A 220333-nucleotide genomic window follows, 5' to 3' on the forward strand; every position below is an offset into this window, starting at 1 on the left:
CGTCGCCGACGCGCTGGACATGGAGCGCGGCCGCTCGCGCATCCCCTACGAGAAGGGCGGCCGCGGCATCAACACGCTGTCGAGTCAGGCCATCGAGAACGTCTCGTTGCGCCCGGGCGACGGGAAGGCCGTCCTCGTCGAGATCGAGATGATCAACGCCGCCGGCGTCTACCAGGTCGACAACCTGCTGAAGGCGAAACTCGACGGCTCGGGACTCGAAGAACACGTCCGCATCGTCGCGGTGAACACGAAGTCCGGCGACCAGCTCGTCGAGCGGATCGAACTGTGAGCGGCGAATCGAAATGCCGGACGACTCAGTCGTCGGCGGGCGAGATCTCTTCGAGACCGGCGACGGTGAGTTCGCCGCCGAGGGTCCGGTTCGGGTACGGGATGTCGATTCCCTCCTCGTCGAAGCGCTGTTTGACCGCCTGGACGTAGTCCGCGCGGGTCTTCACGAAGTCCGCGCGGCTCGGGTCCGAGATCCAGATGCGCGAGGTGAGCGTCACCGAGGAGTCGCCGAGTTCGGTCAGCCGTACCGAGGGTGCGGGGTCTTCGAGGATGTCCGCGTGCGCCTCGGCCTCCTCTATGATTATCTCGGTCGCTTTCTCCGTATCGTCGTCGTAGCCGATACCGAAGGGGACCTGCAGCCGGAGCTTGTCCTTCGCGACGGGGTTCTTGATGACGCCGTCGGTCAGCGCCGAGTTCGGCACCGTCAGCAGTTCGTTGTCGAACGTCCGAACCCGAGAGACGCGGAAGCTGATGTCCTCGACGACGCCCGAGTTCCCGTCCCACTGGATCCAGTCGCCGATCTTGAACGGCTTATCAGTATAAATGAAGATGCCCGCGACGAAGTTCTTCAGGACGTCCTGCATCGCGAAACCGATCGCCAGCGTGGCCGCGGCGGCGATCGTCGCGAGCGACTGGAGGAAGTTCGGATACCCCGCCGCGCCGAACGCCGCCGTGACGCCGGCGAAGCCGACGACGACGACGAGGAGTCGGCGGAGCGGCTTCTGGGCGTGTGATTCGAGCCCCCGAGAGTCCATCATCCGGGTCGCGATGGGCAGGAGCACGCTGCGCCCGATCACGAACACGACCGCGAACACGACGAGGAACGCGAGCGCCTGCCCGAGCAGGCTGGCGATCGCGTCCGGGACGCCGAACCCGGCCAGGAGTCCGGCGATCGAGTCGTTCAGGCCGATGCCGGCCTGCAGCGGGGCCCCGGCGCTCATCGGTGCAGGACCCCCGTGTTACCCCGCGTCTCGACGACCTCCGCGTCGGCGCGCTCGGCGAGTTCGGCGGCGAGTTCCTCTACGGTCGTGCCCCCGCGGGCCGCCCGGAGGAACTTCACCTTCACGAGCTCTCTGTCTTTCAACTGATCGGCCGCCTCCTCGACGACCGGATCGATCCCCCCTTTTCCCACCCAGACGGTGACGTCCAGGTCGTGGGCCGCCTTGCGCAGCTCCTGTTCGTCCATACGGCTTCGATACGTCGGCATCCGGTTTGAAACTTAAGACTCTCGACCAGTATCCGACCTCTCGGACGGCAGGCGTCCCTCGCTAGGCGTCTTCGTAGGGGTACCGTTTCGTCGCACCGCAGGCGAGACACCTGACGACGACGTGTCCGGACTGGAGTCGGACCCGCGCCGTCGCGCCGGGGCGGAGGTACGCGTCGCAGTCGTCACAGGTGAAGCGCCGGAACCGACGCGGGAGGCTGATCCGGTTCCGTTCGGCGATCCGGCGCGCGAGGCGCACGTACTCCCGGGCGAGGTCGACGTCAGCTCCGGCCGTCGCCTCCCGCGCGAGGTCGTGCAGTCGCTCGATTCGCTCGGCCGGGATGCCCATACGGGCGCACGGACTCGGGCGAACAAAGGCGTTCCGAGTCGTCTCCAATCGGTTCGGCAAGCCGTATTTCATTTTATTGTACTAACCGCACAATATTAATCCGTGGAGCACGAACTCGAAGTATGCGCATCGTATTCGCCACGGACCTCTCGGACGCGAACGAGGCGGCGATCCGGTCACGCACGTGCCTGGACTGCCTCGACAACATCGGCGTCACCGAGGTCCACCTCGTGACGGTCGTCCCCGACAACGTCTCCAGCGGCCTCCCGGGGATGGACGCCGCGACGGACACCCGGAAGTCGCTGAAACCCCAGCGCGACGTCTTCGAGTCGGCGGGGTTCGCCGTCGAGACGCACGTCGCCCGCGGGACGCCGCACCGACGGATCAACGGCTTCGCGGACCGCCTGGACGCGGATATGATCGTCGTCGGTTCGCGGGGCGAGAGCCCGCTCGCGAACCGGCTGGTCGGGAGCACCACGCGGAACGTCGCGCGGACGGCCACGCGCCCGCTGCTGGTCGAGCGGATCGCGCCCCCGGAGTCCGAAAAGGCCGTCGTCAAAGAGCACCTCTTCCAGCACGTCCTGTTCGCGACGGACTTCTCCGACAACGCCCGGCAGGCGTTCGACTTCCTCCCGATGCTGAAGGGGGCGACGCAGGCGGTCGACCTCCTGCACGTCCAGAAGGAGAACGCGAGCCCGGCGGTCGAAGACCCCCAACGGCGGCTGGAAGACCTCGCAGACGAGGTCGAACGCGAGATGGGAATCGAGGCGGGGATCAACGTCCGCGAGGGGAGCGCCGTCGACGAGATCCTCGAAGAGGAGACGCGCGTCGGCGCGACGACGACGCTGCTCGGGACGCGCGGGCGGAGTCGTCTCCGTCGCCTCCTCCTCGGAAGCGTCTCGGAGTCGATCGTCGCCCGCGGCAACAACAACGTCCTGCTCGTCCCGCCGTCGGGCGAGAGGCGCTGATACTGTCGGCTGCACCTATTTCGAGACATCCGCGACTCCGGGGTCGCGGCGTTCTTCATCGATGTACAGCCGGCAGTACGACGCGGGCGTCGCGACCGGGCGGCCCCGTGCGTCGCGGCCGCCGCCGCGCCCGTCGAGAGTCGCATATATAAATAGGGTCGCGAGGAAATCCACGACGACGTGGCTCTCCGCGCGCTCAACTACCTCGAACTCGAATCGCGGCTGGACCGCAGCGGCATCGGGACCGCGGCGGACCAGCAGCGGGCCGCCCTCGAACGGACGGACGTCGAGGTCGTGACCTCGCCGTGGCGCGGCGGGGACCTACCGACGGGCCTCCGGTCGGCCCTCTCCGGTCACGGCCTCTTCGGCGAGTACGACGTCGCCCACTGCAACCTCGTCGGCCCCGGCTCGCTCGCGGTGGCGCGCCGCGCGAAGCGCGACGGTACTCCCCTGATACTCCACACGCACGTGACGCGCGAGGACTTCGCGGAGTCGTTCCGGGGGTCGACGACCGTCGCGCCGGCGCTGGGGCGGTATCTGAAGTGGTTCTACTCGCAGGCGGACCTGGTGCTCTGTCCTTCGGAGTACACGAAGCGCGTCCTCGAATCGTACCCCGTCGACGCGCCGATCCGCCCGATGACGAACGGCGTCGACGTCGAGGCCTTAGAGGGGTTCGAGGACCTCCGCGGGGAGTACCGCGAACGCTACGACCTCGAGGGGACGGTCGTCTTCCTCGTCGGCAACGTCTTCGAGCGGAAGGGCCTCTCGACGTTCTGCCGGGTCGCGGAGGCGACGCCCTACGACTTCGCGTGGTTCGGACCCTACGACACCGGCCCGCACGCCTCGACGGCGGTCCGGCGGTGGACGTCGAACCCGCCCGAGAACGTCACGTTCACCGGCTGGATCGACGACATCCGGGGGGCGTACGGCGCGGGCGACGTCTACCTCTTCCCGACGAAGAACGAGAACCAGGGCATCGCCGTCCTCGAGGCGATGGCCTGCGGGAAGGCGGTCGTCCTCCGCGACATCCCGGTGTTCGAGGAGTTCTACACCGACGGCCACGACTGTCTCAAGTGCGAGACCGAAGCGGAGTTCGTCGACGCCGTCGAGCGTCTCGCGGAGGACGAGGACCTCCGCGAGCGACTCGGCGCAAACGCCCGGGAGACCGCGACGGAACACAGTCTGGATCGGGTCGGCGAGCGACTGGCGGCGACTTATCGGGAGGTCCGCGAGGCCAAGCGGGCGGGGCGGCCGGTCGACGTCGAGGAGTAGCGGCCCGACGACCGCGAGGTCGCCCGATCACGCGAGCGCGCGGACGGGCCACGCCGAACCAGTCCGATCGATTCGCAACGATTTAACCCTCCGTCCGTGAATCGTCGCCGATGGCTCCCGCCTCGGTCGCCGCCTTCACCGACACCTACCTGCCGACAGTCAACGGCGTCTCCTACACGATTCAGACGTGGCGGGACCGCTGGCGCGAGCGCGGCGGCACGATGCGGATCGTCTACCCCGGCAGCGCCGAGTACGACCCCGACCCCGAGGAGTATCCGGTTCGGAGCCTGCCGTTCCCGATGTACGAGGGCTTTCGCATCGGCACGCCGCGGGTCCCCGAGGCCGTCGAGGACGTCGACGTCGTCCACGCGCACACCCCGTTCGCCGTCGGCATCGGCGGGGCGCGACTCGCCCGCAGCGAGGACCTGCCGCTCGTGACCTCCTATCACACGCCGACCGCGGAGTACGCGGACTACCTCACGTCCCGACCGCGCGTCGAGCATAGCATCGAGCGACTGGCCGAGCGGTACGAGCGGTGGTTCCTCTCCCGCTCGGACGCGATCGTCTGTCCCAGCGCGGACGCCAGAGACCGCGTCCGCGAGACTGTGGACGTCGACACGCCGACGGTCGTGCTCTCGAACGGGGTCGACGTCGACTTCTTCGCGCCGACGGACCCCGACGCGTTCCGGGAACGCCACGGCCTTCCCGAAGGCCCGCTGATCGGCTACACCGGCCGCCACGGGTACGAGAAGAACCTCTCGGAGTTCGTCCGCGCGGCCGACGGCGTCGACGCGACGGTCGTCATCGGCGGCGACGGTCCCGCGCGCGGGGACCTCGAATCGCTGGCGGACAGCCTCGACGTCGACGCGCGGTTCCTCGGTTTTCTCCCCCGCGAGGAGCTGCCGGCCTTCTACTCCGCGCTCGACGCGTTCGTCTTCCCGAGTCCGGTCGAGACGCAGGGCCTCGTCGCGCTCGAGGCCAACGCCTGCGGGACGCCCGTCGTCGCGGTCGACGCGGGCGCGCTCTCGAACACGGTCGAGGACGGCGTCACGGGGTATCACTACGAGCACGGCGACGTGGCGGACTGCCGCGACGCGATCGGTCGGGTGCTCGACGAACGCGAGTCGCTCGCCGAATCCTGTCTGTCACACCGCGAGGAGTTGAGCGTCGAGCGCGTGGTCGATCAGCTCTCCGCGCTCTACGACCGGGTCATCGGCGAAAAGGGGTAGCCGCGGTTCGGTCGGGTCGCTCTTCCGCCCCACGTCCGGGGGCGGTCTGTGACCGTCGGTCCTCGGGGCGGTCGTCAGTCGTCGATATCTTCGACGGCCTGGGCGATGCGCTGGAGCTGTCGCGTCGCGTCGCGGACCTCGTCGCGGAGCTGTCGGACCTCCCGGACGAGTTCCTCGTTGCCCGCGGATTCGCTCTCCTCGGGACCGCCGCGGCCGCCGGGGCCGCCACCCATTCCGGGCGGGCCGCCGCCACCGCCCATTCCGCCGGGGCCGCCGCCGCCCATCATCCCGCTCATCATCTGTGCGAAGGGGTTGCCGCCGGCGCCGCCCGGACCGCCCCCGCCCATCATCTCCTCGGGGTCGGGGCGGTCGCCCTCCTCTCGCTCCTCGGCGCGTCGCTCGCGGATCTCCTCGACGCGCTCGCGGAACGATTTCTCCTCGGCGTCATCCGACGCCTCCGCGGCGTCGTCCTCGGATGGCGTCTTTTCGGCGTCGTTCTCGGCGGCGGGATCGTCTGATTCGTCCGACATACCTCCGAGTACAGACTCGCCCCGCAAATGACTGACGGTCGGGAGACGAATTCGGAGAGCGAAGGGAGCGGTGGCCTCGTTCGCGTCGACGTTACGCGACCGCGGAATCCTCTTTGTCCTCGCCGTTGGGCTGTGTCATCTGCTCGATGACGTCGTGGAGCGTGACGTCGTTGACGAGGATGACGTCGCCGACGGCGCGGACCCAGCGGTACGGCAGGATGACGCCCTTCTTGCTGCCGACGAGGTCAGAGAAGAGTTCGTCGTTGAGTTGCGTGAGCGCGAGTCCGGTCACGGCCTGCCGCTCGGTGAGATCGAGCCGGACGTCGGCGACCTCGCCGACGAACACGCCTTCGTTCGAGTACACCTCGCGGCCGACGAGGGTCGTGATCTTCTGGGGGGTCTCGTCCATACTCCGATGATCGGGAGGGTCCGTCTTAATTGTTGGTAGGGCGCGTCCGGGCCTCCGCAGAGCGGCTTCCAGCGGCGATGCGCAGCGAGCCCGTGAACTACCCCACCCTACCGCTCGCCTGATACCTCGCTGACGTCCGGTCGGTACAGGTCGCCCGATCGGCGGAGACGCCCTCGAATATCAGGCGGCGTCGAACTCTTCGCCGGTCACGCGGACGGTCACCGTCTCCTCCACCTCTCGAAGGTCGTATCCGGGGACGGTTCCGTCCGGCCGCCGGGTGACGTACATCGGCTCGACCAGCCGTCCCTCCTCGACGCCGTAGATCGCGAGGCGTTCGCCGGTCTCCCCGGGCCGTACGTCGCCGTCGCGGACGGCGGCCGCCAGCGAGCGGCTCAACCACTCGTCGGCGGCGATGCTCGGCTCGCGGACGAGCGCGAGGTCGACGAACCGGACGAGATACCAGTTCAGGTCGTTGCACAGCGAGACGGCCGCGCCGAGGCTCACCGTGTCGACCGCCAGCGAGTTCTCGAACGGGGCGTACCGCTGGTACGTCGAGAGCGCCTCGCGTGCGGTCTCCCGCGAGAGCAGTTCGTACTGCACGTCGACGTCTTCGGAACCGACGAAGCAGACGCGCGTCACGGGCGGGTGACCGAAAGTGGACGAGAGGCTCGCTTACGGAGCGGTGCGCGTACCGTGTACGGAGAGGCGTGAATCATAACTGGCAGCGTCGAGGGCGTCGAGAGATGTCAGAACGGTCGAGAAGGAGGGATAAATCGATTGCGGTCGGACGCCTTGTCACCGGCGGTTGCCGGACTCAACCGCGCCCGGCGTCAGCGGTTGCCGGTCTCGTCGAGCCAGGCGGCGGCACACCCCTCGTCGCAGAAGGCGAGGAGCCGACGCTCTCGGGTCAGCTTCGACCCCGCTTCGGGCGTCCGCTCCCGGTCGAGTTCCACCTGGTAGTGCGGGCCCCGGAGGTCGACGCGCTCGCCGCAGGTCGGACACGTCTCGCTCGCGGCGTCCCAGTCGCTGCGCGGGACCACCTGCCTCACGGTCCACTCCTCGTCCGACGGCGGCGGGGCGGGACGGCACGTCTTTGACATTACCAGTTCGTACGGTCCGAAGGTATGTAAATCCATTTTTGCCCAATCTATCACGCAATAAGCAACAATGATTACCTTCTCTTCGGTGTGAGGTGAACATACACATAGAAAGTTGTGCGTCGCGTTCGCACGGGACGCACCGGCGGTCTCGCGCGAACCGCCGCGTCGAGAGCGAGGGGGCCCGGCGCCGGGACGCCGGCCACGAAACGGTCCGGCCTCAGAGCGGTCCGACCTCAGAGCGATCCGATCTCAGAGCGATTCAACGTCAGAGAGAGCCGAGTTCGGCGCTTCGCCCCGCCTCCCGCGCCGTGTCCAGGAGTCCGTCGGGCTCGGCGTCCAGCACGTCGTCGAGCGTCGCGTTCGTCTCGGGGTGGGCGGGCGCGATCCTGTCACAGCCGACGGGCAGCGTCGCGTCGGTGTACGTTCCGAGTTCCCGCGCCATCGCCACGATGTCGGGCTTGTCCTCGGTGAGCAGCGGGCGGTGGACCGGCAGCGACGCCGCGGCGTCGGTGACCGCCAGGTTCCAGCCGGTCTGACTCGACTTCTGTCCCAGCGCCTCCCCCGTCGCGACGCTGTGGGCGTCGACCGTCTCGGCGACGCCCTCGGCCGCGGCCAGCATCGCGCGGCGGAGCGACAGCATCCGCGTGTGCTCTGCGCTCTCGACGACGCGATCGACGAGTCCGCCGCCGTCGACGATCCGGGGGCGCAGGTCCGCTCGGGGGGCGCGCTCGGCGACCGTCCGGACGGCTTCGAGCGCGCGAGCGCGGTGGTCCGCGCCGCCGTACGCGCCGAGATCGACGTAGACGGGGACCGCGACGCACCCGCGTCGGAGGAGTCGCCACATCGCGACCGGGGAGTCGAGGCCGCCGCTGACGAGGACGGCCACACGCCCCTGCGTCCCGACGGGGAGCCCGCCTGGACCCTCGAACCGAGTCGCGGAGACGAACGCCTCCCGCTCGCGGACCTCGATCCGGTAGGTCCGGTCGGGGTCGTCGAGGTCCACCGACGCGCCGGTGACCTCGCCGACGACCCGTCCCGCCTCGACGTCGACGTCTCGGCTCGAAAAGTCGTGTGCGTCCGCGGGGCCGATCCGGTCGCTGTCGACCGCGTACGTCTCAGAGGCGTCGTGCGGGCCGGCCGTGGCGAGCCGGCGGACCGCCGTTCGGATCGCCGTCATCTCGGGGTCGACCGCGACGGCGGGGCGGGCGAACGCGATCCCGGGCAGCGTCGCGGCGACGCGGGCGGCCGCCCTCGGGCGATCGGTCCGGACTACGATCCGCGACCACGGGCGCTCGACGGCGGCCGCGATCCCGTCGGCCTCCAGGGCGGCCTCGACGTCGCGGGCGACCCGCTCGGCCATCTGCGCGCGGACGCCGCTGCTCTTGGTCCCGAAGTCGCCGTGACCGATCAGGACCGCGTTCGTCGGGTTCGTCGGGCCGGCCGGCCCGCCGGTCCCGTCGGCGTCCGCGCTCTCGGCGGCTGGGCGGTCGGCGTCCGTGTCCTCGCGGTCCGCGTCGTTCGTTCCGCTCACACGTTCGGTTTCGCGGCGAGCGGCTTCAGAACGTCGAAAGCTCGCCGTCGATGACGCGGCGGGTGATGTCGGTGACGTTCGCCAGCCGATCGTCGATCTGCGAGCGGATCTCCGGTTCGATGTCGGCGAGGTCGACGCCCGCCTCGGTGACGACCTTCGCGTCGGCGACGTGCGGTCGATCGATCGGGCGGCCGATCTGCGAGAGGAGCCGGATCTGGAGGTCGCGGATGCCGTCGACGTCGGCGACGACGGACTCGGCGATGTCGGTCGACAGCAGGTTGTAGATCTTCCCGATGTGGTTGACGGGGTTCTTCCCGGAGGTCGCCTCCATGCTCATCGGGCGGTTCGGCGTGATGAGCCCGTTGGCGCGGTTGCCGCGGCCGACGGAGCCGTCGTCGCCCATCTCCGCGCTGGTGCCGGTGACCGTCAGGTAGATCGACCCCGCCTCGTAGTCGTCGGCGGTGTTGACCTCGACGCGGACCTCGCGGTCGGTGAGGCCGCGGGCGACGTCGCCCACGTAGGCGCGGACGCGCTCGACCGCGTCGTCGTACTCGTCGAGGTCCTCTACGTAGGAGTCGACCATCGCGGCGGCGACGGTGATGTCGATCAGGTCGCCCTCCCGCTTGCCCATCACCTTCACGTCCGGGCCGAGTTCGGGGTGATCGGCGGCGTAGGGGCCGTTGAGTTCCTCTTCGACGGTCAGAACGATCTCCTCGGTCTCGGTCAGCGGCGCGTGTCCGACCCCGTAGGAGGTGTCGTTCGACATCGGGACCTCCGCGCCGTCCTCGCCGAAGACGTCTTGGAGGTCGCCCGATCCCTCGCCGATCCGGGTGTCGACGACGATGTCGGTGCCGACGTCGAGTTCCGGGATGTGTTCGTTGAGGTAGTCGCGGGCGGCCGAGAGCGCGGTCGCGTCGACCGGAAGCCGCTCGCCGCCGTACTCCCTGGTCGCGCGGCCGACGATGAGGACGTAGATCGGTTCGACGACCTCGCCGCCGCCGTAGGTCGGCGCGGACTCGCCGGCGACCAGTTGCGTCTCGTCGGTGTTGTAGTGAAGCACGCGTCCCACGCGATCGAGGTAGAGCTGCGAGAGCGCCCGCGAGACGGCCTCGGCGATACCGTCACAGATCGAGTCGGGGTGGCCGAGCCCCTTCCGCTCGACGATCTCGACCCCCTGGTCCTCGACGGCGGTCCGGTCTGCGGCTTCGATGGAGATGTTCCGTTCGGTCATTGCCGGACGCTACTTTCCCGGCCGTTCTATAACTTGCGGAAAACTTCGTCAGTGTTATTATTACCACCGGATATCCGAACGGAGCGCCCCGTTTACTCCGAATCGTCGAGGAGCAGGCCGAGATACGAGGTTCGGATCTGCTCGTCGGGATCGAGGCCCAACCGACGGAGGACGTCGAACGCGCCCTCGCGGACGGAGTCCACGTCCGCACCCTCGCTCGCCTCGGCCTCGACCTCGACGAACTCGCCGAGGCCGTCGACGCGATCCAGCGTGACGGTGTAGCCGTCGAGGTCGAAGAACTCTCGCTCCTTCTCGACGACCGCCGCCGGTTCGAACCCGAGGCCGTCGAAGATGGCCGCGGCGGCGTCGCCGTCGGCGACGGCCGTCTCGTGTTCCTCGCGGGTCTTCGACGCCGCGTCGATCAGCGGCCCCTTGTACGTGATTTTTGTCGTTTCGGCGTCGGCCGGGTCGTGGTCGTCCGCGCCGCCGGAATCGCGGTCGTCCGCGTCCCCGGAACCGTCGTCGTCCGCGTCGGGGTCTCGCCTCTCCTGCCGGAGACGGAGCGCCTCGTCGGTCTCGGCGAAGTCGCGGTGGGGCGCGTCGTAGTACGTGTCGACCTGCGTGACCCGTTCGACGCGTTCGGCGTCGGCGTCCCGGAGACGCCTCTCGACCTCGCCGTGTGACGCGGGCACTTTGACCTCGACTTCGTACATACGCGGCCGGTCGGACGGGACGCAGAAAGTCGATGCGGTCGATCGCGACGGGGGCTAGTGATTTATTATTAATAATGATGTATTTTCAACGAGGACAATGAGCAGCGAGACATCCGAAACACCGGGAAACGTAGTGGAAGAGGAACTGATCGACCCGGCCGAGATACCGATCACCGCTCGCGTGGTCCTCGCAGCGATGGGCGGGGGGCTGCTCGGAACGGTCGCGATGTTACCCGTACTCGTCGGTCTCCCCGGACTCCTGGGGCTGTTCCGGACCGAACCGGTGACGCGGTTCGCCGGATTCGCGGAGTTCTTCGGCCTGGAACCGACGGTGACGCTCGGAATCGCGCTGTTCGGATTCGGCGGCACCGTCGCGTTGCCGCTGACGTTCCTCGTCGTGGGCGCGTTCCTCCCGCCGGAGGCGCCGCGATACCTCCGCGGTGCGACGTTCGCGACGGCGTTCTGGTTCGGGTTCCTCCCGGGGTTCTGGCCGAGCGCCGGACTCCTCACGACCGCGTCGTACGTGCTGTTCTCCCTCGCGGGACACTGGGTCTACGGACTGACGCTCGGATACGTGCTGACGAGGACCACGGGGTTGCCACAGCACGAGGTGTAAACGCCCACAAACCTGCGCATAATTTATAACTATTGTTCCGCATATTCTATGTGGGCGTGGTAGTGATGAACGGACACGCCGCGGGGTCGATTCCGGCGATACCGCTGCAACCGGAGCTGATCCCGCGAGGAACCCGAACGGTCGTCTTCGAGCGCATCTTCGAGGTGTTTCTGGGGCTCGGAACGCTCGTCGGCGTCGTCGTGGTCGCGTATATGCTTTATAACGCGTACAGGTACCGCGACGGGGAGCACCGCGAGGACGACTTCGAGCCGCCGACGCTCGGTGAACTGCCGACGGGAGGGGGCGGCGGCCGGAAGCTGTTCACCTCGTTCGCGCTCAGTACGGTCATCGTCGTCTCGCTCATCGCCTGGACCTACGGGACGCTCCTGTACGTCGAGGACCCGCCGGAACCCGAGATGGAAGTCGGCGTCGAGGGCTACCGGTTCGGCTGGGAGTTCACGTATCCGAACGGCTACTCCGAGGACGGCGTCCTCCGCGTGCCCGCCGACGAGGTGATCCGACTCCGGGTCACCTCCAGCGACGTGTTCCACAACTTCGGCGTGCCGGAGTTGCGCGTCAAGACGGACGCCGTCCCCGGACAGACCACGACGACGTGGTTCGAGGCCGACGAGACGGGGAACTACACCGCACAGTGTTACGAACTCTGCGGGAGCGGCCACTCGTACATGACGGCGACCGTCGTGGTGATGGAGCCCGACGAGTACCGCGAGTGGTACGCGAACACGACGGCAAACGGCTCATGACCGACGAAGAACCCCTCGGATCGAACGGGCCCGCCGACCAGGCGGTCGGGAGCGACGCCGCCGGTGATGCGGTGGCTGGTAGCGACACGAGCGGTGGGGAAGCGATCGACGGTGACACGGGCGGAGCGGAAGCGCCCGACGACGACATCGGAGGCGGGGAAGCGACCGACGGCGGGACCGTGACCGGCGAGGAGATCCCGGTCGAGGGCGCCGTGTCCGACGCGTTGGCCGCGGCGACGCACCCCTCCCGGTCCACCGTCCGTCACTGGCTGACGACGACGAACCACAAGGACGTCGGGATCCTCTACATCGTCACGTCGCTGTTCTTCCTGCTCCTCGGCGGGCTGCTCGCCTGGCTGATGCGGATCCAGCTGTGGGAGCCCCGCGCCGTCGGCGAGGGAGTTCTCGGGCCGATGGCGTACAACCAGGCCGTCTCCGCGCACGGGTTGGTGATGGTGTTCTGGTTCCTCTCGCCCTTCGCGTTCGGCTTCGCGAACTACATTGTCCCGCTGCAGATGGGCGCCGACGACCTCGCGTTCCCCCGGCTCAACGCGCTCAGTTTCTGGCTGTACCTCTCTTCGGGGCTGCTGTTCGTGGTCTCGTTCTTCCAGGGCGGGACCTTCGCTGGCGGGTGGACGATGTACGCGCCGTTGAATCTCCCGACGTTCACCCCGGACGTCGGTGCGAACACCGCGATTCTCGCGCTCGTCCTCTTCGTCGCCTCGGTCACCGTCTCCTCGGTGAACTTCCTGACGACGATGCACCGGATGCGCGCGGAGGGGCTGACGCTCCGGCGACTCCCGATCTTCTCGTGGTCGATTCTCCTCACCGTCTGGATGATGCTCTTCGCCTTCGCGGCGCTTTTGGCGGCGCTTCTGATCCTCTCGTCGGACCGCATCCTCGGGACGGCCTACTTCGTCCAGGAGACCGCGGGCGGGACGCTGCTGTGGACGCACCTGTTCTGGTTCTTCGGCCACCCGGAGGTGTACATCGTCTTCTTCCCGGCGCTGGGGATCATGGCGGAGGTGTTCCAGACGTTCACCGGCCGGCGCATCGTCGGGCGGAAGTGGTTCATCGCCGCGATGGTGCTCGTCGCGCTCCAGAGCTTCGTCGTCTGGATGCACCACATGTTCCTGACGGGCATCAACCTCGAGATCAAGACGCTGTTCATGGTGACGACCATCGGCATCTCCCTGCCCTTCGACCTGATGGTGTTCGCGCTGATCTACACGCTCGTGAAGGGGCGCGTCCGGTTCACGACGCCGTTCCTCTTCGCCTTCGGCGGGCTGATACTGTTCATCCTCGGCGGCATCACCGGGGTCTTCCTCGGGGCCATCGTCCTCGACTACGAGTTCCGCGGGACCTACTGGGTCGTCGCGCACTTCCACTACGTGATGGTCGGTGGGGTGACCGCACTCGTCGGCGGCCTCTACTACTGGTTCCCGAAGATCACCGGGAGGATGTACGACGAGTTCCTCGGGAAGGCGCACTTCACCGCGTACTTCGCCGGGTTCAACCTGCTTTACTTCCCGATGTTCGTCGCCTGGGAGACGCCGCGGCGCGTCTTCCAGTACGACGCCTGGATGGCCCCCTGGCACAAACTGGCCACCGTGGGCGCGTTCATTCTGGGGCTCTCCTTCGTCATTATGTTCTACAACCTGACGAAGAGCGCGTTCGACGGCGAGCGCGTCGGCAACGCGCCCTGGGAGTTCTCTCGGACCGCCGAGTGGGCCGTCCCCTCGCCGCCGCCGACGGGGAACTTCCCCGGCGTCCCCTCCTACAGCGACGGCCGCCTCTCCTTCCGGTCGCGGGAGGCCACCGACGGGGGCGCCGCGGCCGCGGCGGGGTCGACGCAGGCCGACGGCGGCGGCGCAGTCGACGCCCACGCGGGCGCCCACGACCACGGCGACCACGCCAGCGTCTGGCCGCTCGCGGTCAGCGTCGGGGCCTTCCTGCTGTTCCTCGGGCTCTCCGGCGTCCGACAGGGATCGCTCGTGGAGGGGATAGCCGGATCGTTCTACCTCTTCGCCGCGGTCGCCGGCGGAATCGTCGTCCTCGGATCGCTCGTCGCGTGGGCGCTCGAACCGTTCGACGCGCCCGAGGGCGGCTTCGGCGAGGCGTGGCCGTTCGACGGCGTCGAGAACGGGAAGGTCGGGATGTGGATCTTCCTCGCCTCCGACGTGGTGCTCTTCGGCGGTTTCATCGGCGCGTACGTGTTCACCCGCGTCGCGGCGGGGTGGGTCGGCTGGCAGCCGGTCCCTGAGGACCCGATCCCCGGCCTGGTGAACACGTACATCCTGCTCGCGAGCAGTTTCACCGTCGTCCTCGCGCTGGTCGCGGCGCAGAAGGAGCACCGGTGGGGCGTCGTCGCCAGCCTGACGGCGACGATCGCGCTCGGCATCGGCTTCCTCGGGAACAAGGCCCTGGAGTGGCGGCACCTGTTCCACACGGGTGTCGAGCCGACCGCGACGATTCAGACCTCGACGTTCTTCTTGACGACCGGCCTCCACGCCGCACACGTCGTCGCGGGACTGATCGGCGCGCTGTACCTCCTCGGACGGTCGCTCGGCGGGGCGTACCTGACCGACCACCGACCGGTGGAGTACTTCGGCCTGTACTGGCACTTCGTGGACATCGTCTGGCTGTTCCTCTTCCCGCTGTTCTACATCCTATAAGGACAATGACACACACCAAACTGTACACGGCGATATTCGCGGTCCTGTTCGTCTCGGCGACGGTGCAGGTGCTCGTCGAGTTCGCGGGACTGGCGTACTGGACGGCGTTCGGCATCATCGTCGCGCTCTCGGCCTTCAAGGCCGTGCTCGTCGCGGCGTACTTCCAGCACCTCCGGTTCGAACCGCGCTCGCTGACGTACGTCGTCTTCATCGGCCTCGCGGCGGCGCTGGCGCTGACGCTCGCGGCGTCGTACTCCATCCTGTGAGCTATCAGAACGCTCGGAATCGACACCCGACCCGATCGACATCCGACCCGATGATCCACTCGACGACCGACTTCGAGGATACTCGCGAGGCGACCGGCGTCGACGCAGGCGACGACGGCAGCGACGACGCCGAGCGGGGCGCCGACGACGCCGGACAGGCCTCCGACGACGACCCGCCCGGGACCGGGTCGAGCGGGGAGCGAAGCGCCGGGACCGGCGGCACCGAGGAATCCCGCCGCGCCGTCCTCGGCTACGCGCTCCTCTTTTCGCTCCCCGTCGGCGTCGGCGTCGCGGTGATGTTGCTCCAGGTGACACGAGGGCGCCCGACTGACGCGCTGGTCTTCGGTCCGAGTCTCGCGCTCGCCGCCGCGGTGTTCCTCCTCCTCCTCGCCGTCGGTGCGGGCGGGTCGCCGGAGCCGTGAATCCGAGGACGGGTACTGGCAACATTTACCACGATTGCGATCGAATCCGAAGGCGATGAACGGAACGACACTCGCGCTGGCGGCGGCGCTCGTGCTCGTCGGCGTCGGCGTCGTCGCGCTCCTCTGGGCGGAGGCCGCGGGGCTGTCGACGGCGGTCGTCGCCGCCTGCGGACTCGTCGCGCTCGCCGGCGTCGGCCTGCTCACCGCCGCCGTCGCTCGGGTCCCCGAGCCGACCGGGGGCGGGGAACACGGAGCGTAACGCGCACGGCCCGCGGCCCGGCTCACCCGGGGAGGCTGAACGCCACGACGCCGGCGACGACGGACGCCGCGTAGAGCAGCCCCACGGCGAAGACGACCTTCAGGTGCAGGCGGAACAGCTCGTCGCTCTCGTCCTCGCGGGCGTCCTCGTAGGCGCGCCGCTCGGCCGGCGTCGCGTCGTGCCGTTCGCCGACGTGGAGCGCGCGCTGCCGCTCGGTGACAAACGGGCGACCGCAGTGCGGACAGACCGCCGCCTCGCGCTCCCCGTCGGGCACCGCCGTCTCGGGAGCGGATGGAACGTCGGACATCTCAGGCGATCCCCGCGGCGATCGGTTGGGCGACGATCCAGAGGCTGACGGTCGTGTACAGGACGGCGACGGCCGCGAACGGGTACTGGCTCCTGATCGGCTGTACCCGGCCCGCGAACAGCTCGAACGCCCGGGCGTGGGCGACCCAGACGGCGAGGACGTGGCCGGCGACGATCGCCGACAGCTGAACCGTTCCGAACCACCCCGGCGGCGACAGGACGACCAGCGACCCGGGCGGGGCGAGCGGGGCGGCGGCGACGGCGGCGACCGTGGGCGCGAATCCGACCAGGTATCCGACGAAGTGCGCGAAGTGGTAGCCGGCGGCGATCGGGATCAGCGCCGGCGCGAACCAGCCCGCGAGGAACCGGGGGGAAACGTACGTCGGGGCGGTCCGCCTGACGCCGCGGGCCGCGAGCCAGTAGCAGCCGAGGAAGCCGCCGAACCCGCCGAGGAGTCCCGCGAGCGTGACCGTCCAGGCGGGGGGGCCCACCGTCGTCACCGCGGCCGTGGCGCGTCCCCACGCGGCCGTCGAGACGAGGCCGTCGAAGGTCGTCACCCAGACGAGCGCGACGACGAAGGCCACGTCGTCGAAGTCGTAGACGGTCGACTCGCGCGCGAGGCCCGCGCCCGGCAGACCGACGTCCAGTCCCGACTCCGTTCGACGGATCAGGGCGGAGCGGCCGTAGAGCGCGAACGTCCGCGCCACGGGGTCGACGCGCTCGAACCAGGCGTCGCCGAAGGCCGCCGCGCCGGCGACGGTGACGGCGGAGTAGCCGACCACCGCGGCGGCGAGGAGTCGCGGGTCGGCGGCCACCGGGCTGAGGACCTCGACGGCGACGAGCGCGAGGAGGCCGGCGAGGCTCGGCCAGGAACCCACTCGATCGGGAAGCGACCGCGGCTCGACGGGGAAGAGAGAGGCGACGGTCCGCCAGGGGTTCAGCGCGGGCCAGGAGTCGCCGACGGCGTACGTCGTCATCGTGTACCCCGCCCACCACACGACCCAGACGGCGAGCGTGAGGAGGTTCGCCGCGGGCGCGTCGGGGCCGATCAGTCCCACGGCGACGACGAGCGGCACCGCCGCGACCGCAGCCCAGCGGGCGATCACGCGCAGGATCGGACCGACGTTCGGAAGCGAACGGCCGCGACGCGGGACCGACTCGACGACGCGTCGGTCCGTCAGGAGGCTCGTGAACAGGAAGGACGCGCCGACGGCGCCCGCGCCCGACGCGATCACCAACCACGAGGGGACCGGCGCGCTGCGGGTGACCGCGCCCAGGGATCCGGCGTGCGCCAGAGCGGGGTCGACGAGCACCGTCGTCGCCAGGAGCGTCACCAGAAGTGTCGCGAGCGGCGGGAGGAGACGCGGGCGGGACACCGTTTCTCACCCCCGGCGGCCCGAGGCCGAGAGCAGTCCCACGGCGACCACGAAGCCGAGCGTCGAGAGGTCGACGCTGAACGGTTCGACCGTCGCGAGCGCGGCGGTCCCGCCGACGACGCCCACCGCGACGGATTCGACGAGCGGCAGGCTGCAACCGACGCAGGAGGCGACGCCGACCAGCCCGGAGAGCGCCCGGCGGCCGGCGTCGAGGAGGGCGGCGTACACGAGAACGGTCAGCGAGAGGTAGCCGACCACTCGGTAGGGGACGAAGTTCAGCGTGAGGAGCGACCCGCCGTAGGCGACTCGCGGTCCCCAGCCGGGCGCGGCCAGCGTGACCTGCAGTCCGGAGACGTGCGCGTGGGAGTGGCCGAGTTCCAGCCCGACGAGCCCCGAAAGCGACGCGAGCGCGAGGAAGTAACCCGCCGAGAGGACCCCCGCGACGATCCTGAGCCGCCGATCCGCGGGAGGGACCCGAACCCGGGCCGCCGCCGCGAGACCGACGTTCATCCAGACGAACGGGTACAGCAGGTAGCGGACGGCTCCGACCTCCGGGTTCGCGACCGCGAGGTACGTCCCGAGGGCGGCGACCTCCGCGAGCAGGACGGCGGCGGCCACGCGGATACCGCGAGTCCCGACGGGTCTCGATCGGTCGGGGACGGCCGGTGCGTTTCTCATCTCTCAGACGATTCCGAGGAGGCTCGCTGCGACCGCGAGGAGCAGTACCAATCCGAGTGCCCACGACCCGAAGGCGGCGGCCTGCGCGGAGTGGAGCCCGCGGGACCGCGCGGCCGCGAACGTCCCGTAGAAGAGGTAGCCCGCGAGGACGGCGACGCCGACCGCCGCGAGCAGCGCGGCGGCCCCACCGGAGACGCCGGCCGCGACGCCGAACCCGCCGACTGCGAGCACCGTCGCTGCCCCCGCCACGAGCGTCAGTGCGAGGAAGCCGACCATCCACGCCACGGGAGTCCGCGCGACCTCGGCGAGTCGATCCGCGAGGTCGCCGCCGTCGGCCCCGTACGCCGGCGTGTAGCGGAACCGCCCGCGCGAGAGCAGCAGGACCGCACCGCCCACGATGAACACCCCGAGCAGGAAGCTCACGACGAGCGTCGTCTGTGCCATTGGAACAGTTGTATATCACGTTCGTCCGTGATAAACATTCGCCGCGGCACGGAGGCGGAACCGGGAGAATCCGCGGCGGGGACGGCTGTGTCCCGGTCGCGCCTCTCGGACGCGTCCGCGAGTCGAAACGTGATTCTTAAGGGTCGCACGGGAGATGATCAGCGTATGAGTGACGAACAGCAGGCGGACGCCGCCGAATCGCAGGCAGACGCCGACGCGGAAGACGTCGAAGAGGACGTCTCCGGCATCCAGGACGGCGACTTCGTCCGTCTGGCCTACACGCTCCGGACCACCGACGACGGCACCGTCGTCGACACCACCGACGAGGAGACGGCCGAAGAGGCCGAGATCGACACCGACGAGTACGACTTCGAACCGCGCGTCATCGTCGTCGGCGCCGGCCACGTCTTCGAGAGCGTCGACGAGGCGCTCATCGGCTCGGAGGTCGGCGACTCCGGCACGGTCGAGATCGACGCCGAAGAGGCCTTCGGCGAGTACGAGGACGAGCAGGTCCGGACGGTCAGCGCCAACAAGATCGACGAGGACGAGCGCTACCCCGGCGCGCAGGTCCAGATCGACGGCGAACAGGGTCGGATCGTGACGATCGTCAGCGGGCGCGCACGCGTCGACTTCAACCACCCGCTCGCGGGCGAGGATCTCGAGTACGAGTACGAGGTGCTCGAACTGGTCGACGACCGCGAGGAGCAGGCCGCCAGCATGCTGGAGATGTACCTCCAGGAGGCCCCCGAGGTCTGGATCGAGACGGACACGGTCGAAGAAGAGCAGCTCGTCGAGGACGGAGACGACGAGGAAGAGGGCGACGCGGAAGACGAGGACGAAGAGCCCGAGTTCGAGACCGTCGAAGTCGAGAAGGAGACGCTGTACATCGAGGCCACCCCGCAGATGACGATGAACCAGCAGTGGATGTTCTCGAAGCAGCAGATCGCCCAGGACGTGATGGACCGACTCGACCTCGATCGGGTCATCGTCCAAGAGACCATCGAGGGGATGGGCGGTATGATGGGCGGTATGGGCGGTATGATGGGCGGCGCCGGCGGAATGGGCGCCGAGGACATCGAAGAGGCCATCGAGGACGTCGACGTCGACGCCGACGAACTCGCCGAGGAACTCGACGCCGACCTCGAAGAGTAACGCCTCCGACGGGTGGCGCGCCCGACGTGATCCCGGTTTCGAGCGCCGTTTCGAGTGCCGTTCGAGCGCCGTGCCCACCGCGGGCGCCCTCGCGTCGCTAAACGCGCTTCAGTCTCTCACGACCCCTCATGACCGAGGAACCCGCCGACACGCAGACAGAGGACGGAACGGGGACCGCGGAGGCCGACCTCCCGACCGACGACCTGCGGGTCGCGGTCGTCGCCGCCGCTTGCACCGTCGGGTTGACGCTGCTCCTCCAGTACGGCCTCGGTCGGGAGGTCGCGCTCGCCTGGCGGCTGCTGCCGCTGGCCCCGTACTTCCTCTCGCTCTTCACGAAACGGCTCGAACTCGGCGGCCTCGACACGCCGCGGAACTGGTCGCTGCTGACGGTCGCCGTCACGCTGGCGACGTTCGGGTACGTCGGGTTCGTCGCCTGAAGTACGTCGGATTCATCACCTGAAGTACGTGGGATTCGCCGCCTGGAATCGGCTCGTCCCGCACGTTGCGTCGGACCGCGTCGCGACGGCGGCGCGCTAGGCGATGTCGCGGCTGGTGTCGACGGTGACGCGCTCGCCCAGCCGGAGCTTGATCGTCTCCTCCGGCGGCTGGACGCCGCGGAACTTCGGCACCGCCAGGCGGTTCTCGATCTCCGAGCCCTTGATCTTCGTGTGGAGGTCGAAGACGACGTCGGCCATGTGCTTCGTGTACCCGCGGTTGCGGGGTTCGCCGTCGCTTTTCATCCCGTGGAGGACGGCCAGCCCGCCGGTGTTGACCATGTGGGTCTGGAGTTCGTTGAGGAACTGCCGGAAGCGGGCGGGTTCGGTCTCCTCTAAGACGTCGACGACGTCGACGATCAGGTTCGCGCCCTCCGGGAGGTCCCGAACGAACCGGTGGGCGGTGTCCAGCGGGGCGTTGCCGCCGACGTCCCTGACCGTGGGGTCGCCGACGTGACCGGGCGCGCGGTCGATGGCGTCCTTGACGGCCTGGTCCGAACGGATCGTCGTGAGATACAGCGACGCGCGGACCGCGGTCAGTTCGTAGAGAAACAGCTCCGACTGGCTGGCGGGGTCGGCCGCGAGGAGCACGATGCTCCCCGGGGGGATCCCGCCGTCGAGTTGGCGGTCGAGGACGCTGACGCCGGTCGAGAGCCTGTCTGCCACGAGGGGGCGTACGGAGTCTACCGGCTTAGGTGTTCGGCCGATCGGACAGCGTCTCGGCGAGTTCGTCGTACGCGCGGCTGACGATCGGATCTGAGAGCGGTTCGTCGGCTCGGGAGTCCGATGCGGGGGGAACGACCCCGAGAACCCGACACCCGAGGAGGTCCTCGACGCCCGGCGGGGCCAGTCGCGCGCGGGTGAGCACGGCCCCCACCACCGGCGTGCCGACCGCGCGCGCCATCGCGGCCGTCTTCGCCGCGTCGCGGAGGGCGGCGACGCACGGCGTCGCGACGACCAGGACGCCGTCGGCGACGCGCAGCGGGACCGTCGCGTCCGGTCCCGCACCCGCGGGACAGTCGACGAGGACGGTCGTCGGCTCGCCGTTGCTGTCGACTCCGTATCCGTCGCCGTCGCCGACAGAAATGGGGGACGTGACGGCCTCGCGCTCCCGGAGCCGACGCAGGCGACTCCCGAGGCCGTCGGGGGCGTCGCGGGGGGCCGGGACGATCCGCGTGTCGCCGCCGCTCGACGCCGGGTCGGGGTGACCGCGACCGCCCGGCGCGGCCGCCCGCGGAACGCCGGCCAGCGCGTGGAGGTTCGGGAGGTCGCAGTCGGCGTCGACCGCGAGCGTCGGGCCGTCGATCGCTCTGGCCAGCCCGAGCGTCGTGGTCGTCTTGCCGCTGCCTCCCTTACCGCCGGCGATCGCGAACATACCGCCCGTGGTCCCGGCCTCGTATATGAACGCTCGGGCGGCTCTCGGCAGTCGTGGACGACGTCACGAAAACAGAAAACGCCACACAGAACGCTCTGTCGGGGACAGCTAGTCGTGGCAGCAGCCGCCGGCCTCGCCGCCGAAGTCGACCGCCAGCGGCTCGGAGATCGCCTCGTTGACCGCCTCGAGCCGCTCCTGGAGGTCCTCCTGTGCGTCGAGGTAGGCGGCCATCTTCGGCATCGAGTGCAGTTCCTCCTGGGCCTCCTGTACCTTCCGGAGGTTCTCCTCGGTGGCGTTGCCCATCTGTCGGGCGTGCATATAGTGATCCCGCCGTTCCTGGAACGTCGAGATCTGTTCTTGCACCTCGTCGTCGGCCTCGACGGCCGCCTTCGCCTCCTCGAAGGCCTCGTATTCCGGCGTCTCGGCGATCGCGTCGCCGAGTTCGCGGCCGAGTTCTTCGAGCCGATCTTTCTGGACGCTCATCGTCTCCCGTTCGGACGCGAGGCGTTTGAAGGTGCCGGAGCGCGCGACGGCGGAACGGACGGCCGGCTGTCTGTCACGAAAGACACTCTCACGGTCGTTTTCGGGCGTCTCGGAACCGCCGGCGTTATGGGCGTCGGCCGGCTACTCCGTTCCAATGAGCCAGGACGCCGCCACGGAGGGAGACCTCCGCAACACCGGGATGTCGCTGCGACACGACCGCGAGTGGGACTACGAACTGGACCGGATCGTCGAGGAGATCGAAGACCGCGACGCGACGCGCGTCGGCCTGCAGTTCCCCGAGGGGCTGAAGCGCCGCGGCCCGGCCGTCGCCGACGACCTCCGGGAACTGTGCGACGACGACGTGACGTTCATGCTCTCGGGACAGCCCTGCTACGGCGCCTGCGACCTCGACACCTACCTGATGCGCCGCACGGACGTGTTCGTCCACTTCGGGCACTCCCCGATGAAGGAATCGGAGAAGATCATCTACGTGCCGCTGTTCTCGAACGTCGATCCGTTCCCGATCCTCGAAGAGGCCGTCGACGAACTGCCCGAAGAGGAGGTCGGCCTCGTCACTACCGCCCAGCACATGAACCGCTTCGGGGAGATGGTCGAGTGGCTCGAAGAGCGCGGCTACGACGTCCACACCCGCCGCGGCGACGACCGCCTGACCTACGAGGGGCAGGTGCTCGGCTGCAACTACGCCTCCGCCGACATCGACGCCGACCAGGTGCTGTACGTCGGCGGCGGGAAGTTCCACCCGCTCGGTCTCGCGATGGAGCACCCCGAGAAGAAGGTGCTCATCGCCGACCCCGTCAACAACGTCGTGACCGTCGCCGACACGGAGAAGTTCCTGAAGCAGCGCTACGGCGCCGTCCACCGCGCGATGGACGCCGAGAAGTGGGGCGTCATCTTCTGTACGAAGATCGGTCAGGGCCGGATGGAGATCGCAGAAGAGATCATCGAGGACAACGACGACGCCTACCTCATCACGATGGACGAGGTGACGCCCGACCGCCTGCGGAACTTCGACATGGACGCGTTCGTCAACACCGGCTGTCCCCGGATCACGACCGACGACGGCCCGCAGTTCCACAAGCCGATGCTCACGCCCGGCGAGTACCGGATCGCCGTCGGCGACGAACCGCTGGACTCGCTGTCGTTCGACACGTTCCACGGCACCTGGTAGTCGGAAACCGCGGCCGGTCTCTTCCGTTACTTTTCCCCTCCGACTGCCGATTCGACGTACTCGACCGCCTCCTCGGCCGTCTCGACGGCCTCGACGTGTGCCGCGTCGTGCGTGCCGATGCCGGCAGTCGGCCGGTCGTACACGGACGCGTAGCCGAGTTCCGAGAGCGTCCCGCCGCCGCCGTCGACCGCGATCACGGCGTCCCCGTTCATCACGACCAGCGCGTTGCGCGCGTGACCCAGTCCGGTAGCGATCGCCTCGTCGACGTACTCGTTGGCGTCCGCGGGGCGGTCGCTCGGGAGAATCCCGATCGCGTGTCCGTCCGCCTCCGACGCGCCGCGACAGACGGCCTCCATCACGCCGCCGAGACCGCCGCAGACGACGGTGTGGCCGCGCTGTCCGAGCAGTCGTCCCAGCGCCGTCGCCGTCTCCGCTTCCTCGTCGTCGATCACGCTCCCGCCGATGACGCTGACTCGCATAGCGGACGCTCGCCCGGTGAGGATGAAGTGGTTTCGCCTTCGGACGGACCCGCACCGAATGCTGCGCGGTCTACGAGCGGACCTCGACCGTTTCGACCTCGCCGACGTCGGGAAGCGTCCCGACGTCGTCGGCGGGGCCGCACCCCGAACGGGGACGCGCCCGGAGCGGACAGACCGTCTCCTCGCCGACGACCGGGCTGCGGGTTTCGAGCACGTACGCCTCGTGGCGGTCGTCGCCCGAGACGGGCGCGAGACGGAGAATCCGCCGGTCGACGATCCCGTCGATGTCGACGTCCTTCTGTCGCGCGTCCACCGTCTCCTCGCTGATTGCGGCCACCCGGGTGACGATCGGCGAGTCGAGTTCGACGCCGCCGACGGTGGCCGAGTCCGCCGCCAGGGTGACCCGCACCTCGTCGCCCTCGGTCGCGGCCGCGATCTGCTCGAAGGGGGCAGTTGTCATCGCCGCTCGCTAGGGAGAGAAGCGTCAAGAAGCCTCGCACCCGACGGGCCGTCAGGTATCCCCGTCCGAATCCGCGTGCGCGTCCGCACCGGCACCCTCGGCGCTGACCGGCGTCCCGTCGGGGCGCTTCGGTCCCTCGGAGTCGTAGACGACCACGCCGCCGACGTCGACCGGTTCGTAGTTGTCGCGGACGCCGATGGCCTCCTCGAGCTCCCGGACCGCACGTTCCTTGAGCGCGCTCGCCAGCTCCTCGGCGTGTTCGCGGGAGATGTCGCGACCGAGCCCCTCGCACTCGTGGGCGCGGACCATCCCCGCCTCGTCGACGGCCTCGCCCATCGGCTGGCTGGTGCCGCCGAGGGCGACGCTGAAGGGGTACGTCCGGCAGATGAGCGGCCGGTCCTCGTGCACGCGACAGCCGCCTTTCGGGGTCCCGTCCGCGCGCTCGCCGACCTCCTCGTAGAAGGCGCAGTCGCCGCAGGCGTCGGTCTGGAGCGCCCACTCGAACGTCTCGCCCTGGGGTCCGTCCTCGCCGTCGACGACCCCGTAGGGCATCGGCCGGGCGACGTCCCGCCAGTCGTAGGATGCGCCGCTCTCGTCGTCGGCGTCGGAGTCGCTGCTCCCGTCGTCGGCGTCGGAGTCGCTGCTCCCGTCGTCGGCGGCCTCGTATTCGACGGCGTCACCGTCGCCGTCCCGTCCTCTTTCCCCGCTCGCCGCCGACTGCAACCGCCGCACCTCGTCCGGAAAGACCGTCGCCGTGTGGGGCTCCGTCCCCGTTCCGTCCTCGCGCTCGTGGCCCTTGCAGCACGCGCCGCAGCGCGTGCACTCGAAGCCGATCGACTCGATGGCGTCGGCCAGTTCCGACACCGATAGGTCGCGGGCGCGTTCGAGTTCGGCTTCGAGGGAGGGGGCGTCGGTCACGGGTCGTCGTCGGGCGGGCGCGGACAAAGGCCTCTCGGTCGCGCCGGTCGGAGACCGTCCGTCGAGAAGGGTGTCGAGCCGATCATCAGGAAGTGCCGAGCCGGGCCTCAGGACGAACCGAGCCGGCCCTCGGACGAACCGAACCAGCCCTCGGACGAACCGAGCGACTCCGCTCAGTACGGTTCGACGGTCTCCGCCTCGCGGTCGAAGCGCACGCGACGCTCGGCGGCGAGTTTCTCCAGGTGCGCGACGACTGTCGCCCTCGCGAACCCGCGGATGCCGGAGAGGTCCCGGTCGTAGACGGCCTCAACGACGGCATCGACGTCGCGAGCGCCGGTTTCGACGGCCGCGAGCGCGTCTCTCTCGCGGTCGAGTCGGCGTCGAAGCAGGCGTTCACAGGCCGCCCGCGAGTCCGCGATGACCCGCCCGTGCCCCGGGAAGAGGCGGGGCGGGTTCCGGGCGTAGAGGCGTCGGAGCGCGACGAGGTACGCGCGGACGTCGCCCTCGGGCGCGGCGACGGCGACGCTGCCCTCGGCGATCGCGACGTCGCCGCAGAGCGTCCCGGCGGTCGTCTCGAAGGCGACGTGGTCCGGGGCGTGGCCGGGGACGTCGATGACGCCGACGCCGTCGCCGACGGGGAGTTCGGTGCCCTCGACGAACGTCCGGTCCGGATCGACGCCCGCCGCGTCGGCGAAGCGCCTCTCTCGCCCGCGGCGACACCAGACGGTCGCACCCGTCTCTTCCGCGTACGTCTCGACGGCGCCCACGTGGTCCGGGTGGGCGTGGGTCACGGCGACGTGTTCGACGGACGCGGCGTCGACGGCGTCGTCCAGGTCGTCCGTCCTGGCCGGCGGGTCGACGAGCAGTGCGGCGTCCTCGCCGACGAGGTAGGCGTTGGTCGATCCCGTCGGGACGGGGGCGTCGACGGAAACCGGGACGCGTCGGATCGGCGGCGCGTTCGGCGGCGTAACGGTCACAGTCGTATCGCTCTTCGAGAGCAGAAAACGTTGGCGTCAGGGAGCGAACGGTGGCGTCGAGGGAAAACGGTGGCGTCGGGGAAAAACGGTGGCATCAGGGAGCGAACGGTGGCGTCGGGGGAGAAAACGGTGGCGTCGGAGACGTCTCTCCGAGCGGCGGCCGTCGAGGGCGTCGGTGAGACTTAGGTGTTGAGGTAGTAAACCTGCTTGCGGGCGTCCTTGAAGCTGTAACGCGACCCCACGAGGTCGGCGTCCTCGAGGCGGTTGAGGGCGTAGCGAACGGTCCGGTCCGGCAGCAGCGACTCCTCGGCGAGTTGGCCCTGCGAGAGCGGAGCGTCGCCCTCGAGTACTTTCGCGACGAGTTTCGCGCTCGGCGGGAGTTCGCGGAGGCGGTCCCGGTACTCCGACTGTGAGAGGAGTTCGTCGCCGTCGAGTTCTGCGGTACTGGTGCTCATACCGAGAGCAAATGTTGCACTCTTGGTAAAGGTTGTCTACAAGTGTGACAATACAATCCGTAGACCTTATACACATACAAGGACGGCCCGGATTCCGGGGCGACGACGCCGACGCCCGAACGGTGCACCGGTCCGTCGCTCCGGCGCGCTTCCAGTACGGTTTTAGTCCACGAGCGAGGACGGGATGGTAGCGTGAAAGGAAAGGAGTGGTACCAGGCCGACGACGTCGCCGAGGAGTACGACTCGAAGCGGTTCTCGCGGGGCGGGAGACTCATCGACGACCGCGAGAAGCGGGCCGTCGTCGAGGCGATCGGCCCGGTGGAGGGGAAAGACGTCCTCGAAATCGCCTGCGGGACGGGGCGGTTCACGGCGATGCTGGCCGAGCGGGGCGCGAACATCGTCGGTCTCGACATCTCCAATGCGATGTTGGCCCAGGGGCGCGAGAAGGCCCGACGGGCGGGCGTCGCAGACCACATAGAGTTCCTCCGCGGCGACGCCGCCCGCCTTCCTTTCCCCGACGACCACTTCGACGCCGTGTTCGCGATGCGCTTTTTCCACCTCGCGGACACGCCGGCGAAGTTCATAGCGGAGATGGCCCGCGTCTCGAAGAACCTCGTCTTCTTCGACACGTTCAACGGACGCAGCGCCCGCGTCGTCTACAACTGGCTCCTCCCGATGGGGTCGCATCTGTACTCCGCCCCGCAGGTGAAGCGACTCCTCGACGGCGCCGGCCTGCGGCTTGTGAACGGCGAACACGACTTCCTGCTTCCGTACGGCTTCTACCGGAAGATCCCCAACGGGATCGCCCAGGAGTTCCGCGACGTCGACACCTCTCTCGGAGCGACCGCCGTCGGGGACGCGCTCGCGTCGGTATCCTACTGGACGGCGGAAGTCGAGGACGCGTAGGGACGCCGCACCCACGGAGCGGTCCGTGGGTGGTATCGGAACGCGACCGGGCGTCGCCGTGGGACGCCCCCGTCCCGAGGTGCGACATTTAAGTTCTCGTGCCGCGACCCATGGGTATGGAGCTCTCGGTAGTGATCCCGACCCTGAACGGGCGGGATCACCTCGCGGCCACGCTGGACGAGCTGGCCGCGAACGCGCCCGACGCCGAGGTCGTCGTCGTCAACGGCCCCTCGGCGGACGGGACGACCGGAATGGTCCGCGACCGAGACGACGTCGACGTGCTCGTGGAGGTGTCGGACCGGACGCTGAACGTCTCCCGAAACGCGGGGATCCGCGCCGCCGCGGGCGACGTGGTCGCGTTTCTGCGCCACGACCTCGCGGTCGAGGAGACCTGGACGGACGCCATCGAGGCGGGCATCGAGCGCGCGCCGGTCGTGACGGGGCCGGTCCACGAGACGCTGCCGGCGGGAATGACGACCACGGAGCCGGAGCGGCGGCAGATCCGAAACCGCGAGGTGACGTACTTCAACGGCGGCAACGTGGCGTTTCGGGCCGGGGTTCTCGACGACCTCGACGGGTTCGACGAGTACCTCGAAACCGGCGGCGCTCGCGACGCCGCACACCGAATCGCGGGGCTCGGCCACGAGGTCGCCTGGGAGTCCGAACAGTGCGTCCGAACGGAGTACGAGGCCGACGGCGGGGTCGACGAACGGGACCACGAGTGGAAGTACCGCGCGCTCGCCTACCGGCTCGTGAAGAACTACGGGGTTCGACCCACGGTCTTCCGCCGCATCGCCTCCCACGCGGGAGCCGACGCCGTCTCCGCGGCCCGGGAGGTCGTCGGCGGCGACGCGTCACCGACGGGGTGGTTCGGGAGCGGGCGGGACGTCGTCGTCGGGATCGCGACGGGGTGGTCGGACGGCCTCGTCGCCCGAGCGCGAGATCGGACGCCCGCGCGCAACCCCCACGGCTGTTCGAAGCGGGCCGATCGGGCCGTCGCGAAGTACGATCGGCGATGAGCGGGCGGACGACGCGTCGGTGAGCGGCCGAGCGACGCCGGAGTGAGCGGAAGGAAGCGACGGAACGACGCCGAGTGTCGACTACGTCTCGCCCGGCGAGAGGCCGGGGACGATCCGCGAAGCGTTCGAGGAGAACGCCCGCCGCATCGCGTCCTCGGAGACGTCGAGGGTCAGGATCTCCATCACGCCGACGTTGGGGTGCGTCTCCGGCGCGCCGCTCCCGAACAGGACCCGGTCCGGGTGCTCCAAGAGCGCCCGTTCCAGGACGCTCCGGAAGCGGACGTAGCGGGTGTCGAGATACAGGTGATCGTGGTCGTCGAGGAGGTCGATGGCGGTCGACATCAACTCCCGGTCGAGCGGGTACCCCCCGAACCCGGCGAGCACCACGGGGAAGCCGCGGTCGAGAAGCGTCTCTTCGACCGCCGAGGGGGGAAACGCGCGGCCGGCGCGGACGACGAGCGGCAGTTCGACGTCGCCCAGTTCCGAAAGCGTCTCCTCGTCCGGGAGGCCGTCCCGGTCGGGCGCGAGCGTGAACCCGTGGAACCGGTCGTCGTAGGCGTACTGCTCGACGTCCTCGGGACTGACGTGGTGGTCCTTCCGCGAGGCGGTGAGGTTTCGAAGCCGGGCGGACGCACGGGACCCCGGATCGCGCGGCCCGTCGATGCGCGCGAACGCGAGGAAGGGCCGGTCGACGCTCAGCCGGGCGACCGCGTTGTTGGCGCGGAGGTACCCCTCCCCTTCGGGTCGCTCCCCCGGAGAGACGACCGCCCGCACGACCCCCGCCTGATGGAGTTCGCGTTCGAGGGCCTCCGGCGTCGTCTCGCGGCCCCGGCTGGCGACCTCCGCCTCGTCGCTCGGATCGAGTCGCGCGTGGAGGTCGACGACCCTGAACCCGTGGTTCAACTCGAGCATCGTCGAACAGTGTCGCGGCGACGCAAATATACCTTGGCGATGGCGGCGGCCGCGTTCGGCGACGTCAGTGACCGCGCTCCGAGCCGAGGATGCCGGCGCGACTCCGGAGGAGTCCGCCCCGGGCGAGGGAAACATACGAAATCAAGTAGGAGACAGAGACTAAGCCGCGGCCGATTTTTCGCTCACCTTACCGAGGCGGTATCAAAAGCGCTAAACAGGCATTTAGAGCTCTCAGAAGCGATATCTATATATAGAACTGCTATCGTATTTTCCGTCGAGGATTCATAGATATGTCGACACGTATGCAGCCACTGTACGTTCTTTCGAGTGACAGCCAGCGGACCAGCGGCGGCGACGCCCAGAGTTCGAACATCCGAGCGGGCAAGGCCGTCGCGAGCGCGGTCCGGACGACGCTCGGCCCCCGCGGGATGGACAAGATGCTCGTCGACTCCCAGGGGAACGTCGTCGTCACCAACGACGGGGCGACTATCTTAGAAGAGATGGACATCGAGCACCCCGCCGCCCAGATGATCGTCGAGGTCGCCCAGACCCAGGAGGAGAGCGTCGGCGACGGGACCACGACGGCGTCGGTGCTGACGGGCGAACTGCTCACGCACGCCGAGGACCTGCTCGACGACGACCTCCACCCGACGGTGATCGTCGAGGGCTACAACGAGGCCGCGCGGCTGGCCCAGGAGGCGATCGACGAGCAGGTGCTCGACGTCGGACTCGACGACGCCCTCCTGGCGTCGGTCGCGGAGTCGTCGATGACCGGAAAGGGGACGGGCGACGTCACCGCCGACGCGCTCGCGCGACACGTCGTCGACGCCGTCCGCGCGGTACACGACGGGGACGAACCGTTCGATCCCGACGACGTCCGCGTGCTCACCCGAACCGGCGCGTCGTCCTCGGCGACGGAGCTGGTGGAGGGCGTCGTCGTCGACGAAGAGCGCGTCCGCGAGGGGATGCCCCGGGCCGTCGAGGACGCGACCGTCGCCGTCCTCACGGCGAAGCTCGACATCCGAGAGGGGGAGTCCGACGCCGAGTACACCATCTCCTCGGTTGACCAGCTCGAAGCCGCCATCGAGGCCGAGGACGCCGAACTCAGAGGCTACGCCGACGCGCTCGCCGACGCGGGGGTCGACGTCCTGTTCTGTACGAAGTCGATCGCCGACCGCGTCGCGGACCGTCTGGCGAGCCACGGTGTCCTCGCGTTCGACAGCGTCAGTTCTTCGGACGCGCGCGCTATCGCTCGGGCGACGGGCGCGAAGCAGCTCGGGGACGTGAAGGACCTCGGGGACGCGGACTTCGGCCGCGCCGCGGCGATATCGATCCGACGCTTCGGCGGGGACGAACTCACCTTCGTCGAGGGCGGTGACGCCGCGAAGACCGTCACCCTCCTGCTGCGCGGCGGGACCGAACACGTGGTCGACGAACTCGAACGGGCGATCAACGACGCGGTGGACGTGACCGTCGCCGCCATCGATTCCGGCGGCGTCGTCCCCGGCGCGGGCGCGACCGAGGTCGCCGTCGCCGAGTACGTCCGCTCGCACGCCGGAGGGATCCGGGGACGCAAGCAACTCGCCGTCGAGGCCTTCGCCGACGCCGTCGAGGCGATCCCGCGCACGCTCGCGACGAACACCGGGATGGACCCCATCGACGCCGTCGTCGAACTCCGCTCGACGTTCGACCGCGAGGGCGTCGCCGGTATCATCTCGGAGGGCCGCACCGGCGCGATCGGTGACCCCGTCGAGGCGGGCGTGCTCGATCCCGCGGCCGTGAAACGCGAGGCGATCACCGCCGCGACCGAGGCGGCGACGATGATCGTCCGCATCGACGACGTCATCGCGGCGAACTGACGGAGGGAACGAACGGCTGCGGATCGGTTTTCGTTTTCACCCGACGAGGACGACCTCGTCACCGGGCGCGAGCCCGAACGCCTCGTCGCCGCGCCCCCGGTTGACGTCGCACTCGACGAAGCCGTGGCTGCCGACGGTCACCAGCCGCTCGCCCGCCTCGACGTCCGCGAAGGCGGTCGCGACCGGCGCGGGGACGCCGTTCACCTCGACGGTGTCGCCCTCGCGGCCCGCGACGAACGATCCCGGGACGTTCGTGATCGCGTTCCCGAAGTCGTCGACGACGAGCACTTCGCCGCGGGCCTCCCCGACCTCGCCGTCGACCGTCGGCTCGGGGAATCGACAGTCCACGACCGAACCCGGAGACTCCGTCGGGGCGAACGATTCGATCGGGGAGACGAGATCGAGCGTTTCGAGCGCGTCGACGCCGGTCTCGTGGATCTCGGCGGCGGCGGGGGCGAAGACGTCGCGGCCGTGGAACGTCGCGGACGCGGGGTCGTCGTAGTCGTATCCGAAGCACTCGACGTCGGGGACGGTCCCGGCCGCTTCCGAGGCGAGCCGTCGAGCGGCCGGCAGCGCCACGCCGTTGTCGGGAGCGACGAGGGCGTGCTCGCCGACGCGGACGACGAGCGCGTCGCGGTCGGTGCCGACGCCGGGGTCGACGACGACGAGGTGGACGGCGGGCGGGAAGTACGGGAGCGTCTCGCGGCACCAGAACGCGGCCGCGCGGACGTCCTGCCGGGGGAGGTCGTGGGCGACGTCGACGAGTCGGGCGTCAGACCGCCGGAGGACGACGCCCTTCATCGCGGCCGGATACGGCGAGCCGAAGTCGGAGGCGAGAGTGATCATCGCTCTTCCTCACTCGGGATCGTCGGTGTCGTCGCCGTTGGCGTCGGTGTCGCTGACGCGCTGGATCCGCTCGATACCGTCGATCTCCTCGACGACGTCGACGACGGGGTCGGGCACCAAGTGTCGCCAGTCGGCGTCGCGGATCATCCGCGCGCGCAGTTCCGCGCCCTCGAGGACGTCCCGGTTGAACATCGGCGACTGTCGGACCTCGACGCCCGCCTCCGAGAACAGCTGGATGACGAGCGGGTTGTTCGAGTACGCGACGTCGAACGCCGGCGACATGCTCTGGACGTGACTCACCCACACGGAGTTCCGGTCGAGGTCCTCGATGGGGACGACGTACGTGGTGACGTCGAGGTCGGCGACGGACTTGGTCACCATCATCACGCGCTCGCCGGCGGTGAACGGGTTCCGCGGGCTGTGGGAGTCGCCCGCGGATCCGATCCCGAGGACGAGTTCGTCGACCTCGGTCGCGATCTCCTCGACCATCCGGTGGTGCCCGTCGTGGTAGGGCTGAAACCGGCCGATGTAGAACCCCCGCATACCACCTCAGTCGGTCGCGCCGTTTATAAATACCCCGAGATCCGTCAAGCCACTCGTTCACGCGGTATAGGGGCTGTAACAGCCGGTCTCGTGGATGCGGCACCGACACACGCGAGGAGAAAGTATATCAGTCGCCCGACCTACCGTTGAAGTAGCGAAGTATTCTATGAGTAACGACACGGAAGCCGACGAGAACGCCCCCGAAGAGGGGGGCGGCGTCACCGACGAGGAGCCCGAGTCGCCGCCGTCAGACGGCGGTGACGGGTTCACGGAGGGCGTCGCCGACGAACCGTCCGACGGTCCCGTCGGGCCCGGCGAGCGCGGCGACGTGCCCGGGAGCCAGAACGGCCACTCGGAGGACGCCGGCGAGGGGACCATCGACGACCTCGGTAGCGACGTGGAGGTCGACGCCGAGGTCGCAGAGGACGTCGACGAGGACGACCTCCTCGGCGGACTCAAGATCGACTCCACCAGCGAGATCGACGTCCCGGACCGACTCGTCGATCAGGTCATCGGCCAGGAACACGCCCGCGACGTGGTGATGAAAGCCGCCAAGCAGCGCCGCCACGTGATGATGATCGGCTCGCCCGGGACGGGCAAGTCGATGCTCGCGAAGGCGATGTCAGAACTCCTGCCGCCGGAGGAACTCCAGGACGTCCTCGTCTATCACAACCCCGACGACGGGAACAACCCCAAGGTTCGGACCGTCCCCGCCGGGAAGGGCGAACAGATCGTCGAGGCCCACAAGGAGGAGGCGCGAAAGCGCAACCAGATGCGCTCGTTCCTCATGTGGATCATCATCGCCATCGTCATCGGCTACTCGTTCATCATCGCCGGGCAGATCCTGCTCGGCATCCTCGCGGCCGGTGTCATCTACCTCGCCTTCCGCTACGGCTCCCGCGGCGGCGACGCGATGGTGCCGAACCTCATCGTCAACAACGCCGAGACGACGACCGCGCCGTTCGAGGACGCGACCGGCGCCCACGCCGGTGCGCTGCTCGGCGACGTCCGCCACGACCCGTTCCAATCGGGCGGAATGGAGACGCCGAGCCACGACCGCGTCGAACCCGGCGCGATCCACAAGGCGAACAAGGGCGTGCTGTTCATCGACGAGATCAACACGCTCGACATCCGCTCACAGCAGCACCTGATGACGGCGATCCAGGAGGGCGAGTTCCACATCACGGGCCAGTCCGAGCGCTCCTCGGGCGCGATGGTCCAGACCGAACCCGTCCCGACGGACTTCATCATGATCGCCGCGGGGAACCTCGACGCGATGGAGAACATGCACCCCGCCCTGCGCTCGCGGATCAAGGGGTACGGGTACGAGGTGTACATGGACGACACCATCGAGGACACCCCCGAGATGCGCCGGAAGTACGCCCGCTTCGTGGCCCAGGAGGTCGCGAAGGACGGTCGGCTGCCGGAGTACTCCGCGGAGGCCATCGAGGAGGTCATCCTCGAGGCGCGGCGCCGCGCCGGCCGCAAGGGTCACCTCACGCTCAAACTGCGGAACCTGGGTGGCCTGGTCCGCGTCGCGGGCGACATCGCCCGCTCGGAGGACGCCGACTTCGTCACGCGGGATCACGTCCTGCAGGCGAAGGGGCGCAGCCGCTCGATCGAGCAGCAGCTCGCCGACGACTACATCGAACGCCGGAAGGACTACGAACTCCAGGTCTCGGAGGGCTACGAGGTCGGCCGGGTCAACGGCCTCGCCGTGATGGGCGAGGACTCGGGGATTATGCTCCCCGTGATGGCCGAGGTCACCCCCTCGCAGGGGCCCGGTGAGGTCATCGCCACCGGTCAGCTGAAGGAGATGGCCCAGGAGTCCGTCTCGAACGTCTCGGCGATCATCAAGAAGTTCTCCGACGAGAACATCTCGGAGATGGACATCCACATCCAGTTCGTCCAGGCCGGTCAGCAGGGCGTCGACGGCGACTCCGCCTCGATCACGGTCGCGACCGCGGTCATCTCCGCGCTCGAAGACATGGGCGTGGACCAGTCGCTCGCGATGACCGGCTCGCTGTCGGTCCGCGGCGACGTGCTCCCGGTCGGCGGGGTCACCCACAAGATCGAGGCCGCCGCGAAGTCCGGGTGCGACCGGGTCATCATCCCCGCGGCGAACCTCCAGGACGTGATGATCGAAGAGGAGTACGAGGAGATGGTCGAGATCATTCCGGTCTCACACATCAGCGAGGTCCTCGACATCGCCCTCGAGGGCGAACCCGAGAAGGACTCGCTCGTCGACCGCCTCAAGAGCATCACCGGCTCGGCGCTCTCGCAGGGCGAGAGCGTCTCCGGACCGTCCAGTCCGAGTCCGCAGTAGCCGCGAAAATGCCCCAGTGGGCGACGTTCGCCGGGTTCGCGATCGTCGTCACCGCGGGGCTGCTCTTACTTTCCCACGCGTCGCGAGCGGTCCTCGACGGCGCCCCGACGGACGAACGCGTCGAGAGTGCGAACCACGAACCCGACGGCCCGAGCGGAAACGTCGTCTTCGACGACGGCGACGCCCGGGGCGACGGCACCGTGGTCGACCCAGACGATCGAGGCCGCGTCGCCGACGACGCCGACAGAGCGGACCGAACCACCGACGGCGCCGACAGGCCGGACCGCCTCGCCGACGGGACCGACGAAGCGGCGTCCGATCGCGACGAGGACGGAGAGACGATCGTCCTGCCGAAGTCCGGCGTCGAACTCCAGGTGACAGACAGCCACGACCGCGGCGACGGTTCCCGCTCGATCGAGGGCCGTCCCGCGGCGTCGGACCTCTCGGCGGCGTCGCTCCTGGCGAACGTCGCCCTCTCTCAGGGCCTGTTCGGCGCGCTGTTGCTCGCTGGCGCGTGGTACGCGGAGATCCCCGCGCGGGCGTTCGGCGTCGCGAGCGAGACGACCACCGCCGGTTCGCTCGCGATCGGCGTGGGGCTCGGCCTCGCGCTCTACGCCGCCAACGAGGCCGGCGCGGCCGCGGGAGCGCGGTTCGGACTCGGAGAGGGCGACCGACTGCGGAGCGCGCTCGCGCCCGACTCCGCTGTCGGGTGGGCCGCGCTGCTTTTCGTCGTCCTGCCAGTCATCGCCGGGTTCGAGGAACTGCTCTTCCGCGGCGCGCTCGTCGGCGTGCTCGCCGCCGGGTACGACGTCTCGCCGTGGGCGTTGGCCCTCCTGTCTTCGGTCGCCTTCGGCTTCGGCCACGGCGCGCAGGGTCGGATCGGGGTCCTCGTGACCGGCGCGCTCGGCTTCGTTCTCGCGGCGGCGTTCGTCGCGACCGGGAGCCTCCTCGTCGTCGTGGTCGCCCACTACCTCGTGAACGCTCTGGAGTTCGTCGTCCACGAGGGGCTGGGCGTCGAGTGGCCGCGCGACGCGGCGTGAGCCGACGACGCGGGCCAGCGATTGCGGGTCGGTGAGCGATCCGGCGGGTCGGTCGGTGAACGGTCCGACGACGCGGTCCGGCGAACGCCCCGACCGTTTTTGTCCCTCGGGCCCGCTCGTGAGGGTATGGAACGCCGCTCGCGGACGATACTGCAGTCGGTGCTCGTCGGCTATCTCGTGTTGCTGCTGGCGTCGATCGTCACCGGGGACCCCGTGGTGACGACGGCCGCAGACCTCGGGTTCGCCGCCGTCGCCGGCTACTTCGGGTACACGGTGTACGCGAACCGCTCGCCGTCGGAGGACGAGCGGGTCGTCTACGTCACCGCCGCGGCGCTAGTGCTTGCGGGCCTCGCCCAGTTGCTCGCGCTCGTCCCGGGGTTCGGCGCCGCCGCGCTCGCGTCGACGGCGTTCTTCGTCGTCGGGTTCGTCGGGTACTTTTATTTGCGATGGCGGTAGTCCCGGCGGATCCGTCTCAGCGCGCGCCCCGTCGCGCCCTCACGACTCAGGCGGATTCGATCTCGCGAAGCCGCGCGGCGACCTCCTCCGGTGCACCGCCGGGCGCGTCGCGGACGCGGTGGTCGGGAACTAAGAGCGGGATCGGGTTCTCCGAGAGCGCGGTTCGAGCGGTCTCGACGTCCGCCGAGTCGTCGGGGTCGAGGCCGGCCATTCGGACCACGCGGTCGAGCGACACCGTCTCGCCGTAGGGGACGTTCCGCGCCGCCTCCAGCACGCGCCGGTTTTCGGTCGGTACCGTGAGCCCGACCTCGACGTCGGCGAGGTGGTCCGCCTCGCCGTCGAGATAGGCGAAGATCCGATCGAGCACCGGGTGGTCGGGGTCGGCGTCGGCCGGGACGGTCTCCGGGAACGACACGCCGACGACGCGGCCGCTCGCGACGCCGATCTCGACGGCGCGGTCCAGTCGGTCCGACTCGCGGGCGAAGATCCCGTCGTCCGTGCCGAGGTCCATACCGGGGGTTGCTCGTCGTCGGCCTTGAACGTTCGCGACCGGCCCGAATCAGTTCCCGTCGCCTCGTCGGTCCCGTCACATCGTCGCTCCCCTCGCGTCTTCGACCTCCTCGCATCTTCGGCCTCCTCGCTTCGGACAGCCCAATCACATCGTCGGGCCCGTCACATCGGACAGCCCCGACGACCGAGTCGGCGACGCGAACGGCCGCCCGCGACGCGCAAGCCTTATGTGCAAAAGAGTCCGTCAATGAACATAGATGAACGCTAGTGAGGACAAACTCGCCCCGGCGGTGCGCTCGATACTCGCGACGGCGCGCGAACGCTCCGGCGGGGCGGAGCGACTCGACGTCGACGCCCGGTCGTTTCCCGCGGCGGTCGAGGCGACGGAGGCGGCGGGACGCGTCCCCGTCGTCGCCGAGGTCAAGCCGACGAGTCCGACGACCGAGGGCGAACGGACCGACGACCCCGTCGACCTCGCGAGGGAGATGGTCGCCGGCGGCGCGACGGCGCTGTCGGTGCTGACCGAGCCCGAGCACTTCGGCGGGTCGGCGGAGAACCTGCGTCGTATCCGCGGGGCCGTCGACGTCCCCGTCCTGCGGAAGGACTTCGTCGTCCGCGAGGCGCAACTCGACGCCGTCGAATCGGACCTGATCCTGCTCATCGCGCGCTTCCTCGACGAGCAGGGGACGGACTCGCTCGCGACGCTGTACGAGGCGGCCCGCGAGCGGGGCTTTCAGCCGCTCGTCGAGGTTCATACCCGCGAGGAACTGGATCGCGCCCTCGAGGTCGGCGCGGAGATAATCGGCGTGAACAACCGCGACCTGGGGAAGTTGGAGGTCGACCTCGACACCTTCGAGCGGCTCGCTCCGCACGTCCCCGAGGACGTGACGCTCCTGGCCGAGAGCGGCGTCACGAGCGTCGCGGACGTCCGTCGGATGCGCGCGGCGGGGGCGGACGCGCTCCTGATCGGGACGGCCATCATGGACGGCGACGTCGAGGCCAACACCGAGCGGCTGACGACGGCGGACGCCGAGCGGGCGAGCAGAGCGGCGGAGACGAGCGACGCGGAAACGGACGCGGGGCCGACGAGTTCGGAGTCGACGGACGCGAAGCGAGGACGCGCGGAGTCGACAGATACGACACCGAGGAACACGGACACAAACCAATGACACAACAGTACGCGGACGGGAAGTTCGGCGAGTACGGCGGACAGTACGTACCGGAGGCGCTGATGCCGGCGATCGAGGAGTTGACCGACGCCTACGAGCGGTACGTCTTGGAGAACGAAGACGGCTTTATGGACGAGTTCCGGGACCGACTCCGGGACTTCGGCGGACGACCGACGCCGACGCAACACGCCGAACGGCTCTCCGAGCGGTACGGCCGGGAGGTCTACCTGAAGCGCGAGGACCTCCTGCACGGCGGCGCGCACAAACTCAACAACGCGCTCGGGCAGGTCTTGCTCGCGAAGTACATGGGCAAAGAGCGCATCGTCGCCGAGACCGGCGCGGGCCAGCACGGCACCGCGACGGCGATGGCGGCGGCGCACCTGGATATGCCGTGTGAGATCTACATGGGTGAGCGCGACATCAACCGCCAGCGCCCCAACGTCTTCCGGATGCGGCTCAACGGCTCGGCGGTCAACCCCGTCACGACCGGCCGCGGCACGCTGAAGGAGGCCATCTCCGAGACGATGCGCGACTGGGCGACGAACGTCGAGGACACCCACTACGTCATCGGCTCGGTCGTCGGCCCGCACCCCTTCCCCGCGATGGTCAGAGACTTCCAGGCCGTGATCTCCGAGGAGGCCCGCCGCCAACTGCGGGAGAAGACCGGCGGGCTCCCCGACTCGGTGCTCGCCTGCGCCGGCGGCGGGTCGAACACGATGGGCGCGTTCGCGCACTTCGTCGACGACGCGGAACCTCGTTCCGCAGACGAGGCGAGCGGCGGGGAGCCGCGAGACGACGAGTCGGTAGATCTCTACGCCGTCGAGGCCGGCGGCTCCACGCTCGAAGTCGACGAGGAGGCCGGCGTCGCCCCCAACTCGGCGTCGCTGTCGACGGGCGAGGAGGGCGTCCTCCACGGCGCGCGGACGAAGCTCCTGCAGGACTCCGACGGCCAGATCATGGAGAGCCACAGCGTCTCCGCCGGCCTCGACTACGCGGGCGTCGGACCGGAACTCGCCCGCCTCGTCGACGACGGAAGGGTACACGCCGTCAACGTCGACGACGACGGCGCGCTGGAGGCGTTCCACCGGCTCTCCCAGCTGGAGGGGATCATCCCCGCGCTGGAGACGGCGCACGCGTTCGGCTACCTCGAAGAGCACCACGAGGACCTCGGCGAGGTCGTCCTCGTGAACGTCTCCGGCCGCGGCGACAAGGACCTCGAGACCGTCATCGAGGAGACCGAAAAGCGCGACATCGAGGCCGCGCCGTCGATGGCCGAGTTCTCGGGGGGGATCTGAGATGGGCGACGGATCTTCGGTGGACGACGGGTCCGGTTCCGATCCCGTCCGCAACCCCGACCTCGAAGCGGCCTTCGCCGACGGCCCCGCGTTCGTCCCGTACCTCGCCGCGGGCGACCCCGACTACGAGTCCTCCCTCGAATACGTCGAGGCGCTCGAACGCGGCGGCGCGGACGTCATCGAACTCGGGCTCCCCTTCTCGGAGCCGATCGCGGAGGGCCCGACGATCCAGGGCGCGGTCGTGCGGGCGCTGGAGGGCGGAATGACGCCAGATCGGTTCTTCGAGTTCGTCGAGGACCTGGACGTCGACGTACCGCTCGTGTGTATGACCTATTACAACCTCATCTACCAATACGGCTCCGAGCAGGGTCCCCGGCCGTTCGTCGAGCGCGCCGCGGAGGTCGGGCTCTCGGGCTTCGTCGTCCCCGACCTCCCCGCCGAGGAGGCCGACCCGCTCAGAGAGGCCTGCGACGAGTTCGGCCTCGACCTCGTGTTCATCGTCGCGCCGACGACCCGCGGGGACCGGCTGGAGCGGATTATGTCGCAGGTCTCCGGCTACGTGTACGTGCAGGCGCGACTGGGCGTCACCGGCGCGCAGGAGGACGTCTCCGGGCAGACCGAAGAGAGCCTCGACCGCCTCGCCGACTACGACGTCCCGAAGGCGGTCGGGTTCGGGATCAAGACCGGCGAGCACGCCGAGCGGATCGTCGCCGGGGGCGCGGACGGCATCATCGTCGGGAGCGCGCTCGTCGACATCGTGGCGGAGGGCGCCGAGGCGGGCGAATCGGCGGAGACGGTCGCCGGGCGGCTCGAAGAGAAGGCCCGAGAACTGAAGCAGGGCGCCCTGCGCGGATACGAACAACGCGTGCCCCAAGCGGAAGGCAAATAACCGACGGTTGCCACAGTCTCTCACACGATGAACGCAGGACTCTCGGCGCGGCTCGACCGCGTCTCGACAGGGGGGCGATACCTCGTCGTCCCGATGGACCACGGAATCACACTGGGGGCCGTGAAGGGCCTCGTCGACCTCGAATCGACGGTCGACTCGATCACGCGCGGCGGCGCCGACGCCGTCCTCACGCAGAAGGGCGTCGCCCCGCGCGTCCACCCGAACAAGAACGGCAAGGGCTACATCGTCCACCTCAACGGATCGAGCGTGATCGGCCCCGACGAGGAGGACAAGCGACGCACCGGCTCGGTGGAGGCGGCGCTGCGCGCCGGCGCGGACGCGGTCTCGTTCCACATCAACGTCGGCAGCGACCACGAACCGGATCAGCTGACCGAACTGGGCGACCTGACCGAAGAGGCCCACCGACTCGGCGTGCCGGTGCTCGCGATGAGCTACGCGCGCGGCCCCGGCGTCGACGAACACGACGCCGAGAGCCTCTCGCACGCCGTCCGGATCGCCGAAGAGCTGGGCGCGGACGTCGTCAAGACCGCCTACTCCGGCGACGCCGACTCCTTCGAGCGCGTCTGTGCGGCGACCAGCCTGCCGGTCGTCATCGCCGGCGGGAGCCGCGGGACCGACTTAGAGACCGCGCGGATGGTCCGCGGCGCGATGGACGCCGGCGCGGCCGGCGTGTCGATGGGACGGTCGATCTTCCAGCACGACGAGCCGGAGGCGATCACCCGCGCGGTGAGCGCGATCATCCACGACGACGCCGACGTCGACGACGCCGTCGAGGCCGCGGGGCTGGGTCTCGAAGCCTGAACGAAAACGACCACGCAGCGGTCGGAGACTTCCGAGCCCACGTGCTTATCACCGTGGCGGGCCAACCCGGAGGTATGCCCGCGACGCTCGAAGTTCGATGCACCAACGACGAGTGCGAACTCGATATGTTCGAGCTTCACTACACGTACGATATGCCCGACAGCGTCGGCGTCGACGACTTCGTCTGCCCGTACTGTCGCGAGGGCGACTCGCTGGAGGCGATCGAGCTATGAGCGGCTTCGAGCGGTTCGACGGGGGCGACGCTCCCGAGCGCCTGAAGGAACTCGGCGAGTCGATCGCCGAGAACGCCCTAGAACGCGTCGGGCGCGGCGTCGCTCGGGTGCAGGAACGGACGCCGCTGCCGTACGACCTCCTCGAAAGCGACGAGGCGTACCTCGTCGTCTTCGACGCGCCCGGCGTCCGTCGAAAGGACGTGCAGGTGCGCTTCGTCGACCGCGAGGTGCGCGTCACGGTCGATCGGTTCCGCACCTTCCACGAGGGCTTCGAGATGCGCTTTCCCGGACGCGGACTCTCTCTGGACGGCGCGGCGCCGCTTCCGGAGGGCGTCGCCGTCGATCCGGAGAGCGCCTCCGCGACTGTCACCGAGTCGGGAACGCTGCAGGTAGAGGTCCCCAAGCGCGGCGGCGACGCCGAGGCGTGAGGGACGCGACCGGCGTCGGACCCGCCGCCGTCGGCCTCTCGAACCGGAACCACCGCCGATTTCCTGGATCGGTCCCTACCGTAGCCCCCTCGGATCGGTCCCTACCGTAGCCCCCTCGGATCGGCGACCGCCGACCTCCCATAATCAGACCGGCAGTTCCGCGTCGGGGCCGACGACGCGGTCCGGCTCTTCGGGCACCGTCCAGTCGGTCGTCAGTTCGAGCAGTTGCAGCAGCATCACGCCGGTCGCGCCCCAGACGGTGTAGTCGCCGACGTGGAAGAAGTGGATGCGACGCGAGCCGTAGGTGGGGTGTTCGCGCCGTTCGGACTCGTAGTTCCCCAAGTCGGTCAGCTCCGCGACCGAGAGCGCGACGACCTCGGCGACCTCGCGCTCGTCGGGGTCGTACGAGCGGTCCGGCACCTCGGCGACGAACGGTCGAACGGAGTAGTCGGTGACTGTCCGGATGTCGTCGAGCCGTCCGACGACGCTCGTTTCGGAGGCTCGGAGACCGATCTCCTCGTCGGCTTCACGGAGTGCCGTGGCGCGCAGACCCGAGTCCTCCGGCTCGCGCGACCCGCCGGGGAAGCTCATCTGGCCGGGGTGCTCGCCGAGGTGGTCCGCGCGCCTGGTAAACAGGACGTGCTCCTCACCGTCCCGATAGAGGATCGGCGCGAGGACCGCGGCCTGCTGGCCCGCCCCTTCGACCGCGTCCGGCGCGTGTCCCGACACCCGCGAGAGATCCATACTCGGAGGGACGTAGGAGCCCGGGCGTCTTATACTGTCTGCTGAGGATTCGTGAAGGATTCGGGGCGGCCGGCGCTCCGGAGGGTACGCGTCCGCCCCGCGTGGGTTACGCGTCCAGTTCGTCGTCGAGGCGCGCCCGGATGTCGTCGACATCGACCGCGTCGGACCAGACGGCGACGTCGTACGTGACGTCCAACAGTCGCCGCATCGATTCCTCGTCCCCGTCGGTGACGGCGCGTGCCGCCTCGGTCCGAAGCCGTTCGGCGACCGCCCGTGCGGCGGCCTCGCGGTCGACGTCCCGCTCCCGGACGTCGAGGATGTGCGGCAGGTCCTCCGCGTTCTCCGGGAGCGTCGGGAACGCCGCCGGCCCCGGGATCAGGAGCGTCTCGCCGCCCTGCTCGTAGCGAACCAGCGCGTACGAGGCCACCGCGTCGTCGACGGCGCCCGAGAGCGCGGCGGCCTCGACGTCGGAGCCCTGTTTGAACGCCAGTTCGCCCAGCGCGCGTTCGAGTTCCGCGGGCGTGAGCGCGCCGAAGAGGTCGACGACGCCGGCCAGTTCGTCGGACTGGAGTTCCGAGGTCACTCTCCGAACCCCGTCGCGTCGGCGGCCGCGACGCCGGCGTTTCCTCCGGCGACCGCGTCTTCGACGTCCGCTTCGGCCGCCTCACTCACCGCCTCCGCGGAGAGCGGGGCGTCCGCCCAGGCCGGGAGGCGGTCGTCGGCGCCCGTCGGCTCCTCGACGGCGGCGGCGTACTGTGACACCTGGGCCCGCTCGTGGGCGCGGTCGAAGCGGAAGTCGTTGAACGCCGCGTCGAGCGCGTACTGGTCGACGAGTGTGCTCGCCGCCTCGCGGTAGCGCCTCGGGAGCGTCGAGAAGTCCGGGTCGATGCCGCGTTCGACGACGCTCCGCAGGAGCGTCTCGCCGACCGACCGGCTCATGTCGGAGAGCCCCGCGGACCCCTCGACGGTTCGGTGGTCGTGTTCGTACGTGCCGAGGTCGACCTGAGCCGTCCCCTCGAACCCGGCCACGTCGAACGCGTCGCCGAGCGTCCCGACTTCGAGCCCCCACTTCCGCGGCGTCCGGATCCGACGCGCCATCTCGGCGGTCGCGGCGAACTCGCCGGCGAGCGCGTACCGGAACGAGTCGAGGTACCGGAGGTACGGTTCGGGGTGTTCGTCGACGAGGGCGCGGACGAGCGGGGCGTAGAAGAGTCGGAAGAGCCGACCGTAGAGGTGGTCGTCCTCGACGCGGGCGTAGTACCCCTTCGCGAAGTCGTACCCGCGAGTCAGCGGGAACAACAGCCGGCGGACGAACGACTCGTCGTACGTGGTCGTGTCGGCGTCGTGGACGACGACGAACTCCTCGGCGGTCGCGCGGCCGAGTCCGAGCCACACGTCCCGTCCCTTGCCGCGACCGCCGCCGAGGCCGGCCTCCGCGAGCAGCGAAGCGACCCGCGGCCCGTCACACCACAGGAGGTCCAAGGAGAGATCGAACCCCGAGAGCCACTCGCGAACGGGGCCGACCCGATCCGTCGCGGCGCGCAGGGGGACGACGACGCGCGCGGGGTCGAGCCCTTCGAGGACGCGCAACATCCGGTTCGCGGCGTCGGTCTCGTACTCGCGCTCCGTCATCGGGACGACGACCGCCGCGCGATCCGTCGGCGCGGCCGGGAGGGGATCGGCGAGGTCGTGGAGCGTCGTTACCCGCGTTTGCACGTACTCCATCGAACTGCCCTCAGGACGGGACGAGCAAAAGCGCGGGGGTTCCGGCGGTCGGGACGACGGGGAGGCGTCGTGGAGCGATCGCGTCCGGTTCGGCCACGCACTTTTATATACGATGGAGCGGCCAGCGTCCCCGTGACGTAGGAGCCATCCCGCGTCGGGCCGCGGTTGCTCGGCACGCCGACGCGGGGAAACGCCGACGGCGGTTCGGGGAGGTCGTCGCCGGCGCTGTGCCGACTGTTCGCCACACGTGACGGCCGACAGTCGAATCGCGGTCACTCGCGCGTCGCCGACTGCGGCAGGCGCCCGCTCCGCTGGAGGGCGAGGAGCCCCACGACGACGACCGCCAGTCCGAGTGCCAACTGCGTGAAGATGAGGTCGTAGGCGAGGCCGGCCTCCCGCAGCGCGCCGACGGCCGAGGAGCCGCTGGCCTGGAGGACCATCATCCCGCCGGAGTACCACGCGTAGGCGCTCGCTCTGGTTCCGTCGGGGAGCGTATCCAGCAGGTACGTGTCGATCGCCGGGAACAGGCTGTGGAGGACGTACCCGATCAGAGCCGTCAGCACGATCAGCGCGACGAGACCGGAAGTCACCGTCACCGCGAGGACGCAGACCGTGAACGACCCGATGATCGTCAGGATGTACGGCACGCGGGGGAGGGTGTCCGCCAGCCGGCCCGATACGAAGAACGCCGGCACCCCGGCGGCGAAGATCACGGTGAGGAGGTTCTTCGAGGCCGTATCGGAGAGCCCCTTCGTGCGCATATACAGCTCGTAGAAGTTGAACAGCCCCTGCCAGACGAACCCCGTCGCGCCCACGACGACGACGGCCAGTAACACGACCCGCCACTCGGTGCGGATCGCCCCGATCAGGTCCCGGTCGGCGGAACCGGCGTCGGGGAGGTCCGTAGAGCGGGCGGTGAAGAACAGCGTGACCGTGACGAGCGCGGTCGCGACGGCGATGCAGACGAACACGATCCGCCAGTCGACGAACAGGGTGAGGACGAGCGTGACGAGCGGCGCGGCCGCGACGGCCGCGAGCTGGCTCGTCATCCCGTGGATCCCCAGCGCCCAGCCGACGCGATCGGGGTAGAGTTCGCTGACGAAGGGGTTGGCCGCGACGAAGTAGCTCCCGGAGGCGAGTCCCATACACAGCGCGCCGACGGCGACCATCGCGACGGACGTCGCGCTCGCGATGAACGCCGCCGCGCCCGTGAGGAGCGCGCCGGTCACCAGGATCACGCGGTGGCGCGCGACCCGGGTGAGAAGCCAGCCGGTCGGGACGCGGAGCAGCGCGCTCCCCAGCCACGCGAGCGTCGCGATGAGTCCCGCGGTCCCCTCACCGATCTGAAACACCGCGATGAACTCCTGGAGCAGCGGCGCGAAGACGACTCTCCCGAGGTTCACCAAGAAGATCATCGAACAGAGCGTACCGAAGAGCCGTCCCCGAGACACGGGCGGAGTTGACCGCCGGCGGCTTCAACTGTTGCGATCCGGGCCGGACCTACAACAGTCCTTATACCCTGCAGGTCCAAGGGCGACGTGATTATGAAGTCGACGCGGAAGGGGCTACGGGACGGGGAGTTGGAGAAGGACACGTACGGACGACTGAACTGCGCCGAGTGCGGAGAGACGCTGAACACCGAAAACGATCCGGACGAGGTGTACACGGTTCGGCGGTGCGCCGACTGCGAGCGCGAGTGGAAGGAGCTCCGGTAGTCGCGGGCGGCCCTCCCGTGAGGAGGCCGCTCGTCACTGGAACACGGCGTCGAAGGCCCGCGCGCCCAGCGGTTCGAACGTCCCGGCGGCGACGTTTTCCGGAACGTGTGCGGGCGAACTTGTGCCGACGAGCGCGGTCGTGACGCCCGGCGCGCTGCGCGCGAAGTTGATCGCCCGCTGTGCGGGGGTCTCGCCCGCCAACTCCGCGTCGACCCCCGCGGGAATCGACGTCGCGAGGTCGCCCTGTGCGAGCGTCGCGCTCGCGACGACGTCGAGTCCGACCGCCTGCGCGTATTCGAGGGCGCTGACGTCGCGATCGGCTTCGGGGTGTCGGTGCGCCGCGACGGTGAACGCGTCCGCCATCGCGACGTTGAACGGCAACTGGACGGCCGAGAGTCCGGCGTCGTCGACGCCGACCGACTCGGCGGCTGAGTCGGCGCGAGCGACGACTTCGGGCAGCGAGAGGTACGCGTCGTGGGATCGGGGGACGCGGAACGCCTCCCAGGTCGCGACGCCGTAGCCGCCGATGTCACCGGCCGCGCGCCGACGTTCGAGCCGCTCGAAGGCCGATTCGAGCGCGTCGTAGACGGACTCGCGGTCGCGGACCTGCAGTTGCGTCTCGGGGTTGTGGACGTAGTAGCAGTCGACCGTGTCGACCCCCAGGTTCGACAACGATCGGTCGAGCATCGCCTCCAGGAAGTCGGGAGCGATGGCGTGGCTCCCGCGGGCGAGGTCGCTCGGGTCGACGAGCCCGGGGTCGACGAACTCCGCGCGGACGTACGCGGCCGGATCGTCGGGGCGCGAGCCGTCGAACGGGACGAACCCTCCCTTCGTGGCTACGACGACCTCCTCGCGGGCGACGTCCGCGGCGTCGAGCGCCTCGCCGACGACGCGCTCGCTCCGCTGGTGACGGTAGTTGATCGCCGTGTCGACGACGTTGACGCCCGCCGAGAGCGCCTCAGCGATCGACTCGCGGTAGCGCGCGTCGACCGCGTCGGTCGGCTCACCCAAGTACGTCCCGAGACCGACGCTCGATGCGACCCCCGGACCGAACCGGCGGAAGTAGGTGCGCGCGAACGCGTCGCCGAATCGGTCCCGGTACCCCCAGGTCCCCTCGCTCGTCGCCATATCGGAGGTACGCCCCGAGCGGATAAACGGGCGTCGGATCGGGGAACGGCGGGTCGAGGTGACGGCGGGTCGAGAGGGCGGCGAGTCGGGGGTCCTCTCCCCGTCGGTTCACACCTCGCCGGACATCGACTCGAAGAGGCGATCGGAGAGGTCCTCGCGGGAGATCGACTCCCCGAACTCGGTCCGGATCGCCCCGTCGTGCAGGGAGAGTTGGCCGCCGCCCATCCGCGCGTGTCCGCCCGCTGAGCCGTCCTGAACGTCTGAGACGGCCGAATCGAGGGTCCGGCCCATATGCACCCGATCGTCACGGGACCGGCCCGAGAGGTGGACGACGCCGTTGCGCTCGCCGAGGACGACGACCGCGGTGACGCCCTCGAGTTGGACGAGTTCGTCCGCCGCCTGGGGGATGGCGTCGACGTTCGAGACGCGGCCGACGTCGCTGACGGCGAAGGGGCCGCGGACGTCGCGGCCGGCGATCGCCCGCGCCTTCAGTTCGAGGACCTCTCTGGACACCGCGGGGTTCGCGATCCGGTCCAGCTGGTCCTCGTCGACGCCGGGATACAGGAAGCCCGCCGCGTCGAAGTCGGCTGCCGAACAGCCCGCGGTCAGGCGCTTCGTGTCGGTCAGGATGCCGTACAGGAGCCCCGTCGCGACCGTCGACGGGACGGTGTAGGGCGCGTCGACCTCGCTGGCGTGTTTGGCCGACGGGACGGGCTTTGCGCCCACGTTCTCGAAGTACTCGGCGACGATGCTCGAGGCCGCGCCGTAGTCCGTCCGGACGTCGGTGAACGTCTCGCCCGTGCCGTCCCCCGGGTGGTGGTCGACGACCGCGAAGGGGAGCACGCTGTCGGAGCCCGCGAACCCCCGTGGACGGTTGTGATCGACGAGGACGACGTGCTCGGCGGCGACGTCGCTGACGTGATCGATCTGCTCGATGTCGAGTTCCAGCACCGTCTGGAAGGCGCGGTTCTCCTGGTGGCGGACCTGACCGGCGTACTGGACCGTCGCGTCGGTGCCGACCTGCCGGGCGAGGCTCGCGACCCCGATTCCGGTCGCCATCGCGTCCGGATCGGGGTTCGGATGAAGCAGCACCGCGACCTCGTCGAGTTCCTTCAGGTTCTCCAGAAACCGGGTCCCCATCGGCCGCTCGAACCGACGGAGGACGTACAGCCCGATCGCCGTCGCGAGGAGCGCGACGACGATCGTGGCCGCGACGGCAGGATACGCCATCACGAGCGATCGGAGGCGGTCGAGTAGCTCCGGGGGGAGGCTCTGTGCCACTCCGGAGCGCGCGCTGCCCATACGTTCCGCCTCAGGATGCACACCCAAGAAGATTCCCTCGTCGTTTCGGCCGAGTGACAACAATGCCTCCGTCAGAGCGACGCCGCGTCCGCGCCCGAGCGGTACGCGTCGATCGCCGCCCGGTATCCCTCGCGGTACGTCGGATACGCGAACTCGTAGCCGAGCGACCGCAGGCGGTCGTTCGAACAGCGCTTGCTCGTCTCGATCCGACGGCGCGCCGCCGCCGAGAGGTCCGGGTCCGACAGCCGCTCCTCGATCGTCCGTTTCGGCGGGGACGGGACCCCGCACTCGTCCGCCAGCCAGTCGGCGAACGCCCACTTGTCGACCGGTTCGTCGTCGACGACGAGCACGACATCGTCGCGCGCGTGGTCCGCTTCGAGGAGGAAGGCGACCGCGCCGGCGGCGTCGTCGCGGTGGACCATATTCAGATAGCCTCCGGTCACGGGTCCCTCCAGGTAGCGGTCGAGCCGGTAGCGGTCGGGGCCGTACAGCCCCGCGAAGCGCGCGACCGTGCCGTCGATGCCGACGGCTGCGGCCTCCTCGCGAGCGACTCGCTCGGCCTCGGCGAGCACGCGGGTCTTCTCGGTCGCGGGATCGACCGGGGTCTCCTCGTCGACGAAGTCGCCGTCGTGGTCGCCGTAGACGCCCGTCGAGGAGGTGTAGACGAGCCGATCCGGCGGCGACGAGCGTCCCCCGTACGCCTCGATGACGTTCCGGAGGCCCTCGACGTAGACCCGGCGGGCGGCGTCGGCGCCGCGCCCACCCGAACTGGCCGCGAAGACGACCCAGTCGGCGTCCGGGAGCGCGGAGAGGGTCCCCGGATCGGTGGCGTCGGCGCGCTGAGCGTCGAGCCCGGCCGCCGCGACGGCGTCCAGTCCCTCGTCGGAGCGGCGGACGCCCGTCACGTCGTGGCCGGCCTCACGGAGCCGTCGGCCGAGTTCGAGGCCGACGTAGCCGCAGCCGACGATGACGACCCGGGACATCAGCGGTCGTTCCGTTCGGCGAGATACCGCTGGATCGCCGCGAGCTGTCCGAGCGTCATCGCCGTCCGGCCCTCCAGCGCCTGCTGGATCTCCTGACCGGAGAGGTCCAGGTCGACGTTCGAGGCGATCGTGTCGACGTCGACGACGCCGGTGGTCATCGCCATCAGGAGGTGATCGCGCAGTTCCAGGACGATCGACTCCGCGTCGGGCCGGCTCCCGTCGAGGGCGAGAATCGACGCCGCGTCCGCGACGCGCAACTGTGGTACCGCTCCCTCGACGAGCGCTTCGAGGACATCGGCGTCGACGCCGGTATCGTCGGCCACCTCCTCGACGCCGCGATCGGTCACGACGGCTCTGAGCTGTGCTTCGTACGCCTCGCGGAGTTCCGTCGGCGTCAGGCCTGCGGGGTCGTCGGCCGCGTCGTACAGCATACCACAACTCGCCGCCGGGGCGGCAAAACGGTTTCCGAAGGCGTCGGTCCTGCCGGGCATCGAACTCTCGTCGCTCGGGATCGGCCAGTAAACCCACCTCGCTCGGGATCGGCCGGCACACTCGTCGCTCGGCGTCGGCTGGCACACTCGTCGCTCGCGGGCAGCCCTCACACCCACGTCGGCGACATCGGTCGCCTCACCCGGGGCGACGAGCCCTCGGATTCTCGTTTCGTCCCGCGAGGGGAACCGCTTAAGTCCGTCACTATCCACCGCTACTGTATGAACCGCGTATCGCTCGTGAACCGGGAGGGACGCCCGTGAGCGTGGGTCACCAGGTCACCTCCGATCACCAGCTCGCGCGCCTCCTCCAGATCGGGATCGTCCTCGAGGAGGTGGTCGAGGCCCGATCGTACCACCACTACCAGTCCCTCGACGACGCGCCGAAGCTCGACCCCGAGATCGAGTCGCTCTTAGAGCACGCCGCGTCCGAGTCGGCCGAGCACCGGGAGCGACTCGAGGCGCTCGTCGACGAACTCGACGCCGAGAGCATCCCGTTCGACGAGATCGAAGCGCTCGTCCAGGCGCAGTACGGCGGAACCGAACCGGAGGACTTCGACGACATCCTCTACGATCAACTGTGCAACGAGGAGACGGCGTACAAGTTCTACGACGATCTCATCGGTGCGCTCCGGGCCTCGGAGGCCACGTTCGGCATCGATCGCGACCGCCTCATCGACACCCTAGTCGACATCCGCGAGGAGGAAGCCGAGGGCGTCGAGGAGGTCACGAAAATTATGAACGACCGCCAATGAGACGACACACGACGCACCACGGAGGACGGAAATGAACACCGCCGACCAGTACGTGAAAGCGATCTACCTCCTCCAGCAGATGGAGAACGGGCCCGCCTCGACCGGGGCGCTCGCGGATCGTCTGGAAGTGAGTCCCGCGAGCGCGAACGAGATGATCGGAAAGCTCGAATCGCGGGGGCTCGCAGAGCACGAGAAGTACAAGGGCGTCACTCTCACCGACGAGGGTATCGTCCGCGCCCGCGACGCCCTGCAGACGTACTGCATCATCGAACGGTTCCTCTCGAACGTGCTGTCGGTCGCGGAGTTCCGCGCGGAGGCGCGCGAACTCGAACCGGTCATCGACGACCTGGTCGCCGAGCGGCTCGACACGATCATCGATCGGAGCTCGGAGTGCCCGGACTGTTTCGACCCAGAGACCGACGCGTGCTGTCACCTCGACGTCCCCACCGAGAGCGTCGAGACCGAAGAGCAGCACGCCGACTGATGCCGCTCGCGGAGCCGAAGCCCACATCTTCAAGTCGTTCCCCCAGTAGGTGCGCGTATGGATGGGACAGCGGCGATCGATCGCCTCCTCGCGCTCGCGGGATTGGGACCCCGAGAGCCGGCGGAGGCCACGGAACGATCGAGGCCGTACGTGTGCCTGGGCTGTGAGTCCACGTACGACGTTCAGTACCACGTCTGCCCGAACTGTGGCGGGTTCTCCGTCGAATCCCGGGTCGCGACGGAGCGTCACGGGGACCGTAGCGAGACGGTTCTCGACGATTCGACCGCCGAATAGCGGACCGGCGTCGATTCAGCCGTCGTAACCCGATGGGTTTTCAAAGACTGCGCTGCGAGTAGCGTGTGCAGTCCCGTGGTGTAGTGGCCAATCATATGGGCCTTTGGAGCCCATGACGGCGGTTCGAATCCGCCCGGGACTATCCACTTTCCGTTTGTAGTCCCCGAGTCGAATCTCCAGCCGCGCGCACCCGGCTCGCATCGTCTGGTGCTGAACGGACGTCGCGCAAGCAGCGACACGCGGAGAGAACTCTCTCGCCCAGCCCCCCGATTCGCCGGCCCCGACCGCTGGCCCCTCCGCGAGGACACCGACCGGAGAGCGGGGGCGTGGACTACGATGAGACACGAATATCATATGTGAGAATATAAGACGAGGATACTTATACGAAATTTCACTCGGTTGATTTGGTTGAAAATCAACAGACGAAGGCGGATTCGATGTCACGTATGTCGACGACCGAGCTACCGGACAGTTATCATACACTGTAAACTGCGTTACGTCGATGGGGACGTTCGATCACCGACGCCGCACGGAGCCCGCGGCGATCGGCAGTCGAACACGTGGTGCGGGCTCGCCTGCTGGGGATTTTTGCCGATCAATGTATGACAGGAGATACGACCCGTGTTCGTGCGGTTTCTCTCGTAACGATTCTGATTCTCAGCGTTCTCGGTGGAGCAGGCGCGTTTTCCACAGCGGCCACCGCCGACCAGGGCAGCATTAGCTTCGACGCGGCGAGCTACTCCGACGGTGACACCGTCACGGTCACCGTCGACGACGCCGATCTATCGACGACTGAAGAGTACGTCGTCAACATCGAATCAGATACTGAATCACAATCACTAGGACTAGGTCAAAGACCAGGCACTTCAATCAAATATACTACTAAAGCAAGTGTCGCTGACCAAAATTCAGATAATAAAGTAACTAAGGAGGACATTGAATATCAAGATTCTGATGGTGGAAATAATGAAATAGAGAAAACCAGTAGGAATGACAATGGTACTGTGACAATTTATTTCAAAAACCCACCAGCATCAAACGATGCTATTGACTATACGGTAGGTGAAACAATACTTCTAACACATACAACAGATTCAGACTTCTCAGGAAATATTGGAATAAGTACTACCGATAGTATAGGAGTTTTACAAATAACTGATGGAGATTCAATCACCTCGGACTATTTTGACACCAGCACCAATACCAGATTAGTTACATCTGCGATTGTTGACGAAGACCCGGATCCACTCACACTCGGACCGATAACAGAGTTTTCCATCGACGATCTTTCAGGAACGAGTCTGTCTCACACCGAGAGCGTCGTCGAGATTCCGTTCAGTGAGGACGTCTCGAAGGCCGGCGGGGAAGCCGGAGCGCTGACGCTCGCGGACAACATCACCGTGACCGTCGGCGGGGTCGACGTGACCGACCGCTACACGCTCGACGCGGACGGATCGACCGACGGGCAGGTCGTGTTGAGTTCGGAGACGCCGGTCGATCCGCGATCGAGCGTGACAGTCGGAATCGACGCGGTGAACGACTCGATCGACACCGAGACGATCGAACCCGGTTCGGTGGACGTGACCGTGGCGAGCGCGACCGTCAGCGAGGACGAGGGGAGTGTGAACGCGTACGAAGGGTCGGTTCTGGCGTTCGTCGCCACGGACGGCTCCGCCGATACCGACCAGGCGTTCGAGGTCGAAGACGGCGACGGAACGTTCGTCTTCTCCGGACGCACCGGGGCCGGAAGTCAGGTGTTCGCCTTCGACACGGCGGCCCGGAACTGGAGCGGGGAGTACGAGATCGAGACGCACCTCGAAGACGGGTCGATGGATCGAGAACTCGGCGTCACGCTCCGAGAGCTGGCGGTGAGCGTCGGAGTCGACGATCGAAACGTCACCACGGCCGACGCCGTCGAGGGGGAAATCAGCGCGAACGCCGCGGGTCGAGTCGTCGAAGTCGCTCTACATTCGGTCGACGACGGCGACGTGATCGAGCGAACGAACCTCACGCTCGGCGGCAACGGGGGCGCGACGTTCGACTTCGCGCCGGCGACCGTCTCGGCGGCGGGGCCGGGGAACTACACGGTCGCCGTGACCGACGCCGGAACCGGTTCCACGAACGAATCGGCCCGAATACGCGTGGTCGACGCCGGAGAGCGAACCGCGTCGTTCGGCTCCCCGACCGTCGAGGAGCACGCCGGCGACGTCGTCGAGTTCGTGGTCGATCTGCGGTACGCTGACACCGCGACTCTGACGATCGGGAGCCCCGAAGACGGCTTCCGAGCCAACGTGACGGTCGACGACGGGAACGGCGACGGGACCGTCCGCGTGCGGTTCAACACCGCGGCCGCGGTCGGGGCGACCACGCTCCCGTCCGACGGTGGCGCGGTGTTCGGAGTCGGTGTCGCCGACGGGGGCGACGACTCCGGCGACGCCGTCGTCTCGGCGGATATCGACGACGAGCACGCCCTGACGGCGTCGATCGACCCGGGAGAGTACGACCTCGCCGTCCGCTCCGGTCCGGACCCGAACGGCACTGCGGAGCAGCGTGGGACCCTCCTCGTCGGCGCGGCCGCACCGAGGGGTCTCACCAACTGGGTCGCGCCGGCCGGGTCCGCGCTCTCGACCCGCGGCGACGTTTCGGAAGCGGTCGAGAGCGGCCGGCTCACGAGGGCCACGACGATCGCGGCCGGGGACGTCGTGATCCACCGTCTGATCCTCCCGGGACTCGGAGGCGAGTTCGCTCGCCGCTCCGGAACGGCGACCGAGACGTTCTTCGCGCTCGCCGGGACCGACGCCGACGCGCTGTACGCGCTCAACGTCACCCAGCGGACGGCGTCGTCGAACGACGACGGCGCTCGATACGGACTGGACGAGAGCGACGCCGAGGTCGTCGCCGACCCGGCCAACGACACCTACGTGATCGCCTACGAGAGCGGTGACGAGGCCGGCCTCCGCGCCGGCGACTCGCTCTCGGTCTCGTTCGTGGCCGCCGAAAACGGAACGTACGACGGTCTCGACGCCGAGGAGCGGACGCTCACGAGCGACTACGAACTCGTCGAGGCCGCGATCGCGACCGCGGACGACCCGGTCGTCGTCGCGAACGCGACGAACCAGTCGATCGCGGGGACGACGAACGTCGCGCCGGGGACCGAACTCGAACTCCGAATCCGCTCTGTGAACGGCACGGACCCCAGGTTCCTGAAGACGACGCGGGTCGTCGTCGAGGCGCAGGGACGATGGTCGGCCGAGGTCGACTTCGACGCACAGCGGGTCGGCGACCGGTTCACGGTGGCCTCCGCCGTCGAGGTCGTCGCCGCCGTGGACGAGTTCCTCGTCGACGGCGTGGTCCGTGCCCTCGTCCCATCGAGGGTCGAACTGACACCCACGACGACAGCGACCCCGGGCATCGCCGGTGGTGGAGGACAGAGAGCGGACAGTGCCAGCGGGGGCGGCTCATCGGCGTCGGACGAAGACGAATCGGTGGCGACCAGCCAGACCGCAACCCCAGAAGAGAGCGGGGACTCCGCGGAGTCGGTCGTCGATTCGACGCGACGGTTCCTCGGCGGCGTGCTCGGAACGTTCGTCGACGGATCCGAGGAGGAGACGCTCCGAAGTCGGCTGCTGGGCTTCGACGTCCTCGTCTCCCTCGGCGCGTTGACGACGGTCGCGCTCTTCGTTTCCCGGCGGGAGTGAGGAGGCCGGGCGGCAGCGACGGCAACTGTCTGGTGACAGAGACGGCCACCGTCCAGGGCGGCCGCGACGGCCGACGGCCGGAGTGACAGCTCCCGGAGACGGTCACGCGGTCAGCACCGTCCGAACGAGAGTTTCAGGCCCCGATCCGGGGACGGCGGCCCGCTCGCCTCGTCGTAACGCCTAAGAACCGAAGAGCCATTCTATCGGGTAATGAACCCGAACGCGAATACGGACGTCGTGGGGCCCCCCACTGTTCCGAAACGGAGGTGGTTCCGTGGGCGTTGAAATCAAGGAATCGACGGTCGACGGCGAGGCCTTCGAGGAGATGAAGCGGTTCGTCCGCGACTACCTCGCCGCGAGCGTCGAGAGCGAAGACCACGGCGGCCGGATGCGGTGGTACCCCTGGCACAGCGCCGAGTACCGCTTCAACCACATCCTGAACGTCGTCGACATCGCGACCCGGATCGCCGAGCGCGAGGGCGCCGACGTCGACGTCGTCCGCGTCGCCGCGCTCTTTCACGACATCTCGAAACTGGAGGCCGACCAGGAGGTCCACGCCGAGGAGGGCGCACGCGTCGCGCGCGAGTACCTCGAAGCCCACGGCGACTTCCCGCAGTCGTTCGTCGAGCAGGTCTGCCAGGTCGTCGCCGACCACTCCTACCAGGGCCCGCTCTCGGACGTCTCACTGGAGACGCAGAGCCTCATCGAGGCCGACATCCTCGACAAGGTCGGCGCGAACGGCACGGCGCTGATGCTGCTCCGGATGGGCTATGAGGCCCGGACGCACATGGACGCCGCCGAGATGGTCGAACGCGTCCTCGAACGCGGTCACGACGCCACGGAGCGAGTGAACTCCGACGCCGCAGAGAGCATCGCGCACAAGCGGCTCACGCGCGTGAAGTGGTTCCGCGAGTGGCTCGAATCGGAGGTCCCCGAGATGGACCATACGGCCGACGACGAGGAAGCGGACGAATAGCGGGCGGGTACGGCCGAGGCGATCGCTCCTACCAGGACGTGGGACGACGTACGGCGAAAAAAGCCTGCGACCGGACGACCGGCGTCGCCGTCGACAGCCGCAGGCACGGAAGCACTTACGTGCGCCGTGGGCGAAACCGGAAATCGTGCCCGCCGAACTCCCTCCATCGCCGTCGAATCGCGTGAAGATCGCCGTTGCCGTCGTGCTGCTCGTGACGCTCGCGTACAGTCTGGTGATCGCCGGGCAGATCCTCCTGTGGTTCGTCCTCGTCGGTATCGCCGCCGGGGTCTACATCGCCTGGCTGCTCGTCCTCGCGGTGTTCCGGCTGGTCGACGCCATCGAGCGGATCGCCGCGACGAGAGAAGCGGAAGTCAGCGGCGGAGATCGGACGGACGAGACGGACACCCAGAAGACGGATAGCGAAAGCCCGAACGCCGAAAGGTCCGCCGGAGACGACGTAGCCGGCGCGGAACCCGGCCGCGACGCGTTCGGGGATGATGCCTGAACCGGTGGCCGTTTGTACGCCGGAACCCAAGCGCTGGCAATGACTGACTCCGGTTCCTGGGTGAGCCTCTTCTCCGGCGGCAAGGACTCCTCGTGGGCGCTCTACCGGGCGCTCGAAGAGGGCCTGAACGTCTCGCACCTCCTGACGGTCCACCCGGGTGAGGACTCGTACATGTACCACGTCCCCGAGACGCGGCTGGCCGGCCTCGCGGCCGAGAGCATCGGGATCGATCTCGTCGAGGTGGAACCGGGTGACCTCAACGCCGCCGACGTCGACGACGCGGGCGCGCAGGGCGACAGGGAGTTGGAACCGCTCGAAGCCGCGCTCTCCGAACTCGACGCGGAACTCGACGGCGGCGTCGCCGGCGTCACCGCGGGGGCCGTCGAGAGCGAGTTCCAGACCTCGCGGATCCGCGGGATGTGCGACCGACTGGGGATCGACCTCTTCGCGCCGCTGTGGCGGCGCGACCCACGGGAGTTGGCCGAGGAGATGCTCGACGCCGGCTTCGAGATCCGGATCGTCCAGGTGGCCGCGCGCGGCCTCGACGAGTCGTGGCTGGGACGGACGCTCGACGCCCGCGCGCTCGACGAGTTGCTCGCGCTCAACGAGGAGTACGGCGTGCACGTACTGGGCGAGGGCGGCGAGTTCGAGACGCTCGTCACCGACGGGCCGCATATGGAACGTCCGATCGAACTGGAGTACGAGGCGGTCTGGGAGGGGTCCCGCGGGCACATCCGCGTGACGGACGCTCGCCTCGGAGAGTGACGGATCCCCTGTCGGGAAGTGACGGGCGGCCGCGTCGAGAAATGAATACGTTAGGTACCCAACCCGGCCGACTATACCGGTCTCTGTCGAAGTGGCGGTATGGAAACCGACTTCAGCGTCGTCGACCCCGAGACGATCGAGGCCGAACGGTTCCCCGAATCCGGGAACCGCCACCGGAAACTCACCGACGCGCTGGGCTGCACCGAGATGCGCGTGAACACGGTGACGCTCGAACCGGGAGAGGCGACGACTCCGCACGCCCACGAACGACAGGAGGAGGTGTACGTGGCCCTCGACGGCGGCGTCGTCGAGATCGCCGGGGAGAGCTACGATGTCGCGCCGGGCGGAGTCGTCCGAATCAGTCCGGAGCCTGCCCGGAGCGTCCGCAACGAGAGCGACGACGCCGCGCAGACGTGGGTGATGTTCGGTGCGCCCCCGCTGGGAACGGTCGACGACTTCGGCGAGTACACGGTGCCCGACGGCGAGCGGGAGTAGGGAACCGACGGGAGCGGGAGGGAGCGTTCGGCCGAGTCGCGGCGCGGTACCGCCGCGTTATTCGAGATGGGAGTGCGCGCCGATGAGCGCGTTCGAGAGGTCGAGATTCTCGATGTGGGTGTCCGTATCGACGATGGTGTCGCGGAGGTCCGCATCGCGGATCGTGGCGTCGGAGAAGACGATCGATCGCTCGAGGCGGGAGTCCGTCACCGAGGCGCCGGCCATCACGTGGACGTTCGCTCCCAGTTCGGAGTTCTCGACCGCCGCGTCGTCGTGGACGTACGTCTCCCCGCCGAGGTGCCACGAGACCGCCTCGAGGTAGCTCTCGGGCGTCCCGATGTCGAACCACGCGCCGTCGAAGGTGAACGCCTTGACCGTGCCGCGGTCCTGGAGCCACTTCATGAACCAGCCGGGCTCGTCGGGGTTGTTTCCGTCTTCGAGATATGTCTCGAAGTCCGGGAGCGTCTCGGCGGGGAACGCGTAGCAGGCGATCGAGACGAGCGTGCTCTGGGGGTCGTCGGGCTTCTCCTGGAAGTCGACCACGCGGTCGCCCTCCAGCTGGACGAGGCCGTAGGACTTCGCGCGCTCTCTCGAACCCACGTCGTAGGCGGCGAGACACGGGGTGCCACTCGACTCGAAGAAGTCGACGAACTCCGAGACGTCGAAGGAGAGCAGGTTGTCGCCGGCGATGACCACGAGGTCGTCCTCGACGCCCTCGCGCTCGATGAGTTGGGCGAGCGCGCCGACGACACCGAACTTCTCGTTCTCTTCGACGGTCTCTTCGACCGACACCGTCGGTTTCTCGTAGGGAGCGTCCGCGAGGAACTCCTCGAAGTCGCCGGCGAAGCGCTCGTTGGTGCTCACGAACACCTCGTCGATCCGGTCGTCGGCCTCGAGGTCCTCGAAGATGATGTCGATGACCGTGCCGTCGCCGACCGGGAGAAACATCTTCGGCCGGTCTTTGGTGATTGGCCACATACGCGTCGCGTACCCGCCTGCGAGGACGACAGCCTTCATACCTGTACACTCTGGGCGGAGTGTCAAGTGTGTTTCCCAAGGTGTGGTCAAAACGTGCCGACGGCGGTGGAGGGTGGGCGGTGCGGTACCGATTCTCACAGGGGACACGGCGGCGGGAGTGTAGTAGCGTTTGCAACCGATTGCTCATTCGATCGCACGAAAGCGTGCGATCGAGTGAGTGAAGACTGGCAAACGCTACTATATTCCGGGGAGCACGCCGATCGGAGTGGTTCGGACGTGACCGCACGGCGCGGCTGAGCCGACAGTATATACGTGTCGACCCCGCTGCTACGAGTATGTCCGAACCGGGCGAGGAGGCGACGACCCGACAGCGGATCGCGGACGCGCTTCGGACGGAGCCGCACGACGCCGCGGAGCTGTCGACGGCGATCGGCGTCCCGAAATCCACGGTCTACAGACACGTCGAGCACGTCTCACAGACGGTCGAGAGCGACGACTCCGACGAGCGGTTCCTGGTCGCCCCGCCCGAGTGCCGTGCGTGCGGGTTCGACGGGTTCGACGACCCGCTGAACGACCCGTCGCGCTGTCCGGAGTGCCGCTCCGAGCGGATCGCCGAGCCGCGGTTCCTGATCGAGTGAGAGCGGCGGGGGTCGGCCGCCGGTCGTCACGGCGCCCTGTCCTCCCCCACGTCGCTCACTCGGTTTCAACGGTCGCCGTCACCCGATCCGAGAGGAAGCGTCGCAGTTCCGCCGTGACGAAGTCCGGTTCGTCGAGGTTGGACACGTGCGCGCCGCCGGGGACCTCCACGACTGTCGCGGTCGGGACGGCGGCGGCCATCTTCGCCGCGTGTCGCTTGACGAAGCCCATCTCGTGTTCGCCGTAGATGATGAGCGTCGGAACCGCGACGCTCGGAAGGTCGAACGTCGTGTGCGGGACGTCGAGGAGCGTCCGAATGACCTTCGCGAACTCGTCGGTCGACATCCGTGGGCCGCGCTCGCGGAGTTGCTCGATCTTCGCGTAGTCACCGCTGGCTTCCTTCCCGCGGAGGCGTTCCTGAAACCACACCATCGCCCTCTCGACCCGCTGGTAGCCGACGAGTCGTGTCAGCGGAACCGTGACCCGCAACACGGCCCACTGGAGGCGTTCGGGCCACCGCCAGTCGCCGGACGTGAACGTGTCGGCGAGCACGAGTCCGGAGATCCGATCGGGGTACGTCGCCGCGTACAACTGCGCGATGCAGCCCCCCAGCGAGAGCCCGCACAGAACGGGCCGATCGAGTTCCAGAGCCGTGAGGAGCGCGTCGAGGTCCTCGACGAACAGCTCGAGCGAGTACCGACCGACCGCCGAACCGCCGGTGCGACCGTGGCCGCGAACGTCGTAGGCGACGGTCGTGTACGCGTCGCTCAGGGCCTCCAGTTGGGGGAGCCACTGCCCGTGGTCGACGATAGCGCCGTGGACGAACACGACCGGCGGCCCCTCGCCCCGTCGCTCGTAGTACGTCTCGACGCCGTTGGTGTGGACGGTCGGCATATCGCCGCAGTTACGCTCTCGAAGCTCATCAACCTCTCTGCTACTTCGCTGCTCGACGTTCGCGCGAGTCACGCCGATCCGTGGCCGTCGTCCGATCCGTGGCCGTCGTCGAGGAGGTGACAGGCCGCCTCGTGCTCGGCCGAGATCGACCGCTTCGTCGGCGTCGAGCGCTCGCAGACGGTCCCGAACTCCGACGCCAGCAACGACGCGGCCGCCTCGCACTCTCCCGACGCGAGCCGAGCGAGCGCGCGGTCCAGTACCGCGTCCGCCTCGGGGTCGGAGAGGCGGTCCGGAAGCCCGAACTCCCGCCGAAGCGCAGCTCGAACGGCCTCGTCGGGAACGGCGTCCGAACGTTCCTCGTTCGGGGGGCTGTCCGCATCGTCCCCGACGCCGGCCGCGACGCGCGCTCGAACCGCGTCGACGTCGACGGCCGAGTCGTCGCCGGAGAGCCGCGTTCGGAGCCGGTGGATCCGCCGCCAGACGTCCTCGTCGAAATCGTACGACGCCGGCTGGACGACCGCGGGACACCGCGTGTGGAACCGACAGCCGGACGGCGGATCCGCTGCGTCGGGGACGTCGCCGACCAAGTCGACAGACGGCCGCGAGACCGTCGGATCGGGGACCGGAACCGAGGCCAGGAGGGCCCGCGTGTAGGGATGCTGCGGGTCGTCGAACACCGCGTCGACGGGACCCGATTCGACGACCTCGCCGAGGTACATCACCGCGACGCGGTCGCAGACATCCCGGACCACGCGCAGGTCGTGGCTGATGAGGAGCACACCGAGACCGAGTTCGGCCCGGAGGCCGTCCAGGAGGTCGAGCACGTCGGCCTGGGTGGGCGTATCCAGCGCGGAGACCGGTTCGTCGGCGACCAGCAGGTCGGGATCGACGATCAGCGCGCGGGCCAGGGCCGCCCGCTGTTTCTCCCCGCCGGAGAGTTCGTGTGGGTACCGGTCGGCGGCGTCGGGCGAGAGACCGACGCGTTCGAGCGTCCCCTCGACGAGCCGGCGGCGTCGGTCCCGATCGGTCATCCCGTGGACGTCGAGCGGTTCGGCGACCGACTGGCCGATCGACCGTCGCGGGTCGAAGCTCGACGCCGGGTCCTGGAGGATCAACTGCGCCCGTCTGCGGAAGCGCTTCAGCCGCTCCCGGTCGTAGCCCGTGACGTCCTCGCCGTCGAACCGGACCGTCCCCCCGGTCGGCTCCTCGATCCGGAGCATCGTGCGGGCCGCGGTCGACTTCCCGCAGCCCGACTCGCCGACGAGGCCCACCGCCTCGCCGCGGCCGACGGTGAGGTCGATCCCGTCGACCGCACGCACGCGGCCGACCTCGCGGTTCCAGACCCCCTCGGTGACGGGGTAGTGTTTCGCGAGGTCGCGGACGTCGAGGAGCGGCGTCTCGGCGGTCATCCGTCCTCGCCCTCCCGGTCGGTCGTCCCGGTGCGGTCCCAGCCGGGAACCGAATCGAGGAGCCGTCGCGTGTACGGGTGCGAGGGACGCTCGAATATCTTCGAGACGTCGCCGCGTTCGACCGCGTCGCCGTCGCGGAGGACGACCACGCGGTCCGCCACCTCGGCGACGACGCCGAGATCGTGGGTCACGAGGAGAACCGCCACCCCGAGTTCGGATCGAATCCCGTCGAGGAGCCCGAGCACCTGCGACTGGATCGTGACGTCGAGCGCCGTCGTCGGCTCGTCGGCGATGATGAGGTCGGGATCGCCCGCGAGCGCCATCGCGATCGCGACCCGCTGCTGCTGACCGCCGGAGAGCTCGTGCGGGTGGTCGTCGAGCCGACCGGCGGGGTTCGGCATCCCGACCCGGTCCAGCAGGTCGACTGCGCGGGCTCTCGCCTCGGCCTTCGTGAGGTCCGAGTGCAGTCGGACCGCCTCGATCAGTTGCCAGCCGACGGTGTAGACGGGGTTGAGCGACCCCTGCGGATGCTGGAACACGTGGGCGATCCGCCCGCCGCGGACCTCCCGGAGTTCCGACGTCGACAGCGACAGGAGGTCGATACCGTCGAACCGCACGGTGCCGCCGGCGATCTCTCCGGGCGGTTCCCGGATCAGCCGCGTGATCGACTCGCTCGCGACGGTCTTTCCGCTCCCGGACTCGCCGACGAGACAGACCGTCTCGCCGCGGGCGACCTCGAAGGAGACGCCGTCGACGGCGCGGGTCGTTCCGGCGTCGGTGTGGAACCGCGTCTGGAGGTTCTCGACGCTGAGAAGCGGCTCGGAAGCGTTTTCGGAATCCGGTGGCCCGTTCGCGTCTTCGGGGGCCGGTGACCCGTCGGGGGTCCCAGCGCCCGGTTCATCGGTGTCTCCCATCAATCACACCTCCTGTCGCGGGTCGAGCGCGTCTCTGAGTGCGTCGCCGAGGAAGTTGAACGCCAGGATCGTCGCGAAGAGGAACAGCCCGGGGACCGTCGAGACCCACCACGCGGTCCCGAGGTCGCCGCGACCCGCCGCGATGGTCTGCCCCCAGGAGGGGAGCGTCACGTCGCCGAGGCCGATGAACGACAGCGCCGCCTCCGAGAGGACGAGAAACGGGATGTTCAGCGTCGCCGCGGTGACGATCGAGTTCGACACGTTCGGGACGACGTGCCGGCGGACGACCGAAAGCGTCGAGGCCCCCGAGATGCGCGCGGCCTCGACGTAGCCCTCCTGCCGTCGCTGGAGCGCCTCGCTGCGGACGATCCGCGCGATGCCGCCCCAGCCGGTCACCCCGAAGATGACGATCAGCGCGAACAGGCTGCCGCCGTAGAGGTAGGCCAAGAAGAGAAACAGGAAGAACGTCGGGAACGTCTGCTGGACGTCGACGTAGCGCATCAGGGCCTCGTCGACCCACCCGCCGGCGTAGGCGGCCGTCGTGCCCACCGCCGTCGCGATCGAGACCGAGATCAGCGTCGCGATCAGCCCGACCTGCATACTGACGCGCATCCCGTAGATCGCGAGCGTCAGGAGTCCCCGGCCGTTTCCGGTCGTCCCGAGGGGGTACTCCCAGGTGCCCCGACACCGACCGTCGACGACGGGGCCGACGCACTCGGTGGGAACCGAGGCGTCGACGCTCAGGAAGACCGGCGGCTGGTACGCGGCGGCGACGTCGAGCGTCGGCTGTTCGAGGAACGCCGTGCCCGCCGTGCCGAGGAGGAGGATCGCGAGCAGGTACCAGAGGCTCAGGACGGCGGGCGTGTGCCGTCGGAAGCGCCGCCAGTAGTGGGCGGTCAGCCGCCGGTTCCGCGCCAGCGGTGTGAGAGAGAGGCCGAGAGCGAGGAGCGTCGCGACGAACAGCCAGTCGACGGCCGTCACGTCCCAGACGACGGCGGCGTCGGTCGCGCGCCACGGGAGGCCGACGCCGAACGCGACCGTCGGGTCGTCGCCGGCGACGACGAGGTCGTACGCGAGCGCGAGCGCGTAGAGGCCGGCTGCGACGACTGCGGCGAGTCGCGTTCGCGTGAGACCGCCCTCGGCCTCGTCGATCGCGTCCCAGTCGACGTCCTCGAAGCGTTCCCGTTCCGAATCATCGCCCTCTTCGTCCCGTGCCGGGTCGTCGCCCCCGAAGCGTACCCGTTCGCCGCCAGAACCGTCGGAGTCGCCGTCTTCGTCGACCTCGACGCCGTCGTCGGGCCCGCCGTCGAGACCGTCGCGCTCCCACATCAGCGATCACCGTACTCGATCCGCGGATCGAGGACCGCGTACGCGAGGTCCTGCAGGAGGTTTCCGATCACCGCGACGAACGCCGGAAGGAGCGTCGTTCCGAGCACGAGGGCGGTGTCCTGGCGGCGGATGGCTTCGAGGCTGAGTCGGCCGAGGCCGGGGATGCCGAAGACGACCTCCACGAGGTAGGACGCCGAGAGGATCACGCCGAGGAGGTCGCCGACGAGGATCGTCGACAGCGGGACGAGCGTCGGCCGGAGGACGTGTCGCGTGAGGATCCGCCACTCGCTCGCGCCCTTCGCCCGCGCGGTCTTGACGAACGCCGCGCGGACGTACTCCAGCGCCTCGGCGCGGGCGTAGCGCATCGTCCCCGCGATCGCGCTCGTCGCGAGGACGAACACCGGGAGCGCCAGTTGCCGGGCGTTCGCGAGCGAAAACGTTCGCGTCCGGGCCAACTCCGCGTCGAAGAGGACGGGAACCCAGCCGAGATGGACCGCGAAGACCAAGAGCAGGACGATCCCGAACCAGAAGTTCGGGACGCTGATCCCGAAGAACGCGACGAACGTGGCCGCGTAGTCGGTCTTGGTGTACTGGTTGAACGCCGAGTACAGGCCGATCGCGATCCCGAGCGTCGTCGAGGCGAGGACCGCGGGGACGGTGTACATAAGCGAGTACGGGAGCGCCGTCAGGATCGCCTCGGTCACGGGCTGAGAGCGGGTGTCCGACCACCCCCAGTCGCCGGTCGCGAGGTTCGCGAGGTAGTCGAGATAGCGCGCCCACAGCGGTCCGTCCAGCCCTCGTCGTCGGGCGTACGCCTCCGCGGCGGCCTCGGCGCTCCCCCCGCTCGCGGCGGCTCGAAACTGCACGCGCGCCAGTTGCGAGTCGGGTGCGAGATCGAGGAGGACGAACGTGACCGTCAGGATGAGGCCGGCGACGACGCCGGCCCACGCGATCCGGCGCGCGGTGTATCGTTTCAGTCCCATCTGTGGTTCGCTCCGATGGATCTCCTCCCGGAGTCAGTTCACGTCGAATCCAGCCGCCACGTGTTCCGGTCCCACGTGTGGCCGAAGACCTCTTCGGGGCCCTCGACGGCGCTGTCGTAGCCCACGATCTCGACGCCCATATTGAGGAAGTTGAACGGCTGTTCCGCCGAGAGCGCGCCGAAGATCTCCTCGAACGTCTCCCGGCGCGCGTCCGCCTCGACGGTCCCCGTGGCCGTCTCGAACAGCGAGGCGAAGTCCGTCTCGGGGACGTAGCCGTAGAAGTTGATGCCGCCGCGCTCGACGGTGAACCCCCGGATCGCGGAGGGCGTCCGCGGGTAGGTGTTGAACGTGATCCCGAGCACGAGGTCCCACGGCCGCTGGCTCACCGAGCCGTCGCGTGGACCGCCGTTGTACGGACCGGCCTCCCACGGCGGTTCGCCGTCGCCCTGCCAGCCGTTGTAGAGGTGCTGTTCGACCAGCGTCCCGTACTGCTTGCCGGACAGTTCGACGTCGAGGCCGATCGCGTCGTACTCCCGGGCGACGATCTGGGCGGTCGTCTCCACCGCTTGGGACCCCTGCGCGAAGACCAGGTCCAGCGTGACCTGCTCGCCTTCCTCGTCGACGACCCGATCGCCGTCGTAGCGGTACGGCGTCGATCCGAGGTTCGCGGCGAGGAGTTCCCGCGCCCGCTCGTGGCTGTAGGCGTCGCCGACCCCGTACTCGGTCACCTCGTCGTCAGCGTACCACTTCGAGAACGTCGGCTGGAAGGTGTGCGCGACCGTCGCGTACCCCCGGAGGACGTCCTCGACGATCGAGCGCTTGTCGACCGCGTGCGCCAGCGCCCGGCGGACGGCCGGCTTCCGAAGCGCCTCGTAGAAGGATCCGTTGGCGCGCTGGTTGTAGACGAGCGAGGTCATGTACGCCTGCGGGAACACCCTGACGTCGACGTCGTCGAGCCCCTCGAGCTGTTCGACTCGGGTCTCGGGGACGTCGGTCGCGGTGAGTTCGCCCGAGCGGAGCGCGGAGAGCCGACTGCTCTCCTCGGGGACGACCCGGTAGGTGTAAGAGTCGAAGTACGGGGCCTCCCGCCACTCCTCGGGGACGTCCTCTGCTTCGCGGAGGTAGTAGTCGTCGTTCCTGACGGCGACGAACGCCGACCCGCGGTCCCAGCGTTCGAAGCTGTAGGGTCCCAGATTCCCGGCGTACGCCAGGGTCTGGACCTCCTCGTCCCGCTGGAGTCCCTCCTGATCCCCGTCCGGACGGTACCGCTCGATGAGGCCCTTCGGCATACAGAACGCCCCCCACATAATCGGCCGCAGCGGGAACGCCGGATCGACCGACGGCAGGCGGATCTCGAACGAGCGCGTGCCGGTCTTCTCGACCGGGATCGGTTCGCCGCCGCGCCGCCAGTCGCCCGGGTTCGGGAAGCCGGCCCAGTTGGGGTCTGCCTGGAACACCTCGGTGATCATATACACCCAGTCCTCGGCGGTCATCCCTCCGTACCCCGCGCCCCACTCCAGGCCCTCTCGCAGTTCAACGGTGTAGACCCGCCCCTCGTCGGTCGAGACGTCCGCCCACAGCGGGAAGATCTCCTGGTCGGGCGTGATCGCGTAGGCGCCGTCGAGCGCCAACGCGACGCGGTTCGCGGAGGGGGTGTCGTCGACGGAGAGGAAGTTCAGGGTCTGCGTCCCGGTCGCCGTGCCCTCGACGTAGTGAGGGCGCTCGGGGGCACCGTCGCCGGTGGTGACGCTGCCGTCGGGAGTTCCGTCGCCGCCCCCGGGGGCGTTGCACCCCGCCAGCGTCGCCGCACCGCCGAGACCGAGAAGCGACAGAAAAGACCGGCGGGACCGAGCGGCCCGATCGGTCGGTCCCCCCGCGACTGGATCGGTACCGGATGGCATAGCGTCTACGTGCGACTATCCGTTCAAATACCCTTCGATCACCTCAGCAAAATCGTAGGTTATGTCGCTCGTATTACCCGAAATCGAGGCTCTGAACCGGGAGTCCGAACCGGAGACATCGTCCGGATCCGACGCGGCGTGCGGGTCGTCACACGGTCGGTCGCACCCCGTTCGCGAAATGTGGTTCGGCCGTATCCGGTCCTGGAAGTGCGCGGTTCCGGGACTGCGACGTCTCTCACGGCTGTTCGCCCGACGGGACCGGGGTCAGTCGTCGCCGTGTTCGTCGACGATGACGACCTCGCCGTCCTCGACGCGGACGTTGATCAGCGTCTTGACGTGGTGGCCGCTGTCGTCGAGTTCGTTGGGACCGGCCTTCTTGATGACGGCGACGGTGTCGACGATGTCCGCGCCGATGTGATCGAGCGCGTCGAGCACCGCGCGCATCGTGCCGCCCGTCGAGAGCACGTCGTCGAGGACGAGCACACGATCGCCCGGTTCGACGTCGTTGATGTACATCTCGTTCTCGGAGTAGCCGGTCTGTTGACTCAGCGGCTGTTCGCCCTCGAGGCCGTACTGGCGCTTGCGGATGACGACGAGCGGGATGTCGGTCATAAGCGAGACGGCGGTGGAGATGTGGATCCCCATCGCCGCCGGCGTGACGATCTTGTCGACGTCGTCGATCTCGGCCTTCCGGATGATCTTGATGACGATCTCGCGGAGGAGTTCCGGCCGAAGCATCGGGACGCCGTCGCTGATCGGGTGGACGAAGTACTCGTACTCGCCTTTCTCGATGATCGGGGCCTCGAGGAGCGACTGCCGCAGTTGGTCCATGTCGTGGGTTCTCCGGGTCGAAAATAAAAACTGGCGGTTCGGTACGCTCCGGTACACGACGCAACACGGTGTGTGGCGTCGGATCGCATAATGGAGCGGCGGAAACGTTCGGACCGATCGGAAAAGAGGCGACTCGGGGTCGACGAACCAGTATCAGTTGATCGTCGGGGCGGTGGAGCGGCTCAGCGTCGCCGAGGAGGACCCGTCCTGGGATTCCCAGACGACGCGGACGGTCTGCCCGGACCACTCGTCGTTTCCGCTGATTTCGTACGTCGCGGTGTCGCCGGCACCGACGGAGTCAGCGAACGATGTCGTCTCCGTCAACTCGACCGACGAGGTCACGTTCAACCGCTCGGCGTCGATCGTGTCACCGCTCTCGTGAGTCACGTCGACGGAGTCGTTGGTGTAATCGAAGCCGAAGCTCGCCTGCGGGGCGCTCTGGTTGAGTCCCTGTCCGAGGTTGAGCACGAACGTGCCGATGACGGCCGCGAGGATGACCGTGATCGCGACCATCAGGATCACGCCGATGACCGGAGAGACCGCCTTCTCGTCTTTGAACAATTGGATTATATTCATAGTATTTTATACGATCTGTGAGGATATAAACGCGTATGGACCAGGACTAACACGACTCATCGTGTTATTCTCGTACGTTCGCCGATGCGGACCGTCGGCCGTCGGTTCCGGTCGGGGAACGCACCGCACTCTCGGCGAAAGGACACGAATATTCGGACAGTTCCGCACCCATATTTAAAATACGGCTGTCGATTCGAGAACAGCGTAGCCGGAGAGCGGAAGACGTATTTGACCCCCTTAGTAACGGTACAGTAACGTATGAGCCGAGAGTCCGACGGGCAACGGTCGGCGTCGAGCGAGGCGGGTGGTGGCTGATGGGGGACGGCAGCTCTCGCATCCTCGTGCCGGTCGGCGAGTCCTCGACTGTCCGGAACACCGTCGCGTACGCGCTTCGGGAGGCGAGATCCGGCGCGGAGGCGGGCGAGGACGCGACCGTCCATTTCGTCTACCCCGCCCGCTGGCGGACCCTCGACGGCGACTCCGGCGACGATGCCACCGCCGCGAACGACCTGCTCGAACGCGTGCGGGTCTGGGCGGAGGAGGATCTGGACTACGACGAGGACGAGCCGTTCCCGGTCGACATCGAGACCGCGATCGTCGGGGCCGACCGATACCTGTTCAGCCCCGGCGACTTCGCGAGCGTACTCGTCGAGTACGCCCGGGAGGTCGGCCTGGACCGCGTCGTCGTCGACCCCGAGTTTCAGCCCGGCGGGAGCGCCCCGATGCTCCGGCCGTTCGAGGTGGAACTGACGCGGTCTGACCTCGCCGTCGAGGAGGCCCCGGTCGAGCGGCAGACCACCCGAACGCGCCTCGTCTCGCGGGCGACGATCTCGAAGGCGGTCGCGACCTTCGGCGTCAGTTTCGCGTTCTACCTGCTCGTGGCGGGATCGCTGACGACGTTCAACCTCGCCACCGGCGGGCTGACGGCGGCGCTTTCGGCGGTCGTCTTCTCGAACGTCACGTTCGTCACTTCGCCGGCCCTGAAACGGAGCACGCTCCGAGTGCTCCGGATGGGGCTCTTCGTTCCGTATCTCGTCTGGGAGATCGTGAAGGCGAACCTCGTGATCGCGTACATCATCCTCCATCCGGACCTCCCGATCGATCCCGAGATGCGGCGGTTCCGGGCCGCCGTCTGGGGAGGCCTCCCCGTGACGACGCTCGCGAACAGCATCACGCTCACGCCGGGGACCCTGACGGTCGACGTCGACCGGGACGGGTTGAAGATCCACACCCTGACCGGTGACGCCCGCGACGACCTCGCCGCCGGCGGCCTCGAACGGGCAGTTCGCTTCGTGTACTACGGCCGCGGCGGCGCGCGGATCCCGACGCCGACTGAGCGCGGGAGCATCGCTCGCGTCGACGACGACACCGAGGCCGACGGTCAGTCGGTTACCGACTCGGACGCCGACTCGAACGGGGGTGCCGAGTGATGGTCGCCTCCGGACTCGTCGACGCGGTGCTTCTGGGTGCCGCGGGCGCGTTCGTCCTCTTCGCGGTCGTGTTGGTCTACCGTATCGTCGCCGGCCCGACGATGCAGGACCGCGTCATCGCGGTCAACGCCATCGGGACGAACGCCGTGGTCGTGCTCGCGCTTTTGGCCGCGGCGCTCGACCAGCCCGGATTCCTCGACGTGGCGCTCGTCTACGGGATGTTGAACTTCCTCATGAGCATCGCGATCTCGAAGTTCACCGTCGAGCGCGGGGGGGTGATCTAGATGACGGTCACCGAACTGCTCGTCATCGCACTCGTCGCCGCGGGGACGTTCTTCGGGCTCGTCGCCGTCGTCGGGATCATCCGCCTCCCCGACCTGTACACCCGGGCGCACGCGACGTCGAAGAGCGACACCCTCGGGATCATCCTGACGCTCGGCGGCGTCGCCCTCGTCTTCGGCGCCGATCTCGCCGTCGCGAAGACCGTCGTTCTGGGGCTGTTCCTGTTCGTGACGAACCCGACGGCGGCCCACGCGATCACTCGCGCGGCGTACGATCAGGACATCACGCCGTGGACGAGAGACGACGCTGCACCGCGAGCAACGGAGGGGGAGGAGTGACGATGGAGTCGGTCGCGCTCTACGCCGCGCTCACGTTCTCCGTGTTCGCCGCGCTGGCGGCGACGTTCCTCCGCGACGTCCTCAACGCGATCATCGCCTTCGCCGCGTTCAGCTTCGGGATCGCGGTCGCGTGGGTCCTGCTCGCCGCGCCCGACGTCGCCCTGACGGAGGCGGCCGTCGGCGCCGGCATCACGACGGTGTTTTTCCTCGTGACCATCGCGAAGACGGTCCGGCCCGGCGGGCAGCGGCTCGTCGAACGGGTCGAGTGGCGGTCGGTCGCGGTCGTCGCCGTGCTCGTCGGGACGCTCCTGGCGACCGTGCGGTCCCTGCCGGCCGTGGGGGCGGCCGACTCGCCGGTCGCGACGTCGCGGGTCACGGAGTACTACCTGCAGAACGCATACCCGGAGACCGGCGTCGAGAACGTCGTTACCGCCGTGTTGGCCGCCTACCGCGGATTCGACACCCTCGGCGAGGCGACGGTCGTCATCGCCGCCGGGGTCGCGGTCCTTCTCGTCCTTCGACAGGAGGCCTACGTATGAGTCAATCGGAACCAAACGGAACCTACGTCGAGAGTACGATCATCATGACGACCGTCCGTATCGTCGTCCCGTTCGTCTTCACCTTCGGACTGTTCGTGATGTTCCACGGGGCGGATTCGGCGGGTGGCGGCTTCCAGGGCGGCGTCATCGTCGCCGCCGCCGTGTTGCTTCTGGCCTTCGCGTTCGGCATCGAACCGACCCGAGCGTGGCTCGAAGGCCCGCTTCTGCGGATCACGATCGCGGTCGGCGGCGCGACGTTCGCCTTCGTCGGCCTCGGTGCGCTGGCCGCGGGCGGGGCGTTCCTCGAGTACCCCGCGTACGGGTTCGGGTCCGACGGCGTGAAGTACGGCATCGAACTCGTCGAACTCGGGATCGGCGCGGTCGTCTCCGGCGTCCTGATCAGCCTCTTCTTCAGCCTCGCTCGGGGCGACTTCGAGGTCGTCTCCGAACACGACGGCGGCGACGCGGAGTCGAACGGAGAGCCCGAGGTCGACGCCGCCGCGACGGGGGGTGAGCGCGCGTGATCGACCTCCTCTCGACGCACTACAACTACCTCGTGTTCGTCGCGCTCGTCGGCATCGGCCTGTACGCCGTCACCGCCAGTTCGAACCTCGTGAAGAAGGTCATCGGGCTGAACGTCTTCCAGGTCGGGATCTTCCTCTTCTTCGTCACCAGCGGCTACGTCGACGGCGCGGCACCGCCGCTGGTCGGCCACGGCTCCGGCCCCTACGCGAGCCCGCTGCCGCACGTGCTCATCCTGACGGCCATCGTCGTCGGCGTCAGCCTGACGGCGGTCGCGCTCGCGCTGATCGTCCGCATCTACGACGCCTACGGGACCCTCGACGAGGAGGCGATCCGGGAGGTGCAACTGAATGACTGACGCCATCGCGCTGCTCGTGGTCGTCCCGATCGTCCTGTCGCTCGCGCCGATCGCCGTCGGGAAGGCGTGGAACCGCAGCGGGTGGGTCGCGGCCGCCGCGGCCGCGCTGGTCCACCTGGGACTGTCGCTGACGGTAGCCGGCCAGGTCTTCGCCACCGGTGCGTTCTCCTACGCCGTCGGCGACTACGCGCCGCCGTTCGGGATCGAACTCGTCGCCGACGGCGTGTCCGCGACGCTCGTCGTCCTCGTGTCCGCCGTGACGCTCGCCGTCGTCCTCTACGCCCGGGCGGCCGGGCCGCACACGAGCGGGTTCTACAGCGGCCTACTTTTGCTCACGGCCGGCATCTCGGGCGTCTTCGTGACCGGCGACCTGTTCAACCTCTACGTGTTCATCGAGATCACCGGGCTCGCGACGTACGCGCTGGTCGCGACCGGCCGCTCGCCCGCCGCGGCGATGGCGAGCCTGAAGTACCTCCTCGTCGGGACGATCGGGGCGTCGCTGTACCTGCTGGGCGTCGGCTACCTCTACGTCTCGACGGGGACGCTGAACATGGCCGACCTCGCGGCGACGATCCCCTCGGTCGGCTACGACTCGCCGCTGGTGCTGACCGGCTTCGGCCTCCTCGTCGTCGGCCTCGCGGTGAAGGCCGCGCTCTTCCCGCTGCACACCTGGCAGCCCGGGGCCTACGCGGAGTCGCCCGACAGCGTCACCGCCTACATCTCCGCGCTCGTCTCGACGGCCGCGGCGTACGCGCTGTTCCGCGTGATCTACGCCGTGTTCACGCCCGCCTTCGACGCCGCCGTTCCCTTCGCGCTCGACGCGCTCGTGATCCTCGCGTCGGTCAGCGTCGTCGTCGGATCGGTCCTCGCCGTGTTGCAGTCGGACCTCAAACGGATGTTGGCGTACTCCTCGGTCGCGCAGTTCGGCCTGGTGATCGCCGGCTTCGCCGTCGCGAACACGACGGCCGTCACGGGGGGGCTGATCCACCTCGTCGGCCACGCGATCATGAAGGCCGGCCTCTTCGTCGGCGTCGGCGCGCTCGCGGGCGTCGCGGGCGGCCGCACCGTCGACGACTTCGCCGGCGTCGCCGAGCGCGCCCCGATTGTGAGCGCCGCGTTCGCGGTTCTCGCGTTCGCCCTGGTTGGCGTCCCGCCGGCGGTCGGCTTCGCCGGCAAGTGGCACATCGTCCTCGGCGCGGTCGAGGGCGGCCGCTGGGGCGTCGCGAGCGTCGCCGTCGTGAGCACGCTACTCACGCTCGCGTACTTCGCCCGCGTCGTCGAGCGGATGTACTTCCAGGACGCGCCAGCGTCCGGAGCGGTCGCCGACGCCGACGCGTCGGCTGACGCCGCGAGCGACGGCGTACTGGCCTCCGACGGCGGCTCGGAGGCCGCACCGTCCGGGGAGTCGGGAGTCTCGATCGAGGCCCGACTCGTGGTCGTCGCCGCCGCGGTCGGTGCCGTGGTCTTGGGGCTGTTCGCGACCGACCTCGTTTCCGTCTTCGAACCGGTTCTGGAGGTGTACTTCGAATGAGCGAAATCGACTCTCTCAGGCCGCTTGCGGCGGTGTTACTCCCCGCTCTCGGCATTCTCACGATCGTCGCATCGCACCGGAGACCGGACATTCGGGAGGGCTTCACGATCCTCACCGCGCTCGCGACGTTCGGCGTCGTCGCCAGCCTCGTGCCCGCGGCGCTGTCGGGGACGGTCCACGTCTCGCGACTGGGGACGTTCGTCCCCGGCGTCGACCTCACGCTGCACGCCGACCCGCTCGGGATGATCTTCGCGCTGCTCGCGAGCACGCTCTGGCTCGTCACGAGCTTCTACAGCATCGGCTACATGCGCGGGCTCGACGAGCACTCTCAGACCAGATACTTCGCCGCCTTCGCGGGCAGCGTCGGCGCGGCGATCGGCGTCGCGTTCGCGTCGAACCTCGTCGCGCTGTACGTCTTCTACGAACTGCTGACGGTCGCGACGTACCCGCTCGTCGCCCACGACGAGAGCGACGAGGCGCGGGCGGCGGGTCGGAAGTACCTGACGTACACCTTCGGCGGCGGGGTCGCGGTGCTGGCGGGGACGATCCTCGTCTTCTGGACGACCGGCACCGTCGCGTTCACTCCCGGCGGCATCGCCGACCTGGCGGCCGCCGACCCAGTGGTCGCCCGCGCGGCGTTCGCGCTGCTCGCGGGCGGCTTCGGCGTGAAGGCCGCGCTCATCCCCGTCCACTCGTGGCTGCCGGACGCGATGGTCGCGCCGACGCCCGTCTCGGGACTGCTGCACGCGGTCGCGGTCGTCAAGAGCGGCGTGTTCGGGATCGCCCGCGTCGTCCTCGACGTGTTCGGACCCGAGACGGTCCAGCAGTTGGGCGTGGGCCTGCCGCTGGCCGCGGTCGCGGCGGTCACTATCGTCGTCTCCAGCGTCATCGCCCTGCGCCAGGACAACCTGAAGCGCCGGCTGGCGTACTCGACGATCAGTCAACTCTCGTACATCGTCCTCGGCCTGGGACTGCTCTCGCCCGCGGCGCTCGTCGGCGGGCTGCTCCACATCCCGGCGCACGCCTTCATGAAGCTCACCCTGTTCTTCTGTGCGGGCGCGATCCACGTCGAGACCCACACCGACGACATCAGCGACATGGCCGGGATCGGAAAGCGGATGCCGCTCACGATGGCCGCCTTCGGCGTCGCCAGTCTCGGGATGGCCGGGCTGCCGCTTCTGGCCGGCTTCGTCAGCAAGTGGTACCTCCTGATCGGGAGTATCGACGGCGGAAACGCGATCTTCGCGCTCGTCTTGCTCACCTCGGGGCTCCTGAACATCGGCTACTTCTGGCCGATCGTCTACCAGGCGTTCTTCCAGACGCCCGAGGACTCCGACGCCAAGCCGCTGGTCGAGTTCCCGATCGGCGGGACTCGGCTCCGCGCCGACGGCGGGGAGCGTCCGAGTGACGCCGACGAGACGGCAGACGACCCCGACGTCGCGAGCGAGGGGCGGCCCGACGAGTCCGTCGAGGAGGGAATCGACCCCGAGGCGTTCGTCGACACCGCCGAGGAGTCCGACACCGGCGTCCCGGTCGACACGGCCGGGCGGGTCGAACCGGATATCGAGCCCTCCGAGGAAGAGAGCCAGGTCGAGATCGAAGCCCGGATCGAGGGCGAGTACGCGGTCGATCGGCACCCGAGCGATCACCTCGGCGCGGACTCGACGGACGACGAAGCCGACCGCGACGCCCGCGAGGGCGACGACGTCGACGAGGACCTCGCCGGCGAGACGCACGACGACCACGACCACCACCACGGCGGGCCACCGGCCGCCGGGTGGGAGCGCCGCGGGTTCGGCGAGGAGAGCACGTGGTTCATGCTCGGGCCGATCACCGCCGCCGCCGCCGGGGCCGTCGCGCTCGGCATCGCACCCCGCGGGATGGTCTTCCTCGCGCTGATCGAGCGCGTGCTCTTCGAGGTCACGGGGGTGGTGCTCTGATGAGCGCCGCCCTCTCCTCGGCGCTGGCGACGGGCGCGATCCTCGCCAGCGAACCGTCGGTGTCGATCCCGACCGCCGACGTGCCGACGGCCGTCCCGCCGGCGTTCGTCGTCCTCGCCGTCGCGCTCGTGATGCCGTTCCTCTCGCGGAAACTCGGCCACGCGCTGGGCGTCCTCGCGACGGGCGGCGTCGCCGTCTGGACGCTCCTCGCGCCGGCGGGAACGTACCTCTCTACGACCTTCCTCGGCTTCGACGCCGTCCTGTTCAACGTCGACGCCTTCTCGAAGCTGATGGGCGTCATCTTCGGGTTCATCGGCGCGGCCGCCGTGCTGTACTCGTACTCTTCGGACGCCGGGAACCGACAGACCGCCTTCGCGCTCGGCTACGTCGGGACGAGCGTCGGCGCCGTCTTCGCCGGCGACTGGCTGACGATGGTCTTCTTCTGGGAGCTGATGGCCGTCACTTCGACCCTCCTCGTGTGGGACTACGGCGGCGAGGCCGTCCGCGCGGGCTTCCGCTACGCCGTCTACCACGGGCTCGGCGGGAGCCTGCTGATGGCCGCGGTGGTCTGGCACTACACCGAGGTGGGGTCGTTCCTCTTCAGCGCCAGCGACGGCATCGTCGCGGGGATTCCGGCCGCGCTCGCCGCCGTCGGCATCGGCGTCAACGTCGGCTTCGTCGGCCTGCACACCTGGCTGCCCGACACGTACCCGCGGCCGCACGTCGCCGCGAGCGTCTTCCTCTCGGTGTACACCACGAAGACCGGCGTCTACGGCCTCGCCCGCGCCTTCCCCGAGGGCAACCTCGCGATCGCGTATATGGGCGCGGCGATGGCGCTCGTCGGCGTCGTCTACGCGCTCTTACAGAACGATATGCGGCGGCTGCTCTCCTATCACATCCAGTCGCAGGTCGGGTACATGGTGGCGGGCGTCGGCGTCGGGACGGCGCTCGCGACCGCCGGCGCGTTCGCGCACGTGTTCAACCACATCCTCTACAAGGCGCTGCTCTTCATGACCGCGGGCGTCGTGATCGCGCGGACGGACGAGCAGAGCCTGAAGTACCTCGGCGGCCTGGGGCGGGCGCTCCCGGTGACCGCGCTCGCCTTCACCGTCGCGGCGCTGTCGATCAGCGGCTTCCCCGGCTTCAACGGCTTCGTGAGCAAGGGGATGATCACCGCGGCGGCGCACAAGGAGCACCTGGACGGGATCTTCTACATCCTGCTCGCCGCGGGCGTGGGGACGTTCATGTCCTTCATCAAGTTCGGCTACTACGCGTTCCTCAAGGAGGGCAAAGGGACGTGGAACCTGAGGCGGTCGGTCACCGGCCAGCGGGTCGCGATGCTGGGCGTCGCGTCGCTGTGTGTCGCGCTCGGCCTGTACCCCGACGCGCTGTTCGCGCTCCTGCCCGGAAGCACCGCCGACGCTCACCCCTTCACGCTCGGTCACCTGGGCGAGGGCTTCGCGCTGGCGGCGCTCGGCGTCGTCGGCTTCGCGGTCCTCAAGAAGCCGCTGTCGAAGATCGGTCCCGGGATCGACGTCGACGCCGTGATCGAACCGGCGACGTTCTACGGGATGCGCGGTCTGGTGCGGGGCGTCACCGACCTCTTCGCCGCCGTCGACCGGCTGGCCGTCGAGGCCGCCAGACGGTCGCTGGCCGCGGCCGGCGACCCGTACGGAGCGGTCCGTGGGCCGCTGTCCGCGCTCGTCGGCGGGGACGAGGACGCGCTCCGTCCGGGGAGCCTCCGGGCGAGCATCGCCACGAGCGTGCTCCTCGTGCTGGTCGTGCTCGCGGCGACGCTCCTCGGACTGTTCTGATCCCGTAGTCCGCGTTCCTCCGATTTATCCGTTCACCGGCGAGTAGCGGGCGCGCCGGTCGGCCTCACGGCGAGTCGAGTCCGGCGGGTTCGACACCAGATCTACAACGGATCGATAAATTATGTAGGATTGGAGGACGGATCAACAGCTACACGCAATATTTAACCGGTTCTGTCCGCTACGACGAGTACGTGACTGCCACGAGTGCCGTCCCGTGTGACACGACACGATGAGAGGACACACATCCGCTGACGACGGCCGGAGCGACGCCTCGCTGGTCCCAACGCCGGCGGACACCGGACGGACAGTCCCCCGACGCGGAGTGGAAGCGGTCCCGCGCTTCCGGGAGCGCGCCGCGCGAGGGGACGGCCTCGTCCCGACGGTGGTGAACTGACGTGCCGAAGGAACTCGAACGCGACCTCGGACTCTACGCGGTGCTGGCGATCAGCGTCGGCGCGATGGTCGGCAGCGGCATCTTCATCCTGCCCGCGCTCGCGGTCGACATCGCCGGGCCGGCGGTCATCCTCGCGTACGTCGTCGCCGGCGTGCTCGTGCTGCCGGCGGCGCTCTCGAAGTCGGAGATGGCGACCGCGATGCCCGAGGCGGGCGGGACCTACCTGTTCATCGAGCGCGGGATGGGCCCGCTCCTCGGCACCGTCGCGGGCATCGGCACCTGGTTCGCGCTCTCGTTCAAGGGCGCGCTCGCGCTCGTCGGCGGCGTACCGTACCTGCTGCTTCTCTTCGACGTCCCCCCGAGCGTCACCACGCCCGTCGCGCTCGCGCTGGCGACCCTCCTCGTCGTGGTGAACCTGCTGGGCGCGAAACAGACCGGTCGGTTGCAGGTCGGCATCGTCGTCGTGATGCTGGCCGCGCTCGTCTGGTTCGTGCTCGGCGGCGTCCCCGCTCTGCGGGGATCGAACTACACGCCGTTCCTCCGGGGCGGGATCGGCGGCCTGCTGGAGGCGACCGGCCTCGTGTTCGTCTCCTACGCCGGCGTCACGAAGGTCGCGAGCGTCGCCGAGGAGGTCTCCGATCCGGACCGGAACATCCCGATCGGCATCCTGGGATCGCTGGCGTTCACGACGGTCCTCTACGCGCTCATCGTCACGGTGATGCTCGGCGTCGCCGACCCCGCGAGCATCGCCGACAGCGCCACCCCCGTCGCGGTCGCCGCGGAGGCGACGCTGGGGACCGCCGGCGTCGCGGCCGTCGTCCTGGCGGCGATCCTCGCGCTCGTGAGCACCGCGAACGCGGGAATCCTCTCGTCGTCGCGGTACCCCTTCGCGATGGCTCGCGACGACCTCGTCCCGGACCTGATGGCGTCGATCAGCGACCGCTTCGGGACGCCGTCGAACTCGATCACGCTCACCGGCGTCGTGCTACTCCTCCTCATCGCGTTCGTCCCCTTACTGGAGATCGCAAAGCTCGCGAGCGCGTTCCAGATCCTCGTGTTCGTCCTCATAAACCTCGCCGTCGTGGCGTTCCGCGAGGGGAGCGCGGCGTACGAGCCGTCGTTCACCGCGCCGCTGTACCCCTGGATTCAGATCTTCGGCGTCGTCAGCGGAGTCGTGTTGCTGACGCAGATGGGGACCGTCCCGCTCGTCGGAGCAGTCGTCCTGATCGCGGCCGGAATCGGCTGGTTCGGGGTCTACGGCCGGGACCGCGTCGACCGCGAGGGCGCGGCGGTCGACGCCGTCCGCCGGCAGGTCGGCCGCAACGCCGTCGACCGGACGCGGGAGACGATCGACGAGTCCAAGCGCGACTACCGGGTGCTGGTCGCGCTGGACCACGAGGTCACGAAGGCCGAGGAGCGCGCCTTCGTTCGCGTCGCGGCCGACGTCGCCCGCGCGAACGACGGCGAGGTCGTCGTCGCGCGGTTCGAGCAGGTCCCCGATCAGGTGTCGCTGACCTACGCCTCCGAGACGGAGTCGCCCGCGGACGTACAGTTCGAGGCGCAGACGTCCGAACTCGACGCCGAGTTCGAGGTACCCGTGAGCAGCGGGACGATCGTCTGTCACGACGTCCGCCACGCGGTCGTCAACTACGCCGACCACGAGGACGCGGACGTGCTCCTGATGGAGGAGGCCGCACCCGCGTCGGGACTCCGCGGACTCCTGTTCGGCTCGGACGTGGAGTGGGTGCTCCGCCACGCCCCCTGCGACGTGGCGCTCCTGAACGCGGGCGCGAACGGACTGGGCGAGTTCGAGGTCGTGGGCGTCCTCTCTGACGAGGGCCCCTACGACCCGACGAAGATCGCCGTCGCGGACGCGCTCGCCGCCGCCGCCGGCGGATCGATCACGCTCGCCTACGCGGGCCGGCCGGACGCCTCCGACATCGAAGAGAAGACGCTGGAAGATTACCACGCGGCGGTCGCGGCGCTCTGTTCGGTGCCGGTCGAGAGCTGCGTGCCGTTCGGGACCGCGTCGGGAGCGGGTTCGGCGAGGGGCCTCGAAACCGCGGACCTGATCGTCGTCAGCGCGTCGGAGCGGACCAACGACGCCATCGCGGCGTACCTCACCGGAACCGACCGCCCCGTGCTCGTCGTCCACGAACAGGAGTCCGAACTGCGCGGTCGGATCGCTCGGACGGTCCAGCGACGCCTCTTCTGATTTGGACGCTCGGCCCTGGCTGCCCTCGGAAATTCCCCCGTCGAGGAGCACAACACCTATTTATGGTTCGATTTGCACACAGTGTATGGCCGCTGTCGACCTCGACGACCTCGATCGCTACATCGTCTACGCGCTCCAGAGAGACGCCAGGCACACCTCCAGCAGCGACATCGCGGAGGCGAAGGGCGTCTCGGCGAGCACCGTCAGAAACCGGATCTCGAAGCTCGAATCCGAGGGGATCATCCGCGGGACCCACGTCGACGTCGACTACGAGAAGATGGGCTTTCAGCTCTACACGATCATCTTCTGCACCGCGCCGATCCCCGAGCGCGAACGCCTCGCCGAGCGGGCGCTCGACGTCGAGGGCGTCCTCTCCGTCAGAGAGATCATGACCGGCGACGAGAACGTCCACATCACCGCCGTCGGCCGCGACAGCGACGACCTGAGCCGGATCGGCCGCGAGCTCAACTCGCTCGGCTTCGAGATCGTCGAAGAGGAGATCATCAGAAACGAGTACACGAACCCCTACAGCGCGTTCGATTCCTGCGGTTCCGAGGGCGACCGGGACGATCCGGGCGAGTGATGTAAGGGGGAGCGAGCGGGCCGAACGACGGCCGAGAAGCGACGTCGCCGACGTGACCGCCCGTGGCGACACATTGATTCCGGACTCGCGGCAAGCAGTAGGGTATGACAGTCGTTACCGCGAGGGATGCGCTCGGATACGCGCTCGGACGTGAGATGCTCCTCCTGTATCTCGCCGTGCTGGCCGGGTACGTAGCGGTGCTCCTCGGCGGGTGGTTCGCGTCGGGGTGGGCGCTCCGCGGGGGCGGTGCCGGGTTCGTGGGGCAACTGCTGGCGGCGGTCTGTTTCCTCGCCGGGTTCGTGGCCGTCCTCGGCGGCCTGATCGGCTTCGTGTACAAGGTGATCGCGGACGCGAACGCGGTCGCGCGGGAGTGAGCGAGGCGGGGTCGTCGCGGACGCCGTCGGTCCGGAATCCGTCGGCGAACGTGATCAGTCCCGAGGGTCGTCGCGGGCGCGGTCAGTCCCGGAGCGTCGTCGCGAGACGGTTCGCGATCTCGCCGCCGAGTTCCGCCTTCGTTCCCGCGAACTCGACCGACTCGGCCGCGTCGACGAACAGCGTCCGCGTCTCGTCGTCGCCCATCACGGAGGCGTCGTTGGCGACGACGAACGCGAGGTCCGACCGCGTCAGGATCCCGCGCGCGGCCTCGATCATCTCGCCGTCGTCGCCCGACGTCTCGGCTTTGAAGCCAACGATCGGAAGGTCCGGGTACGCCTCGCGCACGCCGTCGATGAGCTTCGGGGTCGGTTCGAGATCGAGCGTCCGCGACTCCCCCGAGCGGAGTTTCTCGTCTGCGCGTTCGACGGTGTAATCGGAGATCGCCGCCGCCGAGACGAGGGCGTCGGCGGCGGGGGCGTCGCCCTCGTCGGATCCGTCACCGCCGCGATCACCGCCGACGGCGTCGAGGACGGCCTCGCGCATCTCCGCCGCGGATTCGACGGTCACCGTCTCGGCGTAGTGGACGTCGCCGCCGTCGTGGACGAGGGTGACGTCGGCCCCGCGGACGCGGCACGCGCGGGCGACCGCGCGGCCGGTCTTCCCGGACGCGCGGTTCGTGATGATCCGCACGGGGTCGATCGACTCCGCGGTCGCCCCCGAGGTGACGACGACGCGTCGCCCCGCGAGCGACTGCTCCGTGGTCGCGCGGGCGACGGCGGTCACGATCGCCGCCTCGGTCGCGATCTTCGCCTTCCCCTCCTCGATCCGCGGGTCGACGAAGTCGACGCCCCAGGACTCCACGCGCTCGATGGCGTCCAGCACGCCCGGGTGGTCGTACATCGGCTCGTGCATCGCGGGCGCGACGACGACGGGCAGGTCCGCGCCGAGTGCGGTCGTCGCGCACGTCGTCACGGGCGTGTCGTCGACGGCGCCGGCGATCTTGCCGACCGTGTTCGCCGTCGCGGGCGCGAGCAGCAGCACGTCGGCCCATCCCTCGCGGCCGCAGAGTTCGACGTGCTCGACGCTCCCGGTCAGTTCCGTCACCACGTCGTTCCCGGTGGCGAACTCGACGGCCCAGGGGTGAACGATGCCCTGCGCGCTCTCGGTCATCACGCCGCGGACCGCCGCGCCCTGCCGTCGCAACTCGTGGGCGAGTTCGACCACCTTCACGGCCGCGATGCTGCCCGAGACGCCGAGCGCGACGTTGACCCCGTCTAACATCGGTCGACTCTTCGACGGCACGCGTGTAAAACTCCCCGTTCCGCCGACCCGGTGGACAGCGGTCGGACCGTGAGCTGATCGGGGGAGTCTATACGGATCGAGAAGGTGTCTATACGGGCCGAGAGGGTGTCTATACGGGTCGAGATCGGGATCGTGCGCGCGGCGATTCGCCCGTTACTCGTCGAGTCGGCCGAGTTCGTCGTCGACGAGGCTCGGGTGAGTCCGCTGCGGTTCCGGGTGCGGCCCCTCGAACGCCTCGCGCATCCGGTCGCGGGACTCGGCGTCGCGCCGCTCGCGCTCTGCGGCGTCGATCTCCTCACAGCCCGGCGGGACCTCCCGCCCGCGGTCGGTGAAGTACCCCTCCGGCGTCACCCAGTCGTGGTAGTAGGGCGTCTCGGAGTCGTGGACGACCGTCAGGCCGACCTCCGCGCCGTGGCCCGCGGCGACGACCGCCTGGTGGTACTTTTCGGTCAACCGACCGGCGGCGTAGACCCCCTCGACGTCGGTTCGTCCGAGGTCGTCGACGATGACGTACGTCTTCGACCCGGCGTCGCGGGTCTCCACGCCGAGTCCGTCCAGGTAGGAGGCGTCCGACCACGACGCCGCGACGACGGCGTCGGCGCGGTACGTCCGCGTCTCCCCGCCGTCCGAGACGGCACTGACCTCGAAGGCGTCGCCGTCCGAAGGGTCGGCGTCGCCGTGGGACTCGCCGCCGTCCGACGGGTCGGCGTCCTCATCCGTCCGCTCGACGTCGGTGACCCGACCCGTTCGCCGCCGAACGCCGTTCTCCTCGGCCTGTTCGACGAGGAGGTCGAGGAACCGTCTGGCGTCGACGCCGCCGGGGAATCCGGGGACGTTCTCCAGGTGGGCGTTCCGCGCGAGGATGCTCTCGTCGGTGTCGACGACGGTCGTGTCGAGTCCGGCGCGGGCGGTGAACGTCGCGGCCGTCAGGCCGGCGACGCCGCCGCCGCCGACCAGGACGTCGGCGGTCTCGGAATCGGTCTCTCGGGTGGACATACCCGCGGGAAAGCGAGCGACTCCCGTGAGTCTCACGGTTTTGATCCGAGCAACGAAGAAACGCGCCGTCGGGAGGTCGCCGTCAGTACTCGGAGTCGGTGTCGTACAGCCGTTCGTCGTCGGTGGCGTCGACCGAGACGAGACCGCCCGGCCCGTCGCCGATCTCGACCCGAAGCCGCCAGCGGCGGTCCCCGAGCGGCGTCGCCGCCGCGAACCGGAACGTCGTGTCCGGAAGCCGCCGCGCCAGCGCGACCGAGAGCGGAAGCGTCGGGAGCCGCCCCGTCCGCTCCGCGAGCGCGTAGTCGCCGAACGTCAGGATCCAGACGTCGTCGTCGACGCCGGCGGAGACGGACGCGCCGTCGACGAAGCCGACGCGTTCGAGTTCCGACATCGTCGCGCGGACCCCCTCCCCGGGACGCATCGCCGTCCGGGCGTCCGGACAGCGAAGCGACCGGGCGGCGTCCTCGACGACCGTCACCCGTTGTCGCCGCGAGGCGCGATAGGCGAGTTCGCTCATCGTGCTCCACAGCAGCGTGAGACAGAAGTCGTCGCGGTCGTCGACGACCTCCGCGAGCGTCAGGTACGTCTCCATCGCCGCGGACTCGACCTCGCGAAGCCCCGTATCGGAGAGGGCCTCGAAGGTCGCGCCCGCGACGTCGTGACAGAACGAGAGGTAGCGCAGGCGAGCGTCGGCCTCGGCCGCGGAGGAGACGCCGCCGGGGCCGTCCTCGATGTCGTGGACCAGCGGCTCGTAGAACGGCACTTGCGGGTCGTACTGTCTGAGCGTCGCCCGGTACTCCGCGGTGGCCTCCGCCGCCTCCGCGGCGGTGTCGCGGTCGTCGAACCGAAGTCCCGAGACGGGGTGGGGCTCGCAGCCGGTTCGACCGCAGACGACGGCGTAGGGGCCGCCAGGCGCCGCGAGGCAGTCGACGTGCCGGCTGATGTCTCGAAGGGTCGACCCGACCATCGGTTCGGATATGATCGTTCTTCAACAAGTACGTTCCGGTCGCCCACTTCCCGTGAGGCCAGGTCTCACGGCTCGTACCTCACGAGCGCCGGCTTGACCGGGACCGTTACAGCGGGATCGAGGCGGACGCCACCCGTCTACGGTCCCGCCCACAACGCTTTCGTCGCCCGCGCTCCACCGATGCTCGTGGACGAACTCGTCGTCAGTACGGTGGTCTACCTCCCGGCCGGGGAGGCCTACGAGTTCCTCGTCGACTTCCCGCGGTACGCGGCGTACTCGAAGCACCTCCGCGACGTCGTCAGGCGCAGCGGCGACGGCGGCGCGGGGACGCGCTACGCGATGCGGTTCGCCTGGTGGAAGCTCACCTACACGGTCGAATCGGAGGTGACCGCGGTCGACCCGCCCGAACGGATCGAGTGGGAGGTCGTGAAGAACCTCGACGCGAGCGGCCGCTGGCGGATCGAGGAGCTGGCGGAGGTCCCCGAGGACGCTCCGGAGGACGTCGAGGCGGCCTCTCGTGTCTCCTTCGAGGTGTCGTACGATCCCCGCTCGGCGAACGAGCGCGGGATCGACCTCCCGCGGTTCGTCTCGCTGGGCTGGGTCGCAGAGAAGATCAAGCCCGCGATCACGAGCGAGGCCGAGCGCCTCGTCGAGCGGGTCGTCGCGGATCTGGAGGGCGAACCGCGATCGGTCGATCTCACGGTCGAACGGCGGTCCTGAGCCGTCTCTGCCGGTAGAATACCCGGATCGAGAGCGGAGATCGATGCCGAAAGAGAAATACCTCCGCGTCGGGCACACTCTGAAAGAATGAATCCGGGTGATCCCTCGTGCGCGTAGTCATCGTCGGCGCGGGGCAGGTCGGATCGAGCATCGCGGCCGATCTCGCGGACACACACGAGGTGATCGTCGTCGACTGCGACGGCGAGCGGGTCGAGGAGCTGAACTACTCCTACGACGTTCTCGGCGTGACCGGCGACGGGACGTCCGTCTCGACGCTCGAAGAGGCCGGCATCGAGGAGACGGATATGGTGATCGCCTCGACCGACAACGACGAGACGAACATCGTCGTCTGCTCGACGGTGAAGGCGATCTCGGACGCGTTCACGATCGCGCGGGTGAAGAACACCGAGTACCTCAGGACGTGGGAGCGCTCCGAGCGCGCCTTCGGCGTCGACTTCATGGTCTGTACGAACCTGCTCGCCGCGAAGTCGATCGTCCGGATGATCGGCCTCCCCGCCGCGCGCGACGTCGACCCCTTCGCGGGGGGGAAGGTCCAGATGGCGGAGTTCGAGGTCGACGACGACAGCCCCGTCGCGAACCAGACCGTCGCCGAGGCCGACCGCTTCGACTCGCTGACGTTCGTCGCGATCCTGCGGAACGGCTGCGTGGAGATCGCCCGCGGGGAGACGGTGATCAAGCCGGGCGACCGCGCCGTCGTCATCGGCTCGCCCACGAGCGTCCAGGAGTTCGCCCGCTCGGTCGCGCCCGAGGAGTCGCCCGGGACCGCCGAGGAGGTCGTCGTCGTCGGCGGCTCGGAGATCGGCTACCACGTCGCGCGCCTGCTCGAAGAGCGCGGCTTCCGCCCCCGGCTCATCGAGCGCGACGGGGAGCGCGCCCGCGACCTCGCGGAGCGACTCCCCAAGTCGGTCGTGATGGAGTCTGACGCGACGGACATCGAGTTCCTCGAACGCGAGCACGTCGGCGACGCGGACGTGGTGGTCTCGACGCTGGACTCCGACGAGAAGAACCTCCTCGTCTCGCTTCTGGCCTCCCGGATGGGCGTCGAGCGGACCATCGCGATCATCGACACGGCCGACTACGTCGACCTCTTCGAGACCGTCGGCGTCGACGTGGGCGTGAGCCCCCGCAGCGTCGTCGCCGAGGAGATCTCGCGGTTCACCCGCGACGGCGAGGCCGAGAACATCGCGCTGATCGAGTCCGACAAGGCCGAGGTGCTGGAAATCGAGGTCGACTCCGAGAGCATCCTCGCGGGCCGTCCCATCCGGGAATCGATGCAGGAACTCCCCGACGGGCTCGTGATCGGCGCGATCACCCGGGACCGGGAGTTCGTCACCCCTCGCGGCGACACGGTGGTCGAGGTCGGCGACCACGTGGTCGTCTTCGGCGACATCGACGTCGTCGACGACATCGCGCCGAAACTGTGACGATGTCGGTCCGCGTCGACACCCGCGCGAGTCTCAGCCTCGTCGGATCGGTGCTGAAGTACCTCGCCGTCCCGCTGTGTTTCCCGCTCCTCGTCGCGCTCTACTACGAGGAGACGATCGCACCCTTCGTCGGGACGATCCTCCTCACCGTCGTCCTCGGGGTCGGCCTCGAACGGCTCGACGCCGACCCCGACCTCCGGGCCCGCGAGGGCTTCCTGATGGTGGCAGTGACGTGGCTGGCCGTCGCCGTCGTCGGCGCGATCCCCTACCTGATCGAGGCCCACGGCGTCCCGATACTCGTCGAACCCGTCCACCCGGAATCGACGCTCCGGAACCCCGCGAACGCGCTCTTCGAGACGATGAGCGGCTTCACGACGACCGGGGCGACCGTGCTCGGCGACATCTCCTTCGAGTCCCACACCCGGGCGATTATGCTGTGGCGACAGCTCACCCAGTGGCTCGGCGGGATGGGGATCGTCGTCCTCGCGGTCGCGATCCTCCCGGAACTCTCCGTCGGCGGCGCGCAGCTGATGGACGCCGAAGCGCCCGGCCCCGGAATCGAGAAACTCACCCCGCGGATCGCGGAGACCGCGCGGGCGCTGTGGGGCGCGTACCTCGGCCTGACCGTCTTGGAGATCGCCTTGCTCTACTCGCTCAACCTCGCCGGTATCGACGGGGCGATGACGTTCTACAACGCCGTCTCTCACGGGCTGACGACGATGCCGACCGGCGGGTTCTCCCCGGAGGCCCGCAGCATCGAGGCGTTCAGCGCCGCCGCCCAGTGGATCATCATCCCGTTTATGATCGCCGCCGGGACGAACTTCGCGCTGTTCTGGCACGTCCTCACCGGCGATCCGAAGCGGCTCGTCCGCGACTCCGAGTTCAAGTTCTACGTCGGCGTGCTGGGGGCGTTGACCGCGGTCATCACGGCGGTGCTCTTCGCCGGCGGGCTCGTTAGCGCGGCTCCGGCCGGCGGAACCTTCGACGCCGCGTACCTGGAGACGTTCCGGGCGGAGATCGTCGGCCAGCTCGAACCCTCGCTGCGCTACGCGGCGTTCCAGGCGGCCTCCATCGTCACGACGACCGGGTACGCGAACATGGACTTCAACGCCTGGGGGCCGACCGCGCAGTACCTTCTCCTGTTCGCGATGTTCATCGGCGGGTCGGCCGGATCGACCGGCGGCGCGGTCAAGATCGTCCGGTGGTACGTGATCCTCAAGTCCGTCCGCCGCGAACTCTTCACCACCGCCCATCCCGACGCCGTCCGCCCGGTACGCCTCGGGGGCCGCGCCCTCGACGAGCGGGCGGTCCGCGGGATCTACGCCTTCACGCTCCTGTATCTGGTCATCTTCTTCGTCTCGGCGGGGATCGTCTTCCTCGATGCGACGCGGAGCGGGCTGTCGCTCACGGTGCTGGAGGTGCTGTCGGCGATCGCAGCGACGCTCGGGAACGTCGGTCCCGGATTCGGCGCGGTCGGGCCGATGGGGAGCTACCTCGCGTTCTCGAACGCGAGCAAGCTCTTCATGTTCGTGCTGATGTGGATCGGTCGACTCGAAATCATCCCCGTGTTGGTCCTCTTGACGCCCGAGTACTGGGCTCGTTGAGGGGACGTCCAGATTCGATCCATCGACCCCCGGCGAACCCACGTCTCTGGCGTCGGGGGTCTCCGGAGCGGGTCTCGAAGTCCCGGAGAATCGTTCCGATCCGGGCGGCGGTGTCGAAAACGCCCCGTTTCCGCCGCCGACCGTAGTTACGCTTCCACGGCGGAGGCCGCCCGCACGATGGCCTCCTCGCCGAACTTCGGGCCGATCAGTTGCAGGCCGACCGGCAGGCCCTCGACCTCGCCGGCGGGCACCGAGATGGCCGGGAGGTTCGCGAGGTTCACCGGGACCGTGTTGGCGTCCATCAGGTACAGCTGCAGCGGGTCGTCGAGGCTTTCCCCCAGTCGCGGCGGGAGCACGGGCATCGTCGGCGTCGCGAGCACGTCCGCCTCGTCGAGGGCGTCGTCGAAGTCCCGCTTCACCCACGCGCGGGCGTCCTGGGCCTTTTTGTAGTACTTGTCGTGATACCCCGCCGAGAGGGCGTACGTGCCGAGCAGGATCCGACGCTTGACCTCCTCGCCGAAGCCCTCCTCGCGGGCGCGGGCGAACGCGTCGTTCCAGTTGCCCTCGTAGCCGCCGGACGTCCCATATCGCACGCCGTCGAAGCGCGCGAGGTTCGAGGAGGCCTCCGACATCGCGATGACGTAGTACGCCTGGACGGCGTGTTCGACCGAATCCAGCGACACCTCGACGGTCTCTGCGCCCTGCGCGCGGAGGTCGTCCAGGGCGGCCTCGAACGTCTCGACGACGCGGTCGTCCGCGCCGTCGAGGAGGTCGGTGACGACGCCGATCGTCGTGCCGGCGACGTCGCCGTCGGCCGCGGCGGCGTAGTTCGAGTCCGTCGCGGGGTGTGCGGCGGCGTCGCCGGCCGTGTCGCCGCTCCCGCCGTCCCCTTCGTCGTCGAGGTCGAACCGCGTCGTCGAATCTCTCGGGTCGGGGCCCGAGATCACGTCGAGGAGGGCGGCGGCGTCCTCGACGCTCCGGGCGATCGGGCCGATCTGTTCGAGTGAGTTGGCGTAGGCGACGAGGCCGTACCTGGAAACGAGCCCGTAGGTCGGCTTGATGCCGACGACGCCGCAGAACGCCGCCGGGTTGCGGACGGAGCCGCCCGTGTCGGAGCCGAGCGCGAGGTCGGCCTCGCCGGCGGCGACGGCGGCCGCGGAGCCGCCGGAGGAGCCGCCGGGGACGTGCGCTTCGTCGACGGGGTTCTTCGTCGGGCCGTAGGCGGACGTCTCGGTGGTGCCGCCCATCCCGAACTCGTCCATATTGGCCTTGCCGACGATGGTCGCCCCCGCGTCCTTCAGGCGTTCGACGACCGTCGCGTCGTAGGGCGGCACGTACGATTCGAGCATCGCGGAGCCGCAGGTCGTCCGGACGCCCTCGGTGCTGATGTTGTCCTTGACGGCGACGGTCTTCCCCGAGAGTGCCCCATCGTCGTCGCCCTCGATCGCCTCCTCGGTGATGAACGCGTTCAGGCTCATCACGACACCCGCGGACCCTTGAAGAAGCCGTCCTCGGTCTCTGCGGCGTTCGCGAGCGCCTCCTCCTGGTCGAGGCTCTCTTCGACCTCGTCGGGACGCATCACGTTCACCAGGTCGGCGTCGCTCTCGACTTCCGGCACCTCGTCGAGGGCCTCGAAGTACTCGAGGATCTCGGCGAACTGCGTCGCGAACGCATCGACCTCCTCGTCGGCGAGGTCGACCCGCGCCAGTTCGGCGACGTGTTCGACCTCCTCGGCGTCGACGGACGTCTCGCTCATATCCGAGCAGAACCGTGGCCCGGGAGTAAGGGTTTCGGTGCACACCCACCTTTTGCTGCGGGCGGCTTCGCCGCCCTGGCAAAAGCTGGATCAAAAGCACTGCGTCACCCTCTCAGCGCGGCGGGCCGCGCTTCGAGGGTTCCTTGGCCCGCTCGCTCACTGCGTTCGCTCGCGGTACGTAGGTCATCTGTGTCGATCAGTCCACCGTGGCCCGTGCTCGCGACGCTTCTGCCGTCGTCGAGCTCGAAGGGTAAGAACCACTTGTACGCCGCAACATCGGCGGGTATGGAGACGACGCGTCACTTCACCGCGACGGTCTACATCGTCGAGAGCGGGGCGGTCGCCCTGCACCGCCACGAGCGGCTCGGGATCCGCATCCCGCCGGGCGGTCACGTCGACCGCGACGAACTCCCCCACGAGGCCGGGCTGCGCGAGGTCCGCGAGGAGACCGGACTCGACGCCGAACTGCTCGACGGGACCCGAGAAATAGACGCCCCCGCGGGGCGCACGCTCCCGCGGCCGCGACACCAGATGCTCTACGACATCAACGTCCACGGCGACGGGGGCGTGGGCCACCAGCACATCGATCATATCTACTACGCCCGGGTCGACTCCCGCGAGATCGATCCCGACGGCGACGACGAGGCCGATCCCGAGGTCTGGGCGTGGTACGACGAGTCGGACCTCCGGGCCAGCGACGTCGACCCCGACACGGTGCAGTTCTCGCTGGAGGCGATCGCGGCCGCGGAGGACGAAGCGTCCCCAGAAGAGGCCGCCGGGGACGGTTAGTCGCCGGAGCCGGATCCGCCCGTCTCGTCGTCGGGCGGCCGCACGGGACCGTCGCCGACGAGTTCGCGGACGTACCGCTCGACGTGGTCGTCCATCCGGCGTTTGAACCCCGCTCGCCGGGCCAGTCGGTCCAGTTCGCGGGAGACGTAGGTCCCGTACTGGACGGCTTTTTTGTCCGCGGTCCGGACCGACTCGGGAACCACGTCGCGGGCCGCCTCCCGGAGTGCGACCTTCCGCCGGCCGTCGTCCACGAGCAGGTGTTCCGGAAGCTCCAGCGCCGCCGCGACGACCTCGTCGTGCAGCAGCGGCGTGAGCGGTTCGACGCCCGCGGCGCGAAGGGCCACGACGTCGCGCTCGGCCTGCCCGGGAATCGTCGCCAGCGTCTCCCGACGCGCACCGCGGACGGTGTCGGCGTCGACGCGCGGATCGGTCGGTGCCTTCTCGACCTTGGCGTAGCCGCCGAACAGTTCGTCCGCGCCCTGCCCGAGCGCGAGGCGGTCGAAGCCGTCGGCGGCGGCACGCTCGCCGACGAGATAGAGCGGGAGCGCGATCGAGAGGTCCATCGGGTTCGTTCGACCGATCGAGGCGACGAGTTCCGGGACCGTCTCCCGGACGTCGTCGTGCGTGAGTTCGACGACGCGGAGGTCCCGATCCATCGCTTCGGCGGCGTCGCGGGCGGCGGCGACGTCGTGGCAGCCCTCGAAGCCGGCGACGTAGCAGGGCGCATTCGGGATTCCGGCGGCGACGACTGCGGAGTCGACACCCCCGGAGAAGGCGACGGCGACGTCGTCGGAGTCGACAGTCTGGTCGTTTCCCAAAGCAGCCGCTCGCGTCCGATCGAGCACCGCGTCGCGGACCGCGCGGAGGGCCTCGCGGTCGTCGTCGTTCGGCCGCGGATCGGGCAGCGTCCACGTCCGCTCCGCGTCGTCCGTGGCGGTCACAGCCGTCGCTGGCGGTGTGACCGCCCCCGCTGGGACGGCCACGGGGTCCGAAAGTGCCCGCGGGTCGAACGCCCACGACGAGGGGGCGTCGGCCTCGACGAACAGCGGCCGACGGCCGAGAACGTCGCGGACGAGTCGGCCGTCGACGACGCCCGCGAACCCGGCGGTGCCGGGCAGCGGTTCGCCCGTTTCGATGGCGTTCCGGACGGTGGCCGGATCGACCCCGTCGACCTCCGTCGCCGGCCCGGCCCCGCCGGTCTTCGTCTCCGAGCCGACCTCGTCTCCCGTCTCCCGATCCGAGGGTCCGCCGTCGCGGGCCATCACACGAGGTCCGAGACGGTGCGCTTGATCCGGCGCTTGACGCCGCCGCCGAACTGTCTGAAGGAGATCCGCCAGGGCGTTCGACTGCCGACGACGCTCGTTTTGCCTTCGACGATGGCGTCGAGGATCCCCTCGACGGAGCGGTCGTCGGTCCCCACTTCGGTGACGGCCTGGCCGACCATCTCGCCGATGTGGGCGTCGCTGCCGGCGGTCATCGGCAGCTTGCGGGCGGTCGCGAAGCGCTTGGCCTTCCGGTTGGCCCAGCCGGTGAACAGCCGCGAGTTGTACACCTCGATGGCGTCCGCGGCGGCGAGTTGATCGCGGCTGATGTGCGCGGCGACGCCGTGCCGCGAGGATTGAAACGGGTGCGGGACGACGGCGACGCCGCCCTGCTCGTGGATGCGGTCGAGCGTCTCGTCGTAGGAGAGGCCCGCGGGGACGAGTTCGTCGATGCCGAACGCGAGGATGTGCCCCGCCGCGGAGGTCACCTCCATCGCGGGAATCCCGACGAGGCCGTACTCGGGAGCCAGCTCCGCGGCCTCCAGGCTCGCGTCGATCTCGTCGTGGTCCGTGACCGCCAGCGCGTCGAGCCCGACCGCCTGCGCCTGCGCTAACAGCAGTTCGACGGGGTCGCGGCCGTCGTACGACAGCGACGAGTGCGCGTGCAGCTCGACCGATAGCACGGCCGGAGATAGTCGCCGAGATTAAAAAAGCGACCCGATCCGGTCGTCGGTTCGACGCGGGAGGGCTCGACGCCGAACGACGATCCCCCGCCCGGCGCACCGGGGCGAGGAAAATACACGTCCGTGCACACAGAAAAGCATTAATCTGCCCTTCTTGAACAGGGAAGTGAATGAGCCTGCCGGACTCTGATCGCGAACTCGTCACGGCCGAACTCGGGCGTGACCCCACCCCGACGGAAGCCGCGCTGTTCGAGAACCTCTGGAGCGAACACTGCGCGTACCGCTCGTCGCGACCCCTCCTCTCTGCGTTCTCCTCGGAGGGCGAGCAGGTCGTCGTCGGCCCCGGCGACGACGCCGCCGTCGTCCGTCTCCCCGACAACGACGGAACGTCCGATTCGGAGACGTACGTCACGATGGGGATCGAGAGCCACAACCACCCCTCGTACGTCGACCCCTACGACGGCGCGGCGACCGGCGTCGGCGGTATCGTCCGCGACACCCTGTCGATGGGCGCGTACCCGATCGCGCTGGCGGACAGCCTCTACTTCGGCGGCTTCGACCGCGAACACACCCGCTACCTCCTCGACGGCGTCGTCGAGGGGATCGCTGACTACGGCAACGCCATCGGCGTTCCCACCGTGGGCGGCAGCGTCGAGTTCCACGACGATTACGAGGGCAACCCGCTCGTGAACGTCGCCTGCGTCGGTCTCCTCGACGAGGAACGGCTCGTCACCGCCGAAGCGCAGGAGGCGGGCAACAAACTCGTGCTCGTCGGGAACGCGACCGGCCGCGACGGTCTCGGCGGCGCGTCCTTCGCCAGCGAGGACCTCGCGGAGGACGCCGAGACGGAGGACCGCCCGGCCGTCCAGGTCGGCGACCCCTACTCGGAGAAGCTGCTGATCGAGGCCAACGAGGACCTCATCGACGCCGGCCTGATCCAGTCCGCGCGCGACCTGGGCGCGGCCGGCCTCGGCGGCGCGTCCTCCGAACTCGTCGCGAAGGGCGGCTTCGGCGCGCGAATCGAACTCGACCGCGTCCACCAGCGCGAGCCGAACATGAACCCGCTGGAGATCGTCCTCGCCGAGTCGCAGGAACGGATGTGCTACGAGGTCCGGGCGGAGGACGTCGACGCCGTCGCCGAGATCGCAGAGCGATACGACCTCGGCTGCTCGGTCATCGGCGAGGTCACCGAGGGGAACTACGTCTGCACCTTCAGCGGTGAAACCGTCGTCGACGTCCCGCCGGAGTTCCTCGCGGACGGCGCGCCGATGAACGACCTCGACGCGGTCGAACCGACGCAGCCGGAACCCGACCGCCCCGACGTCGACGTCGAGTCCGCGTTCGAGGCGGTCGTGAGCGCGCCCAACACGGCCTCGAAGCGGTGGGTCTACCGCCAGTACGACCACGAGGTCGGCGCGCGGACCGCGCTGCTGCCCGGCGACGACGCCGCGGTGCTCGCGGTCCGCGAGGCCGGGACGGGCCTCGCGATCTCCGCGGGGGCCGTCCCCGCCTGGACCGACTGCGCGCCCTACGACGGGGCCCGCGCCGTGGCTCTGGAGAACGCGACGAACCTCGCCGCGAAGGGGGCGACGCCGCTGGCCGCGGTCGACTGCCTGAACGGCGGCAACCCCGAGAAGCCCGACGTCTACGGCGGCTTCAAGGCCATCGTCGACGGTCTCGCCGATATGTGCCGGGACCTCTCGGTGCCGGTCGTCGGCGGGAACGTCTCGCTGTACAACGACTCCGTCGAGGGGCCGATCCCGCCGACGCCGACGCTCGCGATGGTCGGCGCGAAGGACGGCTACGACGCCCCGCCGGCCGCGTTCGACGGCGAGGGGACGGTCCTCCTCGTCGGCGAGGGAAGCGACGCGCTCGGCGGCTCGGAACTGCTCGCACAGGTGGGCGGCTCCGACCGGTTCCCGACGCTGCCCGAGGACGCCGGTAACGTCGTCGCCACGCTCGCGGACGTCGCGGACGCCGACTCGACGCTCGCCGTCCACGACGTGAGCAGCGGCGGCCTCGCGGTGGCGCTCGCGGAGATGGTCACGGCCGAAGCAGGCGCGGACGTCGCCGTCGACGACGCCGTGGCGCTCTTCGAGGAGACGCCCGGACGGGCGGTCGTCGAGACCACGGATCCGGCCGCGGTCGCGGCCGCGTTCGACGGCGTCGCACCGGTGACGACGCTGGGCGAGGCGACGGCCGACGGAACGCTGTCGCTCTCGGTCGACGGGACGAACCTCGCGGTCGACGCGGAAACGATCGCGTCGCTCCGGGACGTGCTCGCGGCGGAACTCGATTAGACCGGCGGGCGAATCCGGTTTTTACGCGAGGAACAGCGGAACGCCGAAGACGACGGCCAGGCCGACGGCGAGGACGAGAAGCCCCGTCGTGACCCGGCTCATTCCGAACGCCTGCATCGGCGAGGTGACGCGGACGTCCACCAGTTCGCTCCCGTGGCTGTCGTCGTGTCCGTGATCGTCGTGTCCGTGGTCGTCGTGGTCGGCCATACGCGAGACGTGGACCACCGTCTACTAAAGTGCTCCCGAATCGGCGTCGGGGGCTGAGACCGAACCAGCGACGCCTACCGATGGAGACCGAACCAGCCACACCTAATTGCCGTCGGCGTGTGGCGGGCGTATGACCGATACGACGAGAAACGAGGGGGTCACGGAGTCCGACGAGGGAACGGGCGACGTGGAGACACTCCCGAACGGCGAGACGCGACGGTGGTGGAAGGAGGCGGTCGTCTACCAGATCTATCCCAGATCCTTCAACGACAGCGACGGCGACGGCGTCGGCGACATCCCGGGCATCCGCCGAAAGGTGGAGTACCTCGACGACCTCGGCGTCGACGTCGTCTGGCTCAACCCCGTCTACGAGTCGCCCAACGCCGACAACGGCTACGACATCTCGGATTACCGTGCGATTATGGACGAGTTCGGGACGATGGAAGACTGGGAGGCGCTCCTCGCGGATCTCCACGACCGAGACATCCGACTGGTGATGGATCTCGTCGTGAACCACACCTCCGACGAGCACGCGTGGTTCCGGTGGTCGCGGGAGTCGACGGAGAGCGACTACCGCGACTGGTACTTCTGGCGCGAGGGAGAGGACGCCGAAGCCGTCCCGTGGGACGCCGAGGGCGGACCGGACGGGGAGGCCCCGCCGAACGACTGGGAGTCGTTCTTCGGCGGCCCCGCCTGGACCTACGACGAGGCGACCGGAGAGTGGTACCTCCACCTGTTCGACGAGAAGCAGCCGGATCTCGACTGGACGAACGAGCGGGTCCGCGAGGAGGTGTTCGACACGATGGCGTGGTGGCTCGAGAAGGGGATCGACGGGTTCCGGATGGACGTCATCAACCTCATCTCGAAGCCCGAGGGCCTCCCGCCGACCGACACCGACCGGGGGATCGAAACGATCGACCGGGTGGCGGACGGGCCGCGGGTCCACGAGTACCTCCGCGAGATGCGCGAGGCCGTGCTCTCCCCGGACCTGCTGACGGTCGGCGAGATGGTCGGCGAGGAACTTCCGATGGCGGAGGCGCGGCAGTACGTCGGCCAGGGACCCGATCGCGACGGCCTCTCGATGCTGTTTCACTTCGAGCATATGCTCTTAGACCGCGGCGAGGAGTTCTGGGAGACCAGCGAGTGGGAGCTGACCGACCTGAAGGCCGTCTTCGACCGCTGGCAGGCGGGCCTCGCCGACGAGGGGTGGAACTCGCTGTACTTCGCCAACCACGACCAGCCGCGCTCGGTGTCTCGATTCGGCGACGACGGCGAGTACCGTCGGGAGTCGGCGAAGCTGCTCGCGACCCTCCTTCACACGCTCCAGGGGACGCCCTACGTCTACCAGGGCGAGGAACTCGGGATGACGAACGTCCCCTTCGAGTCGCTCTCGGAGTTCCGCGACGTCGACACGCTCAACCCGGTCCGACGGGCGATCGAGCGCGGCGAGATCGACTCCTTCCAGAGCGTCGCCGAGGGCGTCCGCGCGAACAGCCGCGACAACGCCCGGACGCCGATGCAGTGGTCCGCGGAGACGAACGCCGGCTTCACCGACGGGGAGCCGTGGATCAAGGTGAACCCGAACCACGCGGAGATCAACGTCGCCGACGAGCGCGAGGATCCGGATTCGGTGTGGCACTACTACCGACGGCTGATCGAGTTACGGGACGAACGCGACGTGATGGCCTACGGCGACTACGACCCGTACCTGCGGGAGCACGAGGAGGTCTGGGCGTACACCCGAACGCTCGGCGAGGAGCGGTGGCTCGTCGTCCTCAACTTCTCCGGGACCGAAACGGAGTTCGAACTCCCGGCGGACGTCGTCGCCGACGCGGACCCGGAGGTCGTCATCGGGAACTACGAGGCGGGTGAGACGGACCGGGAGCGAGCGGACGAGACGGCCCCGATCGGAGCGGCGGAGGCCGGCGAGTTCCGACTCCGACCGTGGGAGGCGCGCGTCTACGACCTGTAGGGTCGGCTATCGGGGGCTGTGGGGCGGACAGGCGACACGGGACCGTCGCGGCGCGGTGTGTCGCGCACCCGCTTTTCGCGCCGCGGTCGACGTCAAGTCACGGAGGACCTGGCCCCGCCTCGGTATATGAACCCTCGCGCCGAACCGGAGTCGGATCCAGTCCGCTGTCGAAAGGGGGGTGTCGCAGTCGAAACCATCAAGCGGTCCATCCCCGAAGGATTAGGTACCAAATGCTCACGAAGCGGATCATCCCCTGCATCGACGTCGACCTCGACGACGACGGGAACCCCGCCGTCTACACCGGCGTCAACTTCGAGGACCTGCAGTACACCGGCGACCCCGTCGAGATGGCCAAGCGGTACAACGAGGCCGGCGCCGACGAGTTCGTCTTCCTCGACATCACCGCCTCCGCGGCGGGCCGGGAGACGATGCTCGATACGGTCTCTCGCGTCGCCGACGAGGTGTTCATCCCGCTGACGGTCGGCGGCGGGATCAGGACGAAAGAGGACATCAAGGAGACGCTCCGGGCCGGCGCGGACAAGGTCTCGATCAACACCGCGGCGCTGGAGAACCCCGACCTGATCGACGAGGGCGCACGCGCCTTCGGTTCGCAGTGCATCGTCATCTCCGTCGACGCGCGGCGACGCTTCGACGAGGCCGGCGAGTACTACGCCGAGGTCGACGGGGAGTCCTGCTGGTTCGAGTGCACCGTGAAGGGCGGCCGCGAGGGAACCGGGACCGACGTCGTCGAGTGGGCGAAGGAGGCGGAGTCCCGCGGGGCCGGCGAGCTGTTCGTCAACTCGATCGACGCCGACGGGACCAAAGACGGCTACGACATTCCGCTGACGAAGGCCGTCTGCGACACGGTCTCGACGCCCGTGATCGCCTCCTCGGGCTGTGGCGGCCCCGAGGATATGTACGAGGTGTTCACCGAGGCGGGCGCGGACGCCGGCCTCGCGGCGTCGATCTTCCACTTCGGCGACTACAGCATCCGGGAGACGAAAGAGTACCTCGACGAGCGTGGCGTCCCGGTTCGGCTGTAGCGTGGCGTCCCGGTTCGGCCGTAGCGTTCCGATCCGGTCGGTGCGTAGCGCGGTGCCGGCCGCGGAAAACGTCGATTACGCCGCGGCCTCGAACGCGGACGAGAAGTCCTCGACCATCGCCTGAACGTTACGAGAGGCCTCTTCGAGCGCGTCGAGGGGGTCGACGCCGGATTCGGTCTTGATCGAGAGGATCGGTTCGGTCTGTCCGCCCGACTGCTCGGGGTTCACGTCGTAGGTCGCCGCGGCGACGCCCTCGGTCTCCAAGAGCGCGCCCTTCATCACGTTCATGAACGTGTGATCCTCGCCTGCGACCTCGATGCGGAGTTCCTCCTCGGTCTTGTCGATGACCCGCAGTTCCATACTCTCCCCGTTACCGACGACGGCGTTTCAGTATTTCGTATTCGGGAACAGCGCCGAGACGTCGGGATCGCGGTCGATCAACCGATAGACGGAGCCGTCGCGGTCGACCACGCCGGCGTGTTCGAGGTGGTCCAGGTGCGCGAACGCCTCGCCGGGACCGTGGAGGATGTGGATGTCCTCGAGTTCGCCGAAGAGGTGCGCGCTGACCGTCCACGCGTCCGCCGCGCCGTGTTCGCGGAGGGCGTCGACGACGCGTCGGGTGCGTTCGACGTGGTGTGCGCGGATCACCCGCGCGCGCTCGGACGGCTCTTCGATCGGATCGCGGTGCCCCGGCCAGGCGTAGTCGAGATCGAGTCCGATGAGCCGATCGAGGCTCTCGACGTACTGTTCGAGCGGCCGGTCCAGCCGGAGGTCCGCACCGCCGACGTTGGGGGTGTACTCGGGGAGGATCACGTCGCCGACGAAGGCCTCGAACCGCGGTTCGGCGGTCGGGCCGTCGCCGCCGGGACGCTCGGAGGCGTCACTGTCGCCGGGGCGCTCCGAGGGGGCACCGCCCCGGGCCGACGACGTCTCGAACGTGAACGCGACGTGCCCGGCCGCATGGCCCGGGAGGTGACACACCGTCAGTTCGCCGTCGCCGGCGGGGATCCGGTCGCCGTCGACGAGCGATTCGACCTCCGCCGGGTTGCCGGCCACCGAGTCGAACTCCGACTGCACCGCTTCGAGTTCCGCGCGCTTCCCGTCGGGGACGCCCCACTCGTCGAAGCGCCGCTCGCGCAGCGCACGCAGATCGGCGGTCGCGTCCTCGTCGCCGGCGATCAGCGGGACGTCGGCCCCGTGGGCGTACACCGTGGCTCCCGAGCGCTCCTGGAGTTCGCCGGCGAGGCCGCTGTGGTCGGGATGCCAGTGCGTCAGGAGGATCTGATCGACGTCTCCGGGCGAGACGTCGGCCGCGGCGAGTCCGTCGAGCAGGTCCTCGCGGACGTCGGACATCGAAATGCCGACGTCCACGAGCGTCGTCACGGCGCCGTCGACCAGGTACGCGTTGTTCCGCCCCTCGAAGACCGTGTTCCCGAGCGGAATGCGGGTGACGTCCATACGGCGAGAGTCGGGCGAACGATTATGAGAGTTACCATAGCGGCGGTCCGTCAGCGCATCTCGTCCTCGGCGAACCGAGCGGGGTCCCCTCTCAGGGTCGGTACATTCAATTCGGTCGCTGTCGAACCGCGCGGACAGGGGATGGAGGACTTCTACGACCTGCTGGGGGTGGCCGAAGACGCCTCGGCCGAGGAGATCGATCGCGCGTGGCGCCGGAAGGTCCGCACGTATCACCCGGACGTCAACGACGACACCCGGGCGAACGCGCAGTTCAAGACGCTGAAGAAGGCCCACGAGACTCTCTCCGACGAGACCGAACGCGCGGCCTACGACCGAATGGGCCACGAGTCGTACGTGCGGCGGCGACTCGACGGCCTCCCGACGAAGGGACAGCCCCAGCGACCGGACGCGACGGCGGAGCCGAAGACGGACGCAGCGGCCGAGTCGGACGCAGCGGCGAACGACGACGCGACTGCGAATGGGAACGCAGCGGCGAGCGACCCGGATTCGGGGACGAGCGCCCGCGCCGCGGACCGTCGAACGGCGACGGGGCGGACCGCCGGCGAACGGACCCGGTCCCGGGACTCGTCCGAATCGAGACGGAGCGGCCGTCGGTCCTCCGAGAGCGCCCGCTCCAGTGCGTCCGGGGGCAGTCGCGGAAGACACGCGTCGGCCGGATCCGGCGGGCGGGGAACGGCCCGGGACGCCACGACGGGCGGGTCGAACGCCGGAGGCTCGGAGTCGGAGGCCCGAGGTCCAGGGTCGACGTCGTCGAGGGCGACGCGCTCGGCGAGCCGACTCACGCCGCTCTCGTACGGGTGGACTGCCGTGTTGCTCGCGGGCATCCTGTACGTCGCCGGTCTCTGGCGGTACCTCCGGGCGAACGCCGAGGCGCTGGCGGCCCTTCGGCGCGCGGCGGCCGCCGATCCGATGGCCGCGGCGACCGCGACGCAGGAACTCGTCGCCCCCGGACAGTTCGTCCTCGAATCGGTGACGGTCGGCGAGCCCCTGACGCTCCTGTTTCCGATCGGAACGGTCGTGCTGGCGGTCGCGCTCGCGGGGGTCGTTCACTCGTTCGGTCGAGGCGTGGCGTACCTGTACGCGCTCGGCGGTCTCCTCCCGTTGTTCGCACTCGCTGCGGGCCCGATGGTGACGCTCCCGGACGGCGCCGTCCTGGGACTCGTCTGTGTGTGCCCCCTCCTCGCGACGGCGGCCTTTCTCGTCGACGTCGGACGAGTCGCCTTCTGAGGGGCGGGCGGACGGTCACGAGAACCAGCGTCCTACCGGCGGATCGGTGAAAGGAAGCGGGGCCGCATCGGGCGGGCCCCTGACTGACCAAGCCACTGCGAAGAGCACCAGTCTCGCAGTTCCTTACCTGACGCGCCCGGTTGCTTCGACCACGCGCGTCGGTAATTACTCGGCGATTTTTCGTCAAAAGTCCTGGGATAGAGCCAATATCCGCCCAGACGGACACAAAATTTGGTATAATTATTCGATTCTGCCCTATATTCGGGAAAGAAATAAGAAATACAGAACATATTTATTCGATTCCACCGCCGAACCGGAACGATACTGATCGAATATGGGACTTTTCGGCGGCGACGAGTCGGTAGCGTGCCCCGGGCGCGTCACCCACCATCCGGTCGGTTGTGACGGTTCAGTATCGGTCGCACACTGGGAGGTGGGAAAACTCGGCTGAGCCTCTCAGCGGACCATGTACGGGTCGTTTCCGGCGCCGAACCGGCCGAGGTCGGCCTCGCGCCGGTAGTCCGTCGAACGGAGCGTCTCGATCCCCTCGACGAGGCGGTCGTGGTGTGTCTCCCCCCACTCGGCGGGCTCTCGGATCGGGACGACGAGGAAGCCGCTGCCCCGCAATTCCTTCGCGTGTAACGCCTCCATATCGATCTCGGTCTTCCACGCCTGGGCGGTGTACGTTTCCAGCACGTGTGCCGTCGCTTTCGCGCCCACCGGAAGGAGGACGTGAGCGGCGATCGCCCGCAGTTCGGCGTCGAAGAACCGCTCGAGGTCGTCGTACGACGACTGCGGGGGGTCGTCGCCGTCGGGCGCACACAGGTGCAGGTACGAGAGAAACGTCCCGTCGGGTTCGGGGCTGTCACCGGTCGTCCGCAACAGCCCGGCGCCCGCCAGCGCCGCCTGCAGGCGACGGCCCGCGTCGTTGGTGAACGGAACGCCGGTGTCCAGACCGCCGTGGACGCCGGGGTGGTCGCCGACGACGTGGAAGTCGGCGTTGGCGTCGCCGTATCCCGGGACGAAGCGCTCACACGGGGGGCGCATATCGAACGGGTTCCGAATCCGGTCTGTGACGTTCTCCACGCTGGCGACGTAGCGGCGGTGCGATTAAAACGGGATCGGTTCGGTCCTCAGAGTTCGACGCCCGAGGGGATCAGACTGTGCGATCGGAGGAGGTTGCCGTCGGCGTCGTACACGAGGAACGTCTGCTTCTCGTAGGTGACGAGGTCTTCGCCGTCGATGCTCACCTCGACGCGGTAGCGGCCGTCGTCGGAGTCCGGCGCGTTGCGACCGTACTCGCGCGCGGCGCGGATGAACGCGAGGACGTCGTCCGCGGACTCGTTGAGTTCGAGGACGAAGTCGCCGGTGATTCGGTTCGTCACGCTCACGACGCCCGCGGCGTCCGGTTCGTCGAGGGAGTCCTGCAGTCGGAACGCCACGTCTGTCTCACCGGCGTCCAGATAGCCGCCTGTCGGATCGGAGAGGCGATGCTCCAGCACCTCTTTGGGACCGTGGAAATCGATCCGCACCTGTGGCTTTCTGGGGTCGTCGCCCTCGTCGACCCAGGCGACGTTCTTGACGTCCAACTCGAAGTAATCCCGCCTCATTCCGTGTAACGAGGTAGAACGTCATCGCGTATGAACGTAACGCCCGCGTCAGACACGGCCGCGTTGAAATGCGGGCGGACGCCTACCGTTTAGCAACGGTGGGACGGGCGAGCTCCCCCAGAGTCCTCCACTGCGACGGCAGCGAGCCGTCGGGCTGTCACACTGAACAACGAGGACGACCGTTTCTCTATCGCAGTATATGATTTATTTCCGGCATCGACAGCCCACTTCGGGTCCTGCCAGAGTGACAACGAGGACTACGCGAGGTGCGCTCGGACCGTCTCGAAGTCGTTCGCCGCGATGCTGTCGCCGATCGAATCGGCGTCGAGGTCCGGGACCGCACCGGGGTACTTCCGCTCGAAGTACGAGAGGAGGTTCGCGACGTCGCGATCGACGAGCTCCCGGGCGTTCTCGTGATCCGTCGGGACGGCCTGTGGCCAATCGAAGACCGTCACCCCGGACTCGCTGATCGCGACGTTGTACTCGCTCATGTCCGCGTGGACGTATCCGGCGTCGTAGGCGGCGGTGATCTCCCGGAGGATCAGATCGAGGACGCCGACGACCTGGTCCTCGGGGAGTTTCGCCCGGTGGAGTTCCACCCCGTCGAGTTTCGCCATCACGATCGCGTGGCGGTTGTGATCGATCGGTCGGGGGACCGAGACGTCGGGGTACAGCGATTCCAGGGCGTCGTACTCGCGTTCGGCCGCCTTTCGCGCCGTGTAGAGCCAGGAGACGTGCTGGTTGTCCGACGTGTAATCGCGCTCGCGCATCACCTCCCGGAAGTTCGTGTATCCCTCGCGGTGGAACTTCAGCGCGAGCGGTCGGTAGGACTGGACTTCGAGGACGTCGCTCTCCTTCCCGACGCCGAGCGGCGCGCCGACACCCTCGATGGTGTCGCGTTCGGAGAACGTTCGGAGGGCGAGCGCGTCGTACCCCTCGGCGGTGAGCGTGTAGCCCTCGTACTGGATCGTCTTCCGCTCGATCAGCTCCCGGGTCGCACAGCGGTCAAGTCGGTAGTCGACCTCCTCGGGCGAGAGGTTCGACAGTTCCGGAAGTTTGCCGCGGTTGACCCACTCCGAGAAGCGCATTCCCTGCTCGACGCCGGAGAGGAGATAGAAGTCCTCGGGTTCGAGTTCGGCCATCACGCCGGCGACGTTCCGCACCATACCCCTATTCCGCCGGCGACGCGTAAAAGGCCCGCGAGTCCGGGCCACTCGCACGCGTATATCCCATTTCGGTATATCAAATCCGTCTGAGCGGGTTACGAAACCGATTTCCCGGGGCGGCCGTAGTCTCAGGTATGACAGGCGACTCCGCGGGGCCGCTCGCCGATCGGGAGTGGCGGATCATCCGCGAGGAGGCCCGCGACGGGCCGATGCAGATGGCGCTCGACGAGATCGCAGCGGAGACGGCCGCGGCAGGTGGGCCGCGAACGGTTCGCGTCTACCGCTGGGAGCCGAGCACGCTCTCGCTCGGCTACGGACAGGACCCCGAGACCGTCGATTGGGACCACTGCGCCAGGGAGGGGGTCTCCGTGACCCGTCGGCAGACCGGCGGCGGCGGCATCTACCACGACGTCGACGGCGACGTCTCCTACTCGATCGTGGCCCCGAAGTCGGAACTGCCGGGCGACCTGATGGACGCCTACCACCTCCTGTGTGAACCGATCCTCGACGCGTTCGACCGCCTGGGTGTCGACGCCGACTACGTTTCGGAACCCGTTCCGGAGATCTGGAAGCCGGCGTGCTACCTCCGGGAGTTGCATCCGGCACACGACGTCGTCGCGGCGGGGCGAAAGATCAGCGGCAACGCCCAGTACCGCCGCCGCGAGTCCGTCGTCCAGCACGGCTCTCTCACCTACGCCGTGCGCGCCGCCGAACACCTCGACGTCTTCGCCGGCCACGACGTCGACCCGGAGCGGTTCCGAGAGCGCGTCGTCGGCGTCGAGGAACTCGCCGACGTGTCGCGAGCGGAGATGGTCTCGACCGTCGAGGAGGCCCTGGGCGCGTGGGCCGATGCCGACGAGGGGGGCTGGACCGACGACGAACTCGAACGGGCGCGCGAACGCGCCGCGGAGAAGTACGCGGACGACGAGTGGGTTCGGCGCCGGCCCGACGACCGCTCCTGAGGTCCCGAAAGCGTCGGGGCGACGGACTCCGAAGTCGCTTTACTCTCCCAGTGACAGCACTCCGTATGCGCGTAGGAGCACACGAGTCGATCGCCGGCGGCGTCGCGAACGCCGTCGATCGGCAGCTGGAGGACGGCGGCAACTGCGGACAGATCTTCACCCACTCCCCGCAGGTGTGGCAGAACCCCGACATCGACGAGGACGACGCCGCGGCGTTCCGCGAGCGATCGCGCGAACACGACGTCGGTCCGTGGGTGATTCACTCGTCGTACCTCGTGAACCTCTGCACGCCGAAGGATGGTCTCCGCGAGAAGTCGATCGACTCGATGCAGCGCGAGGTCGACGCCGCGGCCCTGCTCGACATCCCCTACGTGAACGTCCACCTGGGCGCACACACCGGTGCGGGCGAGTCCCAGGGGCTCGAAAACGCCGTGTCGGCGCTCGACGAACTCGACGTCCCCGACGACGTCACCGTCCTCGTCGAGTCCGACGCCGGATCCGGCACGAAGATGGGCGACGACTTCGACCACCTGGGGTACGTCCTCGACGAGAGCGAACAGGACCTCGAGGTCTGTCTCGACACGGCCCACGCCTTCGCGGCGGGCTACGATCTCTCCGGGTCGGAAGGCGTCGAGGAGACGATTGAGGAACTGGACGCGGCGGTCGGCCTCGACAACCTGGCGTGCGTCCACCTGAACGACTCGAAGCACGAGTGCGGCACCAACAAGGACGAGCACGCCCACATCGGCGAGGGCCAGATCGGCGAGGCGGGAATGCGCGCGTTCGTCAACCACCCGGACCTCCTCGAGGTGCCGCTCGTGCTGGAGACGCCGAACGAGGACGGGAAGGGGTTCGCCTGGAACATCGAGCGCGTCCGCGAACTCCGCGAGGAGTGAGGTCCCGAGCGTCGACGGGAGGCAACCGACTCGCTTTTTACCGCGCCGGCGGTACGGGGCGGCGTGCGGAAGTTTTCGCCGGAGTACCTGCGTCGAACCCGAGAGGGGATGTGGGAAGAGTCCAGAGAGGCGCTCGACCCGCTCTCGCTGTCGGACCGATCGCGGATCCTCGACGCCGGCGCGGGCACGGGCGAACTCGCCCGCGTCCTCGACGAGGAGTCGCCGGGGGACGTCGTCTGCCTCGACGCCGACGCGGATCTCCCCGCAGTCGCCCGCGGAGAGACCGGACTCGACGCGGTCGTCGGCGACGCGACCCGGCCGCCGTTCGCGGACGACTCGTTCGACCTGGTGGTCTGTCAGGCGCTGCTCGTCAACCTTCCCGATCCCGGGGCCGCCCTCCGCGCGTTCGGCCGTCTCTCGACGGAGTTGGTCGCCGCGATCGAACCCGACAACGCCGACGTCGGCGTCGACTCGACCGTGGAGCGGGAGGTCGAACTGGAGCGTCGCGTCCGCGCGGCGTACATCGAGGGCGTCGAGACGGACGTCGCGATGGGCGATCGACTGGTGTCGCTGTTCCGCGAGTCGGGGTTCGAGAGCGTTCGGACGAGGCGGTATTACCACCGGAAGGTGACCGAACCGCCGTACGGCGAAGAGGCGCTCTCGGCCGCGGCGCGGAAGGCCAGCGGGGGAGCCCTCGCGGAGCACGAGGCGGAACTGCGCCGGACGCTCTCCGCGGAGGAGTACGACGCGCTGCGGGGGGCGTGGCGCGAGATGGGAAGAGACGTGATCGACGCGATGCGCGAGGAGACGTACCGGCGGGCCGAGGTCGTCCCGTTCGACGTCGTCGTCGGTCGGGTCGGCGGCGACGGTGGGTGAGCGGAGGCGGTGGGTGAAAGAAGGCGTCGACCGAATCTGAGACGGCGAGTGGACGGAAGCTGTCCGACCCCGTCAGACGACGTCGCCGCGGACGGTGCGGCCCGACTGGGACGCACGGTACGCTGTGACCGCCTCGGCGGCCTCGGCGGCGGTGTCGTCGTCGACGCCGAGCATCGACAGCGACTCCGGGAGCGTCGGGAAGGCGAGTTCGCCGGCGCGGAGTTTCTCCAGCGCCGAGTCCGAGCGCCGGCCCTCGGCGTACAGACAGACCCCCCGCGGGTCGAGGATCTCCTCGTAGGCCTCGCGGGCGAGCGCGCCCTTCAGCCGCTGTCGGACGTTGTCCTCGAAGGAGGCGTTGCACACCTCCAGGTGGACCGGTTCGTCCTCGGGTAAGAGGTGCGCCGCGAGGCACTTCTCGGGGGCCGCGTACCCGCTCCCGTTCGTCCGGAGCAAGTGGGGGTTCGCCTCGGCCCACTCCGCGGAGACGCTCTGCCCGACGCCCTTCACGCCGTGAGTCGACTCGAAGTCGGTGTCCGTGTCGGCGTCGCTCCCGAGCAGCAGGTCCTTCGTCACGTAGACGTCGAGACGGTCGACCGGATCGAGGCCGAGGGCGACGTCGCCGTACACCCAGACCTCCCGGACCGGGACCGGAAGGAGACCGTCGTCGACGGCGTCGAGGACGGATTCGACGCGGTCGAGCGCACTCGAACGTTCCATACCCCCGCTGAGAGCGGGACGCTCGAATGTGTTTCGACAGGGCGGCCGGGGCTCCGTCGCCGGCGACGACGGCGCCGTTCCAGCGCGCCGGCGAAGCGTCGCCGTCGGCATCGGAGTGGCTGTCGATCCGCCACCGAATCGCTGTCGACGCGCCGGCGGAGCGTCGCCGTCGGAGTCGAACCGCTGTCGGCGGCCACCGCGGAACGGACGCGCGCTCGGCACGGCGGTTTCGGAGGTATTTTGAGTGAGGTGTGCATACTCACGGCCGGCACCTCGGGGGTGTCGATCGACCGGTCGCCCACGGCGACCACTCGGGGCAACGCAACCTCCGGGTGCCTTCCCCCCATCCCCCCTCTCCCTCGATCACGCGTTCCCCGTTTTTCCCACCTGCCCGAGACGAAACCCGTATCCACGAGCGTCGCCAACGCCGGGTCGATGGAGTGCGACAAGTGCGGCAGCGACGCCGTGATGCACGCCGGCTACTCCGGCGCCCACCTGTGCGAGGAGCACTTCCTCGCCTCGGTCGAGAAGCGGGTCCGGCGGCGGATCCGCCGCGACAGCCTCGTCCCGCGGGACGCCTCGCCCGACGACCCCGAGCGGTGGGTACTCGGCCTCTCCGGCGGGAAGGACAGCGTCGTGCTCGCGCAGATCCTCGACGAGACGTTCGGCCGGGACCCGCGGATCGAGATCCTCGCGCTGACGATCCACGAGGGCATCGAGGGCTACCGCGACGAGAGCGTCGAGGCCTGCGTCGAACTGTCCGAGGACCTCGACCTCCGCCACGAACTCGTCTCCTACGAGGAGGAGTTCGGCGTCCGGATGGACGACGTCGTCGAGGACGATCCCGAGGGGATGGCCCCCTGCGCGTACTGCGGCGTCTTCCGCCGCGACTTACTGGAGACCTACGCCGAGGAGTTCGATGCCGACATCCTCCTGACGGGCCACAACCTCGACGACGAGGCCCAGACCGCCCTGATGAACGTCTTCGAGGGCGACGTCGAGCAGATGGCCAAGCACTTCGACGCGAGCCTCGGGCCGTTCGACGAGCGCACCGAATCGCCGCACTTCGTCCCGCGGGCGAAGCCGCTCCGCGACATTCCGGAGAAGGAGGTGGCGCTGTACGCGCACCTGCGGGACCTCCCGGCGCACATCACCGAGTGTCCACACGCCTCGGAGGCCTTCCGCGGGGAGATCCAGGAGTTGCTGTTGAAGTTAGAGGAGGACCATCCGGGGACCCGCCACTCGATCCTCTCGGGCTACGAGGAGATGGCGTCGATGGCGGCCGACCGCTACCGCGGTGAGTCGACCGCGGAGATGCGCGAGTGCGAGCGCTGCGGCTCGAAGACGACGCGTGAGGTCTGCCGGAAGTGTCGGCTGTTGGAGTCGCTAGAGGCGGTCTGAGATCGGAGTCGTTACCGTCTGACGGTCGGATTCGTTCGCGATCGACCGCCTCGAACTGTGGGAACGACCCGCCGGTAGAGGATCGAAAGAACGGAAAACCGCACGAAACGCGAGAGACTGGAGACGCCTGCGCCGGTGGTCAGCTCGGCGCGGGTCGGTCGGTCTATCCTCGTCGGACGACGCTATCGGATGACGTCGAGGCCGTTCTGCTTCTCGCGCTGCTCGCGGCCGCCGTCGGACTGCCAGGACCCGCCGGTCGCGGTCGATCCGGTGGACTCCTGGGCGAACTCGGCGTTCTCGCTGGCATCGAACTCCGTCGTCTCGATGCTCTCTCTGGATCGGTCGGCCTGTTTCTGCGTCGACGGGCCGAGCACCTGCGCGGACTGGACGCCGGTCATAATCGCCATCACGCGGACTTTCCCCTTGTACTCGTCGCGGATGCGCGCGCCCCAGATGACGTTCGCGCGCGCCTCCAGCCGTTCGGTGATGTTGTTCGCGATGCCCTCGGCCTCCTTCAGGGTGAGGTCGGGACCGCCCGTGATGTGGACTAACCCGCCGGACGCCCCGCGGTAGTCCACGTCCAAGAGCGGGTGGTTCATCGCGTCGTTGACGACCTCCTGGGTCTTGTTCTTATCCTGGGTCTGACCGACGAGCATCACCGCGACGCCGCCCTGATCCATGATCGTGGACATGTCCGCGTAGTCCAGGTTGATCAGCGACGGTTGCGTGATGGTCTCTGAGATTCCTTTCACGGTCTCGGCGATGATCTGGTCCATCACCGAGAACGCCTTGCCGATCGGGAGGTTGGGGACGTAATCCAAGAGCCGGTTGTTGTCGAGGACGATGATCGAGTCGGCCTCGTTGCGGAGCTTTTCGAGCCCCTCCTCGGCCTTCACGGTCCGGGCGCGCTCGACGTTGAACGGGGTCGAGACCATCCCGACGACGATCGCGCCCTGCTCTTTGGCGATCTTCGAGACGACCGGGGCCGCTCCGGTCCCGGTGCCGCCGCCCATCCCGGCGGTGACGAAGACGAGGTCGGCCTCGCCGAGGACCTCCTTGATCGTCCCCTGGGCCATCTCCGTCGCCCGCTCGCCCATCGAGGGGTCGCCGCCGGCGCCGAGTCCCTGCGTCAGGGACTTGCCGACGAGGATCTTCGTGTCGGCCTCGATCATCTTGAGGTGCTGTTTGTCGGTGTTGATCGCGACCGTGTCGGCGCCGTCGACGCCGATGTTGTAGAGTCGGTTGACCGTGTTGTTGCCGGCACCGCCGCAGCCGACGATGACGATTCGGGGACTCCCGAACTCGTCGCCCTCCGGGGCCTCGGTGTTTGCGTCTCGCTCCTCCTCGTCGCGCTGCATCGCCTCTCTGACTATGTCTTGCATTGGTTACACCTTAGCCCAGTGTTTGGTCGGCGAGTCGCGTCCCTCGGCCTGCTGTTCGTTGAGCATCTCTCGAACAGCCGAGCGGATCGCCTCCGACCGGTTCGGGAACTCCCCGGTCTCGACCATCTGTTCGACCTCCTCGATCTGCTGCTTCGGAATTCGTAGTGTCACACGCTCCATTGTTGCATTCCCCCGGTAAGACGGCGCGCACATCTGTGCGAACGTCTTACACCCCCGAAAACGGACGACAGCGGATCTCTCCCCCGCGCCGCCGGGTTCTGTAAGACGACCGTCTTACGCGAGAGTTACCACAGAGCGATGCCTTATAAATGTAACGCCGACTGTAAGACAGATCGGCGCTGGTGGCGTATACGGCCGCTTCGACACCGTTTACGTCCGTTCGAGGACGTCAGCAGCCGACGTCCGACGGCCGCAGCTCGGACAGAACGCCCAGTCGGATCGGAGTTCGTCGCCGCACTCGCAGAATACCCGATGGGAGGCCTTCTCGCCGCAGTTCGGGCAGTACACGTGATCGCCCTCGACACGTTCGCCGCACTTGTCACACGTCTTTGCGCCGGCGTGTTCGTCGACGGTTCCCCCCTTTGTCTTACGTTCAGACTCGGACGATGTCGACGGCGTAGGTTCGTCGGTAGCGGACGTCTTCTCCGCGTTGACGCCGTCGAGCGAGATGTTGACGTTGAGGTCCTGTGTGCGACCGGCGGGCGCGGTCCGTCCGAGCCGCTCGTCGAGGCGATCGGCGACGAGTTCGTCGACGCGCTCTCTGATGGCCTCGTCGATGGAATCGGTGGATCGCGCCTCCGACGACGACTCCGCGTCGAGGTCGATCATCGGTTCCGCGTCGCTCGTGTCGGACAGGGTGTCGTCACGGTCCGCGCCGTCGAGGTACGTGCGCAACGCTTCGCGCATCGCCTCCGACTTGGAGGTGTCGAGCGCCTCCAACCGCTCGACGAGGTCGTCGTCGGCGCGGAACGTGATCTTGCTCATCGGTCGTATATATGCGACCGACTATTTGAATCTTCCTTCGTGTCTGACGGATGTCAGTCGGCGTGTCTGCCGTCGGGAGCGAATTCCCCTCCGGCAAATTCAAGTCGACTTTCACCGTTTCAAGCGTAGTGGCAGTAACGTTCGATCTCTTCGGGACGCTGGTCGCGGTCGACCGCCCTGCGGACCCCGCTTCCGCCGTCGGAGCGGAACTCCGAGAACGCGACATAGCGGTCCCGGACGACTGGGCGTCCGCCTACGCCGAGCGGCACGTCGACGCGCCGGCGGGCGCAGAGGTCCCCCTTCCCGCGCACGTCGCCGCGGCGCTCCGCTCCCGCGGCGTCGACGTCCCGAACAACGCGGCCCGGCGCGCCGTCGTCGCCGCCTTCGATCCCGCGGTTCGAACCCGTCGGGGCGCCGTCGACGCCGTCGCGGCCGCCGCGGAACGCGGACCCGTCGGGCTCCTCTCGAACTGCTCGGTCCCCGAACTCGTCTCGCGGACGCTGATCCGCTCGACGCTGGACCGGGCGGCGTTCGACGCCGTCGTGACGAGCGTCGGCTGCGGGTGGCGCAAGCCGCATCCGCAGTCGTTCGAGACGGCCGCGGAAGAACTCGGCGTCGACCCCGCCTCGCTCGTTCACGTCGGCGACGACGAGGGGACCGACGGGGGAATCGCGTCGCTCGGCGGGACGTTCGTCGACGTCGCCGCCTGCGGCCTCGACGACGTCGCGCTGCGGCTCCGGCGGGGCGAACCGCTCGGAGGTGCCGAATCGTGCCGGTGACCGCGACCGCCGCTGTCGTCCTCGCGGCGGGGCTGGACGCCCTCGCCGGTGAGCCCCCGGCGCGCGTGCACCCGGTCGCGCTGCTCGGTCGCCTCGTGGCGTGGATCGATCGGCGCGGTCGGGGCGCTCCGGGCTCCCGCGACCCCGACGGCCGGTGGTCGCACCCGCGGCTCGTCGGCGTCCTCACGGCGCTGTTCGTGCCGCTCGGATTCGCCGCCGTCGCCGCGGGGGTCGTCGCCGCCGGATCGACCGTGGCCGTCGAGTCGGCGGTCTCAATCGGACCCGTCACCGCTTCCTGGTTCGGGGCGGCGCTGGCCGCCACCGTCCTCGTTTCGACGACGAGCCTGCGTCTGCTGCTCGACAGCGCCCGGACGGTCGTCGCCGAGAGCGACGCCGACCTCGACGCCGCGCGTACCGACCTCCGGGCGCTGGCCGGACGCGATCCCGACTCGCTGGACGCGGCCCACGTCCGCTCGGCGGCCGTCGAGAGCCTCGCGGAGAACCTCGCGGACGGCCTCGTCGCACCGCTCCTCGCGTTCGCGGTCGCCGTCGCGGTGACCGGCGCGTTCGTTCCGGCGGCGACGTCGCCCGCACTCGTCCCGGCGGCGACGTCCCCCGCGCGGCCGTCCGTCTCGCTCCCGCTCGCCGCGGGCGCGGGGGCGGCCGCCTGGGTGAAGGCGGTCAACACGCTCGACTCGATGCTGGGCTACCGATCGAACCCGATCGGCTGGGCCTCCGCCCGCCTCGACGACGCCGTGATGTGGCTCCCGGCGCGGCTCTCGGCGCTACTTCTCGCCGTCGCCGCGGGGTCGCCCGCGGTTCCGCTCCGGCGGTCCGTCCGGGCGCTCGCCCGCCGACCGTCCTCGCCGAACTCGGGGTGGCCGATGGCGACGATGGCCGCGCTGTTGCCCGCGCGGTTGCACAAGCCGGGCGTCTACGACCTCGATCCGACCGATGCGGGGCGGTCGAGTGCCACGCCGACGGCGCCGGCATCAGACGCGCCCACCCGGTCCCGGGGTTCGAGCCCGAAGGCGACGACGCTTCCGGACGTCGCGACCGCGACGCGCGCGGTCCGGATCACTCGGCGCGCCGGCGCGCTCGCGTTCGTCGCCGCGGGGGTGATCGCGTGGTTCTGACCGCGGTCCGCGGGGCGCTCGGGTTCCTCACTCGACTGCCGGTCGGCGGCGACGCGGACGCCTGGGAGGCGTTCCGGCGGACGCCCGTCTCGATCCCGCTCGCCGGCTACGTCGTCGGCGCGCTCGCCGCCCTGCCCTTCCTCCTCCCGCTGCCGGTCCCGAGCGTCGCCGCGCTCTACCTGGTGACGGTCGTCCTCCTCACCGGCGTCACGCACGCCGACGGACTTGCCGACCTCGGGGACGCCGCGGCGGTCCACGGCGGAGTCGACGCCGCGCGCCGACGGGAGGTCCTCAAGGACTCACAGACCGGCGTCGGCGGCGCGCTGGCCGTCTCGCTCGCGCTCGTGACGCTCGGCCTCGGAACGCTGGGGCTGGCGGGGACGCTCCCGCGCGTCGCGTTCGCGCTCGCGCTCGCCGCGGAGGTCGGAGCGAAAACCGGCGTCGCGCTGCTCGTCTGTACGCGGGAGGCGATGCACGAGGGCCTCGGCGCCGCGCTGACCGAGGGAGCGACGCCGACGGGGCTACTGCCCACCGTGATCGCCGTTCTCCCGGTGTTCGCCGTCGCCTCGGCGGCAGGTGCGGGCTACGCGGGACCGCTCGGCGCGGTGCTCGCGCCGCTCGGCGTCGCCTGGCTCGTCGGCGTCTGGGCGACGGGCGCGCTCGGCGGAATCAACGGCGACGTCCTCGGCGCGGCGAACGAACTCGGCCGCGTCGTGGGCGTGCACGCGGGGGTGATCGTATGGACGCTCTGGTGATGTGCGGCGGGCGGGGAACGCGGCTTCGAGGTGGGGAGAAAACGGAACGCTTCTCGACTATCGAGAAGCCGCTCGTCGAAGTCGGCGGCGAGGCGATGTTCGACCGGGTGGTCGACGCGCTCCGCGCGAGTCGTATCGGTGGGGACGGGGCGGTCGCGGGACAGATCCACGCGGTCGTCTCGCCACACGCGCCCGAGACGGCCGAGCGGGCCCGAGAGCTGTCTCTCTCGGTCGTCGCGACGCCCGGCGACGGCTACGTCTCAGACCTCACGACCGCTCTCGATGCCATCGGCCGACCGGCGCTCACGGTGCCGGCGGACCTGCCGCTCTTGGCCTCGGAGCACGTCGACGACGCCGTCGAGCGCTCGGTCGGGGACAGCGAGGGGACCGACGCCCGCGAACCGACCTCGATCACCGTCTGCGCGCCCGTCGCGCTGAAGCGTCGCCTGGGCGCGTCCGTGGACACCGCGTTCGAGCACGACGGACGGACGGTGGCGCCGACGGGGCTGAACGTCGTCGCCGGCGACGACGACACCGTGGCGTTGACGTACGACGCCCGCCTCGCGGTCAACGTGAACCGACCTTCGGACCGAGAACTGGCAGGAGCGCTATGCGAGTGATCCTCGTCGCGGGGACGACCCGCACGGCCGAGATCGACGGGATCAGCGCCGCGGGCGCGACCCGGGACCTCCTCGTGCACACCCCGAGCGCCGACGCGGAGATCCTCGCCTACGGCGACACGGTCCGCGCGCCCGTGACCCCGGTGAGCCCGACGGGCTGTCCGACGCCCGCGGTCGTGACGCGCACCGTCCGGGAACTGCTCGGCTTCGACGTGACTGTCGTCGACGGCGGCCTCGCGCGGTCGACCGGCGCGCCGTCCGTCACGGTGGGGGCGCGACCCGGCGACGACATCCGGGAGACGGATCCGGTCCAAACCGCACCGGGCGCGTTCGTGGCCGCGCGGAAGTTCGGCCGCGCGCTGCCGGAGGACCGGATCGTCGTCGGCGAGACGATCCCCGGCGGGACGACCACGGCGATGGCGACCCTCCGCGCGCTCGGGGAGGACGTCCTCGAATCGACGTCGTCGTCACTACCGGAGAACCCGCTGGACCTGAAAGAGCGAGTCGTCGGGACGGCGTTCGAGTCGTCGGACGTCGACCCCGGCGGCGCCGCCCACGCGCCGGAGACCGCCCTGCGGTCCGTCGGCGACCCGGTGCTGGCCGTCGCCTCGGGCCTCGCCGCCGGCGCGCTCGAATCCGGTACCGACGTCGTCCTCGGCGGCGGGACCCAGATGCTCGCCGTGGCCGCGCTCGTCCGCCACGCCGGCGTCCCCGACCGCGCGACGCTCGCGACGACCTCGTACCTGGCCGCCGACGTACCCGAACTCGACGAGGCGACCGGAGCGCTGGAGTTGGACCTCGTCGTCTCCGACCCCGGCTTCGACGCCGACGCGGGGCCGCTGTCGGCGTACGCCGACGGCGTGGCGAAAGAGGGTGCGGCGATGGGCGGTGCGCTCCGGCTCGCCGACGAGGCCGGACGGCTCGACGAGGTGGTCGAGGCGACGCGCGCAGTGCTGGAGCGGGTGACCGTCGATCGCCCCGAGGAGGTGACCAGCGACGGCACCGTTGATACCGCCCGCGACGGACCTCGTGAGAACGACGGCGATGGACCCTGACGGCCTCGCGGACGTCGAGCGCGTCCCTCACGGCGGCAGCGACGACCGGGACCTGGTCGACTTCAGCGCGAACACGAACCCGGTCCGGCCCGCGGGCGTCGCGGACGTCTACGAGGCGGCGCTCGCGGACGCGACCCGCTACGCCGACGGGTTCGACGACTTCCGCGCGGCGGCCGCCGAGTACGTCGGGCGTGAATCCGACGACGTGGCCCACGGCACCGACCGCGACGATCACGGCGCCCACCACGGCACCGACGACGCGGGCTGTACCGCAGACGACGTGATCCCGACCGCCGGTGGCCTCGCGGCGCTCCGCCTCGCGTTCGGCGTCACCGTCTCGCCGGGCGACCGCGTGCTCGTCCCGGAACCGAGCTTCGGCGAGTACGCCCGGGAGATCCGCCTGCAGGGCGGCGACCCGGTGGGCGTCGCGCACGGCGAACTCCTCGATCGCGATCCCGCAGACTACGCCGCGGCGGTCGTCTGCAACCCGAACAATCCGACCGGTGAACTCCGAGAGCGGGACGCGCTCGACGCGTTCCGAACGCGGTGTCGCGCCGTCGGAACCCCGCTCGTCGTCGACGAGGCCTTCCTCGACTTCACCGACGCGCCCAGTCTGGCGGGCGAACCGGGCGCGATCGTCGTCCGCTCGCTCACCAAGATGTTCGGCCTGCCGGGAATCCGCGCGGGCTTCGCCGTCGCGGTCGGCGACCTCGGCGACCGACTCCGGACCGCGCGGCCGACGTGGGCGCTGTCCACGCCCGCGGCCGCGGTCGGAACCCACTGCCTCCGGCAGACCGACTTCGTCGAGCGCACGCGCGAGCGGGTCGCCGGCGAGCGCACCCGGATGCGCGAGGCGCTCTCGGAGCGGTACGCGGTCGCGCCCTCGGACGCCCCCTTCCTGCTCGTCGACGTCGGCGACGAGCGGGCCGACCCGGACGCGGCGGTCGAGACGGTGCTCGCCCGCGCCCGCGACGGCGGCGTCGCGGTCCGCGACGCGCGGACGTTCGAGCGCCTGGACTCGCACGTGCGCGTGGCCGTGCGCCGCCCGCACGAGAACGACCTGTTGCTCGACGCGCTGCTTGACCGATGAGCGGCGTGCCGGACCCAGGCGACGTCGGGGCCGACTCCGTGTTCGAGTCGACGGTCCGCGGGGAGGTCTGTCGGCTCTCCCGGCCGGGGACGCGGTGGCTCTCGACCGGATACGCGGGCGGAGAGTCCGTCGCCGACGCCGCCTACCTCCTCTCGGTGCCGGAGGGGTGGGCGGACGTCGACGTTTCGGGCTACGTCCGACGCCGCCTTCGAGAAGTCGGCTTCGGCGGCGATCGGTCGGACGACGACCGAAGCGGCGACGACCGGGCGGGCGGGAATCGAGGCGAGGGGCGATCCGACGATGATGGAGACGCCGCGCCGGCGCTCCTCACCGGCGTCTCGATGCGACACGCGCGCCGCGCCCGACTCGGCCCGGTCGAGGCCGTCGTCACCGCGGGCGTGAGTAATCCGGCTGCGCTGCCGATGGCAGCGGACGGGCGGAGCGACCGGAACACCGGAGGCCAGCGCGGCGACCGCAGCGACGGCGACGGCGACCGGCGGCACGCCGGTACCGTCAACGTCGTCGTCGGGACGACGCGGTCGCTCGCGCCCGGCGCGCTCGCGAACCTCGTCGCCGTCGCCGCGGAGGCGAAGGCGGCGACGCTACTCGATCGGACTGGCTTCCCGGGGACGACCTCCGACGCGGTCCTCGTCGGCTGCGATCCCGGCGGCGAGCCGGCGGCCTTCTCGGGGAGCGCCACGGAAGTCGGATCGGCGGCGCGCGCCTGCGTCCGCGACGCGCTGCTCGCCGCCCTGGAGTCGCGCTACGTGGACGAGGCGCCGCCGGGATCCGTCACGGAAGCGGAGTACGGCGTCGTGACCGACGAGCGTGCCGACGTCGAGGCCGTCGTCGACGAGTGACGGCGAACAGTCATCGACGGGTGATGGCGAACAGTCGGCACGGGAGCATCCGCGACTCACTCATACTGATTACTCTCGTCTCTTGCCGCCGAGCGCCGTAAACGGGGGTGGCGCTCGGCGGGAAAAGTGAGAGTAATCAGTGTCAGAACCCGCGTCGACGTGCCGAACGATCGCGACCCGACGCGGGACAGCTTTCAGATCACGGGGGTGGTGGTCCCGTAATCGCGTAAAAAGGTTCGTCGTGCACCGGAATCGCGCCCTGATGTGAGCCGGCGCGACGCCGTGCACACGGAATCACTTAACCGACAGCGTCGCGGAGGCTACCCCGATGACCACCGACGCGGTGCCCTCGGACCTCCCCGGCGTCGTCCTCGCGGGGACGGCGTCGGGCGTGGGCAAGACCGTCGCGACGCTCGCGGTCTGTCGCGCGCTCGAACGCGCCGGACGGACCCCCGTCGCCGCGAAGGCCGGCCCGGACTTCATCGATCCGAGCCACCACGCGGCCGTCCTCGACCGCCCGTCGCGGACGCTGGACCCGTGGCTGGCCGGCGAAACCGGCGTCAGGCGCGCCTACGCGCGGGGCGCCGACGACGGCGACGTCTGCGTCGTCGAGGGGATGATGGGGCTGTACGACGGCGACGTCAGCACCGCCGCCGTCGCCGCGGCGCTCGATCTCCCCGTGGTGCTCGTCGTCGACGCCTCCGCGGGGATGGAGAGCGTCGCGGCGACGGCGCTCGGGTTCCAGCAGTACGCCGAGCGAGCGGGCTACGACGTCGACGTCGTGGGCCTGCTCGCCGCCCGGGCACACGGCGGACGGCACGAGCGAGGCATCCGCGACGCCGTCGAGGGCCTCCGGTACGTCGGCCGGACGCCGCGGCTCGACGGACTGGAGATCCCGGACCGTCACCTCGGATTGCACTTCGGCGAGGAGTCGCCCGTCTCCGAGGAGGCGCTGGACTCGGCGGCGCGGCAGATCCGGACCGGCGTCCTCCTGGACCTCGCTCGCCGGCCGCGTCTCGACACCTCGGCCTCCCTCCGCGCGGACGACGAGACGGGCGTCCGGGTCGCCGTCGCCGCCGACGACGCGTTCCGGTTCGTCTACCCGAGCACCCGGGACCGACTCGCCGCCCGCGGATCGGTCGAGACGTTCTCGCCCGTCGCGGGCGATTCGGTCCCCGACTGCGACGTCGTCTACCTCCCCGGCGGCTATCCGGAACGACACGCGGCGGCGCTCTCGGCGTCGGCGACGACGGACGACCTCGCCGCCCGCGCGGCCGACGGCCTCCCGATCTTCGGCGAGTGCGGCGGGATGATGGCGCTCGGTGAGTCGCTGACGACGACCGAGGGCGTCGAACACGCGATGGCGGGCGTCCTCCCGATCGAAACGCGGATGACCGACGGACCGGTGGCGCTCGATCACGTCGGCGTCCGCGCCCGGGAGGACAACCTCATTGCGCCCGCGGGCGAGACGCGCCGGGGCCACGAGTTCCACTACTCCTCGGGGACGGCCGCCCCCGACGCGCGGTACGCCTTCGAGATGGTCCGCGGGGCCGGCGTCGACGGGGCCAACGACGGTCTCGTCGAGTACCGGACGCTCGGGACGTACGCGCACTTCCACGTCGGATCGGACGCGTTCGACTACCTGCTCGAAACCGTCTGAGCGGAGAGACGGAGCGGGTTGAGTGGGAGACGGAGCGGGTTGAGTGGGGAACAGAGCGGGTCGATGGGTAGACCACGCGCGAGGGGCGCAGGCGGACGTCGAAGCGCGCGGCCGACGCGGCCGTGCCGCGTCCGTCCCGGACCCATCTCGCAGGGTTTATGCCGCCGCCGGGGGTATCACGCGATACTATGGCCGAACAGAAGGCGCGACAGACCGGCAGCGCCGGTCGCTTTGGTGCGCGATACGGGCGCGTCGCCCGTCGACGCGTGAAGGAGATCGAAGAGGCAACGCGGAACGCGACGGTCGACGAGGACAGCGTCACCCGTCTCGAACCCGGCATCTGGCAGAACGACGAGACCGGCGAGGTCTTCACCGGCGGCACGTACCGCCCGCAGACCCCCGGCGGCAAGCAGGTCCGCCGTTCGATCCGCGCGGCGCTCTCCGGCGAGAGCGACGAGTGAGCGCGGTCGCGTGACCGGTCCGAACGCAACCGTCCACACACGAAAGAGCCAACACCCCCACACCCCACGTATTTATCAATGAGCTACAAGTGTTCCCGGTGCAAGCGCGACGTCGAACTGGACGAGTACGGCGGCGTCCGCTGCCCGTACTGCGGGCACCGCATCCTGCTGAAGGAGCGCGCGCCGGACGTCAAGGAAGTCCCGGTCGAATAGCCCGTTTTCGAGTCCGATGGCGAGTCGAGAGGCGGCCGCCCTCGGGGTCGCTCACACCGCGGAGATCGACTTCGAGTACGGCGAGGAGCGCCGCGCCCGGATCGTCGAAGAGAGCGTTCGCGTCGAGGTCGACGAGATCGCGGACGACCGCTCCCGAGCAACCGTCGCCCGCGACGGACGCGTCGTCAGGGTGACCGTCGAGGCGGCGGATCTGATCGCGCTCCGCGCGGGGGTGAACACCTGGACCCGTCTGCTGGAGGTCGCAGAGCGCATCACCCGAACGGGCGATCGCCTCGTGGAGGAGTGACACCCGCTGATCGGAGAATACGGGCCTTTTTCAGTCAGCATCCCGTCGCCTCGGGTATGCAGGGCAATCTGCCGCCGGAAGCACAAGAGAAACTCGAGGAACTACAGGACCTTCAGGAGACCGCACAGAAGGTGGCCGCCCAGAAGGAACAGGCCGAGTCGACGCTCACCGAGTCGAAGACGGCGCTCGACGCCCTCGATGACATCGACGAGGACACGACGATGTACCGCGAGATCGGCGAGCTGCTCGTCGAGGCCGACTACGACGAGGCGTACGACGAACTCTCCGAGAAGGTCGACAGCCTCGAGGTCCGCGTCGAACAGCTCGGAAAGCAGGAGGAGCGCGTCGAAGAGCAGTTCGAGAGCCTCCAGGAAGAGCTCCAGCAGATGCTCCAGGGCGGCGGCGCGGGCGGACCGCCGATGGGCCCCGGCGGCGCGGGCGGCGCGTAATCGCCGATGCCGACCGACGAAGAGGTCGTCCAGGTGGCCGCCGAAGCCGCTGAGGGCGTGATACTCGGCCACTACAAGCAATCGGCGCTGACCGATTTCGACGTGACCGTGACGTTCGAGGAGGGCGTCCTCGACGTCGACGTCTACGTCAACGCGCCCGACGACGCCGAGACCGACGCCGACGAGGTCGCCGACGAGGCCGCGCGGGCGGCCGGCGAGGCCGTCGACGAACTGTTCGCGGTCGAAGACGAGTAAGCCGTCGACTCCGCGGCCGAAGGCGGGGACCGATCGACCCCGCGCCGGCGACGAGGTGGCGACCGCGGCGGTCTCGCGGCGCTTTTTCCGTTCGATGAACCGAAACAGCGGCCGCTCACGCGGAGCGGATGCGTGGAGTGGGTCGGACACGCGGGTCGGATGCGTGGGGTAGATCGGATACGCGGAGCGGATTTCCGGATACGTCGAGGGGCGGCCTACGCGAAGAGGAAGATGAGGACGCTGACGGCGACGGCCGCGAGGATGATCGAGACGGCGAACGCGCCGCCCATCGCGACGACCGCGTTCGCGTGGCTGGCCAGCGTCTCCGTGCGGTCGTTGCCGAAGACCGTGACCTCCGCGCGCTCGACGGCGACGCCGGCCTCGACGGGTTCGAGGTCCGCCCGGGCCTCCGTGACGAGCTCGCAGACGAGCGTCCGGAGTTCGTCCCAGTCGATGGCCGCGCCGACCTGGTTGTCGGCCTCGACGGTGTTGACGATGTGCGTGTCGGTCGTCATCACCTCCGCCTCGTCGAGGGGACCGTCTTCTACGACCGCCTCGACGAGTTCGCCGCGGAGTCCGGGTTCCATATTGTTGCCGTCGACCAGCACGTACGCGGTCTCCTGGTCGTCGACGGCGGTGACCGCCACGCGGACGCCGAGAGGCCCGATCCCGTCCGCGGGCGTCCACGGCGTCTCGTCCCACGCGACGCCGAGTTCGAGCCCGTGACGGTCGGCCGCCGAGAGCCGCTGGCCGGAGACGCCGGCCGCGCCGATCATATCGAACGCGCGCTTGGACCCGGGCGTGACGTGGCCCAGGTCGGGGCCGCTCAGGCCGTCGTTGGAGTTGTGCGCGTCGACGAGGACGACGTCGTCGAGGCCGCTGGTGCGGGCCTCCGCCGCCGCGGAGAGGCCGACCCCGAACTCGACGTCGTCGGCGAACCCCGGTGCGTACGTCGAGACCAGGAGGGCGTCGTCGCCGAAGGCCTGCCCGAGCATCGACGCCTCGCCGGAGCGGACGCGGACGCTGCGGGTCGCGGCGTCGTCGTAGATGATCCGGTCGGCCGCGGTGCGGGCGGCGTCGAGGATCTCGTCCACCTCGCGCTCGGTCACGAGGTTGAAGTCGTGGCCGGCGGTGGCGTGCGGCGGGAAGACGAGCCCCGAGCAGTCGGTTGCGACGCGCTCGGGGAAGTTGCCGCCGCCGATCTCGCCCATCGGGCCGGGGTGGATCATCGGGAGCACGAACCGGGCCTTCTCGTCGCCGGAGCTGTCTTTTTCCCCCGCGTCCGCGTCGCTGGCGGTCGATCCGTCATCGGCCTCACCGCCGTCGGCCGCGGCGCCCGTGTCGTCGCTCCCACTGCCATCGGCCCCGTCCACTCGACGGAACGAGAGCACCGAGACCGGTACGATCGCCTCCTCGCCGAGTTGCTGGAAGAACTCCTCGAGTTCCCGCGACCCCTCGGCGACGTGGCCCACGAAGCCGCGGAGGAAGTCCAGAAGCGAGACGCCGAGACTCCGCTTCCAGGGCCTGTCGACGGCGACGATGAAGACGTAGACGGCGAGCGCGTAGATGCCGCAGGTGATCGCCAGCAGCGCGAAGTGTTCGGCGGTGATCGCCGAGAGCTCCGCGGGCGCGTCGGCCGAGCGGGCGAGATACGGCGTCAGATAGGCGTCGATGAGTGGGCCGCCGACCTCCAGAAAGCGGAGCGTGCCGCTGTAGACGAACAGCAGGACCGCGGCGGCGAGCGTCTGGAGGCTCGCGGGGATCGACGCCACGAGAATCGACGAGCGCGAGACCGCCATAATCACCAGCAGCCGGAAGGCGAAGATCGAGGCGAGACCGACGACCAAGGCGTCGTAGACGAACTGCTGTTCGAGCGAGGTGAGCACCGATACGATCGCCGCGAGCGTGACGATCGCCACCAGGATGATCTCGGAGATCAGCGCGAGCAGCGACGACCGGTTGGGCGTGAGCTTCCCCCCGACGAACCGGTCGACGCCGGTCGTCCCGAAGGCGGCGACGACGGTCGGGATGCCGATGAAGAAGATCCCCTCCCAGGCGTCGCGGCCGAGGATGAAGAGCCCGCGCCACGTCCGGACGTAGGCGCCGGAGTCGAACGCGGCGATTCCGGCGAGCGCAGCGAGCAGGAGCGCGAACGCGAGACTGGTGTACCAATTGGGAGCGCGGAAGATGAACCGGGACAGACTCGCGAGGTCGCTTTGGGTCGAGGTCATGACGGGGAGTGCTGGGATAGGACGGTTCGGAGACGCGAACGGGCTACTCGCAGATCGAGACGAAGTTGCGGAACACTTCCTCGCCGCGTTCGGTGTGGGCGACCTCGGGGTGCCACTGCACGCCGTAGAGGTCCCGGTCGGTGTCGCTCATCGCCTCGACGTCGCAGACGTCGGAGGTGGCGGTTCGGGTGAACCCCTCGGGCACCTCCTTCACCTCGTCGGCGTGGCTGGCCCACACGCGCGTCTCGGGGGCGAGCGAGCCGACGAGCGGGTCCTCGTCGTCGAGGATCTCGACGTCGACGTCGGCGTATCCGCCGTAGTCGCCGGAGCCGACCGCGCCGCCGAGTTCGGCCGCGAGGATCTGCATCCCCAGGCAGATGCCGAAGACGGGGACGTCGAGGTCGAGGTAGTCCGGGGAGTTGCCGATGCGGTCCATGTCCGGGCCGCCCGAGAGGACGATCCCGTCGGCGTCGATCTCCGCGGGCGGGGTGTCGTTGTCGAGGATGTCGACGTCGACGTCGAGGTCGCGGAGCGCGCGCCGTTCGAGATGGGTGAACTGGCCGTGGTTGTCGATGACGACGATGCGGGTCATCAGTTGGGGAGTCTTACAGCGAAGAGAGGCAAAAAGCGCCCGGTCTGGGCGCGCGTCGGTCAGTTGACGTTTCCTCGCCACCGCTCCGACGGTCCTCAGCCTGGTCGCGGTGGAACCCCGGCCTGATCGCGGCGGCTACGGCGCCGTCACGAGCCGTCGGACTCGCGACGCTCGCGGGCGGTCGAGAATCCGAACTCCGATCGCTCCTTCGCGCGACGCTCCTCGCGGGCGGCGAACGCCTCTGGGTCGGGTTCGACGTCGTCGTCGACGCGGGCGAACGAGCGGTGGATCTTCGCGTGACACCACCGACAGAGCGCGACGGTGATCTCGTGGCTCGGTTCCTCGGTGGTCCCGGAGCCGTCGGGGTCGGTACTCGCACGGTCGCCACCGCCGCTTCCGTACGACAGGTGGTGCTCTTCGAGCAGCGGCCGCGAGTCGTCGTGGGCGATCCGCACCGCTTCGAGGCCGCAGCGGACGCACTCGCGGCCGTCGGTGGTCGAGCGGTAGTGCGGGCAGTCGCGGAACTCGCTGTCCTCCTCGGCCGCGACGCAGTCGTAATCCGCAGCGCGCCGGGCGGCCGAGAACTCGGGGTCGTCGCCCGCGCGGGTGAGCGCGAACCGACAGCGCCCGTCGTCGGTGAGGTGATCGCAGACCCCGGCGTGCTCGTAGGGGTCGTCGACGCCGACCGGCGTGCCCGTTGGCGTCTCCTCCATAGGCGGAACTCGGCGGCCGCGGAGTTGAATCCGACGGTGAGTCGGGTCGGAGCGGACCGACGCCCGACGGCGACTCCGGCCGGAGCGGACCGACGTCCGACGGTGACCCCGGAAGGCCCCGGCCGGCACCGTCGGAGTCGGCGGTCGGTCGTTTTATCTCATCGGGCACAGACCGGAACCTGTGCGAGTCGAACACGACGGCGCCGCGGGAACGCGGACCCTCGCGAGCGACGTCGACGTCGCCGACACGTTTCTCTCCCGTGCGCGGGGACTGATGTTCAGGCGGTCGATCCCGGACGACTACGCGATGGTGTTCACCTTCGGCGACGCCGGCGAACGCGACCTCCACATGGTCTTCGTCCCCTTCGACCTCGACGCGCTGTGGCTCGTCGACGGGGAAGTCCGGGACAAAAAGCGGCTCCGGGCGTGGCGGGGACTCGGTGCCGCGGTCGCCGACACCGTCGTCGAACTGCCGGCCGGGGCCGCGGACGAGGTCGAAGTCGGCGACGGCGTCCGGGTCATCGAGTGACTGGCGGCCGGGAGCGCGCCGACTGACCGGCCGCCGGAAAAGTGTGATTTAAATACCTGCACGACCACAACCCGTGTGAGCACATGACTCGTGGTCGATTTATTCGGGGGTAACCCCAACAACCCCTTAGCATCCACCGTGGATTCTGACGACTCCGTACAGCTACTGGACACGACGCTGCGCGACGGCGAGCAAGCCCCGGGTGTGTCGCTGACGCCCGACGAGAAGGCCGACATCGCGCGCTCGCTGGACCGGGCGAACATCGAGTTCATCGAGGCCGGCAGCGCCTGCACCGGCGAGGGAGAGCGCGAGACCATCCGGCAGGTGACCGCGCTCGACCTCGACGCGACGGTGACGAGCTTCGCTCGGGGCGTGCAAAACGACATCGACCTCGCGCTCGACTGCGACGTCGACGGCGTGACGATCGTCGTCCCCGCCAGCGACAAGCACATCGAGCGGAAGGTCGGCACCACCCACGACGAGGTGGTCGAGAACACCGCCGACCTCGTCGAGTACGCGAAGGACCACGGCCTCTGGGTCGAGGTCATCGGCGAGGACGGCTCCCGCGCGGATCTCGACTTCCTCGAACGCCTGATGCGCGAGGCGCTCGACGCCGGCGCGGACCGCTCCTGTTTCGCCGACACCGTCGGGCACGCCACGCCGGAGACGGCCTACGAGTACGTCTCTCGACTGGCCGAACTCGGGCCGGTGTCGACGCACACCCACGACGACCTCGGCCTGGGAATGACGAACGTCTGGGCCAGCCTCGCCGCGGGCGCGGACCTCGTCCACGGCACGATCAACGGCATCGGCGAGCGCGCCGGCAACGTCGCCCTCGAAGAGGTCGCGATCGCCCTGGCGCACGGCTACGACGTCGAGACCGCCAAACTGGAGGACCTCTACGACCTCGCACAGCAGGTCTCCCACGCGACGGGCGTCCCGCTGCCGCCGAACAAGGCGGTCGTCGGCGAGAACGCCTTCACGCACGAGAGCGGCATCCACACCGACGGGACGCTCAAGGACGACACGATGTACGAGCCCTACCCGCCGGAGCTGGTGGGTCGCGAGCGGCGGCTCGTCCTCGGCAAGCACGCCGGCCGCGCCGGCGTCCGCGCCGCGCTCGACGAGCACGACGTCGACGTGAGCGAGGAGGAACTCGCCGCGATCGTCGAGCGGGTGAAGCGCCTCGGCGACCGCGACAAGCGCGTCACCGACGCCGACCTGCTGGCGATCGCCGAGGACGTCCAGGGCCGCGAACGCGACCGGTACGTCGAACTGCTCGACCTCACCGCCGCGTCGGGCGGCGGCACGCCGACCGCCTCGGTCCGCCTCCGCGTCGGCGAGCAGGAGCGCGTCGCCTCCGGCACCGGCAGCGGCCCCGTCGACGCCGCCGTCGAGGCCGTCCGGGCCGCGCTCGGCTCCGAGGCCGACGCGCAACTGGAATCGTACCACGTCGACGCGATCACCGGCGGGACCGACGCCGTCGTCACCGTCGAGGTGGAGATGTCGAAGGGCGACCGGACGGTCACCGTCGCGACCTCCGACTCGGACATCACCCGCTGCAGCGTCGACGCGATGGTCGAGGCGCTCGACCGGCTGCTCGGGAGCGCCGCCGTCGGGCCCGACGCCGAGTCCGAGGGCGCGACCATCGCCGACGACTGAGAAGGCTGCCGTCGTCGCTCGCCGGCGGTCGTTGCCGCGCTTCGGCGATCGGTACCGCCTCCTCAGCGGTCTTCGACGAGATACGTCCAGCCGCCGCGCCGTTCGATGCGGACCTCCGCATTCGTGTCGGCAGCGCGGCGCTCGGCGTACTCGGCCACCTGCGCGGTCGCGACGTCGGTGACGTCGATCCGCCGGGTCGCTCGGGTGCGGTCCGCCTTCGAGTTCGAGTTCGACGTTTCGACTGCCGTCGCGTGCATACCCCGACTGTCGCACGGAACCGGTATGTAAGCCAGCCTAGTAGAGTGAAAGTGAAAAGTGGTAGACTGCGACGGGGTCGGCGCCGAACCGGTGATCGCGAGCCAGCGCGACGAGACGCACCGCTCGGAATCGTTCTCAGGAGCGCCGAGGGTGAGATGTTGAACCACGGTCGCAGCAGAGCTGCTCCCTGATTCAAATCTCACGTAAGCGCGACAAAACTACTAACGCGTACTGCGGCGCGACGAGACGCGCCGCGCGGGTTAGTGCTCAGGAGCGCCGAGGGTGAGATTTGAACTCACGTGTCCGAATGGACAGCAGATTTCGAATCTGCCGCCTTGGCCAGGCTAGGCTACCTCGGCTACACCCACAGATGATCGGCGACGCGTTTAATCGGTTTCGATTTTGACGGACGGCGGACGGCGCCGGTACGCGACGGTGCCCCCTGCGGGACGAGCCGATTCTCTCCACCGAATCAGCGAGCGTTGTCGGGGAATCTGAGAATCACGACGCCCGTCTCGTCGTCGGCGCGTCCGCCCTCCGGCTCGCGGTTGCCGCCGCCTCCGTCCCCGAACGTGAGCTCGCCGCCGTTCTCGATCACGCACCAGTACGCGAGCCACAGCCCCAACCCCTCTGCGTGCTGCAGCGGCGTCTCCGATCCCGCAGCGAGCGTTTCGCGCTCGACAGCCGGGATCGCCGGGCCGTCCGACTCGACCCGGATCACGACGCCGTCGCGGCGCTCGACGCCGACCTGGATCGTGACGTCTCCGCGCTCGTCGTCCACCTGGCCGACGAGTAGTTCGATCAGCTCTTCGAGCGCCGTCGCGATCGATCCGGCGTCGCTGAGTTCGACCTCGACGCGCGGCGTCCCGAGGAACGCGAACGTCACCTCCGGGTACTTCCGTCTCGCCTGGTGGACGACGCCGGCGACGATCGCGGAGACGTCGTGGTTCGTCGCCGGCTGTGCGTGGGAATCGTCGAGTTCGGACACCTTTCGGGCCTTGTCGCTGACGGTGAGGAGGTCGTCGGTCCGGTCGAGGATCGAGCGTGCGGCCCGCTTCGTGTCTATATCGGAACCGCTGGCGACGATGTCGGCGTAGCCGCGGACGACGTTCATGTCGTTCCGGAGGTTGTGCCGCAGAACCCGGTTGGCGACCTCGAGGCGCTGCTCGTACCGGTGTCTCCCAGTGACGTCACGGAGCGCCAGCGCGTATCCGATCTCGTCGCCGCGTTCGTCGGTCAGTTCCGAGATGCGGATGTCGTACGCCAGGTTGTTCGCGTCCGTCACGGTGGTACCGTGGAGCTGTTCGAACGGCGTCCCGGGGAACGCCTCGTCGATCGAAGAACCGACGCTCGGGGAGGGATCGAGGATCCGACGGGCGATGTCGTCGACCTGGACGACGGTCCGGTCCGAGTCGAGCACCACGAGGCCGTCGCCCATCGCCTGCAACGCCTGGCGACGCGCTATCGGAACCCGTTCGAGCAGGTCGAACTGGTAGAGGCCGAGCACCAGCAGAAGCCCCGTGAACGCGAACGTGAACGGCGTCAGATCGAGAGACGGGACCGGACTGACGCCGAACATAAAGGCGATGTTCGAGAGGAACGACGGCAGCGGAGCGACGAGCAGTACGAGCACCTGCTTCCAGTAGACGAGCGACCAGCGGATCCCGACGAGGAGGATCATCCCCATACCGAGCGCGACGATGACGTAGGCGAGGAGCAGGTGTCCGTAGTAGAGCGGCCCGAACGCGAGTTCGACCGCCGAACCGGGCGTGGCGACGGCCTCCGGCGGGACGGTCCAGACGAGGCCGTGGATCGCGTTCGTCGCGATAGCGACGAGCATCACGAGCGGTTCGAGGGCGAGCGCCGCCGCCCGCCGCGACGTCAGCCACGCCGACCGGCTGACGTACTGCACGACGAACACGAGCCAGAGGAACGGGGCCAGCGTCGAGAGCGCGAACGTGAGCTCCCACCAGAACACCTGCGCCGCGACGACGTCGTAACCGAGTTGGACCGAGTACGTGAACGCCGAGAGACCGACGACGGCCATCATCACCGTGACCTCGGGCCCGCATCGAGCGGTCCAGTTCCGCCATCCGACGAGCGCCAGCGCTGCGTAGACCGCGAGCGTCGCGAATCCGGCGGCCGACGTCGCAGTGAGTTCCCACGGCATACGTAGGCGGGTCGTCTTGTCCCGAGGGACCCCTGATACATCAAACCACCAGTCGGTCGATGAATCGGCGGATCGACTGACGAAGGTGGGAACCACCGGCGAGACAGCCGGTTCGTGATGGTTGGATTATACAATTGCCCGTCCGGTGAGCGTCCGGACCATCGGAGGAATCTTTATTGCCGACGTGGACGACGCGAGCGACAGGACTCGTATGAGCGGGAGACGCGAAACGGCGGTCTCGACACGCTTCGCCGGGCGCTGGAGCGCGCTCCGTTCGACGGACCGGCAGGTGATCGGCTGGATCGGGGTCAACCTGCTCGTCTTCGGCCACGTGGTCCTCTTCGAGACGCCGCTGTGGCTGACGTACGCCTACAACGGCCTGCTGTACGCCATCGGGGCCGGGATCGCCGTCCGCTCTGCGGCCGTGCGGGACGTGTTCGTCCTCGGCAGCGTCGCGGGCGTGCTGGAGGTCGGCGTCGACGCGTTCCTCGTCTCGACCGGCTCGCTCGTCTACCCGGACTCCCTGCCGATGCTCCTGGGGTCGCCCCTGTATATGCCGCTGTCGTGGGCGCTCGTCGTCACGTACTTCGGCTACCTCGGCCGCCGCCTCGACGAGATCGCCGGACCGCTCGCGGCGACGGTCGGGCCGTCGGTCGCCGCGATGGTCCTCGTCGGGTTCTTCGAATACGGCGCGCACTTCGCCGGGATCTGGCGGTACGAGTTCGCCCCGCTCGCGATGCTCGGAACGGTCCCGGCCTTCATCGTCGTCGCGGAAGGCGCGATGTTCGCCGCGCTCTACTGGCTGGTCCGGCTCCGACGGCCGCTGCTCGGCGGCGTCGCCTTCGCGGCCGTCATCAGCGTCAGTTACGTCGGCTCCTACGCGCTGTTTGCGGCCCTCGGCGCGTGAAAGAGACGAGCGCGGCGAACCGGCGGAGCGAACGCCCCGAATCCCGAGGCCCCGAACCCTGTGCCGGGATCCCCGAAGCGACGAGGGAACCGAGATCACACCGCACGGACCACGACCGTGGCGGTCGTCGACTCGGCGGGCGAGACGAGTCGGATCCGGAACGCGGCGGCCACCGGCGTCGCCTCTCCGGCGCGCTCCTGCACGACGACGCCGTCGACGGATCGGCAGGGACCGAACTCCCGGCCGGGGCCGCCCGGGCAGTTCGCGTCCGCCCACGCCGTCGCGGCCGCGTCGTCGAACCGCACATCGAGCGATCGGCTCTCCGCGGCGTGGCGCTCCGCCAATCGGTCGACGTCAGCCAGGACGGCCGCGCGGATCCGTTCGGCGGTGACACCGCGTTCCAGACGCCGCGGGCCGCCGGCCGCCCCGACGTCGGCGTCCGACTCGGCGTCGCCGTCGGCCTCCCCCGCCTCGTCGCGGACGGCGGCGCGGAACGACGCCGCGAGGTCGCCTTCGATCCCTCCGATCGAGGCGACCTCGACCGCGCCCGCCCCCGTCCGGTCGGCGTCGTACCCCAGTTGGGCGTAGGCGAGCGTCATCGAGAGGAACGCGACCGCGACGACCGCGGCGGCGACGAGGACGACCTGTCCGCGATCCGCGTCGGAGCCGCGGTCGACGTCGGAGGCGTAATCGACGTCGGAGTCGCGGCCGTCGGTCACGCCCGGGCGAAACGGGGACGATCGGCGGCTCACACGTACCACACCCGGATCGTGACCGTACAGCGCCCCGTCGGAAGCGCCGCCCGGCCGCTGGGAACGCCGTTCGGTCGCGGCGCACCGACAGTGCCGTGTGGCGTCTCGACGCGACCGAAGACCGAGTCCGGAAGCACGACGTCGAGACGCTCGTCGAGCGCGTCCGACTCGATCGCGAACGCGCGCTCCGAGCGGCAGGCGGCCGAGAGACGGCTCCGACCCGCGCCGACGGGAGCCTCGGCGTCGAGAACCGCGAGCGCGTCCGCGGCGGTCCGATCGAGAGTCGCTTCGGCTGACGTCCCCGCCTGCCCGGCCGGCACCCAGAGGAACCCGGCCACGACCGAGAGGATCAACAGCGCCCCGACGGCCGCCTCGACGAGGGAAGTCGCAAGCTGGGCCCGATCACCGGTTCGATCGGAGACCGCGCGGACGGCGTCGCCGGCGTCCCCGCGCGCGGTGCGGTCGGCCGTCGGCCGAGCACTCGAACCGCCCTCACGCACCGACGGTCACCACCAGTCGTTCGACGGTCCCGGTTCGCGGCGTCCACCGGACGGTCGCGGTTCCCTCCCCGTGGCCGCCGGACTCGAACGCGACGACGAGCGGCCGGCGCCGCGGGACCGAGACATCGTACCGACCGGCGAGCCCCGACGGGTCGTGGAGGACGACGCGGCCGCCGGCGCGGACGGTCGTGACGGTCCGCCGCGGGTCGGTCTCGACGCGTACCGACACCCGGCCGTCGTGGTCGTCGACGGCGACCTCGGCCCCGTCGCCCACCGCGACGCGTCGGGTTTTCGGCGTCGCTTCCACCACGCGCACGCGGCGCTCGATCCGAGGGGACCGGGCGTCGATCGAACCGTTCGCGCCCTCTCGTTCGAGGACGGTCTCGCCGCCCAGCGAGACGCGGACCGGCCGGCCCCGGGCCGGCGGCACCGCGTCGTCGAGGTCGGTCGAGCTGAGGTTCGAGACGGCGTCGGCGTCGAGCGCGTGCTGCCCGCTCGTGTGTGCCGCGTCCTCGTCGACGAGGTGCGCCGCGAGCGACTCGGCGGCACGGACCGACGCGGGATCGCGGTTCGCGTCGACGAGGGCGTCGTTCGCGAGCGTCGCTCCGGCGACCGTCACGGTCGTCACGACCACGAGCGCGACGGCGAACCCGATCAGGGTGGCCTGGGCGCGTTCGGTCACTTCGTCCCCTCCGTCGTCGCACCGCCGCCGGTCGGAGCCCGAGGTTCGCTTGCGTCGTCGCCGAGCGTGACGCGGGTTCCGCCACCGTCACCTCCGACGACGCGGATCCACGACGGCGACGTGCTCGTGACGGCGCCGCCGACCGCGACGTCTCCGGGGACGTCGAGGAGAAGCCGCCCGCCGATCCGTCCGTCGGGGTGGCGGAGCGTCAGGGCCGGTCCGCCGTCGGCCCGCCCGGCGACGATGCGGTACGGATCGCCGTGGATCGTCTCGGGGAGTCGGACCGCGACGCGGCGGTCGACCCGGAGGGCGTCGCCGGACGGGACCGCGGCCTCCGTCCGCTCGGCGGCCGCGACGAGCGTCCGGTCGCCGAGTTCGGTCCCGACCGACGCCCGGTAGTCGGGGGCGACGCCGCCGAAGAGCGTCGCCGTCAGCAGGGCGACGAACAGCACGCCGACGCCGAGTTCGAGCGTCTTCCCCACGACGGGCGAGAGCCCCCGATCGGCCGGTTGCGGTCCCGTGCGGCCGACGCGGTTCGGGATCACCGTCCCACCGCCAGGTCGAGTCGGACGTCGTGGACGACGAGGTGGACGGCCCGCTCACCCCCGAACGACGCCACGACGCTCGGAACCCCGTCGCCGTCGATGTCCCGTCGGGTCGTGGTCGCGCCGCGCTCACGCAGGTGCCGTTCCCACGCCGCCGGCGTCGACGTCTCGATGCCGACGCGGTAGCCGGACGCCGGGAGTCGCTGCCGTGCGGCCTCGCCGTCGGTCCGGAGCGTCACGGCGAGCCGGTGGTTCCCGGTCGAGACGCCGTCCGCGCCGCTGGCGTTCAGGACGGGCACGCCGACGTACAACCGTCCGTCGGCGGGGGCGATCCGACTCGGCGCGGCGAGCCGGCTCCGGCCCGGCTCGCTCTGCACGACCGCGCCGGCGAAACCCGTCACCCGCTGGTCGCCGTCGGCGTAGACCACCGCGCCGGCGTGGCCCGCCCAGACGACGCCGTCGTCGTCGAGCAGCCACACCGTCCGGTTCACCACCTCGATCGTCCCGCTCGCCAGTTCGACGGTCGTCTCCCGCTCGCCGGTGCCGGGACCGAGCGCGGTTTCGAGGTCGTCGCCGACGCGGGTCGCCGACGCCGACGCGGCGCCGTCCTCGACGATCGAGCCCGCGGTCGCGGTGAGTCCGCCGACGGCGAGGACGGTGAGGCCCAGGAGGATCGCGACGCCGACGACGGCCGCCTGGGCGCGGTCCCCCCGACGGTCGGCGGCCTGGGCGCGGTCCTCCCGACGGTCGGCGGCCGTGACGGCGGGATTCGGACGTCGGCCCCGGCTCATACCAACCCCGTCCCCGTGAAGACGACGTGACAGACGGCGACGAGACACCCCGAGTGCAGCAGCGCCTCGTACTGCCCGCGGCTGGCCACGCCGGCGAACCACCCGGCGGCGAGCATCGTCGCCTGCGTCGTCACGTACACGCGGTACTGGTCGCGAGCGAGGTCGACCGCACCGGGGTCGACCGCGACGCCAGAGAGCTCCGACATCGTCGAGAGGCGGTCGAACCCCGCGAAGACGTTGGCGCTCGTGGCGACGCTGATACCGATCACCAGCAGCGCGGTCGTCCACCCGACCGCGACGTAGACGAGCATCCCCGAGCGGAGCGCCCGCTTCTCGTGGTAGAGCCGCCCCACCTCGCCCTGGAGCGTCTCGAAGACGACGCCGGTGTCGCTGCCGGCGTCGAGCGCGCCGATCACGAGGCCGACGGTCTGCTCGGCCATCGGCGTCCCGACCCGCTCGACGAAGCGGTCGAGGGCGGCGGTCCGCAGGTCCGTCTCTCCGTCGCCGCCGGGCGTCGTGAGGTGGAGGTTCATCGAGAGGTCGGCGACGTCGCCGTCGAGCGGTCCCAGGTCCACGTCCCGCGCGACGTGGTCCACCGCCGCCGAGAACGGCCGGCCGAGGTTGACGTGCCCGGAGACGGCGTGGACGAAGTCCTTCAGTTCGTGGTCCTTCGCGTCGTCGAGTCGGGCGCGGCGGACGGCGACGACGCCGACAGGAATCGAGAAGCCCACGTAGCCGACGAGCAGCGAGATCACGGTGTCGACGCCCAGACTGACCGCCGCGACGAAGGCCGCGATCCCGATCGGCGCGAACGCGACGGCCGCGCTCGCGGGGTTCGTCGTCGCCGTTCGGAGGGTCGCGAGCGTGCTCGCGGGCCGACGGTAGACGACGTGCTGGTCCGGCGGCCGGAGCCGGGCGACGAGCGCGGCGGTGGCGACCCCCACGAGGAGGATGAACGCGGCGCTCCCGTAGACGACCAGCGCGCGGAGCGTGACCGGTCCGAGCGGCGTCCGCACGGGCGCGGAGAGTCCGGGCGCGACGATGCTCATCACGGTGAGAACGATCACGAGCAGCGCCGGCAGGACGAGCAGCACCACGAACAGCTCCGCCAGCAGTTCGAGGAAGCCCGCCGCGCGCTGGCGGTCTCTGTCCTGCTGGTGACGCAGCATCCGGCTCTCCATCGAGAGGTACTCCCGGAGGGCGTCAGAGCCCTGGTCGGCGTGTTCGCGGAACTTCAGGAGGAACGGCGCGAGGCTGTCCTGCGCGGGGGTGTCTCTGGCGACCCGGCGCAGCCCCTCGTCGACGTTGCCCGTCATCGCGGCGGTGTTGAGCGCCTTCCGCAGCGCCACCGCCGTCTCCCCGTAGGCGTCGGTGTCGGCGACGCGTCGGAGCATCGCGCGTCGGCCGTCGCTGCCCGAGGCGAGGACGTTCAGGTAGCGGACGGCGCTCGGGAGCGTCCGCCCGATGTTCGCGCGCCGCGCGGCGGAGAGCCAGCGGAGGTAGCGACCGCCGGCGTAGACGACGCCGAATCGGACGCCCGCGGCGACGAGTGCACCGACGAGACTGACCGCACCGGCCACGTCCGTCCGAGAGAAGGCGAGCCGTTCCGGCACTGCCACCCCGCTCCCCGCACCGCCGAGACGGCCGACCCGTTCGAGGACGACCGCCGCAGTCGATTCGACGAAGCCAGTGGGAAGAAGCAGACCGATCCCGACGACGGCGCCGCCGGTGAGCAGCGCGAGGGTCCACGAGGCCGCGTAGACGCGAGCCAAATAGAGGTCGAACGCGACCGTCACGTTGGTGCCGCGGTACGCGCGCCGGTCCCGCTCGTGTCGCCGCGAGTCCGCGCGGCTGGCGAACACGGCGTAGGCCGCCCGGTCGAGCGGGCCGAGCGAGCGACCCCCGTGCGACGTCGACCGGTCACCGCCGCCTCGGGACCCGTCCGTGGCCGCCGACCGCGCCGCGTCAGACGATCTCACGGGCGATCGCTCCGGCGCGTGTCGCCGCCGAGGTCGTCGAAGTCGCCGCAGGCGTCCGCACCGTCAGAGTCGTCGGTACCGGCCTCGACACCGCCGCTGGACTCGCTCGGCTCGGCGTTTCGCGTGCCCCCGTCCGTTCGAGTCCGGTGGGCCTGCTGTCGCCGGACGCGCTCGACCGTCGCGGCCTCGTCGGTCCGGAGGTCCGAGAGGAACCCGAACAGCCGGTCGACGTCGCGTTCGCCCTCCCGGAGGAGGTACTCGACGTACCCGCGCTTGCGCCGGAACTCGCGTTCGACGTCCGCGACGTCGCTGTCGGTCGCGGCGGCGACCCGGTGGAAGACCCGGAGCGCGCTGTGGTGGGTCTCGCCCGCGGTCGCCGCGCGCTCGCCGCCGAGTCGCGGGTGGTCGTACGCCATCGAGAAGGACCCGTCGGTCTCGCGCCACAGCAGCGTGTTGTAGTACAGCGTCGTGCCGTCCTTCTCGACGACGCCGGTCCGCGCGGAGGCCGGTAACTCCTCGTACTCGGACTCGGTGAGGAGTTCGACCGCCGAGCCGACGTAGCGCTCGCCGTCGACGCGTCGGGGAAAGACGACGAGGTCGAGTTCGCGCAGGAGGTAGACGGGCAGCCCCTGCTCGACGACCCGGTTGACGAGCGTCTCGATGTCCTCGGCGTGCGTGGTGCCCACGACGCCGTGCCCGGTATTGAGTACCTCAGCAAAGGTCTCGAACGACTCGGGCGTGTTGACCTCGGCGATGACCTCGACGTCGGGATTCAGATAGTTCGCCTCGGTCATCAGGTCCGCCATCGAGACGCGTTTGTACGCGTTCTCGTGGTCGCGCGTCGTCAGCGAGACGCCCGTCTCGTGCGGCAGGTACACCTCCCGAGAGCCCTCGTCGATGCTGATCGGGCGGTGGTCGTAGGGAATAAAGGGCATATGCGCGTTCATCAGCGTCGTCTTGCCAGCGCCGGTCGGCCCCGAGAAGAGCACGACGCGGTGGTGTTCGTACAGCAGCCACAGGAGCGTCACCAGTTCGGTCGGGATCGAGCCGAACTCGACGAGGTCGATCGGCGTCAGCGGCGACGAGGCCTGCTTGCGGATCGAGACGTGCGGGCCGTCCTCGGAGATGACCGGTAGCGCGACGGCGCACCGGATCGTCTCGCCGTGGCCGGAGGCGTCGGGGGCGACGCCCTCGGGCCGGAGGTTCACCTTCGCCGACGGCTGGCTCGCGCTGAGTTCGACGCCGTCGGCGGCGGCGAGCTGGGTCACGACGTTGACGAAACTCGTCTCGTCTTCGAACGTGAGGTTCGTCGGAACGCGCTCGCCGGCGCGGACGACGTCGGCGCGGGGGACGACCTTGATCCGCTCGCCCACCCGGTTCGCCTCGACGTCCTCGAGGTGGGGATCGCGGATCGGAACCGTGAGGACGCCCTCGCCGACGTAGTCGCGGAGGACGTAGTAGACCAGGTCGTCGAGGCGGTCCTGCGCGTAGCGGCGGTCGACGGGCGGGACGCCGAGGCCGTACGCCGAGAGCGCGTCGCGGACGCGGTACCGGGTCGCCTCGAACCACGCGCGGGTGTTGCGAGCGGTGAGCCGGCGGGAGAGGAAGTCGCGCGCCCGCTCGCGGATGAACGCCGTCCGGTCCTCGACGACCTCGTCGACGTTGGCCTCCCAGATCCGGTCTTTGCACTCGTCGATCAACTCCTCGTCGCCGGGGAGTAAGTCGGGTTCGAGGACGGCGTACTTCGCGTCGAAGCGGTCGTCGCCGAGGAGTCGGTCGCGGTGGACGACCACGTCGACGTCGAAGCCGGCGAAGGAGACGGTGTAATCGCGCAGTCGCTCGCCGGCGACCCGTGTCGCGAACGCGGCGTCGGCGCGGAACTCCGTCACGGCCGGGGCGTAGTTCTCGGTGTGGACGACGAGCGCGCCGTCGGTCTCGCCCTCGACGTCGACGACGTCGACGCGGTCGTCGAGCGCGATCGGCGTGACCGGGCCGAGCAGCCGCAGCTCACAGAGCGCGTAGTACTCGATTCGACGGCGTGCGGCGGGGGCGACGTCGAGCAGTCTGTCGAGGACGCGACGGTACTTCGCGGGCAGTCCCGCCGCCGCGCGCTCGGCCGTTCCCTGCCGGGTGAGCGGCCGCCGGACTTCGATGCTCGAGAAGTACGTCGTCACCGACGCCAGCGCCCGTTCTGCGCTCGCCCCGAGCGCCGGCTCCCGGAGGTGATAAGAGAACCCGACGCCGTCGACCGCGTCGCGGACCGTCGCGACCACGCCCGGCGCCACCTCGTACTGCGCTCGGACGGTTCGAGCGTACCACGCGTCGGCGCCGTCCGGGGGTTCGGGGGCAGGAACGACCAGCGCGTCGGCCCCGCTCGGTCCCCGTGTCGCCCCCGAAGTCATCCCCGCACTCCGGGGGTGCTTCGATCGATCATACCGTCGCTTCTCTCGTGTTCGTATATAAACGCTCACTCCGGTTATCGAACGGGAGAATCAGAGCGGCGGCGGGGACACATCGACGCCGTCGGGCGGAGACGGCGTCCGCTTGGCTGTCGATACCACACCGTTTAGGTGCGTCTGGTGTGATCCCCGGACGTGACGCGCAGCAAGCCCGCCCAGAGTGTCGTCCGATCGGTCGACGGCGAGCGTGCGGCCGACCTCCTCCAGTCGGTCCGCGACCACGAACTCCCGCCGTGTCTCCGATCGCTCGTCGCCGAGTACCAGACGTTCGAGGGCGCACGCCCGCTCTTCATCTGGCAGTGGGTGCACCGCCTCGCCCCGAAGAACACGATGCCGGTCGTCGACGCCGAGTACCGCGAGCGAGTCGCGACGAACAAGACGATGCTCGTCCTGTTCGTCACGATTCTGGACGATCTCGTGGAAAAGAAACGGGATTACGAGACGTTCGACGCGATCACCCGGCTCGTTCGCCTCCGGGGAGGCGACACCACGCCGGGATCGATCGACGATATCACACCGACACTCGGCGACGACATAACGTCGGGCGAGACGTACGGAGACAGCGTCGATGAGACGTACGGAGACAGCGTCGACGAGGAGTACGTGGCCTTCGCGAAGAAGGTCTGGACGACGCTCGTCGAGCGGTTGGCGGACGCGCCGCAGTACGACCGGTACGCCCCGCTCTTCCGGTTCGACGTCAGACAGGTCTGTACCGCGATCGAGTACAGCACGCTCGTCATCGACAGTCCCGAACTGGCGACGATGGCCGATCTGGAGCGCTACGAGACGCACAATATGGGGATGCACAGTTACCTCGACATCGACCTGATGCACGCCTCGGCCGATCACACCGGATCGCTGTCGCTGCTCCGAGAGGCCGTCGACGCCGGCCAGCGGATGGCTCGGATCGGCAACTGGCTCAGCACGTGGGAGCGAGAGCTCAGGGAGGGCGACGTCAGTTCAGGCGTCGTCGTCGCCGCCCTCGAACGCGGCGTCGTCGATCCGGCGGAACTCCCGGCGGCCGACGGCGAAGCGGACGTCTCGGCCGAGGCCGACGGGTTGATCGACCGCATCGTCGATCACGGATTCGAATCGGAGCTACTCGAGGAGTGGAACGAGGAGCACCGACGGCTCCGCGCGCTGAGCGAGCGGAGCGATGCGGTCGACCTCGGACCGTTCGTCGAGGGGACGAAAGACGTCCTCCGGTACCACCTGGCGAGCCGCGGGTACAAGTGAGGGGGATCAGACGCCGCCGAAGCGTTCGCGCTCGCGACGACACACCCGCTCCCAGACCGACAGGAGCGAGCTGCCCAGGCCGTAGCGCTCGTCGACCGCGCGCACCCACTCGTCGTCGGTGAAGAGCAGGTACTGCAGGCGGCGGACGGTGGGGTCCAGGTCCTCGATCGCGAGATCGCCGACGTAGTACCCGACCGTCTGCGAGCGCGTCTCCGCGATCAGTTCCGGCGGGACGCCGATCCCGCACTCGGCGGCGACGTAGTCGAACCACTCCAGGTGGAGGATCGCGTCGGCGAACGCGAACCGGTCGGCGAACCCCGAGACCGACTCGATCGCCGGCGCGCCGCGGGAGACGACATCGTCGGGGCGGCTGAACCGCGGGAGCGAGACGTGGTCGATCGCCGCGGCGTACTGGTCGGCGACGCGCCTGAGTCGCCACTCGGCGTAGGCCACGGGGGGCGTCAGCGGGAGTTCGTACCAGACCGGCGTCCACTCCAGGAAGGGGAGGCCGAAGGCGGCGTCGGCGTACAGGTCCGCGGCGATCAGTCGGTTGACCGCGGGCGCGACGTCCGCGCCGGTCCGGCCCGCCCGCATCGCCGTCTCGGCCTCGTCGATGAACCCCGGGAGGTCCCCGGTGTGAAATCCCATCCCGTCGGCGACCCGGAGCAGGTACTCTCCGCCGGGGCGGAACCAGTCGGCGAAGTCCGACGCCGTCCGTGCGCGCAGCAGCGAGAAGACGCTCACGGGAGGCATAGGGCCGCCGATCGTATATATCGTCTCGTTTTCACCCGAGCGGTTCGACCGCGGCTGGGAGTCACGCGCCGTCGTCGAGCTGTTCGGAGAGCCCCCACTCGGCGGCGCGGGACTCCGCCTCCGCGCGGGCCTCCTCGCGGATCGCCTCGATCGACTCCGCGTCCGCGAGGAACGCCTCGACGGCGCTGGTCTCGCCCTCCGGCGTCAGCCGATCGTCCGGCGCGGCCTCGCGCGTCCGCTCGACGAGCGCCCCGTCGCCGACCAGCCGCCTCGCCGGCGCGAGCGGGTCGACGCGGAGCTCCTCGACCCGGTGGGCCGCCGCCAGGTCCTCGGGCGGGAGTTCGTACACCGCGGCGTGAAAGAGGCTCCCCGAGAGGGCGTCGAGCGCGTCGTCGCCGCCGGCGTCGCTCGCGGGGTGATACGCCAGGACGGGGACGCCGTCCTCGAAAGTCACCACCGCGCGTTCGCCGTCGCCGAGCAGGATGGACCCCTGCGGTTCGAAGACGACGTAGCCGGTGAGTTCGCGGTCGAGGACGTCCGAGAGCGTCTCGCCGACATCGGCGTCGGTCCGGGAGCGGCGCAGTTCGCCCTCGGGGATGTGACCGTCGACGAGCATCGTCAGGGCCGGTCCGGGACGACCGCGCTCCGGAAGCGGTCGGCGACCCCGGCGGCGTCGCCCGCGCGGACGTCCAGGTTCCCCGCGGCCTCGTGGAAGGCGTCCGCGGCGGGGTCTCGCGGCGCGTGCGCGAGCAGGGGTTCGCCGGCGCGGCGGGCCGCCCGCACCGCGTCGCTCTCGGGGACGCTCGCGAGCGTCGTGCCGCCGAAGTAGCGCGCGGCCTGCTCGGCGATCGTCTCGACGTCCTCGTCGGGGCGGACGCGGTTGAACAGCACGCCCGCGGTCTCGGTGCCGTACGAGCGGGCGTACTCCTGGACCTTCAGGCCGTCCGAGAGGGAGGGGACCGTCGGCTGGAGCACGACGACGACGCGGTCGGCGAGCACGACGGGGAGGACCGCGCTCTTCGACCCGAGCGCCGCCGGCGAGTCGAGCAGGAGGACGTCCGTGTCGGCCGCGAGTTCGGCGACGACGTCCCGAAGTCGCGCCGGATCGGCCTCCTCGAACGCCGTGAGGCTCGTCCCGCAGGGGACGACCGACATCCCGAAGCGCTCGTAGACGGCCGCCTCGACCGGGACGTCGCGCTCGGCGACGAGCAGGTCGTGCAGGGTCACGTCCGCGTCGTCCAGCCCGGCGTGAAACAGGAGGTTCGCCATCCCGGTGTCGGCGTCGATGACCGTGACGTCGTACCGCTCGGCGAGCGCCATCCCGAGCGCCAGCGTGCTCGTCGTCTTCCCGGTGCCGCCCTTGCCGCTCGCGACGGCGAACGCTTCGACCATACCCGGGAGTCGCGACGGGTGGATAAAACTCTTCGAGTCCGATTCTCGGCGGTGATTCCGTGCCGGCGGGACGGGTCAGCCGTCGGCGTCGGTGCGAACCGCGTCGGTTTCGGGACAGAGCGCGTCGAGCGGGATCGCTTCGACGAGGTCGGCGGCGTTCCGGTACGGGTCGGATTCGCCCCCGTCGACGTCGGCCTCGTCTACCGGCCGCGACACGCCCGCGCGCTCGAACACGCTGTCGAGGAACGCCTCGCGCGCCGCGTCGTTCTCGAAGAGGCCGTGGAGGTACGTCCCGAAGACGTCCCCCCGCGCCGCACCGAGCGTCACCGGGTCGCGGCCGTCGCTCGCGAACGGGAACCGGACCGGCGGCGGGTTCGGCTCTGGTCCTCCCGTCTCGGATGTCCGCGTCTCGGCCGTCCGCACCTCGGTCGTCCGCGTCTCGGATTCTCCCGTCTCGACCGTCCGCGTCTCGCCGGCGTGGATCTCGTAGCCCTCGACGGTTCCCGTCGCGCTCGCGAGCGGGCCGGCCCCGTCGAGCGTCCACTCGACCGGCGCGACGCGCTTCCGGCGCGAGAAGGCGGTCTCGACGGGGAGCAGACCGATGCCGGGGACCGTCGTTCCGGCGTCCGGCTCGGGTGCGTCACAAGCGGCGTCACCGCTTGCGACGTCGCGGGTCGCGTTGTCCGCGATCTCGCCTTCGGCGTCGCCGCCGGCGGCCTCGAGGTCGGCGGCGACGAGGCGCTCCCCCAGGAGTTGGTAGCCGCCGCAGAGGCCGACGACGGGACCGTCGAACTCCCGTAACCGCTCGTGTAGTCCCGCCTCTCTGATCGCCCGCAGGTCGTCGGCGGTGTTCTTCGTCCCCGTCAGGACGACCGCGTCGGCGTCCGACAGCGCCCCGTCGGGGGGAACGAACGCGACGCGGACGCCCGGCACGTCGAGGAGCGGATCGACGTCGGCGGTGTTCGACGCCCGCGGGAGGCGCGGGACGGCCACCGTGACCGCGCGGTCCTCGGAGACGCCGTCGTCGGTCCCCCGAACCTCGCGTTCGCCCGCTGCCGGGAGCGAGACGCTGTCCTCCTCTGGAAGGCCGGGATCGTCGTACGGGAGCACCGCCAGCACGGGGACGCCGGTCCGGGACTCGATCTCGTCGACGCCCGGCTCCAAGAGGGAGCGGTCGCCGCGGAACTTCGTGATCGCGACGCCGGCGACGCGCTCGCGGACGTCCTCGGGGAGCAGTTCCAGCGTCCCGAGGATCGAGGCGAAGACCCCGCCGCGCTCGATATCGGCGACCAGCAGGATCCGCGCGTCGGCGAAGCGGGCGGTCTCGACGTTCGCGAGGTCGCGGTCGTGGAAGTTGATCTCGGCGATCGATCCCGCGCCCTCGGCGACGACGACGTCGTGGTCGGCCGCGAGGCGCGCGTGGGCCGCCGCGGCCGCGTCTCGCGCGTCCTCCCAGTGCTCGGCGTAGTAGTCGCCGGCGGCGTAGTGGCCGAGGGCGACCCCGTCGACGACGAGTTGGGATTCGCCCTCGCCGCGGGGCTTCAGGAGGACGGGGTTGTGGTCCGTCGTCGGCCGCACGCCGGCCGCGCGCGCCTGGACGGACTGGGAGACGCCGATCTCGCCGAAGGCCGAGTCGTCGCTGTCCGGCGCTTCTCCGTCGCCGCCGCGGACCGCGCCCGGCCTGACGACCGCCCGCGCCTCGTTGCTCATGTTCTGCGCCTTGAACGGCGCGACGTCGACGCCCGCGTCGGCGAGGCGGCGACACAGCCCGGCGACGACGGTGCTCTTGCCGACGTGGCTGGCCGTGCCGGCGACGAGGATCGTTTCAGCGGGCATCTCTCTCGGAGGTCGACGGATCACCGCCCGTCGGCTTCCGGCCGCGGGCCATCAGTACTCCGTCCCCTTCCGCGCGCGGACGCCCTCGTCGAAGGGGTGTTTCACCTTCCGGACCTCGGTCACGAGGTCGGCCGCATCCAGCAGGTACGTCGGCTCCGAGTGGCTTCCCGTCAACACGAGTTCGAGGTCTGCGGGCTTCGAGTCGATCAGATCGAGGACGTCGGCCTCGTCGATCAGTCCCTGGTCGGCGGCGTAGAGGATCTCGTCGAGGACGAGCAGGTGGACGCCCGCCTCGGGGTCGCCGTCGGAGTCCAGCGGCGCGGTCAGGTCCGCGTCGCCGGCGGCCGCGACGAGTTCCTCCGCGCGGGCGAGCGCGCCGCGGGCCTTCGCGAGGTGTTCGTCCTCGTCGGACCCGTCGAGCATCCCGTGCCAGCCGTAGTGGCCGGTGTTCTCGTAGGAGATGCCCGGCACCGCCGCGATGGCGTTGTACTCGCCCCGGACGCTCTCGACGGAGTCCGCGCCGCCCTTCATGAACTGGAGGAGGTGCACGCGGTAGCCGTGCCCGGCCGCGCGGAACGCCATCCCGAGGGCGGCCGTGGTCTTGCCCTTCCCGCCGCCCCACCACGCCTGCACGAGGCCGAACTCCTCGGGCGCCGCGGGTTCGATGTCGTCGGCGGTCGGGCGGACGCCGCCGCCGGGGGTCGCCCGGCGCGTCTCCGAGGGGGTTCGGTCGGTCGCGTCGTCGCCGTCAGTCATACCCGAGGGTAGGCGCGGGCGGACAAGAAGGCGGCGGGAAGCGGCCGGCGGCGAAGAGCGGTGAGAACCGACCTCGGACGGGCAGCCGAATCAGTCGTCCGCGGGAGCCGCGTCGCCCCGGAGCGCCGGCGGGAGGTCGGCAGCCAGTCGGTCGCGGTCGTGCGGCGCGGAGAAGTCGATGTCGGGGCCGGTCGGGACGAGGCGCTTCGGGTTCACGTCGCCGTGGCTCATGTAGTAGTGTCGCGTGATGTGATCGACGTTCACCGTCTCCGCGACGCCGGGGGTCTGATAGATGTCCTTCGTGTAGTTCCAGAGGTTCGGGTACTCGTGGATCGCCCGCCGGTTGCACTTGAAGTGGGTGTGGTAGACGTGGTCGAAGCGGACGAGCGTCGCGAACATCGCGACGTCGGCCTCGGTGAGCACGTCGCCGACGAGGTACCGTTGGTCATCGAGCACCTCCTCCCAGTGGTCGAGCGCCGCGAAGACGTCCTCGACCGCGTTCTCGTAGGCCTCCTGGGTGTCGGCGAAGCCGGCGCGGTAGACGCCGTTGTTGATCGGGTCGTAGATGTCGTCGATGGCCTGGTCGACCGCTTCGCGGTGACCCTCGGGCCAGAGGTCGACGCCGTTCGGCCCCTCGAACTCCGTGTCGAGCATCCGCATGATCTCGCGGGACTCGTTGTTGACGATGGTTTCTTTCTCCCGGTCCCAGAGGACGGGCACCGTCACGCGGCCGGTGAAGTCGGGATCCGCGCGGACGTAGACGTCCCGGAGGAACTCCTCGCCGTAGAGCGGGTCGGGGTACTCCTCGGAGAACTCCCAGCCGTCGTCGTAGCGGACGGGTTCGACGATCGAGAGCGAGATGTCGTCTTCGAGGCCCTTCAGCCGTCGGGTCATCGCCACGCGGTGCGCCCACGGGCAGGCCCGCGAGATGTAGACGTGATACCGGCCGGATTCCGCGGGGAACTCCGCGTCGGGATCGTCCTGGATCCGGTCGCGGAACGACGTCTCCTGTCGGTCGAACTCGCCCTCCTCGTTCGTGGTCTGGTAGGCGTCCGTCCGCCACTCGCCGTCGACGAGCATGTTCATCGGCGACCACCCCGGACCGCGGGCGGTCGGACGTTCGCGTCGGGAGTGTGAGCGGCGGCTACTGGTGGAATCATCGTACGTTCAGTAGGCACGCGGACGGGGTAAGTCGTTCGGCACTCTCGCGTCGCGCACGCACGACCACCAACGGGGGAGCACCGGCGGCGGGACAAGTGGGATCGGCGGCGGGACGAGTGGGATCGGCGTCGAGAGCGATACTGCCGGTGGGGTTCACGGCGGGGCGGCGGACGCCCGCGGTCCAGACCGAGACAGCGAAACGGATTAGTAGTTGGTGGTAAAACTGAGTAATGGTATGGAGTTCGAAGGATTCGCGGACGTGAGCGAAGCACAGGTGACCCGAGCCATCGCGACGGACTGGAGCGAGGAGTTCCTCGACCGCGTCGACACCGACGTCATCGTCGTCGGCGGCGGTCCGTCGGGGCTCGTCACGGCGAAGGAACTGGCCGAGCGCGGCGTCGACGTGACCGTCGTCGAGAAGAACAACTACCTCGGGGGCGGCTTCTGGCTCGGCGGCTTCCTGATGAACAAGGTGACCGTTCGAGACCCGGCCCAGTCGGTGCTGGACGAACTCGGCGTCCCCTACGAGGAGTCCGACGAGGCCCCGGGGCTGTACGTCGCGGACGGCCCGCACGCGGTCTCGTCGCTCATCGAGGCCGCCTGCGACGCCGGCGCGAAGATCCAGAACATGACGGAGTTCACCGACGTGGTCGTCCGCGAGAACGACCGCGTCGGCGGGATCGTTCTCAACTGGACGCCGGTCCACGCGCTGCCGCGCGAACTCACCTGCGTCGACCCCGTCGCCGTCGAGTCCGACCTGGTCGTCGATTCGACCGGTCATGAGGCCGTCGTGGTCTCGAAGCTCTCGGAACGCGGCGCGCTCGACGCCCCCGGGATCGAACACGCGAACGAGCACAACACGGGGATGGACGCGACGGGCGAGGACGAGTACGGCGCCCCCGGTCACGACTCCCCCGGCCACGACTCGATGTGGGTCAGCGAATCGGAGGACCAGGTCGTCGAACACACCGGCGTCGTCCACCCGGGCGTCGTCGCCACCGGGATGGCCGTCGCCACCGTCGAGGGCCTCCCGCGGATGGGGCCGACGTTCGGCGCGATGCTCCTCTCCGGAAAACGGGGCGCGCAGGCGTGCCTCGACGAACTCGGTCGCGAGGCGTCGCCGGTCGAGTTCACGCCCACCGCGCCCGCCGACGACTGAGTCGGGGTTCTAGCCCTGCAAGAGCCCCTTGACCGCCGTGACGACCGCGTCGGCGTCGGGACCGAGCACGTAGGTGATCGGTTCGATCCCGTAGCCGCCGGTCTGATAGCAGACGAACGTCGCAGAGAGGGAATCGGGGCCGCGCTCTTCGATCGCCTCGCGGATCGGATCGGTCGGCGCGTCGGGGTCGAACTCGACGGCGTCGTAGCCGGCGGCTTCGAGGTCCGCGACGATCTGGGAGTCGTAGCAGATGTTGAGCGCGGCGCGGGCGTCGCTGCCGGCCTCGCGCGCCGACAGGAGGACGCCGGCGACGTGTTCGCTGACCCCGAACTCCGGGTCGGCCGGGACCGTCGCTCGGCCCTTCACGTCGAAGATGCGTCCGGGGACGCCGGCGACGTCGTCGACGTCGGTCGCCTCCGGGAGGCACTCCACGAGGTTCGAGCCGACGTTCGGGATGAGGCCGGCGAAGCCGCTGGCGTTCGTGAGTCGGCGGAGCGCCCGCCGCAGCGACGAGCGCACCTCTTCGCTCGTCCGGAGCCCGCTCTCGGGGTCGTGGATCCGGACGTAGCCGTCGTGGTCTGCGAGTTCGGGCATCGCCTCCTCGTGGAGGCGCACGAGCAGGTCGCCCTCCTCTAACCGCCGGACGAGCACCTCCGCCTCGACGAGCGCCTGGACGCGGCTCATATCGCCCGTCGCGAGGCCGTCGGCGACGCGCTCGACGAGTTCGGCGACGCGGTCGTCTTCGAGGACCTCCGCTCTCCGACTCACGTCGCCGTGGGCGTACTTCGAGACGGCGCTCTGGCTGATCCCCAGCGCCTCGGCCACCTCGTGCTGCGTCAGCCCCCGCTCGCGGAGCGCCTCCGCCAGCATCGAGCGGAAGGTGGGGAGGAACTCCTCGACGACGACCTCCTCGATGAACCTCATTCGCCCGCGTCCCCGTGTCGCCCGTCGGCACTCCCGACGTCGCCGCCGCTCTCTACGTCGGTGTCGCCGCCCGCGTCGGGATCGGCCGACCCCGACGCGAACTCGGGGTCGGCCCCGATGCGCGAGGCCTGCGGCCCCTCCTGGTCCTGGTACTTCGACCCGCGCTCGACGCCGTAGGGCCGCCCGGCGGCCTGGGTGAGTTCGGTGAAGACGAGCTGTGAGACCCGCATTCCGGGCGTCAGCGCCACCGGCGCGGTGCCGAGGTTCGACAGTTCGAGCGTGATCTGTCCGTGGTAACCCGGGTCGACGATGCCGGCGGTCGCGTGGATCACGACCGCCAGGCGGCCGAGCGAGGAGCGACCCTCGACGGTCGCCAGGAGATCGGGGGGGATCTCGACGCGCTCTTTGGTCGTCCCGAGGACGAAGTCGCCGGGGTGGAGGATGAACTCCTCGCCCTCCGGCACCGTCGTCTCGGTCACGTACTCGGAGACCTCCGACTCGCGGTTCGGGTGGATACAGGAGATGTTCGTCCGCTGGAACTCCAAGAACTCCTCGCCGAGTCGGAGGTCGATGCTCGCCGGTTGGATCTGCATATCGAGGTCGTCGATGGGATCGACGACGAGGTCGCCGGCCTCCAGTCGAGCGAGGATGTCGTCGTCAGAGAGTATCATCGTCCGGGAGAGTGTGAGCGAGCGACGTAAAGTCACACGCTTCCGACCGAGGCGGTCCGGGGAGTCGAAGGAACCGACGCGTCGCGGCCGGGTCGCTCCGGCGATCGGTCCCCCGCGAAATCGCTCGACTGGGAGACCGTCCTAGCTGTTCAGCGACGATCGGACGCGGGACCCGAGCGTGACGAGTACGATCAGGACCCCGATCCCCGCGAGCTTCAACGAATACGTCGACCGTCGCTTCTCGAGGAACGCGTCGCCGGGCGCCGCCGGATCGACGTACGCGGTGACCGTCTCCCCGGATTCGTACTCCTGGGCGAGCGACTGCGCCTTCGAGTGAATCTCGTACTTCGGGCTCACGTCCGACGGGAAGATCCGGTCGCCGGTGTACGCCGTGCCGTCGTACCGGTACTCGAAGGACACGGTCGGCTTGTGGGACTGGTCTCCCTTGCTGGTGACCGTCTCGACGTCGGTCTCGACGATCGTCGCGTCCACGGCCACCGCGTCTTCGATCGCGTCCGACTGCTGGGTGTAATCGTACGCGCCGTACCCGGCGAGGCCGGTTCCGACGAGGAGCAATACTGCCGCGAAGAACGAACTGGGACCGATTGTGGAGGGCACAGATTTCGGTGAGTGAGACTCCTTATAATTATGACGCTTCCACCCCGCGGCAAAGCGAGGACATATACCGCATCGCGCGCCAGAGTCGCGTATGAAGCAGGCCATCGTCGCGCGGACGGACCTCGGGATGGGCAGGGGAAAGCTCGCCGCGCAGGTCGCACACGCGTCGCTGTCGGCGTACGAGGACACCGACGACCGGACCAGAAAGGAGTGGAAGGGCGGCGGGCAAAAGAAGGTCGTACTGAAGGCGGACGGCGAGGAGACGCTGTTTCGACTGGCCGACGAGGCCGAGCGGCTCGGGCTGCCGAACGCGATCATCCGCGACGCCGGACACACCCAACTCGACCCCGGCACGGTGACCTGTCTGGCGGTCGGCCCCGCCCGCGAGGAGGACGTCGACCGGGTGACCGGCGACCTCTCGCTGTACTGAGCTGAGGACGGGAGCGCGGAGACCGGACGGATAGACGGGAGCGGCCAAACGACTTACCACGGGTCCGTACGGAGGAGGTGCAAATGAGGGATTTCGCGGACGAGCGTGTCGACGGCGCGCTCGCGCAGGTCGTCGACGGGATGGGCGACGCCGTGGTCGTCCGCGAGGTCGCGAGCGGCGAGGTCGTCGCCGCCAACGGGGCCGTCGAGGACGTGTTCGGACACGCTCCCGCGGACTTCCGCGAACTCGACGCCGAGGCGTACGCGGCCGACCCCGAGCGTGCGGGCGACGCGCGGGCCGCGGCGGATCGAACGGCACGGCAGGGCGGCGTGGGGAGGTTCCGCTGGGAGGCCGAACGGCGCGACGGCACGACGTTCTGGGCCGAATCGAGCGTGTCGTCGACGACCGTCGGCGACCGGGAGTACCTCGTGGACGTCGTCCGCGACGTGACAGAGCGCGCCGAGCGCGAGCGCGACCTCGAACGGTTCGCCGAGATCCTGACGCACGACCTCACGAGTCCGCTGAACGCCGCGCGGGCGCAGGTGAAGATCCTGCGCGGGGAAGTCGCCGGCGGCGAGGAGTTCTTGGACCGCCTGGACCGGGTGCACGACCGGATGGAGTCCATCATCGGCGACGTCCGGACGCTCGTCGGCGACAGGCATCGGGAGCCGGATCTCGGACCCGTCGATCTGAACCGCGTCGTCGTCGGCGCGTGGGAGGCCGTCGGCGGGGGCGGCGAGGAGGGCGAAGCGACGCGCGCGGACGACGCCGGCGGGAGCCTGATCGTCGACGGCGACCTCGGGACGGTCGAGGCCGACGACGGACGAGTGTGCCGGCTCTTCGAGAACCTCTTCGAGAACGCGATCCGACACGCGGGCGACGACACCGACTGCGTCACGGTGACGGTCTCGTCGATCCCGGGCGGGGTCGCCGTCGACGACGACGGATCGGGGGTGCCCGAGGCGGACCGCGAGCAGGTCTTCGAGTACGGATACACCACCGGGGACGGCGGGACGGGGTTCGGTCTCAACATCGTCGCCGCGACGGCCGAGGCCCACGGCTGGGACGTCGCCGTCGGCGACTCCGAGGCGGGCGGGGCACGGTTCGAGATCACCGGAATGCGGGAGTCCGACGAGGGGAGTTGACGGGCGGTCGCACGTCCGTGCGTTCCCGACGAGGAGTGAACCGGAGCGACCTTACTCCCGAAGGGCGAAGCCGAGGGCAACCAGATGCGCGAGGCCCACCCTCTCGAACGGCGCGTCGGCATCGAGCACTACTACAGCGACGCCGACGGGACCGGCGGCCGCCTGCGGTCGACGCCCGAGGACTTCCGCGTCAGGGAACTGGAGGCGATGGACCCCGCGCCCCTCGACGCCGACACGGGCGATTACCCGCACCTGCTCGTCCGGGCGACGCTGCGCGGATGGGACACCAACGACTTCGCCCGTCGGCTCTCGAACGCGCTGGGGATCAGCCGCGAGAGGGTCTCCTGGGCCGGTACGAAGGACAAGTACGCGGTCACGACGCAGCTGTTCTCGCTGGAGGGCATCGGTCCCGAGGAACTCCCCGACATCGACGACGCCGACGTCGAGGTTCTGGGCCGAGTCGGACGCCGGCTCCACTTCGGCGACCTGGCGGGCAACGCCTTCGAGATCCGCGTCCGAGACGCCCACGTCGCGCCGGTCGAGGAGATAACCGCGGAGCTGCACGCGCGGGGCAGCGGAGCGGGCGCAGAGAGCGGTTCGGTGCACGCAAGCGGCGGAGACGGCGATGGGACCGGCGTCGACGGCGACGAGGCCAGCGTCGACAGCGACGGGGCCGATATCGAGGTCGCCGTCCCGAACTACTTCGGTCACCAGCGCTTCGGGAGCCGCCGCCCCGTCACCCACGAGGTCGGCCTGTGCGTCGCCCGCGGCGAGTGGCGCGAGGCGGTCCTGACGTACGTCGGCAACCCCTTCGACGCCGAGCCCGAGGCGACCCAGGAGGCGCGGGCGTTCGTCGACGAGCAGGCCGAGACGGACGATCCCGACTGGGGGCGGCGCTGGATCGGATGCCCGGCGCGCTCCGGTTCGAGCGGTCGATGTTGCACCGCCTGCACGAGGACGGCGACGGCGGTCCGGAGGAGTGGCGACACGCCCTGGAGGCCGTCCCGGAGAACCTCCAGCGGTTGTTCGTCAACGCCGCGCAGTCGTACGCCTTCAACCGGATCGTCAGCGAGCGGCTCTCCCGCGGTCTCCCCCTCTCCCATCCGGTCGAGGGCGACGTCGTCTGCTTCGCCGACACCGACGCGCCCGGGGGACTCTACCGTCCGGACACCGACCGTACGCAGGTCGCGACCGATCGTCGCGTCGACGTGATGCGACGGCACTGCGAGCGCGGCCGGGCGTTCGTGACCGCGCCGCTGGTCGGCGTCGAGACCGAGTTGGCCGACGGCGAACCCGGCGAGATCGAACGGGCCGTCCTCGACGACCTCGACCTCGAACCGGGCGATTTCGATCTTCCCGACGCGTTCCACTCGACCGGCACGCGACGCGCGGTCCTGCTGCGGACGCGCGTCGAGACCGACGTCGATCCCGACGAGGACGCGTACGACCTCTCGTTCTCGCTTCCCTCGGGGTCGTACGCGACCGTGCTGCTCAGAGAGTACCTGAAGACGAGCCCGACCGAACTGTGAGCCGTCGACGTCCGTCGTCGGCCGTGACGCGCCGCGTTGGACCGCCGTCGGTCCCGTCGCGAGCGGGCGGACGGTCACGGGCGGACAGCCAGGGTCGAATCGATCGATAGCCGCGCTTTTATTTTCCCGTCGCCTTCGCCCGCTATGGACTGTCGGCGGTGCGGCACGCCCCTCGAACGACCGGGCGACTACTGCCTGGTGTGCGACACCGCCAACTGCGACGCCGTCGTCGTCGACTTCGAGCGCGACCGCGCGGAGTTGACGATGCTCGACGGCGAGGAGGTCGTGGGGAAAACGACGCTGACGACCGTCCCCGAGGACGACCCCGAGTCGGAGACCGTCGAACTGCGGAACTTCGCGGGACGCGTCGCCGACGACGTCCGCCGCAAGCGACCCGAGACCGTGTTCGCGGCGGGGAACCGCGACGTCCTCAGAGAGACGAGAGCGCAACTGCACCACGAGTTCTATCGCGTCGCGGCCGACGACCCCGTCGAGCGCGTGCTGGAGCGCCGCGGCGAGCGCTCGCTGGAAGTCGTCGAGACGCCGCCGCGGGAGAAACTCGGCGGGTCGCACTCGACGCTGATCGGCGGGCGGAACGGCCGGCAGGCCATCGGCGTCGTCGCCGACCACCCGCACGTCAAGAAGGTCGTCCCCGGCCCGATCGACGCCGGCGGGATGGGCTCGCAGACGGGACTCAGAGCGAAGGTGACCCGCGCCGACGACAACGGCAACGTCCGGCTGTTGCTCCGGGACGGGTCGAGCGTCCAGGAGAACCGGATCGTGACGACCGCGATGGACAGAGAGACCGGCGAGTTCGTTCGCGACGACCTCAACGAGGCGCTCACCGAGGCCGAACTGCGGGACGAGTGACCAGTATGAGCGCGTCGGTGGAAGCGGGCTGTGAGCGCGTCGCGACGAGCGAGGGGCGGCGTGCCAACCGCTATTCGAGATCGCCCGACCGGATCGCGCCCTCGGCTGCCGACAGCGCCGCATCGGGATCGAAGTCCCCGACGATCGACTCCAGTTCCTCCCGCGACGCGTCGCACAGCGCCTCGGCGTGCCGGGTGACGTTCGGGACCGCACGGAGGATGTTGTCGACGATCGGGACCGCCGCCGCCTGGGCCGACCGCGACAGCGGGTTCAGATCGATCACGATCTCGGATTTCCCCATCGCCGCGAGCGCCTCCGCGCGGTCGCCGTCTTCGAGGGGGACGAGCACGACGTCGGCCGCGCCGATGCCGTCGGCGTCGACCTTCGAGCGCTCGTGTTCCAGCCCCGGGATGCGCGCGTCCGCGGTCAATCCCTTGATCTCGACGCCGGCCGCCTCGGGGTCGTGCTCGTGGAGGTGTGCGGCGATCGCTTCCATCCGCTCGTCCGTTCGATTGAACAGGTTCACTTCGACGTCGGCGTCGACCGCCGCGGCGAGTTCGACGATCTCGCCGGGGACGAGCGCCGCGACGTTGCCGTTGACCGAGAGGACGGGGCGGTCGGCCAGGAGCAGGAGCGCAGCGGCGGCGCGGGCGGCCTCGTCGGCCGATTCGATCGTTCGCTCGCCGAGGAGGTAATCGAACGCCTCGCCGCGGCCCTCCGCGATGAGCCCCTGTTTGCTCGTGATCCCCTTTTCGACCCCCTCCTCGATGCGGTGTCGCGTCAGGAGCGACTGGTAGCGGGGGTGGCTCTCCGGGACGTCGATCTCGCTCATACCCCGAGATCGACCGGCCGGGCGAAAAGCGGGGCGGTTTTGATTCGCCGATCTCGCGTTCGGCGGCGGTGCGGTCCGCTCAGCGTTCGAATCGATCGAGGCGGGGCGGCCGGAGCGTCGCCCCCGTCGGATGCACCGCACAGACCTCGGGGTCGTAACCGGCCGAAGAGAGGCCGTCGCCGAAGGCGAAGGCGGTGTCGCCGAGCATCGCCATCGCGGCGTCGCCGCCCTCGGCGCGGACCGCCGCGACGGCGTCGGCGACGCGGTCGGTGAGGAGGTCCGCCTCGCGGGCGAACCGCCGCGAGAGTTCGACGAGGCGATCGGTTGTCGGCTCCGCCCGGAGGTCCGCCAGCGCGCGCTCGCCCGCGGCGGTCAGCGTGCTGGTGTCCCCCGAGAGGACGTCCTCGGTCGAGACCGACCCGAAGGAGATGTACTCGACGCGGGGACTGGCCGGGATCCCGTCGAGACGGCCGTGCTCCGGCGCGCCCGGTTCGAGCCGGATGGGAAGCCCTCCGCGGGCCTGTGCCACCACGTCGCCGAGACCGGTCCCCGCCTCGACCTCCGCGGCGTGGGCGAGGCCGACGAGTTCGTTCTCGCTCCGACTGCGACCGTAAGCGGCGTTGACGGCGTAGGCGGTCCCGAGCGCCATCGCGCCCGAGACGCCGAAGCCCGCCCCCAGCGGCAGCGGCGTCTCGGCGACGACGCGGGCGTCCGACGCGTCGAGATCGTCGAGGACGGCGGCGACGGGCGCGACGTCGATCGGGTCGCCGTTCAGCGTCACACCGACGTCGTTTCCGTCACTACCGCGGACGACGCGGACGTCGACGCCGTGCGAGAGCGCGACGCCGGCGCCCCGGGAGCCGGCAATCGAGGAATCCTCGTCGGGATGCGCGCTGAAGAAACCGGTGACGTGTCCGGGCACGAACGCCGCCGCCTCGTCGGTCATTGCCGTCGATTGCGCGTCGGCCGTTAAATCGGGCGCGGTTTCGGTAGCCGGCGGGGATCCGCGGCGGCCGGTCGTCCACAGGTTCAAATACGATTACGTTATAATACAACGTATACGTGCCGTCGATAAGCGCCCGCATCCCCGACGACGAACGGGACGAACTGGAGGAGGTCGCCGCACTCCTCGGGGAGGACAAGAGTACGACGATCAGGAAGGCCCTGGACGAGGGGCTCAAAGAGCTGCGAATCCGCGTCGCCGTCGAGCGCTACCAGACCGGCGAAATCTCCGTGACGGAGGCAGCACGCATCGCCGGCGTTCCGCTCGCGGAGTGGCTAGATATCTGTCGAGAGCGGAATCTGACGACGCAGCTTTCGGCGGCCGATCTCGAACGCGACGCCGAGGCGGCGCGAGATCTGTAGATGGATATCTACGTGGACGCGACGACGCTCATCGCCCTAGAGAGCGTCGGCGAACTGGAACTGCTGACGAACTTCGACGGCGACCTCGTGATCCCGCAGGCGGTCACCGACGAAATGAGCGAGGGGCGCACGGAACGGAACGTTCAGGGCTGCTCCGGAGGGATTCGGTCTCGGTGAAGACCGAGACGAGCACGGACGGCGGGCACCAGCGGAGCGCGATGGACGTGCTCGGCGAGGCGGAGCGAAACGGCGACGTCGCGATCGTCGCGGCCGTCCTCCGAGCGCGCGAACGGGACGAACCGATCGCCGTCGTCTCCGACGACCGACGCGTCAGGACCGTCGCCGACGGATTCGACGCCACCGTCACCGGCACGATCGGCGTCGTGGTCCGCGCCGTCGACGAGGGAAGAGCGCCCGACGAGGCGAAGTCGCTCGTGCGACGTCTCGACTCGAACGGACTGCATCTGACCGGTGAACTCCGCGAGACGGCCGATCGACTGATCGACGAAGCCGCCGAGGAGGACTGACCCGGCCTGGTATGCCGTCGCCCACGGTGACAGACGCTGCCGGTCTGACGAGACTCGCTGGCGCTCGTCTCGTCGATTCGCCACGTCTTCGTCCTACGGACTCAGGCGTTGCCTGTCTCGCGGGAACAGCACCGCCTCGCGGATGTTGTCGAGGCCGAGCATCGTCATCACGAGCCGCTCGCCGCCGAGGCCCCAGCCGGCGTGCGGCGGCATCCCGTATTTGAACATCTTCGTGTAGTAATCGAACTGCGCGGGGTCGAGCCCCTGCTGCTCGAAGCCCTCGACGAGGTGCTCGTAGCGGTGCTCACGCTGCCCGCCGGAGACCAGTTCCATCCGCGGGTGCATCATATCGAAGCCCGTCGAGAGCTGCGCGTCGTCGTCGTGGTCCTTGATGTAGAAGGGCTTGATCTCCGAGGGCCAGTCGGTGATGAAGTAGTGCTCGCCGACGTCGTCGCCGAGGGCGCGCTCGCCCTCGGTGGGGAGGTCGTCGCCCCAGACGAGCTGCTCGTCGAGTTCGCCCGTCGCGTTGATCCGCTCGATGGCCTCCTCGTAGGTGAGCCGCGGGAAGTCGCCCTCGGGGACCTCGAACGCCTCGTCGAGGCCGAGCAGTTCGAGCTGACGCTCGCAGTTCTCCGCGACGCCCTCGTAGGCGCTCTTGACGACGTGCTCGCAGGCGTCCATCGCCTCGGTGTGGTCGACGAACGCCGACTCGAAGTCGATCGACGTCGCCTCGTTGAGGTGCCGCGGCGTGTTGTGCTCCTCCGCGCGGAAGATCGGCCCGATCTCGAAGACGCGTTCGAGGCCGGAGCCGACCATCAGCTGCTTGAACAGCTGCGGCGACTGGTTCATGAACGCCTCCTCCCCGAAGTACGTGATCGGGAACAGCTCCGTGCCGCCCTCGGTGCCGGTTGCGACGATCTTCGGTGTGTTGATCTCCGTACAGCCCAGGTCGCGGAAGGCGTCGCGCGCGGAGCGGAGGACCTCCGAGCGGATCTCGAAGATCGCCTTCACTTCCTCTTTCCGGAGGTCGAGCGTCCGGTTGTCGAGCCGCGTCGAGAGTTCGGCGTCGACCTTCCCGGAGGGGTCCAGCGGCAGTTCGGTGTCGGACTCCGCGAGCACCTCGATCGACTCGGGGACGATCTCGACGTCCGTCGGCGCGCGCGGCTCCTCCTTCACGTCGCCGGTGACGGTGACGACGCTCTCGCGAGCCACGCCCAGCCCGGTCTCGACGAGTTCGTCGTCCATCGAGTCCTCCTCGAGTTTGATCTGGATCTTCCCCGATTTATCTCGAAGAATGAGGAAGGCGATACCGCCGAGGTCCCGCACCTCGTGGACCCAGCCGGCGACGGTGATCGCCTCGCCCGGCTCGGCGTCTGCCGTGTAGGTTCTGCCTTTCATACCCGGTGTTTCCGTCCGCCCGGTCTTAAAAACGGTCGGTTCGGTCGCGGAGTGTGTCGTTCCCGCACGGGAGACCGAACGTTGAGGGGTGCTCGTCGTCCGAACCCGTGCGGACCGCACATTCGGGCGGTCGGTTCCCGCTTCCGCGCCATTTTTAACGTTCCCCGGGAGACGTACCTGCAATGACCGGGCCTTGGACGGAGTGGGACCACGTGCTGAAAGTGGACCCGGACAAAGACCTCGTCGACGGCGAGACGTTCGAGGACGTCTGCCGGACGGGGACTGACGCGATCGAGATCGGCGGGACGCTCGACATCACGACCGAGAAGATGGAGCGGGTCGTCGACGCGTGCTCGCGCTACGACGTGCCGCTCTACCAGGAGCCCTCGAACCCCGGCGTCGTGATCGAGTCGGACGACCTCGACGGCTACCTCATCCCGACGGTGTTCAACGCCGAGTCCTCCTTCTGGGTCACCGGCGCGCACAAGGAGTGGGTCCGGATCGACGGGCCGCTCGACTGGGACCGGACGTACACCGAGGCGTACATCGTGATGAATCCGGACGCCTCGGTCGCGGAACTGACCGAGGCCGACACCGACCAGACCGCCGAGGACGTCGCCTCCTTCGCCGCGGTCGCCGAGAAGATGTTCGGCCAGGAGATCGTCTACGTCGAGTACTCGGGGACGTTCGGCGACACCGAGAAGGTCTCGGCCGCCCGCGACGCCCTCGACGACGCGTCGCTGTTCTACGGGGGCGGCATCGGCGACTACGACGCCGCCTACGAGATGGGCAAACACGCGGACACGATCGTCGTCGGCGACCTCCTCCACGACGAGGGCGTCGACGCCGTCCGCGAGACCGTCGAGGGCGTCAAAGACGCACACGCCGAGGCGCTCGTCGAGTGAGACCGCCAGGTGTCCGGTCCCCGCGACGTTCCGACTAACGAGCCGCGTGATTTTCTGAACCACCGACGGCGTCCCTTCGAGAGGGACGGCTGGACGCCGGAGCGAGTGGTGATCCCCGTCGCAGAAACCTCTATCCGGGTCCGGAACGGGGGAGGAATATGGACACCGAGCGGGAGAAGATGCTGCGAGGGGACCGCTACGACCCCACTGACCCCGAACTCGTCGCGGATCGGAAGCGGGCACGGCGGCTCACGAACCGGTACAACCGTACGGAGGTGAACGAAGACGAGAGACGCCGCGAACTGCTCGCGGAACTCTTCGGGACGCTCGGCGAGGAGAGCTACGTCGAGCCGCCGTTCCGCTGTGACTACGGGTACAACATCCACGTCGGCCCGGGGTTCTTCGCGAACTTCGACTGCGTCGTTCTTGACGTCTGCCGCGTCGAGATCGGACGGAACTGTATGCTCGGGCCGGGCGTCCACATCTACACGGCGACGCACCCGCTCGACGCGAGCGAACGGGTCGAGGGACTGGAGTACGGGAAGCCGGTCACGATCGGCGACGACGTCTGGATCGGCGGGCGGGCGGTCGTCAATCCCGGCGTCACCGTCGGCGACGACAGCGTCGTCGGTTCGGGCGCGGTCGTGACGAGCGACGTCCCCGAGGGCGTCGTCGTGCAGGGCAACCCGGCATCGGTGGTGAGGGAACTGTAGTCGCGTCCGCCGGAAATCGTTCGACGGGATCGCGCGACTAGCACGGCCGGGCGCGCAATCGGATGCAGACGCCGTCAGCAGACCATCCAAACGCCGTCAGCGGATCACCCTTCAACTGGCACCGTCAGCGGATCACCCTTCGACTGGCACCGTCAGCGGATCACCCTTCGACTGGCACCGTCAGCGGACCACCTTCCGACCGGCACCGTTGCCGCCACCGTCACCGTCTCGTGGGACCGTCTCCGCGTCGCCTCATACCGATTACTCTCACTTTTCGCCGCCGAGCGCTACCCCCGCGGCGCTCGGCGGGAAGAGACGAGAGTACTCATCATCAGAGTCAGTCGTCGTTCGCCGTCTCGCTCCCGTCTTCTCCTGCATCGTCGGCTTCCTCGGTCGCGTCGCCGGTCTCTTCCCCGGTCGCGTCGCCCGCCTCCTCGACGGTGATGCTCACCGGTCCGGTGTCGGTGGCGTCGCTGGTGTCGTCGGAGCCCCCGAGTCGGCTGTCGAGGTTGAACACCGTGTTCAGTTCCGACTGGACCTGCTCGGCGACGCTGCGCACGAGATCGCTCGGCGCGATGGCGGTGTACTCGTAGGGGTTGTTGCCCGCGCCGGCGCTCTCGCGCTTGCGACGCGCGACGGTCTCCTCCTCGTGGAGTTCGGCGAGCGCCTCCCGGACGGTGCTCGGATACAGCCCCGTCCCGTCGGCCACCTCCTCGCTCGTCGAGTGGGGGTTCTTGCGCAGGTACACGTAGATCCGCGCTCGGGTCTCCGTGTCGAGGAGCCACGCCAGGAGGTCGACGATCCCCTCGTCGAACTCCGAGACGGCGCGGTCGGCCTCGGCCTCCAGTCGCGCTCGCGCCCCCGCCTCGGAGTCGGCGTCCTCGTCGCCCCCCTCGATAGCGTCCTCGAAGTCTATGCGGCTCCCGTCGCTCTCGTCGGTGTGGTCGTCAGGAGACATCGTGTTCTACCCGAAAGGTCAAAACTCGGCGGGCAAAAGCCTTTCTCAGACCTCACTCCAGACAGAGCGCCTCACAGAGCGCGTCGAACCCGGACTCGCGGCGGAGGCGTCGCTGCCGCGCCGTGCCGCTCTCCGCGTCGAGGAGTCGACGCAGTGCGTCGGTCCCGAGGCGGTCGGTCTCGGCCGCGACGAACTCCTCGAGCGTGATCGTGTCCTCGCAGTCGCGCGTGATGAACTCCGCGTCGCGACCGTAGCGCATCGCGTGCCACTTGTTCGCATCCAGGATCTCCCGCCGGACGTCCGTCCCCGGCTCGCCGTCCTCGTAGCGCGCGGCGAGGTCCGCGACCAGGGCGTGGACGTACTCGACGAACGCGGCCGTAGCGGCGGGATCGGTCTGGGCGTCCGGCGTCCGGACCTCGACGGTCCCGTGGCCGGTGTGGGGCCGGACGTCGTACCAGAGTTCGCCGCGGTCCTCGATCGAGCCGAGTTCGACCATCCGGCGCTCGAAGCGCTGGTAGGCCGCGAAGTCCTCGAAGTGCGTCGGCATCCCCGTGTTGGGAAGCGCCTCGAAGATCTTCGCCCGGGCGGAGGAGAGCCCCGTGTCGTATCCGCACCAGAACGGGGAGTTCGCCGACAGCGCGAGCAGCGGCGGGAGGTACCACCGGAGTTCGTTCGCGATCCAGGTCGCCTTGTCGGCGTCGTCGACGCCGACGTGGACGTGGAGGCCCGAGGTCGTGTTCCGGTGCTGCGGGTACTGGATCCGATCCAGTTGGGATCGATACCGCGGTTTCGTCGCGTGATCGAGTTCGTACCACTCGGCCGTGGGGTGGAGACCGGCCGCCGCGATCCGGTAGCCGTGTTCGGCCGCGTGGTCGACGAGCGCCGCGCGGACGTCGCGCACCACCGCTTCGACGCCGCCTGCGTCCTCGATCAGCGGCGTCTGCGTCTCGATCGTGAACTGAAACAGCTCGTGGTCGATTCGGTCCTCGAGGATCCCCGTCGGTGGGTGATCGTAGACGAGATCAGAGATACCCGACGTCGGGCGACCCCGCTCGTCGACGATGTAGAACTCCTCCTCGACGCCGAGGGTACCCATCCGGTCGAAGGCGTCCGCCGACCCTAGCTCCATCGCCCCGTGGTTTGCGGCGGCCGATTAAATATGTCGCGGGCCGCGGCGAACGCCTCGCCCATCCGCGGTCGCGGGCTCCGACTCACCGCGGGTCGGCCGCGTCGGCGCGTGGCTCGGCGACGACCGCGAGGTGGTCGTCGTGGAAGCGGTCCAACCGTCGGGTTTCGAGGATCTCGTACCCCTCGCGGAGTTCGTCGAGGGCGTCCTCGAAGACCGTCTCGGGGTCGTCGAGGACGTCCTCGCTGCGGGCTTTGATCGCCGCGAGCAGTCGGCCGTCCGGCGCGAGGAACTGCCGGTTGCGGAGCGCGACCGTCGCCTGCCCCCTGGTCGCGACGTCCTGGACGACGCAGTCGAGGTCGCCTTCGACGACGTGCGCGTAGGTTTCGGGGTCGCGGGCGTCCTTCAGGAGCGGGAAGAGGTTCGGCCGCGACTCCGCGACCGAGAGGAGGTCACGCGTCGGCCGCGGCGCGAACTCGACGGCGTACGTCGGCCCCGCGAAGTCAGCGACGTGCGAGACGGTCGTCCCCGAGGCCGCCCCGAGGTAGAGGACTCCGTCGCCGCCGTCGAGACCGACGTCCATCTCTAACTCCAGCATCGCGCCGAGTTTCGAGCGCCCGGCGTCCCACGCCCGCCAGCCGTCGGCGTCCTGCGGTTCGCCGTACACCGGTTCCCCGCGGGTGGCGAGTCGCTCTCGCCCGTCGAACCGCCGCCGTTCGACGCCGACCGGGAGAGTGAGACTCATTCGCCGACCTCCCGTTCGCGGATCGTCCGTATCCGCTCGTCGAGGTCGTCGTGGACGGACTGTCTGTACTCGCCGGAGTAGTGATCGATCCGGGCCGCGATCGCGAGCTTGCCGGCGAACGCCCGCGCGGCCGACCCGCGGTTCTCGGGGTGGGTCCCGCGGACGTGCTCGTGGGTGAAGATGACGCCGTGCTTCGGCGAGGAGCCCCGTCCGCGGAGGTGCGCGAAGAGCGCGTCCTCCGCGCCCAGCACCTGCACCGTCCCGGCGGGTTTCTTCGCCAGCGACTCCAGTCCGCCGGCGAGAGAGAGCAGCCGCGCGGCGAGGACCGGACCGGCCATCGCGGCCAGGTTCGGGGCCACCTCCGGCGCGTGGGACTCGACGAACGATCGGAGTTCCGCACGCTCGTCGTCGAGGTCGACGACGCGTTCCGCGAGCGAGACGACCCGCTCTTCGGCCGGCGACTGCGGCGTCCATTCGGCGACCGCACGCGCCCCGTCGATGCCGCCGAGGTCGTCGGTGGACCGACTCTCGTCGTCGGAGCCGGACCGCTCCGCGAGCGACCCGGCCCACTCGGCGAGTCGCTCGGCGAGTTCGTTCGCGGTCCGTTCCGCGTCGTCCATCGCTCTGATGGCGTGCGTGAGCTGCTGGTCGTCCGCCCGCTCGCGGGACCGGACGGCCTCACGGGTCGCAGCGAGCGTCGCCTCGTGGAGGGCGTCGTAGTAGTCGTCCTCGTCGGTCGCGAAACCCGACTGGACGGCCCGTTTCGGCCAGTTCTGAGGCTGGTCGGCTCCTCCTTCGGCAATCGCGGTTGCCGCCGCTTCGAGGTCGCCCGGATCGAGGCCTGTGAACCATCCCGTGTGTTCGGGATTCGAACCGCTCATAGGGGTCCTTGATGACGGACTCGTATATGTATTCGCGAAAGGCGTGGGAAATCTACGAGCCTGTTAGAGACTCAGAGAGAGATTATCGTACCCGACGATGACCTCTCCCTCGAAGACGTCCGCGGCCGCTTCCTCCATCTGCCGCAGGTCCCTGTACGGGAGGAGATGAGTGAGAACTAACGTGTCTACGCCGGCCTCGGCTGCAATCTCTCCCGCTTCACGCGCCGTACAATGGGTTTCGTGGAGCCGGTCCCACTGTTCCTGTGGATACGGTTCGGTAAGGCGGTCCCACACGAAGCCGTCCGAGCGGTACTCCTCGTCAACCGGCCCTAGACAGGCGTCTTGGACGAGGACGTCGGCGTCAGACGCAAACTCTGCGATTTCTGGTATCTTCCTACTATCAGCCGAAAAGACGAAAGTGTTCCCGGACTCTTTCGAGGTGAACCGATACCCGTAGGTCTCGATCGAGTGGTCGACAGGTAAAACGTCCACACGGAGCTGCTCGTCCTCCAGACGGAATTCCTCGCCGACGATTTCAACGCCGATGTCGTCTATTCCCGACGTCGAATACTCCATCTGCTTGCGATACTGAATGTCCTCGTCGTAGATCGTGTACAACGATTCCAGAAGGTGATCGGTTCCCTCGGGCCCATAGACCGTCAGATCTGTACGCCCCATCGACCAGCTTGATATCACGAAATTGTAAAACTCCGAATTATGATCGATGTGGTGATGGGTAAAAAACAGCTCCTCGATCTCACTGATATCGGTCTCGTTTTCGAGTAACCGGTGGACGGTTTTTTGTCCACAATCGATCAGAATGTTTCTCTCCCCTAGAGTGAGGAGAATAGCTGTGCCACCCCGTTCGAGGGTCGGTACTGGTGAGCCGGTGCCCAGAAGTGTGATTTTCATATTGTGTGATGATTTTCTGATTTTTACTGCAGCTATGCTACTTTCCGACGTTCAAGTTTTCTCGGGTCGTCCTAACTTCGGATATCAGCTGGTATACGAGCACGATACCTGCGATACCGATGATTGCGGCAGGTACCGGGGCAGAGACGACGGCGAGTTGATCGCCGCCGGCCGCCTGTACGGCTCGCAGATAGTACGTTTCCAAGATCGGACCCAGAATGAACCCGAAAACAACTGATATCGGCGAGTATCCGAGTTTCCGCATCGTGAACCCCAAGATACCGAAGACGATCACTGCGATGGAGTCCAAGCCGCTGAAATTGTTGGCGAATCCGCCGAGGACCGCCAAGATAACGATCATCGGTGCGATGATCTCGACCCGTATCTCGACGATGTTCTTGATTAACGACGACAGCGAGTAGCCCACGAAGAGCATCACGATGTTCGCGAACAACAGCGCGAGTACGACACCGTACGCGAGTTCCGGCGTTTCGACGAACAACTGGGGGCCAACGCGGATATTTTTGAGTTGTAACACTCCCAGTAGAATCGCTGCAGCGATACCTCCGGGGACACCGAGAACCAACGTGGGAATGAGCGTGGCCGCCGTAGCGGCATTGTTCGAGGATTCCGCAGCGATGAGTCCTTCGATCGCACCCGTCCCGAAGTCCTCTCCACGTTTAGAGAACGTCTTTCCGACGTAGTACGAGACGAAGTTGGCGACGATCGAACCGGCACCGGGAACGAGTCCGATCCCGATGCCGATCGCCGACGAGCGGAGGACTGAGACCGGGCGTCGAACGGTCTCGAGGATACCCCGGTTCATATCCTGCAACCGCCGTCGGAGTATTTTGCCCGTCGATGTCTCGAGCGACTCCTCGGTCTCTTCGTCGTCCTCTTCGATGCTGCCACCTTGGTACAACAGCATCATCGCCTCGCTGATCGCGAACAACCCGACGATCAGCGGAATCATCGGAATTCCCTGTTCGAGGTAATCGACACCGAAAGTAAAGCGTTCGACGCCTCTGAACGAACTGTATCCGACGACAGACAGGAGCAGTCCGAAGGCCGAGGCGACGAGGCCTTTGAGCATCGACCCGCGCGAGACGATAACGAGAATTACGACGCCGGCGAGACCGATTGCGAACACGACGCTCGGGCCGATCTGGAGTGCGATCCGTGCGAACGGCGGTGCGATCAACAGCAGCGCGAGGACGCTGAGTATCCCGCCGATAATCGACGACGCTAGCGTGACGCCCAACGCGAGGACGCCGTCGCCGCGTTTGGTCATCGGATAGCCATCGAACGTCGTGACAGTGGAGGACGGATCTCCCGGCGTATTGATGAGAACGGCGGTCACCGATCCCCCGTAAACGCCCGCCGGATAGACCGACGCTAATAACACGACCGCGGGGAGCGGATCCATCGCAATCGTCAGCGGGAATAGGAGCACGATACCGATCACGGGCCCCAATCCCGGGATGACCCCGATGATAAATCCGAATACGACCCCCACGACTACCATCAACAGTACCTCCGGCGTGAGGACCTGTGCTAACGCGTCAAGGAGGATGTTCGTTGTTGCCATTTTTCAGAATAGCCTGAGTGGAATTCTGATCAGAATCCCGAACACGACGTACACGAAAGCAAATAACGTGACTGTACTGAGTCCCAGTCTCTTCGGGTCGCGAACGCCCAGTGAGTACGCGGCGCCGACGTAACAGAACACGACCGCCAACAGAACGTTGAACGTCCCAAATGCGAAGAAGACGGCCGTCCACAGGCCCATCATCACGAGCCGTTTGACTCGCACGGGGAGCGGAAACGCACTCGCCGAACCGATTAGATGTCTCATCACCTCGTCGTCCGTCGAGGCGAGGAGGTCGGGTTTCACGAGGCGAGTAATCACCTCTTTCACTACCAGCCCGACGGCGGCGACGATCCCGATATGGATAACGACGGACGGGAAGATCCGGGGGGTTCGACTGAACGCAGTCGAGAGTTCGCGGAGGTAGAGGAGCACCCCTAACGCGAGTGCAGCCGAGAGGACTGATCCGTATCGGAACAGCTGTGACTCAACCGACTGCGAACGCGTCTCGCCGGTTATCGAGCTCATTTCAGCGGTGTTCCGCGGCGAACTCTTGAAGCGTCGGAATGTACGGATCGAACTGAGACTTGTAGTCGTCCCATTTTTGTTCTAATTCCTCTCCGAACGTCGGAGTGGGGTATGACCCGATGTTCCGCATCTCCTCGTACCAGCCCGTGTCCTCCGACATTATGCTCCGTAAGGCCTCGACGAGCACTTCTTGAATATCATCTGGGAGCCCCGGTGGCCCCATCAGACCCTTCATAGACGTCATAAGCGGCGGGTTCTCAACGAGATCCGGGTACTCGGTGACGAACATATCCTCCGAAATGGAGATTCCCTGGGTCTCCTCGTAGTAGGAGATGAGCTCTTCGTTTGGCTCCGAAAGGATGCTCACAGGTTTCGTCCGTTCCGCAGCGAAGTTGTTCGCGGTGGTATCGAACGTGTTCGCGGCCACGTCCACGCGACCGGCCTGCGCTTCGGTTGCGAGTGCGCCGCCACCGCCGACAAACACTGGATCGATCGAGAGATCAACCGAGTCTTGGAGTTGTAGCATCGGGATTGCGACCGGTGCAACCGGTCCAGTGAATCCCATCGTGACTGCCTGCTCTTCGGCGAGGTCGACGATATCGGGAAGGCGCTCGATATCCGAATCGTAGCCGGTCATAATATTCAGCGGGACTTGCGAGAACTGCCCGAGGAGAGTGAACGCGTCGGGATCGTAATCGAACGAATCGAGCACCTGGGGATGCGTGGCGATAACGGGGTACCAAAAGGCGGAGAGCGTGTAACCATCGGGGTCTGCCGAACTGAACTGCTGGTAGTTTACCGCTCCACCCGCCTCGGGATTATTGGTCACCGAGATCGACGCATCGAGTTCGTCCTGCAGGAAATCTGCGATGAGACGCGTCTCGAGGTCCGTTTGTCCGCCTTTGCCGAATGGAATGTTGATCGTGATGGATTCCGATGGGTATTCGCTCCCACGTCCCGGGACGAGCGCAGAACACCCCGAGAGCCCCAGGACACCGCCGGTAGTTGCTATTGCTTTGAGCGACTTTCTCCTGGTAACTGACTGCATACCACTTGCATCCATAACGGTCGTTAGGTATGTATAATAGTATAAATAGATTTTGGTAGATGATATAGAAACGTGAGTTAGAAGCCCTGATATCGTATTTCTACCATCTCGAATAACGGAATAAATTCGTATTTATATATGGAAACGGTCGAAGATTAACAATTCAACTTTTGCTACAATAAGTCACCTCTATTTGCTTCTTAATAGAGAAGTGCGATATATTCGTAGAATATCCGAATCTGGATGTCTTCGAGATACTCGAAGAAAGCTTATTGGACCGGGTGTTCAATGAACGACAAATGAACGAACCGCGTCGCCCTGTCACGACCGTCAATACAGCGGTAGAGATCATCGACGCACTTGTCGGATCGCCTGACCAGACGCTCTCGGAGATTTCTCAACAGGTCGGTCTCGCAGAGAGTACGACGCATCGTCACCTGGCAACGTTGGTTCAGAACGATCTCGTCGTTCGAGACGAGGACACGTACCGGCTCAGTTTCCGTTTCCTCGATATCGGCACGCAATCGCAACACCAGCATCCGCTCTATACGGCCGGTCGCGAATACATCGATTCGTTAGCCGATGAAACAGGCGAGCGAGTCTGGTTGGCAACCTGTGAAAACGGGTTCAGCGTGAGTCTCTACTGGGCGAGCGATCGAAACCCCCTCCACCAGCATTCGCGCATCGGAACGAGGCATCACCTCCATATGTCGTCACCCGGAAAAGCGATGCTCGCAGAACTATCTGATGAGGAGGTGCGATCCATCATCGAGAAGCACGGATTGCCGCCGCAGACAGAGGACACGATCACGGACGAAGAACAGTTGTTCGGCGAACTGGACGAAATACGAGAGCGCGGCTATGCGACCAGTAGGAACGAAACCGTAGAAGGGATGAGTGCAGTCGCCGTCTCAGTCAGCGACGAGGTTTCGGGGATTCTCGGCGCGATTGGAATCGGTTGTTCGACGAGCCGGATGACCGAAGACCGCCAGAAACGATTCGTGAGCCGGTTGCTCGAAACGGCCGACGAGATGGCGATCCGGACGAGGTTTTCTTGAGTCGTTCGTAGTTCTGCCAGCGGGTGATTTTTTCGAGTATTTCGAAACCGTATCGGTGATCGGACCCAAGTCGGGTATCTCGTGCGTTTCCCTACGAGTCTTGAGCAATGAGACGGTCCGATCGATCCGTGAATCCGCTGTAAGTCACACAAGAAACGGTGGGACCCGAGGCGACGGAACGAGACCGCGGTTGTCACAGGACAAGGAGGGGGTTAATTTGCCCCGATCCGTAATTGGACGTGTTCGCCCGATCGCCGTCTCCGTCACGCCACCAACAATGATCGACCCAGTCATCGCAAGCCGGCTTCAGTTCGCCCTCACGACCATCGTCCACATCATCTTCCCGGTGATGAGTATGGGACTGGCCCCGTTCATCGTCTTTTTCACCTGGAAGGACATCCGGACCGGAAAGCCGATTTACGAGCGGTTACGCCGCTTCTGGACGAAGATATTCGCGGTCTCCTTCGTCGTCGGGACGGTCACGGGCATCGTCCTCGAGTTCGAGTTCGGGACCAACTTCGCCGCGTTCTCGACGACCGCGGGCGAGCTGTTCGGCGGTCCACTCGCCATCGAGGGGATGATGGCGTTCATGCTGGAGGCGACGTTCCTGGGGGTGTTCGTCTTCGGACGGGAGAAGGTCGGCGACGTCCTCTACATGATATCCGCCGTCGCGGTCGGCCTGGGGACGTGGCTGTCGGCCGTGTGGATCCTCATCGCCAACTCGTGGATGCAGACGCCGCGGGGGTACGAACTCGTCACGGAGAACGGACAACAGGTCGTCCACCTCGTCGATCCGATCGCGGCGTATTTGAACCCGCGGTTCGGCTACATGTTCGTCCACATGCAGAACGCGGCCGTCGAGTCGGTCGCGCTGTTTATGGCCGGCGTCGCGGCCTACTACGTCTTTCGGCACCACGTGTGGGGGTACCAGGTCGAGGACGTCGACTTCTGGGAGACCACGCTCAAGATCGCGCTCGTCGGACTGCTCCTCACGGCGCCCCTGCAGGTCGTCCACGGCGACATGTACGGTCGGCACGTCGCCGAGACGCAACCTCAGAAGTTCGCCGCGATGGAGGCGGTCTGGGAGACCGACTCGTACGTCCCGGAGTACATCATCGCCGTCCCGACCGACCTCGCTGACATCACGAACCCGAGAGCCAAGGACCTGTTCGGGATCGGGATTCCGGGCGGTGCGTCGTGGCTCGCCAGTGGCGGCGACCCCACGGCCGAGATACGCGGCCTGAACTCGTTCGAGACCGAGGCCCCACCGGTCGCGATCGTGTTCTGGGCCTTCCGCGCGATGGTCGGTCTCGGGTTCTGGTTCGTTCTGTTAGCGTTCTGGGGCGGTTACCGCTGGTACACCGGCGAGCTGTTCGAGGACGGGCTCCTGCACAAGGCCCTGATGGCGTCCTCACTGCTGGGAGTCCTCGCCACCGAACTGGGATGGATCGTCACGGAGGTCGGCCGGCAGCCCTGGGTCATCCAGGGAGTGATGCGGACGAGCGAGGGCGTCTCGCCGGGGTTGACCGGTGCCGAGGCGACGCTCACGCTCGGCGGGTTCGCGGTGGTGTACCTCGGCTTGCTCGCGTTGTACACCTACGTCGTGGCGCGGATCATCCGGAGCGGGCCGCCGCCGCGCGAGGAACTCCGATCGACCGCGTCGCCGACGGGGGAGGTCCCGGCTTCGGGGGTGGCGAACGATGACTAGTCTCGTCGCGCTCGGGGACGGACCCCTGTTCGGGCTCCCGCTGCCGGAGCTGTGGTTCGCGCTGCTGTTCGTGATGCTCGGTACGTTCCTGTTCCTCGACGGGTTCGACTTCGGGGCCGGCGCGATATTCGCCGCGCTCGACGACGACACCGAGCGCGAAACGGTGCTCGCGGCCATCGGGCCGTTCTGGGACGGGAACGAAGTGTGGCTCGTGGTGTTCGGCGGGGCGCTGTTCGCGTCGTTTCCCTCGGTGTACGCCGACCTCTTCAGCCGGCACTATCTCCTGATGTTCGGCATCCTGGGAGCCCTCATCCTGCGAGGTCTCGCCCCCGAGATGTACGAACAGCGGCACGATCCGGCGTGGCAGCGCTGGTGGGGGCGGTCGTTCGTCGCCGGGAGCGTCCTGGCACCGTTCCTGCTGGGGGCGTTCGCCGGAAACTGGCTCGCCGGGAGCGCCCGCTCGTTCACCCTCGTCGGCGTCGTGGTCGGCGTGGCCGTCACGCTCCTGACCGTCGTCTCCGGCGCCGCGTTCCTCCGGCTGAAGACCGGGCGACGCCTGCCCGAGAGCGTCGCTCGGTATGGCATCGCGGCGGTCGGCGGCTACCTGCTCGCGGTGGTCGCGACGCTCGCGCTGCTCGCCCTCCGACTGCCGAACGGGCCCGACGCGCTGCTGAGGCTCCCCGTCGTCGTCCCGGTCGTCGCCTCCGTCGCCCTCGCCGCGGGGTACGTCGTCGCCCTCCGCCGCGGCGCGAACCTGGTCGCGCTCGGTGCGGCCGCCGGCCTCACTTACGCGTTGGTCTCGGTGGTCGCGGTCGTGATGTACCCGGCGGTCGACCCCGCGACGGGCGCCACCGTTCGCGAGGCGATCGTCTCGACGCTCCCGCTGAATCTGATGTCGATCGGCGCGGCCCTGTTGTTACCGCTGATCACGACGTACTTCGTCGTGCTCTACTCGGCCTTCAGCGGCCCGATCTCCGCGGGGGAGGCGTACTGACCGTGGTGAGAGCGCCGTCGTCGGGAGAGACGGACACCCGCGTGCGGTTGGCCTCTCGCGTCCTCGTCACCTGGGTCGAACTCGTCGCCGTCGGGTTCGCGGGCGCGGTGTTCGGGGAAGTCGCGTCCGGGCCGCCACAGCTGATCGGCTATCTACTGACGGTGCTCGCGCTCGTGGGGGTCTTTATGTACAACGTCGATCGACTGATCGTCGAGCGAGTCTCCGATGCGGGGTGAGGCCGGCCTGTCGGGTCGGGCTCTCGCGAGCGTTCACCCGGAACGCGACCGCCCCGTCGGTGGTGCGAGTCGCTCGGAAAGGGCGACCGACGCCGGAGGCCGCCGTGAACGTCGACCCGATCAACTCGGCCGACGTGGAACCCGATCGAACAGGCCCCCGCGTCGTCTGCTGGCGATGCCGAACAGAATGGCCGCGCTCGGCACGAACAGCGAGGCGCCGAGCGCCGTCACGATGTCGTCGTTCGTCACTCCGTACGCGATTCCGGCGGTCGCGATCGCGAGCGCGACGACCGCTGGGAAGCAGAGTCGACACCGGAGTATCGCCGCGGTTCGACGCCTGATCACACCGAGTACGCGCATACAGGAGGTGCTATGCACTGACCGGATATACGCACCACGTTGGCGTCGTACAACGTCTGGGGACACCGCCCCCGGAAGAGTCGGTGCCGGCGTCTCGCCGCCCCGCAGCCACAACTATGTACGACTTTAGCTTCACGATCACCTACGACGTCGGTGCCGACGAGTACGCGGACCAGTTCATCGACCGCGAGTCGCTCCGGTCCGAGGCGCTCTACGCGTGTCTGGACCCCTCGAGGATGTGGGTCCTGGAGCTGGTCACGGGCGATCCGGAGGACCTGCGGGCGATCGACGACCTGTTACTCGACGAATCGATCGATCGGTACTCCGTCAGTGGTCGGTCGTGTGAAGCGACCCGTCGGGTGAGCCAGATAGCCGACAAGCGCCGTCAGCGGATGACCTACACCTACGTCTCCGACGTCTCCTACTGCGACGCCATCCCGTTGATCGCGGTCAAGTACTTCTCCGACGGCGTGCTGTTCAGGCGGACGCGGTCCGGCGAGACGGCCCAGTGGCACGTCCTCGTCCAGGACGACGAGAACGTCGGGATGCTGTACGACACGGTGAGCGGGCGACTCGCGGACGGGCTCCAGTTCTCGTTCGATCACCTGACCGAACTCGAACAGTGGGAGAGTCGGCTGCTGTCTCCGAGCGGGATCCGCGCCGAACAGCGGGAGGTGCTGACCGCGGCGGTGAACCGCGGCTACTTCGAGACGCCTCGGGAGGTCACCCTGGAGGAACTCGCGACCGAATTGGGACTCCCCCGTTCGACGGTGTCCTACCGACTCCGACGAGCGACCGCCGAACTCGCAAAAGCCTTTGTCGAACAAGAGTTATGATACAGAGTACCAGAGGATCGGCCCACGAGATCGCGCCGACGAGAGGAACAGTATGACCGCATCGTCGTACCCCGAGTCCGTGTTGGTCTCCCCCGACTGGGTCGCAGAGAGGCTCGATCGGTTCGAGTCCGACGACCCCGGGTACCGACTGCTGGAAGTCGACGTCAACACGGCGTTCTACGACACCGGGCACGCCCCGGGGGCGGTGAAGATCGACTGGGAGACGGACCTCCGCGCGGACGATCGACACGACATCGTCGGCGCCGACGAACTCGAACGGCTCCTGGGGGACTGCGGCATCACCGACGAGACGACGGTCGTGGTCTACGGCGACGACTCGAACTGGTTCGCCGCGCACATGTACTGGCAGCTCACGTACTACGGCCACCCCGACGTCAGGATTATGGACGGTGGTCGTGGCTACTGGGTCGATCACGGGTACCCGCTGTCGACGGCGTCGGTCAGTCCGCCGACGGTGCAGTACGGCAGGTCGCTGTCGCCGCCGGCCGACCCGTCCATCAGAGCCTCTCGGGAGGACGTCCGGGACGCGATCGGGACGGACACGGTGTTCGTCGACGTTCGGCTCCCCGAGGAGTACCGGGGCGAGATCACGGCCCCGCCGGGGACGAACGAGACCGCGATGCGCGGCGGGCACCTCCCCGGCGCGAAGAACGTGTTCTGGGCCGACAACGTCCGGCCGGACATGCGTTTCAAATCCCCCGCGGCGCTCCGAGAGGTGTATCGCGCACACGGCGTCGAGCCGGGTGACGACGTCATCGTGTACTGCCGCATCGGCGAACGGTCGTCGCTCACGTGGTTCGCGCTCTCGGAGCTCCTCGGCTACGAGTCGGTCCGCAACTACGACGGCTCCTGGACCGAGTGGGGCAACATGATCGGGACGCCGATCGAGACCGGCGAGTGATACCGCGGGCGCCGGTGCGCCCCGTCGGCGGACTCCGCCGACCGCTGTTTTTGCCCCGCCATCTCGGGGAACGAACGCGCGTTCGAGCGCGAGCTTCGATCCTCGAACTGGCAGTAGAAACGCCGATTGAGGCCGTTATCGCCGTCTGAGTGCGACGGTTGTCGAGTGACAAACGAACGGTGATGCCTCTGCCGGCGGTACGTTCTGTTGCAATGTCCGACGGGAAAGAACACGACAGCGGTTCGGTGGAACCGGGCGACACGAGCAAACGAGTCGGGATGGAAGTCATTCGCGAGCGGGGCGTCGATCCCGAGGAACTCCGCGAGAAACTCGTCGACGCGATCGGCGCGGAGTTCACGACGTACTACTACTACACGAACCTCCGAATGCACCTCGCCGGCGAGGAGGACTACAAGGAGATCACCGAGGACGCGCGCCTCGAAGATCGGGCACACTTCGAACTCGTCGTCCCGCGCGTGTACGAACTCGAGGGCTCGCTCCCGAACGACATCCGTGAGTTCGCAGACCGGGCCTCCTGTCCCGACGCGGAGGTACCGACGCCGATGGACGACGACGGCGGCTTCGATACCGAGGATCTCGAAGTCGAGGACATTCTGGAGGTGCTTCTGGAGGCAGAGCGGTGCGCCATCCGGACCTGGTCGGAGATCTGTGACATGACTCGGGGTGCCGATCCGCGGACCTACGACATGGCCCAGCGCATCCTCAACGAGGAGATCGACCACGAGGCCTGGTTCATCGAGCTCCTCTCGAAGGAGCGCGACGACGAAATCAACCCGGCCGGTCACTTCGCCCGCGGCGAACCGGGCGATGCGCCCTACTCGACGAACAACCGGTTCAACGACTCGGCCTGAGCGACGATGGCCGATCCCACGGGCTCCCGTCCGAGATGACAGGACGAGCGGACGACACGTGGACAGTCACCGTCGTCGTACCGGAGGAATCGTCACTGGACGCGGCGGGCGAAACCGTCGAACTCGAGGTGGCCGAACACGAGACGATACTCGCAGCCGCGCGTTCGGCGGGGGTATGGCTCCCGGCGGACTGTCAGCAGGGCTGGTGTATCACCTGTGCCGCCCGACTCGTCGAGGGCGACGTCGTTCATCCCGACGCTCGTCGGTACTACGACGGGGATCGCGAGGCCGACTTCGTGCTCACCTGCACCGCGAAGCCGCGGGCCGATACGACCGTCGTCGTGGATCGGTACGACGACCTCCTCGAACACCGCGCCGAGCGCGGCAAGCCCCCCGGAAGCGCCAAAATTCGGGGCTGACGCGGTCGGTCGCCGGTCGGGTGCCGGTTCGAGCGTTCCCTCCGGACGAAGCGGTGAGGGTCGAACTCGGCGGAGACCTCGCGGACGGTCGGCTTCGAGTTCCTTGCACGTATCGACCGCGATCTACGTCCGGTGAAGACGGCTGCTGACCTCACCGGAATTGTATTTTTCAATATATACAATACTATCGGTCGGGAGAGACGACACGACTCGTATTGGCGAGGTGGTTGCGATGTATTCGATACAGATGCGGGATCAACGGTAAACTCGATATACCCCCTATTTCGGCAAATTCTGGTCGTCTAGAGCGAATCGGGACGTGATCCGACGAGATCCGCACCTGTTCGACCCCGGTGCGGTCGGAATGCCAACTGATATAATAGTGCTCCTAATAGGCAATACTACAGAGCGAACAAAAATGGATGACGAAGAAAACACAGAAGCGAGAGCCGCGTCCGGTCGGCGGATCGCCGGGACAGTCGCCGGATCGTTCAGCGTCGTCGTCGTACTCGCCGCGGTATCGTACGCGGTGATGGTCAGCGTCGTCAACTGGGTGACCGTCGGCGTCCTCTCGTACCCCATCGGCGGCGTCGCGCCGTTCGTCGTGATAACCGGTGCCATCCTCACCATCCCGATCGTCGTTCCGACCGTTCTCGTGTCGGTGCGGATGGCGACGTAGTTCGGCGGCCCTGTCTCGGTCGAGACCCACAGCGGACACCGCCGCCGGGGGTGTTTAGTTAAGCGATTGCAGCCGTAAAACCGCTCTCGGGTGGGAATGGAAGGGGCCGCGCTCTCGGCGAAGACGGGCGATGCAAGGACCGCAGGCACGAGCCCCGCGAGTGCCGAGGACCGCAGCGAGCCCATCGAGTCGAGAGCGCGGGGGCTTCCGAAGTCTTCACCACAGCGATCTCGCCGGTTTCACTTCTAACTAAACAGTACTCCGCCGCCGCGAAGCAAACTATTAGTGTCGTCACGGCGGGAGTATCACTCGGACGAAACGATGCGAGGATACCGGAGTGTGGTGAGTTGAGCCGTGACCGACGACACAGTTGTCGCGGGCGGGACGGCTGACACGGACGACGCAGCCGCGGACGACGACACCGTCGATTCGCTCTGGGAGTGGGACGCCGACCGACCCGAGCGGAGTCCGGCCCACTTTCACGAGTTCTGCTCGTTGAACCCGCTGGACACGACCGACGACCTCCCGTTTATGTTGGACTTCGGCGACGAGGAGGATCGCTGGGCGCGACGCGTCGGGCGGGCGCTGACGTACGCGCTGCGGCATACGCCGGTGATCGTCACCGGCGTCGTCCTGCTGCTGCTCGTGCAGTCGGCAGCGACGGACCTGCACGGCGTCGAGCAGCTACTCACCGGACGACTCGGAGTCGTGACGAGCGTCCTCGGGGGAATGGGTGTCCTCTGGCTGGCCATAGTCGCCCTCGTCGCGTTCATCTTCAGCGCTGCGGACGGCGACGACAGACTCCGAGAGGTCACGGTCGACCTGCTGCACGTGGGGGTGGTGTACGGCGTGTTGGCGCTGCTGCTCGCCGGGGCCGCCTGGAGCGCCTGGACGGTGTACGACCGGCCGGTCGGCGCGTTGGAGCCGAACGTCGTCTACAGTTTCGGGTTCCTCCTCTTGGTGTACGTCGGCGGCCCGCTCGTGTACGACGGAATGCGACGGACCGAGAGCCTCTTCACGGAGCTCCACCGCTCCGACCTGTTCGGGACCCACGCGGCGGAGCGATCGTACGAACGGACGTTTCTCCGGCGGTTTCGGAAGGCGTTCGGTCTCACGATCCGGGGCGTGCCCGCGGTGCTTCTCGTCTCGGTGCTCTTCGTCGCCCAGTTCGTCGGCATCTGGATCGTGAGTCGGGGACCGTTCGTGCTCGGTACGCCGACGACGCTCCTCGTCGTGACCGCCATCGACGTCGTCATCGTCGTGGTGGCGGTGCAGTTCGTCCTGCTCGTCCGCTTTCTCAACGAGTTGCTCGACGAGGGGGGAATCACCCTCCGATACATTCCGGGCCACGAGGACGACGCGGGCGGGTTCCGCGACTTCGGACGGTTCGCGACGCGGGTCAACTCGCTTCTCGTCCTGGCCGGCGTGTATCTGGCCTACCGGCTGCACGTGCAGGGATCGCGCGACCCCCTGGGACCGAACACCGCGGCGTCGCTGACGGCGTGGGACCCGCTCATCTGGGCGGCGAGTTACGCCGTTCCCGTCGCCATTTACGGCGCGGTGATCGGCATCTGGCTGTACTTCTCGTTCTGGCAGATTCACCGGAAGATGGTCCGCGACAAGCGCCGAGAGATCCAGCGCGAGCGGTCTCCCGAGGGTCGCTCACGCGAGGACATCGAAACCCTCCAGACCTACCGAGACGCCCCCGAGTGGCCGATCAACGACCGGCTTCTCGTCACCGTGTTCTCGATCGACGTCATCTCTGTCATCCTCTCGTTGCTGTCGCTGACGTGAGCGACGGCCGAAGGCCGAAGCGTCGGAGCAGTTCGCGCGTCGCAGGGATCAGAGCAGTTCGCGCGTCGCACCGTAGTGGGCGATCACGTACCCGCCGAGGAACAGGGCGCCGCCGAGGTTGGTGCGCAGGTGATCGCCGCGGTTGATGTAGACCGCCCCGATGACCATCCCCGCGATGAGGACGCAGACGCCGAGGACGACCGCCGCGTACTGCCAGGTCGCCTCGAGGTCGAGCGCCTCGCGTCCGCCGAAGCCGTCCGTCGAACGGGACTCGCTGTCCAGCAGTCGCCCGGTGACCGCGTAGTGGGCCGCGAGGTAGCCGAACCACGCGGTCGACGCGGCCACCACGACGCGGACGGCCCGGCCCTCGGAGGCCCAGATGAACCCCGAGGAGAGGCCGAGAGACGTCGCCGCCAGGCCGAGCAGGAATCCGACGTGCCGACGGTCCGGGAGAGATGCCGATGACATGTTCAAAAGAGGCTCTGGTGGATGACGACGTGCGTCCAGGCGTACCCGCCGACGCTGTAGACGCCGGCCCGAACGGCACCCGCGACGCTGGGGTCGACGACGGTCAGAGAGAACTGCGTCACCCCCGCGGCGATCCCGAAGATCCCGACGAGTCCGAGGCCGCCGCGAATCAGCGGGTGTTCGGTGCGGACCGACGCTTCGGCGCCGTCGAGCGCGTACCCGGACGGCGAGAGAACGGTCCATCCGTCGCGAGCGACGAAGTAGCCCGCGACGAACAGGCAGAACCCGACGAAGACGATCGGAACGTCGCCGCTGAACGAGTAGAGTCCGGCGATGCTCGACCCGGCCACGACGAGCGCGCTGCCGGCGACGACGGGGCCCCACCTCCGCTGCATACTGTTCGTCGGTAGATTCCGGGGGACTCAAATAAATCTCCGGATGGCGGACCGGCAGACGGGAGCGTCGTGCGGTCGATAGATTCCGGATGGAAGTCGACCGTTCCGGCCCGGTGCAGTCGATCGAGTCCGGATGGAGGTCGATCGTTCCGGCCCGATTCAACCGACAGATTCCGGACCGTGCGGTCGGTTCGACGGGACTACAGCGCCGTCCCGGTCAGGAGCCAGTGGCCGGAGGCGTACCCGCCGACGAACGCGGTGGCCGCCGCGGCCAGGAGTACGACCGAGTCGACGACGAGCGCGTGGATCCCCAGCGGGAACGCGAGCGCCATCCCGACGCCGGCGACGACGACGCCGAGCCGTTTCGACCGCGAGGCCGGGACGTTGGGGTCGTCGCCGGTCCCGGGCGCGTCGACGAAGCGCCCCGTCTCGCCGTGGTGGGCGAACAGGTACCCGCTCCAAGAGAGCGCGACGGCGACGAAGACGGCGGGGAACGACCACCCCTGGGCGGACCCCCAGACGGCGGCGGTGAGTCCGACGACCGCCGCGAGGAGGCCGCCGAAGAATTCGAGCGGGGAGCGTCGGCCGCTCATCTCACAGCACCTCGTCGTTGGCGATCCGGTGGCCGATGACGTATCCGAGGACGACCGACACGCCCGAGAGGACCATCGGCGTCGCCGCCGCCGTCCGGACCGCACGGCCCATAAGCACGAAGCCGTACGCGGCCAGGACGACGGACACGGCGAGTCCGCCCCCCTGCCGGAGGAGTCCGACCGTCCCCGCCGTCGAGACGCCCGATACCCCGATGTCCGGCCAGCCGTGGACCCCGTACTGCATCGTCCGGTAGCCGACGACGAAGAGCACGAAGCCGGCGACCACGTGCCACAGGCGGCCGGCGAACGCGTTCACGCCGACGAGCGCGAGACCGACACAGAGCACGAGGCTGCCGACGACGATCCAGCCGCTCCGTCCGATGGTCATAGCGCTGACGTCGGTACTGCCGGCACGCGAGGTATTAAGCCCCCCGGAGCCGGCACGGGGCGGTCGAAGCAGTCGGTGCGTAGGGCCGCACTGCCCGTCGGTTTCGCCCTCACGACGGGGGAGCGGCTCACGTTCCGAACGGGAGTAGCTATAGTAGCGTTTGCGGCTACTTGCTCATCCGATCGTATGCTGTCGTTCGATCGAGTGAGTGAAGACTTGCAAACGCTACTATACCGAACCGCGAGGGCGACGACCGGCACGACGGCCGCGGGGTCGGACGCACCGTCAGCAACGCGGGCTGTGTCTTAAATGTGAAAAGCGTCGCGCTCGCACGCGATCGAGGGAGTCGTCCAGCCGACGGATATCCGCGTTTCCGCGGCTCGAATCCCGACCCTCGAATTTAAATCCGATCGTGCGTGTAGTCTCAGTCGTGATATCGAACCGTCGCGCGCTGGCCGCCGTCGCGGTCGCGCTGCTCTTGGTGACGAGTGGATGCATCGGCTTTCTCACCGGGGACGAACCGCTCACGTTCTCCGCCGAGCCCGCGGCCGCCGACGAGGCGACGGCGCAGGAGGCGGGGTACGAGCTGAACGGGACGCGGACGCTCGAGGTGAACGAGACCTTCGAGGTCGCCGGACAGGAGCGGCAGGTCGTCGCGACGAACTACCTGACCGACTACCGGAAGAGCGTCGAACTCGGGGCGCTCGGCGAGGCCGAGGTCGGCGTCTTCACCGTCGTCTCCACGCCGGCGGTCGAGATCGCCGGCCGGACGCTCAACCCCATCGGGAGCTACTCAAACGCGCGGTTGGTCCAGTTCGTCCAGGAGCAGTACTCCGGGATGAGCGACATCGAGCGGGTGAGCGAGCAGAACGTCACCGTCCAGGGGACCGAGACGACCGTGACGAAGTTCTCCGCGACGGCGACGATCGAGGGGCGTGAGGTCGACGTGTTCGTCCACGTGACGAAGTACCGCGACGGCGACGACTTCGTCCTCGCGCTCGGCGTGTACCCCCAGCAACTGGACGGCGAGGAGGAGAACGTGCTCGCGCTGATCCGGTCGATCGAGCATCCGGTTTCGGAGTGACCGCCGGCCTCGGATCGATTCTCACCGCTTCAGACTGAAACTCTCAGTTGGCATCGTCGAGCGCCGTCACCGGAGCGGCGCTCGGCGGTACGGAACGAGAGCGATCAGTATCGGGGGCCGCTCGTCCGAACAACGCTTTTGGTCTCACTCCGAGGAGTGGGTGGTATGCGACGCACGCGGGCAGTCGGGATCCTGCTCACCGCCCTCGCGGTCGCGGGCTACGCGATCGGTGTCGCGGCACCGTATCCGGGGCGCTCGGCGAGCCTCGTCGGACTGATGGTCGGCGTGACGCTCTACGCGATCGGGTACGAGGAGGGCGAGGTCGAATGACGGACCGACGGCCATCGCGACGGTCCGAAGCGGAGCGTGAGACCCCGTGATCTCCGCGCTCGTCTACGACTCGGGAGGCGTCGAGCACCGGACGATCGAGGACGAGGCCGACCTCGAAGCAGCGCGGGAGGCGTCGGGAACGACGTGGGTTCGCGTGAGCACGCCGACGCGGGAGGAAGAGCGGGCCCTGACGGCGGCGTTCTCGCTGCACCCGCTCGAACTGGAGGACGTGCGGGGCGGCGTCAGGCCGAAGACCGAGGCGTTCGACGATCACACGTTCGTGCTGATCAAGACCGTCGCGCTCGAACGCGGCGAGACGACGTTCGACGAGGAGGTCCGGACCCAACCGATCGGGCTGTTCCTCGGCGACGGGTGGCTCGTGACGGTGACCGCCGAGGACGACCGCGTCGCCGTGGTCTCCGACGTCTGGCAGTCGGTCGAGAACCAGGAGGGCCGGACGCTGAAGCAGGGACCCGACTTCGCGGCCTACCGCGTGATCGATCACGCCGTCGAGGACTACTTCGACCTGCTGGACACCGTCGGCGACACCATCGAGGAGATCGAGGAGGCGATCCTCGCGACCCCCGACGAGACGCTCATCGAGGCGCTGAACGGCGTCAGGCGCGACCTGCTGTCGTTCCGGAAGGTGGTCTGGCCGATGCGGGAGGCCGTCGGAACGCTCGCGCGCGGCGGCGTCGACGAGGTCGACGAGTCGACCGAGAAGTTCTACCGCGACGTCTACGATCACCTCGTCGAGATCGTCGATCTCACCGAGACGTACCGCGACCTCACCCGCGGCACGCGGGACATCTACCTCAACGTCGTCTCGCAGTCGACGAACGAGGTAATGAAGCGGCTCACCGTCGTCGCGACGATCTTCATCCCGCTGACGTTCGTCGTCGGCGTCTACGGGATGAACTTCGGCGAACACGCGACGAACCTCCCGGAGCTGACGTGGCCCTTCGCGTACCCGGCCGTCGTCGTCGGAATGGGACTCGTCACTGCGATCCTCCTGGTGCACTTCCGTCGGGAGGGGTGGATCTGAGGACGATAGACCCGGTAGCGAAACCGATATATACACTCGGATTCCGGCCGAGAGTACCCGTCGAGAGGCCTCGAAATCGCCCAGCCGTGGCGTATATAGCCATATCAAAGGTTATAGATGCACAGAAAGATTTAAATACTTCACGTACTTACTGATGGTAAGGTAAGTGCCAGCCGGCCCGTCTTTTTTTCTGCCGGCTCGGACGCGCCCACCCAACCCATGAGTGACACACGAACCCGAAACCACGTCGAGGACCGCGACGCGCGAACAGCCGAGCGAGCCGAGGAGGAACGGAGCGAAGAACACGAAGAAGAGCACGTCTGCCCCGAGTGCGGCGGAACGCTCGTCAGCGACGAATCCCACGGCGAGACCGTCTGTGCGGACTGTGGCCTCGTCGTCGACGAGGACTCGATCGACCGCGGCCCCGAGTGGCGCGCCTTCGACAGCGCCGAGCGAGACCGCAAGTCGCGGGTCGGCGCGCCGACGACGAACCTGATGCACGACAAGGGACTGTCGACCAACATCGGCTGGCAGAACAAGGACGCCTACGGCAACGCCCTGTCGTCGCGACAGCGCGAGCAGATGCAGCGGCTGCGCACCTGGAACGAGCGCTTCCGCACGCGCGATTCGAAGGAGCGCAACCTCAAGCAGGCGCTCGGCGAGATCGACCGGATGGCCTCGGCGCTCGGCCTCCCCGAGAACGTCCGCGAGACGGCCTCGGTCATCTACCGCCGCGCGCTCAGCGAGGATCTGCTCCCCGGGCGCTCGATCGAGGGCGTCGCGACCGCCGCGCTGTACGCCGCGGCGCGACAGGCCGGGACGCCGCGCTCGCTCGACGAGATCGAGCGCGTCTCGCGGGTCGACAAGATGGAGCTGACGCGGACGTACCGCTACGTCGTCCGAGAGCTGAAGCTGGAAGTCGAGCCCGCGGACCCCGAGCAGTACGTCCCCCGGTTCGCCTCGGACCTGGGTCTCTCCGACGAGGCCGAGCGGCAGGCGCGACAGCTCCTCCGCAACGCGAAACACGCGGCGATCCACTCGGGGAAGTCGCCCGTCGGCCTCGCGGCCGCCGCGGTGTACGCCGCGGCGCTTCTCACCAACGAGAAGGTGACCCAGAGCCAGGTCAGCGAGGTCGCGAACGTCTCGGAGGTCACGATCCGCAACCGCTACAAGGAACTCCTCGAAGCCGAAGACGCCGGCGGCGTCCTCGCGTAACGCCCCCTCGACGCCCCGTCGTAACGGACCGTAACGGATCGCGTAACGCCCCGTGACGGACCGCGCACCAACCTTTATTGACGTACCGGGAGTCGGGTAGGCTATGGTCGAAGCGTTTGTCCGACTGCTGTGTCCCGAGTGTAAGAAAGACTGGCAGGCGGAGCCGACGTCGTTGCCGGATCACCGCCAGAACTTCACGTGTTCCTCCTGCGGCGCGACGCGCCGGCTCGCGGAGTTCATGCGGACAGAGCGCGACCTGAGTACCGTAAAGCAGTTCGAGTGAGACCGGCCCTACAGGTCGGGAACCGACGAGAGCGCCCCGCAGGCGTCGCACTTCAACACCGTCGTCCCCTGTTCTTCGACGAGTCGGGTGTCCGGCGACTCGCACTCGCTGCAGATGACGAAGCTCTCGACGTACGCGTCGAGCGCGTCGGCGACGCGCCGCTGTTTGAAATCGCCGGTGAACCGCGCGCGTCCGCGGTCGTCGATCTGCGCGCTCGTTCCGAGCTCTGACTGCATGAAGCGGACCAGGTGGTCCGGATCGCGCGCGAGCCGATCGTGGACCGCCTCGAAGTTCTCCCAGACGGTGACGTGTCCCTCCGGCCGGACGTCGGGGTCCGGGACCTCGAACCGTCCGCCGCTGTCGGTGATGTCCGGCGACTGTTCGAGTGCCCGATCGAGTTGATCCTCGTAGTCCATACCCGAGTTATCGTGGCGCGTCGTGTAAAGCGTTCATATCCGAGCGATCGGTGCGGCGGCGACCCCATCTGGAGCGCGTAGCCGTCGGCCGATCCTTCATGATTGAAGACAGAGATTCCGGCGAATCGAGGCGTTTCGGCGGGGAATTCGGGAGGTCCGTGTTAACGAGACTCAGGATAGTAATATATTCTTCCAGTCTCAACTGAGCATTGCTCATGAAGAAGCAGGAGCTCATCCATCTTCACGGCCTGCTTGCAGAGGTACACACCCAGGTCGAAGCGTGGGAAGACGACGACGTATCACTCGAAGCGTACAACGAACTCGGCGTCCGACCGACATCGATCCACAAATCGAAGACCGACCACAAGGCCGCTGTTTTCAAACTCGTCAAAGGAATCACCTCCTCGTTCGAGGAAGTCGAGCAGGACCGCGTCGCAGCCACTGCCGACTGAATACGCCGACTCGCCGCATCCTCCCCGACCGTTCCGTACCGACCAGCGACAGCGCCCGCCCCGCGAGCGTCTCCGGTAGACCACACGGCGCGACGTACGCCGGAAGCCGCTCGGCTCCGTCGTGTGCGGAGCTACTCCGCTCCGCCGTCGGCCGGCCGGTCCAGAAGCTCCTCGCGGTGGGCCGCGACGGCGCCGACGACCTCCTCCGCGTCCGACTCGGGCACGTCGAACGCGTCGAGGCTGTCCGAGAGGTGTCCGACCGCGCGCTCGATGTGGTCCTCGGTGAAGGGAACGTGCAGGTGGGCCTCTCGGACCGGTTCGGCGTCGTAGGTCTCCGGCCCGCCCGCGGCCTCACAGAGGAAGGCCGTCTGCGTCCGTCGGAGCCGCTCGACGTCCGCGTCCTCGAAGAACGGGGCGAGCTCCTCGTCGTCGAGCAGTCGGTCGTAGAAGTCGTCGACGACGGCTCGGATGGCGTCGTACCCGCCGAGCCGTCCGTACAGGGTTTCGTCCGGCATACGGAGACGTGAGCACTCGAAATACACGAGCGTAACGACTGCATCCCGCGGTCGTGCCGGCTGCGGAACGTCCGTTCCGACCGATCGAAGGTCCGGAACGCCCGACGAAACCGGGACGGCCGATCAGCCGCCGTCGACGAGGTCGTCGAACTCCGGAATGAGGTCGTCGTCGCCGTCGTCCGTGTCCGCTTCCGATTGCGAACCGTCCGCGTCCTCCGTTGGCGACCCCTCGTCGACTGGCTGTTCTGAACCCGACTCGTCGTCTTCGTCGTCGCTCTCGATGGGCTCGACCGAGAGGACCTTCAGCGGGACGTTCTCGAGCCGTTGGCCGATCTCCTTGCGGGCGATTCGGGAAGCGTGCTCCTCCTGCTCGACGTTGAACACGGTCATCTCCAGTTCGAGGGCCACGAGCGCCTCGTCGGCGGCGATGAACGCCGGGGGGAGTTCCTCTCCGTCGGGCGAGGTCCGCGACCCCATCGAGATCTCGACGTAACTCAGGTCGGGGTTCAGCATCTCGCCCGTCTTCGAGATGGCGATGCGGATCGCCTCGTCGGGCGTCGTCACGTCGTACACCGGAATGGCGGCCTCGACGACGACTCTGCAGTCCATACTGAGATGTAGGAGCGCCGGCGGCATCAAAGGTTCGCCCGTCGGGAGACGAGAGCGTGGAACGTCCGTCGACGACGGTTCGGGGACGAGCCCGCGGACCGAGAGCCGTGCGATCGCCCGCGTCACTCGTCGCCGCGGGCCCGCAAGTAGTAGAAGAGGTACGTCTGCACGTAGCCCGCGTACTCGCCGCCGAGGCGGTCGCGGAGCGCGCGCGACGTTTCGGCGTAGTTCCCGCGGTCACACTCGGGGAAGTGCTCGGCGATGGCGCTCCGGATCCACGTGTCGAGCGGGACGGCCTGGAGGTACCCCAGCGAGAACAGCAGGACGCAGTCGGCGACCTTGTCGCCGACCCCGACGAACTGCGTCAGGTACTCGCGCGCGTCCTCGTAGTCCAGACCGGCCGCCTCGCGGGGGTGGGCCTCGCCCTCGGCGACCATCGCGGCCGTCTTCCGGACGTAGGGCGCGCGGTAGCCGAGTTTGAGGTCGCGCAGTTCCGACTCCTCGCGGGCGGCCAGTTGCGCTGGCGTCGGGAACGCGGCGACGGCCTCGCCGTCGAACGCGTGGCGGTCGCCGAAGGCGTCGGCGAGAGACATCTGCATCCCGTGGATCCGGGAAACGCGCATCTGCGCGGAGCAGATGAACGAGACCAGACAGGGAAACGGCGGGTCGCGGACGAGGCGCATCCCCCGATAGGCGTCGAACGCGCGCTCGAAGAGGTCGTCGTCCGGCGCCGCCGCGTAGATCGCGTCGAGGTCGTCGTCGAGGCGAAGCAGGTGGCGGAGTACTGGCACGGGATCGCCCGTCGCCGCCCACTCCAGTTCGTCGTCGCGCTGGCGGACCCGGACGGCGATCGACTCCTCGGAGACGCCCTCGATCGGCGGGACGACCGTCCGGTACCACGCGTCGCCGCCGCGGACGTCCATCGACTCGTACATCCGTCCGTCCGGGCGGTCCCACAGGTACGACTGGCCGCTCTCCAGCGTCGCCTGCAGGTCGAACGGGCCGGCGATCTCCGAGAGCGGGATCGCGCCGGTTTCCAGTTCGGTAACCGCGTCGACCTCGCCGCTCACGCTGGGTTCGGACTTCATCGACAGTCGGGAGGGACGCGGCGCGTATGCCGGTTTCGATCAGCGGTGCCGGTCACGGCGGGTCCGACGGCGGTCAGCGGTTCCGGGTAGAGGGTTCGATGGTGATCAGCGGTGCCGGGTAGGGAGTTCGATGGCGATCAGCGGTTCCGGCCCACCGGGAACTTCACGCGGTCGGGGTTCTCGTCGAACCGCGCGAGGATCCGCTCGTACAGCGCGTTTCTGTTCCGCGTCACCCGACGCGACGGCGAGAGGAACCGCAGTCGGAGTTCGACCCACGACTCCCGCTGGAGGACGTTCACCGTCGGTTCCTCCCGAACGTCGAGGTCGACCGCCGTCCGCTCCAGCCGACTGCGATAGGTCTGCACCCCGCCACGCATCTCCTCGCCGAGGTGCTCGGTCGCCTCCTCGATCATCGCCTCGCGGGCGAAGGCGAGGTCCGTCTCGTAGGCGACCTGGACCGACACCTCGCTCCAGACGTACTCGAAGAGCGTCGTGTCGTTGACGACCTGCGCCGACAGGACCTCCGCGTTCGGGACGGTCACGACCCGGCCGGAGGGCTGCCCGGAGGTGACGAGCCGTCCCCCGACCTCCCACAGCGTCGTGGTGAGAAAGCCCACCTCGATGACGTCGCCGCGGCTGTCGCCGATCTCGACGCGGTCGCCGACGCCGTAGGGCCGCTTCGAGACGATGTATAGCCAGCCGACGAGCGAGAGCAGCGGCTGTTGTAACGCGAAGGTGATCGCAAAGCCGACAATCCCCAGCGAGAACAGGAGCCCGACCCACTGCGCGGTGAGGACGCCCGCGACGCCCGCGATCGCGACGACGCCGAACGCGAGCCGGAGGACGTTCCGCACGTCCTGCGTCCGGCGCCTGTTCGAGACGCGCGCGGCGAGCACCGACTCGACGACGAGGTACGTCCCGGTGACGGCCGCCAGGACGGCCGCCGCGAGCAGGCCCTGGGAGACCACCGGCTGAAGCTGCCAGCTCCCGACGGCGACGTCGGCGAAGACGTCCGCCGAGCGGACGGCGCCCGCGACGACGAGCAGTGCGGCCGCGGCCACGAGCGACAGATATCCGGCTGATCGGCGAACCACGTTCGGGTCTGGTGGCCACGGATGAAAAAACGAGCGGGCGATCGGGTTCGGAGACGGGCAGGCGATCGGGGCCGAAAACGGGCGGGCGGGAAGATGGCGATTCGAGACACGGCCACGGGCGGCGGCCGACGGTCACTCGCGGTCGACCGTCAGCAACACGCCGCCGAAGACGAGGAGGAGCAGGACGCCGACGGGGACCGGGACACCCGGGAAGCCGCGGGTGACGAGCAGGTACGTCGCGGCCGCGAGCACGGTGCCGGAGAGCATCAGCAAGCCGCCGAGGAGCCGGACCGGGTCGACCGGGCCGGACTCGACGGCGTCCTCGTATCGGTAGTAGACCGCGGCGAAGACGACCGCGATCGTGAGGATAGCCGCACCGACGGTCCAGACCTGATACGCCGCCTGGATCGTCTGTCCCGCCTGAAACGCGGTCGCCGAGAGCGGATCAGAGAGGCTGACGCGGCGGGCGGCCGGCACGCCGAAGGCGTACCGCACCTGGAAGAACGGGAAGCGGACGAACAGCACCGACCCGCCGGAGACGCCCGTCGAGTAGGTGACGTTCCAGGGGACGAGCGCGGCGATCCACGTCGAGACCACCGCCAGCGCGCCCGCGTACTCCGCGCGAACCCAGACCATACCTGGTCAGCGTCGGCAGTTCTGTAAAAGCTACCGAAGACTCACGCGAGACCGAGCAGGTCGAACCCGTATCCGTTGCCGCGCTCGGTCGCGTGTTCGTAGACCACGTGGGCGGCCGCGACGTCCTGAATCGCCAGTCCCGTCGAGTCGAAGACGGAGATCCCGTCGCCTTCGGTCCGGCCGGGTTTCTTGCCGGTGACGATCTCGCCGACCGACCCGTAGATGTCGTCGTCGTCGAGGACGCCCTCGCTCCAGGGGACGTTGATCTCGCCGGAGTGGGTCGTCTGCTCGTAGTCGTCGATCACGAGTTTCGCCTCCAGCAGGATCTCGTCGGCCAGTTCGTGCTTGCCGGCGGCGTCGGCGCCCATCGCGTTGATGTGCGTGTGATCGCCGACCGATTCCGGAGAGACGATCGGCGATTCGACGGGCGTGACCGTCGAGAGCACGTCGCAGGCGGCGGCCTCGGCGACCGTACCCCCGCGGACGTCGTAGTCGTCCTCGAACGTCGCGACGAACTCGGCGACGCGTTCCTCGTCGAGGTCGGAGATCACGACGGTCTCGATGTCTCTGACCTGCGATATCGCGCGGAGTTGCGTATACGACTGGACCCCGGCGCCGACGATGCCGAGCGAGTCGGCGTCGGGGACCGCGAGGTGGTCGGTCGCGACGGCCGCCGCCGCGCCCGTCCGGAGCATCGTCAGTTCACGGCCGTCCATAATCGAGAGCGGCACGGCCGTCTCGGGATCGGAGTAGATCATCGTCCCCAACACCGTCGGGAGGTCGAACTTCTCGGGGTTGTCGGGGTGGACGTTCACCCACTTGACCCCGGCGGCGTCCCACTCACCGACGTCCAGGTACGCGGGCATCGACCGGAAGTCGCCGTTGTACTGCGGGAGGTCCACGTACGACTTCGCCGGCATCTGTGCGTCCCCGCGCTCGAAGGCGGCGAAGGCGTCTTCGATGGCGGGCACGAGTTCCGCCATCGACGCGTTCTCGCGGACGTCCGTCCCGTTCAGCAGCAGCGTTTCCATACGCCCGCGTTCGTCTGTTCCGTACTTAATTCATCCCATTTCCGAATCAGATATCACTGGATGAGAAAAATAGAGATGTTTGTCTAACTAATTTGGATGCGATCGGATATAACGGTGGCGACACGGAATCCCGTACCGGACCGTCACGTCGGGAGAGACGGATCGCTATGGGGTGAATCGAGTCGAAAAAAACGGCGAGTTGCGATCAGTCGAGCCGACCGGGCTCGTCGTGAGAGGTTGCTACGGAACCGGGCGTGAGCCGTCAGGCGGACCCTGACGACCCGTGGGAGGTGGGTTGGAGGTGGTTTCCGACCGCTTTCACATCGCGCCGCCCATACCGCCCATTCCGCCCATACCGCCCATTCCACCGGCACCGCCGGGCGCGCCGCCCTCGTCGCCGTCGCCCTCGGTGCTCAGTTCGTCGGCGGCGATGATGTCGTCGATCTTGAGGACGAGGTTCGCGGCCTCGGTGGCCGAGGAGAGCGCCTGCTCCTTGGCGTGTGCGGGCTCGACGACGCCGGCCTCGAACGTGTCTTCGACGTCGCCGCTGAAGACGTTCAGGCCGGCGCGGGTGTCGCCGTTCTCGTGGGCCTCGCGGATCTTGACGAGCGTGTCGATGGAGTCGAGCCCGGCGTTCCCGGCGAGCACGCGGGGGACGAGTTCGACCGCGTCGGCGAAGGCCTCGACGGCGAGCTGCTCGCGGCCGCCGACGGAGCCGGCGTAGCTGCGGAGCCGACGGGCGAGTTCGACCTCGACCGCACCGCCGCCGGCGAGGACGCGACCGTCGGAGACGGTCGTGGAGACGACGTCGAGGGCGTCCTCGACGCCGCGCTCGATCTCGTCGACGACGTGGTCGGTCGAGCCGCGCAGCAGCAGCGTGACGCCGTGGGCCTCGTCGCCGAGCCCCTCGACGTAGAACAGTTCGTCGTCGCCGTCGCGGCGGACCGAGCCGTAGCCCAGGTCGGCCCCGGTGAGGCTGTCGAGGTCGGAGACGACGTTGCCGCCGACGACGTCGCGGAGGAACGCGATGTCGGACTTCTTCGTCCGGCGAACGGCCAGAATGCCCTCCTTCGCGAGGTAGTGCTGGGCCATGTCGTCGATGCCCTTCTGGCAGAAGACGACGTCGGCGCCGGAGTCGACGATCTGGTCGACCTTCTGTCGCAGCTGTTTCTCCTCCTGATCGAGGAACTGCTGGAGCTGGTCGGGGGACTCGATGTTGACCTGCGTGTCGACGTCGGTCTCCTCGATCTCGATCGGCTCGTCGAGCAGCAGGATGTCGGCCTCGTCGAACGCCGTCGGCATGTCGTCCTGGACGGGGTCCTTGTCGACGACGGCCCCGTTGAGGAGTTCGGACTCGCTCGTCGCGCGACCGGTCTGCGTCTCGACGTTGACGTTCGCGAGGTCGACGACGTAGGAGCCGTCGTCGGCCTCGACCGTGACGGCCTCGACGGTCTCGACGACGAGTTCGGCGAGGAGCTCCTTGTTGAGTTCGGAGCTCTTGCCGGTCATCGACGTCTCGGCGACCTTCTGGAGGAGTTCGGTGTCGCCGGGCTCGACGGACTCGGCGATGTCGTCGACCTGGTCGCGGGCCTCCTGGCTCGCGAGGTGGAAGCCCTTGATGATCGCCGTCGGGTGGATGTCCTGTTCGAGGAGGTCCTGGGCGTTCTTCAGGAGTTCACCCGCGATGGCGACCGCCGTCGTCGTCCCGTCGCCGGCCTCGTCCTCCTGAGTCTCGGCGACTTCGACGATCATCTCGGCCGTCGGGTTGTCGATGTCCATCTCCTGGAGGATGGTGACGCCGTCGTTCGTGATGGTCACGTCTCCCATCGAGTCGACGAGCATCTTGTCCATCCCCTTCGGTCCGAGTGTCGAGCGTACCGCCTCGGAGACCGCTCGGGCGGCCTGAATGTTGTATTCCTGAGCGTCCTTGTCCTTGACGCGCTGGGCGTCCTCGCCCATAATGATCATCGGCTGACCCTGCTGCATTCGCTGACTCATAGACATCGACTGATTGTTTGTGATTCTATATAAAAACTTCGGTTCAGGGGAGTTAGAAGGACTCCGGGAAGAGCCACCGTACGCCGCGAATAACGGCGAAAAAGGGACGCTATGCACTAGTATCGTGTGGTAACGATTGGCACTCTCGCTCCGTCTGAAACCGACTACGCTCGGTTTTTATATATCCGGCTGTCCCGTCGAGCGGGTCGAGGCGCGCGACGCAGCGCGCCCCCGTGGCGAGAGCCGGACAGACCGCTACGCTGTCGGCGTCGTGTCGTCGATAGCCCGATAAAACGCGACGGAGTAGGCCGCGTAGAACGCGCCGAAGACGGCGATCGCGACCACGTAGACGATGGCGGCCCCGACCAGGAGCGCGGTCGAAAGCTCCGGGACCGGAAGGGCTGTCGGTCGCGGTGACAGGAGTAGCGAGACCACGCCGCCGATGCCGCCGAACAGGACGCTCCCCACGAGGAGGATCGCCGTGTATCCACCGACGCTCAGGAGGTTCCGCCGAACGAGCCCGACGCTTCGCTTGAAAGCCGCGACCACGCCGGCGTCACTCAGGACGATCGCGTGGGCGTAAAACTGGACGAAGAAGGCGATCAGGAGATAGGCGAGGACGAACAGGAGGCCGACGGCCGCGAGCGCGCCGAGTCCCACCACGTTGGATGCCGCGTCGAGCGCAAAGAGGCCGGCGCCGCCGAAGATCGCCGCGAAGAACGCGGCGATCCCCAGCGTGAAGTTCACCGCGAGAACGACAAGGTACGCCACGAGGAGGCTGACGTAGTGGCGCTTCCCTACGGCGAGGAGCGTCTCGACCCTCGCGGTGCCATCGAGTGCCTCGTCCGCCATCCCGATGAGGCCGCCCTGAAAGAACGGCATAACGAGGATCATCACCCCGGTCAATACGAGGGAGACGAGCGCGGCCAAGAGCGGCTGGAAGGCCTGCAAGGCCAGTTGTGGCAGCTGAATCAGGCCGAATATTCCGACGAGAGCGGCGAGAATCGGGTTGCGAACCAGTGCACTGGCGGCTGGGCGGAGGGACTTCAGGGCAGCCATAGCCACACGGTCTCGGCCGAGCGTCGTAAACGTTGGTAGCGGGAGACGATCCGCCGGAGTCGTCGTCTCCCCCGATTCGAGCCCGGCCGACCCGGACGTCGCGAGCGGTCGCAGCGCTCACGGATCGACTACGAGAACGACCGGAGCGTGGCTGTCGCCCCCGAGACCGATCTCGACACGGCAGGGGCACGACGGGCGAGGACGGCAACGGCCCGGTCGCACACGACGCAGTGGCCGCCGAGCGTACCCACCGAAGAACGAACCGACGGTCCCGTCGCTACGTCTCGTCCGGGAGTTCGTCGGCGACGAACGGTCGATCGGAGGACGGCTCGAAGGACGGGAGCTCCTCGTCGGCGTCGAGCGCCTCGATCTCCTCCTCGTAGAGCTCCTCCTGGAGCTGGCTGCGCTTGTTCCGTCCCTTCCGCTCCCGGCCGTTTTTCGTGTCAGGCATTGTCACCCGTGTCGACGATTCCCATACCCATTAACTTTGTGTTGTTCACACTTCTGACGGTACAGGCAGCTATCGCGTACGACCGCGAGGACCCGTCGGTGCCGGAGTCGACATCTTGATCGACGTCCGCTCGACGACGACGCGTCTCGCGGGGGAATCGATTCGAGAAAGCGCCAGGACAGGGATTTGAACCCGATGGCGAGACTCGCTTCGCTCGTCTCGCGTGGTTCAAATCCTCTCGGTGACGACAGCACGTAATCGACTCGCGTCCGCTCGACGACGACGCGTCTCGCGGGGGAATCGATTCGAGAAAGCGCCAGGACAGGGATTTGAACCCTGGATCCCAGAGGGAACACGCTTTCCAGGCGTGCGCCTTACCACTCGGCCATCCTGGCTCGATCGGAGGTAGCCTACTGAATCGTTTAAGTCCTTCCCTTCGCCGCGAGTCGCGGTTCGGCGGCGTAGGAAACGAGGGACACGACCGCCCCGACGACGAGGGCCATCCCGGCGCCGTTCAAGAGGGTGACACCCAGGGGGCCGACGAGCAGGCGGTACCCCTGGACGAGCACGAGGAACGTCAGCGCGCCGACCGTCCCCCACAGCAGCGACGATCTGGTCCGGTTCACGCCAGCACCTCGACCTCGTATCCCGCGTCCCTCAGTGCCTCCAGCACCTCGTCGATGTGGTCGTGCCCGCGCGTCTCGATGTCGATCTCGACGTCGGCCTCGTTCATCGCGACGTCGCGGGAGGTCCGGTCGTGCTGGATCGCGTAGATGTTCGCCCGGCGGTCGGCGATGATCTCGACGAGGTCCTGCAGCGCGCCGGGGCGATCGCGGAGGACCGTCCGGATCTTCAGATAGCGGCCGGTCTCGACGAGTCCGCGGACCAGGACGGTCGTCAACTGGTTCGTGTCGATGTTGCCGCCGCACAGCGCCGGGACGATCGTCTCGCCCTCCTCGTAGTCGAAGTGCTCGAAGAGCAGCGCCGCGAGCGGGACCGCGCCGGCCCCCTCGACCAGCGTCTTCGACCGTTCGAGCAGGTACGTCAGCGCGACCGCGATCTCCTCGTCGGAGACGGTCACCACCTCGTCGACGCGTTCGCGGATCACCTCGAACGGACGCTCGCCGACCTTCCGGGTGGCGATGCCGTCGGCGATCGTGTTCACGGCGTCGAGTTCGGCGATCGACCCGGTCCGCAGCGACTCCGGCAGCGACGCCGCGCCCTCGGCCTGGACGCCGATCACGCGCACGTCCGATTTGCGCCCCTTCACCGCGGTCGCGATCCCGGAGATGAGCCCGCCGCCGCCCACCGGGACGACGACGGTGTCGACCTCCGGGCAGTCGTCGACGATCTCCAGGCCGATCGTCCCCTGTCCGGCCATCACCTCGTCGTCGTCGAACGCGTGGACGTACGTCCGGTTCTCTTCGCGTTCGATCTCGTGGGCCTTCGCCTGCGCCTCGTCGTAGTCCGCGCCGTGGAGGACGGTCTCGCCGCCGTAGCGCTCCGTCGCCTCCACCTTCGAGATGGGCGCGTGCTCCGGCATCACGATCTTCGAGTCGACGTCGAACCGCGACGCCGCGAGCGCGACCCCCTGGGCGTGGTTGCCCGCGCTCGCCGTGACGACCCCCGCTTCCCGTTCGGCCGGCGAGAGCGTGGTGATCCGGTTGGTCGCCCCGCGGAGTTTGAACGCGCCGGTCCGCTGGAACGTCTCGAGCTTCAGGTGGACGTCCGCACCGGTCATCTCCGAAAACGTGTAGGAGTACTCGAGCGGCGTCCACCGGACGACGCCGTCGATCCGCTCGCGGGCGGCCTCGACGTCGGCGAGAGAGAGCATCTCGGTCCCCCGTACCGCGTGGCCGGGCCTAAATGTTCTTCTTGGTATCCGAACGACACCCGGGCGGCCGCCGTTCGCGGCAGCGATCCGGACCGGCGCCGCTCTCAGGTGTCAAGGGGGAAAGGGGGGAATGCACGCGTGTGACGTGCACTTGGGTATGCACCCGCGAGGTACATAAATATCCCCCACGCAGAGTGAAAGTGAAATCGGGCGACAGCGACGGCCTCCCCGCCGCTGTCTGACGTTCGTCTGTCGTCCGTCTGCTGTGGTGGGTAGTGTTAATCAAACGTCATTATTGAGTGATATTTTCTACACATCAGATCGAATGAGAGCCAAGAGAGTGACGCGCCGTCGCTCGGCAGGGGAGCGACGGCTGAACCGGTTACTTATTTGTTCATTGATACTTCTCGATCCACCGACGGGGAGAGTGATCCCCTCCCGTTGGGGAGCGCTGTTCGGCGCGGTTTCAGACCCGCTGCAGAGAACCGGAGAGACGCGACGCAGGTTCTCCGCTCGGAGCACCGGCAGGTCAGCGTTCTTCGTCGGGTCCTCGTCTCGCGACGAAACTGCTCCACGAGCGGGGTTTTCTCTCCGAGGAGCGGTACACCGCCGCGAACGACCGTGGCTGAGGACCGGCCTATCGCTCGTCGAGGTCGGGGAACGTCAGGTCCGTCGGGCCGACGTAACGCGCCCGGGGGCGGATGAGGCGGTTATCGTCGTACTGTTCGAGGACGTGGGCGATCCAGCCGGCGACGCGGGACATCGCGAAGATCGGCGTGTAAATATCGATCGGGATTCCCATCTGGTAGTACGTCGACGCCGAGTAGAAGTCGACGTTGGGGGCGAGGCCCTTCTCCTCGGTGATGTACTCCTCGATCGCGACGGAGTAGTCGTACCACTTGGTGTCGCCCGCGGCCTCCGCCAGCGACTTCGACTTCTCGCCGAGGATCTTCGCGCGGGGGTCCTTGACGTTGTAGACGCGGTGACCGAACCCGGGGACGCGACGCCCCTCTGCGAGGGCGTTCTCGACCCACTCGGTGGGGCCGACGTCGCTGTCGTCGACTTCCTTCAGCATCCGCATCACGTTGGCGTTCGCGCCGCCGTGAAGCGATCCGGCGAGCGTCCCGACGGCGGCGGTGACGGCGCTGTGGAGGTCAGAGAGCGTCGAAGCGGTCACCATCGCCGAGAACGTCGAGGCGTTCAGTCCGTGGTCGGCGTGGAGGACGAGCGCCATGTCGAACGTCTCGGCGAGGACGTCGTCGGGCACCTCGTCGTTGAGCATGTAGAGGAAGTTCGCGGCGTGGTCTAAGTCCGCTCGCGGCTCGACGGGGTCGTCGCCCTGGCGGATGCGCTGGAACGCGGCGAGGGCGGTCGGGAGTTTCGCGGTGATCCGACACGCCTTCCGGAGGTTCGCGTCGAGATCGGTCACGTCCTGATGGTCGGCGTCCTCGTCGTACGCCGACAGCGCGGAGACGATGGTCCGGAGGGCCGCCATCGGCACCTCGTCGGCCTCGGCGAGCTTCCGGACCACGGAGAGGACCTCCTCGTCGAGCGTTCGGCGCTCGGCCATCCACGACTCGAAGTCGGCGAGCTCCGCCGCGTCGGGGAGTTCGTCGTGCCAGAGGAGGTAGACGACTTCCTCGTAAGACGCCTCGCGGGCCAGGGCCTCGATCGGATACCCGCGGTAGACCAGTTTTCCGGCGTCGCCGTCGATGTAGCTCAGTTCCGACTCGGCGACGAGGACGCCTTCCAGCCCGCGCTTCAGGTCGTCTGACATACCTATCAGATTCCCGTCCACGTGAAAAAAGCGTTATCGTTTACGGGTGTCGCTCGCGCACAACGCCCCGGAAGCGCGACGCGGTCGACCACCAAGCGTTTTGGCGCCCCACCCCGAACGGCGAGGTATGGACCCACGGGACGTCGAGTACGAGCCGGTCAGCGTCAAGGAGGTGCTGGCGGAGATGAAAGACACCGCCGAACTCCTCATCGACCTCTCGTACTCCGCCGTCCTCAACGGGAGCGACGAGATCGCCCGGGAAGTGCTGGAGCTCGAAGGGCGGATGGACATCCTCCAACTCCAGGGCCGGATGAGCCTCCTGATGGCGGCCCGAAGCCCCGAAGACGCCGAACAACTGGCTCCCGTCCTCGGCGTGATGGGTGCCGCCGAGAAGATCTCGAACGCCGCCGGCGACATCGCGAAGATCGTCCTCGAAGACATCGGGATGCCCGACGCGATCCGGACCGCACTCCCCGAGGCCGTCGAGGTGCTGGTCCGCGCGGCGGTCGACGAGGGCTCCCCGTACGCCGGTCGGACGCTCCTCGATGTCAATATGGAGACCGAGACGGGGGTTCGCGTCATCGCGATCCGTCGGGAGTCGGCGACCGGCAAGCGCCGGTGGCTGATGAACCCCGGCCCCGACAGCCAACTCCAGCCGAACGACTCGCTGCTGCTCCGCGGTCCGCGAGACGGCATATCGGCCGTCTACGAGGCGGCGACCGGCGAGCCCTACGAGCCCGCGGAGGCGGTCGAACCGCCGATCGAGGACCTCGAACGGGCGATCGACTCGATCACGCTGATGAAAGACATGAGCGAGCTCGCCGTCGACCTGGCCTACGGCGCGGTGCTGTTCGACAGCGAGGGCGTCGCCGAGGAGGTAAAAGAGCTCGAGGCGGAGGTCGACGCCCTGCAGTCGCGCTTCGAGGCCTGGACGCTCCGCGCGGCGGGCCGCGTCGAGGATCCCGTCCGGCTCCGCGGCCTCGTCCGCCTGGCGTCGGCGACGGAGGTCATCTCCGACGCCGCCCTCGAAATCAGCGAGGGCGTCCTCCGCGGCATCGACGCCCATCCGGTGGTCGCCGCCGCCGTCGAGGAGTCCGACGAGGTGATCGTTCGGCTCTCGGTCGCGTCCGACGCCCAGCTCGCGGGCACCACGCTCGGCGAGCGGATGGTCAAGACCGAGACGGGGATGCGCGTCATCGCCGTCCGCCGCGGCGAGAGCGGCGAGGAGTGGGTCGTCCAGCCCGGACCGGAGACCGAACTCCGCGGCGGCGACGTCATCATCGCGAAGGGGACGCGCGCGGGCGCAGAGCGGCTGAGCGAACTCGTCGGCGACGTTCAGGAGTTCGACGAGTAGCGCTCGGAGGCAGAACGCGGCAGCGTCAGAGAGAGAGAGGCGGCAGCGTCCGGACGAGATTACAACTCCCGAGTCAGTCGCACGGCCTCGACGACGGTCAGTACCGACGCCACCAGCAGCGCCGTCGACGTCGCGAGGACGAACGCGAGCACCAGAAACCACCCTTCGGGACCCAACACGGGGTACTCGCGCGTCCCCGCGAACGGTCCGAACACCTCGAACACGCGGACCAGGTAGGCGAGGACCGCCAGGGCGATGCCCGCGGCGACGCCGACGGTCGCGTTCCGCGGGACCGACAGCGCGCTGACCAGCCCCGACTGCGGCGGCCGGTCCGGGACCTCGTCGCTCATACTCGCTCGTTACGGTGCGGTCGGCAAAGCGTCGTCGGTCGCGATCGGCCGTTCGCGCGGGGGCCGGAGAACGGTGGATAGACGACGGCGAGCGGCGGAGACCGAACCCCTAAAGTCCGACCCCTCCGAGTGTCGGACAATGACGACACTCGGCACGGCGAGTGCGGCCCCCGGCGAGATCGACACGGGCCGTCTGGCGGTGGGCGAATCCCGCGACGGGACGGAGGTGGGCCTTCCCTGTGCGGTCGTGAACGGCGCTACCGACGGGAAGACGCTCTACTTGCAGGCGGCCTCGGACGGCGACGAACTGAACGGCGTCGGCGTCGTCAGCCGCGTCGTCCCCCGGCTCGATCCCGCGGAACTCTCGGGGACGCTCCTCGTCGTCGGCGTGGTCAACTACCACGCGTTTCAGGTCGCAGAGCACCGGAACCCGATCGACGACACGAAGATGAACCGCGCGTACCCCGGCGACGAGCGGGGAACCTCCTCGGAGCGCATCGCCGCGGCGACGTTCGACGCGGCGACGCGCGCGGACCTGATCTTGGACCTCCACCAGGGCTCGACGTCGCGGATGATCGACGAGGTACGGGTCCGCTGCGGCCGTCGCCACCGAATGCACGGGGAGTGTCTCGAACTCGCGAAGACGTTCGGCTGCGGCTACGTCCTCGATCAGAAGGGCCCGGAAGGACAGCTGGCCCGCGCCGGACCGGACGAGGGGATTCCGACGATCGACCCCGAACTCGGCGGCTGCGTCGGCTGGGACGAAGAGAGCATCCGGGCGGGCGTCGAGGGCGTGTTCAACGTCCTCCGCGAGTACGACTTCCTCGACGGCGACGCCACCGCGTCGCAGCAGACGCGCGCGAAGGGATTCGATCAGTACGGTTCCCCGAGCGGCGGACTCGTGCGGTTCGAGGCCGACCTGGGTGATCGGGTCTCCGCCGGCGACCTCCTCTTCGAGGTGATCGACGTCTTCGGCGAACTGCAGGCCCGCGTGACAGCCAACAGCGACGGCGTCTTCTGGCGGACCCGCCGCCTCCCGCAGGTCGCGACCGGCGAGTACGTCTGCTCTGTCGGCACCAACGTCGACACGTACTGAGCGACCGTCGAGGCTCATCCACCGATGCCACTTCCACCGACGCTCGAACTCGTCTGTTCGGTCTGTGAGGAGACGCACGACGGGTGGACCTGGCGGTGTGACTGCGGCGCGCCGCTGGACTTCGCGTCGTCGTCGGCGAAGCACCGAAAACGGACGGCCCCACCGGCGTCGTGGGCGGACACCCGCGCCGGGCTGTGGGCCTTCCGCGACTTCCTCCCGGTCGGTCCGCACGTGACGCTCGGCGAGGGGCTGACGCCGCTCGTCGACGCGCCCGAGTGGGACGCGGCGTTCAAACTGGAGTACGTCTTCCCGACGGGATCGTTCAAGGACCGGGGCGCGACGGTGACGCTCTCTGTCGCCGCCGAACTCGGCGTCGACCGGGTCGTCGAGGACTCCTCGGGCAACGCGGGCGCGGCCATCGCGACCTACGCTGCCCGCGCCGGTCTCGACGCCGAGATCTACGTTCCCGCGTCGGTCAAGCCCGGAAAACGCCGCGCGATCGAACGGACCGGCGCGACAGTCGTCCCGATCGAGGGGAGCCGCGAGGACGTCACGGCCGCCTGCGTGGCGGCCGTCGACGCCGGGGACGCGTGGTACGCCTCCCACGCGTGGAACCCGGCCTTCTTCGCGGGCACGGCGACGTTCGCGTACGAGGTCTGCGCCCAGCGCGACTGGACCGCGCCGGACGCCGTCGTGACGCCGCTCGGCCACGGCACGCTCTTTCTCGGCGCCTACCGCGGCTTCCGCGACCTCTACGACGCCGGCTGGATCGAGTCGATGCCGCGCCTCCTGGGCGCGCAGGCGGCCGGCTCCGCCCCGATCACGGCGGAACTGCACGGCGAGGCGGCGGCCGCCGGCGAAAACGACGTCGCCGACGGGATCCAGATCCGTGAGCCGGTCCGGAAATCACAGATCCTGGCGGCGATCGACGACACCGGCGGCGACGCGGTCGCCCTCCCCTCGCGAGCGGTCGAGCGCGAACTCGACAGACTCCACAGCGAGGGGTTCTACGTCGAACCCACCTGCGCCGTCGCGCCCGCGGCGCTCGACGTCTACCGCGAGCGCGGCGTCGTCGCTGCCGACGACGACGTCGTGGTCCCGCTCACCGGGAGCGGGCTGAAAACGTAGGCGTCCGAAGTATTGGGGGCGAGAAGATCGTTTTGTGGTCTCACAGCTACGTGAGAACCGACGTGGGGATCTTGCGGATCACACCCTGTGAGAACTCATATAGATTATCGTAGCAATCCATCGATTCGGTTTCATCCGAAGCGAATACCGCGGCCAGTCGAGGGTCTGTAGACGGCCGGTTGGCCGCGATACTCCCTACTAGAGTCTATCTCAGCGGTTGATTCACTCTCCCTGCTGGACCTCGAAGATCTCCTCTGCGGTGAGGCCGTGAGCTTCGCGGTGTACCCTCTCACCCGCTTCTTTGCTGGGGCCTTCGAACAGGCAGAAGACGGCGTCTTGGTCCTCGTCGACCCAGTAATTCAGATATTTCACTCCGTGCTTTTCTTGCGTTTCGAGGTCCTTTTTGTGGGCCTCTGCAACGTCCTCAGCACTACCGCCGACGTTCCTGTGAACGTCCATATATAAGGGCATAGTCGTATCCTGTTACGACGCCTCAGAGTATAAAGATATCTAATAATTATTATATATTTACCTGAAGTCCTCTGTATAAGTGGAACTCCCGTGAACCGCCTCGGGGTCAAGCCCAGGGGCATTCGCATTGCATATCTGTAGATCGTAGTGATTTCACACCCGCTATGTCGAGCATCCGCGAGCGGGCGCAGTGAGCGAGCAAGTTCACCGACGGAGCCGCCGAAGTTCCCGGGAGCGACCGACAGGAGAGAATAGGTGCACGCAAGAGCCCCGCTCTTCCGGAGACGGCGGAGTCGGACGCTTTTTGATCCAGATTTTTGCAAGCGAGTGGTCGCGCGCAGCGCGACCCGACGCAGCAAAAAGTGGGATCGAAAGACGACTTACCGCCGACTCATCTGCTCGTCCCAGTCGATCCACTCCTGCTCCCACCCGGTCTTCGCGAAGTAGCCCGGCTCGTTGGCCCGCTGGGCGTCCTCGCGTTCGGTCCGGTTCCGGGCGGGCGCGCTGCCCTGCTCGCCGTCGACCAGCAGGGGTTTGAACGCCACCGGCCCGCACCGCTCGACGACCTCGCCGTCGTCGTCGACGACGGCGAGCGACTGCTCGGGGCCGCCGAGCGGGAGGACGAGTCGCCCGCCGGGCGCGAGCTGCTCGACCAGCCGCTTCGGGGGTTCGATGGCGGCCGCCTCGACCAGAATCCGGTCGAAGGGCGCGTACTCGGGGAGCCCGCGCGCCCCGTCGCGAGCGTCGACGAGGACGCCGCCGTAGCCGGCGGATTCGAGGTTCGAGCGCGCGGCGTAGACGAGCCGCCGGTCGATGTCGACCGCGTGCACGCGCGTCTCGCCGACGAGTTCCGCGAGGATCGCCGCCGTGTAGCCGACGCCCGCGCCGACGACGAGGACGTCGCCGGTCGACTCGGCGTCGTCCGCTGCAATACCGTCTGCGCCCTCCGTCCGGTCCGTTCCCGCCGCGCCGCCCGCACCGACTGACGCCTCGGCGTTTCGGGCGTTCACGTCGAGCGCCGTCAGGAGGCGCGCGACCATTTCGGGAGCCAGAACCGTGGTTCCGTCCGCCTCGCTCCGGCCGTCGTAGGGCGCGTCGTCGACGAAGGTCCGGCGGGGGACCGTCCGCATCGCGAGCGCGACGGCGTCGTCGATCGACAGCCGTTCCTCCAGGCCGTCGACCATCTCTCCGCGCAGATCCCCGGGGTCCATACGTTGCGCTCGGGCGTGCGTACTAATCAACTGCACGCTCCGGGCCTCGGATCAAGCGGTGCGCCGCCGGAGTGCGCCGCGTACCTCGACCGCTCACCCGCGGATGCGAACGAAGCGGACGCCCCCGTGGTCGCTCCGATCGAAGGATCCGTCCGCGCGCTTTTCGAGGACGACCAACGTCTGGTTGACGTCGCCGACGGGTGCGACGATCCGTCCGCCGGATCGGAGTTGCGCTCGGATCGCGTCGGGGACGGACGGGACCGCGCACGTGACGTACGCCCCGTCGAACGGGGCGTACTCGGGCCAACCCTCCCGCCCGTCGCCGACCCGGATCGAGACCCGATCCGCGTAGTCGAGTCGGCCGAGAGTCCCGCGGGCGTCCGCCGCGAGGTCACCGTCGTACTCGACGGAGTACACGTGCCCGTCGGAGAGCAGTTCGGCCGTCACCGCCGCGTGGTAGCCGCAGCCGGTTCCGACTTCCAGCACCGCGTCGTCGGGCGCGGGATCGAGCAGTTCGCACATCAGCGCGACCATATGCGGGGCGCTCACGGTCTGGTCGTTCCCGATTGACAGCGGGCGGTCGTCGTAGGCGCGGTCGCGGCGACCCGCGGGGACGAACTCGTGACGGGGCACCGCGCGGATCGCGTCGGCGACGCGGTCGCTCTCGACGTAGCCACGGCGGCGCAGTCGCTCGACGAGCGCTCGGCGCGCCTCCGTGTGTTCCTCGCTCACACGCGGCAGTTGGCGCTCCAGCGAGTCGAATCTTTCCCCCCGTCCCTGCGCGGTGGCCCGAGGCGCGTATCACGGCCCGAGCGTCCGCTCGACGGCGCTCGTGAGGTCGACGACGCAGAGGACCACTCCCCCGGCGACGACGAGCGCGACGGCGGCGAGGAAGCCGACGAATCCGACGACGTCGAACGTCCACACCGGGAAGGCGAGTCCGGCCGCGACGATCGGTGCGGCGAGCGCGCCTGCGGCTACGAGGAGGGCGTAGGCGGCAGTTCGTGTCACGTCGGCGCCGTGTTCGCCCGACGCCGACCTAAGTGTACCGCCGAGCGCGGGCGTGAAGACGCCGCTTCCGGACCGAGTAATAAAAAGGCGCGGTCACCAGGCCGACCAGGCGGAGGTCGTCTGGTCGGTCCCGTAGAGTCGCTTGACGTCCTTCGCGTACACCATATCGCCGTCGTGGTCGAACTTCCCGTGGCGGTACTCCGGGGCGTCATCGCGGACCTGGATGGCCTTGACCTCGAACTCCTCGTCGCCGAACGTCTCGGTCTCGCCGACGACGAACTCGTGGTCGCCCGGAAGCTGCAGGTCGAAACTCCGCGTGTGCTCGCGGTCGCCCGTCCCCTCCTTCGGGTTGACGGTCACCTTCACCGTCACGTTGTCGACGGCGCGGGTCCAGACCGTGTCGACGTCCTCGATCGTCGCCTCTTCGGTCCGCTGCTCGGGGCCGATCTCGATGCCCGTGACCCGGACGAGCATGATCGCCTCCTCGCTGTCGACGATGAATTCGTCACCGACCGCGACCGTGTCCGTCGGCGGCGCGTCGACGGTCGTCGAGAACGACTCGCCGTCCTGGGAGACGACAACGTCGCGTTCGACCTCCGTCTCCGAGTCGACCTGGACCTTGTGGACGTGACCGCACTCGGTGCACCGGACGGTGTGGCGGCCGCCGCCCTCTTTCAGTACCTCGTGGACCGTCGATTCGGCGGACGAACAGGAGGGACATTCGACCGCGATGCGGTCCTGTGGCGTGCTCATACGGCGTCGTAACCCGTCTGGCCCTAAAAGTCCGCCCTTCCGCCCGCCCCGTGGCAGACGCTGGCGCGCGTCGGCGTCGCGGCGACAGAACGGGGAGACGACGCCGGCACCGCGGGACGGCGTCGCTGTCGACGACGACGCAGTGTTCCTCGGCGAGGGCGACATCGACACCGCTGGATCGAGTGAACGGCCTCCCCTGCTCGCGGCTTCGCCGCTCGCTCACCGAGGAAGCTCCACTTCCTCCCCGGTCTCGCGGTTTCACCGCTCGCTTATCGAGGAAGCTTCACTTCCTCCCCGTCCGCCCACACGGTCGGCTCTCGGATGATCCCGTCGAGGTGCAGCGGCGCGTCGGTGTCGCCGCCGATCCCCGCGTCGTCGCCGATGGCGACGTGGACCGTCCCCGCGGCCTTCTCGTCGAGGAGGACGGAACCGACGAGGTCGGTGACGCCGACGTTGGTGCCGATGCCCAACTCCGCGAGGTTGTAGGCGTCGCGGCCGACCTCCTCGGCGGCCGCCTCGACCTGGCTTCGGATCTCGTCGTCGGAGATGTCGGTCACGTAGCCCTCTTCGACCTCGAACCGGAGTTCCTGACCCTCGTCGAGCAGGCCGTGCGGCCGCATCGTCCCGTCGACGACGTAGGTGCCGTTCGCGTCCGTCGGCGAGACGAACACCTCGCCCGCGGGCAGGTTCGAGAAGCCGCCGGCGTCGTGGACGATGCCGGTGTCGGTGTTCCACGCCCTGTCTCCCGGTTCGAACGTGATGTCCGTCCCCGCGGGCGCGGTCACGCGGATCTCCTCGGCGTCTTCGACCTGCGCGAGCACCTCCCGGCAGTGCTGGGCGATGGCGTCGTAGTCGGCGTCGAGTCCCGTCAGGAACACGTCCTCGGTGATTCCGGGCAGCGTCGCCCCGCGAGCGCCCGTGTCGCAGGCGTTCCCGCGGGCGCGGGTGTGGCTGATGCTCTTCGTCGTCGGCGCGAGGAACACGTCCGCCTCGGCCATCGCGGCGGCGACCGGTCCCGGCGGTTCCTCGCCGTGCTGGTCGCCAGGCGGGTACTGCAGGATCGTCGTCTCCTCGGCGACCGCGGCAGCGGCCTCGTAGAGGGCCTCGCCGATCGCCCGTCGCTCGTCGTCGGTGACGATCACGCACGATTCGGCGGCGTCGAGGGCCATACACTGCTCGACCGCTGTCGTCGCGGCGGTCGCGAGTCCGTCGTTCGACATACCACCGTCTGGGGCCCCCGCGGAGTTAGACGTTCGGATCGGTTCCGAGTCGGACACGGATCCGCCCCGAGTCGGACGGTGAAGCGTCCGCTCCGGGGCCGGCGTTCGCGACTCCGCCGGCCGGTACTCGGATCCGGGGAAATCGTCCGCGTTACTCGACGGGGAGTTAATTTCTCTCCGATATGCTCCGAAATAACTATGCGTGTGCTCGCCGGATATTTTCGTAATGATACGAGTGGGTGTCAACGGCTACGGAACGATCGGGAAGCGTGTCGCCGATGCCGTCGCGGCCCAGCCCGATATGGAAGTCGCTGGCGTCGCCAAGACGCAACCCAACTTCGAGGCCCACACCGCCGTCGAGCGCGGCTACTCGATGTACGCGGCGATTCCGGAACGCGCGCCGCTGTTCGGCGACGCGGGCATCGAGACCGCGGGCGTCGTCGACGAACTGGTCGCCGACGCCGACGTGATCGTCGACGCCACGCCGTCGGGGATCGGCGCGGAGAACCGATCGCTCTACGCCTCCTACGACACGCCCGCGATCTTCCAGGGCGGCGAGGACGCGAGCGTCGCCCAGGTGAGTTTCAACGCGCGGGCGAACTACGACGACGCCCGGGGGGCGGACTCCGTCCGCGTGGTCTCCTGTAACACGACGGGGCTCTCCCGGCTCGTCGCGCCGCTCGAGGAGGAGTACGGCGTCGAGAAGGTCCGCGCGACGCTCGTCCGGCGCGGCGGCGACCCGAGCCAGCACTCCCGCGGCCCGATCAACGACATCCTCCCGAACCCGATCGAGATCCCCTCCCACCACGGCCCGGACGTCCAGACCATCTTCCCCGAGCTCTCGATCGACACGATGGGGCTGAAGGTGCCGGCGACGCTGATGCACGTCCACGCGGTCAACGTCACGCTCGAATCCGACGTGACGGCCGCGCACGTCCGCCAGCTCCTGGAGGACCAATCGCGGATCTACGTCATTCCGGAGGGGTTGGGCCTCGACGGCGCCGGGAAGCTGAAGGACTTCGCGCTCGACGCCGGCCGGCCGCGCGGCGACCTCTGGGAGAACTGCCTGTGGGGCGAGTCGATCGCCACCGAGGGGCGGGACCTCTATCTCTTCCAGGCGGTCCACCAAGAGTCCGACGTCGTCCCCGAGAACGTCGACGCCATCCGCGCGGTGACCGACAGCGCCGACGCCGCCGAGAGCATCGAGCGGACGAACCGGACGATCGGCGTCGGCCTCGCGGGCGACCCCTCGGGCTTCAACGACTCCCAGGTCGAGGCCGAGGCCGCGGACGACTGAGCGAGCCGGGTCGACCGCGCGGTCTCGGCCGGGATGACCGCCACCAGATCTCGGAGTCTCCAACCCCTGAACCGGATTTATTACGCCCTGTTCCGTGGGGGGACTCGTGAGCGACGACGACCAGTCTCGCGGTTCCGGATCGCCCCGTTCCGACCAGCCACCCGATTCCGGACCGCCCCGGTCGGACCGCGCCAGTCGGGCGGCGCGGGACCTCGAAGACGACAGCGAGGACGGCGAGTACGAGGTCGACTCGGCCGACGAGGAGCTACAGCACCTCCTCGAGGAGTTCGACGCGCTCGCGGAGACCGTCGACTCTCCGGCCGAACGGGCGCGGGTCCGACGCGCCCGACGCGCGGCGGTCATAGCAACCACCGCAGCGGCCGAAGCCGCCGACGCCCCAGTCTTCGGCCGCGTCATCCGGGGCTTCGACCGGAGCGACCTCGCAGAAGCGTTCCTGGGGTCGTTCCTGTTCGGGGTGCCGATGTTCGTCGAGGGCGGGACGAACGAGGTGGGGGCGTTCCTCGCGAGGCGGCCGCTCTTTCTGTTCGGGACCGTCCTGAGCGCGATCGGACTCGTCGTCGGAATCCTCTACGTCGCGGAGATACAGGACGTCCGCGTCCACAACCCCATCCTCGGCGTCGTTCCGCGGCGACTCGTCGGCGTCCTCGGCGTCTCGTTTCTCACCGCCGTCGCCGCGATGACGGCGTGGGGACGCATCGCGTGGTCGGAGCCGACGCTGGCGTTCGCGACGGTCGCCGTCGCCTTCGTCCCGATGAGCGTCGGCGCGGCGCTCGGCGACATCCTGCCGGGGACGTGAGATCGGACCGGCCGTCGCCGCAGGTCGAACGGGGCGGAGCGCGGGTCGAGCGGACGCGCAGCCAGAGAACTCGCGCTACGCCGTGAGCCCGAAGAACGTCACGTCGCCGGCGTCGGTGTCGAGGATCGCGACGTGGTAGGCCTCGTCCGCGCCGGGGAACGGTAGCCCGCCGGGGTTGACGTGGACCGTCCCGTCGCGCTCTTCGCACGTTCGCTGGTGGGTGTGCCCGCGGACGACGTAGTCGTAGGTCCCGCAGTCGACGAGCGCGTCGACGAGTCGCTCGCTCGTCCCGTGGTAGACGGCGACGTCGACGTCGCCGTCGGAGCCCTCGAAGGTCAGGTGCGCGCTCTCGCCGTGGTGCGTTCCGAACTCGTCGATCGTTTCCGCGAGCGCGCACTCGCCGTCGTTGTTGCCGCGGACGGCGTGGAACTCGAAGTCGGCGTCGAAGGTCGCCGCCGTGAAGGGCGCGACGACGTCGCCGCAGTGGACGACGGCGTCGACGTCCTCGGCTTCGAACGTTTCGACCGCGCTCCGGGCCAGATCGAGGTTGTCGTGGGTGTCCGAACAGAGTCCGACGAGCATAGCTTCGGGTTCGGCGTTCTCCCGCTTCAGCGCTTCGGCGGCGCCGGAGGTGCGGGCGTGGGGACGGCGACCGCGGCAGCGTACGGCGGAGGGAGGAGAGATGACGACCGCGGCAGCGGCACGAGGGACAGTCTACTCCCGCTTCAGCGCTTCGACGCCAGCCAGCGGCTGCCCGGTCAGCGCGCGGATGTACGCCCCGCCGGCGATCGAGACGTGGCCGAAGTCGGCCTCGTCCATCCCGTACATCTCGATCGCGCGGGAGGTGTCGCCGCCGCCGACGACCGAGAAGCAGTCCGTCTCCGCGATGGCCTCCAGCACCGTCACGGTGCCGACCGAGAAGCGCTCGTCCTCGAAGACGCCGAGCGCGCCCTTCACGAAGACCGCCTCCGACTCGCGGACGACGTCGGCGTACCCCTCGGCCGTGTCGGTACCGACGTCCAGGAAGGAGACGTCCTTCTCCTCGATCGCCTCGACGTCGATCTCGGCGCGCTCGTCGGCGTCGTCCTCGTACGCCAGGTCCGTCGCGAGCGTGATCTGGTCGCCGCGCTCGTCGAGCATCTCCTCAACGACCTCGTGGTTCTGCTCCCACTGGGAGTCGTAGAGGTCGGCCTCGGGATCGAGGTCGAAGCCGACCGGGTGACCGGCCGCCCGGAGGAACAGCTCGCCCGCGATGCCGCCGAGGAGGAAGTCGTCGACTTTGGTCCCTAAGTTGTTCATCACGTCGATCACGTCGGTGGCCTTCGTGCCGCCGACGACCATCGTCACCCGGCCGTCGAACTCCTTTCCGGCGATGGCGGTGTTGGCCTCGTACTCGGTCTCCATCACGCGGCCCGCATAGGACGGAAGCACGAGCGGGAAGCCGACGAGCGAGGCGTGCGAGCGGTGTGCTGCGGAATAAGCGTCGTTGACGTAGGCGTCGAAGTGCGGCGCGAGCGACTGCACGAACTCCGTCTCGGCCTTGGTTTCGGGCTCTTCCTCGGGCAGTTCGTCGTCGCACATCCGCGTGTTCTCGAGCAGGAGGATCTCGCCGGCGTCGAGGGCGTCGATGGCGTCGATCGCTTCTCCTCCATATGTGTCGGCGACGAACTCGACGTCGCGGCCGACGTGTGAGGCGAGGATCTCGGCGTGGCCCGACAGCGAGACGAAGTCGTCGCGGCCGGGGCGGCCCTGGTGCGCCAGGAGGACGACGCGGTGGCCCGCCTCGGCGAGTTCGCGCACGGTCTTCGCGTGCCGTTCGAAGCGGCGGTTGTCCTGCGGTTCGCCGCCCTCGATCGGGGAGTTCAGATCGAGGCGGACGAGCACGCGCTGGTCGGAGGCGAGGTCGTCGAGCGTGTCGAACGTGGACGTGGCGGTGGATTCGGACATGTGTTTCTGTCTGAGAGTGTCGTGAGGAGATTACTTAGTCGTGGTCGAACCGGGAGCCGGTTCGCGGGAGTCGTCGCCGGCGGGTCCGGACTGAACGCGGGAGCCGTCGCCGGTGCTTCGAGCCGAACGCGGGAGTCGTAACCGGCGACGAACCCGAGGCGGATCGAACGCGGAGCCTCCGGTTCAGTCGTGGGTGACGTAGTGCGCGACGTCGAGCATCCGGTTGGAGAAACCGTACTCGTTGTCGTACCACGTCAGGATCTTGTAGAGGCCGCCGTCGTTGACCTGATTCGTCGAGTTCAGGTCGACCGTCGAGGAGAAGGGCAGCCCCAGGATGTCGGTGGAGACGACCTCGTCGTCGGTGTAGCCGAGGACGCCCGCCAGCGGGCCCGAGTCGGCGGCGTCGCGGAAGGCGTCGTTGATCTCCCCGGTCGAGGGCGCCGCGTCGAGGGAGACGACCAGTTCCGTGATCGAGCCGTTCGGGACGGGCACGCGGATCGCCATCCCGTCGAGTTTGCCTTCGAGCTGGGGCAGGATCTCCGTCGTCGCCGCCGCGGCCCCCGTCGAGGTGGGGACGATGTTCTCGGCGGCGGCGCGGCCGCGACGCGTCTTCGACATCGGGCCGTCGACGAGGTTCTGGCTGCCGGTGTAGGCGTGGACGGTCGTCAGCAGGCCGCTCTCGATGCCGAACTCGTCGTCGAGCACCTTCGCGACGGGGCTGACGGAGTTCGTCGTACAGGAGGCGTTCGAGACGACGTCCTCGCCGGCGTACTCGTCGTGGTTGACGCCGTAGACGATCTGCTTGACGGGCTCTTCCCCCTTCGGGGGCGCGGAGATGACGACCTTGTCCGCGCCGGCGTCGAGGTGCGCAGAGGCGTCCTCTTTCGTGCGGAAGATGCCGGTACACTCCAGGGCGACGTCGACGTCGAGGTCGTCCCATGGGAGGTTCGTGGGATCCTGGACGTTGTACAGCGGGACCGACGTGTCGCCGGCGACGAGGCTGTCGCCCTCGCGGGAGACGTCGTCGGCGCGACCCATCACGGTGTCGTACTTCGCGAGATACGCCATGTCGTCGAAGTCCATCACGTCGTTGATGCCGACGAGTTCGACCTTCGGGTGCTCCCGTACCGCCCGGAAGACGTTGCGACCGATTCGACCGAAACCGTTCAGGCCGACCCGAACGGTCTCGGAGTCGTCGACGGCTGCACCGGTGCTCAGATTCGATCGTTCACTCATAACTGAGTACACTTCGTCCTCATACTTGAATCCCGGTGTCATCGGATTCGAGAGAGCAAAGAAACAATTCGACGGGTATAGAGCCTCTTTCTCCTCTGTAGGTTCTTCGGGTCCGTATTTCTGTCGCAGAGTGAACGAAAACTTCGTTCACAAGGAAACAGTATCGATCAGTATGTAACAAATAACAGGAGAAACGCAAACAGAACCGATCACGTTCGATCGGTCTCGGAGTGACGCTCGTCGGAACCGAGTGCGTGGGACGGAACAGTCGCTCGGGACGAGCGGTTGGTGGGCGAAAAGTTATCCGGGTCGTCGAATCGGAGGGCGACCGGCCGATGAACGGTACTAGATTCCGCCGGGGGGAGAAGGTTTTTCATCGGAACCGACCTAGAGAGCGACGATGAGAGACGACCGCGACGACCCGTTCGACGACTTCTTCGACGGAATCGAACGGATGATGGACGAAATGACCGGCAGCGACGCCACCGGATTCGCCTCCGAGACGCACGTCGACGTCTACGACGAGGGCGAGGACCTCCGACTCGTCGCCGACCTCCCGGGCGTCACGAAAGACGCCGTCGAACTCAAGTGCGACGGCGAGGTCCTCACGATTTCGGCCGCCGGCGACCGTCGCGAGTACGACGAGCGGATCCGACTCCCCGCGCGCGTCGACGAACACAGCGCCAGCGCGTCGTTCAACAACGGGATTCTCCAAGTGACGCTCCAGAAGGTCGACGACTCCGCGTCGATCGACCTCGAGTAGGCCGCAGGCTCGGCGAACTCGCGCAGGCCTTCGGTTCACGACGCCGTCTAGGCTGTGATATCCGCCGCTATTCGCACGGGTGGTTTCTCGGCTCCGAACACACACGTCGCAGTCGATCGGACCGACGTTCGTCCCGCCGATGCCGTCCCGACGAGATAGCCCATCGGCTGCGAACCGCGCGACGGGACAGCGCGTCGGCTACGGGAGCGGGTCGGCCCGAGAAATCGGTCGGTCGGGGATCGCGGCGGCCGGCATCGAGGCGGGGCGGAAGCGCCTTACGAGACCAGCAGCTTCTCGCCCTTCTCGACGTCGATGCGGCACGGCGGCGACATCTTGTTGTACGCGCGGCGGAGCGCGTCCTTCGCGACGTCGGCGTCCTCGGGATCGCAGTAGACGGTGAAGACCCGCTCGCCGTTCTGGATCCGGGCGGCGGTGCCGACGGGCTTGCCGAACGCCTGCCGCATTCCGTCGGAGACGCGGTCCGCGCCCGCGCCGGTCGCCTGCTTGTTCTCCCGGAGGATCTGGTGGGGGAACTTCCGGAGGACCATCTTGTAGTTCTCCTGGCCGACCTCCTTGAGCATCACGCGATTCGCCGACAGGCGCGCGGATTCGAGCGAGCCGTGGCGGACCTGACACTCCTCTTCGAGTCGGAGGCTGATCTGGACCGGGTAGTCCTGCGGACCGGTCTGGAGGTTGCCCATATTGTGCTGTGCGATCTTCGAGCCCGGGATCCCTGTGACGTAGTCGCGTCGCGTGTACGACGGCTTCGACAGTTCCCGGTACATTGAGGCGGGTTTGTCGGACATAGTTACTTGTGCGGAACAACGCCTATTCGACCTAAAAGCGCTTCGAACTGTTCGCCGCGGGAGCGGGGAGTCGCGTTCGCCCCGGCAGGTGATCGAAAATACAGCTATAGTAGTGGTTAGAAATAGTTGCTCACTTTTGGAAGAGAAAGCTGGTCGAGAGCGGTATCGATCGCCGTCGTGAGCTCGTTGAGCGAGTCAAAGAATCGGTTGCTGAGAGCGTCTTGGAGTTGTCTCCAGCACTCTTCGACAGGATTGAGTTCCGGCGAATACGCCGGCAACGTGACGAAGGCGAGGTCGTCACGGGCCGCCAGGTCCGTGACGGCCGACGCCTGGAAGTACGGCGCACCATCCAATACGACGATCAAATCTTCTTCGAATTCTTCGCATAACGCGAGAATGAAATGTTTCGCGTGATCGGCGGTGACGTACTCCTCGAACCGTGAGAAAAAGCAGTCACCGTCTTCGGTGATCGCACCAAGTAGACACGTCCAGTCGTGTTGACCGGACAGTTCGACACTCGGCCGCGTGCCGCGCGGAAACCACGCGGGACGCGGCTCGACCTGCACAGATTTCTTGGTTTGGTCGATACAGACTACTGTGGCGTCCATCTCCCGCCGCTTTTTTTGATCTCGTCGTGGAACTCTTCCTGGTCGGATTCCTCGGCTTCGGCGGCTGTTCGACGTGGTTTTTGATAACTGAGTCCAGCTTCTTTGAGCAACCGCCGACAACTCGGGATCGAGTATTCGACGCTGTACGTTTCTTCGAGAAATTCTTGGGCGAGCGCCGGCGTCCACGCCGGCGCGTCGATCCCGACTTCTTCAGGAGACTCGTTGACGGTTTGTTCGAACTCTTCTTGCTGTGATTCTGAGAGTTTTCTTTTTCTCCCGGATCGATGATCATCGGAGACGGCTTGCTCAAGCGACTCGTCGGTGTCGAGTCGCTTGAGCCAGCTATAGATCGTCCGTCGTTGAACATCGTACCACTCGGCTAGTTCAGTCTGCGAAACACCGTTTTTGTACGCTATTGCCGCTAAGAGCCGTTGCGTTGGTTTCTTTCCGTCCACGTTGTCGAGGGTGTCTTGCAGTTCCTCGACGGAGATCTCGTCGAGATGATCCACTAGTAGTTGCAACACACTCTGAGTAAAAAATTCTACCGGATATTATATATTCGTCGCCACGACGTCCTCGGACCTGTGATACTCGTCCTCGAAAACGAGGTCACCCCCGACGCCACCTCGAAGCCGCGGGCGCGGACGTCGAGGTGTACCCGTACGCCGACGCCGGCGGCCATCCCGTCGCGCTCGCCGACGCCGACGGGGTCGTCCTCTCCGGAAGCACCGCGGGCGTCTACGAACGGAGGCGTACCTCTGGATGGACGAGTTGCGCGCGCTGGTCCGAGGCTTCGTCGACGAGGAGGTGCCGACGCTCGGCGTCTGCTTCGGCCACCAGCTCGTCAACGACGCGCTGGACGGGCGCGTCGAACACCGCGGTCTCCGGAAGGGGATCGAAACGCTCCGCTTCGCCGACGACCCGCTCTTCGAGGCGGTCGGGGCCCGCGTTCCGATGGTTCAGGCGATTTCGTGACTGAACTCGGCGACGGGACGGAGCGTATCGCTACGGCCGGCTACTACGAGATCCTCGGCAGCCGGCACCGCGACGCGCCGCTGTGGACGGTTCAGTACCACCCGGAGTTCACGGCGGCGCTCCTGCCGCGGATCGAGGCCGACTTCGGCTGGTCGACGAACGATTCGGATCGGGACTTCGACGACGCCTCCGTCGAGCGGACGCTCGGGAACTTCGTTCGGCTGGCGACCGGGTGAACGGCCGCCGCCCGAGCGTCACTCGGAGCCATCGGCTCGCTCGGGGACGGCCGATTCGGGCGGGTCGACCGGGACGAACTCCAGGCCCAGTTCGTCGAGCAGCGCCGCCGCCCGGTCGGTGACCGAGGGCGCGACGAGCAGTCCGCGGACGCCCTCGTCGGGGAACTCTTCGTCGACGGCCTCGACGTAGCGCCGGAGCTGACTCGCCGCGGAGGGACCGACGCGGCGGCGCTTCAGTTCCACGACGACCGGCCGTCCCGCCTCGTCCTCGCCGAACACGTCGACCGGGCCGGCGGCCGTCTCGCGCTCGGTCGCCGTCGGGACGAAGCCGGGGTCCACCAGGTCGGGGTCGTCGAGGATCCGCCCTCGAAGGTCCTCCTCGCTGCCGGTCAGTCGCAGGTCGCTCCGGTCGCTCACCTCGTAGGCGGTCGCCTGCTCGATCCGCTCGAAGTCGACGTCCAGGCGCTCGTCCGGAGAGGACCGCTCGCTGCGGATCCGGAGTCGACCGTCCCGGACGCTCGCGCGGTGGACGCATCCGGGCGGTTGCCAGTTCACCGGCTTTCGGTTCTCGTCGGTGTGGACGAGCACCGTCCCGTCGGGCTTGCAGACGACGAGCCGGTCGCCCGGGCCGAGGCTCGAGGCCGCCCGTCCGTCGTACTCGACGCTGCACCGACCGAACACGGTCACCATCCGGCCGTCGCCGAACGCGGATTCGAGCAGGCCCAGCGCGTCCCGGTGGGTCGGGCGGTGGAGCGTCGTCACGGACATCGGTCTGGTCGATCGGTTGGCGCTCGGCGAATAAAAGTCGCGCGTCGGCGATCCTCGGCGTGGTCGCCTGTCGGCGCCGTCGGCACGATCACGCGTCGGCGATCCCGGGACGGTCGCCTGTCGCCGCCGCCGGGACGAACCGGCGTCACCGACGCGCCCGGGACAGCAGTCCGCGAGCGCCGACGCCCGCCGTCGCGCCGACCGTGTTCAGCACGGCGTCGGCGGCGCTGGCGGTTCGCGCCGCCAGCGGGGCCTGGAGGAGTTCGACGCCGAGGCCGACGGCGGCGGCGACCGCGACGGCGGCGATGGCGATTTGGACGCCGGCGGCGGTCTCGGACCCGGCGACGGACTCCACATCGCTGCCGTCGGAACCGGGGCTGGTCCCGACATCGCCGCCGTCGTGCTCGATCCCGGCCCCGACGCCGTCCGCGACGAGCCACGCGAGCACGCCGTAGCCGACGACGTGCGAGAGGGCGAAGACGTCGACGCCGAAGGGCGCACCGGTCGCCGCGCCGCCCGCCGAGGCGCTCGGCGAAGGATCGACGAGGCCGAAGACGGCCGCGGGGTCGACGACCGACGCGAGGACGACGAGGGCGATCCACGCGACCGCGGTGCGGCGTGCCCGTCGTCGCGAGCGCGCTTCGCGAGACCGACCACTGTGCACTCGACCGGTCACCGCAGTTCGCTCACCATCCCGTCGAGCATCGCCGCGCCGGACTTGAGCAGCGACGGCTTCGTGAGCGTGTCCACTTCGTCGCGGGTGAGCTTGAAGTCGAAGAGCGCGAGGTTCTCGCGCAGGTGCTCCTCGGAGGCCGACTTGGGAATGACGACGACGCCGCGGTGCTGGGTCGCCCACCGGAGCGCGACCTGCGCGGGCGTCCGGTCGTACTTCTCGGCGAGTCGCTGCACGTCCTCGTCGTCGAGGACCTTCCCGCGGGCCAGCGGGCTGTAGGCGGTGAGGAGCATCCCCTCGGACTGGCAGTAGCCGAGCATCCCGCGCTGGGGCTTGTAGGGGTGAAACTGCACCTGGTTCGTGACGAGCGGCGTCTCCGCGGCCGAGCGCGCGCGGTCCAGAAACACCTGCGGGAAGTTGCTGACGCCGGCGTTGTACACCAGCCCCATCTCCACGAGGCGGTCCATCGCCGCCGCCGTCTCCGAGACGGACACGAGCGGGTTCGGCCAGTGGAGCAACAGGAGGTCCACGTAGGCGGTGTCGAGTCGGTCGAGGCTCTCCTTCGTCGATGCGAGGGCGTCGTCGTAGCCGGCGTTGCGCGGGGAGAGCTTCGTCGTCAGGAACACCTCGTCGCGGTCGACGTCGGCGTCGTCGATGGCGCGACCGACCTCCGTCTCGTTCTCGTACAACTGCGCGGTGTCGACGTGTCGGTACCCGAGCTCCAGCGCCGTCGAGACCGTCTCGTAACACGATTCGCCAGTGAGTTGCCAGGTCCCGAGCCCCACCTTCGGGACGCGCGCCCCGTACGCCTCGGCGTACTCCATCTCGACGTCGGCCTCGTCCATACTCGTCTTGCGTGCTCCGTCGATGAGAACGTGTCGGCGGACGCAACGGGCTGGCGGACGCTCGATTCCGGCTCTGCGACGCCCCCGCCCTAGACGGCGTCGCGACTCGGCGTGTGACTCGAAATGAGAATAGTTCAGAGAACTGCCGCAACCGAACCGGACTCGTCTGCCCGCTCGCCCGCCAGCCTCCGACCGCTACCGTGCGTCTCGTTGACTTCCTGTTTACAGGCGCTCGAGGTTCGTCGCACGCGGACCCTTGTCCGCCTGCTCGATATCGAACTCGACTTCCTGACCCTCTTCGAGGTCCGGGCCGCCGATGTCTTCCATGTGGAAGAAGACGTCCTCGTCCGCGTCGTCAGTCGAAATGAAGCCGTAACCGCCCGTGTCGTTGAAGAAGTCAACCTTACCGTTTGCCATTGCAACCGTACCGAGAGCCCCGCGATGTATAACTGTTGTGCGGTGCGTGATACCACGGGCTGTGACACGCGTCAGTTACCCACGACTGCAATCACCAGCCAGTGATCCCGCGGGTCGAGCGTCCGGATCCGACGGCCTCGTCGACTCACTCAAACAACCGACGACCTCGCCGCCTCACTCAAGTAACCGAACGACCTCGTCGACTCACCGCCCGAACAGCCGTTCGAGCAGCGGTCGCTCGGAGGGCCGCTCTGCCAGCAGCACCGAACAGTCGACGTCGTTGACGACGTCGTAGTGCAGCGAGTCGGTCAGCAGCCGGGAGAGCAGGCCGCGCTCGGTCGCTCCGAGGATCAACAGGCTGTGGTCGGCCGCCTCGCGCTCGATGACCGTCTCCACGTCACCGGCCTCGACGAGCAGGTCGGCGCCGGTGAGTTCGTGCTCCAGCGCCCAGGTTTCGAGGAACTGCTCGCCCGCCTCGACGTCCGCCTCGGAGTCGACGACGTGGAGCAGCGACACGGCCGACCCGACCGTGGATTGGAGCATCCCGACGACCTCGGCGCTCAGATCCGAGTCCGGACCGCCGTAGGTCGGCAAGAGGATGTCGGAGGGGTCGAAGCCGCGGTCTTTGACGATCAGGAAGTCACACGGCAACTGGTTCGTGAGCTCTTCGAGCGGCCGCTCGGCGCGGGCGTCGCTCCACAGTCGGTTCTCCTCCCAGCCCAGCAGGACGAGATCCGGATCCGTCCGACGGGCGGCGTTGAACACCTCCTCGAACGAGCGGTTGGTGACGACCATCGAGGTCTCGAAGTTCACGTCGTATCCCGCCGCGGTCTCACGGATCGGCTGCATCAGTCGCTCGGATTCGCCGGAGATCCGCTGTCGCTGCTGATAGCTCGGATCGGCCGGGCGGTGGCCCGGCGTCTGGATCACGTGCACCGCGTGGACGGTCGCCGACTCCTTCGCGCTCGCGAGCGTACAGGCCAGGTCGACCAGACCCGCCTCCGTCCGCGGGTTCGCGATCGGGACCATAATACGGAAGTCCCCGTCCCGCGAGAGCGATCGCTCGGAGGGGTCCAGTATCGGGACGTACGAGCGGCCGACGAGGCGGCCGAACAGCCACTCCCGCGGTGTCAGGCGGCGCTCGATCCCCTCGAACCGGGCGGATTCGAGGCGGTCCTCGCTCGTCTGGAAGTAGTTCACCAGCGTGACGAGCGCGACGCCGCCGATCGTGTTTCCGAGGAGGACCGGAAGGACGAAGTCGATCAGGCCGGCCGCGAACGCCAGCTCCCCGTACAACACGAGATACCAGGCCTCCGAGAACGCGACGACCGAGTGGAACAGACCGCCCACGGGGATCGAGAGAAAGGCGAGGTAGGTGACCACGATCCGCGAGATCGTATCGCGCGAACTGAACCCGACCCAGACCACGCCCGCGACGATGAGACCCGCGAAGACCGCCTTCGAGAACAGCGCCCACCAGCCCACCTCGAACGCGCCGTGGCGGGCGAGATAGAGCGCCTCCTCGGCGGCCGCGGGGTCGAACACGCCGCCCCGGGCGAGCACGAGCGTCCCGATCGCGCCGCCGAGGAAGTTCCCGAAGAGCACGATCGTCCAGTGACGCAACAGCGCCGGGAGGCTCGCGATCCGCTCGAGGGTCAGCGCGACCGGCGGCAGGGTGTTCTCGGTGTAGAGCTGGTACCCGCCGATGATGATGTAGATGAACCCCAGCGGGTACAGGAGCGCTCCGACGATCTTGTTGTCGGTCGTCGCCGACACCGAGGCGTAGAGGAGGAAGGTGATGCTGATCGCGAACCCCGCGGCGATGGCGCTGAAGAACAGTTCGCGGCCGGTCGAGGTGACCTCCTCGTCGGCGGCGGCGACGATCCGCTGGAACACCTCATCGGCCGAAAACCGGTCGCGGACGGCCTCTCCGACCGCCGGAGCGCCCATCCGGGAGCGCTCGACCGCCTCCCGAACCGACTCGTCCAGGTCCGTGCGGTCCGGGAACTCGTCCATCCCTCTCCGTTCGGGGGGCGGTCCCCCGTCGTCGTGATCCGAGTCGTCCATCGTGTTACGGCACCGGACCGGGGTGACTTGATAGTAGTGCTTGTCCGGATTGTCTCGGGACCACCTCAGGACATCTGGAGGAAACTCGCAGGCCAACGGGTCCTCGGAAAACGTGAGAGTGAGGAGACCACTCCGACGAAGCCGAGCCATCAAGTATTCACGTCGTGATCCGCGATCCCGAAAGCGTGCAACGACGAGACTTCCTCGCAGCCGCGTCGATAGGGATCGCAGCGACGGCCGGATGCGCGTCGATTACCGGGACAGACAACGGATCGGATGGAGAATCGGGTTCGGGTGACGGATCCGAGGAAGTCGAGCGGATCGAACTGGAAGACGATGCGCCCGAAGCGGCCGGTGCGCAGACGCTTCGCGTCCCCGTCGCGGAGTCGATCGCGGGGCAGACACTCTCCGCCGTCGCGGCGACATATCCGCGCGAGCGGTTCGTCGTCGACAGCGCCAGCCACGACGCCATCACCGTCGGCGTCGATCAGGACGGTGACGAAACGCTCGACGAGGAGTTTGGTTCCGACGCCATCAGCGGTGCCAACAACAACGCCTACTCGTTCACGGTCACGATGGACACGGCCTACGAGTTGCGCGAGGGCGACGTCGTCATCCTCGACTATCCGACGATCAGTAACCCGCAGGAGGCCGGTGAGTACGACGCGACGGTCGTCCTCAACGATCAGCAGGAGACGACTGTCTCCGTCGCGATCGAGTAGTCTCGGCGAGAGGCCGGAGACGGCCGGGGCCGACGCACGAATCGCCGAACAGACAAGATTGAAGTCCGTTTGTACCCTCCCAGCAGAGGAATGAGACTCTTCTCGTCGAAGGCGGACCGCTGGCGCGGAATCCTCATTCTCCTCGTGGTTTCGGTCGCGTTTTTCGGACTCTACGTCGCGACGCGCCGGTACGCGTCGTTCGTGTTCGACGCCGCGGAACTCCGCGCGTGGATCGCACAGTTCGGCGTCTTCGCGCCGCTCGTCTTCGTCTTCCTGCAGGCGCTGCAGGTCGTCGTCGCGCCGATCCCCGGACAGGTCGTCGCGCTCGTCGCGGGCTACCTGTTCGGTCCGTTCTGGGGGACGGTCTACAGCCTCACGGGCGTCCTGATCGGCAGCGCGGTGGCGTTCAGCCTCGCGAAGCGCTACGGCCGCTCGTTCGTCGAGGACATCCTCCACGAGGACGTGGTGAACCGCTTCGACGAGTTCGTCGAGCGCGTCGGCGCACCGGGACTGTTCGCGTTCGTCATCATCCCCGGTCTCCCCGACGACGCGATCTGCTTTCTGTCCGGGCTGACGCCGCTTCGGCTCCGGACGTTCATCGCGGTGATCAGCGTCGGTCGCCTCCCCGCGTACGTGATCACCGTCTACGCCGGCGGGGAACTGGCGAGCGGGCGGTTCCTCGAAGGGATCGCGCTCGTCGGCGTCGTGATCGCGCTCTCGGCGATCGGCTACTTCAAGCAGGAGGCCGTGCGGGACCTGGTTCGTCGGCTGGAACTGCGGTTCCAGCTTTGAACGGCGGCGGGTCGATCCGAACCGACCGCGACCCGCTGGATCGCGTCGGCGGTTGACCCCGCCGGACCGGCACCGTCAACTTACTGGTAGGGCTCCTCGTCGCGGTGCGCGTCGGGGTTCTCCTGTTCTTTCGCCTCCTCTTCGCGGACCTCCGATTCCTGTTCGATGCTCCGCTCTTTCTCGGCCTTCTCGATCTCGCTGTTGGCTTCGTTCGCCGCTTCCTCGACCTCTTCGTCCTGTTCGTCGTCGGCAGTTTCCAGTTCGGTGTCTTCCTCGATGTCGAGGCCGTGTTCGTCGTCTGTCATCGCGCCCGCGTTTGGGACTGAAGACGGAAGAGTCCGGTGCGGGGCCGCCCGTAGTCCAAGTCGAGAGCGGGCCGAACAGGAGTCGCGTATTCCGGGTGCTGCCCCGGATGGAGTGCGCCGAAACGGCCTCACTCGGGGGACTGGAGACAGCTCGATCTTCAGTCGAGTGCGGAGGCTACTCGAATGGAAACCGTGTAGAAACCGGATGCCGCCTCCCGGATTGTGAACCTCACTCGCAAATCACAGATTTGCTCGCTGGTTCAAATCCGCCCAGGTGTCAGTTTCACTGCTCACGTCGTTCGCAGGAAAATGCCGCCTCCCGGATTTGAACCGGGGACAGCTCGATCTTCAGTCGAGTGCTCTCCCAGTCTGAGCTAAGGCGGCACGCATTTCGATCGATGCCGAGTATATAAAAAAGGGTTTCGGATCGCCGCGCCGTCAGCGGAGTTCGACGATAGCGCTCTACAGATTACGCGGCACTGGGGCCGTCGGTCGGATCCGACGTGCAGTACTTTTGATCCAGCTTTTGCCAGCGTGAGACGGCAAAGCCTTCTCGCTGGCCGTAGACGAGGGCTTCCGGCGGCAGCCCGCAGCGCAAAAGGTGGATGGGCTCGGGCGGAACAAGCGCGGATCGCGTGCGTTTCCTTCCCTGTCGGTTTCGGCGTCCTCCAGTCTCCTAACGGGGTTCTGTGAGACCGATGAAAACAGAACACGACGAACTCGATCCGTTGGAGCCGGACCGCGCGCAAGAGCTGTACCTGAAACAGAAAGAGATGGACGCATCGAAGAAGACGGTGCAGTCGCACAAATATCGACTGAACGCCTTCGTTCGATGGTGTGACGAGAACGACATAGATAACCTGAATGACTTGACCGGTCGCGACCTACAGGAGTATCGCCTGTGGCGACAGGATGACGCCGATTTGAAGAAAATCACCTTGACCCAACAGATGAGCACCATCCGGGTTTTCATCAAGTGGTGTGGCTCGATGGAAGCCGTCCCTGCGGATCTCTACGAGAAGGTTATGATTCCACGAGTGACTCCGGAGGAAGAGCGGTCCGAAGAGATGCTTGAGGCTGAAACTGCGGAAGCCATTCGAGAGCACCTAATGAGATACCACTATGCTTCGTTTGAGCAGACGATATTCGTGCTTCTCTGGGAGACAGGTATGCGGTTAGGTGGTGCTCATTCGTTGGATATCGAAGACATAGATCTCGAAAACAGACGGCTTGCACTCGTTCATCGTCCCGAACAGGGCACGGAGTTAAAGAACGGTGGTGCCGGCGAGCGACCAATTGCGATTACGGAGGGCCTCGCCGAGATATTGCAGGAATTCATCGAAAACACACGGAAGAGAATCACCGACGAATATGGTCGCGATCCACTGTTTACATCGTCTCGCGGGAGAAGGTCTCGGAGTAGTCTGAGGCGGGCCGTGTATCGAGTCACTGCACCTTGTTTCAGGAATGAGCCTTGTCCCGGTTGTACAGGTAAGGACGACAAGAAGTGTCCAGAAGCGGTCAGTCCGCATCCGATTCGTCGAGGTAGCATTACTCACTTCCTCACGAAGGACATTCCGACTGAGATCGTTAGCGACCGGATGAATGTGAGTCGTGACGTTCTCGATAAACACTACGATCGACGTTCTGAAGAGGTGAAACTAGAGCAACGAAGAGGGTACCTCGATAATATCTAATCTACTCTCTACAACTCTCAATTGAACGAAAGAGAGACTACAACATCTCTTCTGGGTTTGATGGTCCCAGATGTACTCAGTATAGGGCAACAACTTACCGAACGGTTCGTTCCTCAAACTGGCTCAACTAGACTGTGCCCTCCAGAGCGTTTCTTCAAGTTGATCACGCAATTGAATAACCATCTGAGGAAGGCTATCATAGAGGCGGGTATCCCTGAGTTGGAATGACGGCCCCCCTACTCCGAGCGCGCCAAATACCCGACCATCTGGATTATGAACAGCGGCTCCAACTGCCTTAGTTCCCTTGTCAAATTCGCTATCTACTATCGCATACCCTCTCTCTTTAATTTCTGCTAGTTCCGTGTGTAATTTCTCTGGGTCGGTGATTGTTTGCTCAGTCTCTGCCGGAAGCCCCCAGCGGTCAATTACCGCTTCAATTCGGTGTTCTGGGAACTCAGCTAATGCTGCTTTTCCAGCAGCGGTGTTATGCATATAGTACCGGTTACCAATGTCGAAATCGTTCTCAGCATATATCGTATACAATCGCCCATTTTCGATGGACAAAAAATGGACGTCTTCATCTATTCTCTGTGACAATTCCTTCATTTCATCGATTACAACCCGTGAGTGAGGATGCGACCGCCAAACGCTGCTACCAAAATGGAGCAACTCCATTCCGAGCCGATATTCGCCATTATGTTCAACAACCAGTCCTTCATTTTCTAATGTTTTGAGCTGGGAAAATACGGAACTTTTTGGTTTATCTATGCTTTGAGCGATCGTTGTTAGTGTATTGGCCTCATTGCGTTTGATCAATCGGAGTATTTGTAACGACGTCTGGGTTGTCTTCAGCAATCTCGGGCTGCTATCTGATGGCATAGCCCCTACCAAGTCCCTGTGGCAGATAATATTTCGCATTATGTGAATACCCATATAGACTGGCTAAGATCATTATAAATTGTGTGACGTTACCACTGGCCTTGGTAGTCCCCATTATGCGAATATGGGTAGAGTCGGGGCTCTTCGATTTACTAAGGCACCTAGCAGAAATCGACCGACACAGCGGAGATAATGCAGTCTCTGTAGAGCTGAAATACAAGGAACCAATAGATCTTTCACATAATGAGAACTTCTCACTAAATTTTCTTTTATTTGATCTTATATTCCGCATTATTTTGGACAATTAGGTAATTATAAGTGGGTAGGTATTGAGGGATAGACTGATCTGTATGATAGCAGGTCACACGATGGA

At 68.3% G+C, this 220333-nt stretch carries 241 protein-coding genes, 4 tRNA genes and 2 pseudogenes (1 of these 247 only partly in view); 115 read left to right on the forward strand and 132 right to left on the reverse strand.

Going from position 1 to position 220333, the window contains the following annotated elements; translation table 11 throughout:
- A protein-coding gene (locus tag DV707_RS11885) for an HD domain-containing protein (protein WP_103991498.1) crosses the window boundary here: on the forward strand, window positions 1-289 show its end. Its footprint begins 524 nt before the window's first position; only the last 289 of its 813 coding nucleotides appear in the window; the start codon falls outside the window, past its left edge; its stop codon occupies window positions 287-289.
- Between the two features lie 25 nt (window positions 290-314).
- On the opposite strand, the gene DV707_RS11890 is transcribed toward DV707_RS11885, so the two are convergent.
- The 3 genes from DV707_RS11890 to DV707_RS11900 form a co-directional block, all read right to left on the reverse strand.
- Window positions 315-1229, reverse strand: a complete 915-nt coding sequence (locus DV707_RS11890; RefSeq protein ID WP_103991497.1) for a mechanosensitive ion channel family protein — start codon at window positions 1227-1229, stop codon at window positions 315-317.
- Window positions 1226-1474: a YhbY family RNA-binding protein gene (locus DV707_RS11895; protein WP_103991496.1), complete on the reverse strand. Its 249-nt coding sequence runs from the start codon at window positions 1472-1474 to the stop codon at window positions 1226-1228. The genes DV707_RS11890 and DV707_RS11895 overlap by 4 nt, the downstream gene beginning before the upstream one ends.
- Before the next feature lie 82 nt (window positions 1475-1556).
- Window positions 1557-1841, reverse strand: a complete 285-nt coding sequence (locus DV707_RS11900; RefSeq protein ID WP_103991495.1) for a ribonuclease P protein component 4 — start codon at window positions 1839-1841, stop codon at window positions 1557-1559.
- A gap of 122 nt (window positions 1842-1963) precedes the next feature.
- Between DV707_RS11900 and DV707_RS11905 the strand changes: the two genes are divergently transcribed.
- The 3 genes from DV707_RS11905 (at window position 1964) to DV707_RS11915 (ending at window position 5310) form a co-directional block, all read left to right on the forward strand.
- On the forward strand, window positions 1964-2809 hold the full coding sequence (locus DV707_RS11905; protein WP_103991494.1) for a universal stress protein: 846 nt from the start codon (window positions 1964-1966) through the stop codon (window positions 2807-2809).
- A gap of 180 nt (window positions 2810-2989) precedes the next feature.
- Window positions 2990-4081, forward strand: coding sequence for a glycosyltransferase family 4 protein (locus DV707_RS11910; RefSeq protein WP_103991493.1), 1092 nt, complete (start codon window positions 2990-2992; stop codon window positions 4079-4081).
- Between the two features lie 110 nt (window positions 4082-4191).
- A complete protein-coding gene (locus tag DV707_RS11915; protein ID WP_103991492.1) occupies window positions 4192-5310 on the forward strand; it encodes a glycosyltransferase in 1119 nt (372 codons plus the stop codon).
- Window positions 5311-5384: 74 nt separating this feature from the next.
- Here DV707_RS11915 and DV707_RS11920 read toward each other — a convergent pair whose 3' ends face one another.
- From DV707_RS11920 to cyaB, 7 genes are all read right to left on the reverse strand, one after another.
- Window positions 5385-5840, reverse strand: a complete 456-nt coding sequence (locus tag DV707_RS11920) for a hypothetical protein (protein WP_103991491.1) — start codon at window positions 5838-5840, stop codon at window positions 5385-5387.
- A 91-nt stretch (window positions 5841-5931) separates the two neighbouring features.
- Complete coding sequence (locus DV707_RS11925; RefSeq protein WP_103991490.1) at window positions 5932-6249, reverse strand: PRC-barrel domain-containing protein; 318 nt, start codon at window positions 6247-6249, stop codon at window positions 5932-5934.
- Window positions 6250-6429: 180 nt separating this feature from the next.
- The gene (locus DV707_RS11930) at window positions 6430-6888 is read right to left on the reverse strand and encodes a DUF5804 family protein (protein WP_103991489.1); all 459 of its coding nucleotides are present in this window, start codon (window positions 6886-6888) and stop codon (window positions 6430-6432) included.
- A 191-nt stretch (window positions 6889-7079) separates the two neighbouring features.
- Window positions 7080-7349 (reverse strand): hypothetical protein, encoded by a 270-nt coding sequence (locus DV707_RS11935; protein ID WP_103991488.1) that lies wholly within the window; start codon window positions 7347-7349, stop codon window positions 7080-7082.
- A 265-nt stretch (window positions 7350-7614) separates the two neighbouring features.
- Window positions 7615-8760, reverse strand: coding sequence for a tRNA sulfurtransferase (locus DV707_RS11940; protein WP_235010787.1), 1146 nt, complete (start codon window positions 8758-8760; stop codon window positions 7615-7617).
- Between the two features lie 145 nt (window positions 8761-8905).
- Window positions 8906-10111 (reverse strand): methionine adenosyltransferase, encoded by a 1206-nt coding sequence (locus tag DV707_RS11945; protein WP_103991487.1) that lies wholly within the window; start codon window positions 10109-10111, stop codon window positions 8906-8908.
- A gap of 92 nt (window positions 10112-10203) precedes the next feature.
- Complete coding sequence (gene cyaB / locus DV707_RS11950) at window positions 10204-10824, reverse strand: class IV adenylate cyclase (RefSeq protein ID WP_103991486.1); 621 nt, start codon at window positions 10822-10824, stop codon at window positions 10204-10206.
- A gap of 97 nt (window positions 10825-10921) precedes the next feature.
- Between cyaB and DV707_RS11955 the strand changes: the two genes are divergently transcribed.
- The 6 genes from DV707_RS11955 to DV707_RS11980 all read left to right on the forward strand — a co-directional run bounded on the left by DV707_RS11955 (window position 10922) and on the right by DV707_RS11980 (window position 15826).
- Window positions 10922-11440 (forward strand): DUF6789 family protein, encoded by a 519-nt coding sequence (locus DV707_RS11955; RefSeq protein ID WP_103991485.1) that lies wholly within the window; start codon window positions 10922-10924, stop codon window positions 11438-11440.
- A 65-nt stretch (window positions 11441-11505) separates the two neighbouring features.
- Window positions 11506-12204: a cytochrome c oxidase subunit II gene (gene coxB / locus DV707_RS11960; RefSeq protein WP_103991484.1), complete on the forward strand. Its 699-nt coding sequence runs from the start codon at window positions 11506-11508 to the stop codon at window positions 12202-12204.
- Complete coding sequence (locus tag DV707_RS11965) at window positions 12171-14879, forward strand: cbb3-type cytochrome c oxidase subunit I (protein WP_235010766.1); 2709 nt, start codon at window positions 12171-12173, stop codon at window positions 14877-14879. Before coxB ends, DV707_RS11965 begins: the two co-directional genes overlap by 34 nt.
- 5 nt (window positions 14880-14884) lie before the next feature.
- The gene (locus DV707_RS11970) at window positions 14885-15145 is read left to right on the forward strand and encodes a cytochrome C oxidase subunit IV family protein (RefSeq protein WP_103991482.1); all 261 of its coding nucleotides are present in this window, start codon (window positions 14885-14887) and stop codon (window positions 15143-15145) included.
- 50 nt (window positions 15146-15195) lie between these two features.
- A complete protein-coding gene (locus DV707_RS19320; protein ID WP_136361872.1) occupies window positions 15196-15567 on the forward strand; it encodes a hypothetical protein in 372 nt (123 codons plus the stop codon).
- A gap of 55 nt (window positions 15568-15622) precedes the next feature.
- The gene (locus tag DV707_RS11980) at window positions 15623-15826 is read left to right on the forward strand and encodes a hypothetical protein (RefSeq protein ID WP_103991481.1); all 204 of its coding nucleotides are present in this window, start codon (window positions 15623-15625) and stop codon (window positions 15824-15826) included.
- 22 nt (window positions 15827-15848) lie between these two features.
- Here the strand turns inward: DV707_RS11980 and DV707_RS11985 are convergent, their stop codons facing one another.
- Genes DV707_RS11985 through DV707_RS12000 form a run of 4 tightly spaced genes read right to left on the reverse strand, consistent with a single transcriptional unit; the run spans window position 15849 to window position 18630 of the window.
- A complete protein-coding gene (locus tag DV707_RS11985; protein WP_103991480.1) occupies window positions 15849-16133 on the reverse strand; it encodes a DUF7410 domain-containing protein in 285 nt (94 codons plus the stop codon).
- Between the two features lies 1 nt (window position 16134).
- Entirely contained in the window at window positions 16135-17508 is a 1374-nt protein-coding gene (locus DV707_RS11990; protein WP_103991479.1) for a hypothetical protein, read from the reverse strand.
- A gap of 6 nt (window positions 17509-17514) precedes the next feature.
- Complete coding sequence (locus tag DV707_RS11995; protein ID WP_235010765.1) at window positions 17515-18186, reverse strand: DUF7546 family protein; 672 nt, start codon at window positions 18184-18186, stop codon at window positions 17515-17517.
- 3 nt (window positions 18187-18189) lie between these two features.
- The gene (locus DV707_RS12000; protein WP_103991478.1) at window positions 18190-18630 is read right to left on the reverse strand and encodes a hypothetical protein; all 441 of its coding nucleotides are present in this window, start codon (window positions 18628-18630) and stop codon (window positions 18190-18192) included.
- A gap of 165 nt (window positions 18631-18795) precedes the next feature.
- Between DV707_RS12000 and DV707_RS12005 the strand changes: the two genes are divergently transcribed.
- Window positions 18796-19782, forward strand: a complete 987-nt coding sequence (locus DV707_RS12005; protein ID WP_103991477.1) for an FKBP-type peptidyl-prolyl cis-trans isomerase — start codon at window positions 18796-18798, stop codon at window positions 19780-19782.
- Window positions 19783-19910: 128 nt separating this feature from the next.
- Window positions 19911-20219, forward strand: coding sequence for a hypothetical protein (locus tag DV707_RS12010; RefSeq protein ID WP_235010764.1), 309 nt, complete (start codon window positions 19911-19913; stop codon window positions 20217-20219).
- A gap of 96 nt (window positions 20220-20315) precedes the next feature.
- On the opposite strand, the gene DV707_RS12015 is transcribed toward DV707_RS12010, so the two are convergent.
- The 3 genes from DV707_RS12015 to DV707_RS12025 all read right to left on the reverse strand — a co-directional run bounded on the left by DV707_RS12015 (window position 20316) and on the right by DV707_RS12025 (window position 22134).
- Window positions 20316-20942 carry an RAD55 family ATPase gene (locus tag DV707_RS12015; RefSeq protein ID WP_103991476.1) on the reverse strand — a complete coding sequence of 209 codons (627 nt, stop codon included), beginning with the start codon at window positions 20940-20942 and terminating at the stop codon, window positions 20316-20318.
- 25 nt (window positions 20943-20967) lie between these two features.
- Window positions 20968-21651: a MinD/ParA family ATP-binding protein gene (locus tag DV707_RS12020; RefSeq protein WP_103991475.1), complete on the reverse strand. Its 684-nt coding sequence runs from the start codon at window positions 21649-21651 to the stop codon at window positions 20968-20970.
- A 108-nt stretch (window positions 21652-21759) separates the two neighbouring features.
- Window positions 21760-22134 (reverse strand): YlbF family regulator, encoded by a 375-nt coding sequence (locus tag DV707_RS12025; protein ID WP_103991474.1) that lies wholly within the window; start codon window positions 22132-22134, stop codon window positions 21760-21762.
- Between the two features lie 154 nt (window positions 22135-22288).
- On the opposite strand from DV707_RS12025, the gene dph2 reads away from it, so the two are divergent.
- Entirely contained in the window at window positions 22289-23323 is a 1035-nt protein-coding gene (gene dph2 / locus DV707_RS12030; protein ID WP_103991473.1) for a diphthamide biosynthesis enzyme Dph2, read from the forward strand.
- 26 nt (window positions 23324-23349) lie between these two features.
- Here dph2 and DV707_RS12035 read toward each other — a convergent pair whose 3' ends face one another.
- From DV707_RS12035 to DV707_RS12055, 5 genes are all read right to left on the reverse strand, one after another.
- Window positions 23350-23802 (reverse strand): TIGR00725 family protein, encoded by a 453-nt coding sequence (locus tag DV707_RS12035; protein ID WP_103991472.1) that lies wholly within the window; start codon window positions 23800-23802, stop codon window positions 23350-23352.
- Window positions 23803-23872: 70 nt separating this feature from the next.
- Window positions 23873-24262 (reverse strand): hypothetical protein, encoded by a 390-nt coding sequence (locus DV707_RS12040; RefSeq protein WP_103991471.1) that lies wholly within the window; start codon window positions 24260-24262, stop codon window positions 23873-23875.
- Between the two features lie 51 nt (window positions 24263-24313).
- Complete coding sequence (locus DV707_RS12045) at window positions 24314-25180, reverse strand: YkgJ family cysteine cluster protein (RefSeq protein WP_103991470.1); 867 nt, start codon at window positions 25178-25180, stop codon at window positions 24314-24316.
- Window positions 25181-25353: 173 nt separating this feature from the next.
- Window positions 25354-26157 (reverse strand): MBL fold metallo-hydrolase, encoded by an 804-nt coding sequence (locus tag DV707_RS12050; RefSeq protein WP_394337402.1) that lies wholly within the window; start codon window positions 26155-26157, stop codon window positions 25354-25356.
- Between the two features lie 182 nt (window positions 26158-26339).
- Window positions 26340-26612, reverse strand: coding sequence for a MarR family transcriptional regulator (locus tag DV707_RS12055; RefSeq protein WP_103991469.1), 273 nt, complete (start codon window positions 26610-26612; stop codon window positions 26340-26342).
- A gap of 192 nt (window positions 26613-26804) precedes the next feature.
- On the opposite strand from DV707_RS12055, the gene DV707_RS12060 reads away from it, so the two are divergent.
- Complete coding sequence (locus DV707_RS12060) at window positions 26805-27518, forward strand: class I SAM-dependent methyltransferase (RefSeq protein ID WP_103991468.1); 714 nt, start codon at window positions 26805-26807, stop codon at window positions 27516-27518.
- 116 nt (window positions 27519-27634) lie between these two features.
- Window positions 27635-28537, forward strand: a complete 903-nt coding sequence (locus tag DV707_RS12065) for a glycosyltransferase family 2 protein (protein ID WP_103991467.1) — start codon at window positions 27635-27637, stop codon at window positions 28535-28537.
- A gap of 81 nt (window positions 28538-28618) precedes the next feature.
- On the opposite strand, the gene DV707_RS12070 is transcribed toward DV707_RS12065, so the two are convergent.
- Window positions 28619-29449 carry an amidohydrolase family protein gene (locus DV707_RS12070; RefSeq protein ID WP_103991466.1) on the reverse strand — a complete coding sequence of 277 codons (831 nt, stop codon included), beginning with the start codon at window positions 29447-29449 and terminating at the stop codon, window positions 28619-28621.
- A gap of 290 nt (window positions 29450-29739) precedes the next feature.
- Between DV707_RS12070 and thsA the strand changes: the two genes are divergently transcribed.
- Window positions 29740-31308, forward strand: a complete 1569-nt coding sequence (thsA, locus tag DV707_RS12075; protein WP_103991465.1) for a thermosome subunit alpha — start codon at window positions 29740-29742, stop codon at window positions 31306-31308.
- Window positions 31309-31344: 36 nt separating this feature from the next.
- Here thsA and DV707_RS12080 read toward each other — a convergent pair whose 3' ends face one another.
- Window positions 31345-32154, reverse strand: coding sequence for an SAM hydrolase/SAM-dependent halogenase family protein (locus tag DV707_RS12080; RefSeq protein WP_103991464.1), 810 nt, complete (start codon window positions 32152-32154; stop codon window positions 31345-31347).
- Between the two features lie 9 nt (window positions 32155-32163).
- Window positions 32164-32697 carry a nicotinamide-nucleotide adenylyltransferase gene (locus DV707_RS12085; RefSeq protein WP_103991463.1) on the reverse strand — a complete coding sequence of 178 codons (534 nt, stop codon included), beginning with the start codon at window positions 32695-32697 and terminating at the stop codon, window positions 32164-32166.
- Between the two features lie 166 nt (window positions 32698-32863).
- On the opposite strand from DV707_RS12085, the gene lonB reads away from it, so the two are divergent.
- From lonB to DV707_RS12100, 3 genes are all read left to right on the forward strand, one after another.
- Window positions 32864-35023: an ATP-dependent protease LonB gene (gene lonB / locus DV707_RS12090; protein WP_103991462.1), complete on the forward strand. Its 2160-nt coding sequence runs from the start codon at window positions 32864-32866 to the stop codon at window positions 35021-35023.
- An 8-nt stretch (window positions 35024-35031) separates the two neighbouring features.
- Window positions 35032-36063: a CPBP family intramembrane glutamic endopeptidase gene (locus DV707_RS12095; RefSeq protein ID WP_103991461.1), complete on the forward strand. Its 1032-nt coding sequence runs from the start codon at window positions 35032-35034 to the stop codon at window positions 36061-36063.
- A 126-nt stretch (window positions 36064-36189) separates the two neighbouring features.
- Window positions 36190-36519, forward strand: a complete 330-nt coding sequence (locus DV707_RS12100) for a hypothetical protein (RefSeq protein WP_103991460.1) — start codon at window positions 36190-36192, stop codon at window positions 36517-36519.
- 46 nt (window positions 36520-36565) lie between these two features.
- Here DV707_RS12100 and DV707_RS12105 read toward each other — a convergent pair whose 3' ends face one another.
- Window positions 36566-37030: an MGMT family protein gene (locus DV707_RS12105; protein ID WP_103991459.1), complete on the reverse strand. Its 465-nt coding sequence runs from the start codon at window positions 37028-37030 to the stop codon at window positions 36566-36568.
- Window positions 37031-37286: 256 nt separating this feature from the next.
- On the opposite strand from DV707_RS12105, the gene trpC reads away from it, so the two are divergent.
- The 6 genes from trpC to DV707_RS12130 all read left to right on the forward strand — a co-directional run bounded on the left by trpC (window position 37287) and on the right by DV707_RS12130 (window position 41865).
- Window positions 37287-38198, forward strand: a complete 912-nt coding sequence (gene trpC, locus DV707_RS12110) for an indole-3-glycerol phosphate synthase (protein ID WP_103991458.1) — start codon at window positions 37287-37289, stop codon at window positions 38196-38198.
- Window positions 38195-39493, forward strand: a complete 1299-nt coding sequence (gene trpB / locus DV707_RS12115; RefSeq protein WP_103991457.1) for a tryptophan synthase subunit beta — start codon at window positions 38195-38197, stop codon at window positions 39491-39493. The genes trpC and trpB overlap by 4 nt, the downstream gene beginning before the upstream one ends.
- Window position 39494: 1 nt before the next feature.
- The gene (trpA, locus tag DV707_RS12120; RefSeq protein ID WP_103991456.1) at window positions 39495-40382 is read left to right on the forward strand and encodes a tryptophan synthase subunit alpha; all 888 of its coding nucleotides are present in this window, start codon (window positions 39495-39497) and stop codon (window positions 40380-40382) included.
- Window positions 40383-40409: 27 nt separating this feature from the next.
- Window positions 40410-41204 (forward strand): 2-amino-3,7-dideoxy-D-threo-hept-6-ulosonate synthase, encoded by a 795-nt coding sequence (locus DV707_RS12125; RefSeq protein WP_103991455.1) that lies wholly within the window; start codon window positions 40410-40412, stop codon window positions 41202-41204.
- A 74-nt stretch (window positions 41205-41278) separates the two neighbouring features.
- Entirely contained in the window at window positions 41279-41437 is a 159-nt protein-coding gene (locus tag DV707_RS18630) for a DUF7559 family protein (RefSeq protein ID WP_170216842.1), read from the forward strand.
- A complete protein-coding gene (locus DV707_RS12130; protein ID WP_103991454.1) occupies window positions 41434-41865 on the forward strand; it encodes an Hsp20/alpha crystallin family protein in 432 nt (143 codons plus the stop codon). Before DV707_RS18630 ends, DV707_RS12130 begins: the two co-directional genes overlap by 4 nt.
- Window positions 41866-42009: 144 nt before the next feature.
- On the opposite strand, the gene DV707_RS12135 is transcribed toward DV707_RS12130, so the two are convergent.
- From DV707_RS12135 to DV707_RS12150, 4 genes are all read right to left on the reverse strand, one after another.
- A complete protein-coding gene (locus DV707_RS12135; RefSeq protein ID WP_103991453.1) occupies window positions 42010-42609 on the reverse strand; it encodes an NUDIX hydrolase in 600 nt (199 codons plus the stop codon).
- Between the two features lie 106 nt (window positions 42610-42715).
- Window positions 42716-43192 (reverse strand): DUF7109 family protein, encoded by a 477-nt coding sequence (locus tag DV707_RS12140; RefSeq protein WP_103991452.1) that lies wholly within the window; start codon window positions 43190-43192, stop codon window positions 42716-42718.
- Window positions 43189-44334 (reverse strand): glycosyltransferase family protein, encoded by a 1146-nt coding sequence (locus DV707_RS12145; RefSeq protein ID WP_103991451.1) that lies wholly within the window; start codon window positions 44332-44334, stop codon window positions 43189-43191. Before DV707_RS12145 ends, DV707_RS12140 begins: the two co-directional genes overlap by 4 nt.
- Window positions 44335-44606: 272 nt before the next feature.
- Complete coding sequence (locus tag DV707_RS12150; RefSeq protein WP_103991450.1) at window positions 44607-45749, reverse strand: MFS transporter; 1143 nt, start codon at window positions 45747-45749, stop codon at window positions 44607-44609.
- A 129-nt stretch (window positions 45750-45878) separates the two neighbouring features.
- Here DV707_RS12150 and DV707_RS18635 point away from each other — a divergent pair, with 129 nt between their 5' ends.
- Window positions 45879-46049 carry an HVO_0758 family zinc finger protein gene (locus DV707_RS18635; RefSeq protein ID WP_170216844.1) on the forward strand — a complete coding sequence of 57 codons (171 nt, stop codon included), beginning with the start codon at window positions 45879-45881 and terminating at the stop codon, window positions 46047-46049.
- A 33-nt stretch (window positions 46050-46082) separates the two neighbouring features.
- Here DV707_RS18635 and DV707_RS12155 read toward each other — a convergent pair whose 3' ends face one another.
- The 4 genes from DV707_RS12155 to DV707_RS12170 all read right to left on the reverse strand — a co-directional run bounded on the left by DV707_RS12155 (window position 46083) and on the right by DV707_RS12170 (window position 49893).
- The gene (locus tag DV707_RS12155; protein WP_103991449.1) at window positions 46083-47177 is read right to left on the reverse strand and encodes an aldo/keto reductase; all 1095 of its coding nucleotides are present in this window, start codon (window positions 47175-47177) and stop codon (window positions 46083-46085) included.
- Between the two features lie 108 nt (window positions 47178-47285).
- On the reverse strand, window positions 47286-48407 hold the full coding sequence (locus DV707_RS12160) for a DHH family phosphoesterase (protein WP_103991967.1): 1122 nt from the start codon (window positions 48405-48407) through the stop codon (window positions 47286-47288).
- Between the two features lie 143 nt (window positions 48408-48550).
- Complete coding sequence (locus DV707_RS12165) at window positions 48551-49462, reverse strand: NAD-dependent epimerase/dehydratase family protein (protein WP_103991448.1); 912 nt, start codon at window positions 49460-49462, stop codon at window positions 48551-48553.
- Window positions 49462-49893, reverse strand: a complete 432-nt coding sequence (locus tag DV707_RS12170) for a DUF5791 family protein (protein ID WP_103991447.1) — start codon at window positions 49891-49893, stop codon at window positions 49462-49464. The genes DV707_RS12165 and DV707_RS12170 overlap by 1 nt, the downstream gene beginning before the upstream one ends.
- A 317-nt stretch (window positions 49894-50210) precedes the next feature.
- Here DV707_RS12170 and DV707_RS12175 point away from each other — a divergent pair, with 317 nt between their 5' ends.
- From DV707_RS12175 to DV707_RS12215, 9 genes are all read left to right on the forward strand, one after another.
- Window positions 50211-50705, forward strand: a complete 495-nt coding sequence (locus DV707_RS12175) for a rubrerythrin (RefSeq protein WP_103991446.1) — start codon at window positions 50211-50213, stop codon at window positions 50703-50705.
- 31 nt (window positions 50706-50736) lie between these two features.
- On the forward strand, window positions 50737-51189 hold the full coding sequence (locus DV707_RS12180; protein ID WP_103991445.1) for a metal-dependent transcriptional regulator: 453 nt from the start codon (window positions 50737-50739) through the stop codon (window positions 51187-51189).
- Between the two features lie 57 nt (window positions 51190-51246).
- Complete coding sequence (locus tag DV707_RS12185; RefSeq protein WP_103991444.1) at window positions 51247-51483, forward strand: hypothetical protein; 237 nt, start codon at window positions 51247-51249, stop codon at window positions 51481-51483.
- 69 nt (window positions 51484-51552) lie between these two features.
- Window positions 51553-51625, forward strand: a tRNA-Gln gene (locus tag DV707_RS12190).
- Between the two features lie 1258 nt (window positions 51626-52883).
- Window positions 52884-55181, forward strand: coding sequence for a DUF7827 domain-containing protein (locus tag DV707_RS12195; RefSeq protein WP_103991443.1), 2298 nt, complete (start codon window positions 52884-52886; stop codon window positions 55179-55181).
- 274 nt (window positions 55182-55455) lie between these two features.
- Window positions 55456-56157, forward strand: coding sequence for an HD domain-containing protein (locus DV707_RS12200; protein WP_103991442.1), 702 nt, complete (start codon window positions 55456-55458; stop codon window positions 56155-56157).
- A gap of 145 nt (window positions 56158-56302) precedes the next feature.
- Window positions 56303-56662 carry a hypothetical protein gene (locus DV707_RS12205; protein WP_136361873.1) on the forward strand — a complete coding sequence of 120 codons (360 nt, stop codon included), beginning with the start codon at window positions 56303-56305 and terminating at the stop codon, window positions 56660-56662.
- A 39-nt stretch (window positions 56663-56701) separates the two neighbouring features.
- Complete coding sequence (locus DV707_RS12210) at window positions 56702-57427, forward strand: diphthine--ammonia ligase (RefSeq protein WP_103991440.1); 726 nt, start codon at window positions 56702-56704, stop codon at window positions 57425-57427.
- A 99-nt stretch (window positions 57428-57526) separates the two neighbouring features.
- Window positions 57527-57922, forward strand: coding sequence for a cupin domain-containing protein (locus tag DV707_RS12215; RefSeq protein WP_103991439.1), 396 nt, complete (start codon window positions 57527-57529; stop codon window positions 57920-57922).
- 57 nt (window positions 57923-57979) lie between these two features.
- Here the strand turns inward: DV707_RS12215 and DV707_RS12220 are convergent, their stop codons facing one another.
- Window positions 57980-58939 (reverse strand): sugar phosphate nucleotidyltransferase, encoded by a 960-nt coding sequence (locus DV707_RS12220; RefSeq protein WP_103991438.1) that lies wholly within the window; start codon window positions 58937-58939, stop codon window positions 57980-57982.
- Window positions 58940-59235: 296 nt separating this feature from the next.
- Here DV707_RS12220 and DV707_RS12225 point away from each other — a divergent pair, with 296 nt between their 5' ends.
- The gene (locus tag DV707_RS12225) at window positions 59236-59538 is read left to right on the forward strand and encodes a transcriptional regulator (RefSeq protein ID WP_103991437.1); all 303 of its coding nucleotides are present in this window, start codon (window positions 59236-59238) and stop codon (window positions 59536-59538) included.
- Window positions 59539-59593: 55 nt separating this feature from the next.
- On the opposite strand, the gene DV707_RS12230 is transcribed toward DV707_RS12225, so the two are convergent.
- From DV707_RS12230 to DV707_RS12265, 8 genes and pseudogenes are all read right to left on the reverse strand, one after another.
- Window positions 59594-60430 (reverse strand): alpha/beta fold hydrolase, encoded by an 837-nt coding sequence (locus DV707_RS12230; RefSeq protein WP_103991436.1) that lies wholly within the window; start codon window positions 60428-60430, stop codon window positions 59594-59596.
- A 68-nt stretch (window positions 60431-60498) separates the two neighbouring features.
- Window positions 60499-61839, reverse strand: a complete 1341-nt coding sequence (locus DV707_RS12235; RefSeq protein WP_103991435.1) for an ABC transporter ATP-binding protein — start codon at window positions 61837-61839, stop codon at window positions 60499-60501.
- A gap of 41 nt (window positions 61840-61880) precedes the next feature.
- Window positions 61881-62753: pseudogene (locus tag DV707_RS12240) on the reverse strand (ABC transporter ATP-binding protein); the annotation flags it as partial.
- 3 nt (window positions 62754-62756) lie between these two features.
- A complete protein-coding gene (locus DV707_RS12245; RefSeq protein ID WP_103991433.1) occupies window positions 62757-64082 on the reverse strand; it encodes an ABC transporter permease in 1326 nt (441 codons plus the stop codon).
- Complete coding sequence (locus tag DV707_RS12250) at window positions 64082-65065, reverse strand: ABC transporter permease (protein WP_103991432.1); 984 nt, start codon at window positions 65063-65065, stop codon at window positions 64082-64084. Before DV707_RS12250 ends, DV707_RS12245 begins: the two co-directional genes overlap by 1 nt.
- 38 nt (window positions 65066-65103) lie before the next feature.
- On the reverse strand, window positions 65104-66966 hold the full coding sequence (locus tag DV707_RS12255; RefSeq protein WP_103991431.1) for an ABC transporter substrate-binding protein: 1863 nt from the start codon (window positions 66964-66966) through the stop codon (window positions 65104-65106).
- Between the two features lie 264 nt (window positions 66967-67230).
- Complete coding sequence (hpt, locus tag DV707_RS12260) at window positions 67231-67797, reverse strand: hypoxanthine/guanine phosphoribosyltransferase (RefSeq protein ID WP_049987607.1); 567 nt, start codon at window positions 67795-67797, stop codon at window positions 67231-67233.
- Between the two features lie 153 nt (window positions 67798-67950).
- Window positions 67951-68373 carry a type IV pilin gene (locus DV707_RS12265; protein ID WP_103991430.1) on the reverse strand — a complete coding sequence of 141 codons (423 nt, stop codon included), beginning with the start codon at window positions 68371-68373 and terminating at the stop codon, window positions 67951-67953.
- Between the two features lie 314 nt (window positions 68374-68687).
- Between DV707_RS12265 and DV707_RS12270 the strand changes: the two genes are divergently transcribed.
- From DV707_RS12270 to DV707_RS12325, 13 genes are all read left to right on the forward strand, one after another.
- Window positions 68688-69803, forward strand: coding sequence for a monovalent cation/H+ antiporter subunit E (locus DV707_RS12270; protein ID WP_103991429.1), 1116 nt, complete (start codon window positions 68688-68690; stop codon window positions 69801-69803).
- Window positions 69803-70087 (forward strand): cation:proton antiporter, encoded by a 285-nt coding sequence (locus tag DV707_RS12275; protein ID WP_103991428.1) that lies wholly within the window; start codon window positions 69803-69805, stop codon window positions 70085-70087. Before DV707_RS12270 ends, DV707_RS12275 begins: the two co-directional genes overlap by 1 nt.
- Window positions 70088-70423 carry a monovalent cation/H(+) antiporter subunit G gene (mnhG, locus tag DV707_RS12280; protein ID WP_103991427.1) on the forward strand — a complete coding sequence of 112 codons (336 nt, stop codon included), beginning with the start codon at window positions 70088-70090 and terminating at the stop codon, window positions 70421-70423.
- 2 nt (window positions 70424-70425) lie between these two features.
- Window positions 70426-70962, forward strand: coding sequence for a DUF4040 domain-containing protein (locus DV707_RS12285; RefSeq protein WP_103991426.1), 537 nt, complete (start codon window positions 70426-70428; stop codon window positions 70960-70962).
- The gene (locus DV707_RS12290) at window positions 70959-71486 is read left to right on the forward strand and encodes an MnhB domain-containing protein (RefSeq protein WP_103991425.1); all 528 of its coding nucleotides are present in this window, start codon (window positions 70959-70961) and stop codon (window positions 71484-71486) included. The genes DV707_RS12285 and DV707_RS12290 overlap by 4 nt, the downstream gene beginning before the upstream one ends.
- On the forward strand, window positions 71483-71842 hold the full coding sequence (locus DV707_RS12295; protein ID WP_103991424.1) for a cation:proton antiporter subunit C: 360 nt from the start codon (window positions 71483-71485) through the stop codon (window positions 71840-71842). Before DV707_RS12290 ends, DV707_RS12295 begins: the two co-directional genes overlap by 4 nt.
- Window positions 71835-73373 (forward strand): proton-conducting transporter transmembrane domain-containing protein, encoded by a 1539-nt coding sequence (locus DV707_RS12300; RefSeq protein ID WP_103991423.1) that lies wholly within the window; start codon window positions 71835-71837, stop codon window positions 73371-73373. The genes DV707_RS12295 and DV707_RS12300 overlap by 8 nt, the downstream gene beginning before the upstream one ends.
- On the forward strand, window positions 73370-75313 hold the full coding sequence (locus DV707_RS12305) for a proton-conducting transporter transmembrane domain-containing protein (RefSeq protein ID WP_103991422.1): 1944 nt from the start codon (window positions 73370-73372) through the stop codon (window positions 75311-75313). Before DV707_RS12300 ends, DV707_RS12305 begins: the two co-directional genes overlap by 4 nt.
- A gap of 131 nt (window positions 75314-75444) precedes the next feature.
- The gene (locus tag DV707_RS12310) at window positions 75445-77127 is read left to right on the forward strand and encodes a Na(+)/H(+) antiporter subunit D (RefSeq protein WP_394348348.1); all 1683 of its coding nucleotides are present in this window, start codon (window positions 75445-75447) and stop codon (window positions 77125-77127) included.
- A 229-nt stretch (window positions 77128-77356) separates the two neighbouring features.
- Complete coding sequence (locus DV707_RS18475; protein WP_160113923.1) at window positions 77357-77521, forward strand: hypothetical protein; 165 nt, start codon at window positions 77357-77359, stop codon at window positions 77519-77521.
- A gap of 1 nt (window position 77522) precedes the next feature.
- On the forward strand, window positions 77523-79736 hold the full coding sequence (locus DV707_RS12315; protein ID WP_103991420.1) for a universal stress protein: 2214 nt from the start codon (window positions 77523-77525) through the stop codon (window positions 79734-79736).
- An 85-nt stretch (window positions 79737-79821) separates the two neighbouring features.
- The gene (locus tag DV707_RS12320) at window positions 79822-80319 is read left to right on the forward strand and encodes an Lrp/AsnC family transcriptional regulator (protein WP_103991419.1); all 498 of its coding nucleotides are present in this window, start codon (window positions 79822-79824) and stop codon (window positions 80317-80319) included.
- A 104-nt stretch (window positions 80320-80423) separates the two neighbouring features.
- Window positions 80424-80693 (forward strand): hypothetical protein, encoded by a 270-nt coding sequence (locus tag DV707_RS12325; protein ID WP_136361874.1) that lies wholly within the window; start codon window positions 80424-80426, stop codon window positions 80691-80693.
- Window positions 80694-80775: 82 nt separating this feature from the next.
- Here DV707_RS12325 and coaBC read toward each other — a convergent pair whose 3' ends face one another.
- The 3 genes from coaBC to DV707_RS12340 all read right to left on the reverse strand — a co-directional run bounded on the left by coaBC (window position 80776) and on the right by DV707_RS12340 (window position 83959).
- Complete coding sequence (coaBC, locus tag DV707_RS12330) at window positions 80776-81975, reverse strand: bifunctional phosphopantothenoylcysteine decarboxylase/phosphopantothenate--cysteine ligase CoaBC (protein ID WP_103991417.1); 1200 nt, start codon at window positions 81973-81975, stop codon at window positions 80776-80778.
- Between the two features lie 174 nt (window positions 81976-82149).
- Window positions 82150-82992 carry an FAD-dependent oxidoreductase gene (locus tag DV707_RS12335; protein WP_103991416.1) on the reverse strand — a complete coding sequence of 281 codons (843 nt, stop codon included), beginning with the start codon at window positions 82990-82992 and terminating at the stop codon, window positions 82150-82152.
- A gap of 82 nt (window positions 82993-83074) precedes the next feature.
- Window positions 83075-83959 (reverse strand): DUF7551 domain-containing protein, encoded by an 885-nt coding sequence (locus tag DV707_RS12340; protein WP_103991415.1) that lies wholly within the window; start codon window positions 83957-83959, stop codon window positions 83075-83077.
- Window positions 83960-84145: 186 nt separating this feature from the next.
- On the opposite strand from DV707_RS12340, the gene DV707_RS12345 reads away from it, so the two are divergent.
- The 3 genes from DV707_RS12345 to DV707_RS12355 all read left to right on the forward strand — a co-directional run bounded on the left by DV707_RS12345 (window position 84146) and on the right by DV707_RS12355 (window position 87728).
- Window positions 84146-84679 carry an SRPBCC family protein gene (locus DV707_RS12345; RefSeq protein WP_103991966.1) on the forward strand — a complete coding sequence of 178 codons (534 nt, stop codon included), beginning with the start codon at window positions 84146-84148 and terminating at the stop codon, window positions 84677-84679.
- A 107-nt stretch (window positions 84680-84786) separates the two neighbouring features.
- Complete coding sequence (trkA, locus tag DV707_RS12350; RefSeq protein WP_103991414.1) at window positions 84787-86124, forward strand: Trk system potassium transporter TrkA; 1338 nt, start codon at window positions 84787-84789, stop codon at window positions 86122-86124.
- 2 nt (window positions 86125-86126) lie between these two features.
- Window positions 86127-87728 (forward strand): TrkH family potassium uptake protein, encoded by a 1602-nt coding sequence (locus DV707_RS12355; RefSeq protein WP_103991413.1) that lies wholly within the window; start codon window positions 86127-86129, stop codon window positions 87726-87728.
- Window positions 87729-87874: 146 nt separating this feature from the next.
- Here the strand turns inward: DV707_RS12355 and DV707_RS12360 are convergent, their stop codons facing one another.
- Window positions 87875-89206: an amidase family protein gene (locus DV707_RS12360; protein WP_103991412.1), complete on the reverse strand. Its 1332-nt coding sequence runs from the start codon at window positions 89204-89206 to the stop codon at window positions 87875-87877.
- Window positions 89206-89484 (reverse strand): Asp-tRNA(Asn)/Glu-tRNA(Gln) amidotransferase subunit GatC, encoded by a 279-nt coding sequence (gene gatC, locus DV707_RS12365; RefSeq protein WP_103991411.1) that lies wholly within the window; start codon window positions 89482-89484, stop codon window positions 89206-89208. Before gatC ends, DV707_RS12360 begins: the two co-directional genes overlap by 1 nt.
- A gap of 285 nt (window positions 89485-89769) precedes the next feature.
- Between gatC and DV707_RS12370 the strand changes: the two genes are divergently transcribed.
- Window positions 89770-90273, forward strand: coding sequence for an NUDIX hydrolase (locus DV707_RS12370; protein WP_103991410.1), 504 nt, complete (start codon window positions 89770-89772; stop codon window positions 90271-90273).
- On the opposite strand, the gene DV707_RS12375 is transcribed toward DV707_RS12370, so the two are convergent.
- Window positions 90270-91535: an asparagine synthase C-terminal domain-containing protein gene (locus tag DV707_RS12375; RefSeq protein WP_103991409.1), complete on the reverse strand. Its 1266-nt coding sequence runs from the start codon at window positions 91533-91535 to the stop codon at window positions 90270-90272. The genes DV707_RS12370 and DV707_RS12375 overlap by 4 nt on opposite strands.
- On the reverse strand, window positions 91535-92218 hold the full coding sequence (locus DV707_RS12380) for a CehA/McbA family metallohydrolase (protein WP_103991408.1): 684 nt from the start codon (window positions 92216-92218) through the stop codon (window positions 91535-91537). The genes DV707_RS12375 and DV707_RS12380 overlap by 1 nt, the downstream gene beginning before the upstream one ends.
- A gap of 170 nt (window positions 92219-92388) precedes the next feature.
- Between DV707_RS12380 and purL the strand changes: the two genes are divergently transcribed.
- Window positions 92389-94518, forward strand: a complete 2130-nt coding sequence (purL, locus tag DV707_RS12385) for a phosphoribosylformylglycinamidine synthase subunit PurL (protein ID WP_103991407.1) — start codon at window positions 92389-92391, stop codon at window positions 94516-94518.
- Window positions 94519-94539: 21 nt separating this feature from the next.
- Here the strand turns inward: purL and DV707_RS12390 are convergent, their stop codons facing one another.
- Window positions 94540-94725 (reverse strand): DUF7550 family protein, encoded by a 186-nt coding sequence (locus DV707_RS12390; RefSeq protein WP_103991406.1) that lies wholly within the window; start codon window positions 94723-94725, stop codon window positions 94540-94542.
- 130 nt (window positions 94726-94855) lie between these two features.
- Here DV707_RS12390 and DV707_RS12395 point away from each other — a divergent pair, with 130 nt between their 5' ends.
- Both DV707_RS12395 and hisF read left to right on the forward strand, forming a co-directional pair.
- Window positions 94856-96697, forward strand: coding sequence for a glycoside hydrolase family 13 protein (locus DV707_RS12395; protein WP_103991405.1), 1842 nt, complete (start codon window positions 94856-94858; stop codon window positions 96695-96697).
- 230 nt (window positions 96698-96927) lie between these two features.
- Window positions 96928-97740 (forward strand): imidazole glycerol phosphate synthase subunit HisF, encoded by an 813-nt coding sequence (gene hisF, locus DV707_RS12400; RefSeq protein WP_103991404.1) that lies wholly within the window; start codon window positions 96928-96930, stop codon window positions 97738-97740.
- Window positions 97741-97815: 75 nt separating this feature from the next.
- On the opposite strand, the gene DV707_RS12405 is transcribed toward hisF, so the two are convergent.
- Both DV707_RS12405 and DV707_RS12410 read right to left on the reverse strand, forming a co-directional pair.
- Window positions 97816-98100, reverse strand: coding sequence for a DNA-directed RNA polymerase subunit L (locus tag DV707_RS12405; RefSeq protein ID WP_103991403.1), 285 nt, complete (start codon window positions 98098-98100; stop codon window positions 97816-97818).
- 27 nt (window positions 98101-98127) lie between these two features.
- Complete coding sequence (locus DV707_RS12410) at window positions 98128-99198, reverse strand: MBL fold metallo-hydrolase (RefSeq protein ID WP_103991402.1); 1071 nt, start codon at window positions 99196-99198, stop codon at window positions 98128-98130.
- A 141-nt stretch (window positions 99199-99339) separates the two neighbouring features.
- On the opposite strand from DV707_RS12410, the gene DV707_RS12415 reads away from it, so the two are divergent.
- The gene (locus tag DV707_RS12415) at window positions 99340-100446 is read left to right on the forward strand and encodes a J domain-containing protein (protein WP_160113922.1); all 1107 of its coding nucleotides are present in this window, start codon (window positions 99340-99342) and stop codon (window positions 100444-100446) included.
- Between the two features lie 456 nt (window positions 100447-100902).
- On the opposite strand, the gene DV707_RS12420 is transcribed toward DV707_RS12415, so the two are convergent.
- From DV707_RS12420 to DV707_RS12430, 3 genes are all read right to left on the reverse strand, one after another.
- The gene (locus DV707_RS12420) at window positions 100903-101532 is read right to left on the reverse strand and encodes a uracil-DNA glycosylase family protein (RefSeq protein WP_103991400.1); all 630 of its coding nucleotides are present in this window, start codon (window positions 101530-101532) and stop codon (window positions 100903-100905) included.
- A 47-nt stretch (window positions 101533-101579) separates the two neighbouring features.
- Window positions 101580-102056, reverse strand: coding sequence for a DUF5793 family protein (locus tag DV707_RS12425; protein ID WP_103991399.1), 477 nt, complete (start codon window positions 102054-102056; stop codon window positions 101580-101582).
- Between the two features lie 257 nt (window positions 102057-102313).
- Complete coding sequence (locus DV707_RS12430) at window positions 102314-103222, reverse strand: serine/threonine-protein kinase RIO2 (RefSeq protein WP_103991398.1); 909 nt, start codon at window positions 103220-103222, stop codon at window positions 102314-102316.
- A gap of 134 nt (window positions 103223-103356) precedes the next feature.
- On the opposite strand from DV707_RS12430, the gene DV707_RS12435 reads away from it, so the two are divergent.
- From DV707_RS12435 to DV707_RS12445, 3 genes are all read left to right on the forward strand, one after another.
- Complete coding sequence (locus tag DV707_RS12435) at window positions 103357-104184, forward strand: lipoate--protein ligase family protein (RefSeq protein ID WP_103991397.1); 828 nt, start codon at window positions 103357-103359, stop codon at window positions 104182-104184.
- A 65-nt stretch (window positions 104185-104249) separates the two neighbouring features.
- Window positions 104250-105080, forward strand: a complete 831-nt coding sequence (locus tag DV707_RS12440; protein ID WP_103991396.1) for a deoxyribonuclease IV — start codon at window positions 104250-104252, stop codon at window positions 105078-105080.
- Between the two features lie 63 nt (window positions 105081-105143).
- The gene (locus DV707_RS12445; RefSeq protein WP_103991395.1) at window positions 105144-105956 is read left to right on the forward strand and encodes a class I SAM-dependent methyltransferase; all 813 of its coding nucleotides are present in this window, start codon (window positions 105144-105146) and stop codon (window positions 105954-105956) included.
- Window positions 105957-106028: 72 nt separating this feature from the next.
- On the opposite strand, the gene DV707_RS12450 is transcribed toward DV707_RS12445, so the two are convergent.
- Window positions 106029-106673 carry a DUF7095 family protein gene (locus tag DV707_RS12450; RefSeq protein ID WP_103991394.1) on the reverse strand — a complete coding sequence of 215 codons (645 nt, stop codon included), beginning with the start codon at window positions 106671-106673 and terminating at the stop codon, window positions 106029-106031.
- Between the two features lie 435 nt (window positions 106674-107108).
- Between DV707_RS12450 and ncsA the strand changes: the two genes are divergently transcribed.
- Window positions 107109-108074: a tRNA 2-thiolation protein NcsA gene (gene ncsA / locus DV707_RS12455; RefSeq protein ID WP_103991393.1), complete on the forward strand. Its 966-nt coding sequence runs from the start codon at window positions 107109-107111 to the stop codon at window positions 108072-108074.
- Between the two features lie 182 nt (window positions 108075-108256).
- Here ncsA and ftsZ read toward each other — a convergent pair whose 3' ends face one another.
- From ftsZ to DV707_RS12470, 3 genes are all read right to left on the reverse strand, one after another.
- A complete protein-coding gene (gene ftsZ, locus DV707_RS12460; RefSeq protein ID WP_103991392.1) occupies window positions 108257-109456 on the reverse strand; it encodes a cell division protein FtsZ in 1200 nt (399 codons plus the stop codon).
- Window positions 109457-109459: 3 nt separating this feature from the next.
- A complete protein-coding gene (locus tag DV707_RS12465) occupies window positions 109460-109636 on the reverse strand; it encodes a ribbon-helix-helix domain-containing protein (protein ID WP_103991391.1) in 177 nt (58 codons plus the stop codon).
- Between the two features lie 210 nt (window positions 109637-109846).
- The gene (locus DV707_RS12470; RefSeq protein WP_103991390.1) at window positions 109847-110461 is read right to left on the reverse strand and encodes a double zinc ribbon domain-containing protein; all 615 of its coding nucleotides are present in this window, start codon (window positions 110459-110461) and stop codon (window positions 109847-109849) included.
- A 128-nt stretch (window positions 110462-110589) separates the two neighbouring features.
- Here DV707_RS12470 and DV707_RS12475 point away from each other — a divergent pair, with 128 nt between their 5' ends.
- The 13 genes from DV707_RS12475 to DV707_RS12535 all read left to right on the forward strand — a co-directional run bounded on the left by DV707_RS12475 (window position 110590) and on the right by DV707_RS12535 (window position 120101).
- Window positions 110590-111240: an HAD family hydrolase gene (locus DV707_RS12475; protein ID WP_103991389.1), complete on the forward strand. Its 651-nt coding sequence runs from the start codon at window positions 110590-110592 to the stop codon at window positions 111238-111240.
- Window positions 111231-112376: a CobD/CbiB family cobalamin biosynthesis protein gene (locus tag DV707_RS12480; RefSeq protein WP_103991388.1), complete on the forward strand. Its 1146-nt coding sequence runs from the start codon at window positions 111231-111233 to the stop codon at window positions 112374-112376. The genes DV707_RS12475 and DV707_RS12480 overlap by 10 nt, the downstream gene beginning before the upstream one ends.
- Window positions 112367-113131 carry an adenosylcobinamide-GDP ribazoletransferase gene (gene cobS, locus DV707_RS12485; protein ID WP_103991387.1) on the forward strand — a complete coding sequence of 255 codons (765 nt, stop codon included), beginning with the start codon at window positions 112367-112369 and terminating at the stop codon, window positions 113129-113131. Before DV707_RS12480 ends, cobS begins: the two co-directional genes overlap by 10 nt.
- A complete protein-coding gene (locus DV707_RS12490; RefSeq protein ID WP_103991386.1) occupies window positions 113131-113751 on the forward strand; it encodes an NTP transferase domain-containing protein in 621 nt (206 codons plus the stop codon). Before cobS ends, DV707_RS12490 begins: the two co-directional genes overlap by 1 nt.
- Window positions 113742-114806: a nicotinate-nucleotide--dimethylbenzimidazole phosphoribosyltransferase gene (locus DV707_RS12495; protein ID WP_103991385.1), complete on the forward strand. Its 1065-nt coding sequence runs from the start codon at window positions 113742-113744 to the stop codon at window positions 114804-114806. The genes DV707_RS12490 and DV707_RS12495 overlap by 10 nt, the downstream gene beginning before the upstream one ends.
- On the forward strand, window positions 114796-115896 hold the full coding sequence (locus DV707_RS12500) for an aminotransferase class I/II-fold pyridoxal phosphate-dependent enzyme (RefSeq protein ID WP_103991384.1): 1101 nt from the start codon (window positions 114796-114798) through the stop codon (window positions 115894-115896). Before DV707_RS12495 ends, DV707_RS12500 begins: the two co-directional genes overlap by 11 nt.
- A 38-nt stretch (window positions 115897-115934) precedes the next feature.
- Complete coding sequence (locus tag DV707_RS12505) at window positions 115935-116756, forward strand: adenosylcobinamide amidohydrolase (protein ID WP_200820889.1); 822 nt, start codon at window positions 115935-115937, stop codon at window positions 116754-116756.
- Between the two features lie 328 nt (window positions 116757-117084).
- On the forward strand, window positions 117085-118416 hold the full coding sequence (locus tag DV707_RS12510) for a cobyrinate a,c-diamide synthase (RefSeq protein ID WP_103991382.1): 1332 nt from the start codon (window positions 117085-117087) through the stop codon (window positions 118414-118416).
- A 188-nt stretch (window positions 118417-118604) separates the two neighbouring features.
- Window positions 118605-118877, forward strand: coding sequence for an eL43 family ribosomal protein (locus DV707_RS12515; RefSeq protein ID WP_103991381.1), 273 nt, complete (start codon window positions 118605-118607; stop codon window positions 118875-118877).
- Window positions 118878-118955: 78 nt separating this feature from the next.
- Window positions 118956-119090 (forward strand): DNA-directed RNA polymerase subunit P, encoded by a 135-nt coding sequence (locus tag DV707_RS12520; protein ID WP_049986784.1) that lies wholly within the window; start codon window positions 118956-118958, stop codon window positions 119088-119090.
- 16 nt (window positions 119091-119106) lie between these two features.
- Entirely contained in the window at window positions 119107-119397 is a 291-nt protein-coding gene (locus tag DV707_RS12525; RefSeq protein ID WP_103991380.1) for a KEOPS complex subunit Pcc1, read from the forward strand.
- Between the two features lie 56 nt (window positions 119398-119453).
- Window positions 119454-119846, forward strand: a complete 393-nt coding sequence (locus DV707_RS12530; protein ID WP_103991379.1) for a prefoldin subunit beta — start codon at window positions 119454-119456, stop codon at window positions 119844-119846.
- Between the two features lie 6 nt (window positions 119847-119852).
- Window positions 119853-120101: a DUF3194 domain-containing protein gene (locus tag DV707_RS12535; RefSeq protein ID WP_103991378.1), complete on the forward strand. Its 249-nt coding sequence runs from the start codon at window positions 119853-119855 to the stop codon at window positions 120099-120101.
- Between the two features lie 215 nt (window positions 120102-120316).
- Here DV707_RS12535 and DV707_RS12540 read toward each other — a convergent pair whose 3' ends face one another.
- From DV707_RS12540 to DV707_RS12550, 3 genes are all read right to left on the reverse strand, one after another.
- Window positions 120317-122332 (reverse strand): DUF2070 family protein, encoded by a 2016-nt coding sequence (locus DV707_RS12540; protein WP_103991377.1) that lies wholly within the window; start codon window positions 122330-122332, stop codon window positions 120317-120319.
- 43 nt (window positions 122333-122375) lie between these two features.
- A complete protein-coding gene (locus DV707_RS12545) occupies window positions 122376-122924 on the reverse strand; it encodes a GMP synthase subunit A (RefSeq protein ID WP_103991376.1) in 549 nt (182 codons plus the stop codon).
- Between the two features lie 146 nt (window positions 122925-123070).
- Window positions 123071-123637: a DUF7097 family protein gene (locus DV707_RS12550; RefSeq protein WP_103991375.1), complete on the reverse strand. Its 567-nt coding sequence runs from the start codon at window positions 123635-123637 to the stop codon at window positions 123071-123073.
- A 181-nt stretch (window positions 123638-123818) separates the two neighbouring features.
- Between DV707_RS12550 and DV707_RS12555 the strand changes: the two genes are divergently transcribed.
- Both DV707_RS12555 and DV707_RS12560 read left to right on the forward strand, forming a co-directional pair.
- Complete coding sequence (locus DV707_RS12555) at window positions 123819-124166, forward strand: DUF192 domain-containing protein (RefSeq protein ID WP_103991374.1); 348 nt, start codon at window positions 123819-123821, stop codon at window positions 124164-124166.
- 90 nt (window positions 124167-124256) lie between these two features.
- A complete protein-coding gene (locus tag DV707_RS12560) occupies window positions 124257-125828 on the forward strand; it encodes a (R)-citramalate synthase (protein ID WP_103991373.1) in 1572 nt (523 codons plus the stop codon).
- A 62-nt stretch (window positions 125829-125890) separates the two neighbouring features.
- Here the strand turns inward: DV707_RS12560 and DV707_RS12565 are convergent, their stop codons facing one another.
- The 3 genes from DV707_RS12565 to DV707_RS12575 form a co-directional block, all read right to left on the reverse strand.
- Window positions 125891-126085 carry a hypothetical protein gene (locus DV707_RS12565; RefSeq protein ID WP_103991372.1) on the reverse strand — a complete coding sequence of 65 codons (195 nt, stop codon included), beginning with the start codon at window positions 126083-126085 and terminating at the stop codon, window positions 125891-125893.
- Window positions 126086-126360: 275 nt separating this feature from the next.
- A tRNA-Ser gene (locus tag DV707_RS12570) sits at window positions 126361-126445 on the reverse strand.
- 113 nt (window positions 126446-126558) lie between these two features.
- A complete protein-coding gene (locus DV707_RS12575) occupies window positions 126559-128256 on the reverse strand; it encodes a histidine kinase N-terminal 7TM domain-containing protein (protein WP_103991371.1) in 1698 nt (565 codons plus the stop codon).
- A gap of 211 nt (window positions 128257-128467) precedes the next feature.
- On the opposite strand from DV707_RS12575, the gene DV707_RS12580 reads away from it, so the two are divergent.
- Window positions 128468-129163: a DUF6989 domain-containing protein gene (locus tag DV707_RS12580; RefSeq protein ID WP_103991370.1), complete on the forward strand. Its 696-nt coding sequence runs from the start codon at window positions 128468-128470 to the stop codon at window positions 129161-129163.
- A 95-nt stretch (window positions 129164-129258) separates the two neighbouring features.
- Here DV707_RS12580 and DV707_RS12585 read toward each other — a convergent pair whose 3' ends face one another.
- The 7 genes from DV707_RS12585 to DV707_RS12615 form a co-directional block, all read right to left on the reverse strand.
- A complete protein-coding gene (locus tag DV707_RS12585; protein WP_136361875.1) occupies window positions 129259-129915 on the reverse strand; it encodes a DUF7261 family protein in 657 nt (218 codons plus the stop codon).
- Entirely contained in the window at window positions 129912-130415 is a 504-nt protein-coding gene (locus DV707_RS12590) for a DUF7262 family protein (RefSeq protein WP_235010762.1), read from the reverse strand. The genes DV707_RS12585 and DV707_RS12590 overlap by 4 nt, the downstream gene beginning before the upstream one ends.
- Window positions 130408-131097 carry a DUF7263 family protein gene (locus DV707_RS12595; RefSeq protein ID WP_103991368.1) on the reverse strand — a complete coding sequence of 230 codons (690 nt, stop codon included), beginning with the start codon at window positions 131095-131097 and terminating at the stop codon, window positions 130408-130410. The genes DV707_RS12590 and DV707_RS12595 overlap by 8 nt, the downstream gene beginning before the upstream one ends.
- Window positions 131094-131642, reverse strand: coding sequence for a DUF7266 family protein (locus tag DV707_RS12600; RefSeq protein ID WP_200820880.1), 549 nt, complete (start codon window positions 131640-131642; stop codon window positions 131094-131096). Before DV707_RS12600 ends, DV707_RS12595 begins: the two co-directional genes overlap by 4 nt.
- Window positions 131639-132433: a DUF7289 family protein gene (locus tag DV707_RS12605; protein ID WP_235010761.1), complete on the reverse strand. Its 795-nt coding sequence runs from the start codon at window positions 132431-132433 to the stop codon at window positions 131639-131641. Before DV707_RS12605 ends, DV707_RS12600 begins: the two co-directional genes overlap by 4 nt.
- Window positions 132430-134295: a type II secretion system F family protein gene (locus DV707_RS12610; protein ID WP_235010786.1), complete on the reverse strand. Its 1866-nt coding sequence runs from the start codon at window positions 134293-134295 to the stop codon at window positions 132430-132432. The genes DV707_RS12605 and DV707_RS12610 overlap by 4 nt, the downstream gene beginning before the upstream one ends.
- Window positions 134296-134408: 113 nt before the next feature.
- On the reverse strand, window positions 134409-136814 hold the full coding sequence (locus tag DV707_RS12615) for a type II/IV secretion system ATPase subunit (protein WP_103991366.1): 2406 nt from the start codon (window positions 136812-136814) through the stop codon (window positions 134409-134411).
- A 192-nt stretch (window positions 136815-137006) separates the two neighbouring features.
- On the opposite strand from DV707_RS12615, the gene DV707_RS12620 reads away from it, so the two are divergent.
- The gene (locus tag DV707_RS12620; protein ID WP_103991365.1) at window positions 137007-138107 is read left to right on the forward strand and encodes a hypothetical protein; all 1101 of its coding nucleotides are present in this window, start codon (window positions 137007-137009) and stop codon (window positions 138105-138107) included.
- Between the two features lie 6 nt (window positions 138108-138113).
- Here DV707_RS12620 and DV707_RS12625 read toward each other — a convergent pair whose 3' ends face one another.
- The 6 genes from DV707_RS12625 to DV707_RS12650 form a co-directional block, all read right to left on the reverse strand.
- Window positions 138114-138851: a hypothetical protein gene (locus tag DV707_RS12625; protein ID WP_103991364.1), complete on the reverse strand. Its 738-nt coding sequence runs from the start codon at window positions 138849-138851 to the stop codon at window positions 138114-138116.
- Window positions 138852-138921: 70 nt separating this feature from the next.
- Complete coding sequence (locus tag DV707_RS12630; RefSeq protein ID WP_103991363.1) at window positions 138922-139476, reverse strand: hypothetical protein; 555 nt, start codon at window positions 139474-139476, stop codon at window positions 138922-138924.
- Between the two features lie 2 nt (window positions 139477-139478).
- Window positions 139479-140252: a nucleotide-binding protein gene (locus DV707_RS12635; RefSeq protein WP_103991362.1), complete on the reverse strand. Its 774-nt coding sequence runs from the start codon at window positions 140250-140252 to the stop codon at window positions 139479-139481.
- A gap of 75 nt (window positions 140253-140327) precedes the next feature.
- Window positions 140328-142088: a cobyric acid synthase gene (locus DV707_RS12640; protein ID WP_103991361.1), complete on the reverse strand. Its 1761-nt coding sequence runs from the start codon at window positions 142086-142088 to the stop codon at window positions 140328-140330.
- A gap of 51 nt (window positions 142089-142139) precedes the next feature.
- The gene (locus DV707_RS12645; RefSeq protein WP_103991360.1) at window positions 142140-142844 is read right to left on the reverse strand and encodes a cob(I)yrinic acid a,c-diamide adenosyltransferase; all 705 of its coding nucleotides are present in this window, start codon (window positions 142842-142844) and stop codon (window positions 142140-142142) included.
- Window positions 142845-142934: 90 nt separating this feature from the next.
- Window positions 142935-143930, reverse strand: a complete 996-nt coding sequence (locus DV707_RS12650) for a glutathione S-transferase family protein (RefSeq protein ID WP_103991359.1) — start codon at window positions 143928-143930, stop codon at window positions 142935-142937.
- A gap of 310 nt (window positions 143931-144240) precedes the next feature.
- On the opposite strand from DV707_RS12650, the gene DV707_RS12655 reads away from it, so the two are divergent.
- Window positions 144241-145164, forward strand: a complete 924-nt coding sequence (locus tag DV707_RS12655; RefSeq protein ID WP_103991358.1) for a sulfide-dependent adenosine diphosphate thiazole synthase — start codon at window positions 144241-144243, stop codon at window positions 145162-145164.
- Window positions 145165-145173: 9 nt separating this feature from the next.
- On the opposite strand, the gene DV707_RS12660 is transcribed toward DV707_RS12655, so the two are convergent.
- The 3 genes from DV707_RS12660 to DV707_RS12670 all read right to left on the reverse strand — a co-directional run bounded on the left by DV707_RS12660 (window position 145174) and on the right by DV707_RS12670 (window position 147377).
- Complete coding sequence (locus DV707_RS12660) at window positions 145174-146088, reverse strand: thiamine-phosphate synthase family protein (RefSeq protein ID WP_103991357.1); 915 nt, start codon at window positions 146086-146088, stop codon at window positions 145174-145176.
- Complete coding sequence (gene dcd / locus DV707_RS12665; protein WP_103991356.1) at window positions 146085-146759, reverse strand: dCTP deaminase; 675 nt, start codon at window positions 146757-146759, stop codon at window positions 146085-146087. The genes DV707_RS12660 and dcd overlap by 4 nt, the downstream gene beginning before the upstream one ends.
- A 141-nt stretch (window positions 146760-146900) precedes the next feature.
- The gene (locus tag DV707_RS12670) at window positions 146901-147377 is read right to left on the reverse strand and encodes a DUF3592 domain-containing protein (protein ID WP_235010760.1); all 477 of its coding nucleotides are present in this window, start codon (window positions 147375-147377) and stop codon (window positions 146901-146903) included.
- Between the two features lie 91 nt (window positions 147378-147468).
- On the opposite strand from DV707_RS12670, the gene pth2 reads away from it, so the two are divergent.
- From pth2 to DV707_RS12690, 4 genes and pseudogenes are all read left to right on the forward strand, one after another.
- The gene (pth2, locus tag DV707_RS12675; protein ID WP_103991355.1) at window positions 147469-147807 is read left to right on the forward strand and encodes a peptidyl-tRNA hydrolase Pth2; all 339 of its coding nucleotides are present in this window, start codon (window positions 147469-147471) and stop codon (window positions 147805-147807) included.
- A gap of 83 nt (window positions 147808-147890) precedes the next feature.
- A complete protein-coding gene (locus DV707_RS12680) occupies window positions 147891-148952 on the forward strand; it encodes a PAS domain-containing sensor histidine kinase (RefSeq protein WP_103991354.1) in 1062 nt (353 codons plus the stop codon).
- A gap of 84 nt (window positions 148953-149036) precedes the next feature.
- Window positions 149037-150481: pseudogene (gene truD, locus DV707_RS12685) on the forward strand (tRNA pseudouridine(13) synthase TruD).
- A gap of 144 nt (window positions 150482-150625) precedes the next feature.
- Complete coding sequence (locus tag DV707_RS12690; RefSeq protein ID WP_103991352.1) at window positions 150626-151351, forward strand: DUF2103 domain-containing protein; 726 nt, start codon at window positions 150626-150628, stop codon at window positions 151349-151351.
- A gap of 70 nt (window positions 151352-151421) precedes the next feature.
- On the opposite strand, the gene DV707_RS12695 is transcribed toward DV707_RS12690, so the two are convergent.
- Both DV707_RS12695 and DV707_RS12700 read right to left on the reverse strand, forming a co-directional pair.
- Window positions 151422-152183, reverse strand: a complete 762-nt coding sequence (locus DV707_RS12695) for a 4-phosphopantoate--beta-alanine ligase (RefSeq protein WP_103991351.1) — start codon at window positions 152181-152183, stop codon at window positions 151422-151424.
- Between the two features lie 79 nt (window positions 152184-152262).
- The gene (locus DV707_RS12700) at window positions 152263-153129 is read right to left on the reverse strand and encodes a pantoate kinase (protein WP_103991350.1); all 867 of its coding nucleotides are present in this window, start codon (window positions 153127-153129) and stop codon (window positions 152263-152265) included.
- A gap of 116 nt (window positions 153130-153245) precedes the next feature.
- Between DV707_RS12700 and DV707_RS12705 the strand changes: the two genes are divergently transcribed.
- Genes DV707_RS12705 through DV707_RS12710 form a run of 3 tightly spaced genes read left to right on the forward strand, consistent with a single transcriptional unit; the run spans window position 153246 to window position 154075 of the window.
- Entirely contained in the window at window positions 153246-153548 is a 303-nt protein-coding gene (locus tag DV707_RS12705; protein WP_103991349.1) for a UPF0175 family protein, read from the forward strand.
- Window positions 153549-153725 carry a hypothetical protein gene (locus tag DV707_RS18995; protein WP_235010759.1) on the forward strand — a complete coding sequence of 59 codons (177 nt, stop codon included), beginning with the start codon at window positions 153549-153551 and terminating at the stop codon, window positions 153723-153725. It abuts the gene before it with no gap.
- The gene (locus DV707_RS12710) at window positions 153722-154075 is read left to right on the forward strand and encodes a DUF3368 domain-containing protein (protein WP_235010758.1); all 354 of its coding nucleotides are present in this window, start codon (window positions 153722-153724) and stop codon (window positions 154073-154075) included. The genes DV707_RS18995 and DV707_RS12710 overlap by 4 nt, the downstream gene beginning before the upstream one ends.
- Before the next feature lie 93 nt (window positions 154076-154168).
- Here the strand turns inward: DV707_RS12710 and aspS are convergent, their stop codons facing one another.
- Window positions 154169-155473, reverse strand: coding sequence for an aspartate--tRNA(Asn) ligase (gene aspS / locus DV707_RS12715; RefSeq protein WP_103991348.1), 1305 nt, complete (start codon window positions 155471-155473; stop codon window positions 154169-154171).
- 182 nt (window positions 155474-155655) lie between these two features.
- On the opposite strand from aspS, the gene DV707_RS12720 reads away from it, so the two are divergent.
- Both DV707_RS12720 and DV707_RS12725 read left to right on the forward strand, forming a co-directional pair.
- Window positions 155656-156378: a phosphoglycerol geranylgeranyltransferase gene (locus DV707_RS12720; protein ID WP_103991347.1), complete on the forward strand. Its 723-nt coding sequence runs from the start codon at window positions 155656-155658 to the stop codon at window positions 156376-156378.
- A gap of 158 nt (window positions 156379-156536) precedes the next feature.
- A complete protein-coding gene (locus DV707_RS12725) occupies window positions 156537-157091 on the forward strand; it encodes a sugar O-acetyltransferase (RefSeq protein WP_103991346.1) in 555 nt (184 codons plus the stop codon).
- A gap of 337 nt (window positions 157092-157428) precedes the next feature.
- On the opposite strand, the gene DV707_RS12730 is transcribed toward DV707_RS12725, so the two are convergent.
- The 8 genes from DV707_RS12730 to DV707_RS12765 all read right to left on the reverse strand — a co-directional run bounded on the left by DV707_RS12730 (window position 157429) and on the right by DV707_RS12765 (window position 164877).
- Window positions 157429-158049, reverse strand: a complete 621-nt coding sequence (locus DV707_RS12730; protein ID WP_103991345.1) for a winged helix-turn-helix transcriptional regulator — start codon at window positions 158047-158049, stop codon at window positions 157429-157431.
- Window positions 158050-158101: 52 nt separating this feature from the next.
- Entirely contained in the window at window positions 158102-159178 is a 1077-nt protein-coding gene (locus DV707_RS12735; RefSeq protein ID WP_103991344.1) for a glutamate--cysteine ligase, read from the reverse strand.
- Between the two features lie 82 nt (window positions 159179-159260).
- Window positions 159261-159920 carry a fibrillarin-like rRNA/tRNA 2'-O-methyltransferase gene (locus DV707_RS12740; protein ID WP_103991343.1) on the reverse strand — a complete coding sequence of 220 codons (660 nt, stop codon included), beginning with the start codon at window positions 159918-159920 and terminating at the stop codon, window positions 159261-159263.
- Window positions 159917-160801, reverse strand: a complete 885-nt coding sequence (locus DV707_RS12745; protein WP_103991342.1) for an NOP5/NOP56 family protein — start codon at window positions 160799-160801, stop codon at window positions 159917-159919. Before DV707_RS12745 ends, DV707_RS12740 begins: the two co-directional genes overlap by 4 nt.
- Window positions 160802-160864: 63 nt before the next feature.
- Window positions 160865-161713 (reverse strand): MBL fold metallo-hydrolase, encoded by an 849-nt coding sequence (locus DV707_RS12750; RefSeq protein ID WP_103991341.1) that lies wholly within the window; start codon window positions 161711-161713, stop codon window positions 160865-160867.
- 37 nt (window positions 161714-161750) lie between these two features.
- A complete protein-coding gene (locus DV707_RS12755) occupies window positions 161751-163301 on the reverse strand; it encodes a tripartite tricarboxylate transporter permease (protein WP_103991340.1) in 1551 nt (516 codons plus the stop codon).
- A gap of 3 nt (window positions 163302-163304) precedes the next feature.
- The gene (locus DV707_RS12760) at window positions 163305-163736 is read right to left on the reverse strand and encodes a hypothetical protein (RefSeq protein ID WP_160113921.1); all 432 of its coding nucleotides are present in this window, start codon (window positions 163734-163736) and stop codon (window positions 163305-163307) included.
- Between the two features lie 94 nt (window positions 163737-163830).
- The gene (locus tag DV707_RS12765; protein ID WP_160113920.1) at window positions 163831-164877 is read right to left on the reverse strand and encodes a Bug family tripartite tricarboxylate transporter substrate binding protein; all 1047 of its coding nucleotides are present in this window, start codon (window positions 164875-164877) and stop codon (window positions 163831-163833) included.
- 299 nt (window positions 164878-165176) lie between these two features.
- Here DV707_RS12765 and DV707_RS12770 point away from each other — a divergent pair, with 299 nt between their 5' ends.
- The 4 genes from DV707_RS12770 (at window position 165177) to DV707_RS12785 (ending at window position 168873) form a co-directional block, all read left to right on the forward strand.
- Complete coding sequence (locus DV707_RS12770; protein ID WP_103991337.1) at window positions 165177-165935, forward strand: IclR family transcriptional regulator; 759 nt, start codon at window positions 165177-165179, stop codon at window positions 165933-165935.
- Window positions 165936-166212: 277 nt separating this feature from the next.
- Window positions 166213-167643, forward strand: coding sequence for a cytochrome ubiquinol oxidase subunit I (locus tag DV707_RS12775; protein WP_103991336.1), 1431 nt, complete (start codon window positions 166213-166215; stop codon window positions 167641-167643).
- On the forward strand, window positions 167636-168637 hold the full coding sequence (locus DV707_RS12780; RefSeq protein ID WP_103991335.1) for a cytochrome d ubiquinol oxidase subunit II: 1002 nt from the start codon (window positions 167636-167638) through the stop codon (window positions 168635-168637). Before DV707_RS12775 ends, DV707_RS12780 begins: the two co-directional genes overlap by 8 nt.
- Window positions 168638-168642: 5 nt before the next feature.
- Complete coding sequence (locus DV707_RS12785) at window positions 168643-168873, forward strand: hypothetical protein (RefSeq protein ID WP_235010757.1); 231 nt, start codon at window positions 168643-168645, stop codon at window positions 168871-168873.
- 120 nt (window positions 168874-168993) lie between these two features.
- Here DV707_RS12785 and DV707_RS12790 read toward each other — a convergent pair whose 3' ends face one another.
- Entirely contained in the window at window positions 168994-169233 is a 240-nt protein-coding gene (locus DV707_RS12790) for a hypothetical protein (RefSeq protein WP_103991334.1), read from the reverse strand.
- Between the two features lie 116 nt (window positions 169234-169349).
- Between DV707_RS12790 and DV707_RS12795 the strand changes: the two genes are divergently transcribed.
- The 6 genes from DV707_RS12795 to DV707_RS12820 all read left to right on the forward strand — a co-directional run bounded on the left by DV707_RS12795 (window position 169350) and on the right by DV707_RS12820 (window position 174755).
- Window positions 169350-170069: a helix-turn-helix domain-containing protein gene (locus DV707_RS12795; RefSeq protein WP_103991333.1), complete on the forward strand. Its 720-nt coding sequence runs from the start codon at window positions 169350-169352 to the stop codon at window positions 170067-170069.
- 52 nt (window positions 170070-170121) lie between these two features.
- On the forward strand, window positions 170122-170991 hold the full coding sequence (locus tag DV707_RS12800) for a sulfurtransferase (protein ID WP_103991332.1): 870 nt from the start codon (window positions 170122-170124) through the stop codon (window positions 170989-170991).
- Window positions 170992-171203: 212 nt separating this feature from the next.
- Complete coding sequence (dps, locus tag DV707_RS12805) at window positions 171204-171863, forward strand: DNA protection during starvation protein (protein WP_103991331.1); 660 nt, start codon at window positions 171204-171206, stop codon at window positions 171861-171863.
- Between the two features lie 35 nt (window positions 171864-171898).
- Window positions 171899-172282, forward strand: a complete 384-nt coding sequence (locus tag DV707_RS12810) for a 2Fe-2S iron-sulfur cluster-binding protein (RefSeq protein ID WP_103991330.1) — start codon at window positions 171899-171901, stop codon at window positions 172280-172282.
- 418 nt (window positions 172283-172700) lie between these two features.
- Window positions 172701-172961 (forward strand): hypothetical protein, encoded by a 261-nt coding sequence (locus DV707_RS12815; protein ID WP_103991329.1) that lies wholly within the window; start codon window positions 172701-172703, stop codon window positions 172959-172961.
- Window positions 172962-173315: 354 nt separating this feature from the next.
- On the forward strand, window positions 173316-174755 hold the full coding sequence (locus DV707_RS12820) for a hypothetical protein (protein ID WP_103991328.1): 1440 nt from the start codon (window positions 173316-173318) through the stop codon (window positions 174753-174755).
- A 48-nt stretch (window positions 174756-174803) separates the two neighbouring features.
- Here the strand turns inward: DV707_RS12820 and DV707_RS12825 are convergent, their stop codons facing one another.
- From DV707_RS12825 to DV707_RS12840, 4 genes are all read right to left on the reverse strand, one after another.
- Window positions 174804-175223: a hypothetical protein gene (locus DV707_RS12825; RefSeq protein ID WP_103991327.1), complete on the reverse strand. Its 420-nt coding sequence runs from the start codon at window positions 175221-175223 to the stop codon at window positions 174804-174806.
- Window positions 175224-175225: 2 nt separating this feature from the next.
- Window positions 175226-175618, reverse strand: a complete 393-nt coding sequence (locus DV707_RS12830; RefSeq protein ID WP_103991326.1) for a hypothetical protein — start codon at window positions 175616-175618, stop codon at window positions 175226-175228.
- Between the two features lie 200 nt (window positions 175619-175818).
- Window positions 175819-176211, reverse strand: a complete 393-nt coding sequence (locus DV707_RS12835) for a hypothetical protein (protein WP_103991325.1) — start codon at window positions 176209-176211, stop codon at window positions 175819-175821.
- 1 nt (window position 176212) lies between these two features.
- Window positions 176213-176599, reverse strand: a complete 387-nt coding sequence (locus tag DV707_RS12840; RefSeq protein ID WP_103991324.1) for a hypothetical protein — start codon at window positions 176597-176599, stop codon at window positions 176213-176215.
- 433 nt (window positions 176600-177032) lie between these two features.
- Between DV707_RS12840 and DV707_RS12845 the strand changes: the two genes are divergently transcribed.
- The 5 genes from DV707_RS12845 to DV707_RS12860 all read left to right on the forward strand — a co-directional run bounded on the left by DV707_RS12845 (window position 177033) and on the right by DV707_RS12860 (window position 180556).
- Window positions 177033-177683: a DUF6517 family protein gene (locus DV707_RS12845; RefSeq protein ID WP_103991961.1), complete on the forward strand. Its 651-nt coding sequence runs from the start codon at window positions 177033-177035 to the stop codon at window positions 177681-177683.
- 165 nt (window positions 177684-177848) lie between these two features.
- Window positions 177849-178013 (forward strand): hypothetical protein, encoded by a 165-nt coding sequence (locus DV707_RS18640; protein WP_170216846.1) that lies wholly within the window; start codon window positions 177849-177851, stop codon window positions 178011-178013.
- A 46-nt stretch (window positions 178014-178059) separates the two neighbouring features.
- Window positions 178060-179058, forward strand: coding sequence for a magnesium/cobalt transporter CorA (corA, locus tag DV707_RS12850; protein ID WP_103991323.1), 999 nt, complete (start codon window positions 178060-178062; stop codon window positions 179056-179058).
- A gap of 219 nt (window positions 179059-179277) precedes the next feature.
- Entirely contained in the window at window positions 179278-180273 is a 996-nt protein-coding gene (locus DV707_RS12855; protein WP_103991322.1) for a transcription initiation factor IIB, read from the forward strand.
- A 103-nt stretch (window positions 180274-180376) separates the two neighbouring features.
- Window positions 180377-180556, forward strand: coding sequence for a DUF7836 family putative zinc-binding protein (locus tag DV707_RS12860; RefSeq protein ID WP_103991321.1), 180 nt, complete (start codon window positions 180377-180379; stop codon window positions 180554-180556).
- Window positions 180557-180564: 8 nt separating this feature from the next.
- Here the strand turns inward: DV707_RS12860 and DV707_RS12865 are convergent, their stop codons facing one another.
- Window positions 180565-180972: a translation initiation factor IF-2 subunit beta gene (locus DV707_RS12865; RefSeq protein ID WP_103991320.1), complete on the reverse strand. Its 408-nt coding sequence runs from the start codon at window positions 180970-180972 to the stop codon at window positions 180565-180567.
- Between the two features lie 215 nt (window positions 180973-181187).
- Between DV707_RS12865 and DV707_RS12870 the strand changes: the two genes are divergently transcribed.
- Window positions 181188-181424, forward strand: a complete 237-nt coding sequence (locus DV707_RS12870) for a UPF0058 family protein (RefSeq protein WP_103991319.1) — start codon at window positions 181188-181190, stop codon at window positions 181422-181424.
- Window positions 181425-181555: 131 nt separating this feature from the next.
- Here the strand turns inward: DV707_RS12870 and DV707_RS12875 are convergent, their stop codons facing one another.
- The 13 genes from DV707_RS12875 to citZ form a co-directional block, all read right to left on the reverse strand.
- Window positions 181556-181939 carry a group I truncated hemoglobin gene (locus tag DV707_RS12875; RefSeq protein ID WP_103991318.1) on the reverse strand — a complete coding sequence of 128 codons (384 nt, stop codon included), beginning with the start codon at window positions 181937-181939 and terminating at the stop codon, window positions 181556-181558.
- A 123-nt stretch (window positions 181940-182062) separates the two neighbouring features.
- Window positions 182063-182548: a DUF555 domain-containing protein gene (locus DV707_RS12880; RefSeq protein ID WP_103991960.1), complete on the reverse strand. Its 486-nt coding sequence runs from the start codon at window positions 182546-182548 to the stop codon at window positions 182063-182065.
- 122 nt (window positions 182549-182670) lie between these two features.
- A complete protein-coding gene (locus tag DV707_RS12885; RefSeq protein WP_103991959.1) occupies window positions 182671-183588 on the reverse strand; it encodes a DNA-3-methyladenine glycosylase family protein in 918 nt (305 codons plus the stop codon).
- A gap of 185 nt (window positions 183589-183773) precedes the next feature.
- On the reverse strand, window positions 183774-184730 hold the full coding sequence (locus DV707_RS12890; protein WP_103991317.1) for a mechanosensitive ion channel family protein: 957 nt from the start codon (window positions 184728-184730) through the stop codon (window positions 183774-183776).
- Window positions 184731-184862: 132 nt separating this feature from the next.
- Window positions 184863-185366 (reverse strand): DUF7549 family protein, encoded by a 504-nt coding sequence (locus tag DV707_RS12895; protein ID WP_103991316.1) that lies wholly within the window; start codon window positions 185364-185366, stop codon window positions 184863-184865.
- A gap of 41 nt (window positions 185367-185407) precedes the next feature.
- Window positions 185408-186397, reverse strand: a complete 990-nt coding sequence (locus DV707_RS12900; protein WP_103991315.1) for an ornithine cyclodeaminase family protein — start codon at window positions 186395-186397, stop codon at window positions 185408-185410.
- Window positions 186398-186715: 318 nt separating this feature from the next.
- Window positions 186716-188365 (reverse strand): thermosome subunit beta, encoded by a 1650-nt coding sequence (thsB, locus tag DV707_RS12905; RefSeq protein ID WP_103991958.1) that lies wholly within the window; start codon window positions 188363-188365, stop codon window positions 186716-186718.
- Between the two features lie 285 nt (window positions 188366-188650).
- On the reverse strand, window positions 188651-189454 hold the full coding sequence (locus DV707_RS12910; RefSeq protein ID WP_103991314.1) for a DUF7847 domain-containing protein: 804 nt from the start codon (window positions 189452-189454) through the stop codon (window positions 188651-188653).
- A 277-nt stretch (window positions 189455-189731) separates the two neighbouring features.
- Window positions 189732-189905 carry a hypothetical protein gene (locus DV707_RS18645; RefSeq protein ID WP_170216848.1) on the reverse strand — a complete coding sequence of 58 codons (174 nt, stop codon included), beginning with the start codon at window positions 189903-189905 and terminating at the stop codon, window positions 189732-189734.
- Between the two features lie 314 nt (window positions 189906-190219).
- Window positions 190220-190300 (reverse strand) — tRNA-Ser (locus DV707_RS12915).
- Between the two features lie 27 nt (window positions 190301-190327).
- Window positions 190328-190531, reverse strand: coding sequence for a hypothetical protein (locus tag DV707_RS12920; protein WP_103991313.1), 204 nt, complete (start codon window positions 190529-190531; stop codon window positions 190328-190330).
- The gene (ilvA, locus tag DV707_RS12925; protein WP_103991312.1) at window positions 190528-191739 is read right to left on the reverse strand and encodes a threonine ammonia-lyase; all 1212 of its coding nucleotides are present in this window, start codon (window positions 191737-191739) and stop codon (window positions 190528-190530) included. Before ilvA ends, DV707_RS12920 begins: the two co-directional genes overlap by 4 nt.
- Window positions 191740-192376: 637 nt before the next feature.
- Complete coding sequence (gene citZ, locus DV707_RS12930) at window positions 192377-193516, reverse strand: citrate synthase (protein WP_103991311.1); 1140 nt, start codon at window positions 193514-193516, stop codon at window positions 192377-192379.
- Window positions 193517-193643: 127 nt separating this feature from the next.
- On the opposite strand from citZ, the gene DV707_RS12935 reads away from it, so the two are divergent.
- Window positions 193644-194870: a potassium channel family protein gene (locus tag DV707_RS12935; protein WP_103991310.1), complete on the forward strand. Its 1227-nt coding sequence runs from the start codon at window positions 193644-193646 to the stop codon at window positions 194868-194870.
- Between the two features lie 59 nt (window positions 194871-194929).
- Here the strand turns inward: DV707_RS12935 and DV707_RS12940 are convergent, their stop codons facing one another.
- Window positions 194930-195220: a DUF7536 family protein gene (locus tag DV707_RS12940; RefSeq protein WP_103991309.1), complete on the reverse strand. Its 291-nt coding sequence runs from the start codon at window positions 195218-195220 to the stop codon at window positions 194930-194932.
- Between the two features lie 139 nt (window positions 195221-195359).
- On the opposite strand from DV707_RS12940, the gene DV707_RS12945 reads away from it, so the two are divergent.
- Both DV707_RS12945 and DV707_RS12950 read left to right on the forward strand, forming a co-directional pair.
- Complete coding sequence (locus DV707_RS12945; protein ID WP_103991308.1) at window positions 195360-196316, forward strand: succinylglutamate desuccinylase/aspartoacylase family protein; 957 nt, start codon at window positions 195360-195362, stop codon at window positions 196314-196316.
- 24 nt (window positions 196317-196340) lie between these two features.
- Window positions 196341-197444, forward strand: coding sequence for a pyridoxal-phosphate dependent enzyme (locus DV707_RS12950; protein ID WP_103991307.1), 1104 nt, complete (start codon window positions 196341-196343; stop codon window positions 197442-197444).
- Window positions 197445-197666: 222 nt separating this feature from the next.
- On the opposite strand, the gene DV707_RS12955 is transcribed toward DV707_RS12950, so the two are convergent.
- The 6 genes from DV707_RS12955 to DV707_RS12980 all read right to left on the reverse strand — a co-directional run bounded on the left by DV707_RS12955 (window position 197667) and on the right by DV707_RS12980 (window position 202110).
- On the reverse strand, window positions 197667-197903 hold the full coding sequence (locus tag DV707_RS12955) for a DUF4242 domain-containing protein (protein ID WP_103991957.1): 237 nt from the start codon (window positions 197901-197903) through the stop codon (window positions 197667-197669).
- Window positions 197904-198295: 392 nt separating this feature from the next.
- Window positions 198296-199126: a protein-L-isoaspartate O-methyltransferase family protein gene (locus DV707_RS12960; protein ID WP_103991306.1), complete on the reverse strand. Its 831-nt coding sequence runs from the start codon at window positions 199124-199126 to the stop codon at window positions 198296-198298.
- Between the two features lie 93 nt (window positions 199127-199219).
- The gene (locus tag DV707_RS12965; RefSeq protein WP_103991305.1) at window positions 199220-199858 is read right to left on the reverse strand and encodes a protein-L-isoaspartate(D-aspartate) O-methyltransferase; all 639 of its coding nucleotides are present in this window, start codon (window positions 199856-199858) and stop codon (window positions 199220-199222) included.
- A gap of 69 nt (window positions 199859-199927) precedes the next feature.
- Window positions 199928-200137 carry a hypothetical protein gene (locus DV707_RS12970; protein ID WP_103991304.1) on the reverse strand — a complete coding sequence of 70 codons (210 nt, stop codon included), beginning with the start codon at window positions 200135-200137 and terminating at the stop codon, window positions 199928-199930.
- Window positions 200138-200230: 93 nt separating this feature from the next.
- Complete coding sequence (locus DV707_RS12975; RefSeq protein ID WP_103991303.1) at window positions 200231-200890, reverse strand: HVO_0476 family zinc finger protein; 660 nt, start codon at window positions 200888-200890, stop codon at window positions 200231-200233.
- Between the two features lie 269 nt (window positions 200891-201159).
- Entirely contained in the window at window positions 201160-202110 is a 951-nt protein-coding gene (locus DV707_RS12980; RefSeq protein WP_103991302.1) for an aminopeptidase, read from the reverse strand.
- A 226-nt stretch (window positions 202111-202336) separates the two neighbouring features.
- Here DV707_RS12980 and DV707_RS12985 point away from each other — a divergent pair, with 226 nt between their 5' ends.
- Both DV707_RS12985 and DV707_RS12990 read left to right on the forward strand, forming a co-directional pair.
- Window positions 202337-203407: a type II glyceraldehyde-3-phosphate dehydrogenase gene (locus DV707_RS12985; RefSeq protein ID WP_103991301.1), complete on the forward strand. Its 1071-nt coding sequence runs from the start codon at window positions 202337-202339 to the stop codon at window positions 203405-203407.
- Window positions 203408-203513: 106 nt separating this feature from the next.
- Window positions 203514-204224: a DUF2391 domain-containing protein gene (locus tag DV707_RS12990; RefSeq protein ID WP_200820879.1), complete on the forward strand. Its 711-nt coding sequence runs from the start codon at window positions 203514-203516 to the stop codon at window positions 204222-204224.
- A gap of 75 nt (window positions 204225-204299) precedes the next feature.
- Here DV707_RS12990 and DV707_RS12995 read toward each other — a convergent pair whose 3' ends face one another.
- From DV707_RS12995 to gap, 3 genes are all read right to left on the reverse strand, one after another.
- Window positions 204300-204806, reverse strand: a complete 507-nt coding sequence (locus DV707_RS12995) for a metallophosphoesterase family protein (RefSeq protein WP_103991300.1) — start codon at window positions 204804-204806, stop codon at window positions 204300-204302.
- A 132-nt stretch (window positions 204807-204938) separates the two neighbouring features.
- Window positions 204939-206171, reverse strand: coding sequence for a phosphoglycerate kinase (locus DV707_RS13000; protein WP_103991299.1), 1233 nt, complete (start codon window positions 206169-206171; stop codon window positions 204939-204941).
- A 183-nt stretch (window positions 206172-206354) separates the two neighbouring features.
- A complete protein-coding gene (gene gap, locus DV707_RS13005) occupies window positions 206355-207407 on the reverse strand; it encodes a type I glyceraldehyde-3-phosphate dehydrogenase (RefSeq protein WP_103991298.1) in 1053 nt (350 codons plus the stop codon).
- Window positions 207408-207807: 400 nt separating this feature from the next.
- On the opposite strand from gap, the gene DV707_RS13010 reads away from it, so the two are divergent.
- Window positions 207808-208170: an Hsp20/alpha crystallin family protein gene (locus tag DV707_RS13010; RefSeq protein ID WP_103991297.1), complete on the forward strand. Its 363-nt coding sequence runs from the start codon at window positions 207808-207810 to the stop codon at window positions 208168-208170.
- A gap of 275 nt (window positions 208171-208445) precedes the next feature.
- On the opposite strand, the gene DV707_RS13015 is transcribed toward DV707_RS13010, so the two are convergent.
- Window positions 208446-208976 carry a 50S ribosomal protein L16 gene (locus tag DV707_RS13015; RefSeq protein ID WP_103991296.1) on the reverse strand — a complete coding sequence of 177 codons (531 nt, stop codon included), beginning with the start codon at window positions 208974-208976 and terminating at the stop codon, window positions 208446-208448.
- 116 nt (window positions 208977-209092) lie between these two features.
- Window positions 209093-210093, reverse strand: a protein-coding gene (locus tag DV707_RS13020; protein WP_136361877.1) for an IS630 family transposase whose coding sequence is annotated in 2 segments (ribosomal slippage) — window positions 209093-209601 and window positions 209601-210093 — 1002 coding nt in all. Because the reading frame shifts where the segments join, the coding sequence is not laid out codon by codon here.
- A gap of 253 nt (window positions 210094-210346) precedes the next feature.
- Here DV707_RS13020 and DV707_RS19000 point away from each other — a divergent pair.
- Window positions 210347-210559 (forward strand): glutamine amidotransferase-related protein, encoded by a 213-nt coding sequence (locus tag DV707_RS19000; protein WP_235010837.1) that lies wholly within the window; start codon window positions 210347-210349, stop codon window positions 210557-210559.
- Window positions 210556-210795 (forward strand): type 1 glutamine amidotransferase family protein, encoded by a 240-nt coding sequence (locus DV707_RS19005; RefSeq protein WP_235010838.1) that lies wholly within the window; start codon window positions 210556-210558, stop codon window positions 210793-210795. The genes DV707_RS19000 and DV707_RS19005 overlap by 4 nt, the downstream gene beginning before the upstream one ends.
- Before the next feature lie 18 nt (window positions 210796-210813).
- On the opposite strand, the gene nucS is transcribed toward DV707_RS19005, so the two are convergent.
- The 5 genes from nucS to DV707_RS13050 all read right to left on the reverse strand — a co-directional run bounded on the left by nucS (window position 210814) and on the right by DV707_RS13050 (window position 215565).
- Window positions 210814-211563 carry an endonuclease NucS gene (gene nucS / locus DV707_RS13030; protein ID WP_103992742.1) on the reverse strand — a complete coding sequence of 250 codons (750 nt, stop codon included), beginning with the start codon at window positions 211561-211563 and terminating at the stop codon, window positions 210814-210816.
- Window positions 211564-211708: 145 nt separating this feature from the next.
- Window positions 211709-212227, reverse strand: a complete 519-nt coding sequence (locus DV707_RS13035) for a hypothetical protein (protein ID WP_103992743.1) — start codon at window positions 212225-212227, stop codon at window positions 211709-211711.
- A gap of 8 nt (window positions 212228-212235) precedes the next feature.
- Window positions 212236-213060 carry an aldo/keto reductase gene (locus DV707_RS13040; RefSeq protein WP_103992899.1) on the reverse strand — a complete coding sequence of 275 codons (825 nt, stop codon included), beginning with the start codon at window positions 213058-213060 and terminating at the stop codon, window positions 212236-212238.
- 243 nt (window positions 213061-213303) lie between these two features.
- Window positions 213304-213498, reverse strand: a complete 195-nt coding sequence (locus tag DV707_RS19010; protein WP_049986547.1) for a cold-shock protein — start codon at window positions 213496-213498, stop codon at window positions 213304-213306.
- Window positions 213499-213702: 204 nt separating this feature from the next.
- Window positions 213703-215565, reverse strand: coding sequence for a formate/nitrite transporter family protein (locus tag DV707_RS13050; RefSeq protein WP_103992744.1), 1863 nt, complete (start codon window positions 215563-215565; stop codon window positions 213703-213705).
- Window positions 215566-215750: 185 nt separating this feature from the next.
- On the opposite strand from DV707_RS13050, the gene DV707_RS13055 reads away from it, so the two are divergent.
- Entirely contained in the window at window positions 215751-216287 is a 537-nt protein-coding gene (locus DV707_RS13055) for a hypothetical protein (protein WP_136361878.1), read from the forward strand.
- Between the two features lie 90 nt (window positions 216288-216377).
- On the forward strand, window positions 216378-217079 hold the full coding sequence (locus DV707_RS13060) for a TVP38/TMEM64 family protein (RefSeq protein WP_103992746.1): 702 nt from the start codon (window positions 216378-216380) through the stop codon (window positions 217077-217079).
- An 80-nt stretch (window positions 217080-217159) separates the two neighbouring features.
- Here DV707_RS13060 and DV707_RS13065 read toward each other — a convergent pair whose 3' ends face one another.
- Both DV707_RS13065 and DV707_RS13070 read right to left on the reverse strand, forming a co-directional pair.
- A complete protein-coding gene (locus DV707_RS13065) occupies window positions 217160-217384 on the reverse strand; it encodes a hypothetical protein (protein ID WP_103992747.1) in 225 nt (74 codons plus the stop codon).
- A 310-nt stretch (window positions 217385-217694) separates the two neighbouring features.
- Window positions 217695-217768 (reverse strand) — tRNA-Phe (locus DV707_RS13070).
- A gap of 314 nt (window positions 217769-218082) precedes the next feature.
- On the opposite strand from DV707_RS13070, the gene DV707_RS13075 reads away from it, so the two are divergent.
- Window positions 218083-219081, forward strand: coding sequence for a tyrosine-type recombinase/integrase (locus tag DV707_RS13075; protein WP_103992748.1), 999 nt, complete (start codon window positions 218083-218085; stop codon window positions 219079-219081).
- 123 nt (window positions 219082-219204) lie between these two features.
- Here the strand turns inward: DV707_RS13075 and DV707_RS13080 are convergent, their stop codons facing one another.
- Window positions 219205-219960, reverse strand: a complete 756-nt coding sequence (locus DV707_RS13080; protein ID WP_160113963.1) for an IclR family transcriptional regulator — start codon at window positions 219958-219960, stop codon at window positions 219205-219207.
- Window positions 219961-220333 lie beyond the last annotated feature (373 nt).

Source organism: Halobellus limi (assembly GCF_004799685.1).
Lineage (GTDB): Archaea > Halobacteriota > Halobacteria > Halobacteriales > Haloferacaceae > Haloquadratum > Haloquadratum limi.

What these genes read in the sequence shown, in the direction of transcription:
- DV707_RS12835 (WP_103991325.1), bottom strand. Translation starts at nt 176,211, where the DNA reads ATGAGCGGCCGACGCTCCCCGCTCGAATTCTTCGGCGGCCTCCTCGCG.
- DV707_RS12690 (WP_103991352.1), top strand. Translation starts at nt 150,626, where the DNA reads ATGGACTGTCGGCGGTGCGGCACGCCCCTCGAACGACCGGGCGACTAC.
- coaBC (WP_103991417.1), bottom strand. Translation starts at nt 81,975, where the DNA reads ATGTTAGACGGGGTCAACGTCGCGCTCGGCGTCTCGGGCAGCATCGCG.
- DV707_RS11925 (WP_103991490.1), bottom strand. Translation starts at nt 6,249, where the DNA reads ATGGACGAGACCCCCCAGAAGATCACGACCCTCGTCGGCCGCGAGGTG.
- DV707_RS12810 (WP_103991330.1), top strand. Translation starts at nt 171,899, where the DNA reads ATGACAGGACGAGCGGACGACACGTGGACAGTCACCGTCGTCGTACCG.
- DV707_RS13075 (WP_103992748.1), top strand. Translation starts at nt 218,083, where the DNA reads ATGAAAACAGAACACGACGAACTCGATCCGTTGGAGCCGGACCGCGCG.
- DV707_RS12755 (WP_103991340.1), bottom strand. Translation starts at nt 163,301, where the DNA reads ATGGCAACAACGAACATCCTCCTTGACGCGTTAGCACAGGTCCTCACG.
- DV707_RS12830 (WP_103991326.1), bottom strand. Translation starts at nt 175,618, where the DNA reads ATGCAGCGGAGGTGGGGCCCCGTCGTCGCCGGCAGCGCGCTCGTCGTG.
- DV707_RS12310 (WP_394348348.1), top strand. Translation starts at nt 75,445, where the DNA reads ATGCCGTTCCTCTCGCGGAAACTCGGCCACGCGCTGGGCGTCCTCGCG.
- DV707_RS12170 (WP_103991447.1), bottom strand. Translation starts at nt 49,893, where the DNA reads ATGCTGTACGACGCGGCCGACGACCCCGCAGGCCTGACGCCGACGGAA.
- DV707_RS12095 (WP_103991461.1), top strand. Translation starts at nt 35,032, where the DNA reads ATGCCCCAGTGGGCGACGTTCGCCGGGTTCGCGATCGTCGTCACCGCG.
- DV707_RS12640 (WP_103991361.1), bottom strand. Translation starts at nt 142,088, where the DNA reads ATGCCCGCTGAAACGATCCTCGTCGCCGGCACGGCCAGCCACGTCGGC.
- DV707_RS12265 (WP_103991430.1), bottom strand. Translation starts at nt 68,373, where the DNA reads ATGAATATAATCCAATTGTTCAAAGACGAGAAGGCGGTCTCTCCGGTC.
- DV707_RS12660 (WP_103991357.1), bottom strand. Translation starts at nt 146,088, where the DNA reads ATGAGGTTCATCGAGGAGGTCGTCGTCGAGGAGTTCCTCCCCACCTTC.
- coxB (WP_103991484.1), top strand. Translation starts at nt 11,506, where the DNA reads ATGAACGGACACGCCGCGGGGTCGATTCCGGCGATACCGCTGCAACCG.
- DV707_RS12040 (WP_103991471.1), bottom strand. Translation starts at nt 24,262, where the DNA reads ATGACAACTGCCCCCTTCGAGCAGATCGCGGCCGCGACCGAGGGCGAC.
- DV707_RS12525 (WP_103991380.1), top strand. Translation starts at nt 119,107, where the DNA reads ATGGCGAGTCGAGAGGCGGCCGCCCTCGGGGTCGCTCACACCGCGGAG.
- DV707_RS12375 (WP_103991409.1), bottom strand. Translation starts at nt 91,535, where the DNA reads ATGGCCCGCGACGGCGGACCCTCGGATCGGGAGACGGGAGACGAGGTC.
- DV707_RS12155 (WP_103991449.1), bottom strand. Translation starts at nt 47,177, where the DNA reads ATGGCGACGAGCGAGGGGACCTGGGGGTACCGGGACCGATTCGGCGAC.
- DV707_RS13080 (WP_160113963.1), bottom strand. Translation starts at nt 219,960, where the DNA reads ATGCCATCAGATAGCAGCCCGAGATTGCTGAAGACAACCCAGACGTCG.
- DV707_RS11920 (WP_103991491.1), bottom strand. Translation starts at nt 5,840, where the DNA reads ATGTCGGACGAATCAGACGATCCCGCCGCCGAGAACGACGCCGAAAAG.
- DV707_RS11900 (WP_103991495.1), bottom strand. Translation starts at nt 1,841, where the DNA reads ATGGGCATCCCGGCCGAGCGAATCGAGCGACTGCACGACCTCGCGCGG.
- DV707_RS12735 (WP_103991344.1), bottom strand. Translation starts at nt 159,178, where the DNA reads ATGGAGCTAGGGTCGGCGGACGCCTTCGACCGGATGGGTACCCTCGGC.
- thsB (WP_103991958.1), bottom strand. Translation starts at nt 188,365, where the DNA reads ATGATCATTATGGGCGAGGACGCCCAGCGCGTCAAGGACAAGGACGCT.
- DV707_RS12230 (WP_103991436.1), bottom strand. Translation starts at nt 60,430, where the DNA reads ATGCCGACCGTCCACACCAACGGCGTCGAGACGTACTACGAGCGACGG.
- DV707_RS18630 (WP_170216842.1), top strand. Translation starts at nt 41,279, where the DNA reads ATGCCCGCGACGCTCGAAGTTCGATGCACCAACGACGAGTGCGAACTC.
- DV707_RS18635 (WP_170216844.1), top strand. Translation starts at nt 45,879, where the DNA reads ATGAAGTCGACGCGGAAGGGGCTACGGGACGGGGAGTTGGAGAAGGAC.
- DV707_RS18640 (WP_170216846.1), top strand. Translation starts at nt 177,849, where the DNA reads ATGCGACGCACGCGGGCAGTCGGGATCCTGCTCACCGCCCTCGCGGTC.
- DV707_RS12325 (WP_136361874.1), top strand. Translation starts at nt 80,424, where the DNA reads ATGACAGTCGTTACCGCGAGGGATGCGCTCGGATACGCGCTCGGACGT.
- DV707_RS12125 (WP_103991455.1), top strand. Translation starts at nt 40,410, where the DNA reads ATGAACGCAGGACTCTCGGCGCGGCTCGACCGCGTCTCGACAGGGGGG.
- DV707_RS12065 (WP_103991467.1), top strand. Translation starts at nt 27,635, where the DNA reads ATGGAGCTCTCGGTAGTGATCCCGACCCTGAACGGGCGGGATCACCTC.
- DV707_RS12940 (WP_103991309.1), bottom strand. Translation starts at nt 195,220, where the DNA reads ATGAGCGACGAGGTCCCGGACCGGCCGCCGCAGTCGGGGCTGGTCAGC.
- DV707_RS12360 (WP_103991412.1), bottom strand. Translation starts at nt 89,206, where the DNA reads ATGAGCCTGAACGCGTTCATCACCGAGGAGGCGATCGAGGGCGACGAC.
- DV707_RS12565 (WP_103991372.1), bottom strand. Translation starts at nt 126,085, where the DNA reads ATGCACGCGACGGCAGTCGAAACGTCGAACTCGAACTCGAAGGCGGAC.
- DV707_RS12870 (WP_103991319.1), top strand. Translation starts at nt 181,188, where the DNA reads ATGAAGAAGCAGGAGCTCATCCATCTTCACGGCCTGCTTGCAGAGGTA.
- DV707_RS12435 (WP_103991397.1), top strand. Translation starts at nt 103,357, where the DNA reads ATGACAGGCGACTCCGCGGGGCCGCTCGCCGATCGGGAGTGGCGGATC.
- aspS (WP_103991348.1), bottom strand. Translation starts at nt 155,473, where the DNA reads ATGAAAGGCAGAACCTACACGGCAGACGCCGAGCCGGGCGAGGCGATC.
- gatC (WP_103991411.1), bottom strand. Translation starts at nt 89,484, where the DNA reads ATGAGCGAGACGTCCGTCGACGCCGAGGAGGTCGAACACGTCGCCGAA.
- DV707_RS12255 (WP_103991431.1), bottom strand. Translation starts at nt 66,966, where the DNA reads ATGCCATCCGGTACCGATCCAGTCGCGGGGGGACCGACCGATCGGGCC.
- DV707_RS12605 (WP_235010761.1), bottom strand. Translation starts at nt 132,433, where the DNA reads ATGAGCCGGGGCCGACGTCCGAATCCCGCCGTCACGGCCGCCGACCGT.
- DV707_RS12135 (WP_103991453.1), bottom strand. Translation starts at nt 42,609, where the DNA reads ATGGATCTCTCGCGGGTGTCGGGACACGCGCCGGACGCGGTCGAAGGG.
- lonB (WP_103991462.1), top strand. Translation starts at nt 32,864, where the DNA reads ATGAGTAACGACACGGAAGCCGACGAGAACGCCCCCGAAGAGGGGGGC.
- hisF (WP_103991404.1), top strand. Translation starts at nt 96,928, where the DNA reads ATGCTCACGAAGCGGATCATCCCCTGCATCGACGTCGACCTCGACGAC.
- DV707_RS12215 (WP_103991439.1), top strand. Translation starts at nt 57,527, where the DNA reads ATGGAAACCGACTTCAGCGTCGTCGACCCCGAGACGATCGAGGCCGAA.
- hpt (WP_049987607.1), bottom strand. Translation starts at nt 67,797, where the DNA reads ATGGACCAACTGCGGCAGTCGCTCCTCGAGGCCCCGATCATCGAGAAA.
- DV707_RS12270 (WP_103991429.1), top strand. Translation starts at nt 68,688, where the DNA reads ATGGGGGACGGCAGCTCTCGCATCCTCGTGCCGGTCGGCGAGTCCTCG.
- nucS (WP_103992742.1), bottom strand. Translation starts at nt 211,563, where the DNA reads ATGTCCGTGACGACGCTCCACCGCCCGACCCACCGGGACGCGCTGGGC.
- DV707_RS12020 (WP_103991475.1), bottom strand. Translation starts at nt 21,651, where the DNA reads ATGTTCGCGATCGCCGGCGGTAAGGGAGGCAGCGGCAAGACGACCACG.
- DV707_RS13060 (WP_103992746.1), top strand. Translation starts at nt 216,378, where the DNA reads ATGAGACTCTTCTCGTCGAAGGCGGACCGCTGGCGCGGAATCCTCATT.
- DV707_RS12415 (WP_160113922.1), top strand. Translation starts at nt 99,340, where the DNA reads ATGGAGGACTTCTACGACCTGCTGGGGGTGGCCGAAGACGCCTCGGCC.
- DV707_RS12100 (WP_103991460.1), top strand. Translation starts at nt 36,190, where the DNA reads ATGGAACGCCGCTCGCGGACGATACTGCAGTCGGTGCTCGTCGGCTAT.
- DV707_RS12775 (WP_103991336.1), top strand. Translation starts at nt 166,213, where the DNA reads ATGATCGACCCAGTCATCGCAAGCCGGCTTCAGTTCGCCCTCACGACC.
- DV707_RS12790 (WP_103991334.1), bottom strand. Translation starts at nt 169,233, where the DNA reads ATGCGCGTACTCGGTGTGATCAGGCGTCGAACCGCGGCGATACTCCGG.
- DV707_RS12935 (WP_103991310.1), top strand. Translation starts at nt 193,644, where the DNA reads ATGGACCCACGGGACGTCGAGTACGAGCCGGTCAGCGTCAAGGAGGTG.
- DV707_RS12515 (WP_103991381.1), top strand. Translation starts at nt 118,605, where the DNA reads ATGGCCGAACAGAAGGCGCGACAGACCGGCAGCGCCGGTCGCTTTGGT.
- DV707_RS12390 (WP_103991406.1), bottom strand. Translation starts at nt 94,725, where the DNA reads ATGGCCGACCACGACGACCACGGACACGACGATCACGGACACGACGAC.
- DV707_RS12535 (WP_103991378.1), top strand. Translation starts at nt 119,853, where the DNA reads ATGCCGACCGACGAAGAGGTCGTCCAGGTGGCCGCCGAAGCCGCTGAG.
- DV707_RS12545 (WP_103991376.1), bottom strand. Translation starts at nt 122,924, where the DNA reads ATGACCCGCATCGTCGTCATCGACAACCACGGCCAGTTCACCCATCTC.
- DV707_RS12895 (WP_103991316.1), bottom strand. Translation starts at nt 185,366, where the DNA reads ATGGTCTGGGTTCGCGCGGAGTACGCGGGCGCGCTGGCGGTGGTCTCG.
- DV707_RS12680 (WP_103991354.1), top strand. Translation starts at nt 147,891, where the DNA reads ATGAGGGATTTCGCGGACGAGCGTGTCGACGGCGCGCTCGCGCAGGTC.
- DV707_RS12875 (WP_103991318.1), bottom strand. Translation starts at nt 181,939, where the DNA reads ATGCCGGACGAAACCCTGTACGGACGGCTCGGCGGGTACGACGCCATC.
- DV707_RS12880 (WP_103991960.1), bottom strand. Translation starts at nt 182,548, where the DNA reads ATGGACTGCAGAGTCGTCGTCGAGGCCGCCATTCCGGTGTACGACGTG.
- DV707_RS12245 (WP_103991433.1), bottom strand. Translation starts at nt 64,082, where the DNA reads ATGTGGGAGCGCGACGGTCTCGACGGCGGGCCCGACGACGGCGTCGAG.
- DV707_RS11915 (WP_103991492.1), top strand. Translation starts at nt 4,192, where the DNA reads ATGGCTCCCGCCTCGGTCGCCGCCTTCACCGACACCTACCTGCCGACA.
- DV707_RS12765 (WP_160113920.1), bottom strand. Translation starts at nt 164,877, where the DNA reads ATGCAGTCAGTTACCAGGAGAAAGTCGCTCAAAGCAATAGCAACTACC.
- DV707_RS12825 (WP_103991327.1), bottom strand. Translation starts at nt 175,223, where the DNA reads ATGTCATCGGCATCTCTCCCGGACCGTCGGCACGTCGGATTCCTGCTC.
- DV707_RS12540 (WP_103991377.1), bottom strand. Translation starts at nt 122,332, where the DNA reads ATGACCTCGACCCAAAGCGACCTCGCGAGTCTGTCCCGGTTCATCTTC.
- DV707_RS12290 (WP_103991425.1), top strand. Translation starts at nt 70,959, where the DNA reads ATGAGTCAATCGGAACCAAACGGAACCTACGTCGAGAGTACGATCATC.
- DV707_RS11905 (WP_103991494.1), top strand. Translation starts at nt 1,964, where the DNA reads ATGCGCATCGTATTCGCCACGGACCTCTCGGACGCGAACGAGGCGGCG.
- DV707_RS12550 (WP_103991375.1), bottom strand. Translation starts at nt 123,637, where the DNA reads ATGGAGGAGACGCCAACGGGCACGCCGGTCGGCGTCGACGACCCCTAC.
- DV707_RS12070 (WP_103991466.1), bottom strand. Translation starts at nt 29,449, where the DNA reads ATGCTCGAGTTGAACCACGGGTTCAGGGTCGTCGACCTCCACGCGCGA.
- DV707_RS12695 (WP_103991351.1), bottom strand. Translation starts at nt 152,183, where the DNA reads ATGAGCGAGATCGACGTCCCGGAGAGCCACCCCCGCTACCAGTCGCTC.
- DV707_RS12960 (WP_103991306.1), bottom strand. Translation starts at nt 199,126, where the DNA reads ATGGACCCCGGGGATCTGCGCGGAGAGATGGTCGACGGCCTGGAGGAA.
- DV707_RS11955 (WP_103991485.1), top strand. Translation starts at nt 10,922, where the DNA reads ATGAGCAGCGAGACATCCGAAACACCGGGAAACGTAGTGGAAGAGGAA.
- cyaB (WP_103991486.1), bottom strand. Translation starts at nt 10,824, where the DNA reads ATGTACGAAGTCGAGGTCAAAGTGCCCGCGTCACACGGCGAGGTCGAG.
- DV707_RS12430 (WP_103991398.1), bottom strand. Translation starts at nt 103,222, where the DNA reads ATGGTGCGGAACGTCGCCGGCGTGATGGCCGAACTCGAACCCGAGGAC.
- DV707_RS12250 (WP_103991432.1), bottom strand. Translation starts at nt 65,065, where the DNA reads ATGGGACTGAAACGATACACCGCGCGCCGGATCGCGTGGGCCGGCGTC.
- DV707_RS11890 (WP_103991497.1), bottom strand. Translation starts at nt 1,229, where the DNA reads ATGAGCGCCGGGGCCCCGCTGCAGGCCGGCATCGGCCTGAACGACTCG.
- DV707_RS12740 (WP_103991343.1), bottom strand. Translation starts at nt 159,920, where the DNA reads ATGAGTCTCACTCTCCCGGTCGGCGTCGAACGGCGGCGGTTCGACGGG.
- DV707_RS12465 (WP_103991391.1), bottom strand. Translation starts at nt 109,636, where the DNA reads ATGGAGCGTGTGACACTACGAATTCCGAAGCAGCAGATCGAGGAGGTC.
- pth2 (WP_103991355.1), top strand. Translation starts at nt 147,469, where the DNA reads ATGAAGCAGGCCATCGTCGCGCGGACGGACCTCGGGATGGGCAGGGGA.
- DV707_RS12410 (WP_103991402.1), bottom strand. Translation starts at nt 99,198, where the DNA reads ATGGACGTCACCCGCATTCCGCTCGGGAACACGGTCTTCGAGGGGCGG.
- DV707_RS12335 (WP_103991416.1), bottom strand. Translation starts at nt 82,992, where the DNA reads ATGTCCACCCGAGAGACCGATTCCGAGACCGCCGACGTCCTGGTCGGC.
- DV707_RS12720 (WP_103991347.1), top strand. Translation starts at nt 155,656, where the DNA reads ATGACCGGGCCTTGGACGGAGTGGGACCACGTGCTGAAAGTGGACCCG.
- DV707_RS18475 (WP_160113923.1), top strand. Translation starts at nt 77,357, where the DNA reads ATGAGAGGACACACATCCGCTGACGACGGCCGGAGCGACGCCTCGCTG.
- DV707_RS12080 (WP_103991464.1), bottom strand. Translation starts at nt 32,154, where the DNA reads ATGATCACTCTCGCCTCCGACTTCGGCTCGCCGTATCCGGCCGCGATG.
- DV707_RS12520 (WP_049986784.1), top strand. Translation starts at nt 118,956, where the DNA reads ATGAGCTACAAGTGTTCCCGGTGCAAGCGCGACGTCGAACTGGACGAG.
- DV707_RS13000 (WP_103991299.1), bottom strand. Translation starts at nt 206,171, where the DNA reads ATGTCCGAATCCACCGCCACGTCCACGTTCGACACGCTCGACGACCTC.
- DV707_RS12225 (WP_103991437.1), top strand. Translation starts at nt 59,236, where the DNA reads ATGTCCGAACCGGGCGAGGAGGCGACGACCCGACAGCGGATCGCGGAC.
- DV707_RS11995 (WP_235010765.1), bottom strand. Translation starts at nt 18,186, where the DNA reads ATGAGAAACGCACCGGCCGTCCCCGACCGATCGAGACCCGTCGGGACT.
- DV707_RS12700 (WP_103991350.1), bottom strand. Translation starts at nt 153,129, where the DNA reads ATGACCGACGAGGCGGCGGCGTTCGTGCCCGGACACGTCACCGGTTTC.
- DV707_RS11945 (WP_103991487.1), bottom strand. Translation starts at nt 10,111, where the DNA reads ATGACCGAACGGAACATCTCCATCGAAGCCGCAGACCGGACCGCCGTC.
- DV707_RS13065 (WP_103992747.1), bottom strand. Translation starts at nt 217,384, where the DNA reads ATGACAGACGACGAACACGGCCTCGACATCGAGGAAGACACCGAACTG.
- DV707_RS12450 (WP_103991394.1), bottom strand. Translation starts at nt 106,673, where the DNA reads ATGGAACGTTCGAGTGCGCTCGACCGCGTCGAATCCGTCCTCGACGCC.
- DV707_RS12795 (WP_103991333.1), top strand. Translation starts at nt 169,350, where the DNA reads ATGTACGACTTTAGCTTCACGATCACCTACGACGTCGGTGCCGACGAG.
- DV707_RS12210 (WP_103991440.1), top strand. Translation starts at nt 56,702, where the DNA reads ATGACTGACTCCGGTTCCTGGGTGAGCCTCTTCTCCGGCGGCAAGGAC.
- DV707_RS19010 (WP_049986547.1), bottom strand. Translation starts at nt 213,498, where the DNA reads ATGGCAAACGGTAAGGTTGACTTCTTCAACGACACGGGCGGTTACGGC.
- DV707_RS12860 (WP_103991321.1), top strand. Translation starts at nt 180,377, where the DNA reads ATGGTCGAAGCGTTTGTCCGACTGCTGTGTCCCGAGTGTAAGAAAGAC.
- DV707_RS19320 (WP_136361872.1), top strand. Translation starts at nt 15,196, where the DNA reads ATGATCCACTCGACGACCGACTTCGAGGATACTCGCGAGGCGACCGGC.
- DV707_RS12440 (WP_103991396.1), top strand. Translation starts at nt 104,250, where the DNA reads ATGCGCGTAGGAGCACACGAGTCGATCGCCGGCGGCGTCGCGAACGCC.
- purL (WP_103991407.1), top strand. Translation starts at nt 92,389, where the DNA reads ATGAGCCTGCCGGACTCTGATCGCGAACTCGTCACGGCCGAACTCGGG.
- DV707_RS11980 (WP_103991481.1), top strand. Translation starts at nt 15,623, where the DNA reads ATGAACGGAACGACACTCGCGCTGGCGGCGGCGCTCGTGCTCGTCGGC.
- DV707_RS12055 (WP_103991469.1), bottom strand. Translation starts at nt 26,612, where the DNA reads ATGAGCACCAGTACCGCAGAACTCGACGGCGACGAACTCCTCTCACAG.
- DV707_RS12130 (WP_103991454.1), top strand. Translation starts at nt 41,434, where the DNA reads ATGAGCGGCTTCGAGCGGTTCGACGGGGGCGACGCTCCCGAGCGCCTG.
- DV707_RS12000 (WP_103991478.1), bottom strand. Translation starts at nt 18,630, where the DNA reads ATGGCACAGACGACGCTCGTCGTGAGCTTCCTGCTCGGGGTGTTCATC.
- DV707_RS19000 (WP_235010837.1), top strand. Translation starts at nt 210,347, where the DNA reads ATGGACGAGTTGCGCGCGCTGGTCCGAGGCTTCGTCGACGAGGAGGTG.
- DV707_RS12615 (WP_103991366.1), bottom strand. Translation starts at nt 136,814, where the DNA reads ATGACTTCGGGGGCGACACGGGGACCGAGCGGGGCCGACGCGCTGGTC.
- DV707_RS18645 (WP_170216848.1), bottom strand. Translation starts at nt 189,905, where the DNA reads ATGCCTGACACGAAAAACGGCCGGGAGCGGAAGGGACGGAACAAGCGC.
- DV707_RS12275 (WP_103991428.1), top strand. Translation starts at nt 69,803, where the DNA reads ATGGTCGCCTCCGGACTCGTCGACGCGGTGCTTCTGGGTGCCGCGGGC.
- dcd (WP_103991356.1), bottom strand. Translation starts at nt 146,759, where the DNA reads ATGATACTCTCTGACGACGACATCCTCGCTCGACTGGAGGCCGGCGAC.
- DV707_RS12630 (WP_103991363.1), bottom strand. Translation starts at nt 139,476, where the DNA reads ATGCTCGTCGACGGTCACATCCCCGAGGGCGAACTGCGCCGCTCCCGG.
- DV707_RS12025 (WP_103991474.1), bottom strand. Translation starts at nt 22,134, where the DNA reads ATGAGCGTCCAGAAAGATCGGCTCGAAGAACTCGGCCGCGAACTCGGC.
- thsA (WP_103991465.1), top strand. Translation starts at nt 29,740, where the DNA reads ATGTCGACACGTATGCAGCCACTGTACGTTCTTTCGAGTGACAGCCAG.
- DV707_RS12320 (WP_103991419.1), top strand. Translation starts at nt 79,822, where the DNA reads ATGGCCGCTGTCGACCTCGACGACCTCGATCGCTACATCGTCTACGCG.
- DV707_RS12425 (WP_103991399.1), bottom strand. Translation starts at nt 102,056, where the DNA reads ATGAGGCGGGATTACTTCGAGTTGGACGTCAAGAACGTCGCCTGGGTC.
- DV707_RS12355 (WP_103991413.1), top strand. Translation starts at nt 86,127, where the DNA reads ATGTCGGTCCGCGTCGACACCCGCGCGAGTCTCAGCCTCGTCGGATCG.
- DV707_RS12340 (WP_103991415.1), bottom strand. Translation starts at nt 83,959, where the DNA reads ATGGTCGGGTCGACCCTTCGAGACATCAGCCGGCACGTCGACTGCCTC.
- DV707_RS12980 (WP_103991302.1), bottom strand. Translation starts at nt 202,110, where the DNA reads ATGTCGAACGACGGACTCGCGACCGCCGCGACGACAGCGGTCGAGCAG.
- DV707_RS12285 (WP_103991426.1), top strand. Translation starts at nt 70,426, where the DNA reads ATGGAGTCGGTCGCGCTCTACGCCGCGCTCACGTTCTCCGTGTTCGCC.
- ncsA (WP_103991393.1), top strand. Translation starts at nt 107,109, where the DNA reads ATGGAGTGCGACAAGTGCGGCAGCGACGCCGTGATGCACGCCGGCTAC.
- DV707_RS11970 (WP_103991482.1), top strand. Translation starts at nt 14,885, where the DNA reads ATGACACACACCAAACTGTACACGGCGATATTCGCGGTCCTGTTCGTC.
- dph2 (WP_103991473.1), top strand. Translation starts at nt 22,289, where the DNA reads ATGAGCCAGGACGCCGCCACGGAGGGAGACCTCCGCAACACCGGGATG.
- DV707_RS12635 (WP_103991362.1), bottom strand. Translation starts at nt 140,252, where the DNA reads ATGGTCGAAGCGTTCGCCGTCGCGAGCGGCAAGGGCGGCACCGGGAAG.
- DV707_RS12005 (WP_103991477.1), top strand. Translation starts at nt 18,796, where the DNA reads ATGAGTGACGAACAGCAGGCGGACGCCGCCGAATCGCAGGCAGACGCC.
- DV707_RS12150 (WP_103991450.1), bottom strand. Translation starts at nt 45,749, where the DNA reads ATGATCTTCTTGGTGAACCTCGGGAGAGTCGTCTTCGCGCCGCTGCTC.
- DV707_RS12900 (WP_103991315.1), bottom strand. Translation starts at nt 186,397, where the DNA reads ATGGAAACGCTGCTGCTGAACGGGACGGACGTCCGCGAGAACGCGTCG.
- DV707_RS12800 (WP_103991332.1), top strand. Translation starts at nt 170,122, where the DNA reads ATGACCGCATCGTCGTACCCCGAGTCCGTGTTGGTCTCCCCCGACTGG.
- DV707_RS12180 (WP_103991445.1), top strand. Translation starts at nt 50,737, where the DNA reads ATGAACACCGCCGACCAGTACGTGAAAGCGATCTACCTCCTCCAGCAG.
- DV707_RS12745 (WP_103991342.1), bottom strand. Translation starts at nt 160,801, where the DNA reads ATGAGCGGTTCGAATCCCGAACACACGGGATGGTTCACAGGCCTCGAT.
- DV707_RS12840 (WP_103991324.1), bottom strand. Translation starts at nt 176,599, where the DNA reads ATGACCATCGGACGGAGCGGCTGGATCGTCGTCGGCAGCCTCGTGCTC.
- DV707_RS12165 (WP_103991448.1), bottom strand. Translation starts at nt 49,462, where the DNA reads ATGTCCCGGGTCGTCATCGTCGGCTGCGGCTACGTCGGCCTCGAACTC.
- DV707_RS12815 (WP_103991329.1), top strand. Translation starts at nt 172,701, where the DNA reads ATGGATGACGAAGAAAACACAGAAGCGAGAGCCGCGTCCGGTCGGCGG.
- DV707_RS13050 (WP_103992744.1), bottom strand. Translation starts at nt 215,565, where the DNA reads ATGGACGACTCGGATCACGACGACGGGGGACCGCCCCCCGAACGGAGA.
- DV707_RS12160 (WP_103991967.1), bottom strand. Translation starts at nt 48,407, where the DNA reads ATGGCGTATCCTGCCGTCGCGGCCACGATCGTCGTCGCGCTCCTCGCG.
- DV707_RS12405 (WP_103991403.1), bottom strand. Translation starts at nt 98,100, where the DNA reads ATGGAACTGCGGGTCATCGACAAGACCGAGGAGGAACTCCGCATCGAG.
- mnhG (WP_103991427.1), top strand. Translation starts at nt 70,088, where the DNA reads ATGACGGTCACCGAACTGCTCGTCATCGCACTCGTCGCCGCGGGGACG.
- DV707_RS12305 (WP_103991422.1), top strand. Translation starts at nt 73,370, where the DNA reads ATGAGCGAAATCGACTCTCTCAGGCCGCTTGCGGCGGTGTTACTCCCC.
- DV707_RS12235 (WP_103991435.1), bottom strand. Translation starts at nt 61,839, where the DNA reads ATGACCGCCGAGACGCCGCTCCTCGACGTCCGCGACCTCGCGAAACAC.
- DV707_RS12510 (WP_103991382.1), top strand. Translation starts at nt 117,085, where the DNA reads ATGACCACCGACGCGGTGCCCTCGGACCTCCCCGGCGTCGTCCTCGCG.
- gap (WP_103991298.1), bottom strand. Translation starts at nt 207,407, where the DNA reads ATGAGTGAACGATCGAATCTGAGCACCGGTGCAGCCGTCGACGACTCC.
- DV707_RS11935 (WP_103991488.1), bottom strand. Translation starts at nt 7,349, where the DNA reads ATGTCAAAGACGTGCCGTCCCGCCCCGCCGCCGTCGGACGAGGAGTGG.
- DV707_RS11985 (WP_103991480.1), bottom strand. Translation starts at nt 16,133, where the DNA reads ATGTCCGACGTTCCATCCGCTCCCGAGACGGCGGTGCCCGACGGGGAG.
- DV707_RS12105 (WP_103991459.1), bottom strand. Translation starts at nt 37,030, where the DNA reads ATGGACCTCGGCACGGACGACGGGATCTTCGCCCGCGAGTCGGACCGA.
- DV707_RS12300 (WP_103991423.1), top strand. Translation starts at nt 71,835, where the DNA reads ATGACTGACGCCATCGCGCTGCTCGTGGTCGTCCCGATCGTCCTGTCG.
- DV707_RS13040 (WP_103992899.1), bottom strand. Translation starts at nt 213,060, where the DNA reads ATGGAGTACGCCGAGGCGTACGGGGCGCGCGTCCCGAAGGTGGGGCTC.
- DV707_RS12645 (WP_103991360.1), bottom strand. Translation starts at nt 142,844, where the DNA reads ATGACTGACGGCGACGACGCGACCGACCGAACCCCCTCGGAGACGCGC.
- DV707_RS12580 (WP_103991370.1), top strand. Translation starts at nt 128,468, where the DNA reads ATGAGCGGGAGACGCGAAACGGCGGTCTCGACACGCTTCGCCGGGCGC.
- DV707_RS12185 (WP_103991444.1), top strand. Translation starts at nt 51,247, where the DNA reads ATGGATGGGACAGCGGCGATCGATCGCCTCCTCGCGCTCGCGGGATTG.
- DV707_RS12975 (WP_103991303.1), bottom strand. Translation starts at nt 200,890, where the DNA reads ATGAGCACGCCACAGGACCGCATCGCGGTCGAATGTCCCTCCTGTTCG.
- trpA (WP_103991456.1), top strand. Translation starts at nt 39,495, where the DNA reads ATGGGCGACGGATCTTCGGTGGACGACGGGTCCGGTTCCGATCCCGTC.
- DV707_RS12910 (WP_103991314.1), bottom strand. Translation starts at nt 189,454, where the DNA reads ATGGCTGCCCTGAAGTCCCTCCGCCCAGCCGCCAGTGCACTGGTTCGC.
- DV707_RS12490 (WP_103991386.1), top strand. Translation starts at nt 113,131, where the DNA reads ATGTGCGGCGGGCGGGGAACGCGGCTTCGAGGTGGGGAGAAAACGGAA.
- DV707_RS12750 (WP_103991341.1), bottom strand. Translation starts at nt 161,713, where the DNA reads ATGAAAATCACACTTCTGGGCACCGGCTCACCAGTACCGACCCTCGAA.
- DV707_RS12530 (WP_103991379.1), top strand. Translation starts at nt 119,454, where the DNA reads ATGCAGGGCAATCTGCCGCCGGAAGCACAAGAGAAACTCGAGGAACTA.
- DV707_RS12950 (WP_103991307.1), top strand. Translation starts at nt 196,341, where the DNA reads ATGCCACTTCCACCGACGCTCGAACTCGTCTGTTCGGTCTGTGAGGAG.
- citZ (WP_103991311.1), bottom strand. Translation starts at nt 193,516, where the DNA reads ATGTCAGACGACCTGAAGCGCGGGCTGGAAGGCGTCCTCGTCGCCGAG.
- DV707_RS12650 (WP_103991359.1), bottom strand. Translation starts at nt 143,930, where the DNA reads ATGAACATGCTCGTCGACGGCGAGTGGCGGACGGACGCCTACCAGACC.
- DV707_RS12085 (WP_103991463.1), bottom strand. Translation starts at nt 32,697, where the DNA reads ATGCGGGGGTTCTACATCGGCCGGTTTCAGCCCTACCACGACGGGCAC.
- DV707_RS12495 (WP_103991385.1), top strand. Translation starts at nt 113,742, where the DNA reads ATGCGAGTGATCCTCGTCGCGGGGACGACCCGCACGGCCGAGATCGAC.
- DV707_RS12470 (WP_103991390.1), bottom strand. Translation starts at nt 110,461, where the DNA reads ATGAGCAAGATCACGTTCCGCGCCGACGACGACCTCGTCGAGCGGTTG.
- ilvA (WP_103991312.1), bottom strand. Translation starts at nt 191,739, where the DNA reads ATGCTCTCTCTCGCCGACGTCGAGGCCGCCCGCGAGCGGATCGACGGC.
- DV707_RS12220 (WP_103991438.1), bottom strand. Translation starts at nt 58,939, where the DNA reads ATGAAGGCTGTCGTCCTCGCAGGCGGGTACGCGACGCGTATGTGGCCA.
- DV707_RS12855 (WP_103991322.1), top strand. Translation starts at nt 179,278, where the DNA reads ATGAGTGACACACGAACCCGAAACCACGTCGAGGACCGCGACGCGCGA.
- DV707_RS12770 (WP_103991337.1), top strand. Translation starts at nt 165,177, where the DNA reads ATGAACGAACCGCGTCGCCCTGTCACGACCGTCAATACAGCGGTAGAG.
- DV707_RS11895 (WP_103991496.1), bottom strand. Translation starts at nt 1,474, where the DNA reads ATGGACGAACAGGAGCTGCGCAAGGCGGCCCACGACCTGGACGTCACC.
- DV707_RS12035 (WP_103991472.1), bottom strand. Translation starts at nt 23,802, where the DNA reads ATGCGAGTCAGCGTCATCGGCGGGAGCGTGATCGACGACGAGGAAGCG.
- ftsZ (WP_103991392.1), bottom strand. Translation starts at nt 109,456, where the DNA reads ATGCAAGACATAGTCAGAGAGGCGATGCAGCGCGACGAGGAGGAGCGA.
- DV707_RS12655 (WP_103991358.1), top strand. Translation starts at nt 144,241, where the DNA reads ATGGAGTTCGAAGGATTCGCGGACGTGAGCGAAGCACAGGTGACCCGA.
- DV707_RS12370 (WP_103991410.1), top strand. Translation starts at nt 89,770, where the DNA reads ATGGAGACGACGCGTCACTTCACCGCGACGGTCTACATCGTCGAGAGC.
- DV707_RS12780 (WP_103991335.1), top strand. Translation starts at nt 167,636, where the DNA reads ATGACTAGTCTCGTCGCGCTCGGGGACGGACCCCTGTTCGGGCTCCCG.
- DV707_RS12995 (WP_103991300.1), bottom strand. Translation starts at nt 204,806, where the DNA reads ATGCTCGTCGGACTCTGTTCGGACACCCACGACAACCTCGATCTGGCC.
- DV707_RS12865 (WP_103991320.1), bottom strand. Translation starts at nt 180,972, where the DNA reads ATGGACTACGAGGATCAACTCGATCGGGCACTCGAACAGTCGCCGGAC.
- DV707_RS12500 (WP_103991384.1), top strand. Translation starts at nt 114,796, where the DNA reads ATGGACCCTGACGGCCTCGCGGACGTCGAGCGCGTCCCTCACGGCGGC.
- dps (WP_103991331.1), top strand. Translation starts at nt 171,204, where the DNA reads ATGTCCGACGGGAAAGAACACGACAGCGGTTCGGTGGAACCGGGCGAC.
- trpC (WP_103991458.1), top strand. Translation starts at nt 37,287, where the DNA reads ATGAACGCTAGTGAGGACAAACTCGCCCCGGCGGTGCGCTCGATACTC.
- DV707_RS12575 (WP_103991371.1), bottom strand. Translation starts at nt 128,256, where the DNA reads ATGCCGTGGGAACTCACTGCGACGTCGGCCGCCGGATTCGCGACGCTC.
- DV707_RS12010 (WP_235010764.1), top strand. Translation starts at nt 19,911, where the DNA reads ATGACCGAGGAACCCGCCGACACGCAGACAGAGGACGGAACGGGGACC.
- DV707_RS13015 (WP_103991296.1), bottom strand. Translation starts at nt 208,976, where the DNA reads ATGTCCGACAAACCCGCCTCAATGTACCGGGAACTGTCGAAGCCGTCG.
- DV707_RS12985 (WP_103991301.1), top strand. Translation starts at nt 202,337, where the DNA reads ATGATACGAGTGGGTGTCAACGGCTACGGAACGATCGGGAAGCGTGTC.
- DV707_RS12730 (WP_103991345.1), bottom strand. Translation starts at nt 158,049, where the DNA reads ATGTCTCCTGACGACCACACCGACGAGAGCGACGGGAGCCGCATAGAC.
- DV707_RS18995 (WP_235010759.1), top strand. Translation starts at nt 153,549, where the DNA reads ATGGATATCTACGTGGACGCGACGACGCTCATCGCCCTAGAGAGCGTC.
- DV707_RS12945 (WP_103991308.1), top strand. Translation starts at nt 195,360, where the DNA reads ATGACGACACTCGGCACGGCGAGTGCGGCCCCCGGCGAGATCGACACG.
- DV707_RS12145 (WP_103991451.1), bottom strand. Translation starts at nt 44,334, where the DNA reads ATGGAGTACGTGCAAACGCGGGTAACGACGCTCCACGACCTCGCCGAT.
- DV707_RS12955 (WP_103991957.1), bottom strand. Translation starts at nt 197,903, where the DNA reads ATGGACGTTCACAGGAACGTCGGCGGTAGTGCTGAGGACGTTGCAGAG.
- DV707_RS12725 (WP_103991346.1), top strand. Translation starts at nt 156,537, where the DNA reads ATGGACACCGAGCGGGAGAAGATGCTGCGAGGGGACCGCTACGACCCC.
- trpB (WP_103991457.1), top strand. Translation starts at nt 38,195, where the DNA reads ATGACACAACAGTACGCGGACGGGAAGTTCGGCGAGTACGGCGGACAG.
- DV707_RS12395 (WP_103991405.1), top strand. Translation starts at nt 94,856, where the DNA reads ATGACCGATACGACGAGAAACGAGGGGGTCACGGAGTCCGACGAGGGA.
- DV707_RS13010 (WP_103991297.1), top strand. Translation starts at nt 207,808, where the DNA reads ATGAGAGACGACCGCGACGACCCGTTCGACGACTTCTTCGACGGAATC.